This is a genomic window from Rhodospirillales bacterium (genome assembly GCA_016712595.1).
Taxonomy (GTDB): Bacteria; Pseudomonadota; Alphaproteobacteria; order Rhodospirillales; family Defluviicoccaceae; genus Defluviicoccus.
Genome location: JADJQT010000001.1, coordinates 2,099,048 through 2,329,733, shown reverse-complemented (window position 1 = coordinate 2,329,733; position 230,686 = coordinate 2,099,048). Strand labels below are relative to the sequence as shown.

At 64.1% G+C, this 230,686-nt stretch carries 192 protein-coding genes, 1 tRNA gene and 3 pseudogenes (2 of these 196 cut by a window edge); 83 read left to right on the top strand and 113 right to left on the bottom strand.

Annotated elements, in window-relative coordinates:
* Together IPK66_10485 and IPK66_10480 are read left to right on the top strand one after the other, a co-directional pair.
* A protein-coding gene (locus tag IPK66_10485) for an alpha amylase C-terminal domain-containing protein (protein MBK8175663.1) crosses the window boundary here: on the top strand, positions 1-978 show its 3' end. It extends 1,482 nt beyond the left edge of the window; only the last 978 of its 2,460 coding nucleotides appear in the window; its start codon lies beyond the left edge, outside the window; the stop codon is at positions 976-978.
* A gap of 50 nt (positions 979-1,028) precedes the next feature.
* Complete coding sequence (locus IPK66_10480) at positions 1,029-2,459, top strand: alpha-amylase (protein MBK8175662.1); 1,431 nt, start codon at positions 1,029-1,031, stop codon at positions 2,457-2,459.
* 36 nt (positions 2,460-2,495) lie between these two features.
* Here IPK66_10480 and IPK66_10475 read toward each other — a convergent pair whose 3' ends face one another.
* Genes IPK66_10475 through IPK66_10460 form a run of 4 tightly spaced genes read right to left on the bottom strand, consistent with a single transcriptional unit; the run spans position 2,496 to position 5,613 of the window.
* The gene (locus IPK66_10475) at positions 2,496-3,101 is read right to left on the bottom strand and encodes a HupE/UreJ family protein (protein ID MBK8175661.1); all 606 of its coding nucleotides are present in this window, start codon (positions 3,099-3,101) and stop codon (positions 2,496-2,498) included.
* A gap of 47 nt (positions 3,102-3,148) precedes the next feature.
* Positions 3,149-3,751 carry a HupE/UreJ family protein gene (locus IPK66_10470; GenBank protein MBK8175660.1) on the bottom strand — a complete coding sequence of 201 codons (603 nt, stop codon included), beginning with the start codon at positions 3,749-3,751 and terminating at the stop codon, positions 3,149-3,151.
* Between the two features lie 24 nt (positions 3,752-3,775).
* Positions 3,776-4,789, bottom strand: coding sequence for a HupE/UreJ family protein (locus IPK66_10465; GenBank protein ID MBK8175659.1), 1,014 nt, complete (start codon positions 4,787-4,789; stop codon positions 3,776-3,778).
* 5 nt (positions 4,790-4,794) lie between these two features.
* Positions 4,795-5,613 (bottom strand): peptidyl-prolyl cis-trans isomerase, encoded by an 819-nt coding sequence (locus IPK66_10460; GenBank protein MBK8175658.1) that lies wholly within the window; start codon positions 5,611-5,613, stop codon positions 4,795-4,797.
* Positions 5,614-5,922: 309 nt separating this feature from the next.
* Here IPK66_10460 and IPK66_10455 point away from each other — a divergent pair, with 309 nt between their 5' ends.
* Together IPK66_10455 and IPK66_10450 are read left to right on the top strand one after the other, a co-directional pair.
* On the top strand, positions 5,923-7,755 hold the full coding sequence (locus IPK66_10455; protein MBK8175657.1) for a hypothetical protein: 1,833 nt from the start codon (positions 5,923-5,925) through the stop codon (positions 7,753-7,755).
* Between the two features lie 140 nt (positions 7,756-7,895).
* Positions 7,896-10,691 carry a fused MFS/spermidine synthase gene (locus IPK66_10450; GenBank protein MBK8175656.1) on the top strand — a complete coding sequence of 932 codons (2,796 nt, stop codon included), beginning with the start codon at positions 7,896-7,898 and terminating at the stop codon, positions 10,689-10,691.
* 57 nt (positions 10,692-10,748) lie between these two features.
* Here the strand turns inward: IPK66_10450 and IPK66_10445 are convergent, their stop codons facing one another.
* From IPK66_10445 to IPK66_10430, 4 genes are read right to left on the bottom strand one after another with little or no spacing between them, the layout of a single operon-like run.
* The gene (locus IPK66_10445) at positions 10,749-11,195 is read right to left on the bottom strand and encodes a hypothetical protein (GenBank protein ID MBK8175655.1); all 447 of its coding nucleotides are present in this window, start codon (positions 11,193-11,195) and stop codon (positions 10,749-10,751) included.
* A 22-nt stretch (positions 11,196-11,217) separates the two neighbouring features.
* Entirely contained in the window at positions 11,218-12,000 is a 783-nt protein-coding gene (locus IPK66_10440; GenBank protein MBK8175654.1) for an enoyl-CoA hydratase/isomerase family protein, read from the bottom strand.
* A 14-nt stretch (positions 12,001-12,014) separates the two neighbouring features.
* Positions 12,015-12,650 carry a hypothetical protein gene (locus IPK66_10435; GenBank protein MBK8175653.1) on the bottom strand — a complete coding sequence of 212 codons (636 nt, stop codon included), beginning with the start codon at positions 12,648-12,650 and terminating at the stop codon, positions 12,015-12,017.
* A 43-nt stretch (positions 12,651-12,693) separates the two neighbouring features.
* Complete coding sequence (locus tag IPK66_10430) at positions 12,694-13,017, bottom strand: hypothetical protein (GenBank protein ID MBK8175652.1); 324 nt, start codon at positions 13,015-13,017, stop codon at positions 12,694-12,696.
* Between the two features lie 266 nt (positions 13,018-13,283).
* Between IPK66_10430 and IPK66_10425 the strand changes: the two genes are divergently transcribed.
* Positions 13,284-13,931 carry a TetR family transcriptional regulator gene (locus IPK66_10425; protein MBK8175651.1) on the top strand — a complete coding sequence of 216 codons (648 nt, stop codon included), beginning with the start codon at positions 13,284-13,286 and terminating at the stop codon, positions 13,929-13,931.
* Here IPK66_10425 and IPK66_10420 read toward each other — a convergent pair.
* The 4 genes from IPK66_10420 to IPK66_10405 all read right to left on the bottom strand — a co-directional run bounded on the left by IPK66_10420 (position 13,841) and on the right by IPK66_10405 (position 20,034).
* Positions 13,841-16,027 (bottom strand): MFS transporter, encoded by a 2,187-nt coding sequence (locus IPK66_10420; protein MBK8175650.1) that lies wholly within the window; start codon positions 16,025-16,027, stop codon positions 13,841-13,843. The two genes, IPK66_10425 and IPK66_10420, sit on opposite strands and share 91 nt — an antisense overlap.
* A 6-nt stretch (positions 16,028-16,033) precedes the next feature.
* Entirely contained in the window at positions 16,034-16,855 is an 822-nt protein-coding gene (locus IPK66_10415; GenBank protein ID MBK8175649.1) for a hypothetical protein, read from the bottom strand.
* A 259-nt stretch (positions 16,856-17,114) separates the two neighbouring features.
* The gene (locus IPK66_10410; GenBank protein MBK8175648.1) at positions 17,115-18,764 is read right to left on the bottom strand and encodes an NAD-dependent malic enzyme; all 1,650 of its coding nucleotides are present in this window, start codon (positions 18,762-18,764) and stop codon (positions 17,115-17,117) included.
* A 361-nt stretch (positions 18,765-19,125) separates the two neighbouring features.
* On the bottom strand, positions 19,126-20,034 hold the full coding sequence (locus IPK66_10405) for an ABC transporter substrate-binding protein (protein MBK8175647.1): 909 nt from the start codon (positions 20,032-20,034) through the stop codon (positions 19,126-19,128).
* Between the two features lie 4 nt (positions 20,035-20,038).
* Here IPK66_10405 and IPK66_10400 point away from each other — a divergent pair, with 4 nt between their 5' ends.
* Complete coding sequence (locus IPK66_10400; protein ID MBK8175646.1) at positions 20,039-20,323, top strand: hypothetical protein; 285 nt, start codon at positions 20,039-20,041, stop codon at positions 20,321-20,323.
* Here the strand turns inward: IPK66_10400 and IPK66_10395 are convergent.
* On the bottom strand, positions 20,315-21,055 hold the full coding sequence (locus IPK66_10395) for a hypothetical protein (protein ID MBK8175645.1): 741 nt from the start codon (positions 21,053-21,055) through the stop codon (positions 20,315-20,317). The genes IPK66_10400 and IPK66_10395 overlap by 9 nt on opposite strands.
* Before the next feature lie 210 nt (positions 21,056-21,265).
* Between IPK66_10395 and IPK66_10390 the strand changes: the two genes are divergently transcribed.
* Both IPK66_10390 and IPK66_10385 read left to right on the top strand, forming a co-directional pair.
* Positions 21,266-23,515: an EAL domain-containing protein gene (locus IPK66_10390; protein MBK8175644.1), complete on the top strand. Its 2,250-nt coding sequence runs from the start codon at positions 21,266-21,268 to the stop codon at positions 23,513-23,515.
* Between the two features lie 167 nt (positions 23,516-23,682).
* A complete protein-coding gene (locus tag IPK66_10385; GenBank protein ID MBK8175643.1) occupies positions 23,683-25,212 on the top strand; it encodes an alkaline phosphatase family protein in 1,530 nt (509 codons plus the stop codon).
* 38 nt (positions 25,213-25,250) lie between these two features.
* Here the strand turns inward: IPK66_10385 and IPK66_10380 are convergent, their stop codons facing one another.
* Positions 25,251-26,921, bottom strand: a complete 1,671-nt coding sequence (locus IPK66_10380; GenBank protein MBK8175642.1) for a lactate permease LctP family transporter — start codon at positions 26,919-26,921, stop codon at positions 25,251-25,253.
* Positions 26,922-26,948: 27 nt separating this feature from the next.
* Complete coding sequence (locus tag IPK66_10375; GenBank protein ID MBK8175641.1) at positions 26,949-29,846, bottom strand: FAD-binding oxidoreductase; 2,898 nt, start codon at positions 29,844-29,846, stop codon at positions 26,949-26,951.
* A 562-nt stretch (positions 29,847-30,408) separates the two neighbouring features.
* Between IPK66_10375 and IPK66_10370 the strand changes: the two genes are divergently transcribed.
* The 3 genes from IPK66_10370 (at position 30,409) to IPK66_10360 (ending at position 33,317) form a co-directional block, all read left to right on the top strand.
* Positions 30,409-31,191, top strand: a complete 783-nt coding sequence (locus IPK66_10370; GenBank protein MBK8175640.1) for an FCD domain-containing protein — start codon at positions 30,409-30,411, stop codon at positions 31,189-31,191.
* Positions 31,192-31,385: 194 nt separating this feature from the next.
* The gene (locus tag IPK66_10365) at positions 31,386-32,012 is read left to right on the top strand and encodes a YqgE/AlgH family protein (protein MBK8175639.1); all 627 of its coding nucleotides are present in this window, start codon (positions 31,386-31,388) and stop codon (positions 32,010-32,012) included.
* Positions 32,013-32,168: 156 nt separating this feature from the next.
* Positions 32,169-33,317, top strand: a complete 1,149-nt coding sequence (locus tag IPK66_10360) for a tetratricopeptide repeat protein (protein ID MBK8175638.1) — start codon at positions 32,169-32,171, stop codon at positions 33,315-33,317.
* 105 nt (positions 33,318-33,422) lie between these two features.
* Here the strand turns inward: IPK66_10360 and IPK66_10355 are convergent, their stop codons facing one another.
* Together IPK66_10355 and IPK66_10350 are read right to left on the bottom strand one after the other, a co-directional pair.
* Entirely contained in the window at positions 33,423-34,823 is a 1,401-nt protein-coding gene (locus IPK66_10355; GenBank protein ID MBK8175637.1) for a GntP family permease, read from the bottom strand.
* Positions 34,824-35,139: 316 nt separating this feature from the next.
* Complete coding sequence (locus IPK66_10350; GenBank protein ID MBK8175636.1) at positions 35,140-35,511, bottom strand: hypothetical protein; 372 nt, start codon at positions 35,509-35,511, stop codon at positions 35,140-35,142.
* Between the two features lie 335 nt (positions 35,512-35,846).
* Between IPK66_10350 and IPK66_10345 the strand changes: the two genes are divergently transcribed.
* Both IPK66_10345 and queG read left to right on the top strand, forming a co-directional pair.
* Positions 35,847-36,212, top strand: a complete 366-nt coding sequence (locus tag IPK66_10345; protein MBK8175635.1) for a hypothetical protein — start codon at positions 35,847-35,849, stop codon at positions 36,210-36,212.
* A gap of 170 nt (positions 36,213-36,382) precedes the next feature.
* Entirely contained in the window at positions 36,383-37,294 is a 912-nt protein-coding gene (gene queG / locus IPK66_10340) for a tRNA epoxyqueuosine(34) reductase QueG (protein MBK8175634.1), read from the top strand.
* A 118-nt stretch (positions 37,295-37,412) separates the two neighbouring features.
* On the opposite strand, the gene IPK66_10335 is transcribed toward queG, so the two are convergent.
* Positions 37,413-37,802: a helix-turn-helix transcriptional regulator gene (locus tag IPK66_10335; GenBank protein MBK8175633.1), complete on the bottom strand. Its 390-nt coding sequence runs from the start codon at positions 37,800-37,802 to the stop codon at positions 37,413-37,415.
* Positions 37,803-38,295: 493 nt separating this feature from the next.
* The gene (gene phaR / locus IPK66_10330) at positions 38,296-38,913 is read right to left on the bottom strand and encodes a polyhydroxyalkanoate synthesis repressor PhaR (protein ID MBK8175632.1); all 618 of its coding nucleotides are present in this window, start codon (positions 38,911-38,913) and stop codon (positions 38,296-38,298) included.
* Between the two features lie 357 nt (positions 38,914-39,270).
* Here phaR and IPK66_10325 point away from each other — a divergent pair, with 357 nt between their 5' ends.
* The 6 genes from IPK66_10325 to IPK66_10300 all read left to right on the top strand — a co-directional run bounded on the left by IPK66_10325 (position 39,271) and on the right by IPK66_10300 (position 46,559).
* Positions 39,271-40,167, top strand: coding sequence for a 3-hydroxyacyl-CoA dehydrogenase family protein (locus IPK66_10325; protein MBK8175631.1), 897 nt, complete (start codon positions 39,271-39,273; stop codon positions 40,165-40,167).
* 226 nt (positions 40,168-40,393) lie between these two features.
* On the top strand, positions 40,394-41,290 hold the full coding sequence (locus IPK66_10320; GenBank protein ID MBK8175630.1) for an EamA family transporter: 897 nt from the start codon (positions 40,394-40,396) through the stop codon (positions 41,288-41,290).
* A gap of 269 nt (positions 41,291-41,559) precedes the next feature.
* On the top strand, positions 41,560-42,354 hold the full coding sequence (locus IPK66_10315; GenBank protein ID MBK8175629.1) for a sulfate adenylyltransferase subunit 2: 795 nt from the start codon (positions 41,560-41,562) through the stop codon (positions 42,352-42,354).
* A gap of 36 nt (positions 42,355-42,390) precedes the next feature.
* Positions 42,391-44,283, top strand: a complete 1,893-nt coding sequence (gene cysC, locus IPK66_10310; GenBank protein MBK8175628.1) for an adenylyl-sulfate kinase — start codon at positions 42,391-42,393, stop codon at positions 44,281-44,283.
* Between the two features lie 66 nt (positions 44,284-44,349).
* Complete coding sequence (locus IPK66_10305) at positions 44,350-45,786, top strand: mannose-1-phosphate guanylyltransferase/mannose-6-phosphate isomerase (protein ID MBK8175627.1); 1,437 nt, start codon at positions 44,350-44,352, stop codon at positions 45,784-45,786.
* A 182-nt stretch (positions 45,787-45,968) separates the two neighbouring features.
* A complete protein-coding gene (locus tag IPK66_10300) occupies positions 45,969-46,559 on the top strand; it encodes a M23 family metallopeptidase (GenBank protein MBK8175626.1) in 591 nt (196 codons plus the stop codon).
* 132 nt (positions 46,560-46,691) lie between these two features.
* On the opposite strand, the gene pstC is transcribed toward IPK66_10300, so the two are convergent.
* The 5 genes from pstC to IPK66_10275 all read right to left on the bottom strand — a co-directional run bounded on the left by pstC (position 46,692) and on the right by IPK66_10275 (position 53,460).
* A complete protein-coding gene (gene pstC / locus IPK66_10295) occupies positions 46,692-47,714 on the bottom strand; it encodes a phosphate ABC transporter permease subunit PstC (GenBank protein MBK8175625.1) in 1,023 nt (340 codons plus the stop codon).
* A 124-nt stretch (positions 47,715-47,838) separates the two neighbouring features.
* Positions 47,839-50,571, bottom strand: coding sequence for a histidine kinase (locus IPK66_10290; protein ID MBK8175624.1), 2,733 nt, complete (start codon positions 50,569-50,571; stop codon positions 47,839-47,841).
* Positions 50,572-50,627: 56 nt separating this feature from the next.
* Positions 50,628-50,858 (bottom strand): hypothetical protein, encoded by a 231-nt coding sequence (locus IPK66_10285; GenBank protein MBK8175623.1) that lies wholly within the window; start codon positions 50,856-50,858, stop codon positions 50,628-50,630.
* Positions 50,859-50,922: 64 nt separating this feature from the next.
* Entirely contained in the window at positions 50,923-53,046 is a 2,124-nt protein-coding gene (locus IPK66_10280; protein ID MBK8175622.1) for an exonuclease, read from the bottom strand.
* A 36-nt stretch (positions 53,047-53,082) separates the two neighbouring features.
* Positions 53,083-53,460 carry a response regulator gene (locus IPK66_10275; protein MBK8175621.1) on the bottom strand — a complete coding sequence of 126 codons (378 nt, stop codon included), beginning with the start codon at positions 53,458-53,460 and terminating at the stop codon, positions 53,083-53,085.
* A gap of 300 nt (positions 53,461-53,760) precedes the next feature.
* Between IPK66_10275 and ettA the strand changes: the two genes are divergently transcribed.
* Positions 53,761-55,443: an energy-dependent translational throttle protein EttA gene (gene ettA, locus IPK66_10270; protein MBK8175620.1), complete on the top strand. Its 1,683-nt coding sequence runs from the start codon at positions 53,761-53,763 to the stop codon at positions 55,441-55,443.
* A 111-nt stretch (positions 55,444-55,554) separates the two neighbouring features.
* On the opposite strand, the gene IPK66_10265 is transcribed toward ettA, so the two are convergent.
* Entirely contained in the window at positions 55,555-56,220 is a 666-nt protein-coding gene (locus IPK66_10265) for an ABC transporter substrate-binding protein (protein ID MBK8175619.1), read from the bottom strand.
* Between the two features lie 13 nt (positions 56,221-56,233).
* Positions 56,234-57,037 carry a VacJ family lipoprotein gene (locus tag IPK66_10260; protein MBK8175618.1) on the bottom strand — a complete coding sequence of 268 codons (804 nt, stop codon included), beginning with the start codon at positions 57,035-57,037 and terminating at the stop codon, positions 56,234-56,236.
* A 386-nt stretch (positions 57,038-57,423) separates the two neighbouring features.
* On the opposite strand from IPK66_10260, the gene metF reads away from it, so the two are divergent.
* From metF to IPK66_10245, 3 genes and pseudogenes are all read left to right on the top strand, one after another.
* Positions 57,424-58,368, top strand: coding sequence for a methylenetetrahydrofolate reductase (gene metF, locus IPK66_10255; protein MBK8175617.1), 945 nt, complete (start codon positions 57,424-57,426; stop codon positions 58,366-58,368).
* A gap of 4 nt (positions 58,369-58,372) precedes the next feature.
* Positions 58,373-62,082: pseudogene (metH, locus tag IPK66_10250) on the top strand (methionine synthase).
* Positions 62,083-62,091: 9 nt separating this feature from the next.
* Entirely contained in the window at positions 62,092-63,351 is a 1,260-nt protein-coding gene (locus IPK66_10245) for a DUF445 domain-containing protein (GenBank protein MBK8175616.1), read from the top strand.
* Between the two features lie 98 nt (positions 63,352-63,449).
* Here IPK66_10245 and IPK66_10240 read toward each other — a convergent pair whose 3' ends face one another.
* Entirely contained in the window at positions 63,450-64,037 is a 588-nt protein-coding gene (locus IPK66_10240; protein MBK8175615.1) for a hemerythrin domain-containing protein, read from the bottom strand.
* Between the two features lie 217 nt (positions 64,038-64,254).
* Here IPK66_10240 and IPK66_10235 point away from each other — a divergent pair, with 217 nt between their 5' ends.
* A complete protein-coding gene (locus tag IPK66_10235; GenBank protein MBK8175614.1) occupies positions 64,255-64,824 on the top strand; it encodes a tetratricopeptide repeat protein in 570 nt (189 codons plus the stop codon).
* Between the two features lie 45 nt (positions 64,825-64,869).
* Here IPK66_10235 and IPK66_10230 read toward each other — a convergent pair whose 3' ends face one another.
* The gene (locus IPK66_10230; GenBank protein ID MBK8175613.1) at positions 64,870-65,343 is read right to left on the bottom strand and encodes a hypothetical protein; all 474 of its coding nucleotides are present in this window, start codon (positions 65,341-65,343) and stop codon (positions 64,870-64,872) included.
* 261 nt (positions 65,344-65,604) lie between these two features.
* Here IPK66_10230 and IPK66_10225 point away from each other — a divergent pair, with 261 nt between their 5' ends.
* The 5 genes from IPK66_10225 (at position 65,605) to IPK66_10205 (ending at position 71,083) form a co-directional block, all read left to right on the top strand.
* Positions 65,605-66,243 (top strand): ParA family protein, encoded by a 639-nt coding sequence (locus tag IPK66_10225; GenBank protein ID MBK8175612.1) that lies wholly within the window; start codon positions 65,605-65,607, stop codon positions 66,241-66,243.
* A gap of 170 nt (positions 66,244-66,413) precedes the next feature.
* Positions 66,414-67,352 (top strand): TAXI family TRAP transporter solute-binding subunit, encoded by a 939-nt coding sequence (locus tag IPK66_10220; GenBank protein MBK8175611.1) that lies wholly within the window; start codon positions 66,414-66,416, stop codon positions 67,350-67,352.
* 80 nt (positions 67,353-67,432) lie between these two features.
* Positions 67,433-69,460 (top strand): TRAP transporter permease, encoded by a 2,028-nt coding sequence (locus IPK66_10215; protein MBK8175610.1) that lies wholly within the window; start codon positions 67,433-67,435, stop codon positions 69,458-69,460.
* Between the two features lie 13 nt (positions 69,461-69,473).
* Positions 69,474-69,905 (top strand): DUF1850 domain-containing protein, encoded by a 432-nt coding sequence (locus tag IPK66_10210; protein ID MBK8175609.1) that lies wholly within the window; start codon positions 69,474-69,476, stop codon positions 69,903-69,905.
* Positions 69,902-71,083, top strand: coding sequence for an acyl-CoA dehydrogenase (locus tag IPK66_10205; protein MBK8175608.1), 1,182 nt, complete (start codon positions 69,902-69,904; stop codon positions 71,081-71,083). The genes IPK66_10210 and IPK66_10205 overlap by 4 nt, the downstream gene beginning before the upstream one ends.
* Before the next feature lie 180 nt (positions 71,084-71,263).
* Here the strand turns inward: IPK66_10205 and IPK66_10200 are convergent, their stop codons facing one another.
* From IPK66_10200 to ccsA, 14 genes are all read right to left on the bottom strand, one after another.
* Entirely contained in the window at positions 71,264-71,878 is a 615-nt protein-coding gene (locus IPK66_10200; protein MBK8175607.1) for a hypothetical protein, read from the bottom strand.
* A 23-nt stretch (positions 71,879-71,901) separates the two neighbouring features.
* Positions 71,902-72,765, bottom strand: coding sequence for an NAD(P)-dependent oxidoreductase (locus tag IPK66_10195; protein MBK8175606.1), 864 nt, complete (start codon positions 72,763-72,765; stop codon positions 71,902-71,904).
* Positions 72,766-72,794: 29 nt separating this feature from the next.
* Positions 72,795-73,631, bottom strand: coding sequence for an inositol monophosphatase (locus tag IPK66_10190; protein MBK8175605.1), 837 nt, complete (start codon positions 73,629-73,631; stop codon positions 72,795-72,797).
* Between the two features lie 64 nt (positions 73,632-73,695).
* On the bottom strand, positions 73,696-73,965 hold the full coding sequence (locus IPK66_10185) for a hypothetical protein (protein ID MBK8175604.1): 270 nt from the start codon (positions 73,963-73,965) through the stop codon (positions 73,696-73,698).
* A 30-nt stretch (positions 73,966-73,995) separates the two neighbouring features.
* Positions 73,996-75,342, bottom strand: a complete 1,347-nt coding sequence (gene hflX / locus IPK66_10180; GenBank protein ID MBK8175603.1) for a GTPase HflX — start codon at positions 75,340-75,342, stop codon at positions 73,996-73,998.
* A gap of 21 nt (positions 75,343-75,363) precedes the next feature.
* Positions 75,364-75,615, bottom strand: coding sequence for an RNA chaperone Hfq (hfq, locus tag IPK66_10175; protein ID MBK8175602.1), 252 nt, complete (start codon positions 75,613-75,615; stop codon positions 75,364-75,366).
* Between the two features lie 139 nt (positions 75,616-75,754).
* Positions 75,755-76,441 (bottom strand): HAD family hydrolase, encoded by a 687-nt coding sequence (locus IPK66_10170; GenBank protein ID MBK8175601.1) that lies wholly within the window; start codon positions 76,439-76,441, stop codon positions 75,755-75,757.
* Positions 76,438-77,307, bottom strand: coding sequence for a D-amino-acid transaminase (locus IPK66_10165; GenBank protein ID MBK8175600.1), 870 nt, complete (start codon positions 77,305-77,307; stop codon positions 76,438-76,440). The genes IPK66_10170 and IPK66_10165 overlap by 4 nt, the downstream gene beginning before the upstream one ends.
* 18 nt (positions 77,308-77,325) lie before the next feature.
* Positions 77,326-78,702 (bottom strand): Trk system potassium transporter TrkA, encoded by a 1,377-nt coding sequence (gene trkA, locus IPK66_10160; protein MBK8175599.1) that lies wholly within the window; start codon positions 78,700-78,702, stop codon positions 77,326-77,328.
* 47 nt (positions 78,703-78,749) lie between these two features.
* On the bottom strand, positions 78,750-80,156 hold the full coding sequence (locus tag IPK66_10155; protein ID MBK8175598.1) for a sigma-54-dependent Fis family transcriptional regulator: 1,407 nt from the start codon (positions 80,154-80,156) through the stop codon (positions 78,750-78,752).
* Between the two features lie 4 nt (positions 80,157-80,160).
* Positions 80,161-82,380, bottom strand: coding sequence for a PAS domain-containing sensor histidine kinase (locus IPK66_10150; GenBank protein MBK8175597.1), 2,220 nt, complete (start codon positions 82,378-82,380; stop codon positions 80,161-80,163).
* Between the two features lie 83 nt (positions 82,381-82,463).
* Positions 82,464-83,906: a nitrogen regulation protein NR(I) gene (ntrC, locus tag IPK66_10145; protein ID MBK8175596.1), complete on the bottom strand. Its 1,443-nt coding sequence runs from the start codon at positions 83,904-83,906 to the stop codon at positions 82,464-82,466.
* Positions 83,903-85,021 (bottom strand): PAS domain-containing protein, encoded by a 1,119-nt coding sequence (locus IPK66_10140; protein MBK8175595.1) that lies wholly within the window; start codon positions 85,019-85,021, stop codon positions 83,903-83,905. Before IPK66_10140 ends, ntrC begins: the two co-directional genes overlap by 4 nt.
* A 311-nt stretch (positions 85,022-85,332) precedes the next feature.
* The gene (gene ccsA, locus IPK66_10135) at positions 85,333-86,124 is read right to left on the bottom strand and encodes a cytochrome c biogenesis protein CcsA (GenBank protein MBK8175594.1); all 792 of its coding nucleotides are present in this window, start codon (positions 86,122-86,124) and stop codon (positions 85,333-85,335) included.
* 168 nt (positions 86,125-86,292) lie between these two features.
* Here ccsA and IPK66_10130 point away from each other — a divergent pair, with 168 nt between their 5' ends.
* Entirely contained in the window at positions 86,293-87,471 is a 1,179-nt protein-coding gene (locus tag IPK66_10130) for a bifunctional 2-C-methyl-D-erythritol 4-phosphate cytidylyltransferase/2-C-methyl-D-erythritol 2,4-cyclodiphosphate synthase (protein MBK8175593.1), read from the top strand.
* A gap of 44 nt (positions 87,472-87,515) precedes the next feature.
* Here IPK66_10130 and IPK66_10125 read toward each other — a convergent pair whose 3' ends face one another.
* The 9 genes from IPK66_10125 to IPK66_10085 all read right to left on the bottom strand — a co-directional run bounded on the left by IPK66_10125 (position 87,516) and on the right by IPK66_10085 (position 93,675).
* Complete coding sequence (locus IPK66_10125; GenBank protein MBK8175592.1) at positions 87,516-87,671, bottom strand: hypothetical protein; 156 nt, start codon at positions 87,669-87,671, stop codon at positions 87,516-87,518.
* Positions 87,672-87,732: 61 nt separating this feature from the next.
* Positions 87,733-88,062 (bottom strand): divalent-cation tolerance protein CutA, encoded by a 330-nt coding sequence (locus IPK66_10120; protein ID MBK8175591.1) that lies wholly within the window; start codon positions 88,060-88,062, stop codon positions 87,733-87,735.
* 537 nt (positions 88,063-88,599) lie between these two features.
* A tRNA-Pro gene (locus IPK66_10115) sits at positions 88,600-88,676 on the bottom strand.
* 537 nt (positions 88,677-89,213) lie between these two features.
* The gene (locus tag IPK66_10110; GenBank protein MBK8175590.1) at positions 89,214-89,684 is read right to left on the bottom strand and encodes a MerR family transcriptional regulator; all 471 of its coding nucleotides are present in this window, start codon (positions 89,682-89,684) and stop codon (positions 89,214-89,216) included.
* A 41-nt stretch (positions 89,685-89,725) separates the two neighbouring features.
* Positions 89,726-90,040, bottom strand: a complete 315-nt coding sequence (locus IPK66_10105) for an integration host factor subunit alpha (protein ID MBK8175589.1) — start codon at positions 90,038-90,040, stop codon at positions 89,726-89,728.
* A gap of 122 nt (positions 90,041-90,162) precedes the next feature.
* Positions 90,163-91,176: a ketoacyl-ACP synthase III gene (locus IPK66_10100; protein MBK8175588.1), complete on the bottom strand. Its 1,014-nt coding sequence runs from the start codon at positions 91,174-91,176 to the stop codon at positions 90,163-90,165.
* The gene (plsX, locus tag IPK66_10095) at positions 91,176-92,192 is read right to left on the bottom strand and encodes a phosphate acyltransferase PlsX (protein ID MBK8175587.1); all 1,017 of its coding nucleotides are present in this window, start codon (positions 92,190-92,192) and stop codon (positions 91,176-91,178) included. Before plsX ends, IPK66_10100 begins: the two co-directional genes overlap by 1 nt.
* 324 nt (positions 92,193-92,516) lie before the next feature.
* A complete protein-coding gene (locus IPK66_10090) occupies positions 92,517-93,119 on the bottom strand; it encodes a DUF177 domain-containing protein (GenBank protein MBK8175586.1) in 603 nt (200 codons plus the stop codon).
* Positions 93,112-93,675 (bottom strand): ubiquinol-cytochrome C chaperone family protein, encoded by a 564-nt coding sequence (locus IPK66_10085; GenBank protein ID MBK8175585.1) that lies wholly within the window; start codon positions 93,673-93,675, stop codon positions 93,112-93,114. Before IPK66_10085 ends, IPK66_10090 begins: the two co-directional genes overlap by 8 nt.
* Positions 93,676-93,821: 146 nt before the next feature.
* On the opposite strand from IPK66_10085, the gene IPK66_10080 reads away from it, so the two are divergent.
* Positions 93,822-94,331 (top strand): outer membrane protein assembly factor BamE, encoded by a 510-nt coding sequence (locus tag IPK66_10080; protein ID MBK8175584.1) that lies wholly within the window; start codon positions 93,822-93,824, stop codon positions 94,329-94,331.
* 251 nt (positions 94,332-94,582) lie between these two features.
* On the top strand, positions 94,583-96,829 hold the full coding sequence (locus IPK66_10075; GenBank protein ID MBK8175583.1) for an alkaline phosphatase D family protein: 2,247 nt from the start codon (positions 94,583-94,585) through the stop codon (positions 96,827-96,829).
* 84 nt (positions 96,830-96,913) lie between these two features.
* On the opposite strand, the gene IPK66_10070 is transcribed toward IPK66_10075, so the two are convergent.
* From IPK66_10070 to IPK66_10030, 9 genes are all read right to left on the bottom strand, one after another.
* Positions 96,914-99,016, bottom strand: coding sequence for a sodium-translocating pyrophosphatase (locus IPK66_10070; protein ID MBK8175582.1), 2,103 nt, complete (start codon positions 99,014-99,016; stop codon positions 96,914-96,916).
* 240 nt (positions 99,017-99,256) lie between these two features.
* On the bottom strand, positions 99,257-100,303 hold the full coding sequence (gene thiL, locus IPK66_10065) for a thiamine-phosphate kinase (GenBank protein MBK8175581.1): 1,047 nt from the start codon (positions 100,301-100,303) through the stop codon (positions 99,257-99,259).
* Positions 100,290-100,793 (bottom strand): transcription antitermination factor NusB, encoded by a 504-nt coding sequence (nusB, locus tag IPK66_10060; protein ID MBK8175580.1) that lies wholly within the window; start codon positions 100,791-100,793, stop codon positions 100,290-100,292. Before nusB ends, thiL begins: the two co-directional genes overlap by 14 nt.
* Complete coding sequence (gene ribH / locus IPK66_10055) at positions 100,790-101,248, bottom strand: 6,7-dimethyl-8-ribityllumazine synthase (GenBank protein MBK8175579.1); 459 nt, start codon at positions 101,246-101,248, stop codon at positions 100,790-100,792. The genes nusB and ribH overlap by 4 nt, the downstream gene beginning before the upstream one ends.
* Positions 101,245-102,402: a 3,4-dihydroxy-2-butanone-4-phosphate synthase gene (ribB, locus tag IPK66_10050; protein ID MBK8175578.1), complete on the bottom strand. Its 1,158-nt coding sequence runs from the start codon at positions 102,400-102,402 to the stop codon at positions 101,245-101,247. The genes ribH and ribB overlap by 4 nt, the downstream gene beginning before the upstream one ends.
* The gene (locus IPK66_10045; GenBank protein MBK8175577.1) at positions 102,374-102,961 is read right to left on the bottom strand and encodes a riboflavin synthase; all 588 of its coding nucleotides are present in this window, start codon (positions 102,959-102,961) and stop codon (positions 102,374-102,376) included. Before IPK66_10045 ends, ribB begins: the two co-directional genes overlap by 29 nt.
* Positions 102,962-103,138: 177 nt before the next feature.
* On the bottom strand, positions 103,139-103,561 hold the full coding sequence (locus tag IPK66_10040; GenBank protein ID MBK8175576.1) for a DsrE family protein: 423 nt from the start codon (positions 103,559-103,561) through the stop codon (positions 103,139-103,141).
* A 48-nt stretch (positions 103,562-103,609) separates the two neighbouring features.
* The gene (locus IPK66_10035; GenBank protein ID MBK8175575.1) at positions 103,610-104,752 is read right to left on the bottom strand and encodes a transporter; all 1,143 of its coding nucleotides are present in this window, start codon (positions 104,750-104,752) and stop codon (positions 103,610-103,612) included.
* 49 nt (positions 104,753-104,801) lie between these two features.
* Positions 104,802-105,197, bottom strand: a complete 396-nt coding sequence (locus tag IPK66_10030) for a hypothetical protein (protein MBK8175574.1) — start codon at positions 105,195-105,197, stop codon at positions 104,802-104,804.
* Between the two features lie 511 nt (positions 105,198-105,708).
* Here IPK66_10030 and efp point away from each other — a divergent pair.
* From efp to IPK66_10005, 5 genes are all read left to right on the top strand, one after another.
* Entirely contained in the window at positions 105,709-106,278 is a 570-nt protein-coding gene (gene efp / locus IPK66_10025; protein MBK8175573.1) for an elongation factor P, read from the top strand.
* Between the two features lie 23 nt (positions 106,279-106,301).
* Positions 106,302-107,135, top strand: a complete 834-nt coding sequence (locus tag IPK66_10020) for an inositol monophosphatase (protein ID MBK8175572.1) — start codon at positions 106,302-106,304, stop codon at positions 107,133-107,135.
* A 135-nt stretch (positions 107,136-107,270) separates the two neighbouring features.
* Entirely contained in the window at positions 107,271-108,449 is a 1,179-nt protein-coding gene (locus IPK66_10015) for a flagellar motor protein MotA (GenBank protein MBK8175571.1), read from the top strand.
* Positions 108,450-108,455: 6 nt separating this feature from the next.
* On the top strand, positions 108,456-109,586 hold the full coding sequence (locus IPK66_10010) for a peptidoglycan -binding protein (protein MBK8175570.1): 1,131 nt from the start codon (positions 108,456-108,458) through the stop codon (positions 109,584-109,586).
* A gap of 51 nt (positions 109,587-109,637) precedes the next feature.
* Positions 109,638-110,846 carry an MFS transporter gene (locus tag IPK66_10005; protein ID MBK8175569.1) on the top strand — a complete coding sequence of 403 codons (1,209 nt, stop codon included), beginning with the start codon at positions 109,638-109,640 and terminating at the stop codon, positions 110,844-110,846.
* On the opposite strand, the gene cyaY is transcribed toward IPK66_10005, so the two are convergent.
* Positions 110,843-111,169 carry an iron donor protein CyaY gene (gene cyaY / locus IPK66_10000; GenBank protein ID MBK8175568.1) on the bottom strand — a complete coding sequence of 109 codons (327 nt, stop codon included), beginning with the start codon at positions 111,167-111,169 and terminating at the stop codon, positions 110,843-110,845. The genes IPK66_10005 and cyaY overlap by 4 nt on opposite strands.
* Positions 111,170-111,357: 188 nt before the next feature.
* Between cyaY and rpmE the strand changes: the two genes are divergently transcribed.
* Both rpmE and IPK66_09990 read left to right on the top strand, forming a co-directional pair.
* Positions 111,358-111,585: a 50S ribosomal protein L31 gene (rpmE, locus tag IPK66_09995; GenBank protein MBK8175567.1), complete on the top strand. Its 228-nt coding sequence runs from the start codon at positions 111,358-111,360 to the stop codon at positions 111,583-111,585.
* 792 nt (positions 111,586-112,377) lie between these two features.
* Positions 112,378-112,920: a DUF1013 domain-containing protein gene (locus tag IPK66_09990; protein MBK8175566.1), complete on the top strand. Its 543-nt coding sequence runs from the start codon at positions 112,378-112,380 to the stop codon at positions 112,918-112,920.
* Between the two features lie 139 nt (positions 112,921-113,059).
* Here the strand turns inward: IPK66_09990 and IPK66_09985 are convergent, their stop codons facing one another.
* From IPK66_09985 to IPK66_09975, 3 genes are all read right to left on the bottom strand, one after another.
* Positions 113,060-113,461, bottom strand: a complete 402-nt coding sequence (locus IPK66_09985; GenBank protein ID MBK8175565.1) for a DUF3775 domain-containing protein — start codon at positions 113,459-113,461, stop codon at positions 113,060-113,062.
* A gap of 162 nt (positions 113,462-113,623) precedes the next feature.
* A complete protein-coding gene (locus IPK66_09980) occupies positions 113,624-115,552 on the bottom strand; it encodes a propionyl-CoA synthetase (protein ID MBK8175564.1) in 1,929 nt (642 codons plus the stop codon).
* A gap of 377 nt (positions 115,553-115,929) precedes the next feature.
* Positions 115,930-116,100 carry a YdcH family protein gene (locus tag IPK66_09975; protein MBK8175563.1) on the bottom strand — a complete coding sequence of 57 codons (171 nt, stop codon included), beginning with the start codon at positions 116,098-116,100 and terminating at the stop codon, positions 115,930-115,932.
* A 193-nt stretch (positions 116,101-116,293) separates the two neighbouring features.
* On the opposite strand from IPK66_09975, the gene IPK66_09970 reads away from it, so the two are divergent.
* On the top strand, positions 116,294-117,196 hold the full coding sequence (locus tag IPK66_09970; protein MBK8175562.1) for a folate-binding protein YgfZ: 903 nt from the start codon (positions 116,294-116,296) through the stop codon (positions 117,194-117,196).
* Between the two features lie 89 nt (positions 117,197-117,285).
* On the opposite strand, the gene rpmB is transcribed toward IPK66_09970, so the two are convergent.
* The 3 genes from rpmB to IPK66_09955 form a co-directional block, all read right to left on the bottom strand.
* Positions 117,286-117,579 carry a 50S ribosomal protein L28 gene (gene rpmB / locus IPK66_09965; protein MBK8175561.1) on the bottom strand — a complete coding sequence of 98 codons (294 nt, stop codon included), beginning with the start codon at positions 117,577-117,579 and terminating at the stop codon, positions 117,286-117,288.
* A gap of 147 nt (positions 117,580-117,726) precedes the next feature.
* Complete coding sequence (locus tag IPK66_09960) at positions 117,727-118,941, bottom strand: NADP-dependent isocitrate dehydrogenase (protein ID MBK8175560.1); 1,215 nt, start codon at positions 118,939-118,941, stop codon at positions 117,727-117,729.
* A 176-nt stretch (positions 118,942-119,117) separates the two neighbouring features.
* Positions 119,118-119,702 (bottom strand): TIGR00730 family Rossman fold protein, encoded by a 585-nt coding sequence (locus tag IPK66_09955; protein MBK8175559.1) that lies wholly within the window; start codon positions 119,700-119,702, stop codon positions 119,118-119,120.
* A gap of 235 nt (positions 119,703-119,937) precedes the next feature.
* On the opposite strand from IPK66_09955, the gene IPK66_09950 reads away from it, so the two are divergent.
* Positions 119,938-120,393 (top strand): cytochrome c, encoded by a 456-nt coding sequence (locus IPK66_09950; GenBank protein MBK8175558.1) that lies wholly within the window; start codon positions 119,938-119,940, stop codon positions 120,391-120,393.
* Positions 120,394-120,462: 69 nt separating this feature from the next.
* Here the strand turns inward: IPK66_09950 and IPK66_09945 are convergent, their stop codons facing one another.
* The 4 genes from IPK66_09945 to IPK66_09930 form a co-directional block, all read right to left on the bottom strand.
* Positions 120,463-121,212, bottom strand: a complete 750-nt coding sequence (locus tag IPK66_09945; GenBank protein ID MBK8175557.1) for a cytochrome b/b6 domain-containing protein — start codon at positions 121,210-121,212, stop codon at positions 120,463-120,465.
* A gap of 87 nt (positions 121,213-121,299) precedes the next feature.
* The gene (gene ftsH / locus IPK66_09940; protein MBK8175556.1) at positions 121,300-123,237 is read right to left on the bottom strand and encodes an ATP-dependent zinc metalloprotease FtsH; all 1,938 of its coding nucleotides are present in this window, start codon (positions 123,235-123,237) and stop codon (positions 121,300-121,302) included.
* A gap of 145 nt (positions 123,238-123,382) precedes the next feature.
* The gene (locus IPK66_09935) at positions 123,383-123,934 is read right to left on the bottom strand and encodes a carboxymuconolactone decarboxylase family protein (GenBank protein MBK8175555.1); all 552 of its coding nucleotides are present in this window, start codon (positions 123,932-123,934) and stop codon (positions 123,383-123,385) included.
* Between the two features lie 123 nt (positions 123,935-124,057).
* Positions 124,058-124,597 (bottom strand): peroxiredoxin, encoded by a 540-nt coding sequence (locus tag IPK66_09930; protein MBK8175554.1) that lies wholly within the window; start codon positions 124,595-124,597, stop codon positions 124,058-124,060.
* A 422-nt stretch (positions 124,598-125,019) separates the two neighbouring features.
* On the opposite strand from IPK66_09930, the gene IPK66_09925 reads away from it, so the two are divergent.
* Genes IPK66_09925 through IPK66_09915 form a run of 3 tightly spaced genes read left to right on the top strand, consistent with a single transcriptional unit; the run spans position 125,020 to position 126,931 of the window.
* Positions 125,020-125,583 carry a carbon monoxide dehydrogenase subunit G gene (locus tag IPK66_09925; GenBank protein MBK8175553.1) on the top strand — a complete coding sequence of 188 codons (564 nt, stop codon included), beginning with the start codon at positions 125,020-125,022 and terminating at the stop codon, positions 125,581-125,583.
* A gap of 37 nt (positions 125,584-125,620) precedes the next feature.
* Entirely contained in the window at positions 125,621-126,118 is a 498-nt protein-coding gene (locus IPK66_09920) for a (2Fe-2S)-binding protein (GenBank protein MBK8175552.1), read from the top strand.
* Between the two features lie 15 nt (positions 126,119-126,133).
* Positions 126,134-126,931, top strand: coding sequence for an FAD binding domain-containing protein (locus tag IPK66_09915; GenBank protein MBK8175551.1), 798 nt, complete (start codon positions 126,134-126,136; stop codon positions 126,929-126,931).
* 58 nt (positions 126,932-126,989) lie between these two features.
* Here IPK66_09915 and IPK66_09910 read toward each other — a convergent pair whose 3' ends face one another.
* Positions 126,990-127,415, bottom strand: coding sequence for a hypothetical protein (locus tag IPK66_09910; protein ID MBK8175550.1), 426 nt, complete (start codon positions 127,413-127,415; stop codon positions 126,990-126,992).
* Positions 127,416-127,695: 280 nt separating this feature from the next.
* Here IPK66_09910 and IPK66_09905 point away from each other — a divergent pair, with 280 nt between their 5' ends.
* Positions 127,696-129,126: a cytochrome ubiquinol oxidase subunit I gene (locus IPK66_09905; GenBank protein ID MBK8175549.1), complete on the top strand. Its 1,431-nt coding sequence runs from the start codon at positions 127,696-127,698 to the stop codon at positions 129,124-129,126.
* Positions 129,119-130,117: a cytochrome d ubiquinol oxidase subunit II gene (gene cydB, locus IPK66_09900; protein MBK8175548.1), complete on the top strand. Its 999-nt coding sequence runs from the start codon at positions 129,119-129,121 to the stop codon at positions 130,115-130,117. Before IPK66_09905 ends, cydB begins: the two co-directional genes overlap by 8 nt.
* On the opposite strand, the pseudogene IPK66_09895 reads toward cydB, so the two are convergent.
* The 3 genes and pseudogenes from IPK66_09895 to IPK66_09885 form a co-directional block, all read right to left on the bottom strand.
* Positions 130,114-131,825 (bottom strand): annotated as a pseudogene (locus IPK66_09895) (molybdopterin-binding/glycosyltransferase family 2 protein). The gene cydB and the pseudogene IPK66_09895 sit on opposite strands and share 4 nt — an antisense overlap.
* On the bottom strand, positions 131,815-132,519 hold the full coding sequence (locus IPK66_09890; protein ID MBK8175547.1) for an XdhC family protein: 705 nt from the start codon (positions 132,517-132,519) through the stop codon (positions 131,815-131,817). Before IPK66_09890 ends, IPK66_09895 begins: the two are co-directional and overlap by 11 nt.
* Complete coding sequence (locus IPK66_09885; protein ID MBK8175546.1) at positions 132,516-132,836, bottom strand: XdhC family protein; 321 nt, start codon at positions 132,834-132,836, stop codon at positions 132,516-132,518. Before IPK66_09885 ends, IPK66_09890 begins: the two co-directional genes overlap by 4 nt.
* Before the next feature lie 512 nt (positions 132,837-133,348).
* Here IPK66_09885 and IPK66_09880 point away from each other — a divergent pair.
* Both IPK66_09880 and IPK66_09875 read left to right on the top strand, forming a co-directional pair.
* Positions 133,349-134,359, top strand: a complete 1,011-nt coding sequence (locus tag IPK66_09880) for a YeiH family putative sulfate export transporter (protein ID MBK8175545.1) — start codon at positions 133,349-133,351, stop codon at positions 134,357-134,359.
* A gap of 10 nt (positions 134,360-134,369) precedes the next feature.
* Positions 134,370-135,257, top strand: coding sequence for a LysR family transcriptional regulator (locus IPK66_09875; GenBank protein MBK8175544.1), 888 nt, complete (start codon positions 134,370-134,372; stop codon positions 135,255-135,257).
* A 134-nt stretch (positions 135,258-135,391) separates the two neighbouring features.
* Here IPK66_09875 and IPK66_09870 read toward each other — a convergent pair whose 3' ends face one another.
* From IPK66_09870 to IPK66_09855, 4 genes are all read right to left on the bottom strand, one after another.
* Positions 135,392-137,431 carry an alpha-1,4-glucan--maltose-1-phosphate maltosyltransferase gene (locus IPK66_09870; protein MBK8175543.1) on the bottom strand — a complete coding sequence of 680 codons (2,040 nt, stop codon included), beginning with the start codon at positions 137,429-137,431 and terminating at the stop codon, positions 135,392-135,394.
* A gap of 28 nt (positions 137,432-137,459) precedes the next feature.
* A complete protein-coding gene (locus IPK66_09865) occupies positions 137,460-138,761 on the bottom strand; it encodes an alpha-amylase (GenBank protein MBK8175542.1) in 1,302 nt (433 codons plus the stop codon).
* Between the two features lie 80 nt (positions 138,762-138,841).
* Positions 138,842-140,056, bottom strand: a complete 1,215-nt coding sequence (gene glgA / locus IPK66_09860; protein MBK8175541.1) for a glycogen synthase — start codon at positions 140,054-140,056, stop codon at positions 138,842-138,844.
* 212 nt (positions 140,057-140,268) lie between these two features.
* Positions 140,269-141,072, bottom strand: a complete 804-nt coding sequence (locus IPK66_09855; protein MBK8175540.1) for a serine/threonine protein phosphatase — start codon at positions 141,070-141,072, stop codon at positions 140,269-140,271.
* Between the two features lie 451 nt (positions 141,073-141,523).
* Here IPK66_09855 and IPK66_09850 point away from each other — a divergent pair, with 451 nt between their 5' ends.
* The 4 genes from IPK66_09850 to IPK66_09835 all read left to right on the top strand — a co-directional run bounded on the left by IPK66_09850 (position 141,524) and on the right by IPK66_09835 (position 145,135).
* Positions 141,524-142,090: a hypothetical protein gene (locus IPK66_09850; GenBank protein ID MBK8175539.1), complete on the top strand. Its 567-nt coding sequence runs from the start codon at positions 141,524-141,526 to the stop codon at positions 142,088-142,090.
* Between the two features lie 165 nt (positions 142,091-142,255).
* A complete protein-coding gene (locus tag IPK66_09845; protein MBK8175538.1) occupies positions 142,256-143,563 on the top strand; it encodes an outer membrane beta-barrel protein in 1,308 nt (435 codons plus the stop codon).
* Positions 143,564-143,750: 187 nt separating this feature from the next.
* The gene (locus IPK66_09840) at positions 143,751-144,320 is read left to right on the top strand and encodes a polysaccharide export protein (protein MBK8175537.1); all 570 of its coding nucleotides are present in this window, start codon (positions 143,751-143,753) and stop codon (positions 144,318-144,320) included.
* A gap of 125 nt (positions 144,321-144,445) precedes the next feature.
* Entirely contained in the window at positions 144,446-145,135 is a 690-nt protein-coding gene (locus IPK66_09835; protein MBK8175536.1) for a hypothetical protein, read from the top strand.
* Between the two features lie 49 nt (positions 145,136-145,184).
* Here IPK66_09835 and IPK66_09830 read toward each other — a convergent pair whose 3' ends face one another.
* The 3 genes from IPK66_09830 to IPK66_09820 all read right to left on the bottom strand — a co-directional run bounded on the left by IPK66_09830 (position 145,185) and on the right by IPK66_09820 (position 149,135).
* Complete coding sequence (locus IPK66_09830) at positions 145,185-146,483, bottom strand: O-antigen ligase family protein (GenBank protein ID MBK8175535.1); 1,299 nt, start codon at positions 146,481-146,483, stop codon at positions 145,185-145,187.
* Between the two features lie 316 nt (positions 146,484-146,799).
* Complete coding sequence (locus IPK66_09825; protein MBK8175534.1) at positions 146,800-147,744, bottom strand: HAMP domain-containing protein; 945 nt, start codon at positions 147,742-147,744, stop codon at positions 146,800-146,802.
* A 650-nt stretch (positions 147,745-148,394) separates the two neighbouring features.
* Positions 148,395-149,135, bottom strand: coding sequence for a response regulator (locus IPK66_09820; protein MBK8175533.1), 741 nt, complete (start codon positions 149,133-149,135; stop codon positions 148,395-148,397).
* Positions 149,136-149,443: 308 nt separating this feature from the next.
* Here IPK66_09820 and IPK66_09815 point away from each other — a divergent pair, with 308 nt between their 5' ends.
* Both IPK66_09815 and IPK66_09810 read left to right on the top strand, forming a co-directional pair.
* The gene (locus IPK66_09815; GenBank protein MBK8175532.1) at positions 149,444-149,830 is read left to right on the top strand and encodes an EF-hand domain-containing protein; all 387 of its coding nucleotides are present in this window, start codon (positions 149,444-149,446) and stop codon (positions 149,828-149,830) included.
* A 138-nt stretch (positions 149,831-149,968) separates the two neighbouring features.
* On the top strand, positions 149,969-151,630 hold the full coding sequence (locus IPK66_09810; protein MBK8175531.1) for a peptide ABC transporter substrate-binding protein: 1,662 nt from the start codon (positions 149,969-149,971) through the stop codon (positions 151,628-151,630).
* A gap of 36 nt (positions 151,631-151,666) precedes the next feature.
* Here IPK66_09810 and IPK66_09805 read toward each other — a convergent pair whose 3' ends face one another.
* Together IPK66_09805 and IPK66_09800 are read right to left on the bottom strand one after the other, a co-directional pair.
* Positions 151,667-153,406, bottom strand: coding sequence for a pentapeptide repeat-containing protein (locus tag IPK66_09805; GenBank protein MBK8175530.1), 1,740 nt, complete (start codon positions 153,404-153,406; stop codon positions 151,667-151,669).
* 232 nt (positions 153,407-153,638) lie between these two features.
* Positions 153,639-155,033: a transporter gene (locus tag IPK66_09800; GenBank protein MBK8175529.1), complete on the bottom strand. Its 1,395-nt coding sequence runs from the start codon at positions 155,031-155,033 to the stop codon at positions 153,639-153,641.
* Positions 155,034-155,352: 319 nt separating this feature from the next.
* Here IPK66_09800 and IPK66_09795 point away from each other — a divergent pair, with 319 nt between their 5' ends.
* From IPK66_09795 to IPK66_09785, 3 genes are all read left to right on the top strand, one after another.
* Complete coding sequence (locus IPK66_09795) at positions 155,353-156,867, top strand: DegQ family serine endoprotease (protein ID MBK8175528.1); 1,515 nt, start codon at positions 155,353-155,355, stop codon at positions 156,865-156,867.
* Positions 156,868-157,096: 229 nt separating this feature from the next.
* On the top strand, positions 157,097-157,780 hold the full coding sequence (locus IPK66_09790) for a response regulator transcription factor (GenBank protein MBK8175527.1): 684 nt from the start codon (positions 157,097-157,099) through the stop codon (positions 157,778-157,780).
* Positions 157,737-159,221 carry a HAMP domain-containing histidine kinase gene (locus tag IPK66_09785; GenBank protein ID MBK8175526.1) on the top strand — a complete coding sequence of 495 codons (1,485 nt, stop codon included), beginning with the start codon at positions 157,737-157,739 and terminating at the stop codon, positions 159,219-159,221. The genes IPK66_09790 and IPK66_09785 overlap by 44 nt, the downstream gene beginning before the upstream one ends.
* 33 nt (positions 159,222-159,254) lie before the next feature.
* Here IPK66_09785 and IPK66_09780 read toward each other — a convergent pair whose 3' ends face one another.
* The 19 genes from IPK66_09780 to IPK66_09690 all read right to left on the bottom strand — a co-directional run bounded on the left by IPK66_09780 (position 159,255) and on the right by IPK66_09690 (position 177,489).
* Complete coding sequence (locus tag IPK66_09780; protein ID MBK8175525.1) at positions 159,255-159,986, bottom strand: ABC transporter permease; 732 nt, start codon at positions 159,984-159,986, stop codon at positions 159,255-159,257.
* 39 nt (positions 159,987-160,025) lie between these two features.
* Complete coding sequence (locus IPK66_09775) at positions 160,026-160,790, bottom strand: ABC transporter ATP-binding protein (protein ID MBK8175524.1); 765 nt, start codon at positions 160,788-160,790, stop codon at positions 160,026-160,028.
* Positions 160,787-161,794, bottom strand: coding sequence for an ABC transporter substrate-binding protein (locus IPK66_09770; GenBank protein MBK8175523.1), 1,008 nt, complete (start codon positions 161,792-161,794; stop codon positions 160,787-160,789). The genes IPK66_09775 and IPK66_09770 overlap by 4 nt, the downstream gene beginning before the upstream one ends.
* Positions 161,791-162,276, bottom strand: coding sequence for an aminotransferase class III-fold pyridoxal phosphate-dependent enzyme (locus IPK66_09765; protein MBK8175522.1), 486 nt, complete (start codon positions 162,274-162,276; stop codon positions 161,791-161,793). The genes IPK66_09770 and IPK66_09765 overlap by 4 nt, the downstream gene beginning before the upstream one ends.
* Positions 162,277-162,291: 15 nt before the next feature.
* Positions 162,292-163,059, bottom strand: a complete 768-nt coding sequence (locus tag IPK66_09760) for an IS6 family transposase (protein MBK8175521.1) — start codon at positions 163,057-163,059, stop codon at positions 162,292-162,294.
* A 118-nt stretch (positions 163,060-163,177) separates the two neighbouring features.
* Entirely contained in the window at positions 163,178-163,990 is an 813-nt protein-coding gene (locus IPK66_09755) for a TIGR04282 family arsenosugar biosynthesis glycosyltransferase (GenBank protein MBK8175520.1), read from the bottom strand.
* 357 nt (positions 163,991-164,347) lie between these two features.
* Positions 164,348-165,355, bottom strand: coding sequence for a general secretion pathway protein GspK (locus IPK66_09750; protein MBK8175519.1), 1,008 nt, complete (start codon positions 165,353-165,355; stop codon positions 164,348-164,350).
* The gene (gene gspD / locus IPK66_09745; protein MBK8175518.1) at positions 165,352-167,457 is read right to left on the bottom strand and encodes a type II secretion system secretin GspD; all 2,106 of its coding nucleotides are present in this window, start codon (positions 167,455-167,457) and stop codon (positions 165,352-165,354) included. The genes IPK66_09750 and gspD overlap by 4 nt, the downstream gene beginning before the upstream one ends.
* A 269-nt stretch (positions 167,458-167,726) precedes the next feature.
* Entirely contained in the window at positions 167,727-168,461 is a 735-nt protein-coding gene (locus IPK66_09740; GenBank protein ID MBK8175517.1) for a hypothetical protein, read from the bottom strand.
* 2 nt (positions 168,462-168,463) lie between these two features.
* The gene (locus IPK66_09735) at positions 168,464-169,042 is read right to left on the bottom strand and encodes a hypothetical protein (protein ID MBK8175516.1); all 579 of its coding nucleotides are present in this window, start codon (positions 169,040-169,042) and stop codon (positions 168,464-168,466) included.
* A complete protein-coding gene (locus tag IPK66_09730) occupies positions 169,039-170,193 on the bottom strand; it encodes a hypothetical protein (protein ID MBK8175515.1) in 1,155 nt (384 codons plus the stop codon). The genes IPK66_09735 and IPK66_09730 overlap by 4 nt, the downstream gene beginning before the upstream one ends.
* A gap of 219 nt (positions 170,194-170,412) precedes the next feature.
* Positions 170,413-171,234 (bottom strand): prepilin-type N-terminal cleavage/methylation domain-containing protein, encoded by an 822-nt coding sequence (locus IPK66_09725; GenBank protein MBK8175514.1) that lies wholly within the window; start codon positions 171,232-171,234, stop codon positions 170,413-170,415.
* Positions 171,231-171,839: a prepilin-type N-terminal cleavage/methylation domain-containing protein gene (locus tag IPK66_09720; GenBank protein MBK8175513.1), complete on the bottom strand. Its 609-nt coding sequence runs from the start codon at positions 171,837-171,839 to the stop codon at positions 171,231-171,233. Before IPK66_09720 ends, IPK66_09725 begins: the two co-directional genes overlap by 4 nt.
* Before the next feature lie 22 nt (positions 171,840-171,861).
* Positions 171,862-172,383: a GspH/FimT family pseudopilin gene (locus IPK66_09715; protein MBK8175512.1), complete on the bottom strand. Its 522-nt coding sequence runs from the start codon at positions 172,381-172,383 to the stop codon at positions 171,862-171,864.
* On the bottom strand, positions 172,337-172,813 hold the full coding sequence (gspG, locus tag IPK66_09710) for a type II secretion system major pseudopilin GspG (GenBank protein MBK8175511.1): 477 nt from the start codon (positions 172,811-172,813) through the stop codon (positions 172,337-172,339). The genes IPK66_09715 and gspG overlap by 47 nt, the downstream gene beginning before the upstream one ends.
* A 21-nt stretch (positions 172,814-172,834) precedes the next feature.
* Entirely contained in the window at positions 172,835-174,055 is a 1,221-nt protein-coding gene (locus IPK66_09705; GenBank protein ID MBK8175510.1) for a type II secretion system F family protein, read from the bottom strand.
* A gap of 2 nt (positions 174,056-174,057) precedes the next feature.
* Positions 174,058-175,815 carry a type II secretion system ATPase GspE gene (gspE, locus tag IPK66_09700; GenBank protein MBK8175509.1) on the bottom strand — a complete coding sequence of 586 codons (1,758 nt, stop codon included), beginning with the start codon at positions 175,813-175,815 and terminating at the stop codon, positions 174,058-174,060.
* Between the two features lie 111 nt (positions 175,816-175,926).
* Positions 175,927-176,700, bottom strand: coding sequence for a prepilin peptidase (locus tag IPK66_09695; GenBank protein ID MBK8175508.1), 774 nt, complete (start codon positions 176,698-176,700; stop codon positions 175,927-175,929).
* 309 nt (positions 176,701-177,009) lie between these two features.
* Entirely contained in the window at positions 177,010-177,489 is a 480-nt protein-coding gene (locus tag IPK66_09690; protein MBK8175507.1) for a thermonuclease family protein, read from the bottom strand.
* Between the two features lie 180 nt (positions 177,490-177,669).
* Between IPK66_09690 and IPK66_09685 the strand changes: the two genes are divergently transcribed.
* The 11 genes from IPK66_09685 (at position 177,670) to IPK66_09635 (ending at position 193,971) form a co-directional block, all read left to right on the top strand.
* Positions 177,670-178,560 carry an FAD binding domain-containing protein gene (locus IPK66_09685; protein MBK8175506.1) on the top strand — a complete coding sequence of 297 codons (891 nt, stop codon included), beginning with the start codon at positions 177,670-177,672 and terminating at the stop codon, positions 178,558-178,560.
* Positions 178,557-181,373, top strand: coding sequence for a molybdopterin-dependent oxidoreductase (locus IPK66_09680; GenBank protein ID MBK8175505.1), 2,817 nt, complete (start codon positions 178,557-178,559; stop codon positions 181,371-181,373). The genes IPK66_09685 and IPK66_09680 overlap by 4 nt, the downstream gene beginning before the upstream one ends.
* Complete coding sequence (locus tag IPK66_09675) at positions 181,366-182,904, top strand: 6-hydroxynicotinate reductase (GenBank protein MBK8175504.1); 1,539 nt, start codon at positions 181,366-181,368, stop codon at positions 182,902-182,904. The genes IPK66_09680 and IPK66_09675 overlap by 8 nt, the downstream gene beginning before the upstream one ends.
* Before the next feature lie 24 nt (positions 182,905-182,928).
* On the top strand, positions 182,929-183,888 hold the full coding sequence (locus tag IPK66_09670) for a UPF0280 family protein (protein ID MBK8175503.1): 960 nt from the start codon (positions 182,929-182,931) through the stop codon (positions 183,886-183,888).
* A gap of 16 nt (positions 183,889-183,904) precedes the next feature.
* The gene (locus IPK66_09665; protein ID MBK8175502.1) at positions 183,905-184,492 is read left to right on the top strand and encodes an amino acid synthesis family protein; all 588 of its coding nucleotides are present in this window, start codon (positions 183,905-183,907) and stop codon (positions 184,490-184,492) included.
* Positions 184,493-184,571: 79 nt separating this feature from the next.
* Entirely contained in the window at positions 184,572-185,801 is a 1,230-nt protein-coding gene (locus tag IPK66_09660; GenBank protein ID MBK8175501.1) for an ABC transporter substrate-binding protein, read from the top strand.
* Positions 185,802-186,600: 799 nt separating this feature from the next.
* Positions 186,601-187,581, top strand: coding sequence for a caspase family protein (locus IPK66_09655; GenBank protein MBK8175500.1), 981 nt, complete (start codon positions 186,601-186,603; stop codon positions 187,579-187,581).
* 583 nt (positions 187,582-188,164) lie between these two features.
* Positions 188,165-190,051: an ABC transporter permease gene (locus IPK66_09650; protein ID MBK8175499.1), complete on the top strand. Its 1,887-nt coding sequence runs from the start codon at positions 188,165-188,167 to the stop codon at positions 190,049-190,051.
* Positions 190,048-190,827 (top strand): ABC transporter ATP-binding protein, encoded by a 780-nt coding sequence (locus IPK66_09645; protein ID MBK8175498.1) that lies wholly within the window; start codon positions 190,048-190,050, stop codon positions 190,825-190,827. Before IPK66_09650 ends, IPK66_09645 begins: the two co-directional genes overlap by 4 nt.
* Positions 190,827-191,528, top strand: a complete 702-nt coding sequence (locus tag IPK66_09640) for an ABC transporter ATP-binding protein (protein ID MBK8175497.1) — start codon at positions 190,827-190,829, stop codon at positions 191,526-191,528. The genes IPK66_09645 and IPK66_09640 overlap by 1 nt, the downstream gene beginning before the upstream one ends.
* Positions 191,529-191,811: 283 nt before the next feature.
* Positions 191,812-193,971 carry a Tar ligand binding domain-containing protein gene (locus IPK66_09635; protein MBK8175496.1) on the top strand — a complete coding sequence of 720 codons (2,160 nt, stop codon included), beginning with the start codon at positions 191,812-191,814 and terminating at the stop codon, positions 193,969-193,971.
* A 156-nt stretch (positions 193,972-194,127) separates the two neighbouring features.
* Here the strand turns inward: IPK66_09635 and IPK66_09630 are convergent, their stop codons facing one another.
* Positions 194,128-195,321 (bottom strand): amidohydrolase family protein, encoded by a 1,194-nt coding sequence (locus IPK66_09630; GenBank protein ID MBK8175495.1) that lies wholly within the window; start codon positions 195,319-195,321, stop codon positions 194,128-194,130.
* Between the two features lie 197 nt (positions 195,322-195,518).
* Between IPK66_09630 and IPK66_09625 the strand changes: the two genes are divergently transcribed.
* From IPK66_09625 to IPK66_09610, 4 genes are all read left to right on the top strand, one after another.
* Complete coding sequence (locus IPK66_09625) at positions 195,519-197,123, top strand: GH3 auxin-responsive promoter family protein (GenBank protein ID MBK8175494.1); 1,605 nt, start codon at positions 195,519-195,521, stop codon at positions 197,121-197,123.
* Positions 197,124-197,259: 136 nt separating this feature from the next.
* Positions 197,260-198,573, top strand: a complete 1,314-nt coding sequence (locus tag IPK66_09620) for a glycosyltransferase family 4 protein (protein MBK8175493.1) — start codon at positions 197,260-197,262, stop codon at positions 198,571-198,573.
* Between the two features lie 267 nt (positions 198,574-198,840).
* Positions 198,841-200,187 (top strand): diaminopimelate decarboxylase, encoded by a 1,347-nt coding sequence (gene lysA, locus IPK66_09615; GenBank protein ID MBK8175492.1) that lies wholly within the window; start codon positions 198,841-198,843, stop codon positions 200,185-200,187.
* A complete protein-coding gene (locus IPK66_09610; GenBank protein MBK8175491.1) occupies positions 200,184-202,862 on the top strand; it encodes a TIGR02302 family protein in 2,679 nt (892 codons plus the stop codon). Before lysA ends, IPK66_09610 begins: the two co-directional genes overlap by 4 nt.
* Positions 202,863-202,953: 91 nt before the next feature.
* Here IPK66_09610 and IPK66_09605 read toward each other — a convergent pair.
* From IPK66_09605 to IPK66_09595, 3 genes and pseudogenes are all read right to left on the bottom strand, one after another.
* Positions 202,954-205,812: pseudogene (locus tag IPK66_09605) on the bottom strand (Tn3 family transposase).
* Between the two features lie 41 nt (positions 205,813-205,853).
* Positions 205,854-206,012, bottom strand: coding sequence for a hypothetical protein (locus IPK66_09600; protein MBK8175490.1), 159 nt, complete (start codon positions 206,010-206,012; stop codon positions 205,854-205,856).
* A gap of 157 nt (positions 206,013-206,169) precedes the next feature.
* On the bottom strand, positions 206,170-208,848 hold the full coding sequence (locus tag IPK66_09595) for a bifunctional acetate--CoA ligase family protein/GNAT family N-acetyltransferase (protein ID MBK8175489.1): 2,679 nt from the start codon (positions 208,846-208,848) through the stop codon (positions 206,170-206,172).
* A 277-nt stretch (positions 208,849-209,125) separates the two neighbouring features.
* On the opposite strand from IPK66_09595, the gene IPK66_09590 reads away from it, so the two are divergent.
* The 3 genes from IPK66_09590 to fabI all read left to right on the top strand — a co-directional run bounded on the left by IPK66_09590 (position 209,126) and on the right by fabI (position 212,626).
* Positions 209,126-210,538 (top strand): bifunctional enoyl-CoA hydratase/phosphate acetyltransferase, encoded by a 1,413-nt coding sequence (locus IPK66_09590; protein ID MBK8175488.1) that lies wholly within the window; start codon positions 209,126-209,128, stop codon positions 210,536-210,538.
* 5 nt (positions 210,539-210,543) lie between these two features.
* Positions 210,544-211,734: an acetate/propionate family kinase gene (locus IPK66_09585; protein MBK8175487.1), complete on the top strand. Its 1,191-nt coding sequence runs from the start codon at positions 210,544-210,546 to the stop codon at positions 211,732-211,734.
* Positions 211,735-211,801: 67 nt separating this feature from the next.
* Positions 211,802-212,626 carry an enoyl-ACP reductase FabI gene (fabI, locus tag IPK66_09580; protein MBK8175486.1) on the top strand — a complete coding sequence of 275 codons (825 nt, stop codon included), beginning with the start codon at positions 211,802-211,804 and terminating at the stop codon, positions 212,624-212,626.
* Positions 212,627-212,692: 66 nt separating this feature from the next.
* Here the strand turns inward: fabI and nhaA are convergent, their stop codons facing one another.
* Together nhaA and IPK66_09570 are read right to left on the bottom strand one after the other, a co-directional pair.
* Positions 212,693-213,874, bottom strand: a complete 1,182-nt coding sequence (nhaA, locus tag IPK66_09575) for a Na+/H+ antiporter NhaA (GenBank protein MBK8175485.1) — start codon at positions 213,872-213,874, stop codon at positions 212,693-212,695.
* 35 nt (positions 213,875-213,909) lie between these two features.
* The gene (locus IPK66_09570) at positions 213,910-215,007 is read right to left on the bottom strand and encodes an ATP-dependent 6-phosphofructokinase (GenBank protein ID MBK8175484.1); all 1,098 of its coding nucleotides are present in this window, start codon (positions 215,005-215,007) and stop codon (positions 213,910-213,912) included.
* 727 nt (positions 215,008-215,734) lie between these two features.
* Between IPK66_09570 and IPK66_09565 the strand changes: the two genes are divergently transcribed.
* Positions 215,735-219,604: a hypothetical protein gene (locus tag IPK66_09565; GenBank protein ID MBK8175483.1), complete on the top strand. Its 3,870-nt coding sequence runs from the start codon at positions 215,735-215,737 to the stop codon at positions 219,602-219,604.
* Positions 219,605-219,773: 169 nt separating this feature from the next.
* On the opposite strand, the gene IPK66_09560 is transcribed toward IPK66_09565, so the two are convergent.
* From IPK66_09560 to IPK66_09550, 3 genes are all read right to left on the bottom strand, one after another.
* Positions 219,774-220,580 (bottom strand): SDR family oxidoreductase, encoded by an 807-nt coding sequence (locus tag IPK66_09560; GenBank protein ID MBK8175482.1) that lies wholly within the window; start codon positions 220,578-220,580, stop codon positions 219,774-219,776.
* Positions 220,581-220,670: 90 nt separating this feature from the next.
* Positions 220,671-223,319, bottom strand: coding sequence for a glucosidase (locus IPK66_09555; GenBank protein ID MBK8175481.1), 2,649 nt, complete (start codon positions 223,317-223,319; stop codon positions 220,671-220,673).
* Positions 223,316-224,932 carry an FAD-dependent oxidoreductase gene (locus IPK66_09550; protein MBK8175480.1) on the bottom strand — a complete coding sequence of 539 codons (1,617 nt, stop codon included), beginning with the start codon at positions 224,930-224,932 and terminating at the stop codon, positions 223,316-223,318. The genes IPK66_09555 and IPK66_09550 overlap by 4 nt, the downstream gene beginning before the upstream one ends.
* Before the next feature lie 217 nt (positions 224,933-225,149).
* On the opposite strand from IPK66_09550, the gene IPK66_09545 reads away from it, so the two are divergent.
* The 7 genes from IPK66_09545 (at position 225,150) to IPK66_09515 (ending at position 230,121) form a co-directional block, all read left to right on the top strand.
* Entirely contained in the window at positions 225,150-225,536 is a 387-nt protein-coding gene (locus IPK66_09545; GenBank protein MBK8175479.1) for a DoxX family protein, read from the top strand.
* An 86-nt stretch (positions 225,537-225,622) separates the two neighbouring features.
* Positions 225,623-226,102, top strand: coding sequence for a cupin domain-containing protein (locus IPK66_09540; GenBank protein ID MBK8175478.1), 480 nt, complete (start codon positions 225,623-225,625; stop codon positions 226,100-226,102).
* A gap of 43 nt (positions 226,103-226,145) precedes the next feature.
* The gene (locus tag IPK66_09535) at positions 226,146-227,051 is read left to right on the top strand and encodes an SMP-30/gluconolactonase/LRE family protein (protein ID MBK8175477.1); all 906 of its coding nucleotides are present in this window, start codon (positions 226,146-226,148) and stop codon (positions 227,049-227,051) included.
* 265 nt (positions 227,052-227,316) lie between these two features.
* Entirely contained in the window at positions 227,317-228,306 is a 990-nt protein-coding gene (locus IPK66_09530) for a hypothetical protein (protein MBK8175476.1), read from the top strand.
* 34 nt (positions 228,307-228,340) lie between these two features.
* A complete protein-coding gene (locus IPK66_09525; GenBank protein MBK8175475.1) occupies positions 228,341-228,541 on the top strand; it encodes a hypothetical protein in 201 nt (66 codons plus the stop codon).
* A 42-nt stretch (positions 228,542-228,583) separates the two neighbouring features.
* Positions 228,584-229,687: a VOC family protein gene (locus IPK66_09520; GenBank protein MBK8175474.1), complete on the top strand. Its 1,104-nt coding sequence runs from the start codon at positions 228,584-228,586 to the stop codon at positions 229,685-229,687.
* Entirely contained in the window at positions 229,684-230,121 is a 438-nt protein-coding gene (locus IPK66_09515) for a DoxX family protein (protein MBK8175473.1), read from the top strand. The genes IPK66_09520 and IPK66_09515 overlap by 4 nt, the downstream gene beginning before the upstream one ends.
* Positions 230,122-230,207: 86 nt before the next feature.
* On the opposite strand, the gene IPK66_09510 is transcribed toward IPK66_09515, so the two are convergent.
* Positions 230,208-230,686, bottom strand: partial view of a DUF4139 domain-containing protein gene (locus IPK66_09510; protein MBK8175472.1) — the 3' portion only. 625 nt of this gene lie beyond the right edge of the window; only the last 479 of its 1,104 coding nucleotides appear in the window; the start codon falls outside the window, past its right edge — the gene reads right to left on this strand; its stop codon occupies positions 230,208-230,210.

The window sequence follows — 230,686 nt, the reverse complement described above, 5'->3', positions numbered from 1 at the left end:
CACGCCGACGGCCGCGCCGCCAACAACGCGCGCATCTTCGGCGCCAAGTTCCTGCGCGAGTGGTCGCGCACCTTGCGGCTGATCCGCCCGAACGTCTTCCTGACCGCAGAGGACCATTCAGGCTGGGCTGCGGTCACCCAGTCGCTGGATCAGGGCGGCATGGGCTTCGATGCGGTGTGGTACGCCGACTACTACCATCACCTGATCGGCGACGCGCAGAACGATTCGAGCCGGGCCCGCCTGCTGCATTTCGCCGGCTACGGCGATAATCGGCCGCTGAGCATGACCTGGTTCGCCGGCGCACTGACGGCTTCGGCCAACGGCCGGGTGATCTATCACGAGTCCCACGACGAGGCCGGCAATTCCTACTATCAAGAAAACGGCCAGGACGTCCACTCGGCGCGGACCATCGTCGCCGCGGTCAACGGGGCCGTCCTCGAGGGCGAGACGCGGCGCTACGCCGAGGCCCGCGTGCACTTCGCCGCCGGCATCACCCTGCTGGCGCCGGGCGTACCGATGTTCTTCATGGGCGAGGAGGTGGGTGCACAGCAACCCTACCGTTTTGACGACTTTCTCGACCATCGCGAGGATTTCCAGGCGCTGCGCGCGAACTCGGGCGCGCGCCTCTTCCGCTTCTACCAGGACGTCCTGCGGCTCCGCCGCGCCCACCCCGCCTTCCGCTCGCACCAGTGCGAGACGGTGCACGTGCACGACCAGAACCGGATCCTCGTCTTCCGCTGCTGGACGATGGGCGAGGAGATGCTGGTCGTCGGCTGTCTGAACGACTGGTCGTTCCGCAACGGCTACCGGATTCAGGACACCCGCATCGCCGACGGCCAGTGGCGCGAGATCTTCAACAGCGACGCCGATACGTACGGCGGCACCAGCATGCTCAACGGCGGCGCCATCGCCTCCTCCGGCGGCGTCATCACCATCAACATTCCGGCGAACAGCGTTCTGGTGCTGCAACGTCAATAACGATCCGCCGCTCGATTCAGCGTGTCGCGTGATCAGGGGGAATCGACATCATGCCGACGATCAACGGTACGATGATGCAGGCGTTCCATTGGGACTATCCCGACGACGGGCGGCTGTGGGACGAACTGGCGGCCAACGCCGACGCGCTCGCCGCCGCCGGCTTTACCGCCCTGTGGCTGCCGTCGCCATGCAAGGCGATGGACGGGCCGCGCGATGTCGGCTATGCGACCTATGATCTCTTCGATCTCGGCGAGTTCGACCAGAAAGGCGCGGTCCGCACCAAATACGGTACGCGCGCGCAACTGACGGCCGCGGTGCAGGCGATGCATCAGGCAAGCCTGCAAGTCTATCTTGATACGGTCTTCAACCACAAGGGTGGCGCCGACGGCACCGAGGTGGTTTCAGCCACCCCGGTTTCCAGCGACAACCGCAACATCGACGTCGGCCCGGCGCGCGACATCGAAGCCTGGACCCAGTTCACCTTTCCCGGGCGCGGAGCGACCTACTCTGGTTTTCAGTGGCACTGGTATCACTTCGACGCCGTCGATTTCGATCAGCGCACGGGCGATCGCTCGCTTTTTCGCCTGCGCGACAAGACCTTTGATACGCCGGTCGATCCCGAGCGCGGCAATTACGATTACCTGATGTTCGATGACCTCGATATGGATCGAGATGAAATCCGCGCCGAATTGCGCGCCTGGGGCGACTGGATTCTGCAGGCGCTCGCCGTCGATGGCTTCCGTCTGGATGCTGTCAAGCACATACGCTTCCCCTTTTTCGTCGAATGGCTTGACCATGTTCGCACGGCGCGGAGTTCGCTGTTTGCCGTTGGCGAATACTTCACCGGCAATGTTGCAACGCTGCGCTGGTTCATCGAGCAGACCGGCCGGCGGATGGCGCTGTTCGACTTCCCGCTGCAGTTCGCCATGCGCGATCTCGGCCGGGCGAGCGGCGGGCTCGACATGCGCCAGGTGTTCAACGGCACGCTGGTCGCACAAGACCCGGAACTGGCGGTCACCTTTATCGACAATCACGACACCCACCAGCAAAACCGTCAGGACGACGCGGTTCCGGAATGGTTCCGTCCGCACGCCTACGCCTTAATCCTGCTGCGCGAGGGCGGCTATCCGTGCGTCTTCTATCCCGACTACTACGGCGGTGGCGGGCGGACCGCCATGCGCTCGATCCTCGATGCCTTGCTGGCGGCGCGCCGCGACCACGCCTACGGCCAGCAGACCGACTACCTCGACGACGGCAACGTCATCGGCTGGACGCGCGCAGGCGACACCGATCATCCGAACGGCCTTGCGGTGGTGATGTCCGACGGGCCGGGCGGCAGCAAGACCATGCAGACAGGACGGCCCAACACCACCTTCGCCGAAGTCGTCGGCACCGTCGGCGGTACGGTTACGACCGATGCCGGCGGCAACGGTGCCTTTCGCTGCAACGACCGCACCGTCTCGGTCTGGATCGCGCGCTAGCCGGGCGTAGCCGTCGCAAGCCAGCCGGAACGCGGGTTAGCGGGCAACGAAGCGAAACCCGATCAGCATGATGCCAACGGCGGCTATCCAGCTGCCGACGGCGCGCACGCCGATCCGCCGCCAGCCAACGTTTGACTGCAGGAAGGCGGTCGTCAACGCCGTTGTCAGGGCAATGAAGACCCAGCCGACGGTGGTCACGCCGAGGATGAACAGCAGGTGATTGGTTGCGGGCGTCATCGCCGTGCCGTTCTCGTAGCCGTGGGTTAGACCGAACACCAGGCCGGCGGCGATGAGGACGGGTGCCGGCAGCGGCCAAGCGGCGGCAACCAGCAATCCTACCACGGCAAAGGAGGCGATGTTCGCCTGCGAGACGATGGGTTCCGTCGGCACGAACCAGGCGAGCGCGGCGCCGACGAACAACCCGAGCGGAAAGGCGAGCAGGATCCAGCGGCCGGTCCGCGGGCCCTGCATGCCGGCGAGGATACCGATGGCAAGCCAGGGCAGGGCGTGCTCCATCGCCGTCAGCGGGTGCATGGCGCCGCCGTAGAAGTCGCCGAACCGGGTACTGACAAGGTGCGCTTGCGCCGCCGCCGGCGCCAGCAGGAAAACGGCGAGCAGGCCGATCCGAACGAACCCACCCATGCTCGGGCCCCTCATGCTCGGGCCCCTCATGGTCAGGCCCCCCATGGTCAGGCCACCGGACCGAAGGTGGCGTAGAGGAAGTAGCTGCCGACGATGGCGATGACGAGACCACAGGCGCGCACGAGCCGTTCGCCCATCGGCCAGGCAATCAAGGTGCCGATGGCGATGCCGAGCAGATGCAAGAGGCCGGTGGCGAGAACAAACCCTACACCGTAAGCGACCGGATTGGCGGCCGCCGGCAGTTCCTGACCGTGCGCGTAGCCGTGGAAGATGGCGAAGATGCCGGCGAGGATCGCGGCGATCCAAAAGGGTGCGCGCACCCGTAATGCGACAACGAGCCCCAGCACGATGGCGGACAGGGCGATGACGATCTCGACCGCCGGCAGCGGCACCCCCGTCACCCCCAGCAGACCGCCGACCGCCATCACCAGCGGGAAGGTGATGGGCAGAACCCAGATTCCCGGGCGGCCAAGCTGGGCGCCCCACAGGCCGACGGCAACCATGGCGACGAGGTGATCCGGGCCAAACAGCGGATGGGAGAATCCGCTGACAAATCCACCGGCGACGCCCGCCTGCTGGTGGGCAAAAGCCGGCTGGGCTGCCAGCAGAACGATCACGCCCCAGACGAGCGCGAGCCATCGGTTGCGAATGATTTGCGACACCCTACCCCTCCTTCAGGTTATGAAGATTTTTCCCATGCGGGTTAGGAACCAGAAGCTGGCGACGGCGCCGATGGCGTAGGCGGGCACCGGCGCGCACCATCGGGGCGCCTGCGCCTGCACCGTCCGGTGTGCCCACATCACGGCGAGAACGAGGAGCACGAAGGCGATCTGGCCGATCTCGACACCGAGATTGAAGAACAAAAGCGCGAACGGCAGTGTCGCCTGCGGGATACCGAGCGTGCTCAACGCGCTGGCGAAGCCGAGGCCGTGCAGCAGACCGAAGGAGAAGGCGACCGCCCAGGGATGGCGTGCCGTCAGCCCCACCTGACCCCCCTGCAGCTTGACGATCTCGACACCGACAAAGACGATGCTGAGCGCGATCGCGGCGTTGACCGCCCGCTCGGGAACGACGATCCAGCCGAAGGTTGCCGCTGCCAGCGTCAGGCTGTGGGCGACGGTAAACGCGGAGATTGTCTTGATCAGCATCCGCGTGCTGCGCACCAGCCAGATCAGCCCGAGAACGAACAGCAGGTGATCGACACCAAGCAGAATGTGATCGATACCGAGGGTGATGTAGGTATCGGCGATTTCGCGCCAGCCGGTGAAGTTGTGGCCCGGGTCCTGCGTGACCGTCAGCGTCGGGCTTGCCGGCGTCAGCGTGTACGTGCGCGTGCTCTTGTCGAGAAGCGTCACCCGAAACATCACCGCCGACTGCTTGCTTCCCATCCCCTCGAACCCGAGGGTTCCGTTCAACCCGCGCTCGCCACAATCAAGGCGCGGGGCAACCCACGTGCAGTGCGAGGGAAAAACCGGCGATAAGCCCTGTTCGTCGAGGCCCGACGTCAGCGTCCAGCGGCCGATGAATACACCAGGGCGAAATTCCTTCAGCGACAGCACCGCCATTGACAGCTCGTGGCCGAAGGCGGGCGGCGTTGCGATAAGCGGAAACGCAATTCCGACCAGCCAGAAGAGGATCAGCCGCACCACGGCATTACCGCGCCGGGCAGGCCGCCGGGCGAAGACCATATGGGTCATCCGCCTTCCTCCGGCCGGTGAACCTCGTAGTTGGTGCCGAGTTCCTTGACCGCGCTTAGCGCCAGATGCCGCTGGCGGTCATCATGCCATTCGCTTTCGATCTGCTGGCGGGCAAGATCGAAGTCCACAGGCTTCGCTGCGATGATCGCATCGACGCGGACGATATGCCATTCGTCGTGGTACGGAACCGCCTGCCATTCGCCGCGTGGCAACTGGGTCAGCGCGTCGGCGAAAGCCTCGTCGAACGCGGCGACAACCGTCTCGCGCGGCCGTTCGCGATAGACGCGTACGCGCTCCCGCAGCGATTCCGGCTCTTTGCCTTCGGTGATGGCGCGGAGCGTCTCCTCGGCGAGCCGGCGGGCCTCCTCGCCATGCCCGTCGACGCGTACGTCAAAAAAGTCATAGCGCTCCGGCTCACCGAAGCGCGAGCGATGCTCCTCGTACCAGGCGCGCAGTTCGGCGTCCGTCGGCGGCTCGATCACGACGTTGTTGAAGACGACAAGCCGCATCTTGTGGATCACCCGCTCGCGGATCATGTCGTCGCCCTTGTCGAGGCCGAGCGCGCGTCCTTCACGATAAAGGATTTCGTTGATCGTCCAGCCATCGATCAGCTCGTTCAGCTCCGGGCGCGTCGGCGGGCGGCCACGGCTGGTTTCGAACTGCGTCGACAGATCACGGATCACCGCCGCATCGACGACGATGTCACGATCGCCACTGCGCGGATGTGCCACGGCATCGACGGCGAGGATCAGCAGTCCGAGGACGAGAAAGTGCAACAGCGGTTCACGCCGTGCCGAACGCAGCGTGGTCTTCATCCCTGCAGATCGAAGCTCCGGTCTCATGATCAGAAGCAGCGGTCTCAAATCGCCGCGACGATCACGCACGGGCGGATCGCCGTCGGCGCCACCGCCGACAGCGGCAAAGAAGCCCCCGCCATGACCGGAGTCAACGCCCGCTCCGCCCGCATTGCGAGAATTCTTCCGGCCGTCACCAGACGGTCATCGAACCTTCATCCTGGCTTCGCCGCTCATTCACGTGAAAGCGCTAGATAGTCGCAATGACGCGCCGATCGCTGGGGAGCATGGGCGCACCGTGGTGTTCCGGTCGCTCGATGGAGGAGGGATATGCAAAACTCGATAATCACGCGCAATCTTATGTCCGGCGTGGCCCTGGCCGCTCTGGTCCTGGGATTCCCCGCCGCTGCGGTTCAGGCGAACGAACTCACCTACTGGGCGGGTGATTTTCACAACCATACGACGTGCTCGGACGGTTCGACATCGGTCCGCGTGCTGATCGACCAGTCGCTGCTCACCTACGACCTCGACTGGATGTCGGACTCCGGCCACGGCGGGGCTTACACTCGCGATTGCCGCTTCAGCGATCCGGAATATGACGGTCCGGCGACCGGCGACGGCGAGTTTTGGGTCGATACCATCGGCGCCTCGGCGATCAAGGGCGACTACGTCGAGGATGGCGGCATCCAGGCGATGTGGCGCTGGCAGAGCATTCAGGAATTCAACTATCCTGAGGACTTCAAGGCTCACAAGGAAATCGGCAAGGTCGTCTACCAGGGCCTCGAGACGATCGTTCCCGGCCACGAGCACGCCAGCACGACGATCATTGCCGGCCAGTTTCCAAAGAGCGGCGCGATCGGCAATGCCAATGCCATGGCCGAATTTGAATACCTCTTCGACCGCGACGACGACGACACCAGCGAGGGCGGCGGCCAGGGCTGGACGGGCAAGATCCCCAACGGCGCCGGCAACGATGCCGGCGGACATCCGAAGGCGGTGAAGAGCGTCGAGTGGATGCAAGCCAATTATCCGACGACCTCCTACAACGTCCCGGCGCACGTCGAACGGCAAGGCCCGTTTGATCCGAACGGCAACGCCGGCTGGAACGTCGAGCACTTCCGCGATTACAACAACGCTGGCCCGGACGTCTCCTTTGGCTTTGAGAGCCAGCCGGGGCACCAGGCGGTCGGCAATCGCGGCGGCTACACCCCGAGCCGGACCTTCGGCGGCACCTACGGCGGCACCGGCTATTACGCTGCCAAGGTCGGCGGCATGTGGGACGCGCTGCTCGGCGAGGGCCGCAACTGGTGGTTCTTCGCGTCGTCCGACTGGCACAACCGCGGCATCTTCTCCCCGTTCGACACGGCAACGACGGGCGACTTCTGTCCCGGCGAATACCAGAAGTCCTACATCTATGCCGCCAATCCGAAGCTGACCGCACAAAAGGTCGTCGACAAGCTGCGCAGCGGCAATGCCTACTCCGTGCAAGGCGATCTGATCGCCAACGACCTGAAGTTCCAGGCGTGCATCTACGGCAATTGCCCGAACGAGCGGGCGACGATGGGCGAAACGCTGACCGTTCCTGCCGGCTCGGACGTGCGGGTCTGGCTGTACGTCACCGATCCGAGTGGCACCAACCACAGCCCCTATTCGTTCCCGAACCCGTCCTTGCTTCAGATTGGCATCAACCAGCCGCTGAACGCTCCGGTGCTCGATCACGTCGATCTCATCGCCGGCGACGTCACCGGTAAGATCGATCCGTCGGACGCGAACTACACCAACCCGACCAACGCTTCGACCAAGATCGTCGCCACCTTCAACGACACCACGTGGTGGAAGGTGAACGGCGACCAGCGGGTCATCTCCTATGTCCTGCACAATGTGCAGAAGGACATGTACGTCCGCGCCCGCGGCACGAACCTGCCGTATGGCACGCCGAACGAAACCGACGCCGACGGCAACCCGCTGGCCGATAGCAACGCCGACAACATCCTGTGCACCGATGCCGCCTGCCCGGCCCATCTCGACCGCGGCGACGGTGTGAAGATCGTCAACTACGACGTCGAAGCCTGGGCCGATCTGTGGTTCTATACGAACCCGATCTTCATCAAGGTTGCCGGCTCGACGGTGGCGCGCGCGGCGGCGGCGAAGACGCAAGGCTAGTCAACCCGGCTGTTGTTCGACGGCACCTTGGGGGCGCTCAGGGGCGGATCGCCGCATTCTTCCCCACCCGGTGCCGCAACCGCGATCGAATTGGAGAGGAGCCCGCGGCAGGGCTCCCCTCTTCGTACGTTCTGGCGTTCATGGATTCTCCCTCCTCCACCCTTCCCGTCGTCGCCGACGGTGCGCCAGCGCCGACGACCAAAGAGCCGATACCCCAAGGGCCGGCAGGCCAATCGCTCACGGGCAAATCAGCGGTCGTCGGCCTGCTTGTTCTGAGCTTCCTGTCCGGTTTCGCCGGCCTCGGTTATGAGATCGTCTGGACGCGCATGCTGAGCGTGACACTCGGGCACGAGATTTTTGCCGTCCTTGCCGTCATCGCCGCGTTCTTCATCGGTCTTGCGCTTGGCGCCTGGACGCTCGACCGGTGGATCTGTGCCAGCCGCGTTCCGCGACGCTGGTATGCCGCCCTGGAGCTCATCATCGGCGCCTCGGCGCTCGCCCTCGCGCACCTCATCCCCTGGGCGAGCGGCCTCGCGCCGCGCCTGCTCGGCACCGATCCCGCGCCGGTGCTGCAGTGGAGCGTTGCCTTCGCCCTGCCCTTCTTGTTGCTGCTGCCGGCGACCGCGGCGATGGGCGGAACACTTCCGGCGCTCGAGCGACTGATTACGGGCATGGGCCGAGGCAACCGCTGGGTCGGTGCGACCTACGCGGCGAACACCTTCGGCGCCGTCGCCGGCACCGGGATCGCCACCACCGTTATCGCCCCGGCTCTCGGTTTTTCGACGTCTCTCGTCGTTTTTGCCGGCATTAACGCCGCGTGCGCAGCGGCCATGCTCATCGGCCCGGCCCACATCGCGGGACCGCAGGGGCGACGACCGGTGGAGCGACGATCAGCGGCACCCCGCTCGCTGCCGCAAGGTGCAAGCGGCACTGAGGGCCAAGAGGCGGACCGGGAGGCGAACCGGGGGCATTGCCTTGCCGTGCTGTTCGTCACCGGCTGCCTTGGTCTCGGTTACGAGGTCCTCGTCGTCCGCGTCCTCAGTCAGATCCTCGAGAACACGGTCTACACCTTCGCCGCGGTCCTGTGCGTCTACCTCCTCGGCACGGCTATCGGTGCTGCGGCCTATCAGCGGGCGCAACCGCGCTTGGATATCGGACGCACGGCACGGGCACTGCTGCTGGCCACCGCCGCGACCTGCGTCGCCGGCACGACAGCGCTGTGGGCGGCGCCCAGCGTGCATGCGATGGTGCGCGTGTGGGCCGCGCGCGCCGCCGTCGCACCTTTGGGTGGCGCGATCCTCGCCGAGGCAATTGTCGCGCTGGCGATTTTTTTCCCGCCAACCGTGTGCATGGGTGCGCTGTTCAGCCACCTGGCACAGGCTGTCCGCTCGGCCGGTGGCGGCTTCGGGCGTGCACTCGGCATCAACATGCTGGGAGGGGCACTGGCGCCGTTGTTGTTCGGCGTCCTCCTGCTGCCGCAGATCGGGGCGAAGACGGCACTCGTGATCACCGCGCTCGGCTACCTTCTTGCCGCCGTGCTCTGGCCGCGTTCCCTCACGCCTCGCTCGCTTGCCCGACCTCAAATGGGGGCCGCCGGTGTCGTGGTACTCCTCGCCCTCGGATTGCTGCTCTTCGCCCCGCCGCTACGCTTTATCCGCGTGCCGCCGGGTGGCAATCTCATCGCCCATGCCGACGGCGTTATGGCGGGCGTGAGCGTGATTACCGACGCGCAAGGCGAGCGCCACCTGCAGGTCAACAGCCACTTCCGCATGGGCGGGACCGTCTCGCAGCGCTCGGACCATCGCGAGGCACTGATCCCGCTGCTGCTGCACCCGGAGCCACGGAGCGCGCTGTTCCTCGGTCTCGGCACCGGCGCAACGCTGGCGGCGGCGGCTCAGTATCCGGGGCTGCGCAGCGAAGCCGTCGAACTCGTCCCCGAGATCGTCGATCTCCTACCGGAATTCGCCGCCGCTACCGGCGATCTCGGCGCCGATCCCAACCTCGCGCTGCACGTCGCCGATGCGCGCCGCTTCGTCCGCGCCACGAACGCCGGTTACGACGTCATCGTCGCCGACCTGTTCCATCCGTGGATCGACGGTGCGGGCTTCCTATATACCCGCGAGCATTTCGCGGCGGTGCGCGCGCGTCTCGCGCCGGGCGGCCTTTTCTGCCAGTGGCTGCCGCTGCACCAGCTTGACCTTCCAACCCTGCAAGTCATCGTTCGCACGTTTCTCGACGTTTTTCCCGACGCCGACGCCTTCCTTGCCACTTTCAGTCTCGAAACGCCGATCGTCGCCCTTGTCGGCACCACCGCACCGATCCGCCGCGATGACGCTTGGCTCGAGCGCCGGGCGCAGGCCGACGGGATCGGCGTTACCCTCGACGCCGAGGGCCTGAGCGATTCGCTCGCCTTGTTCGGCCTTTACCTCGGCGGAGCCGAGACATTGCGCAGGTTCGCCGGACCGGGACCACTGAACACCGATGACCGGCCGGTCGTCCTCTTCGATGCGCCGCGCGCGGCCTACGCCTTGCGCGAGAGGCCGGCGGAGCGGCTGCTGACCCTGATTGATCGCCTCCAGCCCCAGCCGGGAGAGATTTTGCCGGCGGACGCCCCAAGCGCCGCCTCACGTCTCGCCGCTTCACGCCTGGCCGCCTATTGGCAGGCGCGACGGCAGTTTTTACTAGCGGGTCTGCGCCCGCTGCCGTCGGCCGACGTCCGCACCGTCGCCCGCACCCTCGCGCCGGAGTTGCTGGCCATCGTACGCGTCAGCCCCGACTTCGATCCGGCCTATCGTCCGCTGCTGGCGATTGCCCGCCAGCTCTCTTACATCGACGCACCCGCAGCCGCAGCGCTGCTTGTCGACCTCCAGCGAGCGAATCCGATGCGCCCGGAGGCGCAGGTCCTCCGCGAACAACTCGCCACCGCGCCGCGCTAACCTTCGAATGGCGCACACGCGCGGCGTGCCGATTTTTCGCGACCGCCTTGCGCCCACTCAGCGCAATCCACCAACCGGACGCCGTGCCGAGGCTGTCGAGCAAATAGACCAGATGCTCGCCGACGAGATTGCCGCATGCCCCGGTGGCCCAGGGGCAGCAGCCGAGACCGGTTGCGCCCGTTGGTGGGTCGACGAAGACGAGAGCAGCTCTGCGACAGGCAGGGGCGAAATCGGCGTTCTCGGGATCGCTACACGAAAGTTAGCTGCGTGTAGCGACCCCTTCTCAGCAAGGAATCCGTAGCCCGCATGGATCACCTGCGCTCGTGAAAGCCATGCAGCGCGGCGGCGGGTCGTCCACCATCTCTCGTCGGCCATCGCCACGTGCAGGGCGGATATTTCGGCGTCAGGACAGACTGCAACCGTGGCGATCCCCATCCGCCGGGCCGAGGTCATGATACGACAGGCGATCTCACCACCGCCGGCAATTGCCAGCTTGTCGAACACCGGCAGGTCAAATCGCCGCAGCTCAGATCACCCAGGCGGGTTTGCGCTTTTCTAAGAAGGCCTTGATGCCCTCGCGGCCTTCTTCGCTCGTGCGCTGGCGGGCAATGCGCATTGCCGTATCATGAACGACGAAATCGTCGGTCGGGCGACGGGCAACCGAGCGGATCAGCTCCTTGGCCGCCGCGACCGCTTCGGGACCACACTTGCGCAGATGGGCAATGATCTGGGTAATTTTGCCGTCAAGCTGCTGCGGTGCAGCGATTTCATGGACGAGCCCCAGACGCTGCGCCTCTTCGGCGGATAGGCGCTCGGCGGTCAGGAAGTAACGCCGGGCCGCACGCTCGCCGATCGCTGCCAGCACATAGGGGCTGATCACCGCCGGAACGAGACCAAAACGAACCTCGGACAAGCAGAAATAGGCCGAACTGGACGCGATGGCGATATCGCATGCCGCGACCAGGCCGACCCCGCCACCCATCGCCGGCCCTTGAACCGCCGCGATCGTCGGTTTCGGACATCGCTCGATGGTGCTCAGCATCTCGGCGAGTGACATCGCCTCGGCGAGATTTTCTGCCTGCGGCATGTGCGCGGCTCGTTGCATCCAGCCGAGATCAGCACCGGCCGAAAACGTCCCACCGTTCGAACGCAGCACGACGACGCGCACGGCAGGATCGCATCCAATCCGGCGAAAGGTTCGTGTCAACTGTTCGATGACCTCGTCGTCCAGGGCATTGTGAACCTCGGGACGATTGAGCGTTACGGTGGCGACGCCCAAGGCAAGCGTTTCTATGGTGATCTCTTTCATGACCCAACGCCCCCTCACATGTGAAAAATGCCGAAGTCGGTCTTGCTTGGTGGTGCGTGCATCGCTGCGACAAGTCCCGAGCCCGAGGGCCATCCGAATATTGGACGGATCGATGACGCCATCGTCCCTCGGGCGGGCGCTGGCGCAGTATGGATGCCTCGGATCTCATACTGATCGGCGGATTGGCGCCCTGAAGGCCTCCGGTTCGGCGTCGCTCCACGCCCGGCCTTGCGCGCCAACGTTTTCGCGCCATCTTTGGCGGTGCTACGGGGCTTGTAGGTGCGCCCTTTCATCAACCCGATAATGTTCTCCAGGAAGATCAGCGGGATGTCGGGCCGGGAGCAGAGCTGCACGAAGTGCGCCGCGTTCACCGCGCCCCTTGAGAACAAGACCTCGTTCTCGGCAACAATGCCGGCGGGATAGGCCACGACGCAGGCAAAACCGGTAATCAGTGTTGCGCCGCAGGGCGGCTTGAATTCGTCGAAGACACTGGCATCGACAAAGCCGGCGATCGTTCCGCGCATGTCGAATGGCTGGTGCTGGTTCAGCCCGGCGACAATGCGCAGGTTGGCGACGAATCCGCGCATGACCGCGGCGTTCGCCACGACTGCAGAAGAGCCAGGGGCGAGATCGCTCTGCGCTTGCGCCATCGTCTGCCTTTTTTCACGTCGTTAAAGAAAGGCACCCGGCGCTTCAGGCGATCTCAGCGAACAGCTTGCGATCAATCAGCATTCGGCGGATTTCGCTGGTTCCGATACCGATCTCATAGAGCTTGGCATCACCAGCAACTGCTCGTCGTCCAGTTTGCTCATCAGCACGCCTCCCCGCGCAGCACGGTTTCGTCCGGCACCACGCAATCGCGAAACAGCGGTTCACAGGCATTCGCGCCGAGAGCGCCGAGCCTGCGCCAGAGGTCAGCGAAAACGTGTTGCTGTGATCGATATCCGTGGCGCGCGGCGCAATTCCCGCCGTGGCGAATGACACCGACGCGCGCAACATTTCCATCGTCTCGCCCAAACCGGAATCCAGTCGCGAGAGGGGGAATGTCCGCATCAGCCTTCCCTTGAAGCCATTTTTATTATAAAACGAACATACGTTTTTATACGTCGTTGGGCAAGTGAAAATTCCAACGCGATCGAGGAAAACGAAATGTTCGAATAGAATGATAATCAGTTGTAGCGTGTGTGCAGTGCTCTCGCGTCACGCCGCCAACGTTTACTTAGGACTGAATGCAAAAAGCGCGATGTAAGTGCATGCGCCTTGGCAACAGAAGGAGCGTCGTCATGTCACGTACGCCCGGGTCTTCCGGAGTCAAGACGATGCAAGAAATTCGCGAAGTCGGCTTGCGCCTTATCTACGAGCACGGTTTCGCCGCGATGAACCTGCGTCAGCTCGCAGCCGAGGTCGGCATCCAGGTCGGCTCGCTTTACAACCATATCCGCAACAAGCAAGATCTCTTGTTTGAGCTCATTCGCACACATATGGAAGGTTTGTTGGATGCGTGCGATACTGAAATTAATAATACAAATGATCCACTGTTACAACTTGAAGCATTTGTCCGCTTTCATCTGACTTATCATCTGCAGCGCCGCCTTGATGTTTTTGTCGCTAATTTCGAGCTCCGCAGTCTTGAGCCATTAAACTATGCAGCTATTGTAGATATGCGCCGCGCATATGAGTCCGTCCTCATTGAAATTCTTGAGCGAGGAGCAGCCGCGCGCGTCTTTAGCGTCCCCGATGCCCGCGTCGCTGCCTTCGCAATCCTTTCGATGCTGACCGGCGTATGCACGTGGTATCGGCCCGAGGGACGTCTCAAAGAGAGCGAACTCGTCGCGATCCACTACCGGATGCTGCTGACGGGATTGACGATTCCCCCATTGGATACCGTTCCATCTTCCCTGCCTGCCGGCGGTTTGGGCGTGGGCGCCTGACGAACCGGCTGCGCGGTGGCGATCGGCTCCGCCGTATCGCAGCGCCTTTTCATCTGCCAGAGGCAAACCAGGGGAACGCAGCCTGCGGCGACACCGGCGCCGATGACGACGATGCCGGTCTCATAACCGTAACGGTGGAGCAGAGCGGCAGCGAGCAGCGGACCCAGCGCGCTACCGATCCGCTCGAACAAGCGGAAGAAGCCGATCACCGTGACTTGGCCGAGTGCCTTGCATTCCTGCGGGCAGGCGATCGGGACCAAGGAGAGCTGTGGCGTGATACTGACCGCCTGGGCCAGTCCCAGCATGATCACCGCCATCATCATCGTTTCGGTGCTCGCCGACCAGACGACAGCCAGCAGGCCGGCGCCGGACAGTACTCCGCCGGCGACGACGAAAGCCAGCGGCCGGCCGAGGCGATCGACAAGACGGGCCGACAGTGGCGTAAGCAGCACCATCATCAACCCGTAGAGCATCATAATCCGGCCTGTTTCCGCGGGCGTATTGCCGAGATGCGCGAGGAACAGCGGCGCGAGATAATAAAGGAATCCGGTCAATACGATCTTCGCCGGCATCGCGCCAAAGAGCACGAGGGCGACGAAGCGCCGGTTGGCGAGAACCACGCCGATATCGCCCACCCGCAGCGGCCGAATCGCCGATCCCGAGCGGCCGTCGCGAAGCAAACGGGCGGCAAGCAGCGCGGAAATCGCCGCGAGCACGGCCCCGGCGATGAAGGTTCCACGAAAGCCGATCCGGTCGGCAAGGATGCCGCCGATCGCAGGACCGCAGATCGAGGCCGCCAGAACGGCACCGACGAACATCGCAAGTCCCCACGCCCGGTTTGATGCATCGGAATTGGCCACGATATGGCTCTGCCCGGCGACAAACACGACGCCGTAACCTGCGGCGGTGAGGAATCGCGACGCCATGAGTTCCCAGAAATCAGTGGCGAAAGCGGTGAACGCCAATCCCGCCGCCGCGGCAAGCGCGCCTGCAATCATCAAGCGGCGTGCGCCGAATTTCTCGCTCAGCGGCCCGCCGATCGGCTGTGAGAACGCGACGATGAGCATGAACAACATCATCGGCAAGCTGACGACCACTTCGGTGGAAAGCCCATCGATCGGAACCGCGAGGCTGCGAGCGAACACGGGAAAGAACGAACGTGAGAGTTCTTCGGCGAAGAAGAACACGAACAGCGGCATGCGAACAGTGATCTGGTTCTGTCGCATTGCCGACTGCTGGTGCTGGTCGGCTTGCGGGTGGCCAAGCGCCGAGAATGCCGCTGTCGCCTCGTCCAAACTCGCCTGGGCAATCGGATTTGACGAGCGAGCCTCGATCGTTCTGCATACTCCGTCATAACGCGCATCGAGCCACGCAACGATGGTTTGCAGCGTGTGCGCTAACCGTTCGACCTCGCCGGGCAGCCGTTGCCCCACCCCGCGCGCGACATCACGCCGGCCAGGATCGAGGAAGACCGCCTGCAATGCCAGCATCGGCGCTGAGGCATTTGCCATGATCAGCAGCAGCAGCTCAAAGGTCAGAAGCAAGGAAACAATGAGGACGACAACTATATCGTAGAATATTTCCGTAAACTGTTGCTGAATATAATGCGCGTCCATACCGACAAGAACGAGGCCGTACTCTTTATTATCGAGTATAATCGGCCGAGATACGACGAGATACTCCCCATATCTCTCGACATTACCCCTATTTGTCTCTATGTTTTGGCTACGATCGACGTCAAAAGCTTCGTCAAGTGTTTTTATTACGTGTGCCTGCGGCGGTTTTCCCTGATAAAACGTATGATGTCGCTGAGAGTCGACGGCGGCGACGAAAAGGATTTCGGTATTCGAGCCACGGATCGTGGAGAACAGATCCTCCACGCCGCGCAATTTGGCGAATTCGACACCATAGTCGAGCGCGCGCTCGAACTGCCCGACGAGCGAACTGGCGATAAGATCACCCTTGCGCGTCATGTCCGGCTGCAGATCGGCCTCGAAGGTGCGCGATACGCTCAAGGCGACGGCGCATGATCCGGCGAGGAGCAAGAAGATCTGAAAGGCGAACAGGCGTCGGCGAAGCTGTCGGAAAAAGTCCATGGGCGGCTACCGGCTTTCGCCGCACGGCGACGGGTGCAGGGCACCGGTCGGCGAGGCCGCCGTTTCCACCCCCGACGCCGCGGTTTCCGCGCGCTCCAAAGCAGCAACGGCGACCAGCACGTTCTGTTCGAATGCGGTGATCCGGTTGTCGAACTCGCTGTCCGAAGCGGCGGGTGCGAGCCCGATGCGCACCAGGATCGAGCGGAGGGTTGCATCGAGCCGGACGATCGCGTGATCGAGCCTGCGGGTGATGGTCAGCACCCCGACGGTGCCGAGAACGCTCGCCGCGAGCAATGTGATCAGGGTGATCTCAGCGACACGCGTGGCAACGTCCGCCCGCTTGCTGTCATAATATGCCTTCGAATAGTGCAATGCCAGCGCACCACTGAGCTTGCCGAAACTGTTGAAGATCGGCACGGCGATCTCGGATTCGCCATGGTAGACATACTCGCCGGACGCGGTTGCCTGCGATACCGGTGCGAGCCAGCCTGCCTTTTCCTGGCTGCCGATGCGGCGATCGTCCGTATCGAACAAGATCGTATCGCGGGAATTGACGATCGACAGCGAAAGGAGGGCATCGTCCATCTTTACCTGCTGGCGAAGCAAAGCACTGATGTTTTCGAGTTCACCCAACGGCAACCCAAGGTCAATACCAGCCTCGACCTTGCTCTTCATCTCCTTGGCGATGAATTCAAATCGGCTGGTAACCAGAGCCTGGAGCGTTCGTTCGTAGATGAAATAGGTCAGCACGGCGGTGGTGGCCAGCGCCGTCAGCAACACCACCAGCAGGGCTGCGGCAATTTTTGGCTGGGTGCTCGCCACGTTCATCCGTCTTTGTCTCCGCGCTATCCATTTGGATCAGACCGGGCCGTCGGATGCCGGCGACCGTTCAGCCAGTGAACGGCACGGCGAGCTAAGAATTCACTAAAACGCGCGGGAAATTAGTGTGACCCGCAACACCGTACGGGCAAATCGGAGTACGGCGCGGGCGACGACAGACAATTGGCCCTGAACGGGCCACCGGCAGTCCCGCCCGGCAGCCGTCCGTAAGAAGGACGACTGCCGGTATGGATGACGCCCAGCGGCCTTAGGCGACCTTGCTGTATTGCGGACGATATGCCCGCGCGCGGATAAACGCCCGCATGTCCGCTGGCCGTTCGACACCGGCGAGACCTGCGGCAAAAATGCTCTCGGCGATCCGTTCCGCGGCGTTGAGCGAGGTTTCAAGAATCTGTGATTGCGGCGGATAGATCAGTCCGGCATCAAGGTTCGCCTCGGTGACCTGCTCGGCAACGGAACGCGCCGCGACAATAAACATCTCGTCGGTGACACGCTTGGCTTCCGTCGCATAGACGGCCATGCCTACGGCCGGGAAGATGTAAACATTATTACCCTGCCCCGGAATGAACGTCTTGCCCTGGTAGACCACCGGCTCAAACGGGCTACCGCTGGCGAAGATCGCCCTGCCCTCCGACCAGGTGTACGCCTCCTCCGCCGAGCACTCCGAGCGCGAGGTGGGATTGGAATAGGGAAAGATGATCGGCCGCTCGTTGATCTGGGCCATCGTCTCGATCACCTCGCGATGAAACGCCTTGGCGATGGTGCTGACGCCGATCAGCGTCGTCGGGCGGATTGCCTCAATGGTGGCGACGAAGTCCGCGACCGGCGCATGTTCGTGGGCAAACGGACGCTTGAAGTCGACGAGGTCTGTCCGTTCGGCGACGACAAGGCCCTTGCTGTCGAAGAGCCAGCAGTGCCGCCGCGCCTCGGCCTCCGACATGCCGTCCTGAACCATCGTTTTGGTCAGCAGTTCCGCGATGCCGGTACCCGCCGAGCCGGCGCCGAAGACCAGGAATGTTTCATCCGCCATACGGCTCTGCTTGATGCGGAGCGCACCGAAGATACCGGCAACGGCCACCGACGCCGTGCCTTGGATGTCGTCGTTGAAGCAGCACACGCGCTCACGATAGCGGGCAAGGAGCGGCACCGCGTGGTGATTGGCGAAGTCCTCAAACTGTAGGCAGCATTTCGGAAACACATCCTGCACGGCGTTCACGAACTCCTCGATGAAGTCGTCATATTCGGCACCGGCGAGGCGCTGCTGCCGCAGTCCGAGATAAAGAGGATCGTCGAGCAGCGTCTGGTTGTTGGTGCCGACATCGAGCACAATGGGCAAGGTGACGTGAGGCGGTACGCCAGCGCACGCCGTGTAAAGCGCCAGCTTGCCGATCGGAATGCCCATTCCGTTGGCGCCGAGATCGCCGAGCCCGAGGATGCGTTCGCCGTCGGTGACGACGATGAAGCGCACGTCCTCTTCCGGCCAGTTGCGCAGGATGTCGCGCAGGCGGCCGCGCCTACGGGCGGATAGATAAAGACCACGTGGGCGACGCAGGATATGGCCAAATTGCTGGCAGGCGGTGCCGACAGTCGGCGTGTAGACCAACGGCATGAAGCGCGCTGGATCGGACATCAACACGCGAAAAAATAATGTTTCGTCGTTGTCGAGTAAGGCTGTGAGATAGATGTACTTTCCAAGATCGCTTGGTTTGCGATCAATCTGATGAAGAACCCGCGCCAGCTGCGTTTCCTCGGTATCGACCGTATCCGGTAACAGGCCGACCAGACCCAGCGCCTCGCGCTCGTCTTCCGCAAACGCGGTCAGCTTGTTCAATCGGGGATCGTGAAGGATGTCCGCGCCGCGACGATGCGGCCGGCACAATGCGAGATCAGACGTCATGCGTGTCACTCCCAGCGTGTAGGTCCGGATGCAAGGCTGCGACGGTCAACGCCGTCTTGATGGCCCGATATTGCCAGCAGTGACCGCCCGTCAGGGGCCTCCCGGTCCTGCTCGCCGGCGTCTCATAGCAAAAATGGTGCCGTTCGAGTTACGGCAGTGGCTCATATCGTTAGGGCCATCGCGTCAGCGGTGAACCACGGCGTGATTGCACGCCAACGCTCGACGTGGATCGAGCCGTTGTGGCGACGATACGGCAGGCCCGTTCCGTGCCAGCCCATCTTTGCGACGTTCCTGAGACTACGAGCGTGCCACATCGGCCGTAGGCTGCGCTGCCCGAACCCGGGCGGAGTCCAGGCCATGGTTATTGGCGGATCAACTCCGCCATGTTCAGAAGGGCGATGGGCGGGTAATAATCGACTTCGTGCGCCGCGTCGGACCGGATCATGTAGGTGAAACGCTTCAGCGTCTGGAATGGTATGTCCTGCGGGCGCTTGCCGCCGACGAGGATCTGCTCTGCCTTGTAGGCGCAGAATTGCCCCATATTGTAATAGCGGCTGACGATCCCGGCGAGGCCTTCTGCCTCTTTCAGGTAGATCTCGGACGACACGAACGTCGGCACATTCTCTTTCAGTGCCGCCTCGGTCACCGCGGCGCGATGGGCACCGAGAAAGGAATCGGGCCCGAGATAAAGAAAGTCGGGCTTCGCTTCGGCCACCTTGTGCACCAGCGCCGGCAGGGCATCGGGGCGCGGCTTGCCATCGCGGTCCAGCGGCACCGGCCACGCCGATAGCCAGAATCCGAAGCTGCCGGAAAGCTGCCGGAGTTTCTTGAGGACGACACCGGGGCCGGGTTCCGTGGTATTGTAGATGATCGCCAGATGCTGTAGTGGTCCATAAGCCTGCATCGCTCGCAGTTGTACCTCGAGGGGTGCGACGTGCGAGGTGCCGGTGACGTTGCGGCCAGACGATTCCCAGCTGGGCACGACGCCGAGTTCGACCGGATCGGCGACCATGCAGGTCACCACGGGGATATCGACGACGTGGCGTTCCGGATCAACGGCGTCGTATCGTCCGACGACGAGCGGCGGCGCCGCGCCGCCCCACGTATAAACGAGATCGGGGTGTGTTTGCTTGATCTCGCGGACGAACTCGGGAATTGCGTTGGGGTTCCGGTCGGCGTTGCGGACGATGAATTCAGCGGCGATGCCTTCCTGGGCGAAATACTCGGTGAATCCGCGGTCCGTTTCCGTGGGTCCGCGCCACTGGATCATGTAAATGCGAAATGGTTTTTTCGTCGCCGTGCCGGGCGTCTCGACTGGCGCGACGGCGCTCGCGCTCGGAAACGCCGACATCTGCGCGGAGGCCAAAAGCCCTGCACCCGGCTCCTCCGCGCCCGCGACGGCGATACCGGCACAGATCAAGGCTGCGGAAGCGACGCCGGCAGCCAGCAGCGAGCATCCGGTACATCCGGCGCGCCGCGCAACGTCCACCAACCGTGATATCGCTGCCTGCGCGGTCGTTCTCATCGTGCGGGCAGAGGTCATCGCCGGCTCACCGTGATCCGGCAGCGCTGCGGCTGCGTTCCTCCATTGCGTCGATCGATGCCGGAAGCCCGAGACGCAACGACGGCCCCTGTGCGCTTTCAACTACGCGAAACCCCTGGAATCCGAGATGCAGCAGGCGCGCATGCCTATTCTCGTCGGTCAGAACGACGTCGACGAAGGTCGTGGACTCGAGCGGCTGAGGCGCCGCATCGCGCAGGTCGCGATAGATGATAAAGCGCAAATCGCCGCCGTATTTGCGCTTGATGTTCCGCACCCGGCATCCCATCGCCAGAAAATTGCCGAGGCTGACTGGGTTGATCGGTGAGACCGTCCCCAGAATATGAAATCGCCCGTTGAGCAGGGCGTAATCGTGACGGATATCGGTCAGCTTCTGCTGTAGGCGGTTGCCGCGGAAGGCAGGATGCACGGCCGAGCCGTCGTAGTCCGCCACGTACGCGAGTTCGTCGTCGGGGAGCGGAAGATCACGTCCGAGGTTGTCGGCATCATCACCGGGGAACGAAATCGCCGCGTAGCCGATCAGCATGCCGTCGGTAAAGGCGCCCACCGTCCGTCCGCGCCTTCCAAGATGTTGCTGCATGAACGTTTCGGAATCGAAGCGAAAGACTTCCTTGCTCTCGAGATTGGCGTGCACCAAGCGATGCAGCGCCACGAGCGCGCCCAGTTCATCAGGACGGACGAAGCGCAGTTCACACGGCTGAAGTGCGGTCTGTCCGGCGGCTTTAACCATGCACCGTTCGGTCCAACAGTCGAAATCACCGCGGTTGCTGCAACGATCCATGGCCGCCATTTGTCCCTGCCCCATCGAGAAACTCCATCTCCATTCCTATTGGGTTCGGGTTAACAGGAGGTTAACGGCGGGGAATCGCGTTCGGCAGCAGTTAAGAATTCGTCAAACAAGTTCTGCTAGACCCGAGGGAGGGTGACATGCGAGCAAGCAATGACTTCATTATCTGGCAACACTGGCGACTTTCTCCTCGATGCCTTTGCCGAAGCGGCGAGCGACGGTTTCGTTGCCTTCGATGCGGCATTAAGAATTACAACGTGCAACACCGCCGCGGCCCACCTGCTTGGTATCGCATGCGCGGATGTCCTCGGACGGAGCCTTGCGGACGTGCTTCCAGGAATTGCAGCAACGGTGAGCCTCGATAAGGGTGACGTGCGCATTGATGGAGCGTGCGTCGCGCCATCGCAGCCCGCCACCATCGTGACATTGAGCAGCGACCGTACGAATGGTGGTGCGCAGCCTCACGGATGGACAATCCGGCGACACTTCGATTCCGCGGGAAAATTCGACGGCGGCATTGCCGTGCACCGCGCGGCCGAGTCCTTCGCCAGGATTGAAAGCCAACTCCGCGAGAGCGAACAGCGCCTGCGTGACTTCGTTGACTCCGCGACCGATTGGTTCTGGGAAACCGACCGCGATCTTCGCTACAGCTATGTCTCCGAGATGTACCAGCAGGCGACCGGCTTGCCGCCGGAAAGCCGTCTGGGCTTTCGGCGTGGCGAGTTCCGTCTGCAGGGGCCGGACGACGGCGACTGGGACCAGCATCTGACGCAACTTGCCGAGCGCCGGCCGTTTCGCGACTTCTCTTTTGCCTACCTCGATGCCAGCGGCCAGCGCCGGGTCGCCCAGGTCAGCGGCCGGCCGGTATTCGACGATTCGGGAGAATTTACTGGGTACCGCGGGGTCGGCCGGGACATCACCGCCGAGGTCGAGGCACAGAAACGGTTGATGTACGTGGCGCACCACGACCCATTGACCGGGCTGCCCAACCGGACGCTGCTCAAGGAACGCTTGGAGAACAATATGGGGGCGGTCCGGCGCCATACCCGGGGACTCGCGGTGCTGACCCTTGACCTTGACGACTTCAAAAGCGTGAACGACACGCTCGGCCATGCCGCCGGTGATGCCGTGCTCAGCGAAACCGCGGTACGGATCTGTGAGGCGGTGCGGGCGGGAGACACCGTCGGGCGCCTCGGTGGTGATGAATTTACCATACTGCAGGCGGAGGCGCGCGACCGCGATGACGCGGAAGCGCTAGCCCGCCGACTGATCAGCATTCTCAGCGAACCGTTTGAACTCGGTGGTGAACGGATCCACTGCGGCGCCAGCGTCGGCATTAGTCGTTATCCGGGGGACGGCAATGACGCCGACGATCTTCTGCGGCACGCCAACCTCGCGCTCTACAAGGCCAAGTCGGCCGGCCGCAACTCCTTGTGCTTTTTTACCCCGGCGATGAACGAGGAAGTGCGTGAACGGCGGCTGCTGGAAGCCGAGCTGCGCCAAGCCCTGAAGCAGGACGATTTTGTCCTCTATTTCCAACCGCAGATCGACCTGCAAACCGGACGTCTCGTCGGCCTCGAGGCGCTCCTTCGCTGGCCACATCCGCGACTTGGCTTTGTTGCGCCCGGCGCGTTCCTTCCCGTCGCCGAGCGTTCCGGGCTGATCCTCGGCATCGACCGCTGGGTGCTCAAACACGCGTGCATACAGGCCAAGCAATGGATTGATGATGGCCTGCTGACCGCCTGCGTCGCGGTCAATTCCTCGGCCATGCAGTTGGCGCAGCGCGATATGACGTCCGCTGTCGAGCGCATTCTGCACGAGACCGGATTTCCACCGGAACAGCTCGAAATCGAAATCACCGAAAGCGTCCTGCTCGTCGATACGGAGGTCGTCACCGCCACACTCGAGGCGATCCATCAGCTCGGTGTCAGCCTCGCGGTTGACGACTTCGGCACGGGCTATTCGTCGCTGACCTATCTGCGGCGTTTTCCGGTCCAAAAGGTGAAGGTCGACCGAACGTTCATCCGCAACATCTGCACGAACACCGACGATGCGGCGATTACCGGCGCGATTATTTCCTTGAGCAAGGCGTTAAAGCTGACGGTGATCGCCGAAGGGATCGAAACCAAGGGCCAACTCGACTATTTGCGCCTCGCGGGTTGCGATCAGGCGCAAGGGTACTACATCGGCCGGCCGATGAGCGCAGCCGATTGCACCGCGTTGCTGCGCAGCCGGGCCGGTCTCGAAGCCCGTCATCCCGCTCTGCTTCTCGCCACCGGCGGTCAGACAGAATCATTCCTGCCCGCGATGCACGGCGCCGAAGCACGTGAAGACGAAGCGCGCGGTAATAACGCCGAATCACAGCGACGGAGCCGCCTGGCGTCGCGGCAGACCGGGACCTAAGCGCCGTCGCATCGGAGAATTCCGACGCCGCGCGAGGCGGGCGGCGTCTTCCGGCTCCGCTCCGGACACCGATACCCGTCGATACGCGCGAGCATTGATCAGTTACCTCACTTGCGCCACCCTTGGACCAACCGGCTTCGCCGGACGGGACAAGGGAGGAAATTATCATGGCGAGGGTATGCGGCCCCATCCTGGGATTCCGTGGTCGCGCGGGTGATGAATGGCACGTCGTCGTCATGGTGGCGATCGCCGGCAACGAGGTGCCTCCGCCGCTGACCTGGACATTTGCGAGCAACAGCGGCGCGGCGGCGACGATCGAGGCCCGGGGCGTCGGTGAAGCCGGCGGCTACCGCTTTTTCGTCCACCCCCTTGCCATCCGGATGATGGCTCAGGCGCAAGACATCGACTATGGCTTTGCCGGTGAAGACGCGCACTGGCGCTTCAGCGTTCCGGCAGCGACGGAGACTCCCGCCGTCGCCTACGCCTCATGCAACGATCTCTCGACGTCAGCGGAAAGAAAGCAGATCGAGGACAAGACGGCGCTGTGGCAGCAGGTGCTCGAGCGACACAACGACCGGCCGTTCCATCTGCTGTTGATGGGCGGGGATCAGATCTACGCCGATCACATCTGGCTGGATGTCGAGGAATTGCGCGGCTTCGATGAGCTATCGCGCGACGCGCGGATCAATCGCGTTTCGAGCCCGGCGCTGGCCGACGCGATCGAGCGCTTTTATGCCGACACCTACCGACAGCGGTTTTCCCAGCCGCGGATCGCTGCGGCGCTCGCCTGCATCCCGACGCTGATGATGTGGGACGATCACGACATCATCGACGGCTGGGGTTCCTACAGCCGCGAAGAGCAGGCCTCGCCGGTTTTCGCCGCGATCTTTGCCGCGGCACGGCGATGCTTTGCCCTGTTTCAATTGCATAGCGACCCTATGGCTCCCGACTGGCCGCGACTCGCCGGCTCTGCTGGCTTCAACGCGCTGATCCCTGTCGGCGACATCGCCTTTCTTGTCCTCGATCTGCGCTCCGAGCGTACGCGCAAGCAGGTGATGACCGCGGCTTCGTGGGATGCGGTCTTCGCCGCCATCGATGCCACCGACGGGCTGAAACATCTTCTGGTAATGTCGAGCATCCCCGTGGTTCATGCCGATCTTTCACTGGCCGAACGGGCGCTCGACATCGTGCCCGGCCGGCAGGACCTGGAAGACGATCTGCACGATCAATGGACCAGCTATGAGCACCGGATCGAACGCTTGCGCGTCATCCGCCGCTTGCTGAGCTTCGCCGACGCCAAGGGAACGCGGGTCACGATATTGTCGGGCGACGTGCATGTCGCCGCCCTGGGGGTCATCGAATGGCAACGGCCATCGGCCAGATGGCAGAATGCCGGGGTCATCAATCAACTGACGTCGTCGGGGATTGTACATACGCCGCCGCCGCGCATCGTGCGCAACTTTCTTGAGGTGATCGCCCGCGCCACCGATCCGACGGACCGGGATATTACCGCTCGTCTGCTCGAGTTTCCCGGCACGCGGCTTCGCATCATCGGTGCGCGCAACTGGCTGAGTCTGGAGTTCGACGCGACGTTCCGGATGTGGGCCAATTGGCACGTCGAGGGCGACGATACCCCGCTGACCAAGGTCGTGCATCCCTGCGCGCCAGCCGTCGCCGGCGCCATCGCCAGCGATTGACGCGGCCGGTAATTCGCATTGCCGGCCGCTGATCGCGCTCAGTGGGGAAGCACGACCGGGATCATCCAGGAGAGGTAATACGCCTGGATGTAGGTGATGACGCCGATGATCAGGGCAAAGAACAAGCTGTGCTTGACGGTGAAGCGGAACAGATCCGATTCCTTGCCGACGAGGCCGACCGCGGCGCAGGCGACGGCGATCGATTGCGGCGAAATCATCTTGCCGGTCACGCCGCCGGTCGTGTTCGCGGCGATGGTGAGCACCGGATTGACGCCGATCTGCTGCGCCGTGACGTTCTGAAGGTTGGCGAACAAGGCGTTGCTGGAGGTATCCGAGCCGGTCAGGAACACGCCCAGCCAGCCGAGGAACGGCGAGAAGAACGGGAACAGCGCCCCGGTGGCGGCGAACGCGAGGCCGAGGGTGGAAGAAATCCCCGAATAGTTGGCGATGAAGGCAAAGCCGAGCACGAGCCCGATGGTGAAGATCGGCCGCAGCAGGGTTACAAAGGTCTCGCCCAGGGTTTGAAAGAACATCTTGGCGCTGACGCCGAGGATCATCGCCGAGATCGCCGCGGAAGCGAGGATCGAGGTGCCGGTGGCGGCGATGATGTCGAACTTGTAGGCGGCGGCATAAGGCGTGGGCGTCGCCACGATCGGAACATCGCGGATCACGAGATTGTCGAGTCCGGGAATGTGCAAGGCGAGGGTCGAGAACGCCAGCGGCCCGCCGGCCGCGAACAGAGCCTTGAATTCGGGCAGCGTCCAGATGGTGACCATGATCGTCAGCACGATGAACGGCGACCAGGCGCGAATGATCTGCCCGCTGGTGTATCTCTCGCCCGAGCCGCCCGGCATCGCCGCAGCGCCGACGCTTTGGAACGAGAACGCACTGACCGGCTGCCATACCTTCAAGAACAGCGACAGGCAGACGAGACTGAACAGGGCCGAGCTGATATCGGGAAGCTCGTACGCCCAGAAATTGGACGTGAAGTACTGGCAGACGGCGAACGACGCCCCGGCGACGAACAACGCCGGCCATGTTTGCCGGATGCCGCGCGTGCCGTCCATGATGAAGACCAGCCAGAAAGGCACGAACAACGACAGCAGGGGCAACTGCCGTCCGGCCATCTGGCCGATCAGAAACGGATCGATGCCGGTCACCTTGCCGGCGACGGTGATCGGGATACCGAGCGCGCCGAAGGCGACGGGGGCGGTGTTGGCGATCAGGCACAGCCCCGCGGCATAGAGCGGGTTGAAGCCGAGGCCGACGAGCAGAGCGGCGGTGATCGCGACCGGCGCGCCGAAACCGGCGGCCCCCTCGAGAAAGGCACCGAAGCAAAAGCCGACGAGGACCATCTGCAGCCGCTGATCGGCGGTGATTGTGATTACCGATGAGCGGATGACTTCGAACTGGCCGGTCTTGACGGTGAGCTTATAAAGGAACACCGCAGCGACGATGATCCACGAGATCGGCCACAGGCCATAGAGAAAGCCGTAACCGGTCGCCGCCAGCGCCATCGAGACCGGCATGCCATAAACGACGACGGCGATGAGCACGGCCAGCGCCACCGTCACCAAGGCGGCGATGTGCCCCTTCATGCGCAATATCGCAAGCGCGATGAAGAAAAAGACGATCGGAATGACGGCGACCGCAGCGGACGCCCACAGGTTTCCGCCAATCGGCGCATAGATCTGCGTCCAGGTTGACATTTTTGGAACCTCCCGTTGGTTTGCCTGTTAGCGTTCGGCTCCAAACTTCGTCGTGCAGGCATCGACGAGATAGACTATCGACTGATAGGGAACCCCTGCGTGCATCGAGAGCCCGATCTCGCACGTCCGGCTGTGGGAATAGCCCGCGGTACAGCCCTCTGGCAGCGCCGACGCCAGCGTGCGCAGGGCATGAGCATTGAGTTCTGGCGTGGTAAAGCCCTTGTCGCCCGCCCAGCCGCAACAGCCGATGCTGTCGGGAATAACGGCGATCTCGGCACACGCCTCGCCGATCACCCGCAGTTTGCCCTCAAGCCCCATCTTGCGACCGCTGCAGGTCAGATGCAGAGCCACCGGTTGTTGCTGCCGACGGAACACCAGGCGCTCCATCATCCGGTCGTGGATGAATTCAACGATATCCAGCGGCCGGAGATGCTCAGGCAACTTCTCCTTCAACCGGAATGAACACGGGCTGGTATCGGAGACGATCGGCAACGCTCCGTTGCCGCTGGCCTCGATCAGCGCGCGCTCAACTTCCTTCGCTTTGCGATCGGCTACCTCGCTCAGACCCTTGCTGTCGAATGGCTGACCACAGCACAGATCGGCCAGACCACTCGGATAAATCACGCGAAATCCGGCCTTGCGCAGCAGTGCCGCCGTCTTTTCGGGAAGCGCCTGCTGATCCGGATCACCACGGGCCGGCCCCATCGTTCGCGACGCGCAGCTCGGCAGGTAGACGACCGCCGGCAGTTCGCGCTCAGCGCTGCCGTTTCCCTCCAGAGTGGACGATGCCTGGGCGGGCGACGTCGGGTCGAACGATGCCGCGCTCGGCATCGCCGGAGTCCATGCCGGCAGGCGATCGCCGCTCAGCCGCCGGGCTGACCCCGCCAGTTTTTCCATGCGCTCCTGACCGAAGGCGCGCGCGGCGAGATCGGTGAGTCTCAGGCCCTGGCGGGATACCGCGAGCGTGGTGCCATAATGATCGGCGAGCCAGCCGGCGACGCGCCGGGCGGCCGTCCCCTGCCCTTGCCCCCGCAGCGTCTTGGTCAGCAGCCCGGTATTGATGCTCACCGGACAGGCGGTGGCGCAAAGCCCGCAGGCGGCGCAGGTCTCGAGCCCCTGGTAGTCGTAAAGGCCGACGAGCGCCGCGCGCTCCGCCGCGGCACCGGACTCCTGCAGCCGGGAGATCTCTCGCCAGCCGACGATGCGCTGGCGCGGTGTCAACGTCAGCCCCTGCGACGGACACATCCGCTCGCAGAATCCGCACTCCATGCACTGATCAACGGCGGCATCCGCCGCCGGCAGCGGTTTGAGGTTCTTAAGGTGGATGTGCGGATCGTCGTTGAGCAGGACACCCGGATTGAGCAGGCCATCGGGATCGAACAGCGCCTTGATCTCGCGCATGAGCTGATAGGCCTGCGCGCCCCATTCGAGCTCGACGAAGGGCGCCATGTTGCGCCCGGTGCCGTGCTCCGCCTTCAGCGAGCCGTCGTAGCGATCGACGACCATCGAGCAGACCGCGTCCATGAACCGCCGGTAACGATCGACCTCCTTGGCGTCGCCGAAATCCTGGGTGAAGACGAAGTGCAGATTGCCCTCAAGGGCATGGCCGAAGAGGATCGCCTCGCGATATCCGTATTCGTCGAGGAGAACCGTCAGATCGGCGGTGGCGGCGGCGAGCTTTTCGATCGGAAAGGCGACGTCCTCGATGATTACCGTCGTTCCGGTGGGCCGCATCGCCCCTACCGACGGCAGCAGGCCCTTACGGATGTTCCAGAACCGCTCGTACTCGCTGGCAATCGCGGTGAAGGCGATGGCGCGCAGGGTTTCGATGCCATCGAGCGCGCCGGTGATCGCTGCGATATTTTGCTGCAGGGTCTGCGGGTCCTCGCCGCGGGTCTCGACGAGAAGCGCGGTGGCACCGTCCGGCAGCCCGCGGATGAAGTCCGGCAACCCCGGCTTGTCTTCGACCGAACGCAGAGCCGCCCGGTCCATCAGTTCGACCGCCGATACCGGGGTCGGCTTCATCAGGATCACCGCCCGGCAGGCCTCGACGATGTTGGGGAACAGCATCAGCGCGCTCGCCTTGTGCGCGTGTTCGACGACGGTACGGTAGGTGACCTCCGCGATGAAGCCGAGCGTGCCCTCGGAGCCGATCATCAGGTGCTGCAGAATTTCGAACGGGTCGGTGAAATCGACCAGCGCATTCAGGCTGTAACCGGTGGTGTTCTTGATCGCGAACTTGCGCCGGATGCGTGCAGCGAGCGCGTCGTCCTGACGCACGCGCGCCGCGAGCGCCGCGAGTCCGTCCAGCAGTTCGACGTGAGAGCGCGCGAAGTCGGCCCGACTCGCCGGATCGAGGGTGTCGAGCACCGTGCCGTCGGCCAGCATCACCCGCAGGCCGGCGAGCGTATGGTAGCTGTTCTGCGCCGTGCCGCAGCACATGCCGCTGGCATTGTTGGCGGCAATGCCGCCGATCTTACAGGCGTTGATCGAGGCCGGATCGGGGCCGATCTTGCGTCCGAAACGGGCGAGGTGACGATTGGCGTCACTACCGATTACCCCGGGCTGCAGGCGAATGGTCTGGCCGTCCGGGGCAATCTCAACATCTCCCCAGCCCGATCCAAGCACCGCCAGAACGGAATCGCTCACCGCCTGACCCGACAGACTGGTGCCGGCGGCGCGAAAGGTCAGTGGCGTGCCGTACTTGCGGGTCAGGCGCAGCAGGCCTTCGACCTCCGCCTCGCTGTCGACGATGGCGACGATCTTTGGGATCAGCCGGTAAAAGCTGGCATCGGTGCCATACGCCAAGGTTCGCAGCGGGTCGCGCACCAGCCGCTCGGGCGGCAGGATCGCGCTCAGATCATCGGCAAGGGCGTCGTGGGGTAAGCGGTGTGAAATGTCTTCGTTGAGCCTGGCCAGCGCCATGGACGGAGCCTCCACTGGAAATCGATATGTAGAGATCGACACCGGGAGATCGCCGCCTTCGGCAATGACGGCACAGACATCGCCACAGGCGACGACAGGGCCGGCAGACAAGGCTTAGCAAGGGTCAGAGGCGAATACGTCTCACCCATTTCGTTCCTCCCGGACACACCGCCTTTGCGAAATCTTTGACGCGCATGATCGCGCCCCCGACCGCCGGCGGGCCAACTTGTTCCTTGAGCTCCGGGGCTCCGCTGTTTCTCAGCGGTAAACTCCGAAGTCGAGTATTTAGAACACACTAAGCTATGGTCGACAACAGGTCAAGAGGTCAGATGACCTGTCCACTTTTTACGTCTCCACGTGCCTGTCGCCCGCTGGCACACGCCGCGGATGTTCGTGTGACCGAGTGAGGGCGGCGCGAGGCAGCCGTCGCATTTGGCGCAAAGACGCGCCCTTGCCATCCGTGGCGCGGTGGTAAAGATTTGTCGACGATGATGTGGTAAGGTGATCGGACCTTTTCTCGAAGCATGGGATCGTCGTGAACGAAACGCCCCAGAGCCGCCGTATGCAGTACCTGAAGATCAAGCCGGAGCGGCTGTCCGATGCCATCGCCCGCCAGCTCGAGACGCTGGTGCTCGAGGGGGTCCTGCGGCCCGGCGAACGCCTGCCCTCCGAGCGGGACTTGGCGCAGGAACTCGACGTTTCCCGCCCGTCGTTGCGCGAAGCGTTGCAAAAGCTCGAGGCAGCGGGACTGCTGGAAACCCGCCACGGCGGCGGGACATACGTTAAGAACGCGATTGCCGCCAGCATCACCGATCCGCTGGTCGACGTCTTTCAGCGGCACCCGGAGGCGGCGCTCGACTTCATCGAGCTGCGCCACACGCTCGACGGGATCGCCTCCTATTACGCAGCGTTGCGCGCGACCGATTCCGATCGGCAGATCATTTGCGAGTGCTTCGAGGCGATGGAAACCGCGCACCGGCTCGATGATCCCAGCGAAGAAGCGGAGCGCGACGCCGACTTTCACATCGCCATCGCCGAGGCGTCGCACAACATCATGCTGCTGCACGTGATCCGCGGCTTGCTTGGCTTTCTGCGCAAGGACGTCGTGTTCAACCGGATGCTGCTCTATAGCCGTGCCGGCGCGCGTGATGTCCTGCTGGAACAGCACCGGGCGATGTATGAGGCCATCCTCGCCGGCGATGCGGAACGGGCCCGCCTCGCGGCACAGGTGCACATGGCACACGTCGAAGACGTGCTGCGCCAAAGTCAGCTCTCCGGCGCGCGCAACGACGTCTCGCGTCGGCGCCTCGCCCGCTATCTGGCTGACGACAAATCCCGCGCCTGAGTCTGCGCCACTACGGCGCACGATCTTGCAATGGCCTCCCCCTCGCGCCGGAAATTCTCGACTTTAGTGATTTTACAACTTCCGGGCGACCACTCGCTTTACAGCACAAAATCTGTTAAACTCATTGGGTGATGAGGGGTGTTCTTCGCATCCTGGGGTGGTTGGTGATCGCCGTGGCCGCGTGTCCGTGTGCCATGGAGGATTTGTTCGGGCGTCAGGCGAGTGCCGCCGAAACCTTCATTGTCGGCAATGACCGTGCGACCAAGGGCAACCCGGCAGTCCAGCAGGGCACGGCGAGCGCATTTGTCGCCGGACAGTTTCTTTTGGCGAATCCCCGGATAACCGATCCCCGCTTCGCCGAAGCGGTGATTTATGTCGTCAGCCACGATGCGGACGGCGCGATGGGCCTTATCCTCAATCAGACCTACGGAACCGGCCGATTGCGCTCCCTGCTCGCCGGCTTCGGGATGATGCAGGACAACGCGCACGGTTCGGTCACGCTGCACGCTGGTGGACCGGTCGAACCGACGCGCGGCTTCGTGCTGCACTCCGACGATTACGCCGGACCGAGCACGCACATCCTCACCGGAGGCCTGGCATTGTCGACGGGCAAGGACGTACTCGAAGCGCTCGCCGCGGATAAAGGGCCGCGCAACTGCCTCGTCTTTCTCGGTTATGCCGGCTGGGGACCGGGGCAGCTCGAGGGCGAACTCGCCCACGACGACTGGTTGACCGCTACGGCCGACCGGGACACGGTCTTGTCCATCGATCCTGATCACTTGTGGAAGCTGCTTTTCGCGCGGGCAGGAACGCCGCTGTGAGCCCATTCACTCTTGTGGCGTTTCGCCGCCGCGCCGGTTCGGCCGCCGCGCGGAACTGCGCTTCGGCTCTGCTGGTTTTCAACGCATCAATCCGACGCCATCGCCAGCTTGAGGCGAAAATAGCGCGGTCTGCTTGGGGAAGGACACACGTGAAGGATGAAACGCCATTTTAGCCGCATTCGCCCGCTTGCCGTCGCGATCATCCTGATTGCCGCTTGCGGCGCGGCGCTCGCGTCCGAGCAGCCAGCGGCCGGCAGTACCCACCCGGAGCCGTCTACAGCATCCTCGCCAAGCTTTCCGAGCGAGGAGGCTATCGAGGCTTACCGTCAGGCGGTGGCGCGAGACGACCGTACCACCGCCCCCCGACAGTGGGCGGACGACGAGATCAGGCTTGGCGACGCCCTTGCCCGCCGGGGTGAACGCCAGCCCGGCACGGCGCTGATTGAAGAGGCAATCCACGCCTATCAGAGCGCGCTTTCCGTGCTGAACAAAACTGATTCCCCGATGGTTTGGGCCGCGGCGCAGAGCAATCTCGGTAACGCTCTGACGGCCCTGGGCGAGCGAGAGCCCGGATCGAAAGCGCTGCAGGAGGCGGTTACCGCCTTCGATGCCGCCCTCGCTGTCCGCACGCGCGAGGCCGCGCCCAGGGAATGGGCGGCGACGATGAACAATCTCGGCACGGCGTTGCACGCTCTGGGGACACGCCAGCCGGCTTCAAACGCGACGCAACGGGCGATTGCATGCTTCCGGCAAGCCCTCGAGGTCCGCACTCAGGACAGCGCGCCGCTCGAGTGGGCAGCGACCCAGATCAACCTCGGCGCCAGCCTCGAAAGCCTCGGCAAGCGTACCCGCGACGAGGATCTGCTGCAGCAGGCGGTTTTCGCCTACCGCAATGTCCTGCAGGTCTACACGCGCGAGGCACGCCCGGTGCAATGGGCGATGACGCAAAACAATCTCGGCAACGCCTTAACGGCCATCGGCCTGCAACAGCAAGGAACCGCGTGGTTGGAAGAAGCCCGCATCGCGTTCGAGCAGGCACTCGAGGTCTTTGGACCGCAGGAGGCCGCATGGCAATGGGCAATGACGCAGAGCAATCTCGGCGGCGCGCTGCGGGCCATCGGCGAGCGCGAGCAGGATCAAGCGGCGCTGCAGGCCGCGGAGCAAGCCTATCTCTCTGCGTTGTCGGTGTTCGAGGCCGCTGGCGCCACGGATGCGGCCGATGCGATCCGCCGCGCATTGCGGCAGGTGCACGTCTTGCTCATTGCGCGCCCGGCGCACCCCCTGCGCGCGCCGAATGCGCTCTAAAGACGCTTTGCGCGCGGAACGCGCCCTGAGATGTTTTCGCGCGGCATGTGCGGTAAGACGGCATCGAGCCCGCCGACCCCCAGTGGAGCCGGCGGGACGATCCGATCAGTAGATGCCGGTAAGATAGAAAAACGCGATAACAACGAAAACAGCCATCGTCTTGATGATGGTGATGGCAAAGATGTCGCGATAGGAATCGCGATGGGTGAGACCGGTCACCGCCAGCAGCGTAATCACTGCGCCGTTGTGGGGAAGCGTATCCATGCCGCCGCTCGCCATCGACGCCACGCGGTGCAGGACTTCCAGCGGAATGCCGGAGGCCTGGGCGTTCTGAATGAACGTATTCGCCATTGCCGCGAGCGCGATGCTCATGCCGCCCGACGCCGAACCGGTGATGCCCGCCAGCACCGAAACGGTTATCGCTTCGTTGATCAGGGGGTTGGGAATCGCCTGCAGCACTGAGGCGACATAGGAGAACCCGGGGAGCCCGGCGACAACGCCGCCGAATCCGTACTCCGATGCAGTATTCAAGGTGGCCAGCAGCGCCCCCGCCACGGCAAGCTTGCTGCCCATGGCGAAGGTATTCTTGATCGGCTTGAAGGCGAAGCACACTGTGGCAATCACGCCAAGGAGGAGCGCGCCCTCCACCGCCCAGATCGCCACCACCTTCGCCACCTCGATGGTCATCGCGGGAGCGCCCTCGTGCAGCACGAAGGAATAGGTGCTGCCATATGCCCCCGGAATCAGATCGGTGAAGATCTTGTTGAGGACGAAGACGATGATCAGCGGCGAAATGGCCAGAAGTGGGTGCGGCAGCTTCTCGTGGGCAAAGGGTTCGGGTTCGTTCTCAAGCCGCGGCAGGTTGGTCGCATAGCCTTCACCCGCAGTCTTCGCCTGGCGTCGGCGAAGCTCGAGGTAGCTGATCCCGACGACGAGAATGAACAGGGCGCCGACGACGCCCAGCCAAGGTGCGGCCCATGTCGTTGTCTTGAAAAAGGTGGTGGGGATGATGTTCTGGATTTGCGGGGTACCGGGCAGTGAATCCATGGTGAAGGTGAAGGCGCCGAGCGCGATCGTGCCAGGGATCAGCCGCTTGGGGATATCGACCTGCCGGAACATCTCCGCTGCGAAGGGATAGACGGCGAAGACGACGACGAACAACGAGACGCCACCATAGGTGAGGATGGCGCAGACGACGACGATCGACAGGATGGCCCGTTCGGCACCGACGATCTTGATGACCGAAGAAACGATCGATTTCGAGAATCCGGAAAGCTCGATGACCTTGCCAAACACCGCGCCGAGAATGAATACCGGCAGATAGAGCTTGGCAAAACCCGCAAGCTTTTCCATGAATACGTTGGTATACGCTGGTGGAACAAGCATCGGATCAGTCAGAAAGACTGCGAGCATCGCGCATACCGGAGCGAACAGAATAACGCTGTAGCCTCGGTAGGCAATCAACATCAGCAGCCCAAGGGCGAGTAGTAGTACGAGGACACTCATTGTTTGGTTTTCCGTTCTTGCCTTCTGTTACGGTTTTGTCATTTCACATTAACCCTGGATCAGGCGTCCAGGGTAGCGGCTGGAGCAGAAACTTCAAACATTCGTGTGGGCTGATCTCGAACAGTCTGTCCTTGGTTTTCCCGCGACGCTCCTCCGCCGCGACGATCCTACTCTAGGACCTTGCGACTTGTCATCGGTTACTGAGAATGACAGTCTGGCCAGCGAAGATATCATGCGGAGCATCGCAGATTCATTTTGCAACTGCTCAATAATCCTGCCGGCGCGAAGACGTGGTCGATAACGCCGAGCAACCCGATCAGAAGAGAAAAGCCGCTCCCACCTGAAACGCACCGAAAACGACGCTGAGGATCGGCAGCCATGTCGTCCAGCCGCCGGGTTTCTCGTTCGCAGCGGTGCGCGCTTCCGGCATCGCCGCCGCAGTGTCCGCGCCGGTAGCCTCGGGCGGCGCCTGCAACGCCTTTTCCTCCACTAAATCGGGCGGATCGTAGGCGCGCGGCGGCGGACCATAGTGATTGACAAGACGAGCGGCGTCGCGGGGCTTGGGCCGGCGGTGGCAATCGACGCTGCCGATCGTCTGATAGCAGTAGATCGGCTCATAGTCGGCGACACCCTTTTCATAGACCGTCTCGTCGGACGCGCAGGCTCCGAGCACCAGGACGGCAAGCATCGATGGACCGGCCAGCCACGCCCGCCTGAACCGGACCCGCCTGCCCCACACCCCCCCGTCGCACCTCTGCCTGCCCGTCCCGCACGCTTTTGCCACCGCCCGCTACCTCCTGGCATAATACGTGCATTATACAAATTTTTACTTCTATAAGTAGTAAATTTTATGCTGTTCTGCGCGTGGTGACCTCTTTGCTGCAGGTGCGTAAAATGGCCACTTTCAGCACCGGGAGGATCGGCTTAGGATTGTTTGCGCGGGTTCAAGGGAGCGGATTTAGCGCATTTCCAGTGCGCGTGATCCGATCCGATCTGGAAACGCTACGGAAATAGGAAGCCGCCATGGAGCAAAGTTCACCTACGGCCGCCGAAACGGAGGTGTGCGAGGCGCGTCGGCGCGTCGAGGACGCGGGTAACGCGTACCGCCCCGCGCTCGCAGCAGCGTTGCTCAACCTCAGCCGCGATTATGAGGCCCTCGATCGCACATCGGATGCCCTGGCCGCCGCGCGCGAGAGCGTCACCGTCCTTGCAGACGGGTTCCTTGCCCAGCCGGCGCCGTTGGCAGACGCCATGCGGGCATCCGTGGCGCAGTATGTCGCGCTGGCACAACGGACCCGCAGCAAGCCCGATGCCGCACTGCTCGCGCCGATCGCACAGGCGCTTGGCGACGAGATCGTTGCCGCCGACACCAGCGACGACATCCCGTGACATCCCACACGACTCTTACCGCCGTTGCACGCGCAAGCAGCGCGTCCAAGCGGTCTGCCTCAGACGCGGCGGGAGGAGGATCGGAGCGCGCCGCCAACCCCCAGCAGGGTGCGGAGACGCCGGTGGTTCGATCCACGCCGGTCAAGGAAGACATCCGGGCGCAGGCAAAAATGTTCGGCTTTGATGCCGTCGGATTTGCCAGCCCGAGAGGCGATCCAGCGGACGCGGGCAACCTCGCCCGTTTCCTTGCCGATGGCTGTCACGGCGATATGCATTGGATGGAACGCCATTCCGAGCGCAGGGCCAATCCACTTGCCCTGTGGCCGCAGGTGGCGAGCATCATCTGTCTCGGCATCAACTACGGTCCCGCCGACGATCCGCGGGCGGTTCACGCTGAAACCGATCGCGGGGCAATCAGTACCTACGCCCGCGGCCGTGATTACCATGACGTGGTCAAGAAGCGCCTGAAGGCGTTCGCCCGCTGGATCAAGGAAACCCACGCCTGCGAGGTCAAGGTCTTCGTTGATACCGCACCGGTGATGGAAAAACCGCTGGCGATGCGCGCCGGACTCGGCTGGATCGGCAAACATACCAACCTCGTATCGCGCACGTTCGGCTCGTGGCTTTTCCTCGGCGAAGTGTTCACGACGCTGGCGCTGCCGCCGGACCGCCCGGAAATGGACCATTGCGGCTCATGCGACGCCTGCATGCGCGCCTGCCCAACGGGCGCCATCGTTGCACCCTTCCGCATCGAGCCGCGACTGTGCATTTCGTATCTGACGATCGAGTATCAAGGCGCGCTTGCACCCGAACTCGTCCAGCGCATGGGCAATCGCATTTACGGCTGCGACGATTGCCTCGCCGCCTGCCCGTGGAACAAGTTTGCCCGGATCACTCCCCACGTCGAGCTTCGCCCGCGTGCCGACCTTGCCGCGCCGAAGCTCGCCGACCTCGGCCGCCTCGATGATAAGGCGTTCCGCGAACGCTTTAGCGGCACTGCGATTAAGCGGATCGGTTGGGAGCGCTTCTTACGCAACGTCCGCGCTGCCGCCGCCCAGCACAACCTGCAGGTCTCCGAGTGATGTAACTCCGGACGCGCCGCCCTCAGGCTTTGCGTTGCGTATCGCGATACGGCTGTTGCACCGCAGTTCCGGCGTGCCCACATCGTGCTGGCACGCCGACGCTGACGGTGTGGGGCACTCACTTGGTCGCGAGAACACGAGCCAGTTGACTGAGCGCTTCGCGATGCCGCTCGTTCGGGATCTGGGTAAAATTCCGCGCGAGCTCAAGGCACATCCGCTGACGCATCGATAGATCGTCTTCACTTCCGTTGCCTTCGAGACCCTCGAAGAAATACCCGACTGGAACACGCAGAACCCGCGCGATCTCGAACAAACGTCCCGCGGAAATGCGGTTGATCCCACGCTCGTACTTGTGGGCCTGCTGATATGTGACGCCAATCAGATGCGCCATCTGCTGCTGGCTGAGCCCCAACATTACCCGCCGCTCCCGAATACGCCCGCCGACATAACGGTCGACATCCGTACCCTTGGTCGCGGCTCTGCTCAGATTTTCGTCGAACGGCACCATATCTTTCGATCTCCGGATCGGTGGGCGATCGTGAACCGTTTCTGAACGCTCAACCAGGCCAGCTTTCAAGCAAATGGCCCGTGCCTCCCTCCGATATCATGCGCGGCGCATCTTGTGGTCGACTGCTTGACCGATGCTTCTTTGCGTCATTGGTTGTCGGGAGGCGCTCCCTCCCATCTTCCTATCAACCTGGAATAATACTGACAAGCAATTTCGCTATACCAACGTACGTTTTTAAAACGATAGCGCACAACCGACGGAAAGAAAAGAAACTTTAGATTATGCCGGGCCATGCGCGCCCACCATCCGGACGAAGTCTATCCTTCGCGCTGTGGGCGACTGCTGAGCGGGGCCCCTCCTCACCCGAGATCACAAGGATGAGTTCTCGCATAGCGCGCTCAAATGGAGGCCGCAAGGTCGGGTCTGAGGCACGCCCAGACCCGAATCCTGCGGGCTTCCACATCAAAATCCGAGCGAGCCAATCGCCAGACGCTTACTTCTGTCGCTGGGCGACGAGGTCATCCAACTGCTTTTGCATCTGGTTGAGTCTGGTGCGCAGATCACGGATTTCGGTATCGGCAAGTGGCTTGCGCGACTCCGTTTCCTTTTCGATCGCCGGAAATTCCTCGCTATAAAATGGCGAGAGCATGCGCACGGTGCGTTCGAACATGGCGATCTGCTGCTTGCTCATCTCCTCGAATGAGGAGAACGGCATCAGTCCGTCGAAGGCGCTGCGCAAATAATCCCGCATCTGCTCCTGGTTGCGGGCAAACGCCTGCATCGAATGCTCGAGATAACGCGGAACCACGACCTGCAGGCTGTCGCCGTAAAAGCTGATCAGATGGCGCAAGAAGCCAACCGGCAACATGCTGTGCCCTTTGGTCTCCTCCTCGACGATGATGTGCGTCAGCACCGACCGGGTGATATCCTCTCCCGTCTTTGCATCGTATACGGCAAATTCGGCGCCTGTCTTCACCAACTGGGCGAGATAATCGAGCGTCACGTAGCAGCTCGTCGCCGTGTTGTAGAGGCGCCGGTTCGCGTATTTCTTAATCGTAATAGGCCGTTGCTCGGATGTTCCTGCCGAGCCGGCACTCGATCCATCAACCATTCACTACGCCCTAGCCCAATCAATAGGGTGTGGCAATCTAATGCTTAGTATCGGCTAATCATTGTTGCGTTGCAACAACAAGATTGAGTGTCGGCATTCCGTTCGCGACGCAGCTTCGAGTCGCCATCGGAAACCAGCCTCGGGTTCGCTACCAGCGGAAAACCGAGGCCGCGATGGCCTTGGTTCGCGCCTTCGCGCATGCGAAAGCGGCTTTATCTTCCGCCGTAAAACCGTTACACATCTGTGGCTTCTGTGCGGGATCGGAGATTCGCGCATTGCGACATGCAGCGTCAGGTAGCTCGTTCGTTCGAGCCGCCGGGCGACGCGATTCACTAGGGGTTATGGGGAAACAAGAACATGACAATCAACAAAGTCGGCGTGATCGGGACAGGCGCGATGGGTCTCGGCATCACGCAAGTCTGTGCACACGCGGGCCTCTTGGTGACCGCAGTTAAGGCGACACCCGGATCGTGGGAGCGGGCAAAGGGAACGCTCGAGGGCGGACTCGCCAAATCCGTGGAACGCGGCAAGATGGCGGCGGAAGATCGCGATGCCCTGCTGTCACGTATTGTTTTTTCAGCCGACGAACACGCCGTCGAGGACTGTGATCTGGTCATCGAATCGGTCATCGAAGATCTGGAAACTAAAAAGGCCCTGTTCCGCCGGCTCGAGCACGTCTGCCGTCCGGACGCGATTCTCGCCACCAACACCTCGACGCTGTCGGTCACGGCGATGATGGCGGTGTGCAAACACCGCGACCGCATTGCCGGGCTGCACTTCTTCAATCCCGCGCCGGTGATGAAGCTGGTCGAGATCATCCACGCGTTCGAGACGTCCGATGAGGTGGTCGGCCTGCTCAGCGCGTTCTGCAGCGCGATCGGCAAGGACCCGGTGATTGTCCAGGACACCACCGGTTTCATCGTCAATCGCCTGCTCACCCCCTACATGCTGAACGCCATCCGCATGCTTGAGCGTGGCACCGGCTCGATCGAGAGCATCGATCAGGCGATGAAGCTCGGCGCAGCCCATCCGATGGGACCCTTCGAGCTCGCCGACTACATCGGCCTCGATGTGGTTGAGGCGATGGCCCACAACATCTTCGAGGACGTGCGCCACGAGCATCACGCACCACCACACACCCTGACCCGCCTCGTGCAGCTCGGCTATCTCGGCCGCAAGACGGGCAAAGGTTTCTACGATTATTCGAAGAGGCCGGCGGTGCAGAATCCAGCCTTGTCGCGCCCGGTCTTTTAACGCCTTCCCCGCCCCGCGCGCCGACCCTCCCGTCGGCGCGCATTTTTCTGCCTTTTCTTCCTCCAACCTCCCTTTGCGCCGCAATCGTACAGCCGCCCGATCACGGGATTTTGCTTGTTATTTCGGCGCCCCTCGTTTTCCCTGCGGTCCTCAGCATAGAGGCTAATCCGCTGGCAGAAAAATCCGCGACCGATGCCGCTCTCCGCGGCTCGCCCCCGACCCCGTCATGAGCGCACCTGTCCGTCGAGCGACGATGACTGGATGCGGCGCCATTATTGTGTGGGCCAGTCTCGCGCTGTTAACGACGATGACCGGCGCCGTTCCGCCGTTCCTGCTCGTCGCCCTCGCCTTCGCCCTCGCCTTCGCCGGAACCCTCGTTGTGTGGTGTGTCCGCGGCGGCGATCTGCGCGCGCGCTTTTGCTGGCCATGGCGCGCGTGGCTGGTCGGCACGGGCGGGCTGTTCGGCTATCATTTCTTCTATTTTCTCGCCCTGCGTAGCGCCCCGGCAGCCGAGGCCAGTCTCGTCAACTATCTCTGGCCGCTGCTGATTGTGCTGTTTTCAGCAATGCTTCCCGGACATCGCCTACGCGCCTGGCACGTCGGTGGCGCGTTATGCGGGCTCGCGGGCACCGTCCTGCTGATCAGCGACGGCACTCGCCTCGGCTTTCCCGCCGAATATGCCAAGGGCTACGCGGCGGCCCTGGCGTGCGCCGTCATCTGGGCGGGCTATTCCGTGCTCAGCCGACGTTTCGCCGATGTGTCAAGCGAGGCTGTCGGCGCTTTTTGCGGCGCGACGGCACTCCTCGCCGCTGCCAGCCACCTGGCGTTTGAAACGACCGTCTGGCCTCAGGGCAGCCAATGGCTCGCGGTCATCGCCATGGGCGCGGGCCCCGTCGGCGCGGCGTTTTTCGCCTGGGACGCCGGCATGAAACGCGGTGATATCCGTGTGCTTGGCGCCGCCGCCTACCTTACGCCGCTGCTGTCGACCGGCCTGCTGGTCGCGTTTGGACGCGCCCCGGCGACTTGGATTCTCGCCGCTTCCAGCTTGTTGATCACCGTCGGTGCCGCACTTGCCGCAAAAGATATGTTTGCCTCGCCAATGCCGTGCGATGACAGCCGCTGATATCTTGTTTCATAAATTGAAACAGTGCGATGAAAGTGACGCATGGGATGAAAGAAAGGGCGTCGCCTCGCCGTTATCGCTTGCATTGAGCGGCTCGGATCGATTTTCATGATTGTGAATTACCCATATAGGTGGTGATCGGCGCACGCGCACACGTTATTATTGAGCTGCAGTGCAACATCTGGACTTGTAGCCGAAGTTTCTGGTATGGGGTTTCCCCGGCCGCGGGACCCCCGGCGAAAAAGCAATCGTGAGCAGCGGAAGGATCCATGGATCATCTCGACGTTCTGGAAAGCAGGACGATCTACGTCCTGCGTGAGGCGTTCAACAAGATCGACAAGCTGGCGATGCTCTGGTCGCTGGGTAAAGATTCGAACGTCATGCTTTGGTGTGCCCGAAAGGCTTTCTTCGGGCACGTACCATTTCCTCTTGCGACCATCGATACAGGCAAGAAATTTCCCGAGATGTACGCGTTTCGCGATCGCTACATTAAGGAATGGAACCTCGATGTCGTCATCGCCGGCTGCCCGCCGGTTGAAGAGATGGACCCCTCCCTGCCGCCGGCTGCCCGCTCTGCGGCCCGCAAGACGGCTGGCCTCAAGGCCATCGTCGCTCGGGAGGGTTATACCGGCCTCATCGCCGGTATCCGCCGCGACGAGGAAGGCACGCGCGCCAAGGAGCGCGTGTTCAGTCCGCGCGGCGAACAGAATACCTGGAATTTCCGCGACCAGCCGCCGGAATTCTGGGACCAGTTCAACACCGATTTCGCGCCGGGTACACACCTGCGGGTGCATCCGCTGCTGCATTGGACCGAGCTCGACATCTGGCGCTACACTAAGCGCGAGAATATCCCTCTCGTGGACCTTTATTTCGCAAAGAACGGCAAGCGCTACCGCTCTCTGGGCGACAAGGACATTACCTTCCCGGTCGATTCCGACGCCGATACCGTCGACAAGATCATCGAGGAGCTGATGCATACCAAGATCGCCGAACGGTCCGGCCGCGCGATGGATCACGAGGCTGAAGACTCCTTCGAGCGCCTGCGCGCCGAAGGCTACCTGTAAGCCGGAGGGAGCGAGGCAACTATGGATACGACCAACATGAGCAAGGTCGCAGAGCCATCAATTCAGTCGGTTCCACCGCTGAAGATCGTCATCGTCGGCCACGTCGATCATGGCAAGTCGACCTTGGTCGGACGGCTTTTCTATGACACCGGCACGCTGCCGGATGGCCGAGTCGAAGCCGTTCGCGCGATGTGCGAAAAGCGCGGCATGCCGTTTGAATGGGCATTTCTGCTCGACGCGCTGCAGGCGGAACGCGATCAGGGTATCACCATCGATATCTCACAGATCTTCTTTCGCACCGCACACCGCAATTACGTGCTGATCGACGCGCCGGGTCATCGTGAGTTCGTCAAGAACATGGTTACCGGCGCGGCGCAGGCGGACGCGGCGGTCCTGGTCGTCGACGCCCGCGAAGGCATGCAGGAACAGACACGCCGCCACGCCTATCTTTTGCATCTGCTCGGCATCCATCAGATCGTCGTGGCGATGAACAAGATGGACGCGGTGGACTACAAGGAGGCTCGCTTCCAGGAAGTCGGCACCCAGGTACGCGACTACCTCGCCGGCCTGGGCATCGACCTGCTGCATACCCAGATGATTCCCGTTGTCGCCCGCGACGGCGATAACATCGTCAATGCGTCAAGCAAGATGCCGTGGTACGACGGTCCGACGCTGGAGAACGCGCTCGACGAATTACAACCTCCGGTTACGTCGCTGGAGCTGCCGCTGCGCTTTCCGGTGCAGGACGTTTACAAGTTTGACGATCGCCGAATCATCGCCGGCCGCATCGAGAGCGGCTTCCTGCGCAAGGGCGATACGCTGTTGTTCTCGCCGTCGAACAAGAAGGCGCGCGTCGCCAGCATCGAAGCTTGGCATGCGCGCGAGCCGATCATCGCCACCCGTGCCGGCCAGTCGATCGGCGTGACCCTCGACGAGCAGATCTTCGTCGAGCGCGGTGAGATCGTCAGCCTCGCCTCCAATCCACCGATGCTGACCAATGTCTTCCGCGGCCGCATCTTCTGGCTCGGCCGCGAGCCGCTGGTCCCCGGCGCACGCTATAAAATGAAGCTGTGCACCGGAGAGTATCAGATCGAGGTCGAGAAGATCGAGCGGGTGATCGACGTTCAGGAGATGGAATCGAACGAGATCAACCACGTCGAGCGCAATGCCATCGCCGAAGTGGTCTTCCGCAGCCGCCGGCAAATCGCGGTTGATCCGTTCGAGCACAACATGTTCACCGGCCGCTTCGTTATCGTCGAGAACTACGACATCGTCGGTGGCGGCCTGATCAACATGGATGGCTACGCCGATCAGCGGCAGCTCGGCATCAAGTCAACGAACATCTTCAAGGTCGAACACCGGGTTCCACTGGAAGAACGCTGGAAGGCGAACGGTCATCGCGGTGGCATCCTGTGGATGACCGGCCTTTCGGGGGCCGGCAAGTCGACACTGGCGTTCTCGCTTGAGCAGCACCTGTTCCGCCGCGGCTACCTGGTCTACGTGCTCGACGGCGACAATGTCCGTCACGGCCTATGCTCGGACCTCGGCTTCTCGCCCGAGGATCGCGTCGAGAACATCCGACGTGTCGGCCATGCCGCCACCCTGTTCGCCCGCGCCGGGTTCCTCGTACTCACCGCTTTCATCTCGCCCTACCGCGACGACCGTGATCGGGTACGGGCGATCGCGCCGGACGTCTTCCACGAAATCCACATCGACGCCGATTTGCCGACGTGTGAGACGCGCGATCCAAAGGGCCTTTACAAGAAGGCGCGAAAGGGAGAAATTCAGGACTTCACGGGTGTTTCTGCCCCATATGAGCCACCAGCAGCGCCGGAAATGCGAATCGATACGGCCAAATATTCGATCGAGGAGTGCCTCGCTCACCTCGACGAGTACGTGGCAACCAATTTCGCGATTACGATGCGCTGATCACGCGCTGACAATAGGCCGCGAGGGCGTCGGTCGGGCGCCCTCGCGATCCACAAAGGGGGGTCGATGACGGCACAGGTTTTCCCGGTTATCCTGTCGGGCGGCGCCGGAACCCGGCTGTGGCCCCTGTCACGCACGGTCAAGCCAAAGCAACTGCTTCCGCTTGCCTCCGAGCGCAGCATGCTGCAGGAAACCGTGTTGCGCGCCAGCGGCGACGGCTTCGCTCCGCCGATCATCGTGTGCAATGAGGAACACCGCTTTCTCATTGCCGAGCAGATGCACGCCCTCGGCATTACCCCGTTGGCGATCATGCTCGAGCCCGCCGGCCGCAATACAGCCCCGGCTGCGGCGGCAGCGGCACTCCTGGCGACCAAAAGCGACCCCGAAGCGATTCTCGCCCTGTTTCCCTCCGATCATATCGTCAACGATCAGGTGGCGTTCACGACTGCGCTGAAAACCGCGATCGCCGCGGCACAAGAGGGCGCGCTGGTCACCTTCGGCATTCCCCCTTCGCGCCCGGAGACCGGCTACGGCTACATCCGCAAGGGCGTGCCGTGGTCAACGATCGACGGTTGCTGGCATATCGACCGCTTTGTCGAAAAGCCCGACCAGAAGACCGCCGAAGGCTACCTCGCGTCCGGCGACTACGCCTGGAACAGCGGCATGTTCATCCTGCCGGCGCGTGTCTTGCTCGACGAAATCGCCCGGCTGCAGCCGGCGTTGCTCGCCCGCTGCCACGAGGCCGTCGATGGCGCCATCACCGATCTCGACTTCGTCCGCCTCGCTCGCGAGCCTTTCCTCGCCGCGCCGTCGATCTCGATCGATTACGCGGTCATGGAGCATACCGACAGGGGTGCCATGGTGGCGACGGACATGGGCTGGAATGACGTCGGGTCGTGGTCGGCGCTGTGGGACATCAGTAACCATGATGCTGCGGGCAACGTTCTCTCCGGCGATTCGGTCGTCCTCGATGCCCGTAACTGCTACATCCGCGGCGAGGGCAATCTTATCGCCGCGATCGGCGTCGAAGACCTCGTCATCGTCGCCACCGACGACGTCGTTCTCGTCGTTCCGCGCGCACGCGCGCAGGATGTCAAAAAGATCGTCGAGGAGCTGGAACAGGCGGGGCGGACCGAGCACTATATCCACACCGAGGTCTTCCGCCCCTGGGGTTCCTACCGCAGCATCCAGGACGGCCACCGCTTCCAGGTCAAGGAAATCGTCGTCACCCCCGGCCATCGACTGAGCCAGCAGCTCCACCATCATCGCGCCGAGCACTGGATCGTTGTCAGCGGCACGGCCAAGGTCACGCGTGGCGATGAGGTGTTCTACGTCACCGAGAACCAGTCGACCTACATCCCTCACAACACCCGCCATTGCCTTGAGAATCCCGGCAAGATTCCGCTGCGCATGATCGAGGTGCAGTCGGGTCCTTACCTCGGCGAGGACGATATCATCCGCTTCGAGGACGCCTACGGGCGCGTTCCCGCCACCGCGCGTTGAACCCGGCGAGCAGGCGCGGAGGAAAGCGGGCAGGACCCCAGTGGGCACGGCCCCAGCCGCCCCTCCCCCCGACCATCCATCATCTGCGCCAGACTTTCGCCACTGACGGCGGCGATCTTCGTCGGAACGTTACAGAAAGATCCTGCGACCGGACGCGGGTCGCATCGCCGGGGTGTCTCGACATGCCATCACGAGTTCCTTCAGCGTTTCTCGTCCGGTTGCGCCGGCTGCACCACCGCTGCCGTCTCGGTAGCGCGATTTTGCTCTGCTGCCTGCTCGCCACCGCCTGCGAAACTGGCGATGGCCAGCGGATCCCGGGTGCGGCGACGGGTGGTCAGTCAAGCGGGGAGCGTTTCATCTGGCCGGTGAACGGCGCCATCGTCGTGGGCTTCGATCCCGCCACCGATAACGACGGCGTCAACATCGCCGCGCCGGAAGGCGAGCCGGTCAGAGCGGCCGCCGATGGCACGGTCAGCTACGCCGGTAACGAGCTGCGCGGTTTTGGCAACCTCGTTATCCTGCGCCACCGCGGCGGCTGGACGACGGTTTATGCCCACAACCAAGCAGTGCTGGTTGAGCGCGGCGACCGCGTCCGCCAGGGTCAGGTCATCGCCCGCGCCGGCACGCGCCGCGGCTGCGGCCAGCTCCATTTTGAGGTGCGCGAGCACGGTCAAGCCGTCGATCCGCTGCGCTACCTTCCCGCAGCACCGATCACCCCCGCCACTCCCCCCTCCACCGCCGATCCCTGTGACGGCGCCGCCTCCGCGAGCTGAGCGTTTTCCCAGGCATCGGCGGGTTCGACGGTCGTTATGCCGTCCCCGACAACCGCACTGCCGGGCGCTCTTACGCTCAGCGGGCGCGAAGGGTTGGGCGGCAAGGGGACCGTCGGGCCGGGGAGTATATGCTCAGGACTCGCCGCAGATGCGGTGCTGGGTCAGGCTCAGCATCATGGTGCCGGCGATGTTGACGAGAAAGCTGATCGCGAGCAGAACCAGGGCGGCGTAGAGCAGCGGTTCGACTTCGATCGGGCCGGCTTCGGGAAAGTGCGCGGCGAGCAGCGATGCCAGAGTGTCGGCCGGGGCAAACAGCGAGAGATCGATGCGGTTGGCATGGCCGATCAGCATCGCCAGGGCCATCGTCTCGCCGATCGCGCGCCCGCCTCCCAGGACCATCGCCGCGAAGATCCCCGGCGCCGCCGTGGGCACCATGACCTTCAGCGTCGCTTCCCAGCGGGTGGTGCCCATCGCGTAGGCCGCCTCTCGCGTCTGCTGGGGAATGAGTTCGAACGCCTCCTGTGAAATCGACGCACATGTCGGCAGGATCATGATCGCCAGAACCAGTGATGCCGCCAGCAGACTGGGACCGCCAAAGGATGTGCTGAACAGCGGAACCCAAGCCATCTCGCTGTGCAGCCAGTCGGCAACGGGACGAATCGCCGGGATCACAACGAAGATGCCCCAGATACCGAAGACGACACTCGGAATTGCCGCCAGCATCTCGATCATCGTGCGGAAGGCCTGGGCGAGGCGCGTGGGCAGAAAGCCCTGGGTGAGGAAGATCGCGAGCGTCAGTCCGGCGAACCCGCCGATCAGCAGGGCGAGGGCCGTGCTGTAGAGCGTCCCCCAGATCTGCGGCAGGACGCCAAACTCCCCGGTGCGCACGTTCCACGTCGTGTCGACCAGGAAGCCGATATCGTAGGCGATGATCGCCGGCAAGGCCTTGGCGGTCAGTTGTACGATGATCGCGGCAACCAGCAGGATGATCGCAGCGGCGCCCGCCCAGGCAAACAGACGAAAGCCGCGGTCGGCAAAGTACTCGGCGAATTGTGGCGCGCGGATGATCGCGTGGCCGGCGGCCCTGCGGGAAAACAGGCCGCGCCGACCGTTCAAGACCTCCGTCACTCTCGTACTCCTCGCCGCATTGTCCATCGAACGACTTACGGCGCCCGGACTCGGGAACCGCAGGCAGCCTAGCGCCACCGTCGACGTCGTTCAACCCGCACGGCCGTTCCAACATTGCGGGGGCTGCCGCCTGGTTGAACAGGCACAAGGATTACACGTTCGCCGGGGTAGCCGCGCTGGTCAACGGAATGGTGAAGCGGAAGGTCGCTCCGTTGCCGGGAACACTTTCGACCCAGATGCGTCCACCAAGATGCTCGACGATGCCGCGACAGATGGCAAGGCCGAGACCGGAGCCCATGGGGTTGCCTGTTTCGTTGCCGCGCACCTGATGGAACTTATCGAAAATCTTCTCCTGCTCGAAAACCGGGATGCCGGGACCGTTATCGGCGACGCTGATCGTCACGATACCGGACATCGACCTCAGCTGAATATTCACGCGTCCGGTATCGAGTGGACAGAACTTCTGGGCGTTGGACAAAAGATTGATGACGAGCTGAATGAGTTGATCGCGATCGGCGAGGATCGAGGGAGAGGTGGGCGGGGCATCGATGACGACGGCGATCCCGCGCTCATCGAACAGCCCCTGCAACGAGGTAACACAATGCTGAAGGACTTCGGTGAGGTCGACGCGTGACATCTGCCACTTCATTCGCCCGGTCTCGATCTTGGTCAGATCGAGCACCTGGTTGATCAGCCGCGTCAACCGTTCGCTCTCACGGATGATGATCGTCAGGAAATGCTGCCGCTCGGCGATGTCGAGGTCCGGGCTGTCGTGGAGGATTTCGGAAAAGGAGCGGATGGAGGTCAGAGGCGTGCGTAACTCGTGGGTAACGGTGGACAGGAAGTCGTCCTTCATCGTATCCAGCTCGGTCAGGCGCGCGTTCGCCGCCTTGAGTTCGATCGAGGCTTTTTCGAGCGCCTTCGATTTCTGTTCGAGCTGGCGGCTGTATTCGAGCACCTGCGTCGTTTCGTCGAGGATCTGCATGATCTCGTCGACGCCGACCCCCTCCCCCTTCACCGTCGTCGCCACCATCACCCGCGCCGAGGCGGCGCCGATGGCGCCAGCGAGGCGGCGTTCGACGAACTGCACGAGATCGCCGTCGGCGAAACTTGTTCGCGTCAGATCGTTGCCGCTGGTCCGCTCGTAGGCGGCGAACGCCTCCGCCGTGCGCTCACGTCCGAGAAACCGCTCCGTCAAGCCACGCAACTCCGGCACGGCGACGCTCCCGTGCAGCAGGCTGGCGGCGGCGGACTCCCCCTGGCCGAAGACGTCGACGAACAGCGTCGCCTGGATGCGCTCGATCGTGCTTTGCCGATCGAACAGCGAGACGGCGACGAAAGCACCGACATTGACGATCAGGCTCCAGAACAGCGCGTGCGACGTCGGAGCGAACGCATCGAGGCCGAACAGAGCGTACGGGCGGAGCAGGTCGATGCCGAACGGTCCGGAGGCGACGAAACTGTGCGGCAGCCAACCCGAACGCGCAAACGACGGCAGCAGCAACGTGTACGTCCACATCACGAAACCGGCGGTAATGCCGGCGAGGGCGCCGCGGCGCGAGGCCCCCTTCCAGTACATGCCGAGCAGCAGCGCCGGGGCGAACTGCGTCGCCGCGGCAAACGAAACCAAGCCAATCGAGACAAGGGCGTACGATTCACCGATGAACTGAAAATAAAGATAGCCGATGAACAGGATAAAGCAGATGGCGGTACGGCGAATACCAAGCAGCAGGTACGAGAGGTCGGGCTTTTCGGTCAGGCGCAGCCAGGCGAAGCGCAGCAGCATCGGCATGACGAGATCGTTGCAGATCATCGTCGATAGGGCGACCGTCTCGACGATGACCATGCCAGTCGCCGCCGAGAGTCCGCCAATAAACACGAACAGGGCGAGCGCCGGCACCTGCGCCGCCATCGGCAGGGCGAGGACGAAGGTATCGGCATCGATGTTCTCCCCTCGAAAGGTGACGAGACCAGCCAGCGCGATCGGCAGGACGAACAGATTGATCAGCAGGAGATAGAGCGGAAACAGCCAGATCGCCTTGTTGACGTGCCGCTCCTTGACGTTCTCGACAACGCAGACCTGGAACTGTCGCGGCAGGCACAAGATGGCGAGCATCGACATCAAGGTGAGCGGCATCCAGTCGCCCACCGGCTCCATCGTCAACAGCTTCGCCGCCTCCGGGAGTTGCGTCGCGCGGGCGAACAGATCGCCGAAGCCATCGAACATCCCGAAGGTGACGAACGCGCCGACACTGAGAAAGGCGAGAAGCTTAATCACCGATTCGAAGGCAATCGCCGCGACCAGGCCATGATGGTGTTCCGTCGCGTCGATGTGGCGCGTGCCGAAAAGGACAGCGAACAGCGCCATCAGCACGGCGATCCACAGCGCGTAATCGCCCAGCACCGGTATCGTGGCGGCCGGAGCGCTGATGTCGGGATAGCGCAGCAATACGACAAAGCTCGACGCCACCGCCTTGAGCTGCAGCGAGATGTACGGCATGACGCCGATCACGGCGATGATCGTCACCAGACCGCCCAAAAGATGGCTTTTGCCATAGCGCGACGAGATGAAATCGGCGATTGAGGTGATGCGATTGACCTTGCTGATATGGACAATCTTGCGCAGCACCACCCAGCCGAGCGCGAACATCAGCGTCGGCCCCAGATAGATCGAAAGGTACTCGAAGCCGCTTGAGACCGCCCGCCCGACCGACCCGTAGAACGTCCACGCCGTACAGTAGACGGCGATTGACAACGCGTAGATCCACGGATTGACGACCAGCGTCTTGCCGCCGGCAGCGCGGCGGTCGCCATAATAGGCGATACCGAACAACAAGGAGACGTAGGCGATCGACACGGTGAGGACCAGCCACGCCGGCAGAATGCCCGCCTGATCGCCCAGCGCGCGCCAATCGCTCGCAGGCGCGCTCGAAGCTTCAATCATGGATTTGATCCGTCGCGCGGGCGCCGCGCGCGCACGTGCCTGTCCCAGCGTCCTTCGACGGCCCAGCCGATAAGCACGATGAGCAGCGCCCACGAGGCGAAAAAGAAAAAGAACAACAACGGCAGCCCGAATACGGTCGTATCGGCGCCGCGATCGAACAGCTTGATCACCAGCGGGCTGTAAAGAATTACCCCCAGACAGAAGATCGCAGCCAAGCGCTCGCCGATCCTCTCGTTCGAACGATGGGCCGGGCGGGGTCGCCGCCGGTCGAAGGACGGTGTCGTCGACATCTCAGAAGTTCGCCTGACGCCTCTTAACCTCGAGAATTCTATCGGAAACCGTGATCGCCTGCTCAAGCGTCATGACACCGCGAGTCTCCAGCAAATCGAGCATCTTCAAAAAGCAGCCGGCGGTCACCAGTGAATCGCCCAACGCCGTGTGGCGGCCCTGGATTGGAATACCAAACCGCTGCGCGACGAAGTCAAGATTATGCTTCGGCGTATAATCGTGCAGAAAACACGAGAGAAGCAGCGTATCCAGAACCGCCGCGTCCTCAAAGTCGACTCCGCACTCCGCCGCGTGCAGCCGCAGGAAGCGCAGATCGAAGGCCGCGTTGTGCGCGACGAGAACGGCATCGCCGATATAGTCACGGAACTGCGGCAGCACGACCGGAATGGGCGGCTTGTCCTTGACCATCTCGTCGGTGATTCCGTGAAAGCGGATCGAATCGGCGGGAATCGGTCGCCGCGGATTGACCGTTCGCTCGAACGACTCACCGAGGAGAATGCGGCCGTTGACGATCCGCACCCCGGCGATGGCGACAATCTCGTCACCGCCGGAGGGATCAAGGCCCGTCGTCTCGGTATCAAAGACGACGTAAGTCAGCGACTTCAGGGGCCGCTTACCGAGCTGTCCCAGGTCGCTTGGCCGGCGCATTAGATCGAAATCGTAAAACTCCGCCTGCGACGGGCGCACCGCGATCGGCTGCCGGCGCTCGCGGTTCACTGCTGGCAATAATGGCAGACGCAGGCGGGCGCGCCCCGCCTTGGCACGCTCGCACCAGATGTCCGTGCGGTGGTGCTCGAGAATCTCCCGCGGCGACAGACCGCCGAGAACGTCTTCGAGCGATTCGCCGAGCCAGGCGTCGAGATCCGCCGCGGCCAGGACCGTGCCCGACCAGATCGCATCGACGTAGATTCGCCGTTCGCCTTTGACGGCTTCGAGGTCAAATTCCTTCGTCGCCTGAAACTCGCTCACCCGGGAAATCAGCCGATCGAGCAGTTCGACCAGCGAGTAGCTGTCGCCATGCAGCCATTGCGGCAGGCCGATGACGGTCGCGGCGATGCCGTGCTGCTCGCGCATCCTGTCGGCGAGATGCTGCAGCAGGTTCGAGGAATAGATATCGCTGGTCGGCCAGTGGATGGTCACAACACCCCGGTATTGCGCCGCCAGCGTTTCCAGCCGCGTGCAGACGAACTGGCTTTCCTGCAAAAGAACCTTCTTGAAATCGGCCTGCTCCCGCATGCTCAGGCGCGGATCAGCGACGAGAATTTCCGCCGCTGCCCGCAGATTGGCGATCGGAGCGCGCAGACCCTCGGTCGCCTCGCGCAAAAGCCGGTCGCGCAGGCCCAACGCCGCAAGCCGCTCCGTGCTGTCCTCGAACGACAAAACGTACCCGCTGACGGCGCCACCGTTGTCGAGGACGAGGCTCATCCGCCCTTCGAGGGTATGCTTGCCGTCGGTCGTCGAGCCGACGAACGTCACCGTCGGCCCGCTGTGGGGATCATCGATGCGCCCCTGCGTCAAGCGCCGGGTCAGCCGGCTGAGGGCATGCAGGATCGGCTGGCTGGTGGCGAAGTGGAACAGCGAGCGGTCGAGACCAATATCCCCGCCGATGCGCAGCAAATCGAGCGCCCGGTTGTTGTAGAGCAGAATGCGGTGGCCGAGCGTGCAGACGATGACCCCTTCGTGCAAATCGAGCAGGATCGAGCCGAGTTGATTCTTTTGCGCCTCAATACTGGCGGTGGCCGTCTCGATTGCCTCATTGACCGAGGATCGGGCCTGCCCGAGTTGTGAGATCAGCTCGTTGACCGCAGTGGGCAAACCGCCAAGGCGGTGGGCGTCTTCGACCTCGATGCGGAAGTCGGAGCGGGCATGGACCGCCGTCTGGATGCCCTTGACCAGGGCGGCGAGCGGCTGGCCGACGGCATGGTCGACATAGGCGGCGAGCACCGCTGCCGCGCCGAGAAGCAGAAACGACGCGCCGCCGCCGTAGGCAATCACCAGATCGCTCAGGTGACCTGCGATGTCCTCGGGCAGGCGGCTTTCGATCAGCCAGATACCGGCGGCGGTGGAGACGAGCGAAATAACCGCGATGACGGCGAAACAACCGCTCAGGAACAGCCGCGGACCCATCACCCTACCGGTGGGAACGCATGGACACGATCCCGCTCAGTGCACGGAATTGTTCAAGATCTGCTTGACCTTCTCGGTAAGGTCACGCGTCGAGAACGGCTTGGTGACGTAATCGTTGGCGCCCAGAGCGATGCCTTTTTCACGGTCGACCTCGCGTCCCTTCGCCGTCAGCATGATGATGTAAATGCCCTGCCAGTCGGCGTTGGCGCGGATGGTCTGACAAACGTCGTATCCGTCCCGCTTCGGAATCATGACATCGAGGAGGATCAAATCCGGCGCTCGATTGACGACGGCGGCAAGTGCCTCTTCGCCATCACGCGCAACGCGCACGTCAAAGCCAGCCTTCTTCATCAGAAACTGTAGTGATAGTACGATATTCGGTTCGTCTTCGACGACGAGAATGGATTTCGCCATTCTCTTTATCCTCCCAGCAAACCCGTTCGGTTGGACGGGGCCGTTAGTCAAGGCTCCTCGAACGGAAAAGTATACCACGATATTTTCCATTGCGGCGCCTTTTGGGCGGTCGCGCGCCGGTTGTCAACGAAGAACAGGCCTGTTCGCCGGAAAGTCTGAGCCGTCTCGCTCCCGGGTAATACCGCAATTCGCAGAACCGTCCACAGGTTGCGGTGGCCTGCCCATCGGGATAAAAGAGCGCGCTTGGCAGCCGACGGCGCTGCCGACCGGCTTCCCCATAACCTGACCTCGGATCGGCCGATGCCCGCTTACCAATACGTCTACGTCATGAAGGGACTCTCCCGCACCTATCCCGGCGGGCGGGAGGTGCTCAAGGGGATTACCCTGTCCTTTCTTCCCGGCGTCAAGATCGGGGTCATCGGCGTTAACGGTTCGGGCAAATCGACGTTGATGAAGGTCATGGCCGGGCTCGATCAGGACTTTTCCGGCGAGGCGTGGGCGGCAGAGGGAGCCAAGGTCGGCTACCTGCCGCAGGAGCCTCAGCTCGATCCCGACAAGACCGTGCTCGAAAACGTCCTCGAGGGTCTTGCCGAAACCAAGTCACTGCTCGATCGCTTCAATGCCGTGAGCGCGCGATTTGCCGAACCTCTCGACGACGACGAAATGGCGGCGTTGCTCGACGAACAAGGCGAATTGCAGGAAAAGATCGACGCCGTCGGCGGGTGGGAACTCGATCGCACCGTCGAGATCGCGATGGACGCGCTGCGCTGTCCGCCGGGCGACGCCTCGCCCGCCTCGTTATCCGGCGGTGAACGGCGGCGCGTCGCGCTGTGCCGGCTACTGCTCGAGCATCCCGACCTCTTGCTGCTCGACGAGCCGACCAACCATCTCGATGCCGAGTCCGTCGCCTGGCTGGAGCGCTTTCTGCACGACTACACCGGCACGGTCATGGTCGTTACTCACGACCGCTACTTCCTCGACAATGTCACCGGCTGGATCCTCGAACTCGATCGCGGCCGGGGCATCCCCTACGAGGGCAACTACTCCTCCTGGCTGGAGCAGAAGCAAAAGCGCCTCGCCCTTGAGGAAAAGCAGGAGACCGCACGCCAGCGCACGCTGGCCCTGGAACTCGACTGGATCCGCGCCAGCCCGCGGGCGCGACAGGCAAAGTCGAAAGCGCGCATCCAAGCCTTCGAGACGCTCTATGCGCAGTCCCTCGACCGCGCGCCGGGCTCGGCGCAGATCATCATCCCGACGGCGCCACGGCTCGGCGCGCTGGTGATCGAGGCCGAAACCCTGAGCAAGGGCTACGACGATCGTCTGCTGATCGAAAATCTCAGCTTCCGCCTGCCGCCGGACGGTATCGTCGGCGTCATCGGCCCCAACGGCGCCGGCAAGACAACGCTCTTCCGCCTGATTACCGGCCAGGAGCCTGCCGATTCCGGCAGCATCCGCGCCGGTGAGACGGTGGTCCTGGGCTATGTCGATCAATCACGCGATGCCCTCGATGCGAAAAAGACCGTCTGGGAGGAAATCTCCGGCGGATTGGACGAACTCGATCTCGGCAAGAAGAAGATGCAGAGCCGGGCCTACGTCGGCCAGTTCAACTTCAAGGGAGCCGATCAGCAGAAGAAGGTGGGCCAGCTCTCCGGCGGTGAGCGCAACCGCGTGCACCTCGCCAAGATGCTGAAATCCGGAGCCAACGTGCTGCTGCTCGACGAGCCGACCAACGACCTCGACGTCGATACCCTGCGGGCGCTCGAAGACGCGCTGCTCGAGTTTGCCGGCTGCGCCGTGGTGATCAGCCACGACCGGTGGTTTCTCGATCGCATCGCCACCCACATCCTCGCCTTCGAAGGCGACAGCGAGGTCGTATGGTTCGAGGGCAACTACCAGGACTATGAGGACGACAAAAAGCGCCGCCTGGGCGCCGACGCCGACCAGCCGCACCGCATCAAGTACAAACCGCTCATCAGAGCTTAGGCAGCGGGCGCACACCACGCGCACGGGTGCCTCGCCCAGGGGCCTCGCCCGGCCGTGCGGTCGCGAACGGCTCGCTTTCGAGGCGGAGGCGGCGCGGCTTTCATCGTGTCGTCAGTTGGCGATACCGAGTTCGGCCTTGAGCTGGCCGGTGCGCTCGCGCAAGGTCGTGAGCAGGCCGGACGGACCACCCCCCTGCTGGATCACGGCGGAGAAATCCGAGCGCCACGTCTGGCTGAGCGAGACGTTCTCAACAACAACGTCGGTGATGCGAAACACGCCGTCCCGCCCACCCACACGCCAGTCGACGCGCACGGACTGGCCGCTGGCCGGACGATCGATCTCGGTAAAGACGGTCGCCTGCGTCGGGCTGTCGGTCAGCGTGCGAACGATGCGCAACTGCTCTCCGGCGTAGTCGCCGAAGCGCTTGACGTACCCATAGACCACGAGATCCTCGAACAGCTGGCGGTACTGGTCACGCTCCTGCGGGTTGAACTGGTTCCAGTAGCGGCCGAGCACCCAGCGGGCGATGACGTCGGTGGCGAAGTACCTGTCGAGCAGCGTGCGGAATCGCTCGGCGCTGGCGGCCGGAGACGCCTTCTCGTCGCGCAGCAGCAGCACGCCCTCGTCGGCGAACGCCTGCACCAGCGCCTGAGCTCCATCGGCAATCGACGAGTCCGCGGCCGCAGATCTCAGCGCGGCACCGCCGCCAACGATCAGCGGCAGGACGAACGCGACAAGCAAGCGGCGACGAGAAATCGACATCGGCAAACGCGGCATCTCAGGGTTGTTCCTACTCCAGCGGGATAGCCGGAAAATCATCAAGGCGCGGCCCTTCTTCCGGCGGAGGCGGCTGCCCCTGGTAGATTTCGGATGTCCGGAACTGACGGTAAAGGCTGCGCAGGGCGGCATAGTAGTCGAGCGACGATTTTTGCAGGTCGTCGAGTTCGTCGACCGTCTGGGCGCGGACGTCGAGGATAGTCAGCGAGGTCCGGACGTATTGCAGCCATTCGCGGTCGTCGGGATTCACCCGGACCCACCAGACGATGGGATCGATCAGCAGATTGTCGACGGCAATGCCGAGCGCATCGCGCGGATTGGACGGACCCAGCAGCGGTACGATTAGAAACGGTCCCTCCGGCGCTCCCCATACCGCCAGGGTCTGACCGAAATCCTCGTTGTGATAGGGCAAGCCGAAGTCGCTCGCCCAGTCGGCGATACCCCCGACGCCGAGGGTGGTGTTGATAAGGAACCGCCCGGTGGTCGTACCCGCCCGCTCGAACTCGCCTTGCATCAAATCGTTGGCGAGGATGATCGGGGAACGCAAGTTATTGAGAATATTGTGGATACCTTCACGCAGCGGCGGCGGCAGCAACAGGCGGTAGAAATCGGCCCAGGGCCGCAGGAACATGGCGTCAATCGCCTGATTGAAGCTAAATATGGTGCGATTGAGCGGCTCCAGCGGATCGTTGATCGCCTCGAACTCGGCGTACGCCTCTTTGTCCGAACGGTCCGGAGGCGTCGCGCAGCCGAACAAGACGGCAGCGAGAAACGCCACGGCCAAGAAACGCGAAAGGCTCGGCGCGGTGTTCGGCATGTGTCGCGGACTTCCTTGTTAACCGGGGCCGGTCCGTCGGCATGCGCGGCGTGCGGTCGCGCATAACTCGGTGTCCGGAAGGCGGTGAAACGGCCCGGCCGGGGATCACGCCACTACCACATGCGCGAAAAAAAAACCAGACTAGGCGGCCGGATATGGGGTGTCTTCCAGCGGACGGGCGCCCGCGATGCCGGCCCTGAGCAGAAAACGATTGCGCAGCACCGAGCAAATCCGCAACCTCCGGCTCCGGGAGGTCGGACCGCCGGGCCAACGCGTTGCCGTGTGCCTGGGCGAAAGAGGGGGCAAAGTCCGGCCGCGATGTTCGCGATCCCGTTTCGGAGTCGTCCAGCCTCGGGGCCATTCATACGCCGTTCGGATCGAAGTTCATGACATCATCTGCTCGACGATCGACGCAACTCGCCGTCGCGGCGCCGTTGCCGCATGACGTGCAGGTCTCCTTCGAGTTCTTCCCGCCGAAAACGCCACAGATGGAAGAAACACTTTGGTCCTGTGTTCAACGTCTGGCCAGGCTCGAGCCGGCCTACGTCTCGGTGACCTACGGTGCCGGTGGATCGACGCGCGAGCGCACGCACGCAACCGTCGTGCGCATCCGTCAGGAAACAGCGCTCGAGCCGGCGGCGCACCTCACCTGCGTTGGCGCCACCCGCGACGAGATCGACTCAGTGGCCCGGCGCTACTGGGATGCCGGCATCCGCCACATCGTCGCCCTGCGCGGCGATCCGCCCGATGGATCGAACCGTTACGAGCCCCATCCCGGCGGCTATCCTTACGCCGCCGATCTCGTCGAAGGCTTGAAGCGCATCGCCGATTTCGACATCTCAGTCGCCGCCTATCCGGAAAAGCATCCGGAGGCCGCCAGTCCGCAGGCGGATATCGATACGCTCAAGCGCAAGATCGACGCCGGCGCGAACCGGGCGATCACCCAGTTCTTCTTCGACGTCGACCACTACTTCCGCTTTCTCGATCGCGCCCGCGCCGCCGGAATCACCGTGCCGGTCATTCCCGGCATCCTGCCGGTGACTAACTTTTCCCAGGTCGCGCGCTTCGCCGGCATGTGCGGCGCCTCCCTGCCGGGATGGATGGCCGATCTGTTCGATGGTCTCGACGACGATCCGGAGACCCGTCGTCTCGTCGCCGCCTCCGTCGCCTGCGAGCAGTGCCGCGCACTGCACGCGCAAGGGGTTAAGCAGTTTCATTTTTATACGCTCAACCGCGCCGAGCTCGCTCACGCGATCTGCCACGTGCTGGGCGTCCGCCCGCGCCAGGCCGACCGCGTAACGCCGGTGGTTGCGACCGGCGCAGGAAGGTAATCCAATGGACAGAGACCAACGCCGCCAGGCCCTCGATGCCGCGCTCGGCCAGCGCATTCTCGTACTCGATGGGGCAATGGGCACGATGATCCAAAGGCATCGCCTTCAGGAAGCTGATTACCGCGGCGAGCGCTTCGCCGCCTGGCCACGCGACCTCAAAGGCAACAACGACCTGCTCAGCATAACGCGCCCAGATCTCATCCGCGGCATTCATCAGCTCTATCTCGATGTCGGCGCCGATATCATCGAGACGAACACGTTCAATTCCAACCGCGTCTCGCTCGCCGACTACGGCATGGAGGATCTGTCCCACGAACTGAACGTCGCCGGTGCGCGGCTGGCCCGCGAGGTTGTCGATGCGATGAACGCCCGCACGCCCGGCAAGCCGCGGATGGTCGCCGGCTCCATTGGCCCCACCAACCGGACGGCCTCGATTTCACCCGACGTCGGCGATCCGGCCTTTCGCAACATCACCTTCGACGAACTCGCCGCGTCTTACCGGGAAGCGGCCGAAGGCCTGATCGAGGGCGGGTGCGATGTGATCCTAATCGAAACCGTTTTCGATACGCTCAACGCCAAGGCGGCGCTCTCTGCGATCGACGCGCTGTTCGCCGACCGCGGCATTCGCTTGCCGGTGATGATCTCCGGGACGATCACCGATCTCTCCGGGCGAAATCTCTCCGGGCAGACCGCCGAGGCGATGTGGAATTCGTTGCGACACGCCCGTCCGCTGACCATCGGCCTGAATTGCGCGCTCGGCGCCGCCGAGATGCGCCCGCACATCGCCGAACTCGCGCGCGTCGCTGATACGTATATTTGCGCTTATCCCAATGCCGGGCTGCCCAACGCGTTCGGTGAATACGACGAGAGCCCGGAAATGACCGCGGGGCACATCGGCGAATGGGCGCGCAGCGGCCTGCTCAACGTCGTCGGCGGATGCTGCGGCACGACGCCCGATCACATCGCGGCGATGGCCCGGGCGGTCGACGGCGTTCCGCCCCGGACCATCCCCGCGGTGCCGCAGATGCTGCGGCTCTCCGGCCTAGAGCCGCTGGCGATCGCGTGACGATGCGCACCTTCATCAACATCGGCGAGCGCACCAACGTCACCGGCTCGGCGAAATTCCGCAAGCTGATCCTCGCTGGCGATTTCGCCGCCGCGGTCGCGATCGCCCGCGATCAGGTCGCCAACGGCGCGTGGATCATCGACGTCAACATGGACGAAGGGATGCTTGATTCGGAAGCGGCGATGGTCCGCTTCCTTAACCTCATCGCCACAGAGCCCGACGTTGCCCGGGTACCGGTGATGGTCGATTCCTCGAAGTGGAGTGTTATCGAGGCCGGTCTGAAGTGCCTTCAGGGCAAGGGTATCGTCAACTCGATCAGCCTCAAGGAAGGCGAGGAGCCTTTCCTCGCCCTCGCCCGCAAGATCCGTCGCTACGGCGCCGCCACGGTGGTCATGGCCTTCGACGAGACCGGCCAGGCCGACACCGCCGCACGCAAGTTCGAGATCTGTGCCCGCTCGTACCGGCTACTCACCGAAAAGATCGGCTTTCCTCCGGAAGACATCATCTTCGACCCGAACATTTTTGCCGTCGCCACCGGGATCGAGGAGCACAACAACTACGCCGTCGACTTCTTCGAGGCGACGCGGCGGATCCGCGCCGAGCTGCCCGGCGCCCACGTTTCGGGCGGTGTATCCAACGTCTCGTTCTCGTTCCGCGGCAACGATCCGGTGCGCGAGGCGATGCACGCGGTATTCCTCTACCATGCCATCAACGCCGGCATGGACATGGGCATCGTCAACGCCGGGCAGATCGCCGTCTATGAGGACATCCCGGCCGACCTGCGCGAGCGCGTCGAGGACGTCATCCTCAACCGCCGCCCTGATGCCACCGAACGACTCCTCGAAGCCGCCGCCACCTTCAAGGGCGAGAAGCGCACCAAGGAAGTCGATCTCTCCTGGCGGCAGATGGCGGTCCAGGAACGGCTGACCCACGCCCTCGTCTCCGGCATCTCCGAATATATCGAACAGGACACCGAAGAGGCCCGCCAGCAGGCGGCGCGCCCGCTCGACGTCATCGAGGGCCCGCTGATGGCCGGCATGAACCACGTTGGCGACCTGTTCGGCGCCGGCAAGATGTTCCTGCCGCAAGTGGTCAAAAGCGCGCGGGTGATGAAGCAGGCGGTCGCCTACCTCCTGCCGTTCATGGAAGCGGAAAAGGAAGGCAAGCCGCGCGAGTCCGCCGGCAAGATCCTCCTGGCGACCGTCAAGGGTGACGTTCACGACATCGGCAAGAACATCGTCAGCGTCGTCCTGCAATGCAACAACTACGAGACCATCGACCTCGGGGTCATGGTGCCGTGCGCCAAGATCCTTGAGACGGCGCGCAAGGAGCGTGTGCACATCATCGGCCTGTCCGGCCTGATCACCCCCTCGCTCGACGAGATGGTCTACGTCGCCCAGGAGATGCAGCGAGAGGGCCTGCAGATGCCGCTGCTGATCGGCGGCGCGACCACGAGCAAGGTGCACACCGCGGTCAAGATCGCCCCCAACTTCGACGGCCCGGTGGTCTACGTACTCGATGCCTCGCGCGCCGTCGGCGTCGCCCAGGCGCTGCGCTCGGACAGCGAGTCCGCCGGTTACGCCGAGAAGGTGCGCGCCGAGTACGCGGCGATGCGCGAAGCCCACGCCCGCCAGCACCAGGATCGGGAGCGGCTGCCGCTGGAACGCGCGCGGGACAATCGCCTGCGGCTGGCGTTCAACGACGGCTACATCCCGCCCCGCCCGGGGGTGCCGGGGCTGAGTGTCTTCGACGATTACGATCTGGCCGAGCTTACCGCCCGCATCGACTGGCAGCCGTTCTTCCAGACGTGGGAACTCTCGGGGCGATTCCCCGCAATCCTCGACGATCCTGTCGTCGGCGAGGCGGCTCGCTCGGTGTTCAACGACGCTCAGGCGATGCTGCAACGGATCGTCGGCGAGAAGTGGCTGCGCGCGCGGGCGGTAATCGGTTTCTGGCCGGCCAATGCCGTCGGCGACGACATCGAGCTCTATACCGACGACTCGCGGGCAGCCGTTCTTGCCGTCATCCATACGTTGCGCCAGCAAATGCTGCGCGATCGCAAGCCGCGCCCGAACCTTGCGCTCGCCGATTTCATCGCGCCCAAGGAAACCGGCGCCGCCGACTGGTTGGGCGGGTTCGCCGTGACTACCGGCCACGGACTGGAGGACGTCGTTAAAACGTTCGAGGCGAAGCATGACGACTACGCCTCGATCATGGCCAAGGCGCTCGCCGACCGGCTGGCCGAAGCCTTGGCCGAGCGCATGCACGAGCGCGTGCGCAAGGAGTTCTGGGGCTACGCCGCCGACGAGGAACTCACCAACGCCGAACTCATCGCCGAGACCTACCGGGGGATCCGCCCCGCCCCGGGCTATCCCGCCTGCCCCGACCACACCGAGAAACGCACGCTGTTCGATCTGCTCGCCGCTGAAAAGAACGCCGGGATCACGCTCACCGAGAGCTACGCGATGTGGCCGGGGGCCGCCGTCAGCGGCTTTTATTTCTCCCATCCCGAGGCGCGCTATTTCGGCCTTGGCCGTATTCACCGCGATCAGATCGAGGATTACGCCCGGCGAAAGGGCATGGCGATCGACACTTGCGAGCGCTGGCTCGCCTCCAACCTCGCCTACGAGCCCGGCGCCCGGCGCTGACGGAGGCAGATCCTGGACGAACCCGAAACCCGCGACGATGAGGCCAACGACGATAAGAGCACGGGACGTCAACGCCTCGTCGCAACCGGGCTACTTCTCGCCGCAGCCAGCTTATTCGCGGCGACGTTCCTTGATCCCGCCCCGGATTTCTGGACGCTGCTGCTGCGCCACGTCACCGAGGCCAGTCTCGCCGGCGGCATCGCCGACTGGTTCGCCGTCGTCGCCCTGTTCCGCCGCCCCCTCGGCCTGCCGATCCCACACACGGCGGTCATCCCGCGCAACAAGGAACGCATCGCCCGTGGCCTCGCCCGCTTCGTAGAACGGCACTTCCTCGATCCCACGACCATCGCCGAGCGCCTGCGCGGCGCCGATCTGAGCGGCCAGGCCGCCCACTGGCTCGCCGAGCCCGCCAACGCCGCCGTCGTTGCCGACCGCGCGACCCAGGTGCTGGCGGCGGTGGTCGTCAGCATTCCCGATGCCGAGCTACGGACGTTCGTGCGCCGCGCCGCGTTGCGGGGGATCTCGTCACTCGACCTGTCGTACCTCGTCGCGATGGCGGTCAAGGCGATCTACGACAGCGGGCGGCACCAGGAGGCATTCGACGCCGTGGTCGCGCGCCTTCGCGGCGTCCTTACCGACGATCCCGACTGGGTGCGCCGCGCCGTCAAGGAGAACTCGGCGTGGTGGGTCCCTAAGGCGATCGATCGCGGACTGACCAAGGCCGCCGTCGATTACGGGCCGCGCCTGCTCGACGAACTGACCGCGCCGGGATCGCGGGCGCGCCGCGCTTTCGATGCCCTGATCGTGCGGCTGATCGAAGACCTGCGCACGTCGCCGCGCTACCGCGACGAGATCGCCGGGATCGCCCGCGACATGCTCGCCGCGCCACGCTTGCACGAAATCCTCGAGGGGACGGCCGAAAACCTCCGCCATCTCGTCCTTGAGAACATCGCCGAGCCAGACTCATCGATCCGCGACGCCATCGCCACCGCCGTCGCGGCCTTCGGCCGACGTCTTTGCGACGACGACGCGATGCGCCGGCGTCTGGAACGGCGAATCGTCTGGCTGGTGCGCGCCATCGCCCTACCCTGGCGCCATCGCATCGGTGGGTTTTTCGCCGACGTCATGCGCGGATGGGAGGCGCATGCGGTCGCCGAGCGGCTCGAGGCCGTGGTCGGTCGTGACCTGCAATACGTGAGGATCAACGGCACGATCGTCGGCGGCCTGGTCGGTGGTGCCCTGTTTCTACTCACCCACGCGTTCGGCTGACGCGGCCCCCGAACCCGGGCCGGTCGCCTGGAGCGGCTGGGTCCTGGTGAGCAGCAGGGATTCGAAAGAAATTGGTGTGGCCGGCAACGAGCGCGCGGTCAGTGCATCGCCCGAGCTTGCCTGATACCGCACGACGCGGCGCGCTCCGCCACATGCTGGCGGGCGAGGAGGCGATCGGTATCGCTATCGAGCAGAACATCCAGGCGCTGCACGACAACCATTTCCTCGCGGACGAGGTGGCTCAGCATTTCAGCGACGAGATAGCGAGAGACTTTGCGGAATGCCGCCCAGAGGTGCCGGTCAATGCCACGATTGAGCATTTCCTCGGTGATCGCCTGCAAACGGCAGGTGATCGGCTCGATCAGCGCGTGATCATCGACCAGGAGCCTCGCCAGGTCACGCTCGCCGTGATCATTGAGCAATGGGAACAGCATGTCTTCTTCAAAGGCATGGTGGAACATGACATCATCAAGCGATGATTTCAGGGATCTTAACGCCCCGTCCTCATCCTCTTCGTCAAAACCGTACTCGTATTCAGAGACGTCACCGGCGATTTTGATCTGCAGGTCGCAAACCCAGTTGATCATCTGGAAATGCTCCCTGTGAAGAAGCTCTCCCAGCTCGGTAAAACTCGACATTTGTACTTGTTCCTCGTCCCACGAGCGGTGCGTTTTGTTGGTATGCATCGCCGCTCCGGCTGGCGATCGAGAAGATAAACTTAAACGGCCTCTCGGGCTTATGAAACCTCGTCAACTCAGGGATGCGTGAAGGCGCATGGCGAACGCCGAAGGGTTTCGCGGACCTGCGCGCCCGCCGCTGGGTACCGCAATAGATATGTCGTTCACGCGAGCGTGATTGGCCGGCCGGCACCGAGGAGAACACCCTCGGTTGTGGAGGTGTGCGATGGACACTGCGCGAATGGGCACTGGGCAAATCGACACGCGGCAATATACGTTTTGTTCAATCTTCCGGGGAGCGGCCTTCCGGGGAGCGGCAGTCCTGGCGCTGGCTGCTGTCGCCGCCGCGAGCCCGTCCGGTGGCGCGAGCGCTGCGGGATCGGACGAGACTCAGCGATCGGCGCCGGCACGGCCCGCCAATCCGGACTATGCGGCGGGAAAGGCGGCGATCGATGCCGGCGACTACACAAAGGCGATCACCCTGATGAGCAAGGTCGCCGCCGCCGAGCCGCAGAACGCCGATGCGATGAACTATCTCGGCTACAGCTATCGCCAGCTCGGCGACTATCCGGCGTCGCTCGCCTGGTACCAAAAGGCGCTGGCGGTGAACCCCGATCACCGCGGCGCCAACGAGTACCTCGGCGAGCTCTACCTGCAGATGGGCGATGTCGCCAAGGCCGACGCGCAGTTGGCCAAACTCGACGATCTGTGCCTGTTCGGCTGCGAGGAATACGACGATCTGAAAGCCGCGATCGCGACGTACAAGGCGGCGCACCCGGGGGCCACCAGCGGGTAAGCACCGGGCGCCGGCGTCTCACAACAGCGCGTCGACCGCGCTCATTTAGAACAGCGCGTCGACCGCGCTCTGGTCGGAACTGCTGGCGTTGCCGTGAATGATCGCGCCGCCGTCGTCAACCATGCCCTGCAGTTCCAGCGAATGCAGCTCGGAGATCTCGCGGAACTTGTCCATCCGCTCTACTTCGAGCATGTAGCGCAGGCGCACGCGCGTCTCGACGATCAGCATGCTCATCTGCACCGCCAGCTTGTCCAGCCGCTCGCGCAGCCGCCGCGGCGCCAACTGGTAGGCTTCGATCGCCAGCGGCGCGAAGGCGAGGCCGCTTTTGTCGAAGTGCTCGCAGTAGGTGGCGAACTCCCAGGCATCGACGTCCTCGAGCATTTCCGGCATGTCGGGAAGCATGCCGAGCAGCATGATCACTTCATTGAAATGATTGAAGTAATCCGTCGACAGCAACGACCCGAGGTCGATGGTCGTGCCGACGAGGCGCTCGCGGATGGCGTCGATCTGGGTATCCATGCCAATTCTTCTGCCAGGCGGCCAATGATGCGATCCCGCCGGTGAACGCAAGTAACCCCCGCGCACGACCGACCGACCGACCGAAAACGATCATCGCACGAAAGTGTAAACAATCTTCTCATCGGGCGACGTCGCGGCACATGTGCCCCGCCCGTTCGAGCTCCACTCCCGCGACATTTGTTAGCCGCTACTGACTGCGCGATCAGAAGGCTTTCCATCGCCGAAGTGACCCCTTAGGGTTGAGGTAGGAAGGAGCAGGACATGCTCGCAAAGGTGCTCACCATCGCCCAGCAGAAAGGCGGTGCCGGGAAGACGACGCTCACCGCCCAGATTGCCGTCGCCTTTGCCGCGGCCGGCCGGCGTGTCGCGCTGATCGACGTCGATCCCCAGGCCAGTCTCTCTCGCTGGTACAAGGTGCGCACCGAGCGTCCCAGCGACGGTCTGCCGCCGCTGACCCTGAGCGAAGTTCCCGGCTGGAAGCTCGCGACCGAAATCGACCGGCTCAAGCACTCCTCCGACCTGCTGCTCATCGACAGCCCACCGCATGCCGAGACCGAAGCCAAGGTCGCCGTTCGCTGCGCCGCCCTCGTTCTCGTTCCAGTGCAGCCGAGCCCGATGGATCTATGGGCGACCGCTCCCACGGTGGCGCTGGCGAAGGCGGCGAGCGTGCCGATCCTCGTCGTGCTCAACCGCGTGCAGGCGCGCAGCAAGCTGGTTGAGACGGCCCGCAAGCGCCTTGCCGAAGACGGCCTGCCGGTGGCGCGTACCGCGCTCGGCAACCGTATGCCGTTCGCGGCCAGCATGCTGGAAGGCCGCAGCGTCGTCGAGGCCTCGCCGAAAAGCGTTGCCGCAAGTGAGATCCGCAGCTTGGCCGAGGAGATCGAGGGGTTGCTGGCATAGACCGAACGGCGCGGCCCGTCCGGCTAAATCGTCTCCCTCTCCCCATTGCTTTCGCCGCGATCGCGGTGCGTTGCTGTTCTCGTTTCCGGGGAACTGTGGCAGACTGCACGCTATGGTAGGCTTAAATCACCGCGAATACCTACGGCGGCGACGGATCAAGGAACTTGCGGATGAAACGAATTTTGGCGGCTGCCCTCGTGCTTGCCGCGTCGATCTCCAGTGCTTCCGCCGAACAGTTCATCAATGTGCTCACCGGTGGGACCAGCGGCGTCTACTATCCACTCGGCAACGCGCTAACGGCGATCTACACCGAGGCCATCCCCGATGCGCGGATCACCGTGCAGGCGACGAAGGCCTCGGTCGAAAACCTCAACCTGCTTCAGGCCGGCCGCGGCGAGGTGGCCTTCGCACTCGGCGATTCCGTGGCGCTCGCCTGGAAGGGCGACGCCGACATGGGGTTCGCCAGTAAGCTCGATAATCTGCGCACCCTGGCTGCGATCTATCCGAACTACATCCAGATTGTCGCCAGCAAGGACTCCGGCATTCGCACCCTCGCCGACCTCAAGGGCAAGCGCATTTCCGTCGGCGCGCCGAAATCGGGCACGGAACTGAACGCCCGGCAAATCTTTGCCGCCGCGGGCATCACTTACGAGCAGATGACCGTGCAGTACCTGCCGTTCGGCGAGTCCGTCGAATTGATGAAAAACCGCCAACTCGATGCGACCTTGCAGTCGGCCGGCCTCGGCGTTGCCTCCATTCGCGACCTTGCCAGCGCCGTGCCGATCGTCATCGTGCCGGTTCCGAAGGACCTCATCGCCAAGATCGGTGATCCGAGCTTCGTTGCGCGGCCGATTCCCGCTGGCACCTACGAGGGCCAGGACGCGGCGGTCGATACGGTTTCGGTCAACAACTACCTGATGACCCGCAAGGACCTGCCGGACGACCTGGTTTACACGATGACCAAGGCGATGTTCGAAAACCTGCCGGAGCTGATCGCCGCGCACTCCGCCGCCAAGTCGATCTCGCTCGAAGACGCGGCCAGCGCCGTCCCGGCACCGCTGCATCCCGGTGCCGCCCGGTACTATAAGGAAAAAGGCGTCCTGCATTAGCTCCCGGGACGGGCTCAGTGGATAACGGCGAGCCGCCCGCACAGTTAGATGGCTTGCCGGACCCGGCGGCGGCAGCCAGTCTGCCCGACCCCGCAGCGGGACTGTTCGCCCCGCCCCGGCCGCTGTTCTGCATCGCCGTGCTGTTCTGTGCCTTCCAAATCGTTACCGCAGCCTATTCGCCGCTGCCAAGCCAGATTGTTCGTGCTGTCCACGTCGGCTTTCTCGTGCTGCTCGTCTTCGGCATGGCAGCGGAACGGACGGACACTCACGGGGTTCTGCCACGCGCTGCGCTGTGGACGGCGGGCGCGGTTGCGTTTGTTCTCGCTCTTTATCACTGGGTCTTCCAGCAGGCGCTGATCCTGCGCTCGGGCGCGCCCACGGAAATCGATATCGCCATCGGCTGCGCCACCCTGGCGCTGCTGTTCGATGCCGCCCGCCGCGTCATGGGCTGGCCGCTGCCACTGATCTGCCTGAGCTTTTTCGTCTACGCGCTGTTCGGCGAGCATTTGCCGGCGCCGCTCGCCCATCGCGGCTATGGCTTTGATCAGGTCATCGATCAATACGCGTTCGGGACCGAGGGTATTTATGGAATTCCAACTTACGTATCCTCGACTTACATCTTTTTATTCATCCTGTTTGGAAGCTTTTTGGAACAAGCTGGAATGGTTCGCCTGTTTACCGACGTGGCGCTCGGCACCGTCGGTCACACCAAGGGCGGCCCGGCCAAGGTCTCGGTCGTTACCTCGGCGCTGATGGGCACGATCAACGGATCGGGGGTAGCCAATGTCGTTACCACCGGCCAGTTCACCATCCCGCTGATGAAGCGCTTCGGCTACCGGGCGGAGTTCGCAGGCGCGGTCGAAGCGACGTCGAGCATGGGTGGCCAGATCATGCCGCCGGTGATGGGCGCGGTGGCCTTCATCATGGCGGAGACGCTGAACATTTCCTACGCGCAGGTGTGCATCGCCGCGATCGTGCCGGCGCTGCTCTACTTTGTCACCGCGCTGTGGATGGTTCATCTCGAGGCAGGCCGGCGCAACCTCGTCGGCCTGGAAAAAGCAGCATGCCCCAAGCCGCTCGCGGCGCTGCGTCGCCAGGGCCACCTGATCATTCCCCTCGTCGTCCTCGTCTTGCTCCTGTTCAGCGGTTATACACCGCTGTTTTCTGGCACCGTCGGCTTGGCGCTGACCGTGGTGTTGATCCTTGCCACCAATCTCTCGGCATCGCTGACGAGATTGCTCGTTCGGATCGGATTTTGGATCGCTTTAGCAGGGCTTTGCACGACTTTCTTCAAATTCGGCATTACGCCGATGCTGGCGGTAATCGGGCTGCTGAGCATAGCCAGCCTGTTCGCCGCCGGTGGCCGCGCAACGCTGTGGGTCGCGGTTCGCGGCATGGTCGAGGGCGCCCGCAATGCCCTTGCCGTCGGCATTGCCTGCGCCCTGGTCGGCGTCATCATCGGCACGATGACGCTCACCGGCCTCGCCGGTGTTTTCACTCACGGGATCGTCGCACTCGGCCGCGACAACCTGTTTTTCTGCCTGCTGCTGACGATGCTGGTCTGCCTCGTTCTCGGCATGGGGATTCCCACGATTCCCAACTACATCATCGTCTCCTCTCTGGTCGCGCCGGTATTGTTGAAGCTCGGCGCGCCCTTGCTGGTTTCGCATATGTTCGTCTTCTACTTCGGTATCATGGCGGACCTGACGCCGCCCGTGGCGCTCGCGGTGTTTGCCGCTTCGGCGATCGCGCGCTCGTCACCCATGCGCACCGGCATCGAGGCGGTGCGTATTGCCATCGCCGGGTTTGTCGTGCCGTTCATGGCCGTCTACGATCCAGCCCTGCTGCTGCTCAGCGACGATGCAACCGATATCGGTTATGTGATCGTCAAGGCACTGCTGGCGATTACCCTGTGGGGAGCCGCGGCCATTGGCCACCTGATCCTTCGCCTGTTATGGTGGGAGCGCCTGCTGGCCGCCGCTGGTGCCTTCTTCCTCGTCGCCGCCGTGCCCATTACCGATGAGATCGGCTTTGCCGTCGCGGTATCGGTCATTATCCTGCACACCCTTCGCAGTCGTCGCCGCGCGGCCCTATCGCCGCCCTCCTGAGCGGGTTTCCCCCATGCCGGTCTGCCTTGCCATCGCCCAGACGCTGATCGCGTTCCTGCCTACCAACACGTTCACCCTCGCCTGGACGCATTCGGCCGAAAAGACATCATGGCGGGAAGATTGGGCAGTGGTCGCGGGTCAGCTCATGCCGACCCAGGCGGCGATCGAGGGCAGTGGCGCCGGCATGGACCCACCCCCCGGCGCCGAACTGGTCGACGGCGAATGGCGTTACACCCCGACAACGCCGCCGATGCCCCGACTCGTCCTCGCCAATTCCTCGTTCACGGACGATTATGAAATCTGTTGGAATAACGTCTGCCGGATGCTGGCGACGCTCAATCCCCGCGGCGTGAACGGCCCTTTGGAGATCTATCCGTGCGACGAAGGCGATCGCGCCGCGAGTGACGGTGACCTTCCCGCGATCCATGAGGAGAAGAGCCGATGACCGGCGATCAAGCCCTGCGGTTCTGTTGGGATGACGCGTTTCTCCTCGAAGATCAGCTTTCCGAGGAGGAACGGCTCGTCCGCGACAGTGCCCGTGCTTATGCACAGGACAAGCTGATGCCGCGGATCAAGGAGGCGCACCGCCACGAGACGTTCGATCCACAGATCATGCGCGAGATGGGCGAACTCGGCCTGCTCGGCCCGACAATTCCGCCGGCGTACGGTGGTGCCGGTCTCGGGTACGTCGCCTACGGTCTCGCCGCCCGCGAGGTCGAGCGCGTCGACAGTGGTTACCGCTCGGCGATGAGCGTGCAGTCCTCGCTGGTCATGTATCCGATCTGGGCCTACGGCAACGAGGAGCAGCGGCGGCGATGGCTCCCCGGGCTCGCGTGCGGCCAGCGAATCGGCTCCTTCGGCCTGACCGAACCCGACGCCGGCTCCGATCCCGGCGGTATGCGCTCCCGCGCCGTTCCCGCGAACGCCGGCTTCGTGATTTCCGGCCGCAAGACCTGGATCACCAATTCACCGGTCGCCGACGTCTTCATCGTCTGGGCAAAGCTCGACGGCCGCATCCGTGGCTTTGTACTCGAACGCGGCATGGAGGGTCTGTCCACGCCCGCGATCGAGGGAAAATTCAGCCTGCGCGCCTCGGCGACCGGCGAGATCGTCATGGATGAGGTCTATGTTCCGCAGACTCATATCTTCGCCGACGTTGCGGGACTCGCGGGGCCGTTCGGCTGCCTGAACAAGGCGCGCTACGGCATCGCCTGGGGAGCACTGGGCGCCGCCGAGTTCTGCTGGCACGCCGCCCGTCAGTATGCGCTCGACCGGGTGCAGTTTGGCCGGCCGCTGGCCGCCACCCAGCTGGTTCAGAAAAAGCTCGCGGACATGCAAACGGAAATCGCTCTCGGCCTGCAGGCGGCGCTCCGCGCCGGGCGGCTGATGGACGAAGGCCGCTGCGCCCCTGAGCTGATCTCGCTGATCAAGCGCAACGCCTGCGGCAAGGCGCTCGACATCGCCCGCGCCGCTCGCGACATCCACGGCGGCAATGGCATCGTCGACGACTATCACGTCATCCGCCATGTAATGAATCTCGAGACGGTGAACACCTACGAAGGCACGCACGACATCCACGCCCTGATCCTGGGTCGCGCACAGACCGGCCTGTCAGCGTTTTGAATGCGGCGTTCCGAAATGTTACGTTCAGAGATCCGGCGCGCTCATTCGCTCGAACGTAGCCGCACAGGACCGGCATGCGCCGCCAGATCGCAAGGGACCTCCTCATAGATCCAGATTCCCTTGTGCATCATCCGCAGCGGCGGAGGCGCGGGTTTGGCGATCAACTCGCCGGTCTTGGGATCACGCAGGCGCATTTGCCGGCGCAACTGTGTAACCGTTTCGTCCGTTGTCGGCATGACACCCTCCCGGCTCCATCGTCTGAGTGAAAAAAATCACCGCGAGAATCGCGAATGCGAGCGCAACTGCGGCGATGAGAGCGGTCAGCGCCCGGCTGCGCGCGCGCAGACGCGGCACGTTCCGCGCATGATTCCACTCGGCCGCTTCGGCGAGCTGACGGGTGAACGCCTCGCGCAGATCACCGACAATGGCGTCCTCGATCGCCGCGGGCGCCGCATCCGCTACAGTATAGTACGCCCGCAACCGGCCGGCATAGTCGAGCAGATCCTGTTCCGACATCGGGTAGATGAGGTGCCGCGACGAAACCGATTTGAACAGGTTCCAGAATACCGCCACGACGCTGAACGCGAGCGCGGCCAGAAGCGCATAGGTGAGGATGACAAACGGATGCCAACTCGGATCGCAGATCGCCGGCCGGGCAAGGCTGATCACCGTCGCGATGATGCCGAGCGAGGTGGCGAAAAACGGCAGGGTCCGCACGATATTCTCTTCCTGCTCGCTCTCGCGGCGAAACCCGTCCATCACCCGCGTCTCGACGTATTCGTCGGCCTCGCTCATCGCCGCCTGGCCAGTACCGGTCGTCAGCGCAGCAGGCGGATCAGCGCGGTATAGTCGGCGCGGTTGCCACCGCGGCGTTGGACCTCGGCCAGGAATTGGTCGACCAGGGCGGTGACCGGCAAGCCAGCACCGTTTGCCTTGGCTTCGTCGATGGCGATACCGAGGTCCTTGCGCATCCAGTCGACGGCGAAGCCGAAGTCGAAACGGTCTTCGAGCATCGTTCGTGACCGGTTGTCCATCATCCACGACTGTGCAGCGCCCTTGGAGATCGTCGCCAGCACCTTGTCCGCGTCGAGGCCGGCGCGAGCGGCGAAGTTCAGCGCTTCGGCCAGCGCCTGCGTCAGTCCGGCGAGGCAGATCTGATTGACCATCTTGGTGAGCTGACCCGAACCGGTGGGGCCGATCAGGGTGATCGCCTTCGCGTAGGCCTTCATTAGCGGCTCGGCGCGCTCGAAGACGTCGGCATCGCCGCCGACCATGACCGCGAGCTGGCCGTTCTCCGCTCCCACCTGCCCGCCCGAGACCGGCGCATCGAGAAAGCCGACCCCCTGCTCTCGCGCAAGCGAGGCGAGGATGCGGGCCACCTGCGCCGAGGCCGTCGTATGATCGACAAGAATAGCGCCTTCGGCCATGCCAGCGATCGCGCCGTGCTCGCCGAGGACGACACCGCGCAGGTCGTTATCGTTGCCGACGCAGGTGAAGACCAGCTCGGCGCCCCGCGCCGCTTCGGCCGGCGTCGCGGCCGCGTGGCCACCGAACGTCTTGACCCACGCTTTGGCCTTCGCTTCGGTGCGATTGTAGACGCGAACCGAATGACCGGCCCGCACAAGATGCCCGGCCATCGGATACCCCATCACCCCAAGACCGATGAACGCCGCATTCGCCATTACTTAACTCCCTATCATCCGCGCCTGCGTCACCCAAGCAACCGGTCGAGCCGATCCCAGCTTCCCGCATCCGGCGCCAGCAGCAGCGCGTCTTCGCCGACCACCGGCAGCGGCCGATAGGGCGAGGCGTTGCGACGCAGTGCGCCGAAACCGCCCGCCTCGCGGTGAATAAGCACGCCGGCGGCATGATCCCACGGCTTCAGTCGGGCGTACTTGGCAAAATGGAGGCGACCGCTGGCAAGATCCATGTATTCACGCCCGACGCACCCGTATCGCTCGAAACGGGGGCAGCTTGGCTCGCCATCAGCGACCAGCGCCGCGCTCAGGTGCCGGATGGCGCGCGGCGGCGCCGATCCGCGCATCTCGCCGATCGCCGCGGGCGGCGGTGGGGTGCGAAGCCGGGTCCGGCCGTCCGCGCCTTCGCTCCATGCCCCCTCCCCGGCCACGGACCACTGTGCAACGTCGGCGATCGGATCGTAGATCCAGCCTGCCTGGGTCTCGCCACGGGCACAGTAGGCGACGATCACGGCAAAGCAGGCCTTACCGCTGGCGAAGTTGTTTGTCCCGTCGACCGGATCTAGGAGCCAGACCGGTCGATCACCGGCGAGTGCCGAAAGCAACGCCGGGTTACCTTCGACCGCTTCCTCGCCGACGAAGGCGCACCCGGGGGTGAGCGCGTCCAGGCGCTCGACGAGCCGTCGCTCGGCGGCAACGTCAGCAATGGTCACAAGGTCATTGGGACTGCTTTTCGAGGTTATGTCGCCCGGCGCGAGGTTGCGAAAGCGCGGCATGATTTCGCACGCAGCAACGTTACGGATGATCGCGAGTACTGCGGACGGGTCAGGAAACTGAGAAGTAGAGGTCATCGTCGTTCAAACACACCGGCAGCGGGTTGCGAAGCGACCGATGGCCGGCCACGGAGTTCCATGTTCATGCCGAATGCAGATCCCGATCGCGATGGTAACCTTGGATGAAGTCATCGAGCATCTGCGCCGCATCGGCGTTATATTCGGCGCGCTGCATCAGTGCGCGGGTTACGAAGCAGGCGAAGGCGACCGCCTCGCCCTTGCCGCGCAGCGTGGCGGTACGCGCGAACTGCTCGAGCGCGTCGTGCGTCTGCCGGCGGGCCATGACGTTGAGCTGGGTCTTGACGAAGCGATACTTGCGCCGCCAGCGTGCCTGGGTCTGCGGACTGGTCATCGTCCCGACGTCTCTTCTTTCCAAGAATCCTCAGCGCGGCACCCGGACCACCCCCGCCAGGGCATCGTCCTCGCGCCGGGCGAAACGTGCGGCGTGGCTTTCCGAAAGACGGACCTTGACATGGATCGCCTCGTCTTCGTCCGCGCGCTCGATCACTTCACCGTGACGGTAAAGCCAGGCGAGGCCGGCGCCGTCCGCGGGTGTGAGCCAGACATCGATCACCTGAAGGGCGGTGGCAAGCCGCGCATCGATCACTGCGATCAATTTGTCGCAGCGCTCGCCGCTGGCGGCGGACAACGGAACGGACTGCCCGACTGCCCGCTCGGCCCGTCTGGACAGAGTCCGACGGTCGTCCTCGCCGAGAAGATCGATCTTGTTAAGCACCTCGATCACCCCCCCGGCATCGACCATCTGCCCCAGTCCGAGGCTGCGCAATACATCGTCAACGTCCTGCTTCTGCTGTTCGCTTTCCGGATGCGAGGCATCACGCACGTGCACGACGAGGTCGGCGGCGGTGACTTCTTCCAGGGTCGCGCGGAACGCCTCGACCAGTTCGTGCGGCAGTTCGGAGATGAAACCGACGGTATCGGAGAGGATCACCGACCGGCCGGAGGGTAGTTCCAGCGCGCGCATCGTCGGATCGAGGGTGGCAAACAGCAGATCCTTGGCCATGACGTCGGCACGGGTCAACCGATTGAACAAGGTGGATTTGCCGGCGTTGGTATAGCCGACCAGGGCGACAACCGGGTAGGGCACCCGCTTGCGCGCCTGCCGATGCAGCGCGCGCGTCCGCCGTACCTGCTCAAGCTGGCGCTTCAGCCGGGCGATCCGCTCACGGATCAGCCGACGATCGGTTTCGATCTGCGATTCACCGGGACCACCGATGAAACCGAAGCCGCCCCTTTGACGCTCAAGATGGGTCCAGCTTCGAACCAACCGGCTCTTCTGGTAGGTCAGGGCCGCGAGTTCGACCTGCATCTCGCCTTCCGCCGTGCGTGCGCGCTCGCCGAATATCTCAAGGATCAGGCCCGTGCGGTCGATAACCTTGACACTCCAGGCCTTTTCCAGATTACGCTGCTGCACCGGAGTCAGCGCTGCGTCGACGACGACGACGGAGATCGGGATATCCGTCTGCGCCTTGACCAGCTCGGCGTAGCGTTCCACCGTTCCCGCGCCGAACAAAGCGGACGGCCGCAGCGCCGATACGTTGGCTACGTCCGCCTGAACGACGTCGAGGGCAATCGCCCGGCATAGTCCCACCGCTTCAGCAAGACGGGCTTCATCGCTACGTGGACCGCTGGATGGAGTGCCCCGGAACGACGGGCGAATGACGAGGCAGCGCTTGGCCGCGGAGTGCGCGTTGGCCGGTTCAACCACGCGCGCCGTCCATCGTGAAACTCAACTGGCTGCCGCTTCCTTATCGGGATCAAACAACTGGATTTGCACGGACGGCATGACGGTCGAGATCGCGTGCTTGTAGACGAGCTGGGTGTGACCGTCGCGCCGTAACAACACCGAGAACTGATCAAACCACGTGATGATCCCCTGGAGCTTGACCCCGTTGACGAGGAAGATGGTCACGGGTGTTTTGTTCTTGCGGATATGGTTCAGAAATACATCCTGAACATTTTGTGATTTTTCCGAAGACATGGGTCGATTCCCTGTTTTTTTCAGATCCTTGGTGTTTGTTGGTGAGACCCCCGGCGTCACGGGCTGCGAAAGCCGATGATCTGGCTTGTCGGCTGGGCCAGCCGTGGACGTACTATGGCGTCCTACCCCCGATGGAAGATTACAGATTCTGGATCACCTTTAAAAGCATCATACAGTCGTCGACATGGACGGCGGGAGGATGCGGCTCAAATTCTCCCGGGTTTGGGGGTATCGCACGCACGAGGACCGGAACACACCCCGCGTTGACCGCGCACTCGAGATCGACGTCTGCGTCGCCCGCGAACCAAACTGATTCTCCCGGCTCATAACCGGAACCTTCGAGAGCGAGGTGGACCGGATCGACGGCGGGCTTATCCCGCGCGGCATCGAAGGCGCCGACGATCCGACCGAACAATCCCGTCCAGCCGAGGTGCTCAGCCTCCCTGCGGAGATAGTCACCCTTCTTGTTGCTGACAACTGCGAGGTATGTCCCCTGCTCATAAAGTTCGTGCAAGAGCGTCTCCGCGCCAGGTAGCGGCTTCAGGCTCTCCATGTGGTGCTGGGTGAAGCGGCGATAGAACACCTCTCCCGCCTCGCGCCAGCGGGCGCCGAACAGCGCAGGAAACGAATCGCGCATCGATCCGCGGACCCGCTGGCGTGTCTCTTCCAGAGTCCAGGGCGCGAGCCCGAACGCCTCGAGCGTATGGTTCTGCGCATCGAGGATGGCATGCCAGCTATCGATCAGCGTGTTGTCCCAATCGAACAGCATCGCCTCAGGGCGCCGCAGTGCCGGCGGTGGTCCGGGCGGCTGCACATCCGCGGTCATACATCGTCCTTTTGCGGAAATCCGGCGAACGCGGTGTAAAGGGAAAGCAGGCGCCGGGTCAGTGGGCCGGGCAGACCAGCGCCCACCGTCTGCCCATCGATCTGGACCACCGCCTTGACCCACGACGTGGTCGCGCTGATGAAGGCTTCCGCAGCCGCCTTCGCTTCATCGAGACTAAACGGTCGCTCAACGACGTGCAGGCCATGCTCACCGGCCAATGCCATCACCCGCCTCCGGGTAATCCCGTTCAGGATCGCCCGACCACTCTGCCGGGTGACAAGTTCGCCACCTGGCGTAACGATCCAGGCGTTGGAAGCGGTGGCTTCGGTGATCATTCCATTGTCATCGACGAACCACGCCTCGTATGCGTCGGCTTCCACGGCACGTTGTTTGGCAAGAATGTTTGGCAGCAATGAGACGGATTTGATATCGGGCCGGCGCCAGCGATCGTCGGCCACGGTGATGACGCGGACACCGCGTCGGGCGGCATCGTGTGAATACGGTGGCAGCGTCCGGGCGGTCATCACCACCGCCGGCCGCACCCCGGACGGAAACGCGTGATTGCGCGGCGCCACGCCGCGGGTGATCTGAAGATAAAGGCTGGCGAGGCCACCAAGGCGGTTGCGTCGGATGACCTCGCGCATCACCACGCGTAGCGCCGCGGGTTCCATCGGCCAGGCGATGCGCAATTCCGAAAGCGACCAGTTAAGCCGTTCGAAATGCAGTTCCTCGTCGATGAGATGACCGCCGACGACAGCGATTACCTCATAGACGCCATCGGCGAACTGGTATCCTCGATCCTCGACATGGACGCGCGCGTCGACATGCGCGACATAGCGGCCGTTGACGTACGCGATGCGACCCATGCCAGCCTCTGCCGTTGCTCAAAAGTACTCGAGACGAACTGAAAACAGCTTTTCCACTTTGCGAACCGCATCGCTCGTGGCGAACAGCACGACCCGGTCCTTGTGCTGAATGACGGTATTCCCCCGCGGGCTGATCACCTGCCCGCAGCGGACGATGGCGCCGATCATCACGCCGTTCGGCAGGTCGATATCGCGCAATGGCGCGCCGACGAGGCTCGACGTTTCGAGGGCTTCCGCCTCGATCAGTTCGCCGAAGCCTTCGCGCAGTGAATGAACGGCGTGAACGCGCCCGCGGCGGACGTGCTGCAGAATCGTCGAGGCAGTAATGTTCCGCGGGCTGACGACAACGTCGATGCCAAGCGAGGTGATCAGCGGCTCGTACGTCCCCTTGTTGAGCAGCGCGATCGTTCGTTGGGCACCGTAGCGCTTGGCCAGCAGCGATGCGAGAATGTTGGTCTCGTCGTCGTCGGTCACCGCCAGCACCGTGTCGGTTGCCGAAACGCCGGCCTCTTCGAGAATTTCCGGATCGAGAACGTCGCCGTGCAGAACGACCGTACCACTCAGCATGCTCGCCACTACCGCGGCACGCTCGGCATCGGCCTCGATGATCTTAACCCCGATGCCGGCCTGCTTTTCCTCGATGTCCTGGGCAAGGAGCAGGGCGATATTTCCGCCGCCGCAGATCAAAAGGCGGCGCGCCTCCGGCTCCTCGTGGCCGAAAGCGGCCATGGCGCGGCTGACATGGTCGGTCTCGACGACAAGATAGACGTTGTCGCCGGCGCGCAGTTCGTCCTCGCCGCTGACCCGCACCGGCTGCTCCTCGCGCAGCAGCCCAACGATGACGATGCTGAGGTCCGGAAACAACTGGGTCAATTGCTTGATCGGCGTATTAATCAGCGGGCAATGCGCTTCGCAGCGCACGCCCAGCAGGCGTACGCGATCGTCGGCAAGCGGGATCATCTCGAACGAGCCGGGAACCTTGAGCCGGCGGATGATCGATCGGGCGACCTCTACCTCCGGCGAGATGATGACGTCGATCGGCAGATGATCGCGGGAGAAGAGGTTCGACCATGCGGGATCAAGGTAGCTCTGCTCGCGGACGCGGGCGATCTTCATCGGCACGTCGAACAGCGAATGGGCAACCTGGCAAGCGACCATGTTGACTTCGTCGGTGTGCGTAACCGCGATGATCATGTCGGCGTCACTGATCCCGGCGCGGTCGAGAACGTCCGGCCGCGAGGCGTGACCAACGATCCCCTGCGCGTCGAGGCTGTCGTTGATGCGACGGATCAGCGCCGGCGCCGTATCGATGACGATGACGTCGTTGCCTTCCAGCGAGAGGTGGCGAGCGATGTTGAAACCGACCTCGCCGGCGCCACAGATGACAATCTTCATCCGCTATCCGTCGTCCACCCATGGTGTCTGGTGATCATTCGCGGCGGCTAGTCGCCGCCAAGACGCGGCTTGTCGTCCCCTTGTATGCCGAGCGACTTCAGCTTGCGGTGCAGCGCCGAGCGCTCCATGCCGACGAAAGCGGCAGTTCGTGAGATGTTACCGCCAAAGCGGCTGACCTGCGCAAGAAGATACTCACGTTCGAAGATTTCCCGCGCGCTTTTCAGTGGCAGCCCCATGATCTCGCTCGACCGTTCCGAGCGCCGCGATGCCGCAAACTTCGCGTCGAACTCTGCCGGAAGCATCTCGGCGCGGATCGGATCGTCCAGGCCGCCGGGCGCCATGATCAGCAGACGCTCGACGATGTTGCGCAACTCGCGCACGTTGCCCGGCCAGTCGTAGGTCTGTAGCGCGGCAACCGCATCTTCGCTGATCTCGCGCGGCCGCTGTCCGGAGTTCTCTGCGACGCGCGCCATGAAATGGCGTGCCAGCGCCGGGATGTCGTCTCTGCGTTCGCGCAGGGCGGGAACCCGGATCGGCACAACGCTGAGCCGGTAGTAGAGATCCTCGCGGAACCGTCCGAGCTTGATCTCCTCGGTCAGCTCGCGGGTGGTCGAGGCGATGACGCGCACGTTGACGTCGACGCGAATTTCGCCGCCAACGCGCTGGAACACCTGCTCCTGGAGTACGCGAACGATCTTGCCCTGGGTTTCCATCGGCATGTCGGCGACTTCGTCCAGCAGCAGCGTGCCGTTGTGCGTTGCCTCGAAGGTACCGACCTTGCGCTGAACGCCGCTGCCATCCACCGCGCCTTCAACGCCGAACAGCTCGACTTCCATGCGTTCGGGCGACATCGAAGCACAATTGAGCACGGCGAACGGCCCGCTTACCCGGCGCGAGCGCGCGTGCACCAAGCGGGCGACGACCTCCTTGCCCGAGCCCGCCGGGCCCGAGATCAGCACCCGGCTGTTGGTCGGCGCCACCCGGTCGATCGCCTGGCGGAGCTGATTGATCAGCGATGACTGGCCGACAAGTTCGAGGCCGCCGCCGGCGCGCATGCGCAGCTCCTCGTTCTCGCGCCGCAGCCGCGCCGCCTCGATCGCCCGGCGGACGACGAGCATCATGCGATCGGCCTTGAACGGCTTTTCGATGAAGTCATAGGCCCCGAGCTTGATCGCCTGGACGGCGGTTTCGATCGTGCCATGGCCGCTCATGATCACCACCGGCACGGACGGATGCTCGTGCTTGAGCACTTCGAGCATCTGCATGCCATCGAGTCGGCTGCCCTGCAGCCAGATATCGAGCAGCACGAGGCTCGGACGCCGGGTGGCAACGGCGCCAAACGCCCCATCGCTGTCCCCAGCCTCGCGGGTCTCGAAGCCCTCGTCCTCAAGAATACCGGAGACGAGAGAGCGGATGTCCGCCTCGTCGTCGACGATGAGAATGTCTTCGTTCAACTGGTTACCCATGCACCTGCAGCCCGGAAGAGACATCCGATCGGCGATCGTGCGTTGCTTCGCCGTTTTCGTTTCCAGCCTCCAACCTAGCGACTCGCTCCTCGACGAACACGAGGGAAACGCGTGCGCCTCCCCCCTCGCGATCGTCGAGAAAGAGGTCGCCATTGTGATCTTCCAAGATTTTCTTGACGATCGCGAGCCCCAAGCCCGTGCCCTTTGCTCGTGTAGTAACGTAAGGCTCGGTCAGCCGATCCCGATCTTGTTGCGGCAGGCCCCGGCCGTTGTCCTCGACATCGATCACCACCCGCGCGCGCTCGCCCTCGGGCAACTCGCGCCGCACCGTCACGCCGATCCAGCCGGGAGCATCGCCTGGAGCAATATCGCGGCCGCCGATCGCCTCCGCCGCGTTTTTCAACACGTTGACCAGCGCCTGCGAGATCTGCCGCGCATCGCACAGCAGGAGGATCGGCTCCTCAGGAACGCTCAGGTCCACGCGCACACCGCCCGCCCGGTTGCGCTCGAGAAACACCGCCTGGTTCACAACGTCGCTCACATTCTCCCACTTCAATTCCGGCCGCGGCATGCGCGCAAAGGCGGAAAACTCATCGACCATGCGGCCGATATCCTCGACCTGACGAACGATGGTCTCGGTGCACGCGATGAACGTCTCCCGGTCCGAGTGAATTTCCTTTGAATACTTCCGCTTCAGCCGTTCCGAGGCAAGCTGAATGGGCGTAAGCGGATTTTTGATCTCGTGCGCGATCCGCCGGGCGACGTCGGCCCAGGCCGCCTTGCGCTCAGCCATCACCAGAGCGGTGATGTCATCGAAGGTGACGACGTAGCCGACGACATCGCCGTCATGCCGCTCGGTGACGACGCGGGCGAACAGCGTTCGCACCCGCCCACCGCGAACGAGGCGGATTTCTGCTTCGCACGATCGCTCCGGCTGACCCACCGCGCAGTGGATAAGGTCGGCCATTTCCGGGACGAACTCGACGAGAGGCAGGCCCTTGCCGGCCTCAAGGTCCAAAGTCAGGAGTTCCGAGGCGGAGCGGTTCGGCAGGTTGATCGTTCCTTCGGCGTCAAGGCCGACGACGCCGGCCGAGACGCCGCTCAGCACCGCCTCGGTAAACCGCCGCCGCTCGTCGAGATCGCGGTTGGCATGCAGCAATCCCTGCTGCTGGCTCTGCAGCTGGCTGGTCATGCGGTTGAACGCGCGCCCCAGCATGCCGAACTCGCTGATCGTCGTCGTTGGCCGGACACGCACCGAAAGATCGCCGTCGCGAACACGCTCGGAGGCCGCGATCAGCCCGCTGATCGGCCGCGAGATGTGCGTCGCCAGGGTAAGCCCCATCCATACCGCGGCGAGAAGCAGGAGCAGGGCGACGATGATGAAGATCAGAACGAAAGTGATCAGGATGCCTTCGCGGCTTTGCTCGAGCCGGCGGTACTGGGTGACGGCGACCTCGGTCTGCTCGATCTGCGCGAGCACGTCAGCGTCGAGAAAGCGGCCGATCAGCAGGTAGGCGTCAATGAAGTTGTTGAGCTTGACGGCAGCGCGCACCCGGTCGTCCCGTTCGGTCGAGAGCACCACCACCTGCCCTTCCGTCGCCTGCTGAAGCGCTTCCCACGATCCGATATCGAGCTCCGAGGTCAGGCTGAGCGGCGCCCGGGCAATGATGCGGCCGCTCCCGTCGATTACCACCGCTTCCGCCAGCGAGCGCAGATCGGCCTGAGCACCGAGGACCTGATCGAACAGCGTCGGATCGCGCATCAGCACCGTCGCCTGTCGGTTCAGGATGCTTGCCAGGGCGAACGCCTCGGTGCGGATGCTCTGCCGGTGTTCGCCGAGGTACGCCTGGGCCACCGCGCTCGATGCTTCCACGGCGGTGCGGACCCGTTCGCTGAACCATGCCTGGATGCCGAAGTTAAGGAACAGCGCGGAGAAGACGGCAACGAGGATGGCGGGAGTGACGGCGACGAGGCTGAACAGGATGACGATGCGGACATGCAGTCCCGAGCCGGCGAGACCGCGGCGACGCTCGGCCCAAACGCGCACCAGCTGCCGGACGACGATCGCCCCCAGCAGCAAAAGCAAGATGGTATCGATGTAAAGAAGGATGACGACGGTATCGGGGTCCGGGCCGAAATCGGCGGCGCCAGTCCACGACACCACCGTGACCACGCCGGAACTTACCGCCGCGAGGACGACGACGATCGCCAGCTTGCGCTCTACGCCCCAGCGCCGGTCGATGATCCTCCAGAACACCATCAGCCGTCGCGGCAGCGATTTCCTCGGCCGCGTGATCAACGTATGTGTCCTCTTACCACCGGAATGTTCAGCTCGCGGATCTTCTTGCGCAGCGTGTTGCGGTTGAGCCCGAGAACCTCGGCGGCGCGAATCTGATTGCCGCGTGTCGCGTCAAGCGTCAACGCAATCAGCGGCTTTTCGACCTCGCGGATCACCCGGTCGAACAGACCCGGTGCCGGCAGGGCTTCGCCATGGGCGGAAAAATAGCTGCGCAAGTGCCGCTCCACCGAGCTTCCCAACCCATCCGCTTCCGGCTCGGATGATGCTGGCGAGGTATCGGCGAGTTCCGCTTCGATCACGTCGACGCCGATTACTTCCTCAGAATATAACGCCGCGAGGCGGCGCACGAGATTCTCAACCTCGCGGACATTGCCTGGCCAACGGTAGCCTTTCAGCCTCTCCATAGCCGCCGTGTCGAGCATCTTCGGCGGCAATCCCTCGTTGGCCGCGCGACCCATGAAGTGGCGGACCAGCTCGGGAATGTCCACCGTCCGCTCGCGCAGCGGCGGCAGGCGGATCGGCACGACGTTAAGGCGGAAATAGAGGTCTTCGCGAAACAGTCCCTGGGCGATGAGTTGGCGCAGGTCGTGATGGGTGGCGGCAACGATGCGCACATTGGCGCGAATCGGCGTTCGCCCGCCGACCGTCGTGTACTCGCCCTCCTGCAGCACGCGCAGCAGCCGCGTCTGCGCTTCCGGCGGCATGTCGCCGATCTCGTCGAGGAACAGCGTGCCGCCCTCGGCCTGCTCGAAGCGGCCGGCGCTGCGGTGGGTCGCGCCGGTAAACGCGCCCTTCTCGTGACCGAACAACTCGCTTTCGATCAGCTCGCGCGGTATCGCCGCCATGTTGATGGCGATGAACGGCCCGGCGCGACGCTTGCCGTAGTCGTGTAATGCCCGGGCGACCAGCTCCTTGCCGGTACCGGACTCGCCATTGATCAGCACTGTAAGGTCGGTGACCATCAGCCGGGCAAGGGTCCGGTAGATCTCCTGCATCGCCGGCGATCGGCCGATTAGCGGCAGTTTTTCTTCTGGTGCCTCGCTATCGCCCGCCATGGCCGCCGGCTGTTTGCGCGGAACTTCCAGCGCCCGCCGCACGACCGAAGTCAGCTCGTTCAGATCGAACGGCTTCGGCAGATATTCGAAGGCGCCGCGCTCGGTCGCCTTGACGGCGGTCAGAAGCGTGCTCTGCGCGCTCATCACGATCACCCGCAGTTCCGGGCGGATCTTACGGATGCGCGGGATCAGATCGAGTCCGTTCTCGTCCGGCATGACGACGTCGGTGATAACGACATCCCCCTGCCCGTCCGAAACCCACCGCCACAAGGTGGTGGCATTGCTGGTCACGCGGACCTGATAGCCGGCCCGCTCGAGCGCCTGGCCGATAACGGTGCGAATTCCGGCGTCGTCGTCGGCGACGAGCACGGTCGACGTGGTCACGAGGCATCCTCCGCGGGCGAATACATGGGAAGCATCACACGGAACACCGTCCGCTTGGGCTCACTCTCGAACTCGATCACACCTCCGTGATCGCCGATAATCTTGGCGACCATCGCCAGGCCCAGGCCGCTGCCTTTCGGCTTGGAGGTCACGAACGGCTCGAACAGGTGCGGCTTCAGGTCTTCCTCGATTCCCTCTCCATTGTCCTGGATGGAAACCATCAGCGGCAGATGCATTCGCGCGTAGGCCCCGGCCACGGCAAAGCGAACACCGTGCCAATAGGCGGTGGTGATCGTCACTTCGCCACCGTCGTATGGGGCCGCCTCGGCGGCGTTCTTAATCAGATTCAAGAACACCTGCACGAGTTGATCGTGGTTGCCATGCACCGCCGGAAGGGAGGGATCGAAGCCCTCGACGAAACGCAGATGTTGGCCGAAACTGTTTTCCGCAAGCGTGCGAACGCGCACGAGCACTTCGTGAATGTTCACCGCCTCGCGCTGCAGCGGCGCACCAGTCGAAAAGACCTCCATCCGATCGACGAGACTGCAGACCCGGTCGGTCTCATCGCGGATCAGGCGGGTGAGCGACAGATCTTCCTGACGCACGCTTTGCTCGAGCAGTTGCGCCGCGCCGCGAATACCGGCCAGCGGGTTCTTGACCTCGTGCGCCAGCATCGCCGCCATGGCGCCGACCGAACGGGCGGCGCCACGGTGGGTCAACTGACGGTCGATCTTGGCTGCAAGCGAGCGCTCCTGCATCGAGACGACGACGGCATCGAGTTCGGGGAGGGCCGAGGCCTGCACGTTGACGACGTGATGGCCGATCCTGGGACTGGCCAGCGTGACCTGATACTCGACGACCGAGCTGCCGGCGGCGCACTGACTGATCAGCGAAAACAGCGGGCTATCCGCCGGGATCAGCTGATCAAGGCGCTGGCCGCGCAGATTGCCGGCACTGTTTTGGAAAAACTGTTCGCCCGCGTTGTTGACGTAAATGATTCTGACGTCCGCATCGACGCAGACCACGACCGAGGCCATGACATTCAAGATCAGATCGGGATCAATATCAGGTCGGCGCGGTGGCTTGCGCAGTTTGAACACTCCCTTGTTGATCATCTATTTTTTTCCAATGCTACTCGGCAACGCGCATCGACGCGCGGCAATTTGACCCGATGCCCTTCGTCGATGGCGATTGGCTGTCCGCCGCGATCCTCGCATCGTCATTTCGACACGGCGACGCCCGCCGCCAGGGCGGTGCGCTGCGCGAGCGCGGAAACCACGAAATCGTCGAGACAGTGTGCGAACAGTTGCCGAGCATTCGCCGACGTTGTTGTGCCCATTAGATAGGCAGTATTCCAGCAAATCAACCCCTAATGCCTTCGCATCAGGCATGCGGCGGGCGCCGAGCAGATCGGCGCCAAAACCGGCTAGGCAAGCAAGACGTCGGTGACGAATTTCACCCCTGGATAGCCCAAGGTGAGGAGAAGATAGCCGAGCAGGATCAGGCGTGCCGCGCGCTTGCCGCGGATGCCCGCCCAGCGGTGGGCGATCAGCAGGGCGCCGATGACGACGAACGCGGCGACGGTCAGAACGATCTTATGGTTGAACAAGAGAATTTCGCCGCTCTCCCGGTAGAGAAGCCCCATGCCGGTGGCCAAGCCCATCGCCAGCACCGCCTCGCCGTATTGCAGCAAGGTGAATTGCAGCGAATCGCAGTCAGCGATCGACGGCAACGAGCGGCTGACGACCGTCGAGCGCTTGCGCTTGAGCGTGCGCTCCTGGAGGAACGCGGCGAAGGCGGCGACGGCGGCGATCGTAACCAGCCCATAGGTGACGACCGCGGTGGCGATATGGATATCGACCCAGGCACGCGCGTCCGCCCCCGCCTGCATCGGACCGCCGCCGGCGTTGTGCCAGACGACGGCGCCAAGCCCCAGCAGCAGCATGTAGCCGGCGAGCAGCGGCGCCAGCCGCCACGCCTGACGAAACGTCGCGGCCACGACCGCATAGAGCGTCATCGTTGCGGCGATGGTCACCCAAAGCGTCGCCGCGAGCCCGGTCTGCCAAGCGGTGGAACTGTGCACCAGCACCCACAACACCGGGCCGGCAATCCCGACGGCAAAGGACGCCCAAAAGACGGCATCGCGCTCGGCCCGGCCACGGAACCCCTGGGCAACGGCGGGAACGATCGACGAAAGCGCAACGAAACTCAGCCACATGACGGTATGCCCTCGCCGCCGCCGGCGTCGTTGCGGCGGCCCGCTGGCAGCATCTCCTTGCACCACGTGCTTGGCAAGGCGTCTCGATGCCTTTAGCGTCGGCTTATCCGCGTGCCGCGCCCCGCCAACCCCAATCTTCAGCGCGATAGATCAACGAGAAGAGGTCCGATGTCGGCCAGTGTCGCTCTCATCGTCGCCGCCGGCCGCGGCAGCCGCCTCGGGCCGGGAATGCCCAAGCAATACCGCCGTCTCGCCGGCGTGCCCATCCTGCGCCGTGCCGCAATGCCGTTTCTCGACCATCCGCGCATCGACGCCGTGCGGGTGGTCATCCATGCCGACGATGCGCACGCATACGCCGACGCGGTCGCGGATCTTGCGCTGCTGCCGCCGGTCACCGGCGGCGCCACTCGTCAGGATTCGGTCCGCCTCGGACTGGAGAGTTTCGCCGCGGTATCGCCGGCGCGCGTGCTCATTCACGACGCGGCGCGGGCGTTCGTCGACGCCGCGACGATCGGCCGGGTGATCGACGCGCTCGACGACTTCGACGGTGCCATTCCGGCCCTGCCGGTGATCGATACGCTCAAGCGCGCCGGTGATGGCGATGGTGACGGCGGGGCGGTGCGCATCGGCGGCACCGTCGAGCGCGCCGGGCTGTGGCGCGCGCAAACCCCCCAGGGCTTTCGCTTCCCGGCGTTGCTCGCCGCGCACCGGCGCTGCGCCGGCCTGGCACTGACCGACGACGCCGCGGTGGGCGAACATGCCGGCCTCAGAATCGTCATGGTCCCTGGACACGAGGACAATCTCAAGGTGACGACCGAAGAAGATTTGCAGCGCGGCGCGCGCCTGATCGAGAGCACCTTCGAGACCCGCACCGCCTCGGGGTTTGACGTGCACCGCTTCGGTGACGGCGACGCGGTCATGCTGTGCGGCGTGACGGTGCCGCACAGCCACGGCCTGCTCGGCCACTCGGACGCCGACGTCGGCCTGCACGCGCTCACCGATGCACTGCTCGGCACCATCGCCGCCGGCGATATCGGCAGCCACTTCCCACCGAGCGAGCCGCGCTGGCGCGGCGCGCCGTCCGAGGTGTTTCTCCGCCTTGCCGCCGAACTGATCGCGGCGGCAAGCGGTGCGATCGTCAACGTCGACGTCACCTTGATCTGCGAGCGTCCCAAGGTCGGCCCACACCGCGAGGCGATGCGGGCGCGCATCGCCGAGATTCTCGCCATCCCAACGACGCGAGTGAGCGTGAAGGCGACGACGACCGAGGAACTCGGCTTCACCGGCCGCCGAGAAGGCATCGCCGCCCAGGCCAGCGCCAGCGTGCGCCTGCCGCGCGCCGACTGAGGCTCTCCCCTCAGGCCACGTACTGATCAAGATCCGCGGGCCGCTCAGGCAAAGATGAAATCGTCCGCGCTTGGATGATTGGAAGCGTACGTAAGGGTAACTTTGATCGCCAGATCACCCGCGTCGACAACGCCATTGTCGCTCAGGTCGGCATAGGCCTGCGTGCCGTCGGCGGCTGTATTAACCCGGATAAGGCTCACGACCGTGTCCCCCCTCTGTCGCCCAATCCCAGGGAACCATAGCAGGCGGCGCGACGGGGTGCTAGCCGCGCGCCGCCCCGCTCGTCTCCGCGGCGATCCACGCGAGGTAATCGGGGTTGCCGTCGGCGATCGGTAGCGCGACGACGCACGGGCAATCGTAGGAATGCAGCTCGACCGCCCGGGCAATCACCATCGGCAGGCGCTCACGGGTGGACTTGAGAATCAGCACCGCTTCGTCACCTTCGTTCAGCTTACCCTGCCACCAATAGATGGAGTGCACGCCGTCCAGTACGTTAGCGCTCGGGGACAGTCGCTCTTCGACGAGGGTGCGGCCGATGGCGAGTGCCTCTTTGCGCGTTCCCACGGTGACGTAAACGAGCATCGCCGTCATCCCCGCACCATCCTTGCCACCCCTGCTGCCCGGCATAGCTGGGCTGGCGGCGCGCACGAAAAAAGAGGGTCCGCGATAATCGCGGACCCTCTGAGTTTTCCGGGTCTCTGAGGGGGCAACGCGGCGGCCCGTCACCGGGATGGATGAACAGGCGGAGGGTAGGGAACACCCTGGTTGCCGCGTATTATTAAGCAATGCGTGTGCCAACATATCACATGACCGATGATTGGCCGGGAAATCAGCCCTCGTGCCGGGTGATGTGCCGCGGCTATTGATAGCGGCGGCAAGATGACCAGCGTCGTGCGCGGACCGTTGCCACCAACGCCGCGCCGTCGCGTGTCGCGTCTGCGGAGGCCCCCGCCTCCCCTGCCCGCCGGCGATCGCGGCGGTGATAGCGAATATGGCAATTGCCGTGCACTTGTGCAGTGAAGGCGACGCGCGCGCACTTCGCCGTTCACGCGCTGACTTTCTCTCGCCCGGAATGCCGAAAATCAGGCGGCACCAACAGCTTGGCGCTCGACGCCGTTGTGGCGCCCATGGTCGGAGCGGCCGGACTCGAACCGGCGACCCCTAGACCCCCAGTCTAGTGCGCTACCAGGCTGCGCCACGCTCCGCCACGGCCGGGACTATACAGGCTGTTTTGATGCCGAAGCAACCGCACCCGCGTGCCGACGACGGGTAAGGCCGAAATTCCCCGGCTGCGGCTCACGGCTTTGGCACATTTCCGGTTTTCGCTTACGACCGGGCGCTCTACTGTGCCTTGATGCCTACGATCGGCGGATCGCCGCCGCACTCGGCAACCGCGGGAGGATGAGGGGGGCAAACGGACGATGTTGCGCTGGAGAGCGGCTGCGGGATGCGCTGTGCTCGCTTTAATCGCCACCGGTTGTTCACCGGATGAACCCTATTCGCCAGGGTACATGTACGCGCCCTGGCAGTGCGTCGTCACCGACAGTGACGGTCAGCTGTACGCTGCGAACGATACGATGGCACCGGCGGCCCTTGATGCGGCTTTGTCCGATTGCGCGATTACGTCGCGCGACCCGACGAGCTGCCAGCAGCGTGGCTGCAACCAGGAACACTGATCCGGCGAGTTCCCTCGTTTTTTCCAGGAGGCAAGCACCCTCGCCCTGCCGTCGCGCGACTGCGCCTCAGGTCCCCGCCCTGCGCAGCAAGGCGCGCAGAGCCTCGAGGTCGTGAAGCAAAGCGCGCAGATCGGGTTTGCCGGACGCATCGTCGCCTGCGCCTCGCCCGCTCGCCGCCTCGCTGGCGGCCGGCTGATCCGCCGGCTCGTCGCTTTGTCCATCAACGTCCGCCGCCGATTCGCTCACTTTCGCCGCAGCGAAACGCTCGCCCGCACTCTCCGCCGTCACGGATTTGCCGACGCCTTCGCGCAGCAGCCGCTGGACGCCCTTGATGGTGTAGCCTTCGGTGTACAGCAGGCTGCGAATGCGGCGCAGCAGAACGACATCTTCCGGGCGATAATACCGCCGGCCGCCGCCGCGTTTCAGTGGCTTGATCTGGGTAAACTTGCTTTCCCAAAAGCGCAGGACATGCGCCGGCAGATCCAGTTCGCTTGCGACTTCAGCGATCGTCCGAAACGCCGTCGGCGATTTGGTGATGCCGCGGGCGGAAACGGGCTCCGGTGCGCCAGCGGCCACGATCACCTCGCCATGCTGTCCCGTCGACCCTCGTTGATGCGCGACTTCAGCACCTGTGACGGCCGGAAGACGAGTACCCGGCGCGGCAGGATGGGCACCTCCTCGCCGGTCTTCGGATTGCGGCCGATCCGCCGGCCCTTCTGACGGATGGAGAAGCTGCCGAACGAGGACAGCTTGACCGTATCGCCATCGGCCAGCGCCTTGGTGATCTCCGAGAGAACGGATTCAAGCAAATCCGCCGATTCGTTGCGCGAGAGTCCGACTTCCTGATAGATCGCCTCGCTGAGATAGGCACGGGTAATCGTTTTTCCGGTCATTGCCGATGAAGCCTCTGCCCTATGTCGCGAGCGCGCTTAATTCATACGGTAGAATGCAGTCTCTTTCAATGAGATATGAGGTTTGCCTCAGGTGACGTTGCGATTACCGATGCACCGCTCTCTTACCAGCGGGCGAGAACGGCACCCCACGTCAGGCCGCCACCGATCGCCTCCATGAGGACGAGGTGGCCGCGTTTGAGGCGGCCATCTTGAATCGCCACGTCAAGTGCGAGCGGAATGGAGGCCGCAGAGGTATTGGCGTGGATGTCGACGGTGGCGATGACCCGCTCGCGCGGCATCCCCAGCTTGCGGGCGACGCCGTCGAGGATACGGATATTGGCCTGATGCGGCACCAGCCAGTCGACATCGGCGATGCCGAGGCCGTTGGCAGCGAGCGCCTCTTCAGCGACGGCGCATAGACTGGCGACGGCATGGCGGAAGACTTCCTTGCCCGACATCCGCAGCTTACCCACGGTCTGCGTCGAGGACGGACCACCGTCGACATAAAGGATGTCGCGGTAGCGGCCGTCGGAATGCAGGTGGGTCGATAAGATCCCGCTCTGGCGACTCGCCGCCGTATCGCCGCCTCCGTCGCCCTCGCTACCGTCCTTGCGCCGATCACGTGCCTGCAGAACCACTGCGCCGGCGCCGTCACCGAAAAGCACGCACGTGCCTCGGTCATTCCAGTCAAGGATGCGCGAATAGGTCTCGGCACCGATGACCAATGCGGTCGACGCCTGACCGGCGCGGATGAAGTTGTCGGCGGTAGCAAGAGCAAAGATGAACCCGGAACAGACGGCCTGGACGTCGAACGCAGCGCCGTTGGTCATCCCCAGCTTTGCCTGTACCCGCGTCGCCGTTGCGGGAAAGGTATCGTCCGGCGTGGACGTGGCGACGAGGACGAGATCAACCTCGCGGGCATCGATCTGGGCGGCGGCGAGCGCCCTTTGCGCCGCGCGCGTCGCCAGATCGGAGGTCACCTCGCCATCGGCGGCGATGTGCCGCTGGCAAATGCCGGTCCGCGCGACGATCCAGTCATCCGTCGTTTCTAGCTGGCGCGACAACTCGGCATTGTCGACGATCCGCTCGGGCAGATAGGAACCCGAGCCGGCGATGTGTGCATGAATGGTCGTCATTATCCTGCCGCGATTTTCGGATCGACCGGAGTTCCGGACGAAAGATAGGCAAAATCCTGTTTGATGCCCTCGTTGACGCCGTCAGAAACGAGGTCAACCGCGGCGCGGATGGCGTTCGAAAACCCGAATGAATCGGTTCCGCCATGGCTCTTGACGCAGATCCCGTTGAGCCCGAGGAACATCGCCCCGTCGTAGACCCGCGGGTCGACCCGTGCCCGCATGGCGCGCAGGGCCGGACCGGCCAGCAGGGCGCCGAGGCGAGCGATCGGCGAGCTCGTCAACGCTCGTTTGAGAAATTCCGCGTAAAGGCGCGCGGTTCCTTCCGCCGTCTTCAGCGCGATATTGCCGGTAAAGCCGTCGGTGACGACGACGTCGACCGTGCCCTTGGCGATGTCATCCCCTTCGACGAACCCGTGGAAGCGGATGGCAAGCGTGCTCGACTGCAAGATCGCTGCGGCCTTGCGCACCGAATCGTTGCCCTTGAGGTCTTCCTCACCAACGTTGAGGATGCCAACCGAGGGATTCTTCAGCTTGAGGACGTTGCGGGCGAACACCTCGCCCATGACGGCGAACTCCACAAGGTTCTTCGCGTCGCAGGAGACGTTTGCGCCGAGATCGAGCAGTACGGTACGGCCGTTTATGCTGGGAAAGACCGAGGCGATCGCCGGGCGATCGACGCCCGGGAGCGTCTTGAAGACAAATTTCGCCATGGCCATCAACGCGCCGGTGTTACCGGCGGAGACGATGCCGTCGGCGTCGCCTGCGGCCACCGAATCGATTGCCTGGCGCATGCTCGAATTCCGCCCGGAGCGCAGCGCCACCGAGGGCTTCTCGCTTCCAAGCACGACGTCGGACGCATGCCGCATCTCGACGAACGCGCGCAATCGACGGAATTTGTTCATCAGCGGCGAGATCTCGTCGGTGCGGCCGAAGACCAAAAAGCGCACGTTCTTCAGGCGATGGATCGCCCGGTTCATCCCCTCGATCACCATCCGCGGCGCGTGGTCGCCACCCATGGCATCAACGGCGATCGTCACCGGCCGGGAAGGAGACCACGTCACTCCGGGCACGCCAGCCCCACGCCGAAGCCGGAGTGATGACGAAAACGAAAGCCGGCCAAAGCAGGCCGGTTACGGAGGCCGTGCGGGCAACGCATGGAATTTTTCATTAGTCTGCGAACCTGGATGTGACGTCGCTGCTCGCGCGCACCGAAAGAATGCGCGCTCGGCCGATCGATTCCGGTCAAGGGTCGTAAACGACGACACACGGCCTCAGCGCGGTCGACGCAACGACGGGCCTACTTATACAAATTCTTAGTTGTGCACAAGAGCTTACCGTAGTCACCCTCGACCTTTGCGCCAATTGGCGAGATGCTCGAGCGGGCTTGGGGTCGTATCCGGTACCTCGCAATCGCAACCTGTAAACACCGCGCCCGGTTTTCGCGGATAAGGATCGAGTTCGATCGCAAGTTGTTCGGCGAGAGCGTCGCCGACGTCGAGGCTGTCCCCGGTCAGCGGTTCGGCGTAAAGCTCGCTCGACGCCTCGATGAACGCTTCGCCGTCGCCTATGTCCGCCTGCGCTGCGTCGGCTAGGCCATCCTGCCAGACGTCGGTCGCGTCCGCGGAATAAAGACGCGCAAACCATACCTCGATGAGAGCCTCAATGGGATCGAGCGTGACCACGCACGTCTGCACGACGTCCGCGCTCAGCCGGCCCTCGAGCCGGACGCACCGACCGTCGGCCTCCGGCTTCAACGTGCCGTACGCCTGCAGACGGTTCACCGCTTCAATGCCATAGCGCCGGGAAAGCGCCCGTCGCTCCTCGACATTCGCTTCGATTTCGAACGTTCGACCTGCGGATGGAAGGTCGTGCACCGGGATCCGCCGACAGAATTCACTCGTCTGATGATGCTGCTTGTGTCGCTCTTCGGATGTCCTATGCATCGCGGGCCTCAACCGGTTGAATTGCCGGGGCATCGAATCGCAGGCGACCGGCGAGCAGCGCATCGAGCGGCTCCGCGTCGAGCCGTTCCGCTTCCCGCCGCAGGTAGGTGGCGACGGCAGCCACCTGCCCGTCTTCGAAATTCGCCTTGCGATAAAGGTTGCGGCATAGCGCCGTCTTCAGGTCATCGCCATTTTCCGCCGTCAGCGCTCGATCGTAGGCGGCGAGGCGGCCGTAAAAGCCCTTTGCCATCGCCTTGATTCGCTTACCGACAGCGAGATCGCCCACGCCCATTTCCCGCAGATTCTGATCCATGTCCGCGAACATCAGGTCAAACAGCGCCTGCGACAGCGCCCGCGTCCGCGATGGCATGCGATGAAGCCGGCGCATCACCAGCACGGTGTGGGCGACGATCAAGTCAAACCGCCCGTCCGGGGTGTCCGGCACACCGTGCGTAGCGTAAAATTCCGGAAGGCGCGACTGCCGGACGATCGCCCGGTAGAGCGCGTGCGCCGCGGATTTTTCCGCCCGCCGATGAAACACCCCGAGCAGTCTCATCGCCTCCGATCCGGTTCTGTTGTTTGGCCGCGGATACATCAGGCGATCAGCGGTTTCCGAAAGCCTTCGATCGCCGCTATAATGCCGCTCGGCCGCCCACGTCTCGTGGCGATCATATCTGATTACTTTCGGATTCCTGGTGACAAATGGCAAGCCCTCCTGTTCTGATTCGGCGGCTGACGCGGAGCCTGTCCGTCCTCGCCCTCGCCGCTGCATCGATGACGATGGGCGCCTGCGCGCCGCAATTCGATACCCACGGCGACCACATCGAAGCGGATCGCATTGCGCAGATCCATCCGGGGGTGCAAAGGCGGGACGACGTGCAGCAGGTGCTCGGCTCCCCCTCCAGCGTCTCGGCCTTCGGCGAGGAGACGTGGTATTACATCAGTGACGTCGTCGAACGACGATCGTTCTTCAACCGGGAGGTTGTCGACCGGCAGGTCGTCAGCATCCGATTCGATCCCCAAGGCGTGGTTGGGCAGCTCGACGTCTTCGGTCTCGAGCGAGGACGGGAGGTCGAGGTCGTCGATCGCGAGACGCCGAGCTTTGGTGAATCGCCGAATTTCCTGGATCAGATCATCGGCAATCTCGGCCGCTTCAATCGCGACGAATCGGCGGGAGCTCCCGGCGGCCGCACGACTCGCCCGGGGAGCTGAGCCGCCCGCCGGTGGACGGCCCGCCGAGCGCATCGCCCCCAAGCATGAGCTCCGCGCAAGGGCGCATCAAAGAGGGCGTCACCGGACCGCATTGGGGCAGCTTTTTGGCCTCCGGCAGTAAGAAGGCCACGACCCTCTCACATAATTGGACGTCCGTTAAAACGTCATCCAGCAGTCAAGCGTTCGTCACCGTCTCCGGCTAAATACCCCGTTTGACGACCATTGATGGTCATAAAAGGGGGAAATCCGTGATGAGGGGAACGCGCCGCGAGTTTTTGGAGACCATCGTCGTCGCTGCGGGAACGCTGTGTCTTGCCCCCGTCGCATCCGCCACCAGTTGGCCTGGAGCGGAGCCATTCGACATCTTTCCGCAAGGCGTTGCCTCCGGAGATCCGAAGCCGACGAGTATTATCTTATGGACCCGCACCCAACTTCCAGTCGAGCATGTCGACTCGCTCCCACCGTTTCCCGTGCGCGTCCAGCTTGCCCACACACCGCGGTTCGCCGAGCAGGACTTGGTTGTCGACGCGTCCGTCGACGCCTTGAGCCGTAACGGCCGGTGCGTGCGTGTCAAGATCACCGGGCTCAGCCCCCGTCAGACGTATTTTTATCGATTTCTAGCCTTCGACGGCTTGGCCCGCTCCAGGGTTGGCCGCACCCGGACCGCGCCAGCGCCGCATGCAGCGACGCCCGTCCGGTTCGCCTACGCCAACTGCCAGGACTTTGTCGGACGATGGTTCAACAGCTACCTGCCGCTGTTGACGCGTGAATACAACGATCTGGATTTTCTCGTTCACCTCGGGGACTTCATCTACGAGACGACCGGCGACCCCCGCTACGCGCACCCGACATCGCAGCGTTCCGTCCACTTCGACGACGCGGCGGGCGCCATCCGTCTGGGAGAAGCGGACGCTCCCTACCTCGCCGCGCGGACCCTCTCGAATTACCGCCAGCTCCACCGTCACTACCGCTCGGACCGTATCCTCCAGCGGGTGCTGGCACGATTTCCGCTCGTTGCCATTTGGGACGACCACGAATTCAGCGACGACAGCTGGCGCACGACATCGACCTACTTCGAAGGCCGCAAGCCGGAGTCCGATCCGGAACGTCTGCGCAACGCCGAGCGCGCATGGCTCGAATACATGCCGATCGACGACGCCCCGGATGAGCCCCGGCTCGCCGAAATTATCGATACCGCCCCCGATCGCCTCTATCCCAACGTCCGCATCTGGCGCGGCCTGAGGTTCGGACGCACGGTCAACCTGACGCTCACCGACTATCGCAGCTTCCGTTCCGACCACCTGATTCCCGAAGATGGATTTCCTGCTGAAATAATCGCCACAGAAGATCACTTGCGCACAGTTTTTGCGCAGTTTGGATATGATTTCACCGCGACCGCCAGCGGATTGCAGCCCTATGTCGCGTGGACGTCGATTCCACCGCAGTCGCGGCTGGCTTTGCAGGCGGCTCTGAGCCGCGAATACGCGCAAGCGGGCTATGTTGGAGACGCGGCGGCGAAGGCCAGCGCCGTGTTGACCGGCAACCTCGCCGTTCCCTTTCTCAATCGCCGCCTGGCGGCGATGGGACTGGCAATCCTGGCGATGGACGGGCTGCCGTTGGGCCTGAGCTATGAGGTACTGGGTAAGGTCGAGCTGTTTTCGACCTTCGGTTCGCGCTACGCCGTCAACCAGAAGTGGTTCGACCTGCTCGCCGTTCTGCGCACGGCGGCGGCACAGGTCGCCTACGGCGAACAACAGACCGCATTCCTGCGCGAAAGCCTCGAGGCCGCCGCGCACCATGGATGGAACATCGTCGCCAACTCGACCTCCAATACCTCGATGATCCTCGACCTCGCCCAGCAGTTCGAGGACCAGCCTGAATTCAAGACGCTACCTCAGGAGCTGCAGACGATCCTGACGTTGTTCCGTGCCTCGCCCCTGGGCGCCCGTCTCAAGCTCAACGTCGACAAGTGGGATGGTTTTCCGCTCCGCCGCGAGCAGTTGCTGAGATTCTACCGCCGGCTCGGCAACGTCGTGCTGATCGCGGGCGACATTCACGCCAGCTGGGTCACCGATCACTCCAACGCCGACGGCCCGCTCGTGGAATTCACCGGCCCGGCGATTTCGTCGAGCAGCCTTGGCGAGTTCATCTTGCGCGCGATCGCCGCCGGCGTGGACTCTCTCGGGTTGCCGGCGAGCGTTCCGGACACGCTGGCACGGCTGTTTCCGGATCTCGTCACGGCGCTGCACGCCTTTGTCTTCGATCGCGCCGCCGAGAGCCCGTTCTTCGACGTGCAGCAGGAAGTCATCTTCGCCGACGTCGTGCGCAACGGCGTCGTCGTCTGCGAGGCGAATGGCGAGACGTTTACGACAACCTACTGGCTGCTGCCCACCGACGACGTCGCCGTCAGCTACTACAGTGATCAGGCGAGCCTGCTCGCCAAGTTCGAGCGCCGTCAATTCCGCGTGAGCAAATCGGACGGACTGCAGGCCATCTGACCCTACACCAAAGAAAAACCCCACAACCTTGAATGGTTGCGGGGCCTTCTTGGTGTAATGCTGCGCGTCTCGCGCGGGCGAACGTCAGCTATGGGCGAGCATGGCCAGGAGCAGCAGGGCCACGATGTTGGTGATCTTGATCATCGGGTTGACCGCGGGACCGGCGGTGTCCTTATAGGGATCACCGACCGTATCGCCGGTCACCGCCGCCTTGTGCGCTTCCGAGCCCTTGCCACCGTGATGGCCGTCCTCGATGTATTTCTTGGCGTTGTCCCAAGCGCCACCGCCGGCGGTCATGGAGACCGCGACGAACAGGCCGGTGACGATAACACCCATCAGCATCGCCCCCAGCGTCGAGAACGCCGCTGACTTGCCAGCGATCATCAAGATGATGACGAACAGCACGATCGGCGCCAGCACCGGAAACAGCGAGGGAATGATCATCTCCTTGATCGCCGCCCGGGTCAGCATGTCGACACAGCGGCCGTACTCCGGCTTGCCGCTGCCGTCCATGATCCCGGGAATTTCCTTGAACTGACGGCGAACCTCGACGACCACGGACCCCGCCGCGCGCCCGACCGCCATCATTCCCATCGCACCGAACAGGTAAGGCAGCATGCCGCCGACGAACAGGCCGACGACGACGAACGGGTTGGACAGGGAGAAATCGACGATGACGCCGGCAAAATAGGGGTAAAGGTTGGGGTTGCTGCTGAAGAAATGTAGGTCCTGGGTATAGGCGGCGAACAGCACCAGGGCACCCAGGCCGGCGGAGCCGATGGCGTAACCCTTGGTCACCGCCTTCGTCGTGTTGCCGACGGCGTCGAGCGCGTCGGTGGTCTTGCGCACGCCCTCGTCGAGGTCGGCCATCTGGGCGATGCCGCCAGCGTTATCGGTGACGGGCCCATAGGCGTCGAGCGCCACGACCATGCCGGCGAGCGCCAGCATTGCGGTTACGGCGATGGCGATGCCGAACAGCCCCGCGAGCAGGTAGGTGATAATGATCGCGGCGCAGATGATCAGCGCCGGCAGTGCCGTCGCCTCCATCGAGATCGCTAGGCCCTGGATGATGTTGGTCGCATGTCCGGTGCGCGAAGCATCCGCGATGCCCTTGACCGGGCGATAGTCGGTCCCCGTATAGTATTCGGTAACCCAGATCAGCAAGCCGGTGACGACGAGCCCGACCAGGCCGCACAAGAACAGGGTAAATCCGGTGAAGGTCTTTCCGGCAACGGTTAATTCCGTGCCAAGGCCGATGACGATGGCGGTTATGGGCAAAAGAGCGACGGCGGACAAAACCGCAGATCCGACGAAGCCCTTATAAAGCGCACCCATGATGCTGTTCGAAGCACCCAGCCGCACGAACTTGGTCGAAGCGATGGACGACAGAATGCAGACGGCACCGATGGCCAGCGGATAGAGCATGACGTCCGCCATGACCGACTGACCGTAGAAAAAGATCGAGCCCAGAACCATCGTCGCGACGATGGTGACCACGTACGTCTCGAACAGGTCGGCCGCCATGCCGGCGCAGTCACCGACGTTGTCGCCGACGTTATCGGCGATGACCGCCGGATTTCGCGGATCGTCCTCGGGAATTCCTGCTTCGACCTTGCCGACGAGGTCAGCACCGACGTCGGCGCCCTTGGTAAAGATGCCGCCACCAAGACGGGCAAAGATCGAGATCAGGGATGCGCCAAAACCCAGCGAGACCAGGGGATCAATCAGTTCCCGGCCGGTCGCGCCGATGATCAGCAAGAAGAAGTAGTAGATGGCGACCGCAAGCAGCGCGAGACCGGCAACGAGCATGCCGGTGACCGCGCCCGCCTTGAAGGAAATCTCCAGGCCGCGATCGAGACCCTGCCGCGAGCCTTCCGCCACCCGTACGTTCGAGCGTACCGAGATGTTCATGCCGGCGTAGCCGGCGGCACCGGAAAGGCAGGCGCCGATCAGGTAGCCCAAGGCCACCTTCCAGCCGAAGACGAAGAGAAGAACGACCGCGACGCCAGCCCCGACCATGCCGATCGTGCGGTACTGGCGATTGAGGTACGCGGCGGCGCCCTCCTGAACCGCGTTGGAAATCTGCCGCATCCGGTCCGTGCCGGTCGGGCAAGCCATAATCGTGCGACTGGTCAGCGCTCCGTAGGCGAGCGCCGCGAGCCCACAGAGAAGTATGAAGATATACATGGACGGCCCCTTTTTTCGTTTTACATCCGCCTGGGGTCCGAACCCTCCCTCCCCAGGCAGGTCTGCGTTGCCCTATCTGCAGGCACTGGCCTGAACATGCCAGATGCACTTGAGTGCTGCAACCGTTGCATGGTGCATTGCAACACGAAAGTGCGCTTCTGGTTCAAAGGGCGGTGGTGGGGATTTAGCAACGGCCAATCTGGTAGGCAACGCGCCTGCGAATCGCGCGGGCAGGAATGTTTAAAAGTGGCTCCAGCCACCCCGCTCCACCGCCACCGGCTCGCCGTTGGCATCCTGCACGGCGACCGGGCAACCGCCGCTTGGCCCGCCCAGGGCGGGCGCTTCGATTCGGCCGATGGCATGCACGCGAACGCCGGCCTTGCGCGCGGCATCCTCGACCGCCGATGCCTGATCGGAAGACGCGGTGAAGACGAGTTCGTAGTCGTCACCGCCGGTCAGCAATACCGGCAGCAGATCGGCATCAGCGGCGAGCAAGGCCCTACCAGCCGGGGAAAAAGGAACCCGCTTGGCCTCGATGATCGCATAGACGCCGGACGCCCGGCAGATATGCCCGAGATCGGCGATCAGCCCGTCGGAAACGTCGGCGCAGCCGCCTGCCACGCCGGCCAGCGCCCGGCCGAGCGCGACGCGCGGACGGGGAGTGCGATAGCGGGTGATCGCCGGCGCGATGAGTTCGTCCGGCAAACCCGCGACATGATTGGCTTTGGCGCCTTGCCCCAGCGCGCCAAAGCCAAGGGCGCCCAACCCGAGCACGCCGTCACCGATGATTCCGGAAACGTAGACGGCATCGCCCGGCCTTGCGCCCGAGCGGCGCAGCGCGCAACCCGGCTCGACGGTGCCGAACGCGGTGACGGACAGTGCAAGCGGGCCCGGCGTGGCCACGGTATCGCCGCCGGCGAGAACGATGCCGTAGTCCTCCTGCATCGCTCGCAATCCGGTGGTAAAGCCGACAAGCCAGCGGTCGAGCTGGTCCATCGGCCACGTGCGGGGAAAGGCGGCCGTCAGCACGTAGGCACGCGGCGCGGCACCCATCGCCGCGAGGTCCGAGATGTTCACCGCCAGCACCTTGGCGCCGACACTCTCCGGCGGATCGGCGGAGAGAAAATGAACGTCCGCGATCAGCGCGTCGGCGGTGACGACCACTTCGTGCCCTGCGGCGATCGCCAGCACCGCTGCATCATCGGTTAGGTCGAACGCCCCCGGTTCACTCGCGGCAAGCGGCGCGAAGTGGTGGGCAATCAGCGAAAACTCGTCAAGTCCCGCCATGGCCGGCACCACTCGGGACATCCTGAGTCCCGGCGCGCATCTGTGCCGCGATCCGATCAAGGACCGCGTTCACCAGGCCCGGCTCCTTGCCGGAAAAAAATTCGTGGGCGATTTCGACGTACTCGTTGATGACGACGCCGACCGGCACGTCCGGCTGCGCCGCAAGCTCGTAGGCGCCGGAGCGCAGGATAGCCTGCAGCAGGATCTCGAGCCGGTCCATCGTCCAGCCCTGCGACAGCGCCGCGCCAACGGCGACGTCGATTTCGCCGCGCCGCGCCACCACGCCCTCGACCAGGCCCTGCAGGAAGGCCCGGTCCGGCGGTGTGCCCGGTTTCGTCTGATCAACAGACGACCAGCGCCGCTCCACGAAGTCAGAGATCACCCGCTCGGCCGGATCACCCGAGACCTCGAGCGCGTAAAGCGCTTGCACCGCCGCCAGACGCGCGGCGCTGCGACGTTCGCGAAAGCTTGGACGCGCAGCCGGCGTCATGCCTCGCGCGCGCCCGCGCCGAGGCGCTTGAGCGCGATCATGCGAAGGCAGGCCTCGGCGGCGTCGGCTCCCTTGTTCTGACCGTTGATATCGGCGCGTTCGAACGCTTGCTCGTAGGTCTGGCAGGTGAGCACACCGAAGCCCAGCGCCACCTGCCGCTGAACTGACAGGTCCATCAGCGCACGGCTGACTTCCCGGCAGATGTGATCGTAGTGGTCGGTCTCGCCCCGGATGACACAGCCGAGCGCAACGAACCCGTCGTATGCGCCATCCTCGGCGCTGGCGCCAAGCGCGAAGGCGATCGCGGCCGGCAGCTCGAAGCAGCCGGGAACCGCCCGGCGCTCGATCACCGCACCGGCGCTGGCCAGCACGTGCAGGGCGCCGGTGACGAGCTGATCGGCGAGATCTTCGTAAAAACGAGCTTCGATAATCAAGACGCGCGGGGATGGAATCATGGGAGGACCGGTTTGGCGGGAATCGACTGCTGTCCTACGACCGACAGGCCATAGCCTTCAAGACCAATGATCGTTCGCCGGGTGTTGGACAGCAAGATCATGTCCTTCACTCCAAGATCGAGGAGGATCTGGGCGCCGACACCGTAGTCGCGCAGTTCCGAGCTGCTCTCCTCGCATCCTTGCACGCGGGCCCGCAGGCGGTCCGATACGGTGGTGGGATGATATTCGCGGATCAGCACGATAACGCCGCGGCCGGCCTCGCCAATCATCTGCATCGCCGCGTGCAGTTCGCCGGCCTTGCCGTGCTGCAAGTCGCCGAGGACGTCCTCAAGAACGTTCAGGGCGTGCATGCGCACGAGGATCGGACCGTCGGCGGCAATATCGCCCTTGACCAGCGCGACATGCTCGGCCGAGCCGGTGCGGCTGGTGAACACCAGCATGCGGAACGGCCCGCCGTAAAGGCTGTCGAGCCGGGCGTCGACGATGCGCTCGACGATACGATCGTAGCGCAAGCGGTGGGCGATCAGATCGGCGATGGTGGCGATCTTCAGTCCATGGAACTGGGCAAAGCGCAGCAGGTCGGGCGTGCGCGCCATCGTGCCGTCGTCGTTCATCACCTCGCAGATGACGCCCGAAGGGTTGAGACCCGCCAGCCGGGCGATATCGACGGCGGCCTCGGTGTGGCCGGCACGAACCAGGGAGCCGCCATCCCGCGCCTCGAGGGGGAAGACGTGACCGGGCGAGACGAGGTCATCCGGTCCCTTGGTCGTATCGATGGCGACCGCCACCGTGCGCGCCCGGTCGGAGGCGGATATCCCGGTGGTCACGCCGTCGCGCGCCTCAATCGAGACGGTAAATGCCGTCTGGTGGCGCGAGACGTTGCGCTGCGGCATCAGCGGCAGCTTGAGCTCGCTCACCCGCGCACGCGTCAGCGCTAGGCAGATCAGCCCACGACCATAGCGCGCCATGAAGTTGATCGCGGCGGGGGTCGCCATCTGTGCCGGTATAACAAGGTCGCCCTCGTTTTCCCGGTCTTCGTCATCGATCAGAATGAACATCCGCCCGTTGCGGGCGTCTTCGATGATGTCCTCGATGCTCGAGAGCTGCGGTGGCCGGTCCAAACGTTCATCCTTGTTCGAGGAGGCGCGCAACATATCGCGCCAGCATATCGATTTCCAGGTTCACGCGCGCACCGACCCGCGCCTCTCCCAATGTCGTGACCGCGAGCGTGTGCGGAATGATATTGACCCCGAAGCGGCCGCCGTCCACCGCGTTGACGTTCAGCGAGATGCCGTCAATGGCGATCGAGCCCTTCTGGGCGATAAAGCGGGCAAGCGGCGGCGGCGCTTCGAAAACAAAGCGTCGCGAGTCGCCCTCGGGCGTAATGGCGACGATGCGCCCGACGCCGTCGACGTGTCCCGAGACGAGATGGCCGCCGAGTTCGTCGCCCAGCTTGAGCGAACGCTCGAGGTTGACAGCGGTGCCCTCGCGCCAGTCGCCGAGAGTCGTGCATGACAGCGTCTCAGCCGAGGCCTGAACGGCGAACCAGCCGGCGGCGCGCTCGATCACCGTCAGGCAGACACCCGAGCAGGCGATCGAGGCGCCGATCGGGATACTGTCTTCGGTGAAGGCGGTGGCGATCTCGAAGCGCGTATCGCCCTCGGCGCGGACCAATCGCACCCGGCCAAGGTCGGTGATGATGCCTGTGAACATGCGCGCGTGCTGACCTTCTGGAAAACGCGAGGTGAATGCGAAGCCGCGATGTTGGGTGGCCAGCGGCGCGAACACAAGCCCCGATCGCGTCCCCCGATCGCGTCCCCCGATCGCGTCCCAGGCAGCCTGGGGCCGGGCCTGGGATGGTACCAGGCCCGGGGGCTCCAGCGATCGAGGTTACCAGGTGAGCGTTTTGGCGTCGTCCTTGAACAAGAGGCCGCTGGTCAGGTCCGGATTGCCGACCCTCGCCCCTTCGATCAAATCGCTTTCCCGGATTCCATAGTATTTCATGCACAACGGACAGACGATCACCGTCGCTCCCTTCGCCATCAGGTCCGCCAACGTCTTCCGCTGTGCGGCAAACTTGCCCGCGTGTTCTCTCGAGGCGATCAGCACACCCTTGTCGTTCAGCCAGATCGCCACCGGGTGTCCGCGCTCCAGCATCGCGCCGGAGAACGTCAACGCCATATCGGCCCGATGACCGTCCTCGGTCGTCAGGTTGACAAACAGTGAGCCGCGGGTGTCGGCAGCGGCCGGCGATCCCGCAAAGGCGGTGATCGTAATGAAGGCAATCAGCAGGTTGCGTAGCATCGTTCGCATTCCTTTTTCGTGAAGCTTAGGGTGAAGGTCCGTTGGATCGGCAAGCGCCTAGAACGTGAACGTCTTGCGGACGCCGGCGAAGACGGTCCATGCCTCCTTGAGCTGCGGTCCATTGACGTTCTGGTAAAGCGGCACGCTGACTTCCACACCGGGGTTGAGCCCCATGAGCGGACCGTCCGCGACCCGGTAATTGACCCCGAACCCGGCGCTGGTGTTCCAACCGCCGTAGTTGTTGGGATCGGCTGTCGGTGTCGGGCCGGTGACCCGGCTATCCTTGCCGTCGATGTCGCCGACATACGTCTGACTGAGCCGCGCCGAGATGCTGAACCCGAGGCCGAGACTGTAACCGCCCCAGGCTGTGGAAAACGCGCGATCGCCGAAGGTATACCCTTGGTCGTTCTCGCCCAGATTGATCTGGCCGAGCGCCTGCGCGCCCCAGTTCCATGATCCCCTCGCCCCCCAGTACGTCAGTCCGGGCAGAAGACCATAGGTCCCGGTGCCGAGTTGCATGCCGTACGGCAAGCGCATCTCCATGACCTGACCGTTGGCCATCAGCATGCGGCCCTTTTCGGTCGTCGAGCCCGTGGGGAAGCTTAGGCCGGCTTGCATGTGAACGTGATGGGTCTGGTCCTCATACAGTCGGTAAAGAGCACTCGCGGCAACATCGCCGATCCCGGACGTCTCGTTCTTCGAGGTTCCGAGCTCGGTGGTGCCGGTCATGCCGCTAAAGGTCACCATTTCCATCTGCTTGGTGACGTAGGGGAGCATGACCATAACGGAGAGATCGTCCGTCACGCCGGCCATCACGCCGAACATGTGCATGTCGACGGTCATGTTCTGCGGAGCGCTCCGCCATGTCAGAGGTTGCCCCGGTTTGCCGGCGTTATGGTTGCGCATCGTGGCGACGTCCTTAGGACTGAGGTCGTCGTCGCCGTCGGCCAATTGCGACATGTCCATGTGCATATAGCGGTACGTGAACATGATTTGGCCCGGCTTGTGCAGCCGGGTGCCGGCAAGGCCTGCAGGGTCAGGCGCAGAATGGAAAGGCATCATCCCCTGACCGTGCGTCAGAGGGTCATCCGATTGGGTCGACATGTTCGGCATCGAGGTATCTTCGGCGAATGCGGGATGCACAAGGCACACCCCCGCCGTTCCCGCCATAAGGCAGGTGCGCGCAGCAAACGAACGCATATCCTCTCCTCTCGAAGGGACAAGAATTGACGGAATTCTTGGGGGTCGCTCAGGAGAGGACGGGTGGCGCCCGCGAAAGGTGATCGAAACCGGCATATAAGCCGGCGATATCTCGGCTGGGATGGAAGTGCGGGAAGGTTGAGACGCCGCGATCGAAGGCTTCGGGAACGCAGTCAACTGGCGCTAACAGAAAGGCCGTCAGAATCCGGCAAAGCGGGCAGTCTTTCTTGGGCTTTTGCTTGCCATCGGGCGCGCCGGAAAACGGCTGATCCCCGGGGATAAGCTGGATGCCGTTCGCCGTGCAGACCTCGATCCCGCCTCGTTCGACGGCCGGGACCCAGAGCGGGGATAAACCGATGAAAACGTAGGTATAGAGCGCGAGAACCGCGCCCAGCCGTGCAAGCGGGTGCAGGCGAAGCGCATGGAGCAGGCCGCGGTGCTTCATCGGCCTTGGCGCCATGAACGGCCACCACCCGCAGAGCACGCAGCCTTCCCGACGATCGGCCGCCCTTGGTATTCGGTCCGCGAAGGGATCACGGCGCCGTTTTGAATGGGGCGCAGAACACTCCCCTTACCCCTTCCAGTCTCACTCTCGCACCGCGGTTGGATAACGATCGTTCCACCTGCCGTCAACCGGATGCGGCCAGGGTAATTCGATCTATTCAGCAGGTTAGGCCTCGTCTTGCACCCGCCCGTGTATCTTCGCGGCCTGGTGGGGGCGGATCTAGCCTCACGGCGGGTCGGGTGAGCACGCCCCCGCCCTTGGGCGGCACGGCCCGCCATTTCGATCCGCCGCAAGCGGGCGCGATCCGGATGCTTTGATATCTTCGCCCGAACCGTCTTCAGGCACGGCAATCGCCCGGAGCCAGTCCGGCAGCGGCGTTGCCGCCGGCGATTTGACCTGCTAGCTTGCCGCCGCGGGCCCTTGCGGCCAATTCCAAACATCGGACGTGGCCATGAAGATCAGCGGGAACGCCATCCGCCCAGGAAACATCATCGAGCATCAAGGTCGCCTATGGCGGGCGGTGAAGATCATGCACACCCAGCCGGGCAAGGGGGGTGCTTATCTGCAGGTGGAGCTCAAGGACATCCGGGACGGCACTAAGCTCAACGAGCGGTTTCGCTCCTCGGAGAGCGTCGAGCGGGTGCGCCTCGATCAGCGCGACTTCCAGTACCTGTTCAGCGACGGCGACATGCATACCTTCATGGATTGCGAGACCTTTGATCAGATCGCCGTGAGCACCGATATCGTCGGCGAGGATCAGGTGCCGTTCCTGCAGGAGAATATGAAGGTCACTATCGAATCCTACGAGGAAAGCCCACTCAACGTGCAGCTCCCCGATCAGGTGGTGCTGCAGGTGGTCGAGGCCGACGCCGTGGTCAAGGGACAGACGGCGGCCTCCTCGTACAAGCCGGCGATCCTGGAAAACGGTGTGAAGGTCCTGGTTCCACCGTTCGTCGAGTCGGGGACGCGCATCGTCGTCGCCACGGCGGATGCGACCTACGTCGAACGCGCCAAAGACTGACGACGGAAGGTACTTACGGATTCATGATCCTACGCTCCCCCTTGCTCAACGTCATGACCGCCGCCGCGCAGAAGGCGGCGAAGGGTCTTATCCGCGACTTCGGCGAACTCGAGCAGCTTCAGGTCTCGAAAAAAGGGCCGGCAGATTTCGTCAGCAAGGCCGATCATCGCGCCGAAGGCGTCCTGCGCACGGAACTGCACAAGGCGCGGCCGACGTATGGAATGCTGATGGAGGAATCCGGATCTTATGCCGGAACGGATACCTCCAACCGCTGGATCGTCGATCCCCTCGATGGAACGACAAACTTCCTCCACGGCATCCCCCATTTTTCGATTTCGATTGCTCTCGAGCGCGACGGCGAGCCTTTCGCCGGTGTCGTCTATTCGCCGATCGTCGATGAGATGTTCGTCGCCGAACGTGGCTCCGGCGCGTTCCTCAACGGTCGCCGCCTTCGCGTCTCCGGACGACGGCGCCTCGATGAATCGGTTTTTGCCACCGGCATTCCGTTCAAAGGGCAGCCGGATCACGCCTTGTTCCTGAGCCAGTTGCGCGCGGTGATGGAGGTGGTGGCCGGCGTGCGTCGCTATGGCTCGGCGGCCCTCGACCTCGCGTACGTCGCCGCCGGGCGCTTTGACGGATACTGGGAAAACGGCCTCAATCCGTGGGATATCGCCGCTGGGATTGTCCTGATCCGCGAGGCGGGAGGGTTTGTAACCGATCTTGCCGGAGGGCGGCGAATGATGTCCGGCGGCGGCATCCTCGCCGGCAACGCTGATCTCCACCCCCAGCTTGCCACCCTGGTCAGTGCCGGTGGCACCGGTGCGAGGGGCATCGATGCCACTGCGGCATCATTGTGACCGCGGTATCGCTGTGAATTGATCGTCGACACATCCTTTCGCCACCACATCGGGCATAAACTGTCGGCTGCGCAGGAACGAACGCTTGGCCTGCGCCGCGACTGGGTGCACCGTTCTCGAGGTAGGCCGTAGACGATGACCAAGCCACGCCGCTTCCTGATCCGCATGCTCGTCTTCCTCGCCGCGGTTGGCGGCGTCGTCGCCGCGCTGCATTCAGGCCTCGAGCACGCGTTTTTTGCCAACGCGCCGCTTAACGGCCTGATCATCGGCGTCTTCCTGCTTGGCGTGATCTACAACATCCGCCAGGTCCTGAGCCTGGGTCCCGAGGTTGCCTGGATCGAGCGGTATCGCGGCGACAGGCGGACAGGCGACGCGGGCCTCGCGGGAACTGCACCTGTGAGCGCCGCACCACCGCATCTCCTCGCCCCGATGGCGGCGATGCTGGGCGAACGCAAGGGCCGGCTGCAGCTTTCGGCGCCAGCGATGCGCTCGCTGCTCGATGGCATCGCCTCGCGCCTTGATGAGTCGCGGGATCTGTCCCGCTACGTCATCGGCCTTTTGATTTTCCTCGGCCTGCTGGGCACGTTCTGGGGGCTCTCGCAGACGATCGGCGCCATCGGTGATGTCATCCGCGGGCTGCAGGTGGGCGGCGGTGACGTCGGCGAAGTGTTCGAATCGCTGAAGCGCGGCCTCGGCGTACCGTTGTCGGGCATGGGGACGGCGTTTTCGTCCTCGCTGTTCGGACTCGGCGGCTCTGTCGTCCTCGGCTTCCTCGATCTGCAGGCGGGCCAAGCGCAGAACCGCTTCTTCAACGACCTCGAGGAATGGCTTTCGGGCTCCACCCGGCTGTCATCCGGCGCCCTGCCCGGCGATGGCGAGCAGTCGATGCCGGTCTACGTCCAGGCGCTGCTCGAGCAGACGGCGGAGAGCCTTGAGACCCTGCAGCGAACCCTGACCCGCGGCGAGGAAGCGCGCATCGCCACCAACACCCACATCATGGGCCTTGCTGAAAAGATCGGCACCCTTACCGACCAGATGCGCGCGGAGCAGCAACTGATGCTGAAGCTGGGCGAGGGCCAGGCCGAGCTGCGGCCGATCCTCGCTCGTCTCGCCGAAGCCTTTCGCGCCCCGCAGGCCGGCGGCATGGACGATGCGACACGCGGGCACATCCGCAACCTCGACGTCTATGTCGCGCGGCTGATCGAGGAGATGATCGCCGGTCGCGAGGAAATCGTCCGCCAGGTCCGCAGCGACATCAAGCTGCTGGCCCGGACCATCGCCGCCGTCGCCGACGAAGCGGGCCGGCAGGGCTGAGCGGGGATGGCGCTTCGCAACCTCCGCGGCCGCCGTCACCTCGACATCTGGCCGGGCTTCGTCGACGCGCTGGCCAGCCTGCTCCTGGTCATCATCTTCGTTTTGCTCGTCTTCGTCCTTGCCCAGTTCTTCCTCAGCGAGACGCTGTCCGGGCGTGACGCAGCGCTGCGCCAGTTGCAAGGACAGATGAGCGAGCTGGCAAACGTCCTCGCCCTCGAACGCAAGGCGAAGGACGCGCTCGATCAGCAGGTCGTGCAGCTCTCCGCCGAGCTGCAGGCATCGCTGGCGGCGCAGCGGGGACTGCAGGGACAGGTGCAAACGCTGACCCAGCGGGCGGAAAAAGCGGAGGGCGACGCCGAGACGAGTGCGCAGGAAGCGGCGAAACTCACGGCCGACATTACCGCCTTACAGGCGCTCAAGGACGACCTCGAACGCCAGGCGGCCACCCTCGCCCAGCGCAGCGAGACAGCCGAGGCCGGCCTGATCGAAGAGCGCAAGGTCTCGGAGAGCGCCCGCGCCCAACTCGCACTGCTCAATCAACAGATAGCCGCCCTGCGCGCCCAGCTCAGCGAACTCACCGCCGCCCTCGACGCGTCCGAGAAGAAGGCATCCGAACAGCAGGTTCAGATCGAATCGCTGGGATCACGGCTCAACGCCGCGCTGGCCGGCAAAGTGCAGGAACTCGCCCGCTTCCGCTCGGAGTTCTTCGGCCGGCTGCGCGAGATCCTCGGTGATCATCCCGACATCCGTATCGTCGGCGATCGCTTCGTCTTCCCCTCCGAGGTACTGTTCGACGTCGGCTCGGCCGAGATCGGTGATGCCGGCCGGGAACAGATCGCGCGGGTCGCCCAGACTCTCAAGGATGTCTCCGCCCGCATCCCCGCCGACATCGACTGGATCTTGCAGGTGGAGGGTCATACCGACAAGGTGCCGATCAATACGCCGCAGTTCCCGTCCAACTGGGAACTTTCGGAGGCACGGGCGATGTCGGTGCTGCGTCTTCTAATCGACAGTGGCATTCCTGCCTCCCGGCTCTCCGCCGCAGGTTACGCCGAATTCCATCCCATCGATCCCGGTGATGGCGAAGCCGCCTACCGGCGCAACCGCCGCATTGAATTGAAGCTAACTCAGCGCTAAAGCCAAGAGCGCAAGAACAAGGGGCACGTTAGTGCCCGCCATGGACGCCTCATGGGAATTCTGTTTCTCGTCGTTTTCGTCGATCTGGTCGGCTTCGGGGTGATCATTCCGCTGCTGCCCTTCTACGGCGAACACTTTCACGCCTCGCCGTCGCAGGTCGGCCTGCTGATGGCCATCTACTCCTTCGGCCAATTCCTTGCCGCACCGATCTGGGGCCAGCTCAGCGACCGCATCGGCCGCAAGCCCGTGCTGGTGATCAGCCTCATCGGCGCGACACTCTCGTATCTGTGGCTGGCCAACGCCACCAGCTTGTGGATGCTGTTCGCCGCCCGTGCGGTCGGCGGGGTGATGGCCGGCAACATCGGCACAGCCTTCGCCTACGTTGCCGACATCACCACGCCCGCCAACCGCGCCAAAGGGATGGGGGTTGTGGGCGCCGCCTTCGGCCTCGGATTCATCTTCGGACCGGCGATTGGCGGCATCCTCGCCGGCAACGATCCGGCACATGCCGATTATGTCAGCCCGGCACTGACCGCGGCGGCGCTCTCCGGCATCGCCACCCTCCTTGCCATCTTCCTGCTCAAGGAATCTCTCAGTGCCGAAACCCGCCGGGCGCACGCGGCGCTGCCACGCTCGAGCCGCTGGCGTCTGCTCGCCACCGCCCTGCGCACGCCCGTCGTCGGCCGGCTGATCGTCATTGCCTTCCTATCGACGTTCGTTTTCGCCGGAATGGAAACAACCTTCGCCATGTGGTCGCGGCGCGCCTTCGGCTGGGGGCCGGAACAGAACGGCTACATATTCGCCTTTGTCGGATTTACCAGCGCGCTGGTTCAAGGCGGCGGCGTCGGCCGGCTGGCCAAACGCTTCGGCGAGCGCGCCCTGGTAATCGGTGGCGCGGCAGCCCTCGCCGCCGGCATGCTGGCAATTCCGCTCTCGACAACGATCCCGGTCCTCGCAGCGGCGATGCTGATCGTGGCGCTGGGTTTCAGCCTGATGACCCCCTCGCTCAACAGCCTCGTCTCGCTGGCCGTCGAGAAGAGCGTACAGGGCGGCACGATGGGCGTCAGCCGCTCGGCGACGACGCTCGCCCGCGTTCTCGGTCCGAGTTGGGCCGGTCTGTTATTCGAGCATGCCGGGCGAGACTGGCCGTTTCTCGCCGGAGCCGTGCTGATGAGCGGCGTCGTTTTGATCGCGCTCGGTTCGACCGCGGCAAGGCCGGCGTGCGAGGGTGGCGACGTCCGCGGCGCGGACGCCCCTTAACCGAGCACAATGGCGCTGCCGGCAGCGGCGGAAAACTCGCGCTCGAGGATAGCGAGTAGCCGCTCGCCGCCGCGGGTCGAGATCCAGCCCCGTTCGTCATCGTAGCCGAAGTGCGCGGCACCGCTCACCGGTGACGACAGCCAGATCTGGCGATTGGGTGCGTTCTTATTGATCACGTATTGCCCGCCGCCATCAAGCGCCACCGTCAGCACCCCTTCGTGCAGATCGACTTCTGCCGTCTCGCCAATCTCCTCCTCCAGACGATCGAATAGGTCAGCGATCGTCTTGTCCGCCATGCGTACGAACTGGCCCTCGTCCACCATAACTCTCCCTCTTGCCCCATGCCGCCTCGTTGTGAGCCCCCTCCTCACCCCCCAGGTGCGCCATCGGCACCGGGCACGGCGAAAGCTTCCTCGTCAAGACGAGGCACCAGCGTCGTTGCCGGTATTTCCCGCCGGTTGCGCACACCGGATGACATCATTATATAGGGCGCTCGAACAGGAGCGAGATGATGAAGAAGGACATTCACCCGGATTACCACGAGATCATCGTGGAGATGACGGACGGCAGCCGCTTTACCACGCGATCGACCTGGGGCAGCGAAGGCGAAGTCCTGAAGCTCGGCATCGATTCGAAGACCCATCCGGCCTGGACAGGGGTCCACCGCCTGATGGATTCGGGCGGTCAGCTCGCCAAGTTCAACAAAAGGTTCAAGGGTTTCGGCCTGAAGGCCACCTAACGCCTGTCTTCCTCCGATGTAGCGTGCGCCACGCCGCCGGTTTCCGGCGGCGTTGGCGTTTGCGGATCAGGATTGCGCGCGCCTCCTGAAGGAAAAAAGGAGGCCCCCCTGCCGTCCGCAGCCTCCGCCCGAATCGACCTCACCTCGAAACAGGCAAACCCGCGCGGTGCACCCCCGACACACCAAATGCGACAGGCGCGGCTTTGATAGCAAACCAACCACACAAAAATGCCGCCCCATAAGGGGCGGCGTGAGTTGGATAGGGAGGAGGTCAAAGTGAACCAGGGTTCGGTGCCGAAGCCCGGCTCAACATGGACGCTCGCGGGACAAGAATATTTATAGCGAAATACGCTGCACGCATCAAGAGTTATTTTTTTAATTCTCTTTACTTGAGAGAGCAATTTCGCTAAGAGAAATACAAATTTAAATTGAATTACTTTTTATAACACCCGCGTAAAAATTGGCAAAGCCAGTATTTCCAGGGGTATCGAGACTCGCTGTCGGTTGCGATTCTGCTTGCCCGAAAGAAATGAACCGGGCATACCCGACTTTGGTCTAAGGCGTCTGGATCGGTCTGGTGAAGACGGCAAGGACGCTGCGATGACAGTATCCGCCAAAGGCGTCGATTATCCGTGATCGCGTGGCTTCTGTGCTGATTTCATAGCAGCACGGTTGCATTTCGGCCGCGTCTCGCATTCATTATGGATGCAAGGTGCGCGTTTCGGCTGGCGTCGCCCTGCGAGGCCCGGCCTCCTCCGTTTACGATAACGACAACCAAGAGGAGCTATCGAGATGGCACAACCATTGATGCCGAAGGCGACGGCCGTTTGGCTGGTCGAGAACACGGCACTGACGTTCGAGCAGATTGGCGATTTCTGCGGCATGCACGCGCTCGAGGTTCAGGCGATCGCCGATGGCGAAGTCGCGTCGGGCATGCAAGGGCGCGATCCCGTATCTGCCGGCGAAGTAACCCTGGCGGAGATCGAGCGCTGCTCGACCGATCCCCAGTTTCGCCTGCGTCCCGCCGACCGCCACGTGCCAATTCCCGAAGCGCGATCTAAGGGAGCGAAGTATACGCCGGTCGCGAAGCGGCAGGATCGTCCGGACGCCATCGCCTGGCTGCTGAAGAATTATCCCGAACTCACCGATGCCCAGGTGTGCAAACTTGTCGGCACGACCAAGCCGACGATCGACAAGATTCGCGAACGCACACACTGGCGTTCCGCCGACATCAAGGCACGCAATCCTGTTGGCCTCGGGTTATGCAACGAGCCCGACCTGCAGAAGGAGGTCGACCTTGCGCGCGCCCGGATGGGCACCGTGCACGGGACCTAGAACGTGATGAGGCCATGGGGGGTACATGCGCCGATGAAGCCTGCCACAGGCGCAAAACCGACACGTACAATCGCGTAACGCGCATCGACCGGCATTCACCCGTGCCGGCGACGCGCGCGTCCGCCGAAATCTCAGGCGATCACGCCCGACCCGCCTCGAATTCCGCGCAAGACAGGCCGAACTCCGCCAACCCCTCCTCCAGGTAATCGCCAAGAAGCGGAATGCCGAGAAAAGCCTCGACTCGGCGCTCGTCCGCGTACTCCTTCGCATCGGCCAAGGCGTCGCCCCATTCTTCGACGTCGTAATCCCCCTGTCCCAGCCATGTCAGCGCCAGCAGTTCGATCGTTTCGTCCTCGCTCAGCGATTCGAAGAATCTTTTGAGCTCTTCAATCGCCGGATCGTCGGATTCGGCGAATAAGACCTCCAATGGATCGTCGAGCGGATTGTCTTCGAGTTCCGAGGCCTCAGGCGCAATTTGCGCGTCGAACGCGCGCGCCTTGCCGATGAGATAACAGACTTTTTCGATCGAGATGGTCAACATGGGCGCCACCCTTTCGTCTGGACGAAGAAAGGATGAGGCTTTGAAGGCCAACTAGCAATTTCGTTCACTCGTTTGGCTTGGATCGCGTTTGACGGACAAAAAAAGCGCGGCACCGTTGCCCGAGTGCCGCGCTCTTCTCGCTTGCGCCTTTATCGCGACGGTTTATTCCGCCGGCGAGGACGCTGCCTCTTTGCGGGCGCTGGCGTAGCCGATCTGCTCCAGGGCGCCCTTGATCTCGTCAAGGATTGCCGGATCGTCGATGGTCGCCGGCATTTTCCACGGCTCGTTGTCGGCGATCTTCTGGATGGTCCCGCGCAGGATCTTGCCGGAGCGGGTCTTGGGCAGGCGATCGATCACCGTCGCGGTCTTGAAGGCGGCGACCGGACCGATCTGGTCGCGGACCATCTTCACCAGTTCCTTGACGATCTGCTCGTGCGACTTGCTGACTCCCGCCTTGAGAACCACGAAGCCGACGGGAAGCTGACCCTTGAAGTTGTCATAAACCCCGACGACGGCGCATTCCGCGACGTCGTCGTGACGGGCCAGGACCTCTTCCATCGCCCCGGTCGACAGGCGGTGGCCGGCGACGTTGATGACGTCATCGGTGCGGGCCATGATGTAGACGTAGCCGTCCTCATCCATGAAACCGGCATCGGCGGTGGTATAGTAGCCGGGAAACTCGGTGAGATACGACTTCACGAAGCGGTCATCGTTGTTCCACAGCGTCGGCAACGCGCCCGGAGGCAGGGGCAGCTTCACGCAGATCGTGCCGCTCTGACCGCGTCCAACCTCTTTGTTCGCCTCGTCGAGAACCATGACGTTCCAGCCTGGCACCGGACGGGTTGGCGAGCCTGGCTTCACCGGCAGCACATCGAGGCCCATGCAGTTGGCGGCAATCGCCCAGCCGGTCTCGGTCTGCCACCAGTGGTCGATGACCGGGCGTTTGACCGCGTTCATCGCCCATTGCAGGGTATCGGGATCGGTGCGCTCGCCGGCGAGGAAGAGAATGCGGAACTTGCTGAGGTCATACTTAGCCATCAGCTCGGCCTTCGGATCATCGCGTTTGATGGCGCGAAACGCCGTCGGCGCGGTAAACAGCGAGACGACATTGTGCTGTTCGATCATCCGCCAGAAGGCACCGGCGTCCGGTGTTCCGACCGGCTTGCCCTCATAGACGACCGTCGTCGCCCCGTAGATCAGCGGCGCATAAACGATGTAGGAGTGGCCGACGACCCAGCCCACGTCCGAGGCGGCCCACCACACTTCACCCGGTTCGACGTCGTAGATATTCTTCATCGACCAGTTCAGTGCGACGAGGTGACCACCATTGTCGCGGACCACACCCTTCGGCTGGCCGGTCGTACCCGACGTATAGAGAATGTAGAGTGGATCGGTCGCCGCCACCGGCACGCACTCGGCCGGCGTTGCCTTGGCCGCCGACTCGTCCCAGTCGTACTGACCGCTTTGCAGTTCCCACAGATTTTGCGGACGCTGCTTGATGATGACGGCGTCAGGCTTGTGATCCGACAAGGCAATCGCGCCTTCGATCAAGGGCTTATAATCGATCACGCGCCCGACTTCGATGCCGCACGACGCGGTGACGATCGCCTTCGGCAGCGCATCGTCGATGCGCACGGCCAGTTCGTTCGAGGCAAACCCGCCAAATACGACGGAGTGAACGGCGCCGATGCGCGCGCAGGCAAGCATGGCGATCGGTGCTTCCGGGACCATCGGCATGTAGACGATAACCCGGTCGCCCTTACCCACACCCAGTCCGACGAGAACGCCGGCAAACGCCGCGACTTCGTCGCGCAACTGACGATAGGTATAGGTCCGGACGGTATTGCCGGTCACCGGGCTGTCATAAATCAGCGCCAGCTGATCCGCCCGGCCGCCTTCAACGTGACGATCGAGGGCGTTGTAACACGTATTGACGATGCCACCGGAAAACCAGCGATAGAACGGCTTGTTCGTGTCGTCGAGAACCTTATCCCATTTCTTGAACCAGTGAATGCCTTCCGCGGCCTCACCCCAGAAACCTTCCGGATCTGAAATGGAGCGATTAAAGGCGTCCTCGTATGATCCAGTCATGGCCCTCCCCTTTTTTCAAGTTTGTCAGAGACCAAGACGCGAGCCAGCCTTGCCGTCCGCGCCAGTCGAGGCGGAGTGTGGTCTAAAATTGAGACTTTTGCAAAGGGGGAGTCGCAGTATCCGATCGTGGACGTCAGACCGGCCGATGGCGTTGACTGAGCGGATCTTGTCACTGGTGACTGGCGTTTTTTTTCCCGGGTAACATGCCGTCTTGAGAAACCAATGCTGCGTTTGCTCAATCATTTCGTTGCACTGCACATGCAAGATTGAACACACCATTCTCTTGAGCGGCGGGCGCTCCCGCACCCGCCGCAACTGCTGTTCCGGGTGCGCTATCGCCTAATTAAACAAAGCGCACACACAGACTACTCCTAACGCTAATGGGGATGGCTTAAATTGGCGATTTCGTCCTTAATTTGTAATTTTTGCTTTTTCAGCCTTGAGATCTCTGACTCATCCGGGCGCGGCCGATTATTCTCCGTTTCTATCGCTTCCTCGAGGGCATGATGCTTGGCCTTCAATGCTTCGATGCGATCCTGCAGGCTCATGGGATACACCCTCCGTCGTTTCACCCGACTGTCATGGAGCATAGGCCGCTGGTGCGCGGCATCGCAAGCCTGACGCGACGCGCGTGCCCGTAATGCCGAGTGTGCCGGCGCGCGAATGCTTGCGTTGCCGGCGTCCGCCCGTCACCTTCACCGTCGAACTCTCGGCGCCACCGCTGCAAGGACCTCCGTTTCGATGACCTCACCCCTCTGCGTTCCGCTCCCCGATCGTGCCGTGCTCACGGTTGGGGGCCCCGACGCAAGCACGTTCCTGCAAGGCTTGATTTCCAACGATATCACCCGTGTCAGTCCAAGCCACGCCATCTGGGCGGCATTTCTTACGCCTCAAGGCAAATACCTGCATGACTTCTTCATCTGCACGATGGGCGAAGCTCTGCTCCTCGACGTCGAAGCCTCGCGGGCCCCGGATCTCGTGCGCCGCCTCACCATGTACAAGCTGCGATCACGCGTGAGCATTGGCGCGGCGATACCCGAGATGGCCGTCTGGGCACTGACCGGTCCCGGCGCCGCTGAGGCGTTCGACCTGCCGCCGGCCGAGGCGGGCACGGCGCAAGCGCTTGCCGGTGGTGTCGTCTTTATCGACCCCCGTCTCGCCGATGCGGGAGCGCGCGCGGTGCTGCCCACCGCCACGGGCGCATCGCCTCTGCTCGAACGCGGTTTCGGCACAGGCGTCGCGGACGACTATGACCGAAGCCGGATCGCCCTCGGGCTGCCCGATGGTAGCCGGGACATCAGCATCGATAAATCCTTGCTGCTGGAATGCGGATTTGACGAATTGCACGGCATCGACTGGCAGAAGGGATGCTTCCTCGGCCAGGAATTGACCGCGCGCACGCGCTATCGCGGTCTGGTCAAGCGGCGATTGGTCCCCATGCGTGTCGAGGGGCCGCGCCCCGCGCCCGGCACGCCCATCCTCGTCGGCGACAAGCCCGTCGGCGAAGTCCGCTCAGGAAGCGGAGACTTGGCGCTCGCTTCGATCCGGCTCGACGCCCTGGGAGAGATCTCAGCAGGCGAAGGCCGCATCGCTATTGGCGACGCTCACATCTCCCCGCAACTGCCGTCATGGATGCGAATTTGAGGGCCGCTTCGCGCGGCGCCGGACCTCTTCCGAGAGGAGGGAGCCGGCGCCGCGCGGCGCTCTGCTACGCGGCTATCGCGCGCGCGATCTTAAGCGTCGGCGCTAACGCCGGCACGCCTGATGAGCCGCTTGAGCCGACGAAGTTCGGGGGTCAACTCAGCACTCTTGGCCTTGGTTAAGTACAAATCCAAGCCACCGCGGTGCTCGATCGTACGCAGCCCGTGGGTCGAGACACGCAAGGTAACCGGTCGTCCGAGCGTATCGCTCATCAGCGATGCCGGCTGCAGGTTCGGCAGGAAGCGACGACGGGTCTTGTTGTTGGCGTGGCTGACGTTGTTACCGGTCAGCACGCCTTTTCCGGTAATCGGGCAGCGCCGTGCCATCAGAAGAGTTCTCCGTAAAACAAAGGACGGGGCTCGCGAGCCCCGTCAACACCGTTATCGGTATGTAAAGCCTCGGACCCGAGCCGTCAAGACAGCCGATCCGCGGAGAGCGGATCGGCCGGCGGCGGGTCTCAGGCCATCGACTTCTCAGGCCATCTTCTTCTGCAAGTTCTCGTCGAGCTTGGCGAGAAACTGCTCAGTGGTCATCCACGGCTGGTCCGGACCAATGAGGATCGCGAGATCCTTGGTCATCGCACCGCTTTCCACCGTCTCGACGCAGACCTCCTCAAGGGCATGGGCGAAGCGAACCACCTCGGGCGTGTCGTCGAAGGTACCGCGGTAGTGCAGCCCGCGCGTCCAGGCGAAGATCGAAGCGATGGGATTGGTCGACGTCGGCTTGCCCTGCTGATGCTGGCGGAAGTGGCGGGTGACCGTGCCATGCGCCGCCTCAGCTTCGATGGTCTTGCCGTCCGGCGTCATCAGCACCGATGTCATCAGGCCGAGCGAGCCGAAGCCCTGCGCCACCGAGTCCGACTGCACGTCGCCATCGTAGTTCTTGCAGGCCCAAACGAAGCCGCCGTCCCACTTCAGCGCCGAGGCGACCATGTCGTCGATCAGGCGGTGCTCGTAGACGATTCCCTTGGCTTCAAACTTCGCCTTGAATTCCGCGTCGTAGATCTCGGCGAAAAGATCCTTGAAGCGGCCGTCGTAGGCCTTGAGGATGGTGTTCTTGGTCGACAGGTACACCGACCAGCCGATGTCCAGACCGTAGTTCATGCAGGCACGGGCAAAACCGCGGATCGATTCATCGAGGTTGTACATCGCCATGGCGACGCCGCCGCCGGGAAAGGCAAAGACTTCCTGCTCGATCGGCGCACTGCCGTCAGAGGGGGTGAACTTGATCGTCAGCTTGCCCTCGCTTGGAACGACGAAGTCGGTCGCCCGATACTGATCGCCGAAGGCGTGACGGCCGATGACGATCGGCTTTGTCCAGCCGGGAACCAAGCGCGGGACATTGTTGCAAATGATCGGCTGACGGAAAACGGTGCCGCCCAGGATGTTGCGAATGGTGCCGTTTGGCGACTTCCACATCTTCTTCAGGCCAAACTCGGCAACGCGTGCCTCGTCAGGCGTGATCGTCGCGCACTTTACCCCGACGCCATGTTCCTTGATCGCTTCGGCGGCATCAATCGTCACTCGATCGTCGGTCGCGTCCCGATGCTCCATCCCCAGGTCAAAATACCGGATGTCGACATCAAGATAAGGAACAATCAGCTTATCTTTGATGTATTGCCAGATAACTCTGGTCATCTCGTCGCCATCGAGATCAACGATCGGTTTAGCGACCTTAATCTTTTTCATCGTATTACTCTCCTGAGAGCGTTCTCGGCCGATTTCGTCCGCCGGGGTGCGCCCCGTTCCCTGCGCCGTAATCGCACGGACCGAGCACCCTACCCGCGATGGCCATTTTTGGCAAGATTGCCCCGATCGGCAGAGCCATCGGCTCCCCGTAACCGCGCGACGTCATGATGAGCCGCTTAAAGCTGGTTCGAAAGCGCTTCCTCGCGCGACGGCGGCGCGCTTGCCAGAACGTCAAAAACCTGTTCCGGAGTTTCGACGACAGAGATCAGGTCGGCGACGGCCGCAGCGGCGAATCCGCCGGAAATCGTGGCGGCGATCAGCGCGGAGAGAGGCGCCCAGTAGCCGTTGACGTCGAGCACGATGATCGGCGCCTGATGGAGGCGGAGTTGCTTCCAGGTGATGATCTCGAAGGTCTCGTCAAGCGTGCCGAGCCCTCCGGGAAGCACGACAAAGGCGTCCGCCATATCGAACATGCGACGCTTGCGGTCGTGCATGCTGGAGGTGACGACGAGCTCGGTCAACCGCCGATGCCCGATCTCCGAGCGAATCAGAAACTTCGGGATCACGCCCACCACTTCGCCGCCAGCGTTGATGACGGCATCGGCAATCGTGCCCATGAGCCCGATGGAACCGCCGCCGTAGACAAGCCGCACGCCACGTTCCGCTAGCAACGTTCCCAGGCGGATGGCCGCCGCCCGATGGGCCGGGTCGGTACCTTCTCGCGATCCGCAGAGCACGCACAGAGAGCGGATATCCGTCATCGCCTCACCCGTCCTTCGCGCCCGCCGACGCCAATGCCATCACGGTGACGGCAGAGTAAGCGATTGTGGCGGTCACTGATACCGAAAGCGTCGACAGCGGTGTGCCCGACTTCAAGATCAGGTGTATCCGACCACATGCAGTTGTGTCCACCCCGCGCGGTCGCGTACGTATGACGCAACCTGCGCGGCATCCTCGTCGTCGCGCCCGGACGCCACCTTGAAACAGGACTGGACGATGACCCATTCAGCATCTTGGACGACCCGCATCGTGATTGCCTGCGGGTGCGCCCTCGTCTCGAGCGCAGCCTTCGCCGATCAGGCCAAGATCGATTACCGTAAGTCGGTCATGGAAGCGATTGGCGGCCACACCTCGGCGCTTGCCGCGATTATCCGGGGAAACGTTCCTTACACCGAAGATGCATCGGTGCACGCCAAGGCCATCGCGCCACTGGCAAAGCTCAGCACCCATATCTTCCCCGAAGATTCGAAAACCGGAAAGACGGAAGCGCTTGCGGCGATCTGGGAAAAACCGGACGCGTTCAAGAAGGCGATGGACTCCTTCCAGGAGGCCGCCGACAAGCTCGCTCTGGCTGCTGACGATGAGCCGAAAGTTCTCGCCGCGGCGCTGGGCGGCCTCGGCAAGACGTGCAAGGGCTGCCACGATGACTTCCGCGAGAAAGACAAGGATTAACCTTAAGGCGCGAAGCGGTGTTGGCGAAGCCCTTTGCTGTCCGGTCGCGAGGTCCAATGCTTCGCGCGCTCAGTAGGTGACGACGAACCAGACCGCGATCGCGGCGACGATCAGCACTACGACCGCCCGCCAGATCGATACGAACGGTGTATCGTCATCGGCCGCAAGCCCACCGCCAACGGGCTTGCGGCCGTTCAGCATCGGGCGAATCAAATTTTCCTTTTTGACCAGCAGGTAGCCCATAACCGCCGCGAGATGCGCCGCAATCAGGACATAGAGCACGTTGGCGTTGACTTCATGCATGGTCGTCAAAACGTTGCTTGTCGCTTGCGAGACGTATTTGACCAGTGGCCCCTTGGTGAAAATGTCGGCCTGCTCGAACAGTCCGGTGACGGCCTGGACGGCAAGGCTTGCTAACAGCGCCAGCACCGATAAGGCGCCCAGCGGATTGTGTCCTACCGCTGGTCGATGGGCGGACCGCAGCTCCCGCAGATAAGCGAGAATGGTGCCCGGGCGACGGACGAAATCGGCAAACCGTGACCTTGGGCTGCCGATAACACCCCATACCACCCGGAAGGTGACGAGGGCGAGAATTGCGTATCCCGACAGTTTATGCAGGTCCATTTCCCGCAGACCGCCGACGTTGCCGGTATAAAAGCTGAAGGCGATGAGGAGCACCAGACTCCAGTGGAACACCCGCGTCGGAATGTCCCAGACACGGATGACCTTCGCCGTCGCCATCGTTTTGCCCGTCGTAATCACATTGGACGTACGAGCTTCGCCGGTGGTGCGAACCGGCGCCGTTCCGTTTCCTGCCATGACAGTCCCTTGATGCATCACTGACGCGTCATCTGTGCGAAGGAGCCAGCCGTTGGGCATCTCCCGCGCTGCCGTGCCGCACCTGCACTACCCCTGCGGCTGAAAACCAGGAACGCTGCCCCCCGACGGGTGAGCTCCCCCTGGCCGTTTCGCCGTCGATCCTCCCGTCGGTACCGAGCTCCGCCGGCCCGGAGGACCTCCAGAGTCCGACGGATCGCTGCGATCGATGGGTTCGCCGCGAAGGATACGCGCGGCTTCGTCGCCCGATAGGGTTTCGTATTCGAGGAGAGCCCGGGCGAGCACGTTCAGGTCGTCGATCCGCTCGCTCAAAACGGTGCGCGCCGTCGCCTCCGCGTGCTCGATGATGCGATGCACCTCGGAATCGATCAGCCGCGAGGTGTCTTCGGAGACGTTATGCGTGCGGGTGATCGAGCGGCCGAGAAAAATCTCCTCCTCGTTATCGCTGTAGCGCAAGCGGCCAAGTACATCGCTCATTCCCCACTCGGTCACCATCCGCCGCGCCATATCGGTCGCCTGGTGGATGTCGTTGGCGGCACCGGTGGTGACGTTGGCGACGCCGAAGATCAACTGCTCGGCCACCCGCCCGCCGAACATCATCGCAAGGCGCGCCTCGATTTCCGACTTGCGGAACGTGTAGCGGTCGCGCTCGGGCAGATTCATCGTCACCCCCAGCGCCCGCCCACGCGGAATGATCGTCACCTTGTGCAATGGATCATTGCCCGGCACGTAAAGTCCGACGAGGGCATGGCCGGCCTCATGGTAAGCCGTCAGCTCCTTTTCGTGTTCGGTCATCACCATCGAGCGGCGCTCGGCGCCCATTAGCACTTTGTCCTTCGCCGCCTCGAGGTCCGCCATCGTGACCAAACGACGATTGGCGCGCGCCGCCAGCAACGCCGCCTCATTGACCAGGTTGGCGAGATCGGCGCCGGAAAAGCCCGGCGTGCCGCGGGCAATGACCCGAGCCTCCACGTTCGGAGCAATCGGCACCTTGCGCAGATGCACCTTGAGAATCTGCTCGCGGCCGAGGATATCCGGGTTCGGCACCACGACCTGACGGTCAAACCGGCCGGGACGCAGCAGCGCCGGGTCGAGCACGTCGGGCCGGTTGGTCGCGGCGATCAGAATCACCCCCTCGTTGGCCTCGAAGCCGTCCATCTCGACCAGCAACTGGTTGAGGGTCTGCTCGCGCTCGTCATGACCACCGCCAAGACCCGTTCCGCGGTGACGACCGACGGCGTCGATTTCATCGATGAAGACGATACAGGGCGCGTTACGCTTAGCCTGCTCGAACATATCGCGCACGCGCGAGGCGCCGACGCCCACGAACATCTCGACAAAATCGGAGCCGGAGATGGTGAAGAACGGCACGTTTGCCTCGCCGGCGATGGCGCGGGCGAGCAAGGTCTTGCCCGTTCCTGGCGGTCCGATCAGCAGGCAGCCCTTGGGGATTTTGCCGCCGAGGCGCTGGAATTTGTGTGGATCTCGCAGAAACTCGACGATCTCCTCGAGTTCCTGCTTCGCCTCGTCAATGCCAGCGACATCGGCGAAGGTTACGCGCTTTTGGTCCTGTTGCATCAAGCGGGCACGGCTTTTGCCGAAGCCGAGCACACCGCCTGGCCCGCCCTGCATCCGCCGCATGAAGTAGACCCATACGCCGATCAGCAGCAGCACCGGGAACGACGAAATCAGCAGCGACATCAAAAAGCTTGGCTGGGGCGGCGGCGATGCCTGGATGCGCACGCCCTTTTCGGTCAGTGCCGGCACGATGTCGGCGCCATCCGGCACGTACACCCGGACCGCCCGCCCGTCCTGCATTGTCCCCAGAACCTCCTGACCACGGATAGTCACGCCGACAACCTGCCCCTGGCCGACGCTGGCCAGGAAATCCGAATAGGATATTTGCGAATCGGAAGCGCTCTCGGACGATTCGCGCGTCTGGGCGAACAGACCGATCAGGACGATACCGACCAGAATCCAAAGGATCGTATTGCCTTGTATCTTCATCGTGCTCGCGTCCAACCCGTCGTGTGCGTGCCCGTCATGCGGTTAGCCGTCCTGCGTGCCCGGTGTGTTTCTCCCGCCGCCACCGCCGGCGGGCCGACCACCGGCGGGGCCATGGCGAACCATGTGATCCACGGTAGCGATCGCCTCAAGCCGCGGCGACCGCAAGGTTCGCTGCCACGGCTTCGCCTTCTAGTGTAACAGCCACGGCGTGAACCACAGCAGCAATCCTGACCGCCGCTTGAACCTGCTCGACGCTGAGGCCCGCCTTGCGCAATTCGTGTTCGTGCGCCTCCAGGCACATACCACAGCCGTTGATCGCCGAGACCGCCAGTGACCACAGCTCGAAATCGACCTTTTCAACTCCGGGACGGCCGATGATGTTCATCCGCAGCTTTGCGGGAAGCGTCTTGTAATCCTTCGCCTCGACCAAGTGCACGAAGCGATAATAGATATTGTTCATCGCCATGATCGCCGCTGCCGCTTTCGCCGCACCCAGTGCCGCTTCGCTCATCTTCGGGGCGAATTCGCTCAGGATCGCTTCGATAACGACGGGGTTGCGCGCGGCGAGCGCCGAGGCGACAAAGGTTCCCGCCCGCTTCTGCTCATCGAGCGCGACCTCGGTTGCCAGCGCCGACAGGTTGAGCTTGAGATCCTTGGCGTACTCCGGCAGGGCATTTTTCAATGATTCAATCGACATCTTGCGTCTTCTCCGCGGTCTTGGTGGGGGGCGGCCGGAAAGAGGTAATTCCCGGCGGTAGTCGGGGGGAGTAAACGGCGGGGGCGAGCGCCGGAACCGTGCCGGCGCCCTGCTTCACCGTGGTTACGCCACCTTGAGTACGTCGTCGCCCTTCTGCCAATTACACGGACAAAGCTCGTCGGTCTGCAGCGCATCCAGAACCCGCAGCACTTCTTGCGGATTGCGGCCGACGCTGAGATCATTGACAGACACGAAGCGGATCACGCCTTCGGGATCGACGATGAAGGTCGCACGCAGGCAGACACCCTCCGACTTGTCGAGGATGCCGAGCGCCTCGCTGAGTTCACGCTTGATATCGGCGAGCATCGGAAACGGCAGATCTTTCAGGTCGGCATGGTTCTGCCGCCATGCCAGATGGACGAATTCACTGTCGGTCGAGGCACCGTAGACGACCGTATCCCGGTCGTCGAACTCGCCGTTGATCTTGCCAAACGCGGCAATCTCCGTCGGGCACACGAAAGTGAAATCCTTCGGCCAAAAGAATATAACTTTCCACTTCCCCGGATTTGACTTTTCGGATAGCTCGGTGAAGGCAGTCCTTGGATCAAGGGAAACCACAGCCTTCAGGTCGAATTCAGGAAATTTGTCACCAATCGTTAACATAATCTACCTCTTCAACATGTTTCCGCCGTCAGCGGCAGCCCTGATATAGGAGATCTGTAAAATCGATGCACTCAAATAATTCCGCATGTTTCCATCGAAAATTTCGATTTGTCAGCTTTCCGCGCCACTGCCGCAGCGCTATCATCGGAACCGCATTGCCGGCACCGCACCAGCGGGATCCCCGTCCGCGCGGGGAACGGCGAACACTCCTCGCGCGTCGGACATGTGGCATCCTCCCGGCGGCCCGCGGGCACGATCTAAGCTTGAGCCCTGTGCCCGATATCGGCAGCGCGCGCGGCCTGTTCAATCCTCCTTGCCACTTATCCAATGGCGAGGTGTCTTGTCTGTTCCTCCCGCAGCCGATTAGGATCAGCGAGCAAGTCTAAGGCGCGACATCAAACAAGACGAACGGGAGACAAGTCATGCAGATGTCTGCGCAGCGACGACTGCCCGCTGGCCGCGCAACTGTTTGGACCGCACTCAACGACCTCGAAACGCTGCGGGAGAGCATTCCCGGCTGCGAGAAACTGGCGTGGACGGGAGACGACCGCCTCGCCGCCGAGGTAACGACGAAGGTCGGCCCAATCCAGGCCCGTTTTCGCGGCACGCTGGTCCTGAGCGAGCAAGACCCGCCAAGCCGACTTCGCCTGACCGGCGAGGGTCAGGGTGGATCGGCCGGCTTCGCTACGGGTTCGGCGTTGATCAGTCTCGATCCCGATGGCGAAGACGGAGAAGAGACGATGCTGTCCTATGTCGTTGAGGCGACGGTGGGCGGAAAGCTCGCGCAAGTCGGCGCCCGACTGATCGATGCCGCCGCCGCGCGACTCGCCGATCAGTTCTTCGACCGTTTCACCGCGATCATCGCCGCCTCCCCGTCGCCGCCGCAGACCGAGGACCACCTGCGCCGTGGCCTGGGACCGGCGCTGTGGGTACCGGCGCTGATCGTAGCCGTACTGGCCATGGTCTACTTTTTTGGACGGTCATAAACCGCACCGTCCCTGCGCGCGAAAAGGATGAATACCGATGATCGATGTCAGTCTGACGATCAACGGAGCGCCGGTCCGCCATGTGGTCGAACCGAACATGCTCCTTGTCGATTTCCTGCGCGAGCATCTGGGCCTGACCGGCACGCACGTCGGATGCGATACCAGTCAGTGTGGCGCGTGCGTCGTGCATGTGGATGGGCGCAGCATCAAGTCGTGCTCGATGCTCGTCGTTCAGGCGGATGGCTGCTCCGTCCTCACCGTCGAAGGACTGGCGCATGACGGCGTCCTGCACCCCCTCCAGCAAGCGTTTCACCGCCACCACGCGCTGCAATGCGGCTTTTGCACACCGGGAATGCTGATGAGCGCGCTTGACCTCCTGCAACGCACACAATCGCCCAGCGATGCGGAAATCCATGACGCCCTCGAGGGAAACTTCTGCCGGTGCACCGGCTACGTTAATATCGTCGATGCCATCCGCTCCGCTGGCGAAGCGCCATGTCCGCCCGGGTCCGGCGTGAGCGGCGGCGCCGATTGATCGAAAGGCGGCGACATGCGCGAGTTCGAATACGTGCGTGCGGCATCGCTGGGTGAGGCGGTGGAGGCGTTCCGCACCTCCGGCGACGCGGTCTATCTCGCCGGCGGCATGACGCTTATTCCGACGCTCAAGCAACGCTTCGCATCGCCTGCGCGGTTGATCGACTTATCCCGTATCGAGCGGTTACGAAGCGGGGTGAGGCTGGAGGGCGCCGAACTGGTCGTCGGCGCGATGACGACGCACGATGCCGTCGCGCGATCTTCCGAGGTCGCGCGGAGCATTCCGGCGCTCGCCAGCCTCGCCGCCAGCATCGGCGACGCGCAGGTGCGTAATCGCGGCACTCTCGGCGGCGCGCTGGCCAATAACGACCCGGCGGCCGACTATGCCGCCGCCGCGCTGGCACTCGGCGCCACCATCGTCACCGACCGCAGGCGCATCCCCGCCGATGCCTTTTTCGTCGCGCTGTTCGAAACCGCCCTGGAGTGTGACGAAATCATCGTCGAGGTCTCCTTTCCCGTCGCCGACAGAGCGGGCTATGCGAAGTTCCGCCAGCCGGCGTCGCGATACGCGCTTGTCGGCGTCATGGTGGCGAAAACGTACGCGGACGTGCGGGTGGCCGTGTGCGCAGCGAGTCCCTGCGTCTTCCGCGCGGCGGAGCTGGAATCGGCCCTGTCGGAGTCGTTCTCGACCGCTTCAATCGCGCGCGTCCCGATTCTGGCAAACGGACTGCTGTCCGACGCCCACGGCTCCAGCTCCTATCGCGCCCACCTCATCGGCGTCATGGCCGCGCGCGCGGTAGCGGCGGCGCGCTAGCCGCTTGCCAAGGCGCCGAGAACCGACCGCACCGTGGCCGAATGCGAGGATAAGTTGTCTAGTGCTGCATTGCCTGCTTGCGGGCGAAACGGTCGAGGGCGATCTGGCGATCTTCCGGCGATAGACGATTCACCAGCGTGTCGTATTCGGATCGGCAGGTCGATCCGGCGTTTTTGTATAACTGGACGACCTGGCTGTCGACGTATGAGGAACCGAGTTCACACACCGACTTGTCGTCCACCTGCCTCTGATAATAGCTTTCGGCCCTCTGAAGCGCGCCCTTACACGTCGATTCGGAATTCCGTGCCCAGGGATTGTCCGACATCACTTTGAATTCATCCGAGTAAAGAACAACGTCTTTCCGCACAGAACCTGCAATTTTATCAATTCTCTTAAGACAATCAAGGTCTGCGGCACTCAAATATCCATTCGGAACAAAACAAATAAGCATCCCCAGCAACCAAAGAACCCGGTTTCTTTTCATCGGCGCATACTCCTGAGCGATCGCCGCGCATGATACAATGCGAGTTTGTCAGGCTGTTCCGCGGCTGGCAATTGGAAGATGGATTTAAACCCGTAAATACGCCTTGTTCGCGTCAACCGCTTCGCGCTACAACGGCGCCATGTTCGGCGCACCGGCCAAACGGGACCGCTGGATCATGACGAATCGGCTGGTTCCGCTGCAGCGGTGCGTCGCGCGGCGGCCAATGATTCGCGAAACGTTTCAGGAGCAGAGGTTTAACGCGAACAGTTAAGGAAGAGTGATGGAATTGGACCCGGTAACGCTGTCCCGCATTCAGTTCGCCTTCACCATCTCCTTTCACATCATCTTCCCCGCCTTCACCATCGGACTCGCCGCATGGCTGGCAACCCTCGAGGGACTGTCGCTCGCCACCGGGCGAGCCGTCTACCGGCAGCTCTTCAATTTCTGGCTGAAGGTGTTCGCCGTCGCCTTTGGCATGGGCGTTGTCTCCGGTGTGGTCATGGCGTTTCAGTTCGGTACCAACTGGAGTGTGCTCGCCGACCGCACCGGGCCGATCCAGGGCCCGCTCCTCGGTTACGAGACCTACACTGCCTTCCTGCTCGAGGCCTCGTTCCTCGGCGTTGTGCTGTTCGGACGCGAGCGTGTTCCCGCGTGGGCGTATTTCACCTCCTGCTGCCTCGTCGCCGTGGGCACGACGTTTTCGGCCTTCTGGATCATGACCAACAATACCTGGATGCAGGTGCCCTTGGGCTACGAGATGGAAAATGGTCGTTACGCCGCCGCCGACTGGTGGACGATCACCACCAATTCTGTGCTGTGGGTCCGCTTCCTCCACATGCTGCTCGGCGCCTATCTGACGACCGCGTTCTGCATTGCCGCGACCGGGGCGTGGTACCGCTTGCGCGCCATCCACGGCGATGCGGCGAAGACCATGCTCACCATGGGGCTTGGCCTGGCCGCCGTCCTCGTGCCGGTTCAGATGGCCTTCGGCCACCTGAACGGCGACTATACGGCGAAGTATCAGCCGTCGAAATTCACCGCCATCGAGGCGCGCTGGCAGACGGAGCAGCCAGCGCGGCTGATCCTCTTCGCCTGGCCCGATCCCGAGAACGAGCGCAACCTTTACGAGATCTCCGTCCCTTGGCTCGGCAGCTTCGTCGATACCGGCAGTTTTACTTCCGAAGAGCCGGGGATCGTGACGATCCCGCGCGACCTGCGCCCGCCGATCGCCATTCCGTTTTTCGCCTTCCGCATCATGGTCGGGCTCGGCCTGCTCATGCTGGGCCTTGCCTGGATGGGCATGATCTTTGCCCGGCAACGCTGGGAGAGCACACCTTCGTGGTTCTTATGGACGACCTTTCTTAGCTTTCCGTCCGGGTTCATCGCCGTCTTGACGGGATGGTTCACCGCCGAGGTCGGACGCCAGCCCTGGGTCGTCTTCGGGCTATTGAAGACGGCTGACGCGGTCACGCCGTCGCTCGGTACCAGCGAAGCATGGATCTCGCTGATCGCCTTTGTCAGCGTCTATGGGCTGATCTTTTCCGCCGGAACGTTCTACATCTATCGGCTGCTGCGAGAGGGACCGGAATCCCCGCCTGCGCCGACAAAGGGCGTAACCGCCCTGCGTCCGATGGCCGCAAGTGGTCCGAGCCCGGCGGCGATGCCCGCCCATGCCCCGTCCGGCCAGGCAGGAGGGCACCACGATGACTGAGCATCTGCCCCAGGTCTGGGCCCTGTTGATCGCCTTCGCCATTATGCTTTACGTCATGCTCGACGGCTTCGACCTCGGCATCGGCATCCTGTTCGGAACGACCCGCGAGGAGGATTTCCGCCGGTCGATGATGGATGCCATCGCGCCCGTGTGGGATGGCAACGAGACGTGGCTGGTCTATGTCGGCGCCAGCCTCTACGGCGGTTTCCCGCTCGTCTATGCCATCTTGCTGCCGGCCTTTTATCTGCCGATTACCTTGCTGCTGATTGCCCTCATCCTGCGCGGGGTCGCCTTCGAGTTCCGCTATAAAACCGAACGAATGCGCTGGGTGTGGGACCTGGGCTTCGCCGGAGGATCCCTGATCGCCGCGTTCGTGCAGGGCGCGGCCGTCGGCGCCATCGTCGAAGGACTGCCGATCGAGGGCGGGCGCTTCGTCGGCGGACCGTTCGACTGGGTCTCACCGTTCGCCGTCGCCTGCGGTATCGGCCTTGTCCTCGGCTACACGCTGATCGGCGCCGGATGGGTGGTGATGAAAACGGAAGGGCCGCTGCGCGACTGGGCCTACAACCGCATCATCCCGCTGAGCGCCTGCCTGCTCGCCTTCCTCGCCATCGCCTTCGGCTACGCTCTCACCGCGGATCTGCGGGTCATGGGCCGATGGTTCGATCGTCCATGGCTGCTCGTCTTTCCGATCCTCGGCCTGTGCGCGATGGCGGGGCTGCTCGCAGGCGTCCGCCGGCGCCTTGACTGGGCGCCGTTTACCGCCGTGGTCGTCGTATTTCTCACCGCCTTCGGCACGATGGCGGCAAGCTTCTGGCCGTACATGATCCCCTTCTCGGTCACGATCGATGAGGCCGCGGCTCCGGTCTCGTCACTGCGCTTCTTATTCTACGGCGGCGGAACCGTGGTCCTGCCGATCATTCTCGCCTATACGATTACCGTCTACTGGATCTTTCGCGGCAAGGTGCGTGACGGCGCCGGCTACCACTAACCGCCGTCGCCGTCCCCACCTTGCCAGCCGCCACCCAGGCGCCTGGGATCGAATCGGGCCAGATCTGCGGGTTCGTCGAGATCGATCAGCACCGCCTCGTCATCCATGGCGACGCTGAGCACACTGGCGGCGTAGCGATCGAGCAGCAACCGCCCGCCGACATCACCGTCGAGACTGGCGAGCTCGGCAAAATAGCGCCGCGCCCACAACACCGGATTTCCCCGCCGGCCGCGCCACGTCGGCACGCAGATCGCATCATCGCCGCCGTTCGCCGCCGCGGCGATCAGGCGATCGATATGCGCAGCGCGCACGTCTGGCATGTCGGCGAGCAGGAAGATCGCGCGCCCGGTGTCGACCGGCAGCACCGCAAGACCGGCGCGGATCGAGGTACTGAGACCCCTGCGGTAGTCGCGGTTCTCGACGATGATGACCCCCCGCCCAGCCACGGCTTCGCGGACGCCCGTTGCGTCGTGCCCGACGACAACGATGACCGGGCAGGCACGCGAGGCCAGCGCCGCATCGACCGCGTGCACCGCCAGCGGCCGGCCGTCGATCTCGATGAGCATCTTGCCGCCGGGGCGCATGCGCGCACCGAGGCCGGCGGCGAGCACGATGGCGGAAGTCCTGGTAATTTCCCCCGGCATCATCGGTAAACCATCAGTGTCGGGCCATCAGTTTTGGACCATCAGCGATGATTCGGGGCGGCGCGGTTGCGCGGTGCCGGTCGGCCGGCGATCTCGCCAAGCAGCCCGCCCACGCCCATCCGCATGATATCCTCGCGTCCGACTTCGATTCCGGCGAGCAGCCGCTGCAGCACCCAATCGAAGCCGTTGAGCTTCGGCGAACGGGCACAGCCGGGCAGGCCGATTACGGTCGTTGCGTCAAGACGGGCGAGCATCAGCAGGTTGCCGGGATCGACCGGCATGCCGAAATGGACGATGGTTCCCCCCAGCGCCTCGATCGCCACCGGCACGACATCGCGCCGGTCGACCGTCGCCGCCGCACCCAACACCAGAATCGGATCAAGGCCGGCATCTTGCTGGCTGGCGATCGCTGCCGCCACTTCGGCCTGAGCGTGTTCGACGATGCACGTCTGCGCCAGCGCACTACCGAACGCGGCGAGGCGGGCGCGTGCCGTCTGTTCGGTCTTGCCCAGCACGCTCACCTTCGTCTCCGCCAGCCGCGTCTGCACCAGCCCGACGCGATGCATGCGAAACGGCGCGACATGCAGCACGGCGGGTCCCTCGTCGGCAATGGCGCAGCACGTGCCGACCGCCGCCCCGGACACGGCGAAGGGAATGATCTTCACCGTTGCCAGCATCTGCTGCGGGCGAACGACGCAGAACTCGGCGAGGGTGGCGAGGGTGATCGCTTCATCGACGCGATTGATCCGATGCACGCGGGTCGCGTCGATCACCAGCAGCCCGAACGCAGTGGATAGCAGGTTCGCCCGCCCGGTCGCCGCTGGTTGAACGAACACCTGCGCGCCGGCCGCGGCGGCGGCGAGCTGGGCCGCGGCCATGTCCTCCATCAGATCTCCGGGAGCGAGCCTGGCGACCATCACGTCATGCCGGCCGGCCTGCGCCAGCAACGCCACGTCCGCCTCGCTCAGGACCCGGCCCTTGCTCAGGGCAAATCCAGGACCGCGGACCCCGTGCGCCAGGACTCCGCCCGCGGCCTGCGCGAGCGAAACTTTCTCAAGTATCATGCCTCCCCCGCCGGACCTGAGTGATCTCGGCGAGGATGGATACCGCAATCTCGGCCGGGGTGCGAGCGCCGATGGAAAGGCCAATGGGCCCGTGGATACGAGTGAGTTCTTCATCCCCGACGCCGGCGTTGCGCAGCCGGACAAGCCTTGCCGCATGGGTCTTGCGGCTGCCAAGACAGCCGATATAAAAGGCCGGCGTACTCAGGGCGACAAGTAATGCGGCATCATCGAGTTTCGGGTCGTGCGTCAAGGTCACGACGGCGGTTCGCGCGTCCGGATTGAGGTCCTTGATTGCCTCATCGGGCCACGCATCGACGACGACAAAGTCGCGGAACTGTTCGCGCGCGGCGAACGCGCGGCGCGGATCGATCAGGGTGATCGCATATCCGGCCGAGCCTGCCATGCGAACCAGCGGCTCGGCGATGTGGACGGCGCCGACGACGATCAGCCGTGGCGCCGGGTTGAAAACATGCAAGAACACCCTGTCAGCGGCGGATTGGTAAATCCGGCTCTGGTCAACCGCAAGCGACCGCTGCGCTTCGCCAACCACATCCTGGCTGAACGCAGCGGCAAGCGATCCTTCGCCTTCGGGCTTTACCAGCATCTGCTCGCCATCAGACAACCGGGTTACCAGAACCGCCGGCGAGCCCCCGCGTCGCGCACGCAGGAGGGTAGCGAGAAGATCACGTTTCATTCGAGCGGTTCGACAAAAAGTTCAATACGGCCACCGCAGGCTAGGCCAACCTCCCACGCCATCTGGTTGGTCACACCGAATTCGACGATGCGCGGTCGTCCTTCGGCGAGCACGGCGAGCGCATCTTCGATCACCGCCGCTTCGATACAGCCACCGGAAACCGAGCCGATGAAATAGCCGGTTTCATCGACGACGAGCTGGCTGCCGACGGGACGGGGCGCCGATCCCCAGGTCGCGATGACCGTGGCGATGGCGACCTTGCGCCCCTCGTCATGCCACCGCGCCGCTTCGCCGAGAATGTCCTCGAAATCAGTCATCAAAAAACTTGTACCTTGAATCGCCGGAACACACCACCGCACGCCCGCCCATCGGCCGACGACGATACAACGCGCGTCGCGCGTCCAAGTTCGATGAACGGCAAAGGACGAGCCCGGCCGACCCCTCGGACCCCGTCCAACCTTGTGTCCCGCCGTTTCGCGCGGCTGCTCTGGCGCGGCAAAGCGGCCAGACGCAAAAGGGCTCGCCTTCGCGTCGGCGCGGCCCTTTTAAGTCATGTAACGCCTCCAACCCCTGGCCGCCAGCGCTTTTCACCCCACGGGAAGGCCCGCAAGGCGGGTCCGGCGCCAATGACGCGTGAGGCAATGCCGAACCACCCTAATCATTCGATTTAACAGAATGAATTAAGCAATATAATGAGTTTGATCGATTGGTTACCTGTCGTCACCATTGCGGTGTGACACAGGAGCACGCGATGAACGCAGCCGTCCGCACACCAGACACACTGAGCGAGCCCGTTCCCTTCCGCGACCAGCCATCCCGGCATCGCGCGATGCCAGCCTCCAAGTTGCGACCTGCTTTTGAACTCTTGCCGGGGCTGACGGTGAGCGCGGTCATCGCCGGAGCCGGCTTCGCCTTGCGCACCCTGCCCGGGGTTTCGACATTCAGCCCGATGATCCTTGCGATCGTCATCGGCATCGCTGTCCGCACCGTCCTCGGCTCTCCGGCGTGGGCCAAGCCCGGCATCGTTTTCGCCCTGCGCCGGGTCCTGCGGTTGGCGATTATCCTTTTGGGATTGCAGCTAACACTGGAGCAGGTGAACTCTGTCGGCGTACAGGGGGTTGCCCTGATCGCCGCAACCCTCATTGCCACGTTCGTATTCACCACCTGGCTCGGTCGAAGGCTTGGTGTCGAGCGCGGACTGACCGAGCTGATTGCCGCCGGCACCTCGATCTGCGGCGCCTCGGCAGTGATCGCGACGAACACGGTGACCGGCGCGCACGACGAGGACGTCGCCTACGCGGTCGGATGCGTGACCGTCTTCGGATCGATCGCCATGTTCGCCTATCCCCTGCTGGTTGATCTCATGCATCTCTCCCCGCAGGGCTACGGCCTGTGGGCGGGCGCATCGATCCACGAGATCGCCCAGGTCGTTGCCGCGGGCTTCCAGGACGGCCGCGAGGCCGGCGAATACGCGACTATCGCCAAACTGTCGCGGGTGATGATGCTGGCCCCGGTGATGATCACCTTGAGCGCCATGGCTCGGCGGAAATCGCGGCGGAGCGGTGAGGAGCGCGGCCATTCCCGCGCGGCGATGCCGTGGTTCGTCCTCGGCTTCATCGCCCTTGTCGGGATCAACAGCGCCGTTGCTCTTCCCCTCGAGCTGAAAAGCACGGCCGCGGTGGTGACGACCGTCCTGTTGTCGATGGCGCTCGCGGCAATGGGGCTGGAGACCGACGTCCGCAAGCTCCGCGCCAAGGGTCCGCGCCCGCTGATCCTCGGCCTCGCTGCCTTCTTGTTCATTGCCGGATTCAGCCTGATGCTGGTGCGGGTGACGATGTAACGGAGCGAGCATGACCCTCGAGCAATTGAGAATTTTCGTCGCCGTCGCGGAACGCGAGCACGTCACCCAGGCGGCGCACCATCTTAACCTCACCCAGTCGGCGACGAGCGCCGCCGTCAGCGCGCTGGAGCACCGCTATCAGGCGAAGCTGTTCGATCGGGTCGGCCGGCGGATCGCCTTGACCGCCGCCGGACGCCTGTTTCTCAGCGAAGCCCGCGCCGTTCTGGTGCGGGCTGCATCCGCCGAGACGGTTTTAGCCGACCTCGCTGGTTTAAGGCGCGGCACCCTCGCCCTCACCGCGAGCCAGACCGTGGCCAATTACTGGCTGCCGCCGCTCATGCATCGCTTTCGCGCCCGCCATGGAGGAATCAGCATGACCTTGCGCATCGGCAACACCGAGTCCGTCACCAGCTGGGTTCATGAAGGATTGGTCGATGCCGGTTTCATCGAAGGCGCGATCAACGATCCAGCGCTCGATTGCGAGCCCGTTGCCGACGATGAACTTGCACTGGTCGTCAGCCCCGAGCACGCCTGGACGCGGGAGCCGCCGGCATCCGAGCGCGACTTCGCGAAGACGCGCTGGGTTCTCCGTGAGCCGGGATCGGGAACGCGCGCCATCGCCGAGGAGGTTCTGGCAAGCCGGGGCGTTTCGCTGTCAGCGGCCGACATCGCCCTTGAGCTACCGTCCAATGAAGCGGTCCGTTCCGCCGTCGAAGCCGGAGCCGGCGCGACGGTGATCTCTCAGCTCGTCGTCGCCGGATCGCTCAAGGCGATGTCCCTCGCCAGGATCGCGGTCGCAATGCCGACTCGCCAATTCGTGATGATCCGGCGCAAGGACCGATATCTCACCCACGCCGAAGTCGCATTCCGCGACCTCGTCCGCGGAGCCGCCGCATAGACTGGCCGGGCAAACCGGCCGCGTAGACTGACCCGGATAAGCCCTGAGGCCGCTCTGCTGCGTCCGGCGGCCTCGCTCTCCATGCTGCGCCGGTCCGGCGCAGCATGGCAGGAAGCGGTCCCCGCCGTTCGGGCTCAGTAGCAGGGGCTGCGGTAGTCGACTTTTTCCCACGAGCCAATGCGATAGATCTCGACTGGATTGACCTCGGGGTCGAGCTTCACCCCCTGCTTGGCACTGCGCCACAGGTGCTTGCGGCCGGTCAGCAGTTCCTCCACCTGGAAGGTATCGCCGGTCTTCAGGCCCATCGCCTCCAGCGGCAGTTCGAGTTCGGCGACGTGGCTGTCGAATGGATCGAGATTGACGACGACGAACACGATGTTCGAGCCGTCGGGCGTCATCTTGCCGTAGAACAGGATGTTGTCGTCATCGGCGGGATAAAAACGCAGGTTGTCGAGCTCGTGCAGTGCCGGATTCTCGCGGCGGATGTGGTTAATCCGGGTGATGAACGCCTTGATATTGCCGGGCCGGTCCCAGTCCCAGACCTTGTAGTCATACTTCTCCGAGTGCAGGAACTCTTCCTTGCCCGGGATCGGCGTCGCCTCGCACAGCTCGAAGCCGTTATAGATGCCATAGACGGTCGACAGCGTCGATGCCAGCGCGAAACGGACCATGTGCGCCGGGCGGCCGCCAGTCTGCAGGTACGGCGGGTTGATGTCCGGTGTCGACGGAAAGAAGTTCGGGCGCATGAAGTCCTTGACCGGCGAGGTGGTCAGCTCGGTCAGGTATTCAATGATCTCGCTCTTGAAGTTGCGCCAGGTGAAATACGTATACGACTGGGTATAACCGACCTTGCCCAGCATCTGCATCATCGGTGGCCGGGTAAAGGCCTCGGCGAGGAAGATTACTTCGGGATCGACAGCGTGCACCTCGCGGATCACCCATTCCCAGAATGGCACCGGCTTGGTGTGCGGATTATCGACGCGGAAGATCTTCACCCCCTGCTCGACCCAGAACAGGAAGGTGGAGAGCAGCTCGTTCCACAGCGCTTCCTGGTGCGGTCCGTAGAAATTGACGTTGACGATATCCTGATACTTCTTCGGCGGATTCTCGGCGTACTTGATAGTGCCGTCCGGCCGGAAGATGAACCACTCGGGATGCTCCTTGATCCACGGATGATCCGGCGCGCACTGAATGGCGAAGTCGAGCGCCACCTCCATGCCCTGGGCGTGGCAGGCGCGCACGAAGCGGCGGAAGTCCGACAAGGTGCCGAGATCCGGATGGACCGCCTTGTGACCGCCTTCGTCCGAGCCGATCGCGTAAGGACTGCCGGGATCGTCGGGACCGGCGTTCAGCGTGTTGTCCGGCCCCTTGCGGTGGAGGCGGCCGATCGGATGGATGGGCACGAAGTAGATAACGTCGAAGCCCATCTCCTTGATCTCGGGCAGCCGCTCCTCGCAATCGGCGAAGGTCGCGCTCTTGCCCGGCACCGTTCCCTGCGAGCGATGGAACATCTCGTACCAGGCGGCGAAGCGTGCCTCGATCCGGTCAACAAAGACCTCAAGCTCACGGTCGTAGCGGATGGCCTGCTTGCGGTCAGGCCAGCGTTGCATGGCGGCGCGGACATGGTCCGCCAGCATCAGCCGCGGGCGTCGCTCATCATCGGCCTTGTCAAAGGCGATGAGGAGCGATTCCAGCATCTCGGCATCGTCGCCGCTCGCCCTCGCCGCGGTCTCGGTGACCAGCGCCCGGCCCTCGAGCAGTTCGAGCGCCACCACCTGGTCGGCACCGAGTTTCTTTTCCAGCTCCTCCGCCCAGGTCTCGTAATGGTCCGTCCATGCCTCGACGGTATAGACGTACGTTGTATTGGCGGTGAGGCGGATGCTGCCTTCCCACAGGTCGAGGCCGGGATTGACCAGCGTCATCGGCATCTCGCGCCAGGTGGTCTCGTCGGCGCGCCGCCACAAGATCACTGCGGCGAGCTTGACGTGCCCGTCACGGAAGACGCGGGCCGAGACGTTCAGGTCGTCACCGACCTCGCGCTTCACCGGCCAGCGGCCGCCGTCGATCTGTGGTTCGACCTTCTCGATAACGATCGAGCGGCTTTTGAGGCCGGCCGCCAGACTGGCCGGCCGGGCACCGACGCCCGTCCGTTCCTCTGTGCTCACGCTGTTCATCGCCCCTCCTCCGGTCACCCGCGGCTAGTCAGAGGCTGGCGAAGACCCGCACTTCGCCGGGCTGGAGCGTCAGCTCCCCACCGGCACGAAACGGTTGTTCTTCGCCGCCTTCGGGCGTTACGTCACGCCCTTCCTTGATATCCGGATCGAGCCATTCGATCCGCGTCGTCACCGGCGCATCGAAGTCGTTGTTAACCGCGGTCACCGTCCAGCCGGTTCCGCGCATCGCCCGCCGTTGCAGGCATGCAACGCGACCGTCGGCAAGCAGGACCTCGCGCTGTGGTCCCTCTTCGTTGAGCACCGGCAGCGCGGCCTTCATCTTGTTGACGGCAGCGATGTATCCGGTGATATCGAAAAGTGGCTTCTCCCAGTCGGTCGGACGGCTGTTGACGACGTGAAGCTGTTTGCGGAACCCGTATTCGTAGCCGATCGGGATCATCACGCCGGTCGCGAACACGGCCGAAAAGAGATAGGCCCGGCGGTAGCGCTGTTCGAGCGCCCGCGCCCCGGTAATTCCCTTCGCCACCAGTTCGTTCGCCAGCCGATCGGTATCATGCGTTTCGGGGAAGGTTACCGAGGGCGCGATGGCGCGAAATTTGTCGTACTGTTCGAACAGCCAGTGCGCGCGGAAGTCCCACCACTTGGCGCTGTTAAACAGATAGTCGAAGCCGGCACCACGCATAGCCAGCGTTTCTTCCAGCAACGATCCGAGATTTTCGGCGACGAATAGAATATCGTCCTGTTCCTTTTGGCCTGCCGCGATCAGCGCACGCCAGATGTCCTTTGGCACCTTGTAGGCGGCATCGCAGCGAAAGCCGCGAAAGCCCAGCTTGATCGAATGACGGACGAGTTTGGCGAAATAGGCGACGACCTCCTTGCGCGCCGGACGCTCGCTATAATCGATTTCGGCGAGATCGGCCCATACCGTGCGCTTGCTGGTGTCGTCCGGATCTACCGCGAAGGGTGAGGCGAGGCTGCCATCGGCCTCGTGCGCGAACCAGTCCGGGTGCGTTTCCGCCAGCAGCGAGTCCTTGGCGGTGTGGTTGATCACAAGGTCCATCATCACCGCGATGCCGCGCTCGCGGGCGGCGTCGAGGAAGCGGGAGATGATGACGTCGGCCTCGTCCTTGCTGCCGTCGTCAAACAGCGGATTGAGCGCGAAGTAGTCCTTCACCGCGTAGAGGCTGCCGGAAAAACCGGGGTAATGGATTGGATTGATAAAAATCCAGTTGAACCCCATGTCGCCGATGCGATCGAGATGTGATTCCCAATCGCGCGCGTTGCCGGCGAGCAACGGAAACAGATTGTAGATTCTGGCGCCCTGCGGCACGTGCGTTCTCCCGTTCCCTATCGTGATTGCCCCTTATGAATGGCCCGAGGAGGCGGCAGTTCCCGCTCCGAGGGATCGGGCTAGCCGGGCTGTTCGATGAGGGTTTTGTAGAGATCGAGGGTTTGCTTGGCAATGCTGCGCCAGCTGTAAACGTCGATGACGCGAGCGCGGCCGGCCTCGCCCATCTGACGGGCGAGTGCGGGATCAAGCGCCAGACGATTGATGCCGTCAGCCAGTCCGCGCGAAAACGCCACCGGATCGTCCGGGTCGTGCGGCGGCACATCGGAGAGGGCGACCTTGACGATGAAGCCGGTCTCCCCGTCGACAACCACCTCGGGGATGCCGCCGACGCCGCTGCCGACGACCGGCGTACCGCACGCCATCGCTTCGAGATTGATGATCCCGAACGGCTCATAGATCGATGGACAGCAGAAGACGCTCGCGTGCGAATAAAGCGCGATGGTGCTCGGCCGGTCGAGCATGCCGGGAATCCAGATGACCCCCGGACGCCGCTGCCTGAGGTCGTCGACCATGGCCTCAAGCTCGGCCTGCAGTTCCTTGGTGTCGGATTCACCGGCGCACAGCACGACTTGAACCTGCGGATCGATCCGGTCGATCGCCTGAAGCAGGTAGAGCAGGCCCTTTTGTCGCGTCATCCGGCCGACGAACAGCACATAGGGCGCGCCATAGTCGATTCCAAACCGGGCAAGCACGTCCGGCCGGTTGACCGGCTTATATTCGTCGGTATCGATGCCGTTGGCGATAACATGCATCCTCGCCGGATCGACGTCGAACAGGCGGACGAGGTCGTCGCCGGTGCTCTTCGATACGGCGATCACCGCGTCCGCCATCTCCAGCGCGGTCTTTTCGACCCAGCAGGACAGCTCGTAACCACGGCCGATCTGCTCGCGCTTCCACGGGCGCAGTGGTTCCAGGGAATGCACGGTAATGACCAGCGGCAAGCCGTACAGCAGCTTGGCGAGTACTCCGCCGAAATGGGCGTACCACGTATGACAGTGGACGATGTCGGCGCTGATCCCCTGGCCGTTAAAGGCAAGGCAGGTGGACAGCGCGCGCAGCGGCGAGATGAATGGCACAGGGCAGCCGGAGAAGTGCGTGCCGTCGACCTTGGTGCCGCGCACGGTCAGATTGCCGTCGGCCAGCGACTGGTCATGAAAACTACGAATCTCGATCGGCGCGACTCGCGCCAGTTCCTTCGAGAGGTATTCGACGTGCACTCCGGCGCCACCATAGATGTGCGGGGGGTACTCGTTGGTCATGAATAGGATCCGCATGGACATCGGCTCCGAAGGCGCGCGGCAAGATGAGACGACGCTTTCTACCTCATGGCGGAAATTCGTCAATCGCCGTCCACCGGCTCGGGCCTGCGCATGGTGGTGATCAGCCGTGCTTTTGAGCCTTGCCGCACCGCCTTTATGAGCGTTGCCGCGCGGGGGCGGCGCGGCACGGACGCCGCAGAGCGGCAGGACGACAGCATCCCAGCGCGTCAGACGTCGAGCGCGCGGGTCGATAGAAAATAACGCTCGCTGCCCTGCAGAACGAGGCAGGTGAGCGCGTTGGTATAACAGGCGCCGGTGTCGATGCCGATGCGATTGTCACGCACTTCCGGATAGTCGCAGATCGAGTGGCCGTGCACGACAATCTTGCCGAAATCATCGTCCGACTCGAGAAATGGATCGCGAATCCACAACATGTCAGCCGGGGTCTGGGCGTCGAGCGGCTTGTCCGGATCGACACCGGCGTGGACGAATAAAAAATCTCCGATTTCGTAGGCCAGCGGCAGGCTGGCGAAGAAGTCGATGTGGCGCACGGGCACGCGTTCCCGCAGTTGGTCGCGGAGGGTGACCACGCGCAGTTCCGTCGATTCTTCGACGGTTAAGGCGTCCGGCAGGCGCACCCCGTAGCTGTAGAGCGTCGCATCGCCGCCATAGCGGAGCCATGCCGCGCTCCTCACCGGATCTTCAAGAAAGCAGACGAACTCCTCGTCGTGATTGCCTCGCAGGTGCACGCTATCGAAGCCCGGCAGCGGTTCATCGAGCAGCACGTCAATCACCGCCCGGCTGTCGAAGCCGCGATCGATGTAATCGCCGAGGTAGACGATGACCTTGCGTGCAGCATAAGGCGCCGTCGCCGCGTCTGCGGCAATGATCTCATGCAGACAGCGCAACAGGTCGACGCGGCCGTGCACGTCGCCCACGGCGTAAATTCGCATCCCGTCCGGCACCTGCGCCGTATCGACGGTCAGCCGCGGCCGCCGGGTCAGCCAGCGCTTCAGCAACGCGCGCGGCATCGTTCGTCGTCGCTCATCTGTCATCCATCCATCGCCGGAGCATGCTGGCCGGTCCTTGATCGCCGTGTCGCCGGCCGAACGCCGATCGCCGCACCGTGTCGCAGGACATATAGGCCCAAGCCGCGAGCGGATAAACGCCACCACCACATGGACGGTCGGCTTCACAAGCGTAGTCGACATTCTAGCAACGTCGCTATGACAACCGACACGGACACAAAAATTTATTCATGCAATAATTACGAGCATGAGCCGGTTCGAGTCCACATGCTCGGCGCGGAGGCGTCGGCCAACGGAGAAACCGCTGCATAAGGGTGTATTGCAGACGATCAATGAATCTAGAGTTGTATCTATGCATGGACTTAAACGTTCTAATACACCTTATGAGATCAGATTGGGATCTCGGCTCGGACGGGACAGTGTCCAGTCCAGCGTCGCGGCGAGGAGCGCATTGATGTCGTTTACAACCCGGGCGAAGCTGCCCGCTCGTCTGATTGTCGGCGCCGCCCTCGTCCTGATCGCTCTGCGCCCGGTCACGGCTGAGACTTTGCCGAATGAGGTTCGCGCGTCGATCGCATCGATCGTGGGTGAAGCGTCGTCGCGCCCGGACCAGTGCCCGGCGCCCTCGGCGCTCTCGTCGCTGGCACAAGAGCGACCCGACCTTACCGTCGCCATTGCCGAAGAAACCGCGAAACGCATTCGCTCGGGCTCCTCCGACGAGGATGATTCGCTGTGTCCCTGCGTCGGTGCTACGGCGAAGGCGTTGGCTGCGGCAAACGCCGACGACGCGGCAGATATCCGAGACGTCTTTGCCAATGTCTTCCCCAACTGTGACGAGAATATCACTGCAGGCATTGAGGAGTCGTTATTGACGGACGCATCCGGGCCAGGAGGTCCGCCACGCACGGGATGGCCGACTATTCCTGGCTTTGGACCCTATGGCGATCCGACAAAGAAATGCGATGCATGTGCGCTCGCACAACCTCCGGCCAAAGATGCTGCCAGCCAGACTTCTTTTTGACTGGCGACCTGACCATAGATGTCGGCGGCGGCGGCGTAATGGGCGGTTGGCGGTTGCATCGCGACATGCAGACGAGTACTACATTCCGCAAAGTCGCCACTTTTGAGTGTTTCTCGGAGAGGTGTTGCACCATTCCGCAAACCGATCCATCCCGGGGGATGCATAATGAACAAAACTCGTGCCTGGACAGGATGCATTGTCTTTGCCCTGTCCGCCCTCGCCGTATCAGAGGCTTATGCTCAGGCCGCGGCACAAATTCAGCCGCTGACGCCGCGTGAACCCGAATCCGAAGCTGCGCGCGGTGAGACGGTGATCACACGCCAGCGTCCTGAACTTGATCCGCTGGGTATCCGTGCCGGCTCGTTCCTGATCTACCCCAAGCTCGGAGTCGAAGAGACATACAACGACAATGTCTTCGCCGTTCGACACCAGACAAAAGACGACTTTATCACCGACATTAAACCGGAAATCTCCGCTGAATCGAACTGGTCGAACCACGCTCTCAACTTCGGTGTCGGTGCGGACTCTGGAGTTTACGCGGATTTTGGCGACCTCAACTACAATGACTGGTTCGTACGCAGCGACGGACGCATCGATATTACGCGCGACGCGGCAGTATTTCTCGGCGGAGGCTTCGCCCACGAGCACGAAGATCCGGGCGAGCCAGACGCCGCGACCGACGCGAAGAAGCCGACGCAATACGATCTGATCAACGGCATCGCCCGATACATCCAGACCTTCGGTCGCCTGCGCGCGACTGGCGAGGCCGGTATCATCCGGCTCGACTACGATCAGACCGACCTCGTCGGTGGCGGAGAACAAAGCAACACTGGGCGAGACCGCAATGTCTATACCGAGGGCGTGCGGATCGGCTATGAACTCTCCCCAGCCTACGAGGCGTTCGTGCGCGTCGACGGCAACCAGAGGGTCTATGACACGCGCCAGGATGGCAGCGGCGTTGAGCGCAATTCGACGGGCGTGACCAGTGTCGCTGGTGTGTCGCTCGACCTCGGCGGCATCGTCTTCGGAGACGTCTTCGCCGGATATCTTGGCCAATACTTCAACGACAACTCATTCAACGACGTTAATGGATTCACCGCCGGTGGCACAATGACGTGGAACGTCACGACACTGACAACGCTGAACGCCCGCGTCGCCAGGACGATTCAAGATACGACCCAGGCGGGCTCGCCTGCTTTCTTGCGCACGTCCGGCGGCCTGTCGGCGGATCATGAGTTGCTGCGCAACCTGATCCTGACAGCAACGGCGACAGTGACCAACGACAACTACGAAGACGTCAATCGCAACGATTACTACTATATCACCGGAATTGGTGCGCGATACCTGATGAACCGGAACATCTATGCCAATATCGGTTATCAGTTCGTTCGCCATACCAGCAATGGCAGCGATACGACCGATGACAGTTATTATCAAAACATGTTCCGTATCGGCCTCGAAGCCCAGCTTTGAGCCCTGCAGAACCGAAGGAACTGATCAGATGAAGCAACCGGTCCGCTGCCGAGCATCAATCGTTCGCGGTCTGAGCTGATCGAACATGACGGACAAGGGGCGGTTTAACCGACGGCAACCGCGTGACAATCATCAAGCACCTGGCAACCGTGAGCAAATAAAGGGTGAGCGAATGAACATGCAACGGATGAGCCGACGTGACGCGCTCAAGAGCGGCGTTGCCGGAATACTGATCGGGGTGCCGCTGGCATTGGGGGCCGCAATCTCGAGAAGCGTGGCCGCACCTACGGAGGATATCTCGGGCTACAAGCTCGATTCCGGAGACAAGATCAAGGTCACGGTCTTTGGCCATGAAGACCTCTCGGGGGAATTCGAGGTTGACGGAACCGGTAACGTCTCCCTGCCGCTCATTCGCGATGTCAAGGCGGCAGGGCTGACTGCCCGGCAGCTGGAAAAGACGATCGCCGAGCGGCTGTCGCCGGATTATTTGCTGAACCCCAGCGTCAGCGTCGAGGTACTCAACTACCGGCCCTTCTACATCTACGGTGAGGTCACCAAGCCCGGCAGCTATCCCTTCGTCAACGGCATGACGGTGATTACAGCCGTGGCGATGGCCGGCGGCTTTACCTACCGAGCCCGCACCAGCCGGGTCCACATCATCCGCGCCGACGACGAGTCGCGTACACCGGTGGATGCCGATCGCGATACGGCGGTTCTTCCAGGCGACGTCATCGAGGTCCCCGAGCGATATTTCTAATCCATTCACCCTAAGGGCGGGCGGTGATCGAGGCATCCCTTTCGCCTCTCTGTCGCCGTCATCCCGGGCAGACACGTGCGATGAGGCCTTCGGCCCCTCACTCTCAATCCCCGAACGAGACGCGGTTGCGTGCGCGCATGGGACTGGCTCGACGTCTTGTCGCCTTGCCGGTCGCCATTGCCGCCGCCGCGCTTCTCACGGTGGGCGTACCGCACACCATCGGTGTGCTCATCTCCGCTCGCGCGGAACCAATCTTGCGATTACTGCAGGATCAGCACCTGGTCGAAACCGATAAGCTGCGATCGCTGATTGCTGTGCTCGGTCAAGCGCAGCCGTGGCTCAGAGGCGGCGACGCACGCTTGGACGCTGGGCTTGCCGAGTTGGTGCTGGCGGAACAGTTGCCCCGCGGCGATCCCGAGGCGGCGCAGGTTCTCGATCAGGCGATCGCATCACTCCGGGCGGGGCTAGAGCGCGAGCCGGCAAATCCCTATGCGTGGTCGCGGCTGGCCTATGCCGAAGCCTTGAAGAATGGATGGACTCCGCTCGCGGTGTCCTCCCTGCGGCTGGCGCTGATCACCGCCCCGTACGAGCCACCCCTGCTATGGTCGCGGCTACGCATGGCTTTCCTTGCCTGGCCGAAGATGACCAGTGACGATCGGGATCTCGTCTTCCCACAGATCCGCTACGCTTGGCAGGCGAACCCACAGGCATTGGCGCGCCTCGCCGTCGATCTTCGGCAGGAAAACCTTGTCCGCGCGGCGCTCTTGCGCGTTCCGGAGGACGGGCTGGCGTTCGAGGACCTGATCAAGCATTGACGCTGCGCCAGACGTCGATCATCCCCAGCACCCCGTCGCGCCCAGCGCCTTACCAGGGATCGGCCGGCCGGCGGCTACTCCAGCACTGCGCGCACGCCGCCCCCATGATCAGCATATAGGTCGCGGTCACCGCCGGGATCTGCAAGCTGAAGTCGACGGTCGCGTGCGTTGCCACCAGGACACTGACGGCAAAGCCGACGCACGGATAAACCGAATCGCGCCGGCGCTGGCGGATGCCCCAGGCACATAGACCGAGAAAGAACGCGAACACGCCGAACAACGCCAGGGCGGCCGGCACGCCAAGTTCGAGGACGTTCTCGAGATAGGTGTTGTGCGCCATGTTGAAATGGCCGTTGATGTCGCTCGTGCGGTAGAAGCGGAACGCTTCTTCGAAGGTGCCGAGTCCGGTACCGAGCCCACCGGAATCGCCGATCGCAGCCATCGTGCGGCTGTAGACCAGCGGCCGTTCCTCCGACGCCAGCGACGTTTGCATCAGCCGGCCGATCAACTGATCGCCGCCAACACCGAACGCCCAGACAAAGCCGACAACGCACACGCCCGCGGAAATCAAGGCAAACCGCCGGTCAATGGCGCGGGTCAGCCCGGCAGCGGTGAGAAGGACGATCAGGCCGAGAATCGTGCTTGCCACCCCCGCCCGCGAATGCGAGAGCACCAGCGCCGTCATCAAGGCAATCCAGGCGAGCAGAAGCGGCCAGCCGCGTCCGATCGCGATCTCCGCAAGGCGCGCCACCCGCTGCTTTAGGTCCGTCGCGGGACCAAGAGGACCTTGGGTGAGCAGCACCAGCAGCAGCCCCGTAGTGCAGACAAGGCCAAGTCCGGCGTATGTCGCATACGAGTTGCGATTGACGAAGGTACTGGTCACGTCGCCCAAATAAGCGTGCTTGCGGAAAATCAGGATGGTTTCCGAGCCCGTCAGATAGATGACGAGGCCGTAGACGGCATAGGCGAGCCCGGCATAGACCACCGCCAGCAGGATCTGGCGGGCGCGCAATGACCTGCGCGCGTACTGGAAGGCGATCCAGAAGATGCCCGCGTAGGTCAGCAGCCGCGCCAGACCCAGCACTGTCGCGAACGGATCGAGCGAGATGGCTTTCCACCGCGATTCACCCAGTGCCGCCGCGCTCATCTCCCACAGGGGATGATTCCATGCGGCAACCAAGCGGACCTGCGACTGCACGATGATCCAGGCGACGACCCCGGCAAACAGCAGCGCCGCCGGCCACAGGCTGCGCAGGCCGAACGCCGGGTCCTGGAGCCCGAGCGCGATGCGGCCGCTCCATACCGCCAGCACGCCGCCGACGATGCTGGCCGCCAGCCCCAGCTCCACTGGTAGACCGCGCCCAGCGGCAGCGGTAAAAGAATGACAAGGCCGACGATAATCCAAAAAAGGATCGGCATCTCCCGCCGTACCGTGTTCGCCATGACCGATGCCCGTCGGGCGAGAGGGCCGTTCGACCGAACGGCTGCTCGCATGAGTATCAGAACTTGCAATAGCGCAACCTTGCTAATCGGTTGGCTGGCGCAAATCAAGCAAAGACTTGCGCCGCGAGCGCCCGGTCTCGGCGCTCGCCACAGACAATCCCGGAGTTTCCAGGGCAAAATTCCGCAAGACAAAATTCCTCGGGCAAAATGCTCCGGCGTTGCTACGCTGCGGCGCCCGTTGGAAGAACGACCGTCGCGCGCAGTCCACCGGACGGTCGATTGGCGAGAAAAACGCGGCCGCCGTGCGCATCGATCGCCGCACGCAGAAGGGAGAGGCCGAGGCCGACACCACCGGTCTCCCGGCTGCGGGAGGTCTCCAGCCGGTAGAACGGTTCAAATACGCGTTCGAGTTCACCTTCCGGCAAGCCCGGTCCGTCGTCGTCAACGCTGACGACGAGGCTGGTGGCAGTCGCGGCCAACGTCACCCGCGCACGACCGCCGTACTTCAGTGCATTGTCGACGAGATTGGCGAACGCCCGCTTAAGTGCGGCGGGCCGGCCGACGCATTCGGCGTGCGCGGGCCCGGCATAGTCGGCATCGGCGCCGGTATCGGCCGCTTCCTCACACACGGTTTGCAGCAACACGGCGAGATCGAGAGCGGCCGGCGGTTCGATCGCGGATTCGTCGCGGGCGAACGACAACGCGACCTCGATCATCGCCTGCATCTCGTCGAGATCGGCGATCATCTTGCGCTGCTGCTCTTCGTCCTCGATCAACTCGGCGCGCAGTTTCATCCGCGTGAGCGGCGTGCGCAGGTCGTGCGACATCGCCGCCAACATCTGGGTACGCTGGCGGACGAACTGCTGCAGACGCTCCTGCATGTGGTTGAACGCGCCCGCCGCGCGCTCGACCTCGAGCGGTCCCTGCGTCGATAGCGGTGGGGCGTTCACGTCGCGGCCCAGCCGTTCGGCCGCATCGGCGAACATCGCCAGCGGCTGAGCCGCGCGGTTCACCGCCCATAACGAAATCATCAGGATCAGCACCGTGGTCGCGACAATCAGGGGAAATAGCTCCGTCTGCCAGAACGGCTGCACCGTGGCGACAACGGCGCCGAAGTTGAGCCAGCTTGCGTCGTCAAGCCGGAAGGAGCCGACGAGCAGCTTCATCTCGGGCGCGCCCGGCGGCGGCGGCGTCATCCATCGCGGCGGCCACTGCCGCCCTGACGCTCCACCCCGTGGTCCGCGGCGATCCTCATCGCCAAGCATCTCGCGCAGCGAGCCACGATGGATTGTATCGGAAGGCATACCGCCAGGCGAATCATCGCCCAGGGAACCGCCACCCAGTGAATCGTTGCCCGGTGAACCCTCACCGCCCCGATCCCTTTGCGGTTCAAGCGGCGCCTCGACATCGAAACGCCCGGGAAACGGTCGCATCGCTTCGAGCGACAGCCTCAGGCGATCGCTTTGAAGGTCTCCCAGCTCCGCATTGAACGCTTTGCGCAGCAGGCGGACCCGCCAGCCGCTCGCCTGTTCGGGCGCGATCGGGCGTACGGAAACGAACAGGCGCACACCAGGCTGATGCATCGCCCGCAACACGCTCCAGCGATCGCTTGCCGGCACGCCGTAGAGCGCTGCGACCACACTCGCCACCTGTTCGGCGATCTGGCGTCCGCGATTGCTGGTCAGCACGTCGAACCGCTCGGTGGAATAGACGACGACGCCGGCAACATTGGAGACGAGGACGCCGAGCAGCAGAACAATTACCGTACGGGTCACCAGCGAGCGCGGCCAGAAACGTATGGCCGAAAAGCGCAGGGTCATGCGCGGCTGACCTCCGGCGCAAACAGATAGCCTCCACCGCGCACGGTCTTGACCAGCGTCGGCTCGCGCGGATCGTCCTCGATCTTGCGGCGCAGGCGGCTGACCTGAACATCGATGGAACGATCGAACGGCTGCGCGTCGCGGCCACGGGCGAGATCAAGGAGCTGATCGCGGCTCAGGACTCGCTGCGGATGGGAGACGAACGCCGCCAGAAGCGCGAATTCCCCGGTCGACAGCGCCACCAGAACACCGGCGGGTGACAGGAGCTCGCGTTTGTCGATATCAAATCGCCAGCCGGCGAAGGCGACCCGCGTCGTCGCCGTCCCCTCGCCCTCGTCCGCCGCCGCCAGCAACGAGGCCGGCGTGCCGGCCGACCGGCGAAGCACGGCGCGAATGCGCGCCAGCAATTCGCGCGGGTTGAACGGTTTGGCGAGGTAGTCATCGGCTCCCATTTCCAGGCCGATGATGCGGTCGATCTCCTCCCCTGCCGCGGTCAGCATGATCACTGGCACCGATCCCTCCGCACGCAGACGACGACACAGCGATAGCCCGTCCTCTCCCGGCAGCATCAGATCGAGAACGATCAAGTCGATCGCGCGGTCGGCAAGCGCCTTGCGCATTTCCTTGCCGTCGACGGCAAGGCTGACGCGAAACCCATGCTTGCCAAGAAACCGCGACAACAGGTCGCGGATCTCGCGGTCATCATCGACGATCAACAGGTGGGGCGTGGCATCCATTGCAAGACTATAGGACGCCGCTCGCTTAAGAGCGCCGCTAATTTGGTAACGGAAGTTTACCACGGCCGGACTTGAAACATCGTGTTACACGATTGCCTGCTCGCGACATCATCGCGCAACAGCGCCCGACTACAGTGCGTCTCGATCACGACGGCCGCGAATGCGGTCGCCTCGACAGGAGAAGAAAGATGCACAACGGTCTTATGAGGGCCTCTCTGCTCGCGGCGCTTGGCTTTGCTGTCGCAGCGCTTCCGGCTGCGGCGCAGGGGCCTGGCAGCGGACCTGGCGGCTGCGGCGGAGCGGCCGGGATGATGCTCGAGCGCTTCGATACCAACGGCGACGGCAAAATTACCAAGGAAGAGTTTGAAACCCAGCGCAACGAACGCTTCGCGTCCATGGACAAGAACGGCGACGGTCAGATCTCGCTCGACGAGTTTCAGTCGGCGCCCCCTCCCCAGCCGTCGCCGGCGCGCATGGAACAGATGTTCAAGCGCGCCGATACCAACGGCGACGGCGTCATCAGCAAGGATGAGCTGGAAAACCGTGGCGACATGCGATTCGATCGGCTGGACAAGAACGGCGACGGCGTCGTGACCGCCGAGGAGATAAAGCAGGCGATGCCGGGCAAGCGCGGCGGTCGCGGCCCGGGCGACTGCCCGCCGCCGGCCGATGGCACTACCGACGCACCGAAATAAGCCAGCACCCTTTGTGAATCGGGCAGCCCGGATTGCTCCCGTCGGCTGCCCGGGCTGCCCGCGGCGCCCCCCCCTTAAGTCCGCGGGCAGCCACCCTTTTGATGGACGGCGCGCGCATTTCGCCTTATTCGGGCACCGATGCGCGCGCTGCTTTCGTTTCTGCTGCTGATCGCGACACTCGCCGTCGGCACGCCGGCCCGGGCCGAGCCCGACAGCCTTGTCATCGGCATCGCCCAGTTTCCCGCCTCGCTCCATCCCAGCATCGAATCGATGATGGCGCGGGCCTACGTGCTTGGCCTCGCCCGCCGCCCGTTCACCACCTACGACGCCGCGTGGACGCTGACGTGCATGCTCTGCGTGAGTCTGCCAACACTGGAGAACGGCGGCGCGGTCATGGAAACAACGGCGGACGGCAAGCCCGGCATGGCGGTTACCTTTCGTATCCAGCCGCAGGCGCGCTGGAGCGACGGTGCGCCCATCACCGTTGCCGACGTCGCGTTCACCCTCGAAGTCGGACGGCACCCCCTGTCGGGCGTGATGCCGAAGGAGTTCTATCGCAGCGTCTTGCGTCTCGAGAGCGACGGCGAGCGCACCTTCACCTTGCATTTCGACCGGCGCACCTGGGATTACAACGACATCGCCGGGCTCGAACTGCTACCAGCGCACATCGAGCGCGAGGCCTTCGCCGATCCGCCAGGTTACCCGACGCGGACGCGCTACGTCACCGACCCGACCAATCCCGGGCTCTACAATGGCCCTTACCGCGTCGCCGAGGTCGTTCCCGGATCACACATCGTCCTCGTTCGCAACGAGTACTGGTGGGGTGACCCCCCGGCCTTCGCGCGAATTGTCGTGCGCGCGATCGAGAATACCGCGGCGCTCGAGGCCAACCTCCTCTCCGGTACAGTGCAGATGATCGCCGGCGAGGTCGGCCTGACACTCGACCAGGCGATCGCGCTGGAACAGCGCCACGGCGATCGCTTTCGCGTGCTCTACAAGCCCGGACTGATCTACGAGAACGTTTCCTTGAACCTCGACAATCCGGTCCTCGCCGATAAACGCGTCCGCCAGGCGCTGCTCTACGCCATCGACCGTCCGGCTATCACCCAGCAGTTGTTCGCCGGCCGCTTGCCGGTCGCCGACACCGCGGTCAGTCCTCTCGACCCGATGGCGGCGCCCGACGTTCATCATTATGCGTTCGATGCAGGCAGGGCAGACGCCTTGCTCCGCGAAGCCGGCTGGCTGCGGCAGTCCGACGGAACCCGGATGGATGCCTCCGGCAGGCCACTTCAGCTCGAGATCATCTCAACGGCGGGCGATCGGACGCGCGAGCTGGTCGAGCAGGTGCTTCAGAGCCAGTGGCAGCGCGTCGGCATCACCGTGCGCATCCGCAATCAGCCGGCGCGCGTATTCTTCGGCGAGACGGTCAGCCATCGCGCGTTCGCCGACATGGCGATGTTCGCCTGGATCGGCGCACCGCAGAGCGTGCCACGAACGACGCTGCATTCGGACGAGATCCCGACGGCGGCCAACGGCTGGTCCGGACAGAACATCTCGGGTTGGCGCAATCGTGACGTCGACGCCTTGATCGCCGCGATCGAAACCGAGCTTGACGAGACGAAGCGCCACGCACTGTGGGGGCGCCTGCAGGCGATCTACGCCGAGGAGCTTCCGGCGCTGCCGCTGTTCTTCCGCGCCCAGGCCTTCGTCCTGCCGAGCTGGTTGGACGGCGTCGAGCCCACGGGGCATCAGTATCCGACGACGCTGTGGGTCGAGCACTGGCATCGCCGCGCACCATGATCGGATTGTCGCATGTCCGCACCCGGCGCCGTCGCCTCAGACGGTGAACAGGCGCTGGAAGACCTGGATGATCGTCGCCGCGAACCAGTAGCCGAGGACCTTGAGCACGATGAAGTAATAGCGGGCGAGGCCGATGACCTCGACCCTTTCGAACTTTTTGCTCAAACTGACCGCCGGCAGCATCGTATCCAGCGTATATTCGAATGAATAAAGCACGTAGCTGCGTGACCAGGGTCGCTCCGTCGACCCGACTGCCGAGCGATAGGTCGGCCAGAAGACGACCATGCCGACAAGGATCAGGACCCCGAACAACCGGAGCGCCAGCGCTGGCTGATAGCCGTAGCCGTTCACCCAGCGGCTGAGGGACAATGCGCCGGCTTTGATCACCGCCACCAGGTGATCTGTCAGGCGATTCTGCGGCCGCTCCACCTGGGGCGCCGGCGGGGGGGTGTTTGCCCCCGCGGCGGTCGTGAACGACGCCATCTTACCGATGCCGTCGCCGGCAAGCCATGCGAGCCAGGCCTCGTCCCGCACCGTCATTCGCAGTCTTTTGTCGTTTGCGTGGAACTGCACATCGTCGGCGCAGTCATCGCAGCCGGATTGACGCAACACCCGCGCCAACTGATCGTAGGACGAGTCGGAGACGGCGGGGTCGCGGTTCAGCCATGCAATCAACCATTCACTGCCACGCGCCGGGACGTTGGTAAGACCGCTCTGCTTTTGCAAGCCGTTCCAGCGCTGATAGGCGAATCCAGCGAGGTCCAGCCGTTTCGGCCACGCGTCGGGTAGATCCTGGATCGAGCCGACGACGGCATTGCGCAGAACAAGGCGCGACGTCTCGCCCCATTGATTGCCGGGAAGATCTTTCGATCCGAGAAACAGTTCGCCATCGATCCGCGTGCCGGTCAGATTGATCATATCGAGCGCATCCAACGTCCCGTCGGCGATGATCAGCTTGCCGCCGATGCGCGCGTCGTAGAGATCCCAGCGGCCGTTGATCCCGGGACCAAGACTGCCTTGATCAGGAACGACGGAGTTCCACGCGAGCGTATACGCCTCGACGTTTTCACGGACATCGACGCGCGACATATTGAGCACGCCCTCAAGGTGCGCACCGCTCAGCCTCACGCTCTTGCCGATATCGGCATCGGAGAGGTTGAGGTCGTGAAAATGCGCGCGGTTGAACAAAAGGGCGTCGCCAATACTCGCCTCGGCGAGGCTGACCGGCCCGCCAAACGCCGAGCCGCGCAGCGAAAGCGTCCGCGATGTCTTCAGTCGGCTGAGATCCATGCCCTGGTCGAAACGACAGTTCTCCAGCCTTACTTCGTCGTCAAAGCGGACTCCTTGCAGGTCGACCGACTCGTGGAACTGGGCGCCGACGATGCGCACACCACCAAATCGGCGAGCCGCGCTGTAAGTTGGATCGAGGATGAGGGTGCGCAGGAACTTCGACGAGAGCACCCGGGCCGATGTCCATTCCATGCTCGCCGCCGGATCAAGCCAGACTTTGAAACACCGCTCGAAGTCGGCGGGCTTTCCCGCCCGGAGTTGCGCTATGACCCACGCCTCGGCGCTGGTCATCCCGTCCGCGCCCTCGGCCTGGCAGGCGCCCTCGTCCCCGCCCTCGCCGGGACCGCCTGCCAAACACGGTAACGGCGCCGCGCAAACAGCGATGCAGAGCATCAACGCTGGCAGGAACGTCGCAATCGAACCTGAAATCCACCCCCGGCCGAGAATCGGCTGACGCCGCCCTCCCGTGGTCAAGTCGTCACGCATCGGAAAGCTCCCCTTCGCCCTCGCACCGAAGCCGCTGCGGGACGACGCGCAAAACCCTACGGCGAGCTCTCACGCTTCCCCATTTGAACGATATTGAGGCTAGAATATCGCCAAATTGGCGCAAAAGCGAGCGATTTGCAACCGGGTCCTCCGCCCATACTGCTTCGCACCAACGTTTGTGCCATCTTGTGAGCTTTGGCCGAGCACGTACTGAGGGAGCTTCGCGACCGGGTTAGAAATTCACCCGGAATTGCACACCCAACATATCGACCGAGCTTTCGGCGTTGCCGGAGAAGTTGCCGTGTGGCGTGTTGCCCGGGGTATCGGACAGGTCGAGCGAAGCGCCAACGATAAAGATATGCGTGTAACCCAGATCGAAGCTGACGTCGGGGAGCGGCAGCCACGCCGCACCGAATGAAATCCAATAGCGATCCGCGGTCGGAATGCGGGGCGTCCGCGTGCTCTTCGGAATGGGGTCCTGATCGAAAGCCGCACCGAAGCGCAGTGTCCACGCGTCGACGGGTTTCCACGTCGTTCCCAGAGAGACAAACCACGTATCGTTCCAGTCTTCCGGGGTCACCGCGTTCGGCTGCTGCGGGTTCGAGTACTCCACCGTCAGATTTTTGAAGCGGCTCCATCGCGTCCATTCGACGTCACCCATGATCGCCCAGTCCGGCGAGAGCGCGTGATAGACGCCAAGCGATGCCGTCTCCGGCGTGGTGATGTCGGCCCTGGCGTTGGTGTCCTGAAACGCTCCGGTGCTACCGGCGATTGTCTCGCCGCGCGGACCGCCGAGCGCGAAGGTTCCGTCGCCGCGCAAGGTGTGTTCAACGGCGGAGTGATAGGCGAGACCGATGCGCGTGTCCTTGCGCGGTTCCCACAGCGCGCCCAGGACATAGCCGTAACCGACATCGCTACCGTCAACCTTGCCAATGCCATCTTGCTCACCCGGGACGCCACCAGGACCAATACTGCCGAAATCTATCGCATTGCTCAGCTTCGCCTGGAAGTACTGGATCTGTGGACCGGCGGCGAGGGACAACCCGTCCGTCACTTCCCAGGCCACCACCGGACTCGCGCTGACCGCCTGCACCTTCGAGTGCAGCGCATAATAACGGCCAAGCCAATTATCGCGATAGTCGGTCTCGACACCGAATGGAACATTGACGGACAAGCCAGCCTTAATATTCTCTGTAAGTCCAAGGCTTTGCTGTACGTCCCACATGGCATAGAAATATGGGACAAAATGATCCTCTCCGGCGTCGCGGCCGCCGCCGTTACCGTTATATGCAATACCATTACTATTGCTTGCTTGCGCGTTTCGGATCTTGATCTGTGGCGCGACGACCGTACCACCGAGGATCATCTGATTACCGTGCTGCAATGACAGCGTCGCTGGATTGAAGAACATATAGCTGACGTCGTCACCACCGGCTGTGGCTCCGGAGAAGGCATTGCCGAGCGCCGTGACACTCTGCTCGCGTAGCGCATAGCCTGACGCGCCGGCCTGCCCGGCGGTTGCAAGCGTCACTGCCGCCGCAAGACCGATGACGATCGGCAAGGACGGGCGCGCTGCCGATCGTCGCGCAGCAGCAGGCCGATGGCTCTGACCGTTCTCGGCTGGCATGACGCTTCCTACGCCCCCCCATGCTCCCGCTCCGGGGTGCCCATGCCGGCGACTTCCGGTGCTTCGTTTCGCCGGATAGTTCGTTTTTGCGGGATTGCTGTTGACGTTTTATTATAACCCAGTTGGGCTCATTTTACGCTGACGTGTCGGGTCCTGGGCAACTGAAATATCCAATTTTCGTTCGTTTTGATCACGCCTCGCGGACTGACGGGCACACCGTGAATGATGAACAATCGTTAATGTTGTCGTAAGCCGTCGGTAAGGTCGCCTCACGCATTCTTCCTGGCATCGTAAATGCACGGTTTTCAGGAAGAGGTTGATGCAACACAGTGGAGTTGGTGGGCATTTTTTGCGCCGGGGACGGGCCACGATCCTGTCGTTTGCGTTGTTTGGCGCGATTGCGGCGGTGCCCTTGGCGTGCCCGCTGCCGGCATACGCCCTCACATCCCCCGAGAGTTTTGCCGACCTGATCGATCAGGTTGCTCCCGCTGTGGTGCAGATCACGGCGAAGCAGCCGGCCGGCAACGACGAGACAGCGCAGGCGCCGTTTCAGTTACCTGACGAGCTGCGCAACGGCCCGTTCCGCGACTTCTTCGAGCATCATTTCGGCCCCGGCAACGGCGAGGGCGGCGAATCGACACCACAGGGTGAACGAGCCGCGCTCGGCTCCGGGTTCATCATCTCTGGCGATGGTGTGATCGTGACCAACAACCACGTCATCGGTGACGCGCAGAAGATCGCCGTCACCTTGAAGGATGGCAGCGAGTTTCCGGCAAAACTGCTCGGCAGTGACGAAAAGACCGATCTTGCCGTCCTGAAGATCGATGCCGGACGCACGTTGCCGAGTGTGTCCTGGGGCAACTCCGATGCGACCCGCGTAGGCGACTGGGTGGTGGCGGTGGGCAATCCGTTCGGCCTCACCGGCACGGTGACGGCGGGGATCGTCTCCTCGCGCGGCCGCGATCTGCACGCCGGTCCCTATGATGATTTCATCCAGATTGATGCGCCGCTGAATTCCGGGAATTCGGGCGGCCCTCTGTTCGACGCCGCGGCGCACGTGATCGGCGTCAACACCGCGATCTTTACGCCGAACGGCGGCAGCATCGGTATCGGGTTCGCTATCCCATCCAATATCGCGGAAAAGATCGTGGCCGAGTTGCAGGACAAGGGCTCCGTCGAACGCGGCTGGCTCGGCGTTGCCATTCAGCCGGTAACACCGGACGTCGCCGACAGCCTCGCACTGAAAAAGGCTGAAGGCGCGCTCGTCGCAACCGTGACCGACGACAGCCCGGCAAAAAAGGCGGGATTGAAGCAGGGCGACGTGATCATCGGCTTCGACGGCAAGCCGGTCGCCACCCCGCGCGACCTGAGCCGCATGGTCGCGGAAACGACGACGGGCAGCGAGAAGTCCCTGACGGTCTGGCGCGACGGCCACGAGAAGCGAATCAACGTCGACGTCGGCTCCATGCCCAAGCAGGTCGCGGAGAACGAGCCGTCCCATAGCGGCCACGGAGCGACCCCGGGCGGCGTCGAGCTGAGCGCCCTCGGACTGACGCTGGCGCCGGTCGACGACGCGACCCGAAGCCACTACGGCCTGTCGCAGACCGCAAACGGCGCAGTGATCGCCTCTGTCGACGCCAATGCCGATGCGGCGGAGAAAGGCCTGCGAGCGGGTGATGTGATCACCCGGGTCAATCAACAGGCGGTAACCTCGCCGTCCGACGTCCTCGAAGCGGTGGCGAAGGCGAAAGGGGCGCACCGCAAGTCCGTCCTCCTGCTCGTCGAGCGCCAGGGCGACCAACGGTTCGTCGCCGTCACGCTGGCGACCGCCTGACACAACGATTGCGAAGCCTTCACCGCGAGCGGGTCGTCCCGTTATCGCAGCGCAGGTTTCAAATGAACGACTGCCGTCGCCTCGCTCCCTCCCTCCTCCCCACGGCGACGGCAAGGGAGGGCCGGCCCTTCGGCGGGGTCGGTAATGCGAGGGCCTCGTTCTTCCGCTCCCAAAGAACGGGGCCCTCGCCTCTCGCTTCCCCTGCTTCCTTGACGTATACGAAGGTGGCATGCGTATCCTGATCATCGAAGACGATCGCGAAACGGCGGAATACCTGCGAAAGGGCCTCGCAGAGAGCGGCCATGTCGCCGATCACGCCGCCACTGGCCCGGAAGGGCTGGCGATGGCTCCCGGCGGCCACTACGACGCGCTGATCGTCGATCGCATGCTTCCCGAGATGGAAGGGCTGGCGGTCATCCAGCAACTGCGTGAGCAGAAGTTGACGACGCCGGTGCTGATCCTCAGTGCCCTCGGCCAGGTCAACGATCGTGTGCGAGGACTGCGCGCCGGCGGCGACGACTATCTGGTCAAGCCGTTCGCGTTTTCCGAGCTGCTCGCCCGCCTGGAGGCGCTCACCCGTCGGCGCGGTGGCGATGACCTCGAGGCGGCAACTCACCTGCGGGCCGGCGATCTTGAGATGGATCTCTTGCGCCGGACCGTCACTCGCGCCGAGAAGCCGGTCGATCTGCAGCCGCGGGAGTTTCGCCTGCTCGAATATCTAATGCGGCATGAAGGCCAGGTCGTCACCCGCACCATGCTGCTCGAAGGCGTCTGGGACTATCACTTCGATCCGCAGACCAACGTCATCGACGTGCACATCAGCCGTTTGCGCGCGAAGATCGACAAGGGCAATCCGATCCCGCTGCTGCATACGATCCGCGGCGCCGGCTACAGCCTGCGTGCCCCGGCTTAATCTCGTCCGGACGACGGCCTTCCGGCTGACCGTCCTCTATTTGGCGTTGTTCAGCGCATCGGTTCTGGCGATCCTCGGTTTCATCTACTGGTCAACGGTCGCCGTGCTCGACCGCCAGACACGGGCGACCATCGAAGCCGAGGTCAAGGGGCTGGCGGAACAGTACAAGGAGCGCGGACTTGCCGGACTGATCGACGTCGTTCGTGACCGCTCCGGTGAAGGTGGTGGTCGCGACAGCGTCTATCTGCTGTTTGATCCGCAAGTCGGCCCACTCGCCGGCAACCTTGCGGCGTGGCCGACGGTCGCCACCGGCCCGGGTGAATGGATCACCCTCGACTTGATGCGGCGCGAGGAAGGGCGGCTGATGCCGCACGAAGTGCACGCGCGCACCTTTCAGCTCCTCGGCGGTTATCGCATGCTCGTCGGGCGCGATATGTACGAGAAGACCAAGTTTCGCCGCATCGTCGTCGAAACCCTCGCATGGTCACTGGCGGCAACGCTCGGCCTCGGCCTCGTCGGCGGCGTCATCCTCAGCCGACGGATGCTCGCGCGAGTCGAAGGCGTTACCCGGACTGCCCGACGCATCATGCAAGGCGACCTATCGCAGCGGATCGAGCCGGCCGGCAGCGATGACGAGTTCGACCGGCTGGCGGAAAGCCTCAACGCCATGTTCGAGCAAATCGAGCGCCTGATGGCGGGCATGCGCCTGGCAACCGACAGTCTGGCGCACGACCTGCGCGGACCGCTCACCCGCCTGCGCGGGCGCATCGAACTGGCCCTCATCCACCCTCCCGATCCGGCACTCGACCGCAACGCCCTCAACGATGTGCTGAGCCAGACCGACGCCGCGCTGGCGATGTTCGACAGTCTGTTGAAGATCGCCGCCGCCGAGGCCGGGGTGGCGACAACCGAACTGAAGCCGCTCGACCTCGGCGCCCTCGCCCGCGATGCTGCGGAGCTCTATGAGCCGCTCGCCGAGGAAAAGGGCATCCGCCTCGACATCGAGACGCGTCCGGCACCGCGGGTCGCAGCGCAGCGTGAACTGCTGGCGCAGGCCGTTGCCAATCTGCTCGACAATGCCGTCAAGCATACGCCCGCTGGCGGGGCGATCACCGTGCGGGTCGTGGAGGATGGCGGCGGGGCGATGCTGACCATCGCCGATACGGGGCCGGGTATTCCCGCAGTCGACCGCGAGCGGGTGCTCGAGCGTTTTGTCCGGTTGCAGGAGTCCCGGTCGGGTCCGGGCGCGGGCCTCGGCCTCAGCCTCGTTGCCGCCGTCGCCAAGCTGCATGGCGCGCACCTGCGCCTCGACGATAATCCGGCTTGGCTCACGACCGAACGCGCTCCACTCGCGGCACCCGGAACGGCGGGCCCTGGATTGTCAATCGAGATTTGCTTCCCGCCCGCCCCCGAGCAATCCTTCGCATCGGCGGCACAATGAGCTTGGCTCGCGGGCAAACGCCGGTGGCACGAATCATCGATGACGCAGCAGATACCGGCTTACCCAGGCCAGGGCGGCATGCATCAGAACGCCCGCAGTGGACAGCAGCAGCAGGGCGGCGAACAGGCGGGGAATTTGCAGCCGGTATCCCGCTTCGAGGATGCGATAGGCGAGGCCGCTCTCGCTGCCGCCCGTCCCGGCGACGAACTCGGCAACGATCGCACCGATGAGGGCGAGCCCCCCGGAAATACGCACCCCGCCGAGGATATAGGGCAGTGCCGTCGGCAGGCGCAGGAGAACGAGCGTCTGCCAGCGGCTTGCCCGGTAAAGCCGAAACAGGTCCACAAGGCCGGCATCGACGCTATTAAGTCCCTGCGTGGCATTGGCGACGATGGGAAAAAAGGCAACGACCGCGGCGCAGATCAGCAACGCGACGGATACATCGTCGACCCAGATGATGATCAGTGGCGCAATCGCCACGATCGGCGTGACCTGGAGCGCGATCAGCCAGGGATAGACGCTGCGCTCGATCCAGCGCGACTGCACCAGCAGAACCGCGAGCGCAAGACCGCCGACAACCGCGATCACCAGCGCTTCGAGGGCGATGCGGAGCGTGACTATGAGCGCCGCCAGCAGATCGGGCGCATCGCGCCATAGCGTCTGGGCGATCAGAACCGGCCCCGGCAAGACGTATGGCGGAATGTGGTTCAGGCGCACCACCCCTTCCCACGCCGCGAGAACGGCGATGGCGAGAAGCGCCGGCATCGCCCGCAGCACCAAGGCGCCTCTCACCTCAGAGCGGACTCACGCCGCCTTGCCACCGGCTAAGACCTCGCTCACCTGCCGGCAGGCCGCGCTGAACGCGGGTTCCATGCGCAGTGCCTGCGTCCGCGGTTGCGGCAGGTCGAGCGGTAAATCGGCGCGGACGCGGCCCGGCCCGGCACTCATCACCAGCACGCGCGTGGCGAGGAACACAGCTTCGAAAATGCTGTGGGTCACGAACAGCACCGTCAGCTTTTCTTCGCGCCAGATCTGCAACAGGTCGTCGTTCAGCTTGAAGCGCGTCGGCTCGTCGAGCGCGGCGAAGGGCTCGTCAAGCAGCAGCAGGCGCGGCCGGGTCGCCAGCGCCCGGGCGATCGAAACGCGCATGCGCATGCCGCCGGAGAGTTCGTGGGGGAAGTCACCGGCGACGCCGTCCAGGCCGACAAGTGCAAGCACCGCGTCGATGCGCCGCTGGGCGTCGGCGCGGCGCACGCCAGCGAGATGTAAGGGCAGGAACACATTATCGAAAACGCTCGTCCACGGCAGCAGCGTCGCATCTTGGAAGACGAAGCCGATATCCCCCCGGCGCGGCGGATCGCCAAAGCGTCGGACGATCGCGCCGCGCGCCGGCGCCAGCAGCCCGGCGGTGATGCGCAGCAACGTGCTCTTGCCGCAACCGGACGGTCCCACCACGGCGAGGAACTCGCCTTCATCGAGCGCAAGGTCAAGCGGCCCAAGCCCGGCCTTGCCGTCGCCATAGGTCTTCACGACGCCATTGAGCTGGAGCAAGGGGGCAACGGTGTTCATTGGCCGCCCGATTCCAGGTCCTCGCGCTGCGTAACAAAGTGAAGGGTAAACGCCCGGTGCCAGTCCATCGCCGGCGGATAAAGGCCGGCGCTTGCCATCGTCGTGAAGAAGGCCTGCCAGCGCGCCTCGCTCATCACCCCGATGCCGAGGCGCTCGGCATCGCCGGAGCTAACGATGCCCCAGCGTTTCATCTGCGCAATCCCATACGCGATCAAGTCTGGCGTCATTTCCGGATTATCTTTCAAGATCAGGGCGTTTCCTGGGCTCGGATCACCGTCAAGATAGCTTTGCCAGCCTTCGATCGAGGCATCGACAAACCGCTGTACGAGGTCGGAACGCTCTCGCACCATTTGCGTGCTGACCTCGATCAGCGAGCCGTACGACGCATACCCCGCGTCGGCGAGCAGCAGAACGACGGGTTCAATCCCCTGCTGGTGAATGAGGTACGGCTCACTGCCGGCGTACCCTTGCTGCACCGCGTGCGGATCGACGAGAAAGGGCGCGATCGAAAATACATACGGGCGAATCTGCGCGTCCGAATAGCCGAATCGCTGTTTCAGGAACAGCCAGGAACCGGCGCGGGTATCGGCACCGATCATAATCGGCTTGCCTTTCAGCGCTTCAAACGAATCGTTCCCCTGACCGGGATGCGCAATCAGCACCGCCGGGTCCTTCTGAAAGATCGCGGCAACGGCAATCAGTGGGATATTCTCGCGGACGGCATTCAAGGACAGGAACGAATTCGGCGCGATCGCAGCGTCGAGCCGGCCGGCGGCGAGGAGTTGTATCGCGTTGACCTGCGGGCCGCCCTGGCGAATGACGACGTCAAGTCCGTACTTTGCGTAAAGCCCTGTCGCCAGGGCCTGATAGAAGCCGCCGTGCTCCGCCTGAGCCCTCCAGTCGGTCCCGAGCACGATCTTATCGCCAGCGACCGCGCCGCCGGCCGCGAGGTGCATGCAAACCAGGAGAAGGACCGTCGCCCACCCATGACGCTTTCGGCTCATATGGGTATTACTACGCGATTCCCGGCGCTTACGCGAGCCCATATCCTTCGGAACGGGCATTTGCGATCGAAACCGCGAGAGCGATGGTCGGCGCGCGTCACCGATGGCCCCGCCGTTACCGCGCCTCGGTTATCACCGCCTCGTCGAGGCTGTCGCCAAGAATATCGAGCGCACGGTCGAGTTCGTCGCGGGTGACGGTCAACGGCGGCGAGATCGGCGCCGACGTCGAGGCCGGACCGGGCGATCACCGCCGCCAGGGGCAAGATGCCGCCTCCGAGCGCCTTGCCGAGGGCGAGGACGTCAGGCGCGACGCCCGTGTGCTCGCTGGCGAACAGCCGGCCGGTCTTGCCGAGGCCGGTGGGGATCTTATCGAAGATCACGAAGGTGGCGTGTGCGTCGCAAGCCGCCCGCGCCTCGGCCCAAAAACTCGGGGGCGGGCTCTGTTGCAAACTTTGACTCCGGACGCGTGACGATCTTGGCAGATGACCGTTCCGTGCTCAGGGTGCCTGGAGCTCGAGCCGTTCGCTGACGACCTGCATGGCCTCTGCCAACGCGCAGACGCCGAGACCGAAGGCGCGCTCCACCAGACGCGCCTCACCGCGGATGTCGCGCGTGATGTTGAAGATCGCCGCCTGGCCCTTGCGTAGAGCCCGCATCACCTCGAAGCCCTTGATCGTCGCGTAGGCGGTCTTCAGCGTCTTGAAGCCGCGCACGGGGCGGATCATCTGCTTCAGCTTGCCGTGATCGGCTTCGATGACGTTGTTGAGGTACTTCACCTGCCGGTGCCGCGTGTCCTTCGGGCACTTGCCTTCGGCCTTCAACTCGGCGAGTGCCGCCACGTAGGTCGGAGCCTTGTCCGTGTTGACCACCCGCGGCTTCTCCCAGTCTTTCAGGCCCTTAAGCGCCTTGCCGAGAAAGCGCTTCGCCGCTTTCGTGTTCCGCGTCGGCGACAGATAGAAGTCGATCGTGTTGCCGAGCTTGTCCACGGCTCGATACAAATACGCCCATTCGCCTTTGACCTTGATGTAGGTCTTGTCCACACGCCAACTCGGCGAGCCTGGGCGGCGCCACTGCCAGCGCAGCCGCTTCTCGATCTCCGGCGCATATTTCCGCACCCATCGATAGATGGTGGAGTGATCGACGCTCACGCCGCGTTCGACCATCATCTGCTCGAGATCGCGGTAGCTCACTCCGTAGTGGCAGTACCACCGTACCGCCCACAGCACGATCTCGCCCTCGAAGGGGCGCCCCTTGAAGTCCGACACGGCCCAGCATCCCCTGGTTACGACCACATCCCGCCAGATAGCCGCGAGCTTTGCAACAGAGCCCTTTAACGCAGGTGCAGGGGGCGCAGTTATGAATGTTTGATGACGACGCAAGTCTTTAGTCGAAAAGACTGCTCTTGGGGTGCTCTAGCGGTGGCCCGTCGCCGCGGCAGCAAAGTGCTTCCAGATATTGGCGGGTTGCCCTCGCGGTCGAGCCGGGCAGTGTCGTCGGCGCCGGCGCGCGGCCCTTGCCCCTCAGTTCCTCAAGCAGCCAGATGAACGAATGGCCATCGTCGACGTCGTACCACAGCGGCAGCAAGGCGACCGGCAGCGCAAGTTCCGCCGCGCGGGCCTCGGTCTCGGTCCGCACCCGGCTGGTGCTCCACGGGATGTCCCGAAACAGCTCGGGACAAGGACGCCGCACACCGATGAGATAATATCCACCATCCAGCGCCGGACCGAGCACCACCCGATCCCCCGGCTGACGCAGCAGATCGACAGCCGCTTCCAGGGTTTCGACCGGCAGTGTCGGTGCGTCGGCGCCCAGCAGACACACCGCCGCGAATTTTTGGGCAAACAGATCGGCGATGGCGTTGACGCACCGGGCGCCGAGGTCATCGCCCCGCTGAACCAGACGATCGAAGCCATTGGGAAAGAGGCCATCGAAAGCACCGTCATTGTCAGCCGGCGTCGTCACCGCAAAACCCGTAGCGCCAAGCGATGACGGCAGGCCATGGACCAGCGCGGCAACGTCAGCGATGAAACCACGTGATAACGCCGCCGCCTCCTCTGCACTGAGCGGTGGGGTCAGCCGTGTCTTGCACCGGCCGGCGATCGGAGCCCTGCACATGACCGCGACCGCCACGCGTCCTTCGGGCGAAGACGGTGCGATGGTCTGCTCATCGCCGGATTCATTGGCCTCGCGATTCATCGTCGAGCAAATCCCCTTCGCGCGGACGTGCGCCATTTCGCACACGGAACAAATGCCAGTCGAGCACGAGGGGGTATCTTTGTCCCGAATAGTCCAGCGGCCGACGCCTAGCCTTCGGGGGCCACAGGCTCACCCGATATCAGCCGTAGGCCCATCGCTTCCGGTTAACGAGCGTCGCCTCCCCTTCGTTCGCCAACGCGACGCCACGACGGTTCAGTATCGACACCAGCGCGGTAAAGACGCAAGCAATATCAACGCCCTGGTGCGGAAAAGATTGCCGATTTCGCAAGAAGCGCACCCCCCGCGCGCCTATTGATCGGCGTGAGGCCGGGACCGCGCGCCGGGAACGGGATCCGATCAGAACATAACACGAACGCCTTGACGCCATGCCTGAATGGCGAACGGCTGATCGGTCGACGCGGAGAAATCGACGATCGCCTCGCGAACGAAAACGGTGCCGCTGTTTGTGCGGGACTCGGCATGAACGGTGAATACCGGAACGCCCGAACGGTCTTCGCTATTGGCGTTTGCGGCGCTATCGTCGTCCGCGCTTGAATCTGCGGCATCGAGAGGCTCCCCGCCCAGGTCGCCGCGACGGCCAAAGCGGCTGCCGCCGAACGACAGGCCGCTTCGGTTGGGAAGCTGGGAACTCCTCTGGGAGAGCTCGCTTCCTGTCGCGTTCGCATTGCGGCCATGGGAGTCGACGGCGACCGCGGCGACCGCCGTCCGCACCTCAAGGGGAGCCGTCGGGATGTGGGGGTTTTCCTGCTGGCCGTAAACGCTCACCAGGGGTGCGATCCGGCGGTAGAGGTCCGGCGTAACACCGACGACATAAGCCAACTCCTCGACCATTTCGAAACTGCGGTTCTTCGGTCCCCAAGCCAGACCCGCCTTACGGTACTCCGGCGCTTCGGCGCCGTGCGGGCTCTTGTCGTCGTCCTCGTCGCGGAAATCGACGATCTCGTCGGCGAGTTCGTCGCTATGACCAGGCTCCTCGCCGATGGCGATGAACAATTCACGCAACAAGATGGCCGGTGCCTGATTGAGGTCGACCTTACCGCCTTCGTCGCGAATAGTCAGCCGGATCTCGGCGTTATCGCTGTGCCAGACATAGATCCGACCGTCGCCGTAAAGGCCTCCGTCGCGGGGGTCGATGGCGAGGCGGGCGGCGGCCTTGTAGATCGCGCCGTCAGCGAGCGCCTCGGCCTCGGCGTTGTCAACGAGATTACGGGAAAGGAGAACCTCGGTGCGAACGTTGCTCGCATAAACAATGGCGAGAAACGACAGTATCATCAGCGCGCCCAGCACCATCAGCAGCGCGATGCCGCGCTGCCGGTCCGCCTGAGCCAGCCACTTCCGCGTCACTGCAGCCGCTGTTCGAGCGGAACTATGCTCCGCAATCGCGAGCGCAACTCACGCGTGACCTGACGGGCCTGCTCGGCGCCGCCGACCACTTGCGGGGTAATCAGCACCAGAAGTTCCGTTCGGCCGGCGGTCTCGGACTTGGTACCGAACAACCAGCCGATCCACGGCAGCCGCGATAGCCAGGGAATGCCCGACGAGGTGTTTTCGCGACGGTCGGTAATCAGGCCGCCCAGCGCCACCGTCTCGCCACCTTGCACCGCGACCGTCGTCTCCACCTTGCGCTGATTGATGGTCGGCGAGTCGATCCCGCCGGCGCTGGCCTCGTTGGAAACGTTGCTCACCTCCTGCGAGATTTCCATCGTCACCAGTCCGCCGGCATTCACCCGCGGCGTGACGTTGAGGATCACGCCCGTATCCTTGTATTCGATGCTGTTGACGATATTGGCCGTGTCGGTCACGGTGCTCTGCTGGGATCGCGTCTGGATCGGTACCTCCTGACCGACGGTCAGGGTCGCCGTCTGATTGTCGAGCACGAACACCTGCGGCGACGAGAGCACGTTGAGATCGCTGACCTGATCGAGCGCGTTGACCACCGCCTTGACGCTGTCTCCCGGTGAGAGCACGTAGGAAAATCCGGGGAAAATCGATGCGGCGATATCGGAGCCGATGCTGCTGATGCGCGGCGAATTCGACTGGCTGAGCGCGATCTTGTTGGAGCCGTACTTGAAGAACCATTCGACGCCGTACTGCAGCGTATCGTTCAGCGTAACTTCGAGAATCGTCGCCTCGATCAAAACCTGCAGCGGGATAATGTCGAGCTTGTGCAGCGCGGTTTCGACCGTGCGGTAATCGCTCGGCTTGGCGAGAATGACGAGCGCGTTCTTCACTTTGTCGGCGATGATCTTGATATCGTCATTGCCACCGGCAACGACGTTGCTGGAGCCGCCGCCGGAAATGGCGCTGTTGTTCCCCGATCTCTGCGTAGCGACCGAAGACAGCGCGTTCGCCGCCGGCGCGTCCGGCTGTCCTCCCGTCTGGCCCTGAAGCGTCACCGGGCTGAGGCCCGGCGCCAGCTGCGCCTGCGGCCGCGTGCTCGCCCCGCTCGTCTGCTGACCGAACACCTGGCTGAGCACGGCGGCGATGTCCTCGGCGCGGCTGTTCTCGCAGTAATAGACGTAAATACGGGGCGTTTCGCTTTCGCCGACGTCGAGACGCTCAATCCAGGACTGCGCCCGATCGACGTAGAGCGACCGTGGCGAGATCACCAGAACGGCGTTCAGGCGCTCGATCGGCACGAAACGGACGACTCCCGCCAGCGGCCCCTCCGTCTGATCGCCGAAGACATTGCCAAGTTCGTCGACCATCGTCTTCGCCGTTGTCGAATGCAGCGCGAACAGACCGAACGACATGCCTGCCAGCCAATCGACATCGAAGGTGTCGATGACGTCGAGCATGCTCGCGACGTCGGCGCGGCTGCCGCCGAGGACGACGAGATTACGCCTCGGATCGACGCGAAGAACCCCGCCGGGCGGCGCGAATGGCGCCAGCAGCTTTTCCACCTCGGTCGCCGAGATGTGCTTCAGCGGCACGACGACGACCTGGGCGCCGGGTGCCTGAGTCGCCGGCGCCAGCGTCGAGCGCAAATGGCCGTTGCCCTTGGGCCCGATGTCTGCCGGTACAATCTTGTAGAGGCCGTCCGTCTGGACGAGGGTCGCGTTGTTGACCTGCAGAATGGACTCCAGCACCGAGATGAGAGCGGGTCCCGGCACTGGCTGGCTGGTCTGCAGGGTCACAGTGCCTTGGACCTGCGGATCGATCACATAATTCGCGCCGAGCGTATCGCCAAGGATCGCCTTGACCACCTCGCGCAGGTCGGCGTCGACGAAATTCAGCGTCACCTCGCCATCGGGCGTACGGATCACCGGGCCGCCCGCCGGCACACCGCGATGAACGAATGTATCGGACCCGCGATAGATGCCGCCGATGTGTTGCGAGCGGGAACTTTCGTCTTGTTCAGCGGCGGCAGCGCCGCCCGTCGAAGCAGGTGTGTTCTGTTCCGCCGGCGTTTCGAGGGGTTCGGTTGCAACAGGAGTCGGCGACAATGCGGCCTGAGCATCCGGGGGCTTCACCTGGGTGTCAAAAAATGGCCGATGAGCGCATGCCGCTATCGATGAGACCAACAGGGAGCACAACAGCAGACGCCCAAGACTGCCGCGCGCGACCGCCGCATTTTTTCCTGCAAACATTACAGACCCATTACGCCGGTTCTTGCCTCTCGGTCTAATGACGCTTTACTGGCGCTCCCGGGCCAAGTAATTCGCCGCCTCCTATAGCATAGGACGCGAAAGCGCGACAGTGTCGACGATGACCTTTATTCCGTCGGCTCGTCATCTTGCAACTGGTCATCAGGCGGAACGGCGTCCGGCTGCTCCGGCGAGCCCGGATGGCGTGGCATGGCGCCGTAAGTGGCGGGCGCGCCGGGACGCGGCGGGGCTTGCGGGCGAGCCGACGTCGCAGTGGACCGCACCACCGCGCCGGATCGCTGCGTGCCACCTCCCGCCTCTTCCTTTTGCCGCTCTCTCGTCTCTGGACGGCGGTAGTCCAGCTTGATCTCGTTCGAGACCTCGCCGCGCCGCAGGATCACCTTGTCTGGACCGACGGAAACGACCAGCCAGCCCCCGGCTTCCTGCCCTTCGGCCACGTGCATCGGTTTTGGATTGTCATCGAAACGCAGCAGCGCAAGGCGGCGACGAGGCGTCAGCAGCACGCCATTCAGAACGACCCCGGTGGCGGCGTTCTCCTGCGGCGCGTCATCGCCGTCGGCACTCGACGTCGCCGCTTCCGCCGGCCGGCGCGACTTGTCGAACAACGGCCTTTCGATGACTTCGGCAAAGTCCTCGGATGGCGGCATTTCGTAGGTCGTCTCGCCCTTTTCCGCCTCGTCCCCCGCCTCGCCGGCGGCGTGCGGCGGCGGAACCGATCGCGCGATACGTCCGTCGTCACCGTCGCCCTGCCAGACCTGCCAGCTAAGGAACCCGCCGGCAAGTAAGGCGAGCACCGCAGATGCCCACGTCCAGCGGGCGGAAGCAGCCAGCCGGCGCGCCATGGTCAGCTCGCCCGCATGTAGCCGTAGACGTCGTAACTGACGCCGAGTTCGCTTGCCGGCGCGCTCGCCTTGCTGGCAGCGCGGCCGCGCCGGTTGCGCGCGACGATATCGAGACCGTCAAGGAACAGGTAGGGCAACATCGATTCCAGATCGTAGAGCGTATGGAATAGCGAATCTGTATCCGAGGACATGCGGACCCGCAGTGTTACCCGGCGAAATGCCCCCTCGCTCGTCGCCGGAAGAATCTGCGTGCTCTCCAGCTTGCCGCCGTTGCGCTCCACGATCGTCCGTACCAGGGTCTGCAGGTCGGCGGCTACGAGCGTCTCGCTGTCGCCGGAGAGATATCCTTCCTGTGACGATGGCAAGGACTGGAGTTTCTCCAGCCGCTCGCGCAGTTGCGGACGGCTGTCGGCAAGCCGTCGCAGCCGAGACAGCACGTCTTGCCGCGCCGCGATCTGCTCCGCGTACGCCGCGGAGCGCTCCTGCAGCGGGCTGACGATCAGCCGGTAAGGCAGGGCGATCGCCACGATCAGCAAGGTGACGGCGATGATCTTGCGCGTCAGAGGCGAGAGCTTGGTCACGGTTGATCCTTACGCCCCACCTGAAAGGCGATATGGAACTGTTCGGCCTCGAGTCGCTGATCGCGGGTCAGTGGCGCGCGGAACTGGGCGTTGCTGAAGAGCGTCGTGTTCTCGATGTGTCCGATGATCGCCGATGCGTTCGGCGAGTAGCCAAACGTCTGCATTTCCTCGCTGGTCATCCGCAGGCGATAAAGCCACGTATCGTCCGGAAGCGCGTGCGTCAGTTCGCTCAGAACAGCCAGCACCGGCGGGCGGGCCCGCTTCTTCTCGACGATAAAGTCGCCCTCGCTGCTCAGCCGTTCGATCTGTTCCTCCAGCTTGCGCCCTTCCTCCGCCTCGCTGCGCGCCGACGCCACCTGACGATCGAGGGCGGCGAGATGCTCCGCATCCCGGCTGAATGCGGAATAGAGCCCGGCCGCGAACAGCCCCGCAGCGAGGACCAGCAGACCGATCGCCAAGCGGCCGATCCGCCGCAGGCCTCCGGAGCCGCCGTTCGCCAGCGGCACGCGCCATGGTGCCGACACGGCCTGCGACGATTCGCCCCGGGCCGGAGCGGGCACTGATCCGGGCACCAAACCGGGCGCCGGGCGCGGCGGCAGGACGACGGCTTCGGGTTCCAGGCCGGCATCGCGGATGCGACCGACGGCGGGATCGACAGCGGCACGCGGCAACACGGTGAGTTCGGCGCTAAGGCGCTTGCGCGCGGCATCGCGATCGGCCACGCGAACATCGAAATAGACCGCATCAGCGGCGAACGGCGTCAAGCGATCCATTTCGAACGCCATGACTTGGCGCAGGTTTTCCTCCGCCGCCGCCGGCAAGTCGACCATTTTGCGCAAGGCCAGGCGCGGGGACATCCGCACGACGACGCTGGTCCGCGCGAGATCGAGGCTATCGACGATCGGCCGCAGCGCTGCCTTGGTCTCCGCGGGCGCGACGCCGGCAAAATCGAGCGTCGTCAGTTCGCGCTCACCGGTGCCGTTGCGGCGCCGCACGACCAGTCGCGTATCCATCGGCTCGAGGATGAGCTCGTCGATCGGCGGCAGGAGAAAGCGCAGAAGCCACGCCGGCATCAGTCCTTTCAACTCGCCCACCCACCAGGAGAAGAACTCTCCAGCGAAGCGCCGGACCTTGGCTAGAGGATGTGCCACAGTCTCGTGTGTCCCGACCCTTGCTCGGTGTCCTGCAGAAGCGGTGGTGCATCCGCGCCACCGCTTTCGATCCGCATCCATATCGGGCGACGGACTTGCCAAGGCGCCGTCAACCTTGTGGACGGGAAAGCTAGTGCATTGCCCCCCCTGGCGACAAGAGACCAAACGGCGACGGCCACAGCACCGGGCAAATAATACCTCATTCGGAGTATAGCTGACTCAGCCGCCGCCAGCCATCCCGGTTATCTCCGGTGCGACAATAAAATCGGGCCAGACCCGCTGGTCTTTCGGTGGAAACGTCACCCGCAGACGGATGAGCAGCGGCATTCGGTTCGCGTCGAGCCAGCGATCGTACCACTGCATGGCTTTTTCCTCGCCGAACTCGCCGAAATAACTGAATTCGATCGAGGCAAGGTGATCGAGAAGCACGACGTCCCTGCTGTCCGACTCGGCTCCCTCCTCGTTCTCATTGCCGGCCCCGAACGCCGGGCGGGCGTTTTCGTTTGCACGTTGCCCACGCGTGGAGCCCGGCTCCGAGCTCTTCGCCGCGCCGAGCCGTGATTGCGAACGGCGATCGGCCGAACTCAGGCTGAACGCGTCCTCATTGTGGCCGGCGCCGCCACCGCGGGCAAGAATACCATCCGGAGAACGCAGCCTCCACGAGAGCACCAAGCGGACGCCGCCTTCACCGGTGCGGCTGGCCAGCACATATTGATAGACGCCGCCGGTCAGGCTCTGTGCTGGCGGGGGACCGACGAAGCGCATGGAGCCGCTTGCTCCCGTGAACGCTGCCTGACCCGTCTGCGTCGAGCCGCCGATCGGCCAAATCTGGGAAAGCAGACGGCGCACGACGTCCTGTGTCGTCTGCAACGCGAACCAGTTATCCGCCTGCGCGTGCTCGCGCTCCCAAACCCGCGCGCCAAAGCCGACGCCACTCGACAGCAGACCGGTCAGAACGCCGAGGACGGTCATGGCGACGAGAAGTTCCAGCAGGGTGAAGCCGCCTGTCGGCGCTTCGAAACGGGAGTCTCTGCCGCTCATTCCAACCCCCGTGCTGCAGGATCGCCGGCGCTTTCAAGCCGGAACGTCGTCAGCGTGACACCATTCCCCCGGTTTCCCCAATCGACGCTCACGCTGATGCGAAGCACCACGAGGTCGCTGCCCTGAGCTCCGCCAAGGTCTTCCTCCCCGGTTTCGTCGCCGGCGGATAGCGCCCCCTTGCGGTTCGTGGAAGACCGCGTGCCGGTGAAACCACTGCTGTTCCGCTGGGTGTTCGCACGCGTTTGATGCGAGCGTTTTTTGGCCGTTTCACCGCCATCGCGCCCGTTCGTCGCCGCCGCCTCGCCGTCTATCGTGTCGAGGACACTGTCATCGGTGACGATGCTGGCCCGCCAGCGAAAGCCGGCGTCCTCAAAGGTTCCCTCGGCCTCGCCCACGGCGAGCGGCCGCGCGGCGGCCACCTCGGCCAGCTTGGAGCGGGCGAGCAAGGTGGCCATCGCCACGGTGCGCGCCGTCCGCGTCGAGCCCATACCGCCGCCGAAGACCTGCAAAATGGGGACGATCAGCACGGCCAACACGGCAAACGCTACGAGGACCTCAAGCAGCGTGAAGCCGGCTTCTTTCGCGCGCTGCTTTCGTTGTCGCACAGTGCCCGTGCCCGACGGCAGCCTAGTCTTCGTAGACGTCGACCCGTCCGGTGAGCCAGTCCACCTGTACGTAGCTATGCGCATCGCCGCTCGCCAAAGTCACTTCGCCGCCGGTGGAACTGCCGTCGGGGAAGAAGCGGATCTCGCCAACGTTCGCCGTGCGCTGCGCGCTCGCCGCGGTAAAGAGAGTAAGGTGAAGCTTTGGCGAGAGCGCGTAGGAACTCTCGCCGGGAATACCGAAACTCGGCGCGTCGACGTCTACCTCGACCGCTACCGGCTCGTTGCGCGCAATCGCCCGACCCCGGGCGTGACGCAGCACGTTCGCCAGTTCGCCCGACGCCGAACGCAGCGCCGGTCCGTCCATTGAGGCGATCAGCCGCGTCCCGGCGAAGCCGGCGATAATCGCCAGCAGAACGAGGACAACAAGCACCTCGAGCAGCGTAAACCCAAACGCCGCCTGCGCCCCGCCAACCGGCGAGGCAGTACCCGCCCATCCCTTACCAGCTTGTAAGGTCCTGGTCCTCGCCGTTGCCGCCTTGCGCATTATCGGCGCCCAGAGTCCAGAGGTCGTAATCGCCATGATCGCCGGGAATCTTATAAAGGAAGACACGACCCCACGGATCGACGATCGCTTCTTTTTTCTTCAGGTAAGGCCCATTCCAACGGTTGACGCCCGCCGGCGCTTCGATCAGGGCGGAAAGGCCCTCCTCCTGCGTCGGGTAGCGGCCAATCTCGAGGCGATAGAGATCGAGCGCCGAACTCACCTGCTGGATCTGCACCTTGGCCGCCTCCGACTTGGCGCTGCCCAGGTATTTGAAAATCTGCGGGCCGGCGACAACCGCCGCCAGCAGCCCGAGGATGACGAGGACGACCAGAACTTCGAGCAGAGTGAAGCCTGCCTGCGCCGCCCCATCCGCGCGCGTGGCGCGCGGTGGCCGGTTCGTGTCCCGAACGGCACGCTTTGCACTTATCATGAAAGGGGAGCCTCCGCGGAATCACACAGCGAGCTGGTTGATGCTGAGCATCGGCACGAGTATGGAGACGATGATGCCGCCGATCAACAGCGCCATGCCGACGGTCAGCGCCGGGATCAAGATCGCCATCAGCCGCTGGATCGAATGGTGCACCTCGCGCTCGTAGACTTCGGCGACGCGGAACAACATCTCTTCCAACCGGCCGCTCTCTTCACCGATGCGGATCAGGTGGGTCGCCAGTGTCGGGAACAGCCCGGACTCGGCGAGCGGCCCCGCGAACGTCTTGCCCTCGCGCACCTGCTTTTCGATCTGCTCAAACGCGCTTTCCATGGCGGCATTGCCAAGCGTGCCCTTGACCACGCCGAGGGCCGAGACGAGCGGCACGCCGTTGTTCAACAGCATGCCCAGCGTGTAGGTCATCCGCGTCGTCTCGATCCGGCCGGCAAGTCCGCCCGCCAACGGCAGGCGCAGGAAGCGCCGGTCCCACTGCCGGCGCAACTCGGGATCGCGTCGCTGCCGGGAGATGAACAGCGTCGCCAAGAGGCCGAGGACGATCGGCACCCACCAGCCGGCCGAGGTCACCGCGCCGACACCCATGACGATCCGGGTCGACAGCGGCAGCGCGATGCCCGCCTGATCGAAGATCTCCTTGAAGCTGGGGATGACGACGGTCACGATGATGCCGATGGAGATGCATACTGAGACGAACAGAACCACCGGATAGATTAATGCGGACTTGAGGTCCTGCTTCGACTGCTGTGATTTTTCAAGAAATTCGGCGGTTTTGGCCAGCACCGTATCGAGGGCGCCGCCGGCCTCACCGGCACGGACCATGCCGAGAACAAAGCGATCGAAGACGCGCCCTTGCGCCGTCATCGCATCCGCCAGCGACGAGCCACCGCGGACACGCTCGAGCACCCGGCCCATCAGCTTCTTGACCGGCTCCTTCTCGGTGAACTTGATCAGCACGCCAATGGCCTGATCGAGCGGCAGACCGGCATGCGAGAGGCTGCCGAGTTCGCGGATGATGGCGATCCGGTCCTCGCCCGAGATTTTCGAGCCGCCGCCGATCTCCATTTTCAGCAGGTTCGCCAGGGCGCCGCCGCGGGCCTCGTCCGCGCGCAGCGGCAGATAACCCTGGCCTCGCAGCTGGTCGAGCACTGCCGCCTGGCTCGCCGCCTCCATCTCGCCTTCGACGACCTCGCCGGGTCCGCTCACCGCCTTATAGCGATACGTCGGCACGCTCACGCCTCCCGGGTTACGCGCAGCACCTCTTCGAGTGACGTGACCCCGCGGACGACCTTGCGCATGCCGTCCTCGTAGAGCGTGCGCATGCCGCCTTCGATCGCGGCCCGTTGAATGGCGCCGGCATCCTCGCGACGCAGGATGATGCGGCGGATCTCGTCGGTCATCACCAACATCTCGGCGATGCACGAGCGCCCGTAGTAGCCGGTGCCGTTGCAGCGCGGGCAGCCGACCGGCCGGTCGATACGCAGCACGCCGCCCTCGGCGAAGCGCAGAAGATTCATTTGCGTGGCGATCTCGCCAGCCGCCGGGTTCGGCTCCCGGCAGTGTGGGCAAAGATTGCGCACCAGCCTCTGGGCGGCGATACCGTTGAGCGTCGAGGCAAGAAGATAGTCCTCAAGGCCCATGTCGAGCAACCGCGTCACCGATCCCGCGGCGGAATTGGTATGCAAGGTGGACAGCACCAAGTGGCCGGTGAGCGCCGCCTGTGCTGCGATCTGCGCCGTCTCGAGGTCGCGGATCTCGCCGATCATGATGATGTCCGGGTCCTGGCGCAGCAGCGCCCGCAGAACGCCGGCGAAGGTCAGGCCGATCTGCGCCTTCACCTGAACCTGGTTGACGCCTTCGAGCTGGTATTCGATCGGGTCCTCGACGGTGAGGATCTTGCAGTCCGGCGTGTTCAGTCGCAAAAGCGAGGTGTAGAGCGTGGTTGTCTTGCCGCTGCCGGTGGGGCCGGTCACCAGGACGATGCCGTTCGGCCGATCCAGCAGCTGAAGGTAGGGATCGAGCACGCCGGCATCGAGGCCGAGGGCAGCGAACTCGAAAACCGCGCCGCCGCGGTCGAGGATACGCATCACCACGCTCTCGCCATGCAGGGTCGGCACCGTCGAGATACGGAAGTCGACCTCCTTGCCGCGGATGGCGAGCTTGATGCGCCCATCCTGCGGCAGCCGGCGCTCGGCGATGTTGAGCTTCGACATGATCTTGACCCGCGAGATGATCGCCGCCGCCAGCCGCCCGGGCGGCGTTTCCACCTCCTGGAGAATGCCGTCGACGCGATAGCGGACGCGCAGCTTGTTCTCGAACGGCTCGATGTGGATGTCCGAGGCACGCGCCTCGACCGCGCGGCCGATCAACTGGTTGACGAAGCGGATGACCGGCGCCTCGCTCGCCATGTCCTTCAGGCGCTCGGCATCGTCGCCGCCGTGCTCGCCGTGCTCGCCAAGCTGATCGATTTCGCCGAGCACGCTGCCGGCACGGCCGTAGAGCCTCTCCAGCGCCTTTTCGATATCGGCGGAGACAGCGATGCGGCGCACCACCGGCCGGCCGGTGGCGGCCTCGATCGACCCGGCGGCAAAGTCGTCGAGCGGATCGGCCATGGCCAGCACGACGCCCGTTTCGCTCTCGGCGACCGGCACGATGCGGCTGTCCTTGAGGAACTTCGCGCTCAGCGCTCCGTCGAGAAGCGCCTGGCTGGGAAAATCGGCGGCGGTGATCAGTGGCAGGCCGAGCACGGCCGAAAGTGCCGCCGCGACATCGCCCTCGCTGGCGAGGCCAAGCTTGATCAGCAGCGAGTAAAGGTGTTCGCCGCCGTCCGGCTGAATGCGCTTCGCCCGCTGCACACCCGCTGCATCGAGCTTGCCGCGGCCGGTCAGCCAGTCGACGACGGCGGCGTCGACCGCGGCGGCGTCACCGAGCACCCCGTCGGTGTTGTCCACAATCGCAACGTTTCCGTTGCCGTCGGTCGGATCGGGCAAGCGCTGGTCCACCGTCACGGTGCTCCTCTCGTCTTTGCCCGCATCGCCGGCCGCATCACCGGTCCCTGGGCGCGCGAACTGTGCCGTCCCGCGCCCAGGTGTATCTCACGCTCAGCCCAGCAGCAATGGCCCGTAAAGCCAAACCAGCCAGGTTGCGAGACAAAGGTAGGGCCCGAACGGCAAATGTCGCCGCGAGCCGATATCGGCGCCCAAGGCAATGCGCAGCAGCACGACGAGGAGCGCGCTCGCAGCGCCGAAGAAAACGACTCCCGGCAGGCCCTGCCACGAAACCCATGCGCCGGCGGCTGCAAGCAGTTTGGCGTCGCCGAGCCCCAGTCCCTCTTGACCGCGCAGCTTGCGATACCCCGTGGCGATCAGCCAGAACACGCCGAAGCCGAGAACGGCGGCGAGGGCATGCTGATCGAGCATCGAAGGATCGATCGCGAAGATGGTAACGAGCCCGCCGGCAAGCAGCGGCAGGGTGATGACGTCCGGCAGGATCAGGTGACGGATGTCGATCACCGCCAGGGTCAGCAGCGCCCAGCCCAACCCGCAGCTCACCCACATCATCGGTCCCGAGATTGTAAGTGCCGCCCATATGGCGACGAGCAGGGCCGCCACCTCGATGTTGGGATAGAACCAGCCAAGCGGCGTGCCGCAATAGCGGCACCGCCGCTGCGCGGCAAACCAGCTCACCAGAGGAATGAGGTCGCGGACGGCGAGCGTATGGCCGCAATAGTCGCATCGGGACCGGCCGAAAACCAGCGGTTCGCCCTCCGGCAGCCGCTCGACAACAACGCCGAGGAAGCTGCCGATGAAAGGCGCAGCCAGAATCGGCACCCACCACAAAATGGTCAGAATTGCGCCGATTGCGTTCTCGGTCATTTTCTTTGAACAACCAATGTGCGGCGGGAATGAACGCCGACCTCGCCTCCCAGCGTTATCGCCATACGCGGAGAACAGCCGTTTGAGCGACCTTCGCCGACGCACGGGTCAGGTACGGTGCTACGATAAGTAGAGCGCGTCGGCAAGCACCGCGTAGCCCCAATGGCGCAAGCGTGGCAAGAATGTGGCGCAAGCGCCATTGGGGCTACGCGATCAGCGCCAGGACCGCAACGCCGGCTGCTTTACCCTTTAGCCGCGAGGCGCGCTTCAAGCCTGATGGTGAGCAAGGGGTGGCCTTCGGCTTACGGATCAGAATCTTGGAGCAGGCCGAAACGAATCGACCTGGAATCCCCAGATGCCGAGGCCGTTGGCCTGAGCGATGCGTTCGAGCGCCCGGTATTCGAAGGGCGCGTCGGGACCGGCGAGCGCGAGGCCTTCGCGGACGAGGTAGGCGCCGAGATCCACGCCGTCGTCGAAGTTGGAACGTCCAGCCCAGCATACGGCGCTGATGCTGCCGTCATTGTAGGATCCCATCTCACGGCAGGTAACGAACCCCTGAATCTTGAAGTTAAGCGCGACAGCCGCACGGTTGCCGCAGAAGCTCGGCCTGAGATTGCGCCCGCAATAGAGGCTTGGGTCGGGAATATAGATCCCGTAAAGACGCACGATGGTATTGCGGATGAGCAGGCTAGCATCGTCCTGGACCACGGCATAGCTGCGAAAATCGGCACCGGCCGGATGGGTGAAAGCCAGTAAGGCGATGAGGCAGACCACGAAGCGCTTCAACATCGAAACTGATCCGAACCGCCGGGCTTGGCGGCTTGAGGACCATGTGGGGGGAGCGATCGCGATTGGCAAAGCCACTCCGGGAGAAACTGTTGCCGATCCGCCGTCATGCAATTGACAACTGCGCATCAATGGGTGTGAATTTCGCAATCGCACACCAACCTTAGCACCAATCTCATTTGCATGGCGGCCGGCCGGCGGCTGCACACGAGGTCTGGCGAGTTGGCAAACTATCTTCGAGCAGAATCCGCGGACGAAGCCGTCGGTATCCTTGCGCGCGGCGGCTGGACCGTGGTTGCCGGGTGCACCGATTACTACTGTTCCCCGTCGTCACGTCCCCTCGCCGACGACGTACTCGACGTCACCGGTCTTGCCGACGCGCGCGGTATTGCCGACGCCCAAGATCACTGGCGCCTCGGCGCATTGACGACGTGGTCCGAGATCGCCGGCTCCAACGATCTTCCGGAGCTGTTCAGCGCTCTGCGCCATGCCGCCCGCCAGATCGGCGGGGTGCAGATTCAGAACGCCGGAACCATCGGCGGCAACCTGTGCAACGCCTCGCCCGCCGCCGACGGCGTGCCGCCGCTGCTAGCGATGGACGCCGCCGTCGAACTGCGCAGCGCCACAGGCATGCGTGTGCTGCCCCTTGCCGATTTCATCCGCGGCAACCGGCGAACGGCGCTGCAAGCCGGCGAGTTGCTGACCGCGATCCTCATCCCCAAACGCATCGCCCGAACCGCCAGTGTCTTTGTGAAGCTCGGCGCGCGGGCCTATCAGCTTATCTCGATCGTCATGGTCGCCGTCGTCATCGAGGCGGACGCAGAAGATCAGGTGAGCACGGCCGCCGTCGCTGTTGGGGCCTGCTCCACGGTGGCGCAGCGCCTGCCAGAGTTGGAGATGGCGCTCATCGGCCGCTCGCTGGCAGGCCCCCCGCTCTCCACTGCGCTCACCGCTCGGCATCTGGGCGCGCTTTCGCCGGTGAGCGACGTGCGCGCGACGGCGCAATACCGCCGCGATGCCGCAGCGACCCTGGTTCGCCGCGCCCTCGATACGGCACAGGACCGCCTGCGATGAGAGGCGAGAGCGAAGCCCCCAGCCTCATTCTCAGCATCAACGGCGAACGGATCCCGATTACGGCACCGCCGATGCGCCGGCTGAGCCAAGTGTTGCGCGAGGACCTGCGGCTGCTCGGCACCAAGGTCGGCTGCGATGCCGGCGACTGCGGCGCCTGCACCGTGCTGCTCGACGGCATACCGGTCTGCGCCTGCCTGACCCCCGTGGGTCAGGTGGCCGGCCGCCCGATCGTCACCGTCGAGGGATTGGCGGGAGCCGCCGGGCTCGGCGGCAACGCGCTCACCTGCCTGCAGCGCGCGTTTCAGCACCACGGCGCGGCCCAATGCGGCATCTGCACGCCCGGCATGCTGATGGCGGCAACGGCGCTGCTCGAGCGCCGCGCCCGTCCGGACGAGGCGGCGGTCATGGACGCGCTGGGCGGCGTCCTCTGCCGCTGCACCGGCTATCGCAAGATCATCACCGCCGTCTGCGACGCCTGGCGCTTCGCCGATGTGCCGCCGCCCGCGGCGGACACGGCGAACAGCAACACGGCGGACGGCATCGTCGGCGCCCGCGCCGCGCGCGTTGACGGCATCGCCCGCGTCGACGGCACCGAGCGCTTCGGCGATGACGTCGCGCCCGCCGATGCCCTGGGGCTGACGATCGTCCGCTCCCCGCATGCCTCGGCAAGTTTCACCATCGGCGATACCGCAACGGTTCTCGCCCGCCACCCCGGCCTCGTGCGGGTGCTGACGGCAGCGGACGTGCCCGGGGTCAATGTCCATGGCGTGATCGCGCCGATGCGCGACCAGCCGGTGTTTGCCGATGGCGTCGTCCGCTTCGCCGGCGAGGCGATCGCCGCGGTGATCGGCAGCGCCGAGGCGATCGAGGCCTTCGATGCTGCGGACTTTCCGGTGACCTGGGAGCCGCGTCCTGCCCTGCTGAGCATCGACGATGCGCTCGCGCAGGATGCAGCATTACTGTTTGCCGGACGTCCGGACAACGTGCTCGTCCGCGGCTACGTCCATAAGGGCGACGTCGACGCCGGGCTTGCCGCCGCCGCCCACATCCGCGAGGGAACGTTCGAGACCGCCTACGTCGAACACGCCTACATCGAGCCGGAAGCCGGCTTCGCCCGGCGGACCGGCGACGGCATCGAGGTCCACGTCACCACCCAGACCCCGTACATGGACCGGGAGGACGTTGCCCGCATCCTCGGCATTGCCGACGACAAGGTGCGCATCGTGCCGACCGCCTGCGGCGGCGGCTTCGGCGGCAAGCTCGATCTGTCGCTGCAGCCTTACATCGCCATTGCCGCCTGGCTGCTCGACCGGCCGGTGCGTTGCCTTTACTCCCGGCGCGAGTCGATGCAAAGCACGACCAAGCGCCACCCCGCACGCATGCGCGTGCGCATCGGCGCCGATGCCGCCGGCCAACTGACGGCGATGATGTTCACCGGCGACTTCAATACCGGCGCCTATTCCTCGTGGGGACCGACCGTCGCCAACCGCGTTCCGGTCCACTGCTCCGGCCCCTACTATTTTCCGGCGATCGTGGCCAGCACCCGGGCGGTTACCACCAACCTCGTGCCGTCCGGCGCCTTTCGCGGCTTCGGCACCCCGCAGGCGGCGATCGCCACCGAGGCGGTGCTCGACGAACTCGCCGACGCCCTCGGCCTCGATCGGCTGGAGTTCCGCGTCAAGAATGCCATTCGCGCCGGCGATACGACCGCGACCGGCCAGAGGCTCGAAGCCAGCGTCGGCATGGCCGCATGCCTTGAGGCGCTGCGCCCGGCCTGGCAGACAGGGCGCGAGGCGGCGCGGCGCCATAACACCTCTTCGCCGACGGGACCGGGTCGGACGCGCCGCGGCGTCGGCATCGCCAGCATGTGGTACGGCTGCGGCAATACCTCAATGTCCAATCCGTCAACGATGCGCGTGGCACTGAAGGCGGACGGCACGCTCGTGCTCTACCAGGGCGCCGTCGACATCGGCCAGGGCTCGAACACGGTTCTGGCGCAGATTTGCGCCGAAACCTTGGGCGTGCCGCTTGACCAGATCACCCTCGTAACCGGCGATACGGCCCTGACCCCGGATGCCGGCAAGACTTCGGCGTCCCGGCAGACGTTCATCTCCGGACGGGCAACCCGGCTCGCCGCCACATCGCTGCGCACCGATATCCTGCGCCTCGCCAACGCCACACCGGATGCCTGGCTCGAGATCGTCGGCGCGGCGCTGGTGGTGCACGACGGCGTGCGGGCGCAGACGATCGATCTTTCTGTGCTGCCGGCCGATGCAAACGGACACGTGCTCTGCGGCGAAGGCACCTTCGATCCGCCGACAACGGCGCTCGACGAGAACGGTCAAGGCACGCCGTACGCGACCTACGGCTTCGGCGCACAGGTGGCGGAGGTGCTGGTCGACCTCGACCTCGGCACGGTCAAGGTGGCGCGGATGACCGCGGCACACGACGTCGGCCGGGCGATCAATCCGATGCTTGTCGAAGGCCAGGTCGAAGGCGGCATCGCCCAGGGCCTCGGCATGGCACTGATGGAGGAGTACGTTCCCGGCCGTACCGACAACCTGCACGACTATCTGATTCCGACCGTGGGCGATGTCCCGATGATCGAGACCATCCTCATCGAGGACCCCGAGCCGCTCGGTCCGTTCGGCGCCAAGGGCGTCGGCGAGCCGGCGCTGATCCCCACCGCCGCGGCGATCCTCAATGCCATTCGTGATGCCACCGGCGTGACCATCCGCCGCACCCCGGCGACACCGGACCGGGTCCATGCCGCGCTGCGGGCGGCGGGCAGGATCGATGGCGCCGATGGCTGAAGCCCCGGCGACGTCTGAAGCACCGGCGGCGCTCGTCGTCTGTGACGCCTGCCCGGTGCGCTGCCGGATCAAGCCTGGCCAGCCCGGTGCGTGCGATCGCTACGCCAACCTCAGCGGCACGCTGGTCCGCGTCGATCCGCTCATCGTCGTTGAGCGCACGCTCGCCCGCGACGGCGCGATGGTGCCCTTTCTCGGCGATCCGGACTGGGAGGAAGGCCGGCTGCTGCGGACTGCCGACCAGTACATCAATGCCGAGCGATTCGTCACCGGAATCGGCGCGGGCACGACGTATCCGGATTACAAGCCGGCGCCGTTCATCGTCGCCGGCACCTACGACGGCGTCGACATGGTCACCGTGGTGACCGAGGGGATCTTCAGCTACTGCGGCGTCAAGCTCAAGATCGACACCGACCGTCATATCGGCGCCGAGACCGCGACGGTGCGGGCCGGCGGCGAGCCGGTCGGCCACGTGACCACCGCCGAATACGGCTCGCAGATGCTGTCGATCGGTGGCGTGCGCCACCTCACCGGCGGTGGCAAAAAGGAAGGCACCGTCACCTGCGAGACGATGCTCAAGCTGTGCAACCGCGAGCCAGTCGAGCTTGCCATTGACGGCGGCTCGACGGTGATCGTGGCGGCCGGCGCGGCGCCGGTCGTCGATGGCATTGCCGAGGAGCGCATGCGCGTCGGCTGCGGCTCGGCGACGATCGGCATGTTCGCGCCGGCGTGGAAGGGCAAGGTCGACGAGGTCGTCGTCGTCGACGATCACATCACCGGCGTGCTGTCCGAGCACGAGGCCGGCAAGTTCCTCGGCATCGCTCCCAGCGGTATTTACATGCGCGGGCGGCGCTCAACGCCGGGGCGCTACTTTCGCGTCGCCGAACCCGGCAGCGGCTGGGGCGGCACCGACATCACCGATCCGCTGACCATTCTCGGCCCCCACAACCCCAAGGTCGCCCGCCCCGGGCAGACCCTGTTGATGGTCAGCACCACCGGCGAGGACGCCGCCTACTTCGTGCTTGACGACGCACTGGCCCCGGTGCCGGCGGCAATGCCCACGGACCTTGCCGAGACCGTCGCGTTGATCCGCGAGAATTGCGAGCCGGCGCTGTGCTCGGTGGTATTCATGGCCGGTGCCGGCGGCTCCCTGCGCGCCGGCGTCACCCGCAACCCGGTGCGCCTGACCCGCTCGGTCAAGGACGCGCTTGTCTTCGTTTCCAGCGGCGGCGCGCCCGCCTACGTCTGGCCAGGCGGTGGCATCACTGTCATGGTCGACGTCGCGCGCATGCCGGAGCGGGCGTTCGGCTGGGTGCCCACGCCGGCGCTGGTCGCACCGATCGAGTTCACCATGCGCCTTGCCGACTATGCCGCGCTCGGCGGCCACGTCGAGTCCGTCGTCCGCGCCGACAGCCTCGCCGGTACCTTCGCCGGGGGGCGCGACGGCGAAGAGCGGCTGCGCGCCGTCGGCTGGAGCGCCGACAACCCCTGGCCCCTCGCCCGTCAGCACTTTCCGTGGAGCGGGCGTCCGTGAGGCGCCGACTGTGAGGCGTTGGTGGTGAGCGGGCCACAGGTTCACCGGCTGACCGACGGCCGGCTGCATCTGCAGCATGGCCCCATCGATCTGATCATCGACGCCGAGGGCGCACCCGGCGAGATCGCGGCAGCATTCGCGCAAGCGGCCGGCCGCTTTTGCACGGTTCTCGACGAACTGGTCGCTGAATTGCCGCTGCTCCGCCGCGGCCTCGACCAGGATCCGCCTCGGCCCGAAGGCACGATCGCCCGATGCATGGTTCGCGCCTGCGCCCGCCATCGCGGCGTGTTCATCACCCCGATGGCGGCGGTGGCCGGCGCCGTCGCCGACGCCGTCCTCGGCGCGCTCGCCGAGGGGCGGACGCTGACGCGCGCCTACGTCAACAATGGCGGCGACATCGCCCTGCTGCTGGAACCCGGCACCGTCTACGACGTCGGCCTTGTCGCCGACGTGCGTCAGGGAGAGATCGTCGCCCGGGCGCGGATCGACGCATCGCAGCCGGTGCGCGGCATCGCCACCAGCGGGCAGGGCGGGCGGAGCCTATCTCTCGGCATCGCCGACGCCGTGACCGTCCTCGCCGCCGACGCCGCCGATGCCGATGCGGCGGCGACGCTGATCGCCAACGCCGTCGACGTCGCCAGCCCCGCCGTCGTCAGAAAGCCGGCAAGCATGGTGCGCGAGGACAGCGATCTCGGCGATCTGCCGGTGGTGATTGCGGTGGGCGCTCTCAGCGGCGATGATATCGCCCGTGCGCTCGACTCCGGGAAGGCAGTAGCCGAACGGATGCGTGCGACAGGGTTGATTGAAGCCGCCTTCCTGGCTTTGCGCGGCCGCCACCGGATCGTCAGCAGGCCGTTGCACTGCTTTGCCGCCGCGCCAACGGGCGAGGCGGAGCAGCGGGCGGCGATTTCACCCTCGTCGTCCGACCTGTGCCTGACGGCGGATTTAGGCCCCCGGCACCTGACGGCGGATCTGCGCCCCTGAGAAGAAACGGTCACCCATGTACAACGCCAAGATTCGCAAGCTGGTCGTCATCGTCGAGGAGACGCGCCGGGAAATGGGCAGCACCATCGTGCCGCCGGCCCGCAAGGCCGCGGCGATCGCGGTGATCGAAAACCCGTGCGCCGGCCGCTACGTCGAGGATCTGGAGCCGCTGATGGTCATCGGCGAAGAACTGGGCGGCCTTTTGGGTGAGCGGGCAGTGGCGGCGCTCGGGGTCGAGCCGGCGCGCATCGAGAGCTACGGCAAGGCGGCGATCGTCGGCGAACACGGTGAGCTCGAGCACGCCGCGGCGATCCTGCATCCGCGCCTCGGCGGGCCGCTGCGCCGGGCGGTCGAGAGGGGCGCGGCGCTGGTGCCGTCGGCGAAGAAGACCGGCGGGATCGGCACGCCGATCGACGTGCCGCTCGGCCATAAGGACGCCGCCTTCGTGCGCAGCCACTTCGATGCCATGGAAGTGCGGGTGGCCGACGCTCCGCGCGCCGACGAGATCCTCGTCGCCGTGGTGGTCACCGACAGCGGCAGGCCGCTGCCGCGAATCGGCGGCCTCAGCAAGGAACAGATCACGGGTAAGGACGGGCTTCGCTGAGCCGCCGGCACGCGCTCAGGTCCGAACGCCCTCGAATGCGACGCACCCCCGAAGCAAAAACGGGACTGAGCAGGAAGGGATGACAGCCATGATCGATCGCCGCGCCCTGTTGGGGCTCGCCGCCGCCGGGATCGCCGGCACTTGGCTCGCCGTGCCGTTCGCACCGCGGGCCACGGCCGCCGATGCCATCCGTATCGGCGAGATCAACAGCTATTCCGGCCTTCCCGCCTTCACCCTGCCCTACCGCAACGGCTGGATGCTGGCGCTTGAGGAAATCAACACCGCAGGCGGCGCCCTCGGCCGGCCGATCGAGGTCGTCTCGCGCGATGACGCCGGCAAGCCGGGCGACGCGCTGACCGCCGCCAACGAACTAGTCGCCCGCGAGGGCGCGGTGCTGCTGATGGGCACGTTCTTCTCGCACGTCGGCCTCGCCGTTTCCGACTTCGCCAATCAGAAGAAGATCCTGTTCATGGCCGCCGAGCCGCTCACCGACGCGCTGGTCTGGGAGAAGGGCAACCGCTACACCTTCCGCCTGCGCCCGTCGGTCTCGATGCAGGCGGCGATGCTCGCCGAGGAAGCCGCCAAGCTGCCGGCCAAGCGCTGGGCGAGCGTCGCCCCGAACTACGAATACGGAAAGTCGGCGGTCGCCGCCTTCAAGGACGCGATGGCCAAGAAGCGCCCGGACCTCGAATGGGTCGCCGAGCAATGGCCGACCCTGAACAAGATCGATGCCGGCCCGGTGGTCGGCGCTCTCGCCCAGGCCAATCCCGAGGCGATCTTCAACGTCACCTTCGGCGCCGATCTCGCCCAGTTCGTCCGCGAGGGCACGACGCGCGGGCTGTTCGCCGGCCGCGAGGTGGTCAGCCTTTTGACCGGCGAGCCCGAGTACCTCGATCCGCTCAAGGGCGAGGCGCCGGTCGGCTGGCTGGTCACCGGCTATCCGTGGTACGCGATCGACACACCCGCCCATAAGGCGTTCCTCGACGCCTACCAGGCGAAATATGCCGAGCCGCCGCGCCTCGGCTCGGTGGTCGGCTACACCACCCTCAAGGCGGTGGCCACGATCATCGCCAAGGCCGGCTCGACGGAGACCGAAAAAATGATCGCCGCCGCCGAGGGCATCGAGGTGGCAACGCCGTTCGGGCCGATCACCTTTCGCGGCGCCGACCACCAATCGACCCTCGGCGCCTTCGTCGGCCGCACCGCGGTCAAGGACGGCAAAGGCATCATGGTCGACTGGCACTACGCCAACGGCGCCGCCTACCTGCCGCCCGAGAGCGAAGCCAAAAAACTACGCCCGACCAACTGATTTTCTCGGTACCCGTAAGGTCAGCGGGCGAGACGCGCCAAATGGCGGCGAGTCACTCAAAATTGCGCTTTTCGCCATCAAGAGACATGGCGGGTGCCCGAAAGCGGCGGCTGCAAGCGTCGAGATTCGGCAACGAGCGGAAACGAGCAGTATACGGCACAGCCAGGCTTCCGGTTACGGGGAGTGTTTGTTACTTTACTCTCGTTTGGGGTACGCACCGCGCTCGTTCGATATCAACCAGCGGTCCGCATGCACGAAGGCACCGGCGGGCACCCGCTCAAGGAGCTCTTCGCGCTCTGGCGGGCGACTGCTTCGCCGCTGGTGTCGGCTGTGCGTGCCGCATGCGACCACGGCACATGCAGTATACGATCATTTTGTGCAGCATTATCTAAAAAGGGGGTGAGGCTAAATGGCCGAGAAGAAGGTAATTTTCGTAGCGTTCGCGATCGAGGACAAATCCGCCAGAGATTTACTGAAGGGCCAATCGTTAAGCACCAGAACGCCCTTCGAGTACGTCGACATGTCAGTCAAGCAGCCGTACGAGACTGAGTGGAAGGAACGTGTGCGGACGAGAATCAGGCGCTCCGACGGCGTGATCGCTCTCATTAGTAAGAACTCCCTGACCTCTAGCGGGCAAGAGTGGGAGATCGCATGCGCCAAAGAGGAGAGGATCCGGCTTCGAGGCTTGTGGTGTTACACGGACGACCGAACTAATGTTGTTGGAGTCAATACGGTGGTTTGGACGTGGGAAAATGTCGCCTCATTCGTCAACTCCCTATAATATCACGTGATCTCAGTGATGAAGAAGGCGCTGGTTGTCGGTATCAACTACTACGAAAATATTAAGCCGCTATTCGGATGTGTCTACGACGCTAACGCAGTTAAATCTATTCTTGCCCGAAACGCTGACCGCTCAGTAAACTTTGACGTCAAATTTCTGAGTGCCGTACCTGTCGGCGGAGGTGTCACTCGGACAAAGCTCCGGGAGGCGATCAAGGAGCTCTTCGGGGGTAACGATGAGATTGCGCTATTCTACTTTGCCGGGCACGGGTACATAGAAGCATCGGGAGGCTACCTGTGCCCCTCAGACTGTGATACCGGCGATGATGGTATTCCGCTCGCCGAGATCATGACGTGGGCGAACCAGTCGAAGGCTAAAAACAGAATCATCCTTCTTGACAGTTGTCATAGCGGCATAACGGCCGCGAATTCGCTTAGCGGCGTAGCGGAGCTTGCTGAGGGCGTGACCATTTTGACTGCTTCGACGGCCGAACAATATGCGGTGGAGGAAAACGGGTCTGGGATCTTTACCAAGCTGCTAGTTGACGCGCTCGGCGGTGCGGCGGCGAACCTTGTCGGCGAGGTGACGCCCGGCAGCGTTTATGCGCACATCGATCAGTCGCTCGGACCGTGGGCACAGCGGCCGGTCTTCAAGACGAACGTGAAGACGTTCGTATCACTCCGGAAGGTGAAGCCGCTCCTTGATCTCGCCGACCTTCAGCGGATCGTGGAGCTGTTTCCAGAGCCCGACTACGAGTACCGGCTTGACCCATCCTTCGAACCGGAGCGGAACGAGGCCGATAAGAATGGTCCCGGATACATCCCGCCAGACCCTGATAAGACAGCGATCTTTGCAATCCTCCAAAAGTATAACCGAGTAAACCTTGTTGTTCCCGTTGGGGCTCCGCACATGTGGCACGCAGCCATGCAAAGCAAGGCTTGTAAACTAACCGTCCTTGGCGAGCATTACCGCCGCCTAGTGGACAAAGGTTTGATTTGAAAATGGATCGAGGGGCCATAGAGAGTCGATTATCAAAGGTAATCGAACAGCTTGCAAGTATAGAGCACCAACGTTGGTCTCATTGGCAGCAGTACCTGCATGAAAAGTGCACAAAGAAGGATGATGGCTCTCTGGTTATTCCGCCTCATTTGGTCGACCATTGGCAGAAGCAGATTGCCACACCCTACGAGCAACTCTCAGAGGTGGAGAAAGAGAGTGACCGCGAACAAGTTCGGATGTATCTGCCCACGATCATAGGCGCACTTGCCACCAAATAGTGCGCGGTAGGTGGATTCGAAGCGAAGTCCGTTGCATGCGTGTAGCCGCTTCAAGTTGTGAGTCACTCCTCGCTTACGACAGGTCAATCTTCGTTTGAGAACTGCCTCTTCGGTCTCGATGCGGAGCACAGCGGACGGGAACGCAGACTAACCCAGCCCAGTCGAAGTTGGGATAACGCACCGGATCGCGATGGAACGTACAAACGGCGAAACGGGAACGTCACCCGCCCGGCCCGGGCTTGACCGCGGCGCCGGGGTGGGGCAACAGCATTGGTGATCGTCACGTCAATCGCGGATGCTGCGTTTTGGACTTTCTCGTCGTCCAGGTTCTCAACGGGCTGGCCAGCGCCTCGGCGCTGTTCCTTGTCGCCTCGGGCCTGTCGATCATCTTCGGGGTGACCCGCATCGTCAATTTCGCCCACGGCTCGTTCTACATGCTGGGGGCATACATCGCCTACTCGTTGAGCGAGCGTCTGACCGGCGCTGTGCCCGGTGGCTTCTGGGCGGCGCTGCTGCTCGCCGCGCTTGCGGTCGCCGCGCTCGGCGGGCTGATCGAGATCACCCTGCTACGCCGCATCTACCGCGCGCCCGAGTTGTTCCAGCTCCTCGCCACCTTCGGGCTCGTGCTCATCGTCGAGGACCTGGTGCCGATGATCTGGGGACCGCAAGACCTGCTGGGGCCGCGCGCGCCGGGGCTCGAAGGCGCGATCGACATCCTCGGCACGCCGTTTCCCGCCTACGACCTGGTACTGATCGCCCTCGGGCCGCTCGTCCTTCTCGGCCTCACAGTCCTGTTCCGCTGGACCCGCTGGGGCGTGCTGGTGCGCGCCGCCACCGAGGATCGGGAGATGGTCGCCGCGCTTGGCGTCCGCCAGGGCTGGCTGTTTACCGGGGTGTTCGTGCTCGGCGCCTTCCTCGCCGGCCTCGGCGGCGCCGTGCAACTGCCGCACGCCTCGGTCAACCACGCGATGGACCTGCAGATCATCGTCGAGGCCTTCGTCGTCGTCGTGGTCGGCGGGCTCGGCAGCGTGCCCGGCGCCTATCTCGCCGCGGTGCTGCTCGGCGTGCTCAACGCCCTCGGCATCGTCGTGCTGCCGGGCGTCAGCCTCGTCCTCGCCTTCGTGGTCATGGCCATCGTCCTCGTCGTCCGTCCGTGGGGGCTGCTCGGCCGGCCGGATGCTGCGGCGGCGCGATCGCCGACCGTGGTCGACGAAACCGCGTCGCTCCGTCCGATGACCCGCGGGCGTCGGGATACCGTCTTTGTCCTCGCCCTGATCCTCGCGCTGATCCCCGCTTTCGCCGGCCCTTACGTCGTCGGCGTGATCAGCGAGATGCTGATCCTCGCGCTGTTCGCCACCAGCCTGCACTTCCTGATGGGCATCGGCGGCATGGCCTCGTTCGGACATGCGGCCTATTTCGGCCTCGGCGCCTATGCGGCGGCGCTGGCGACGACGCACCTCGGCGCGCCGATGCCGCTCGCCCTCGCCCTCGCGCCACTGACGGCGGGCGCCGGCGCCATCGTCTTCGGCGCCTTCTGTGTGCGGCTGAGCGGCGTCTACCTCGCCATGCTGACCCTGGCCTTCGCCCAGATCGTCTGGTCGGTAGCCTTCCAGTGGTACGACGTCACCGGCGGCGACAACGGCATCCTCGGCGTCTGGCCCGCCGCCTGGGCGTCCTCACCCAAGGTCTTCTACTACGTCGTCCTCGTCCTTACCGGCTCCGGCATCGTCGCCTTGCGCCGCTGCGTCTTCGCGCCGTTCGGCATGGGGCTGCGCGCCTGCCGGGACGCGCCGATGCGAGCGGACGCCATCGGCGTCGATCGCGCCCGCTTCCAGCGCCGCGCCTTTCTTCTCGCCGGCGCCTTCGCCGGGCTCGCCGGCGGCGTCTACGCCTTCCTCAAGGGCAGCGTCTTTCCCGATGTCCTCGCCATTCCCTTATCGATCGAGGGGCTGGTGATGGTGCTGCTGGGTGGCGTGCAGACACTCAGCGGCCCCGTCGTCGGCGCCGGCGTCTATGACCTGCTCCAAGTGAGCCTGTCGACGTGGACCGACGCCTGGCGGCTGATTGTCGGCCTCGTCATCGTCGCCCTGGTCGTGGCCTTTCCGCGCGGCATCGTCGGCTATGCCCGCGAACGCCTCGCCCCGCTCCTGGAGACAGCAGACGGCGAGCCGCCCACCACGGGCAAGCGATGATGCTGCTGAGCGTGCGCGGCCTGAAGAAATCGTTCGGGGGAATCGATGCGGTCGCCGGCATCGACTTCGACCTCGCGGCGGGCGAGATCCTGGCGATGATCGGCCCCAACGGCGCCGGCAAGAGCACCTGCTTCAACATGCTGATGGGTCAGCTTCGCCCGGATGCGGGCACGATCGCGCTCGACGGCCGCCCGATCGCCGGGCTCTCCCCGCGGGCAATCTGGCGGCGGGGCGTCGGCCGCACCTTCCAGATCACCCAGACGTTCACCACGATGAGCGTCATCGAGAACGTGCAGACGACGCTGCTGTCGCACCATGGCCGGCTGCTCTCGCTACGGCCCCGCGCCGCGCGCCTTTATCTCGATGAGGCGCTCGGCCTGCTGGCGCGGGTGGGCATGGCCGACCAGGCCGAACGGCCGTGCGGCATCCTTGCCTATGGCGATCTCAAGCGGCTCGAGCTTGCGGTGGCGCTGGCCAACGAGCCACGTCTGCTGCTGATGGACGAGCCCACCGCCGGCATGGCCCCGGCCGAGCGCGTCGAGCTGATGCGCCTTGCCGCCGCCATCGCCGGTGAGCGGCGCATCGGCGTGCTGTTCACCGAGCACGACATGGACGTCGTCTTCGGCCATGCGACCCGGGTCATGGTCCTCGATCGCGGCCGGATGGTGACCGTGGGCGCGCCGGCGGCGGTGCGCGCCGACCCCGAGGTCCGCGCCATCTATCTCGGCGAGGATGACGGCGGTGCATCAAGTCCGCTGGCGCGCGGCGGGTCGTGATGCTCGAAGTCCACCGCCTCGACGCCTTTTACGGGCGGGCGCAAATTCTCTTCGATGTCTCGCTGACGGTGGCGCCCGGCGAGGCGCTGGCGCTGCTGGGCCGCAACGGGGCCGGCAAGTCGACGACCTTGAAGGCGATCCTCGGCCTGGTGCCGCACCGGCGCGGCCACCTCGTCTTCGCCGGGCACGACATTTCCGAGGCCTCGACCGGCGCCGCCGTCCGCCTCGGGCTCGGCTGGGTACCGGAGGACCGGCGCATCTTCGCCGGCCTCAGCATCGAGGAAAACCTCGCCGTCGGCCGTCAGTTGCCCCGGGTTGGAGTGCCCCACTGGACGGCGGAGCGTCTCTACGACCTCTTTCCCAAGCTCGCGGATCTGCGTCGACGCCCTGCCGGGCGAATCAGCGGCGGCGAGCAGCAGATGTTGACCATCGCCCGCACCCTGATGGGCAACCCCCGGCTGATCATGCTCGACGAGCCCTCGGAGGGGCTCGCGCCGATCGTCGTCGATGCCATGGTCCATGCCACGATCGCGATGAAGCGCGCCGGCCTCGCCATCCTGCTCGCCGAGCAGAACCTGCGCTTCGCCCGCGCCGTCGCCGACCGCGCCTGCATCATCGAAAAGGGCCGTATCCGCTGCGAAGGGGCGATCGACGCCCTTCTCGCCGACGAAGCCGCCGCCCGCGCCTACCTCGCCGTGTGATCCGCGCGCGGTTCCCCTCTCCCGTCGACGTTACCCGCCGGGGTGCGAACGATCCGGTTGCAGGTTTGGCCCGCCAGTCAGCCCTCGTCACGCCGCAATGTTTACCTGTTGTCAACTCTCGTCGGCGTATCACTGCAGCGCAATCCGCGTACGGACAGGGCTCGCAGGGCCGAAACGATCGGACGCGCTCCAGTCTCGCGCCCGATACTCAGGTTCGTGGCGCGGCGAAATCAACGCACCGCCTTGCGCCGCCAAACGCAAGCTGGCGATCGAGGATACATGGATGGCGCGAGCCCTGAGCATCACCGATCACGAATCCCACTTCCCCGACGGCGAACTGCTCGTCTCGCGTACCGATCCCAAGGGGCGAATTGTCTTCGCCAATCAGGAATTCATCAAGATCAGCGGCTATTCCGAGAGCGAGCTGATCGGCAAGCCACACAGCCTCGTCCGTCACCCGCACATGCCCAAGGCCGCGTTCGCCGATTTGTGGTCGCGAATCAAGGCCGGCGGCTCGTGGGAGGGGCTGGTCAAGAACCGCACCAAGGACGGCGGCTTCTACTGGGTGCGCGCCAATGTCGCGCCGATGATGGAAAATGGCGAGATCACCGGCTTCGTTTCCATCCGCACCAAGCCCAGCCGCGCCGACATCGCCGAGGCCGAGCGCGTCTACGCGCAGATGCGCGACGGCACGCTAAAGGGCTGGGGTCTGCGCGGCGGGCGCATCGTCCGCTCGGGCTGGCGCGGCCGGATCGAGCAGTTCTGCGCCAGTCTCGGCGGCCGTCTGATCATCAGCTTTTCCATGATGTTCGCCATGCTGCTGGTGACCGCCTGGGTCGGCCTCGCCGGCATGCTGAATGCCGATTACCATCTGAAGTCGGTGTTCGAGGACCGGACGGTACCACTGTACCAGCTCAGCGATATGACCGATCATATGCGCGATAATCTGCACCTGCTGCAGATGGCGGAGATCAGGCTCGACGAGAACGTCGACCCCGCCGAACTCACCCCGCTGTTCGATGAGATCAGGGCCAATGCTAGAAACATCGACGGGACGTGGGATGCGTACATGGCGACCTACCTTACGCCGGAGGAATCGCGCCTCGCCGCACAGTTCATCTCCGAGCGTGACCGTTTTGTCGACGAGGGCCTGAAGCCCGCAATCGAGCTGGCGCGCGCAGGCGACCTCGACGGGCTGCGCAAGCATTTCGTCGCCAAGGCCGCTCCGCTCTTCAGTGCTGCCGTCGCTACAAATCTCAAGCTGCGCGACCTGCAGCTCCGCGTCGCACAGGAAGAATATGCTGACGCTGCGTCCGATCGGAACGCACGCGAAATTATCGCTGCCTGTATCGTCGCAGTGTGCGCCATCGGCATCGTCGTCCTGTGGCGGATGAACAAGGCCACCATCCAGCGGCCGCTCGACCAGCTCGAAGCGGCGTTCGCCGCGCTCGCCGCCGGCAATTTCGCCGCCGATATCCGCATCGCCCGTGTCCCTGAGTTCTTCCGCGCCACCAATTTCCTGCGCACGATGAAGGTCAAGCTCGCATACGGGATTCAAGAGCGGGCGGAAATGCAGGCAGCGGCGGATCTTAAACGGCGCGAGGATCTCGATCGCATCGCCAATTCACTCAATGAGCGGCTGCGCGGCGTCATCGATGGCATCGGCAACTCGTCGGGAACCTTGCTCAACGAGGCCGAGGGTCTGGCCGGCAACGCCGAGCATACCCGTCGCCAGGGCGAATCAACCAGCGAGACGGCGATCGAGGTCGCCGGCAACGTCGAGAGCGTCTCGGCGGCAACCCAGGAGCTGAGCGCCTCGATCGGCGAGATTGCCCGCAACGTCGCCGACACCGCGCGGATCTGCCAGGAGGCCGTGCAGCAGGCGTCGAGTACCGACGAGATGGTTCGCAGTTTGTCGGAAGCGGCGGGGCGCATCGGCGATGTGGTCAATCTGATCAACTCGATCGCCGAACAGACCAATCTACTCGCCCTCAACGCCACGATCGAGGCGGCGCGGGCCGGTGATGCCGGCAAGGGGTTCGCCGTCGTTGCCGGCGAGGTCAAGAACCTCGCCAACCAGACGGCGCAGGCGACCGGCGACATCAACAGCCAGATCGCCGATATCCAGGCGAAGACGAGCGGTGCCGTCGGCGCCATCCAGGCCATTCGCGAAACCATCCAGAAGATCGCCGAACTGTCGACGACCCTGGCAGCCGCGGTCGAAGAGCAGGGCGCGGCGACCGACGAGATCGCCCGCAACGCCATGCAGGCGGCTCAGGGCACCGACGTCGCCTCGCAGAACATGTCGAGCCTGAACGCGGCGGCATGCGAAACCGGCGACCGGGCGAAGCACATCCAGAGTGCCGCCGTCGCGCTCAAGGGCGAGGCCGAACGCCTCGACCAGACCGTGCGCACCGCCGTCAGCGAGATCCGTGCCGCATAGCCATACATCGCGGCGAGACGCCGCATAGCCACACATCGCGGCGAGACGCCGCATAGCCACACATCGCGGCGAGAGCCTTCCAATCCCGGCCGGCGGGCGTCCATGCCCGTTGGCCGGGAGGAACTGGTTACCCGGACAATCGAAGCGATCTCTGGTTCAAAGTATTTCCGGAACGCGGTCGGCGGGCGGCGTATTGCGGCTGCGCCCGGCGCGGACGATGCCGTCGACTATGACCATGCCGATGCCAGGCAGATCGCCGAGGGCGACGCTCGCAAGAAGGTCCGCCCCGGCGGAATGCTGCGCCCGGTCCATCAGCACCAGATCGGCGTCCCGCCCCACCTCGATCAGTCCGCAACTCAATCCGCGAATGCGCGCGGTATTGCCGGTGGCGAAGGCGAACGCCACTTCGGGCGCGATTTCGCCGAGGCTCGCCAGCATGGCGATCATGCGCAGGATGCCGAGCGGCTGCACGCCCGAGCCAGCCGGCCCGTCGGTGCCGAGTATCACCCGCTCGAGTTGTCCCAGTTCCTTGGCTGCGCGCAGCGCCACCAGCGCCGAGCGTTCATTGCCGTTGTGAACGAGCTCGATCGCCCGATCGCAGCGCTCGCACAGGCAGCGGATCTGCGCGTCCGGCAGCGCCGTATGGCCGCCATTGATGTGGCCGATGACGTCGGCGTCCGCCGCCAGCACGACGTCGGCATCGATCAGCCCGGAGCCCGGAATCGAAGGTCCGCCGGTGTGGATGGTGCTGCGGATGCCATACTTGCGCGCCCAGGCGACCATTTGCTGTGCCTCGTCGCCGGCCTTGACGCTGCCGAGGCCAACTTCGCCGAGCAGGCGCACGCCCGCCGCTGCCAGCTCGGCAAAATCGCTCTCAACCATCCCCTGTTCGAGTACCGGTGCGCCGGCATGCACCTTGACGCCTGCCGGGCGAAAGCCGGTGAATGCGCGCTGCGCGGTGATCGCCAGAGCCTTGACGCCGATGATGTCGCGCGGCCGTCCCGGCAGGTGCACCTCGCCCGCCGAGATCATCGAGGTCACCCCGCCATTGAGCGAACTGTCGATCCAGCCGAGCTGGTTCTGCCGCGGCGTCCAGTCGCCGAACACCGGATGCACGTGGCTGTCGATCAGTCCCGGCGCGAGGACCGAGCCCTTGGCGTCGATGATGACATCCGCGCCGTGTCCATCGATGTCCTTCGCCCGGCCGACGGTAGTGATCTTGCCGTCCACGCACAGCACCGTATCGGCATCGAGAATCGGGCGTGCGAGATCACCGCTGAGGATCAGACCGATGTTGCGGACGACGAGCGCATGCGGGGTGCCTGAAAGCATCGGAGCGGAATCGGCCATCCGTGGGGGTCTCCTTGCGGTCTGCAGTCTTAGCCTTATGCCGCAGGTGCGGCTGCTCGACCTTACGCCGCAAGAGCGGGTGCTCGCGAGCGCTTCGCCAGTCCTTGTCACTGTCTGTAACAAAACGTGAGTTGGTCCTGCGAGCCCGGGAACCTTAGAAGCCCCTGTGGGGCAACCCATATTATGTCAGGAAGCCAATGAGCACGCCCGCCTTCAGCTCCTCGCCCACCTCCGCGCCTCCGGCCCGCGCGAAGCCGGTGCCGTTCGCGGCAACGCCGCTGCTGCGCGCGTACGCGTGGAACCGCTGGCGCGCCCTCGCCGGTCAGGATGCCGTCGAGGCGCAGCGCCGGGAGCTGCTGAAGCTGGTCCGCGCCGCCGAAGCGACAAAGTTCGGACGCGATCATGGCTTTGCCAATATCCAAAGCGTCGCCCACTACCAGGTTCAGGTCCCGCTGCGCACCTACGCCCAGCATTGGGACGAGTACTGGAAGGACGCGTTTCCGCGCATGGTCGACTGTACCTGGCCCGGTACCATGCCCTACTACGCCGTCTCCTCGGGAACCTCGACCGGCAAGGTGAAATACATTCCCTGCTCCCAGGCGATGGTCGCCTCCAACAAGAAGGCGGCGCTCGACATCTTCGTGCACCACCTGCGCAACCGGCCGCACAGCCATGTCTTCGACGGCAAGTCGTTCGTCCTCGGCGGCTCGACCGACCTCAAGGAGCAAGCGCCGGGCGTTTTCAGCGGTGATGTCAGCGGAATTGCCGCCAAGAACGTGCCGTGGTGGATTCGCAGCTGGTACTTCCCGCCAAAGTCGCTGACCTTCCTGACCGACTGGGAAGAAAAGATCAACAAGCTGGCACCGCAGGCGCTGACGGAGGACATTCGCTTCATCTCCGGAGCGCCCGGCTGGCTGACCTTGCTATTCGAAAAGCTTGTCTCGCTCAAGCCGCGCTCGGGTGGACGCATCGCCGAGATCTTCCCCCAGCTCGAGCTGATCACCCACGGCGGGGTCAGCCTCAATCCCTACCGCAAGCGCTTCGAGGCGATGCTCGAGGGCAGCCGCGCCGAGCTGCGCGAGGTTTATCCGGCGAGCGAGGGTTTCGTCGCCGTCGCCGACCGGGGACCGCAGGAAGGTCTGCGCTTGATCGCCGATAATGGCCTGTTCTACGAGTTCGTGCCCACCGCCGAGGTCGGCTCGGCCAACCCGACGCGCCACTGGCTCGGCACCGTCGAGACCGGCATCGACTACGCTATCGTGCTGACCACCTGCGCCGGCCTGTGGAGTTACCTCATCGGCGACGTCGTCCGCTTCGTCGACCGCGCACCGCCGCGCCTGATGATCACCGGGCGCACCGCGTACATGCTCTCCGCCTTCGGCGAGCATGTCTCGGGGGAACTGATCGAGACCTGCGTTCTGGCGGCGGCGGACGAGATCGGCGCCGCGGTCAACGAGTTCTCCGTCGGCACCGCCTTCAGCGACGCGGCGGCAAATGGTCAGAGCGAGCTCGGTCATCACGTCTACGTCGTCGAGTTCGAGCCCGCGATCAACGAGCCCGACCGGCTCATGGCGTTTACCCGGGCACTGGATAAGGACCTCGCCCGCCGCAATGAGGACTACGACGAGCGACGGGTGATTGCCGGCGGCGTCGGTGCACCCGTTGTCCATGCCGTTGCTCCTGGCACCTTCGCCGCGTGGATGAAGAGCCGCGGCCGGCTCGGCGGACAGAACAAGATCCCCCGGGTGATTCCCGATCCGGCGCTGCTCGACAACCTGCTGGACTTCATCCGCCGTCCGTAATCGCTACCGCATCCAGGATCGCGCGCCCGCACGTTTTCAAAGCTCCTTGCCGCCGACGCTGGCCGCGTTCGTGGCGCGGGTTGGCGGCTGGGCGCGTGCGGGGTATCTTCGCGGCTTTGCGGAGGAATCGTTCGGCATGCGGGTGCTTTTCGTCCACCAGAATTTCCCGGCCCAATACCTGCATCTGGCGCCGGCGCTGGTCGCGCGCGGCGACGAGGTCACGGCGCTCGCGATCGAGAATCAAAAGCCAATTCCGGGCGTTCGAATTCTCCACTACAAGCCGAAGCGCAGTTCGAGCACCAACATCCACCCCTGGGTGGGCGACGTCGAGACCAAGGTCATCCGCGGCGAAGCGGCGGCGCAGGCGGCGACGGAGCTGCGCGCCCGCGGCTTTTCACCCGACGTGATCTGTGCTCATCCCGGCTGGGGCGAGGCGTTGTTCCTCAAGGATGTCTTCCCGCAGGCCCGGCTGCTGTCGTTCATCGAGTTCTATTACAAGGCGGAGGGAGCCGACTTCGCCTTCGATCCGGAATTCAGCGAGGACGAGGTGACCGGCCGCTGCCGCTTGCGCATGAAGAACGCCAACTCCCTGCTCAACCTCGATGCCGCCGACTGGTGCGTCACGCCGACCGAATGGCAGCGCTCGACGGTGCCGGCGCGCTATCGCGAGCGGATGACGGTCATTCACGACGGTATCGATACCGCGCGGGTCAGGCCCAGCGCGACCGCGGTCGTCCGCCTGGCCAAGAGCGGCATCGAGCTGCGACCGGGGGATGAGGTCATTACCTTCGTCAACCGCAACCTCGAGCCTTATCGCGGCTTTCATATCTTCATGCGGGCGCTGCCGGAGATCCTGCGCCGCCGGCCGAACGCGATCGTGCTCATCGTCGGCGGCGACGAGGTCAGCTACGGTCGCCGGCTGGGCGAAGGCGAGACCTGGCGGCAGAAAATGATGGCCGAGGTGGGCGATCGCATCGACCATGAGCGCGTGCGCTTCGTCGGGCGCATTCCTTATGCCGACTTCGTCTCGATGCTGCAGGTCTCGGCGGCGCACGTCTATCTCACCTACCCCTTCGTCCTGTCCTGGTCGCTGCTGGAAGCGATGGCGGCCGGCTGTCTCGTCATCGGCTCGGCGACGCCCCCGGTTGAAGAGGTGATCCGCGACGGCGAAAACGGACTCCTCGTCGATTTCTTTTCGACCGCCGATCTGGCTGCCGCCGTCGATCGGGCACTGTCGCACCCCGATCGTATGGCGGATGTGCGGGCGCGGGCGCGGCAAACGGTGATCGATCGCTACGACCTGCAGACATACTGCCTGCCGCGACACGTCGCGCTGGTCGATGCGCTCGCTGCCGGCCGCACGCCGTTCGACCTCGACGCCGAGATCACCACCGGAGCCAGCAGGCTCACGGCCGGCGCGACGGCGCAGCCGGCCGCTCTCGGTGACTGACGCCCCGTTCGTGCTTTCCATCTCGCCACATCGCGCGCGAGACGGCATAGTGCGGGGCATGAAGATAAGACACGCGCCCGCGATCCGCCATCTGCTGCTCATCGTGTTGATTGCCGGCCTCACGCTGCCCATGTCCGCATGCGGGCGCGCCGGACAGCCTGAACCTCCGCCCGGCGCGGACTATCCGCGCACCTATCCGCAACACTGAGCGGTCGAGGCTGGAGGGCAGAGGCCAAAGGCTGACGGGTAGAGCAGAGGGCAGACGCTTTGGACCATTTCCGCTATCGGGATTCCTGCCTGTTCGCCGAGGACGTCTCGCTCGACGTCATCGCCGCCGACGTCGCGACCCCGTTCTACGTCTATTCGACGGCAACCGTGGAAAGGCACTACCGCGTCTTCGCCGAAGCACTGGCGGCTTTCTCGCCCACGGTCTGCTATGCGGTGAAGGCGAACGGCAACCTTGCCGTCATTGCCACGCTGGCACGCATGGGCGCCGGCGCGGACGTGACCTCCGGCGGCGAACTAGCGACGGCGCTCGCCGCCGGCATTCCCGCCGAACGAATCGTCTTTTCCGGCGTCGGCAAGTCATCGGAGGAAATGCGCCAGGCGCTGCGCGCCGGCGTCCTGCAACTCAATGTCGAATCCGAGGCCGAGCTGGAGAGCCTCGATGCGATCGCGCGCTCGCTGGGCGTTCGCGCCCCGGTGGCCCTGCGGGTCAATCCCGATGTCGACGCGCATACCCACGATAAGATCTCGACCGGCCGTCAGGAGGACAAGTTCGGCATCGAATGGACGGCCGCCCACCGGATCTACGCGCGGGCGTCGGCCCTGCCGGGACTTGACGTCGTCGGAGTTGCCGTGCACATCGGCTCGCAATTGACCGATACTGGCCCCTTCCGCGAGGCGTTCGCGCGCGTGCGCGATCTCGTCGCCATGCTGCGCGCCGACGGTCTTTCGATCCGCACCCTCGATCTCGGCGGTGGCCTGGGCGTGCCCTACGGCAACGAGGGCCTCGACGTGCCCGAGCCGCGCGCGTATGCGCAAGCGGTGGCCGAAACCGTTGGTGACCTCGGCTGCCGACTGATTTTCGAGCCGGGACGGATGATCGTCGGCAATGCCGGCGTGCTCGTCACCCGGGTATTGCGCGTTAAGGAAGGCGCGATGCGCACGTTCGTCATCGTCGATGCCGGCATGAATGACCTGATGCGCCCCGCCCTCTATGATGCCTGGCACGCGATCGTGCCTGTGCGCGCGCCGGCTGAGGATACACCGCTGCGCACGGTCGACATCGTCGGGCCGGTGTGCGAGACCAGCGACACCTTCGGCACCGGCCGGCTGCTTGCGGCGGTGTCCGCCGGCGACCTGCTGGCGATCAGGACCGCCGGGGCATACGGGCGCTCCATGGCCTCAGCCTACAACGCCCGTCCCCTTGCTCCTGAGATCCTCGTCCATGGGCGGCGATGGGCGGTGGTGAACGAGCGCGTGACCGTCGAACAGATGCTCGCCCGCCAGCATCTGCCCTCCTGGCTCACCGCTGGGCCAGACACCCGACGTGACAAGACGGATGATCTGGCCATGGAACCTGCGGCTGTCGCGGCCGGCCGCTCGCGGTGAGCGCCTCGGCGGGCAAGCCTCCTGAAGGGTCTGCCGGCAAGCCGCCGGAACCGGCGCTCCAGGGCGTGCCCGCCCGGCGCTATCGAATTCTCCTGGCGCTTGCCGGCGCCGCCGTCGTCTGGGAGCGATTGTGGCCGCGGCTATGGCCGACCGCCTGCGTGCTCGGCGCTTTCGTCGGACTGGCGCTGCTCGACGTTCTGCCCTCGCTTGCCGATTGGCTGCACACCGGAATTCTCGCCGTCTTCACCGCGGCGTTCGTGACCGCGATCGCCTGGGCTTGGCCGGCGATGCGCCGGGCCGGACATCCGGTGGCACGGGCCCGTCTGGAACGAGACAGCGGCCTTGCCGATCGTCCGCTACAAGCGCTTGAGGACGGCCTAGCCGCCGGGCGCGCCGACCCGCTGGCACGGGCGCTATGGCTCCGCCATCAGCACCGCATGGCGCGCAGGATCGGAACCCTGAGCGTGCACCCGCCCCAATCCGATATCGCCCGCCATGAGCCCTGGGGCGTGCGCGCCGGCGTCGTCCTGCTGCTGGCAATCGGCGTTGCCTCCGGCCACGGCGATGCGGGCGCACGCTTGTTGCGCGCCCTCGATCCCGGGCGTGCCGCCGGGGACCGTGCGTCGCTCGTCGAGCTGTGGATCACGCCGCCTGCCTATACCGGCGGCGTGCCGATGTTCCTATCCTCCGCCCCCTCCTCCCCCACTGCCAGTGGTAGCGCTGCGGCAGCACCCGACGACCCCGCCTCGGCCGGGCCTTCGCCGTTGCGGGTTCCCGCGGGCAGCGCCGTGCTGGCGCGCGCGTCTGGTATCGGCTCGGCTCCGACGCTGATGGCGGGCGAGGCCGCGGTGCCGTTTACCACGCTTGCGGGTAAAGCATCCGGGTTGCAGGCATGGAGTGCCGAGACCACGCTCACCGTCGGTACGCGCCTTGCCGTGCGCGACGGCTGGCGGACGATTGCCAACTGGCCGATTAACGTCATTCCCGATGCCGTGCCTGTGATCACCTTCGCCGCCCCGCCCGCGCCAGCCGGCAACGGTCTGCTCGGGCTCGCCTATAAGGCGCACGACGATTACGGCGTCAATGACGTAACGGCGGTGATCGACGATGCCGAAGTGCCCGCCGCCGACGCGGAGCCCGGCAAGGCGCCCGCTGCCGGCGCGGCGCCCGGTGATGTCCTGCGCGTGCCGCTGCCCGTGCCGGCCCCGTCGGCAATCGAGGTCAGCGGCAGCTCCATCCAGGATCTCGCCGCCAGTCCGATGGCGGGACAGGCGGTGCGCATACACCTGGAAGCAACGGACGCCAAGGGACAGGTCGGTCGCAGCGACGAGACGACCTTGATGCTGCCGGAACGCACGTTCTCGCATCCCGTTGCCCGTGCCCTCGCCGGCCTGCGCAAGCAGCTGTTCACCCCCTCGCCCGCTATTCGAAGCGCGGCGCGCCAGGAGCTCTCCACCATCGCTGCGGTACCAGCGGCGTTCGCCGGCGATACGACCGTATCGCTGACGCTTGCCGTCGCCGCCGCGCGGCTTCACTACGACGAGAGTGCCGCAGCGGTGCCGCAGGTGCGCGATCTGCTGTGGGAAACGGCGCTTCGCATCGAACAGGGCGGTGTGCCGGTTGCTGAACGCCGGCTCGACGCAGCCCGCCAGCGACTGAACGAAGCGCTGCAGCGCAACGCGCCTTCGGCAGAGATTGACCGGCTGATGGACGAATTGCATCAAGCGCTCGATCAGTATCTTGCCGCCGCCGCGGCGGAACTCGCCCGCCGTGACGAGAAGCCCGCACCGCTCGATCCGCAGCAGTCATTGCTGCACGCGCAGGACCTTACCGACATGCTGGAAAGCGCGCGCCAACTCGCCCGGACCGGCGGTCGCGAGGCGGCGATGCGAATGCTCGCCGAGATGCAGCATGCGCTTGATGCCCTGCGGTCTGGCCTGCGTCAGGCCCCGAATCCGGACATCGCCACCGCACATGCCTTGATGCAATCGCTCCGCGACCTTGCCGCGCGCCAGCAGTCGCTGCTCGATGAAACCTTCAGGCGGCTGCGCGCCAGCGAGCCATCCCCGACCAATGCCGAGCGCAACGGCGCGGACGCCGCGAGGCTAGGCACGGATCGCCGGGCACCAGCGCCGAACGGTGCGAACGGCATGCCATCACCGCAGAAAGGCGCGAATAAAGGTGCGAACAGCGGCACCGGCAAGGGCGATTCACGTGACCAGCAGGCACTTCGCAGCGATCTGGGTGCGCTGATGCTGAACATGGATGAGTTTCTGGGCGAGATCCCGCCTCCGCTCGGCGACGCTGACAGGGCAATGCGCGGCGCCATCGAGGCGCTCGACAAGCGTCACCCCACAGATGCCCTTAACCAGCAGAGCCGGGCGGCGGACGCGCTGTCCCGGGCGATGGACGCGGCGAGTGAGGCGATGGCCCAGCGTATCGGTGGGATGATCGGGGTGGCGGGCCCCGGGAGCGACAGTGGGGGTGAGCAGGACATCTTCGGTCGCCCGCCCGATGGCCGCCGGGGCCTTGCAACCGGCACGCTCGATATTCCCGAGCGCTCTGAAACGCACCGGGCGCAACAGATCCTCGGCGAACTACGCCGCCGTGCCGCCGAACGCTCCCGCCCGCAGTCCGAACTCGACTATATCGATCGCCTGCTCAAGCAGTTCTGAATTGCCGTAAGGCGACGCCCCATGCCGCGCGGGCGGCTGTCGCGACTCGTCGACGTCCTTAATGGGGTGGTTTGCGGGAGAGGGCGGAATTCTACCCTAAGGGTCGCCACCGGTATTCGCCGGTTAGGTTGATATGCTCCCAGCCGAGCGGCGAGACGTGGGGCAGGAGATCCGGCGAAGGTGGCTGGCCGATTTCCACCATGCGGGCGACGACCTCGCCGAGCTTCCAGCTGTTCCAATAGATGATGATGGCGGCGAGCAGGTTGAGCGCCGCGATCCGGTGGTGCTGGCCGTCGCTGGTGCGATCACGGAGCTCGCCGCGCCGGTGGAAACTGATCGCGCGCTTCAGCGCGTGGTGGGCCTCGCCCTTATTGAGGCCGATCTGCGCGCGGCGCTGCCGATCGCGATCGGCCAGCCAATCGAGCAGGAACAGGGTGCGCTCGACCCGGCCGATCTCACGCAGGGCGACGGCCAGCCGGTTTTACCGAGGATAGGCGGCGAGTTTGCGCAGGGCCTGGCTGGGGACGGCGGCGCCGGTCGCCATGCTGGCAGTGAGCCGCAGCACGTCGGGCCAGCTTTCGGCGATCGGCCGAGAGTTGATCCGGCCGCCGACCAACGGCTGGGGCGACGCGGGTGTTGCTTCTGGATCGAACACGTAGATTCGCTTGTCAGCCAGATCGCGGATGCGCGGAGCGAAGCGGAAGCCGAGGATCGAGCAGGTGGCGAACACGTGGTCGGTGAAGCCGCCGGTATCGGCATAGTGCTCGGCGATCCGCCGGCCAGCATCGTTCTGCAGCAACCCGTCCAGGATGTACGGCGCTTCATGCACGGTCGCCGGAATGACCTGGGAAGCGAACGGCGCGTACTGATCGTTGACGTGGCTGTTGGCGTTGATGCCGGGCTGGTGGCCATAGCGGGCGTTGACCGCGTTCATGGCCTCGCCCATGCCGCCCACGGTGAAGTGTTGGCCATCGGACGAGGAGGTCACACCTGCGCCCCAGAACCTGGCCATCGGCAGCTCGGCTTGCGCTTCGACCACCAGGCTGAGCGCCTGGGCCGTCGTATCCTCGCGTACGAACCACCGGCCGACTCGGAGCAGCTTCCAAAAGCTGTGCGTGTCGCAGGCTTCCGCCATCTTTTTGAGGCTTAGATCGACGCCATCGGCCAGCAAGACGGAGAGCACGCCAACGCGGTCGCGGCATGGGATGCCGGTACGCAGGTCAGCGAAGGCTAACGTGAACTCGATCCGCTCATCAACCTCCAGCAACAGATCGGTAATCCGGGTTTGTGGCATCTCCCGGTAGAGCGCCAACACCAGGTCTTCGGCACCGTCGGGGACGGCTTTCTCCAGACGGTCAACGCGCAGCCGCCCGCCGTGGATGGCACTCGTCGGCACCTGGCCGTGCTCGATGGCCCGGGCGGCAAGCCAGAGCCGGCCATCCATGGGCACGGCCAGCCTTGCCGAGGAAATCGCCGCGGCGGGAACCAGGGCAGTCTCCACTTCTGCGTATCGGTGGCTGTCGGCGAGCCAGACGTCGCCGGCCTCGAGCGCGTTCCTGAGTTCGAACAGCACCGCCGACTCCCACAACGGCCGGTCAGGTTTGTCCGCCTCGAGCAGCCGCTTTCGCCACTTGGTGCGCAAGAAGCTTGTCGGCGCCGCCGGCGGCAAACGACTGTCACCGCAGCTGTTGAGTTGCCGCAACAGCTTGATCGCATCCAGCAGCGGTCGGGCAGGTCGGCCGCCTTGGAACGAAAGCGTTTCCAGCATTCGAGGCGCATAGCGGCGGAAGAGGGGGCAGCCCTGGGCCACGTAGTCGAGAGGATCGGCGCCGACCTGGGGGTCAAAGCGCGCGCCTGCTCGACCCGCTGTCGTAGCGCTGGCCAGCCGCCGCTGGCGAGGACGGCTTCGGGCAGGTCCCCTCCGTCGTCGTGGGCGCGCATCAGGGCAGCGCCGAGGTCGGCGAACTGACAGAGAGTCTTGCCGATGGTCGTACGCTGATCCTGCACATCAGCGTCGCGCTTCCGCTCGGCATCCCGGCAGAGCTTGCCGACGATCCGTTCGTGGGTCTCCAGGATCGTTTCAGCGATGCCGGCACGCCATTCGATGACGCAAGCGGCGAGGATCGCCAGCTGCCGCCCACGGCAAGATCACGGACGCCGTCGGCGTAGTAGCGCTCGCCCAGGCGCCGGAGCCGGCTGACCCGATGCGGCGGCACGCCGTCGAGCAGGCGACGGTCGACGCCGATCGTCTCCAGGTACTCGAGCCGGTCGAGCATGCGGTTGATGTCAGCCGAGTTGGTGCTGGCCTCGAACAGGCGCAGCCAGACGAACCGGGTCAGCGGGTCATCGACCGTCTCGTCGAGCAGAGCACAGAGCCGCTTGGCGGTGCCGGAGTCGATCCGATCGGCGATGCGCTGACGATGGCGCGGTCGGCGGCGACCAGCGCGTCCGCGCAACAGCGCTCGATGGTGGTGATGCCGGGAACGCTGATCTTGCGCCGCCTGAGCTCGGCCACCAACTCGGCCGCCAGCCCATCGTTGGTGCGGGCGCCCTCCGCTGCTGCGCGCAGCCAGATCAGCGTCTCCTTGCGGACGGCACCTTCGAACGGCCGGTACCCGTAGAGCTGCTGCAAGGCGATCGAATGCTGATAACGCGTCGCCTCCCGCTCGCCGTAACCGGTGAGTGCCTCGCTGGAGATCCCAATTTGGGCGCCAATGAACGCCAGCATGATCTCGGGGATCAGTTCGCCCGGTTGCGACAGGCAGCCGGGGTAGCGGAACGCGCACAGCTGCAGGGCAAAGCCGAGCCGGTTCTGCGGGCGCCGGCGCCGGTGGATATGACCGAGGTCAACGTCACTGAGGACATGGTGCTGCAGCAACGTCGACTCGTCGGCGGACAGCGCCAGCAGGGCGTCCCGCTTCCGGCCGGTCAGAACGGTGCGCCGGGCCATGATGGATTGTGTCCCAGGTGGCTTATACCAAGTCCCATTGATCAGAACCGATGCGCCCAGTTGCGCAGTCCGATCGACATGATGCGCCAGGGCTGCGCGACGCGCTTGTTCCAGGCTTGGCGGCAGTGATCGACGATGTCGTCGAAGGACGTGAAGACCCGGTTGGAGAGCCAGTTGTCGCGCATGAACTGCAGCCCCACGCCGCCGATGCGCGCTGCGTCGCAGCGCCGATGGCAAACTCCATCTCGTTTGCCAGCGTGAATCATCTTTCGGCGCTCGCGGGAATCCCTCACGAGAGTCTCGAATACAGGGACTTGGTATTAGGGTAGGATTCCGCTCTCTCCCGCAAACGACCCCTTAATCGAGCGACTTGGAGACGATACGCACGGTACGGTCTTCCGGATCGCTCCTAATCACGAATCCGAGTTTGCGGACCAGCCCCAGCATTGGCGCATTTTCCGCCAGGACGTCACCCCAAATCTCTGAAATGCCCCGTTTGCGGCAATAGGCGATGATCTCCTCCATCAGCAACCGGCCAAGGCCGGTTCCCTTGAGATCGGAGCGGACGGCGCCGGCATATTCAGCGCGCGTTTCGTCCGGATCGGCGGTAATACGCATGACTCCTAGCATCTCCGGCACTTCGGCCGTTTCGTCAAACAGCACCAGCGCCATTTCCCGGTCGTAGTCGATCTGCGTCATGCGCGCCGCCAAGCGATGGTCGAGTTCCTTGACCTGAGAGAAGAATCGCAGGCGGCGATCTTCCGGCGATAAGCTACGAACGAACGCGCGCAGTGCGGGCTCATCCTCGGGACGGATGGCGCGCAGGAGCAGCTGGCGCCCCCCGCGATCGAACACCATCTTCTCCACATCCTTCGGGTAGGGGCGGATCGCCAGCCGCGCATCCGCCGGCCGGCCGGTGGCGGCGATGCGAATGCGGGCGGCGACGACGACGACACCGTCGCCGCCAGCCAGCATCGGGTTGATATCGATCTCGACGATCTCGGCAATCTCTACGACAAGTTGTGAGAGCTTGACCAGCGCAAGACCGATGTCCTCGATATCGGCGGCGGGCCGTTCACCGTATCCCTGCAGCAACGCGCACGCTTGCGCCTCGGCGATCAAGTCGTAGGCAAGATTGAGATTGAGCGGCGGCAGCGCCAGGGCACGCTCGCGAATCACCTGAGCAATATCGCCGCCCGGGCCGAAGATGATGACCGGACCGAAGTCGGCGTCGACGAACATGCCCATGCGCAACTCATGCTGCTGGATCGTCTTAGGCTGCGCACGCACGGTAAAGCCGGGAAACCATCGGTCGACGTATGCCCGGCGAAAGCGCGCCTCCGTCTGCCGGGCGGCCACGGCGACCGCCTCGGGCGTTTCCAGATCACCCAGGCCATCGCGTCCGCGCACGGCGGCCCCGGTCTCGCCTGGCGCCTGAAGCCGCAACGAAACCGGAAAACCGAGGTCTTTGGCGGCGCTAACCGCGTCTTCCGGCGTTGCCGCCGTCACGGCGCGGGCGACCGGCAGGTCGTAGGCGGCCAGAACCTCCTTCGCCTCCGGCTCGCTCAGCCATTCCCGGCCTTCCTTGAGCGCCGCCGAAACGACCGCGCGCACGCGTCCCGCATCCCGGCCGAACTGTTCCGGCAACGATGCGGGGGTCTCCATCAACATGTCCTGGCTGCGACGATAGCGAACCAGCTGCATCAGCGCAGCGACCGCCGGCCCCGGCGCGTCATGCAGCGGCAGGCGGCGCGTGGCGAACAGCCGGCGCGCGTCGTCAAGGCTGCTTTCCTCGGCCCAGACGGCAACAAGCGGCTTGCGTTCACGCACCATCCGATCGGCGATGGAGTACGCCGCATCGATCGTATCGCCGATCGCCGTTGGCGTAACCACCGTAAGGATCGCATCGACCCCCGGATCGGCGAGCAGCGGACCCAGAGCGTCACGATAGCGTTCGGCAGTGGCATCATTGAACAGGTTGACCGGGTTGCGCCGCCCCCATCGCGCCGGCAGAATCCGGTCAAGCGCATCGAGCGTCGGCCGGCTGAGCTCGGCAAGCCGGCCATTCTCCTGCAGCACCATGTTGGCAGTGACATCGCCAATGCCGTGACCGTTGGCGATGATGGCGATGCGATCATTGGCCATGCGAATGCCGGTGCCCAGCGTTCCGGCAGCGGCGATCAGATCAGCGAGGCTATCCACCGGAAGGATGCCGGCGCGGCGAAAGGCAGCGTCGTTGACCTCGCCTCGGGTGGGCCGGCGCGCACCCGAGCGCCTGCGTTCTCGGCCGACATCCAGTCGGGCGACATCGAAAACGATCACCGGTTTCAGGCGGGCGGCCGATCGCGCCGCCGATAAGAACCGCCTCGGATTGGCAATGCTATCGATGCACAGGAGAATGGCCCGTGTGCCGCCGTCGAACGCCAGGTAATCGAGCATGTCGCCGAAGTCGACATCGCTCATATCCCCGAGCGATGCCAGCAATGAGAATCCGACACCACGCGCCGCCGCCCAGTCGAGCATCACGGTCATCAGCGAGCCCGACTGGCTGATAAAGGCAAGGTCACCCTTCGCGGCGCGCGCATGAGCGTAGCTGGCATCGAGACCGCGCGCGGGAACGATGATGCCAAGACAGGCCGGACCGGCGATCCGCAGGTCAAACGGCCGGGCGGCATCGAGCATCCTTCGCCGGCACGAGGCCCCTTCAGCGGTACCGGCGGCTTCGAAGGCATGCGACAGGACCACGGCGGCACGGGTACCACGCTCCCCCAGGGCGGTGATCAACGGCGGGATGTCTTCCGGCGGGCTGGCGATGACGGCAAGATCGGGCGTCAGTGGCAGATCGGCGACGGATGCGTAGGCAAGAACCCCCTGGACCGCCATATCCGACGGGTGTACCGGCATGACCGGTCCATCGAAGCCACACCGAAAAAGGTTCGTCGCCACGACACGACCGACCGAATGCGGACCTTGGTCGAGACCGAAGAGAGCGATCGATTCCGGCCGGAACAGCCGATCGAGATTAACGACGGACAAGCGTTGAGCCCCGGTTTTGCGCCGTTCCGCGAAACGGCAATCCGCCCTCATCTTCGCATACGCAACAGGGAGGCGAAAGCGTCGCGACGCCGATCCACATCTAGCCGTAATATCATGGGAATTTCACCGAAACGTGCGCAGAGCCCACCTTGCGGTGCATCAGAGGGGCCGATAGTCTACGGTTCCTTTCAGTTCGCCACGCCCCGGAACGTCAGAGCGGACAGACATATTGCGCTGCGTAGCGCCGTTGACGTTGCATTCAAGGAGCCGTCCGTCGATGAACGATATGATCGAGAACAAGACGTTCGATGAGATCAATCTCGGCGATTCGACGTCGCTCGTCCGCCAGTTTCGCCCGGAGGACGTCGAGACATGGGCGGCGGTGACCGGCAACTTCAACCTCGTCGACCTTGATCCGTCGCCGCTCGATTCGTCGATGTTCAACCACGGCGCCGGCCAGGCGACATGGGCGGCGGTGCTGTTTTCGACCCTCGCTGGAACGCGGCTTCCGGGGCTGGGTTCGGTGACGCTGATGCACGCGATCCGGTTTCTCAAACCGGTGCCGATCGGCAGGCCGATCACCGCGCGGATCACCGTCCGTGAGAAACGGGCGGAGACCGGCGTTGTCGTCTTCGACTGCCTATGCCTTGATGAGGAAGGCAGAGAACTGCTCTCCGGTACGCTCGACGTCCAGGCGCCAAGTGTAAAGATCCGCCTGCCCCGGCGCGACCTGCCGACGGTGCAGCTCCGGCGGGAGGACCGCTACCTCGATCTTATTCGCCAGTGCGACGGCCTGCCGCCGATGTCTACGGCCGTGGTGCATCCGTGCAGCGACGACGCGCTGCGGGGCGCGATCGAGGCCGCCGAACACAATCTGATCCTGCCAGTGCTGATCGGACCGGAAAAAAAGATACGTGCCGTCTCCGACGCAGAAAATCTCGATATCTCCCCCTACCGGCTGGTGCCCTCCGAGCACAGCCATCATTCGGCGGAACTCGCCGTCGCCATGGTGCATGGCGGCGAGGCAGAAACCTTGATGAAGGGCAGCCTGCACACCGATGAGCTGCTTCACGAAGTGATGAAGAAAGACTGCGGACTGCGCACCGAGCGGCGCTTGAGCCACTGCTTTCTTCTCTCCGTCCCCACCTACGCCCGGCCGATCATCGTCACCGATGCCGCCATCAACATCCTTCCGACGCTCGAAGACAAGCGGGACATCGTGCAGAACGCCATCGAGCTGGCGCAGGCCATGGGCATCACCGTGCCGAAAGTGGCAATCCTGTCTGCGGTTGAGACAGTCACCCCGAAGATCCCCTCGACCATCGAAGCTGCGGCCCTGTGCAAGATGGCCGAGCGCGGACAGATCACCGGCGGGCTGATCGACGGACCGTTGGCGATCGACAACGCCATCGACGAGGAGGCGGCGCGAACCAAGGGCATTCTCTCCCCGGTCGCCGGCAAGGCCGATATCCTCGTTGCTCCCAACCTCGAATCGGCCAACATGTTGGCCAAGCAGCTCACCTTCATGGCCAATGCCGAGGCTGCGGGCATCGTCATCGGGGCGCGGGCACCGATCATTCTGACCAGCCGCGCCGATAGCGCCAGGACGCGCCTTGCATCGTGCGCCGTCGCCGTTCTGTTCGCTGCGCAATTACGCCGCGGCGCCGCTCTACTCAAAGCGGCGGAGTAACGCCAATGACCTCCGCTGCGCCCGGCATCCTCGTGATCAACGCCGGTTCCTCGAGCATCAAGTACGCGGCATATAGCGCCGACGACGCAGCCGAACCCCAGTTGCTCGGCAAGGGCATGCTCGAAGGCATCGGCACCGACCCTCACTTTGTCGGCTACGATCAAGATGGCGTCCTCCTCGGCGATCAGCACTGGCCCAAGGACTCGGCGTTCGGCCATGAGGACGGGCTTCGCTTCCTGTTCGACTGGTTCGCCACCGCCGAACGCGATATCCGCGTCGCCGCCGCCGGCCACCGTGTCGTCCACGGCGGCCTGCTTTATTCCGGACCAGTTCGGCTCGATGCGCGCGTCCTCGCCGACCTCGTCCAGTTCGAACCGCTCGCCCCACTGCACCAGCCGCACAACCTCCTCGCCATCCGCGCCTTGGCGAAGATGTTTCCCGACCTGCCGCAAATCGCCTGTTTCGATACGGCCTTTCATCGCACACAGCCGGAGGTGGCGCAGATTTTCGCCCTGCCCTATCGCCTCAGCGAACAGGGCATCCGCCGCTACGGATTTCACGGCCTTTCCTACGAATACATCGCCCGCAGGATGCACGAGATCGACCCTGGGGCGCGTCGCGTCGTCGTCGCCCACCTCGGCAGCGGCGCGTCAATGTGCGCGATGCTCGACGGTCGCAGCGTCGAATCGTCGATGGGTTTCACCGCTGTCGACGGCCTGATGATGGGCACGCGCACCGGCGCGCTCGATCCCGGCGTAGTCCTCTACCTCATACAAACCCTGAACTGGGACGGCGCCCGGATCGAAAAACTTCTTTACAAGGAGTCCGGCCTGCTCGGCGTCTCCGGCCTTTCCAACGACATGCGCTCCTTGCTGGCGAGCCAGACCCCGCGCGCGCACCAGGCCGTCGAGCTGTTCTGCTATACCATCGCCAAGCAACTCGGTGCGCTGGTCGCAACACTGGGCGGAATCGATGCGTTGGTGTTTACCGCCGGCATTGGCGAACGCGCCGCGCCCATCCGCGCCGATGTCTGTCGCCGCTCCGAATGGCTGGGCATCCGCCTCGACGAGGAGGCCAACGCGGTGAACGGCCCACGCATCAGCCATACACACAGTCCCGTGGCGGTCTGGGTCGTTCCGACAGATGAAGAGAAAATGATCGCCATCCATGCGCACAAGGTGCTTGCCACCTCGTAAGTCCAGGTAAGTCCAGCTACCCAGGTCAGTTCCGCTACGTTGTCGCAACCAGAGAAAGGACGCGTTCATGTCGCAGATCGCACCGGACGACCCGGCCTTAAAACCGCTGTCCATTGACGAGCGTCCGCTCGCGGGCAAGAAGGCGCTCGTCGTCGGCATTGCCAACAAGGATTCGATCGCTTACGGCTGCGCGCGGGCGTTCCGCGCCTTCGGCGCCGACCTATCGATCACGTACCTGAACGACAAGACCAAGACCTACACGGCGCAGCTCGCTGCCGTGCTTGACGTCGAGGACGCGTTGTACCTGCCGTGCGACGTCCGGGAGCCGGGTCAACTGGAAGCGGTGTTCGCGGCGATCGAGAAAACCTGGGGTCGCCTCGATATCCTGCTGCATTCGATCGCGTTCGCGCCGATGCAAGACCTTCATGGCCGGGTCACCGACTGCTCGCTCGAAGGCTTTCTGGCAGCGATGGACATCTCGGTGCATTCGCTGATCCGCATGACCCGTCTGGCGGAACCGCTGATGGCCGGCGGCGGCGCGATTTTCACCATGAGTTATTTCGGCGGCGAGAAGGTGGTTCCCCACTACGGCATCATGGGGCCGGCCAAGGCGGCGCTGGAAACGGCGGCGCGCTACATGGCCGCCGAACTCGGAGAGAAGGGCATTCGCATCAATATCATCTCCCCCGGTCCGGTGATGACCCGCGCCGCGTCCGGCATCGACCGCTTCGACGAACTGCTGGAAAAGACCAAGCAGCGCGCCCCGACCCGCAAGCTGGTGACAGCGGACGAAGTCGGTCTTGCCACGGCGACGCTCGCCTGCGACTTCGCCAAGATCGTCACCGGCGAGGTGCTATATATGGACGGCGGCTACAACATCATGGGCGGCTAGCCGCCCCAAGCGTGCTACCCAGGGCGGCCGCACCGGACGGGCGCCCGGGCGGTCCCGCCCTGCCGCTTACGCCCCGGGGGAAGTCGCCTTACGGCGCTGCGGCAAGAGCAGGACCACCGCGCCCGTACATGCTGAGAGAATCGAGCCGACGATGACGCCGAGCCGCAGCGGCGCATCGAAGTTGGAGTGCTCCCAGGCCAGACCACCGATGAACAGGCTCATGGTAAAGCCGATGCCGCAGAGCAGGCAGACCCCGTAGATCTGCCGCCACGTCGTACCTTCGGGCAACCGGGCGAGGCCGGCGCGGGCCGTCAGCCATATGCACGAGAACACCCCGGCCTGCTTGCCGAGGAACAGGCCAAGAGCGATGCCGAGCGTCACCGGCTCGAAGAGACTTGCCCAACCGATGCCCTCGAACGAAACGCCGGCGTTGGCGAAGGCGAAGATCGGCAGCACCCCGAAGGCCGCCCATCTGTGCAGCGAATGTTCGAGATGGCGCGCGGGCGAGTGGCCGTTCGCGTCCTCTTCGAGCGGAATGGTCATCGCCAGCGCGACACCGGCGAGGGTCGCGTGCACGCCGGATTTCAGCACGCACACCCACAGCACGGCGCCGATGGCGAAATAGACGCCCATGCGGCGAACGCCGAGAATGTTCATTGCCACCAGCACGGCGAGCGCCGAGATGGCCATCGTCAGTGCCGTCAGCGATAATTGATCCGTGTAGAACACGGCGATGATGATGATCGCGCCGAGGTCGTCGAGCACCGCGATCGCCGTCAGTAGCACCTTCAGCGATAAGGGGACGCGTGAGCCCAGCAAAGCCAGAACGCCGAGCGCGAAGGCGATGTCCGTTGCTGCCGGAATCGCCCAGCCGGCAAGATGGTCGGGCTCGCCGAGATTGATTGCAACAAAGATCAGCGCCGGCAGTGCCATGCCACCGAGCGCGCCGCAGGCCGGAAGCACCGCTTGCTCGCGGCGCGCCAGTTGTCCGGCCAGGAACTCCCGCTTGATCTCGAGACCGACGACGAAAAAGAACACCGCCATCAGTCCGTCGTTGATCCACAGCAGCAACGGCTTGGAAAGCTGAAAGGAATCGATGCCAATGTGTGCGCGCGCGTCAAGAAAGTCCTGGTAGACGGACGATAGCGGCGAGTTGGCGACAATGACCGCAAGAATGGCTGCAGCCACCAGCACCAGACCTCCCGCTGCTTCCATCTTGAGAAACTGCTTCAGTGCATCGAGCGGCATCGTTGAACCTCCTTCCCTGCGACCGGGCGGTCTTATCAGTCTCCGAGACAGATGCCGAGGTGCCGGGCGGTGCCGATCATCATCCCGTCTTCCTTAAGCCCGCGGGTTTTTCCGGCGACCTCTTCCAGCGCCACGTCCTCGGCACGGCCGTCACGCCAGACGACGTAGCGGTTGGTTTTGCCCTGCGCGATCAGGTCGACCGCCCGGCTGCCGAGCGAACTGGCGAGGATGCGATCGAAAGCGCACGGAGCCCCGCCGCGCTGGACATGACCCAGAACGGTCACGCGGGTCTCGGCGCCGGTGCCGCGGGCGATCAGGTCGGCGATCAGTGCACCGACGCCGCCGTAGCGAATCTCGCCGTCGGAGTGGGCATGCGAGACCGTGCTACCCTCCGCCATCCGCACGCCTTCCGAACAGACGACGAGGGCGTGATTCTGCCCCCGGGCGTGGCGCGAGCGCAGATGCGCAATCACCTTATCGATGCTGAACGGAACCTCCGGAACGAGGATCACGTCGGCCCCGGAGGCGATGCCGGTCGCGATCGCGATCCAGCCGACGTCGCGGCCCATCACCTCCAGCACCATCGTCCGCCGATGGCTGGCCGCGGTCGGCTGCAGGCGGTCGGCTGCATCGACCGCAACCTCGACCGCGCTCATGTAGCCGATGGCGAAGTCGGTCTCGGCAAGATCGTTGTCGATGGTCTTCGGCACGCCGACAAACGGAATGTTTCCCTTCGCCGCAAGAGCGGAGAGAATCCGCGCGCTGCCATCGCCACCGATGCCGATCAGCGCATCGAGGTTCAGTGCGCGAAAGCCCTCGATCGCCTCGTCGGACCGGTCCTTGATGCTGCCATCAGCCATCGGGTATTCGAAGGGATTGCCCTTGTTGACCGTCTCGAGGACCGTTCCGCCCTCGCGCAAAAGAGCGCTGCCGATGTTGTCAAGGGTCAGCTCGCGATAACGCACCGGTCGTTCCAGCAAGCCCGCGGTGCTGGCTAGGATGCCAACGACGGAAAAGCCATAATCCTGAATGGCCCGGTAGGTGATCGCGCGAATCGCAGCGTTCAGCCCAGCGCAATCGCCGCCGGATGTCAGGACGCCGATGCGGTTGTGTTTCAGTTTGAACTCGCCCATCCTTCAAATTCTTTCCTGCAGACAAGTGCGTGCCGAAAGGGCTCCGGGCGCCGTATAGCATGGCCGGACAGGGCTCGAAAGCGCGCTGCGTTCGCCGGACTTGGCCACCGATCGGATGGTCCGGTGCTCAAAGACCGAATTATCGTCAGATCATCTTTGACGTTTCACGTCGTAGTTGTTCGCATCCCATGCAATCAGTCCCTCATCGGCCAGACAAGACCTTGATGAGCGACGTCGAGCCTGCATGAAGAATTTGTGACAGGCGCGCCCTGTTGACCACGCGCCAGCGGCACGTTGATCGTGCGTCCCAGCTTCCGCAACGCCGGCAATCCCTTGCAAAATCCGATGGCACCTTCATTCGCTGCATGCTTTCCTGATCTTGAATAGCGCCGCTGAGAGTGCAGTAGGGACGGATAAGCCGCAAGCAGGACCATACCGTTCGAGATCATTCAACGCCGGGGGAAGAAGCGCGCGGAGAACTGATCCGCTCAAAACAGACCGCGAACCCTGGGTTCGCGAGATGTTGTTGACCAAAATGGTCTGCGGAACCGTGGCGCGAGCACGTAATCACAATACGGCACGAGCCAGCGGGGCCGAGCCTGCCAGATCGGTCGTACGCGGCGGTGCGCTCAAGCGGTCGGGCGCGTCCAAACCACCGCCGGCGAGGTTGGACGGCGGATCAAGGTAGCGCGGATTTCGATCAAATGACGTCAAGGGGGAGCCTGTCATGACGCAACGCTTGTTTTTCACCGCCAGCGACACTGCCAGCGGCGTTGAACTCTATACCTCCGACGGTACGTCTGCGGGTACCGTCCGACTCAAAGATATCAACCCCGGAAGCGCGAGCAGTGAGCCGAGCGCATTGACCGATGTCGGCGGCCGGCTGTTCTTCACCGCGAACGATGGGACAAGCGGCGCGGAACTGTGGACGTCGGACGGAAGCGAGACCGGGACCGTCCGCGTTGCCGACATCAGTTCCGGCAATGCCGGGAGCAACCCTGACCATCTTGTCGATGTCGGTGGGCGGCTGTTCTTCGTCGCCGCCGACGGCACCAGCGGCCGCGAGCTGTGGACATCAGACGGAACTGCGGGCGGAACCGTCCGCGTTGCCGACCTCAATCCTGGCAGCGCCAGCAGCAATCCCACAGATCTTGTCGCGGTTGGTGGCCGGCTGTTCTTCGCCGCAAACGATGGCAACGGCGGTCGCGAGCTGTGGAGCTCGGATGGAACCGAAGCCGGCACCGTCCGTGTTGCGGATATCGTTCCCGGCAGTACCGGCAGCAATCCCAGCGATCTCGTCGTTGCCGGTGGTCGGCTGTTCTTCGTCGCCAATGACGGCAGCGGCGGCCGCGAGCTATGGACTTCGGACGGAACCGAAGCTGGAACCATCCAGCTCAAGAACATCAATCCCGGCAACTTCGGCAGCAACCCCAGCGATCTCGTCGCTGTCGGCGCCAGCGTGTTTTTCGTCGCCAGTGACGGCAGCGGCGGTCGCGAGCTGTGGACATCGAATGGAACCGAAGCCGGGACCATTCAGGTCAAGGACATCAATCCCGGCGCCAGCAGCAGCAACCCCAGCGATCTCATCGCCATCGGTGACCGGCTGTTTTTCGTTGCCGACAATGGCAGCGATGGCCGCGAGCTATGGACATCGGACGGAACCGAAGCCGGAACCATTCAGGTCGAAGACATCAATCCCGGCGCCGGCTATAGCAGCCCGCAGGATCTGACCGATGTCGATGGCACTCTGTTCTTCTCCGCCGCCGACGGCACCAGCGGCCGCGAGCTGTGGACATCGGACGGAACCGCGGGCGGAACCGTCCGCGTTGCCGACATCAACCCTGGCAGCGGCAGCAGCAACCCATCCTCACTCACCGCGCTCGGCGATCAGGTGGTTTTTTCCGCGTTCAGTCCGACCAGCGGATACGAGACGTGGGTTTCCGACGGCACGTCGGCCGGCACCGTGCTGCTTGCTGACCTTGCGCCCGACATTGACAGTTCAAGGGGGTTGCAGACGGGAGCGATCGCGTCCTTAGGCGACACCGCCTATTTCGCTGGCTACGACTCCGCGGGTGGAAACGAACTATGGGCATCCGATGGCAGCGTCGGCGGCACATGGCGCATCACCGATATCAACCCCGGCAGCAGCGGCAGTAACCCGAGCGAGTTCGCCGTCGTCGGCAACTCGCTCTTTTTCGCCGCCTCGGATGGCAGCAGCGGCACAGAGCTCTGGACGTCCGACGGCACCGAGGCGGGCACGGTTCGCGTCAAGGACATCGAGTCCGGAAGTGGAAACAGTCGGCCGGAACAGTTGACGACCGTTGGCACGAAGCTTTTCTTCGCCGCGACAACCAACGCCAACGGCGCGGAACTATGGACCTCGAACGGCACAGCCGGCGGCACCGTTCTGGTCAAGGACATCAATTCGGGAACGGAGGGCAGCGATCCATCGGAACTCACCGTCGTCGGAAACACGCTTTATTTCCGTGCCAACGACACAAGCCACGGTGGCGAGCTGTGGAAGTCGGACGGAACCGCCGCCGGCACCGTGCTCGTCAAGGATATTAACACCGGAACCGCCTGGGGAAACCCGACGGATCTGACCAGCTTCGCCGGCAAGTTGTTCTTCCAGGCGTACGATGACGCGAGCGGCACGGAGCTGTGGACGTCGGACGCCACAGCCGCCGGCACTGTCCGGGTTGCTGATATCAACGCCGGTGAGGGGAGCAGTGCGCCCGAGGAACTCACCGTCTCCGCCGGCGCGCTGTTTTTTCGTGCCTATAACGATGCGGGGGGTCTGGAACTATGGAAGACGAACGGCACTGAGGCCGGGACGGTCCTCGTTAAGGACATCAATCCCGGCAGCGAGGGATCGAGCCCGGGCGAGTTGATCGACGTCAACGGCACGCTCTACTTCACCGCCGATGACGGCAGTAGTGGACGCGAGTTATGGAAATCCGACGGCACCGAGGCCGGCACGGTGCGCGTTGCCGACATCGATCCCGGGACCGACACCAGTTCCTTGACCGGACTGACCGCGATCGGCAGTACGCTGTTTTTCGTCGCCTCGAACGGCACCAGCGGGCTTGAGTTGTGGAGATCGGACGGCACGGCGCCGGGTACCGTCCTGGTTGCCGACATCAATGCCGGCAGCGGCGGCAGCGCGCCGCACCAGCTCACCAACGTCGGCGGAACGCTCTACTTCCTCGCCAACGACGGCGTCCACGGCGACGAGCTTTGGACTTCGGACGGCACGGCCGCGGGCACGCACCGGCTCACCGACGCCACGGCACCGCTGAGTTCGTTCCCGGGCGATCTGACGCACGTAACCATCGGCGACGGCGCGATCGTCACGCTGACGCCCGACGACGATACCTATGCCGCCGGCAATGGTGCGGAAACGATTTTCGCCCTGGCCGGAAACGATTCGGTTCTCGGTGGCAACGGCGACGATTCGATCTTCGGGGACACCGGTTCCGATACCCTCGATGGACAGGCCGGAAACGATACGCTCGACGGCGGGACCGGCAACGACCGCCTGATCGGCTCCACCGGCGACGACAGCTTCTATCTCGATTCCGCCGGCGACGTCATCGTCGAACTCAGCAACGAAGGCAACGACCGCGTCATCTCCGCGATCGACTACTTCCTCGCCAACGGCAACCTCGAAAACCTCACCTTGATCGGCACCGCAGTCTCCGGGACCGGCAACTACCGTGACAACGGTATTGTCGGCAATGCCCTCGACAATGTCCTGACCGGCAACAACGGCAACGATACGATCGACGGCGGCGACGGCAGCGATTCGCTGTACGGCTCGAGTGGGATGGACCTGATCACCGGCGGGAATGGCAACGACAGCATCGAAAGCGGCAGCGGTGCCGATACCGTCATCGGCGGAGACGGCGATGATGCGGTATTCGGCTATACCGAGAACGACCTCATCGATGGCGGTAACGGTGCCGACGCGCTCATTGGCGGCGGCGGCGATGATACGATCATCGGCGGAGAGGGTGCCGATACTCTGTCCGGCTATTACCAGAATGACAGCCTCGATGGTGGCAATGGCGATGACTCGCTGGTCGGCAACGAAGGCGACGATGTCCTCGATGGCGGCATCGGGAATGAAATCATCCGCGGCGGCGACGGCAACGACACACTGTTCGGCGGCGACGGCAACGATCAGACCCTCGGCTATGCCAACAATGACAGCGCCTCCGGCGGCGAGGGAGAGGATACGGTCGTGGGTGGCGACGGCAACGATACCCTCGCCGGCGACGGAGGCAATGACCAGCTTTTTGGTGGCACCGGAGCCGACATCATGACCGGAGGCGGCGGCAACGATGTTCTGATCGGCGGCGGTCAGGCGGACACGTTCCGGTTTGAGGCGGCGGATGCCACCGATGGCGTGACCGACTTCGACGAGATCGCCGATTACTACAAGGGACAAGGCGACGTCATCGACCTGCCGGTGGCGACGGGCTGGACGTTCGTTCAGGTCGTTGGCGGCAACCTGCAGATCCGGCTCGACGGCAGCGATGGCGACATCGTGCAGATCGACAACATCACCAGCGCGAGCGACGTGATCTTCGTCTGATCCTTGCCGGGGCTGCAATCCCTACCCGAGCTTGCAGCGCCATTGATGCGATCGGCACCAGCGGCGTTGCGCCGGTCTCTATGACAGCGGCGTTGCGCCGATTTGTGCGGCAGCGACGCCGCGTCGAATCGCGCGACAGTGGCGCCGCGCCGGTCGTGCGGCGGTCGCGTCAGCCGCCGGTGGCGAAACCGGGATAGCAGGTCATGCCGCCATCGACGAAGATCGTCACACCGTTGATGTAGTCGGCCATGTCCGAAGCGAGGAATACGGCGACGTTGGCGATGTCCTCGGGCTCGCCGATGCGCCTGTACGGAACCAGCTTCATCAGCTCGGCGTAGGCTTCCGGCGAGTCCCACGCGGCGGTATTGATCGGCGTGCGGATCGCGCCCGGGCCGATTGAATTTACCCGGATGCGATGCGGCGCCAGTTCCTGCGCCATGCTCTTCATCATCATGGAGATACCACCCTTCGACGCGGCATAGTTGGTGTGGCCGGCCCACGGGATCACCTCATGCACGGAACTCATGCAGATGATTTTTCCGGCGGCAACGGACACCTCCTTGCGCACGCCACGGCGAAGGAACTCCTTGACCGCCTCGCGGATGCACATGAACTGGCCGGTCAGATTGATGCCGATGACCGTGTTCCATTCCGATAAGGTCATCTCGACCAGTGACGAATCCCTTTGCAATCCCGCATTTGCCACCAGGATGTCGAGCGTGCCGAAGGCCGCGAGGGCCTTTGCGAACATATCCTCCACCTCGACTTCCTTGGATACGTCCGCCTCGATCGCCAGCCCCTTGACGCCCTCGGCCTCGATCGACCGGACGACGTTTTGCGCCGCGGCATCGTTGGTCACGTAATTGACGATAACGTCGGCGCCGGCCCGCGCCAGACCGATCGCCACCGCCTCGCCGATACCGGAGTTCGCGCCGGTCACCAGGGCTTTCTGCCCGAGCAGCAGTTTCGGGCACATCTTATAATTCGGCAGATCGCGATTGAGTTGTGAAGCCGTCGTTTCGCTCGCCATCCTTTTCCTTCCTCCTGGTTTCCCGCAGACGCTCAGCTATTGGCCGGTATAGAGCTCGTCGATGAGATTGGCGATGAGGCCGGTCCACCCGGTCTGGTGCGAGGCGCCGACGCCGTGCCCGTCGTCGCCGTCAAAGTATTCATGAAACAAGATGAAGTCCTTGAAGTGCGGATCGGTTTGCAGCTTCTCACTGGTATGGAACACCGGCCGGCGACCATCCGCGTCGCGCAGGAAGATACGGACCAGCCGGTTACGCAGATCATCCGCCACCTCGCTCAGCGACAGCATGTTGCCAGAGCCGGCCGGGCACTCGACACGAAATCCGTCGCCATAGAACGAGCCGAATTTGCACAAGCTCTCAATGATCAGGTAGTTCACCGGCATCCACACCGGCCCCCGCCAGTTGGAGTTGCCGCCAAAACAGGCGGTGTCGGACTCCGCCGGCGTATATCTCACTTCGGAGCTGAACCCATCGCATGAGAAGACGTAAGGGTGATCTTGGTAAATGCGGGAAATCGCCCGCACGCCATGCGGCGAGAGGAATTCCGCCTCGTCCAGCATGCGCTCGAGCACCCGCTTCATGCGAAAGGCGCGGGTGATTCCGATCAGCCGCCGGTTTTCGGCACCGGGCTTTTCCATGCGGGTGACCAACTTCGCCAGCTGTGGACGATGGTGGAGGTACCATTTCATCCGCCGGGCGAACTCCGGCGCCGCCTTGAGCAGTTCCTCGTCGAGGACCTCGACCGCGAACAGCGGTATCAGCCCGACGATCGAGCGCAGCCGCAGCGGAACCTTTTCACCCGACGCACGGATCAGCCAGTCGTAGTAGAAGTTGTCCTGGTCATCCCACAGCCCCATTTGCTCGCCGCCGAGATTGGTCATCGCGCCGCCGATCAACAGGAAATGCTCGCCGAACTTGATGGCGATGTCTTCGTACGTATGGTTGCTCTGCGCCAGTTCGAGGGCGATCCGCAGCATGTTCAGGCAGAACATCGCCATCCACGAGGTGCCGTCCGACTGGGTCAGCGTGCCATCGACCGGCAGCGGCGCGGAGCGATCGAAGCTGCCGATGTTGTCGAGGCCGAGAAAGCCGCCCTGGAAGACATTGCGCCCCGAGGGGTCCTTACGATTCACCCACCAGGTGAAATTGAGCAGGAGCTTGACGAACACGCGTTCGAGAAAGTCGCGATCGCCGCTGCCGCCGTTGTACCGCTTGTCCAACTCGAAAATGCGTAACGCCGCCCAGGCGTGCACCGGTGGATTGACGTCGCTGAAGTTCCATTCGTATGCCGGCATCTGACCGTTCGGGTGCATGTACCAAACCTGGCACAGCAGCAGAAGCTGGTCCTTGGCGAATCGGGGTTCGATCAACGCCAGCGTCACCAGGTGAAACGCCCAGTCCCAGGCGGCGAACCAGGGGTATTCCCACTTGTCCGGCATGGCGATGATGTCGGCAGCGTAGAAATGGAACCAGTCGCTGTTGCGGCCGGACTTGCGGCTTTTCGGCGGCTCCGGCTGGCCGGGATCACCATCCAGCCACTGCCTGACGTCGTAGTAATAGTACTGCTTCGACCACAGCATGCCGGCGAACGCCTGGCGTTGCACTCGCCGAACGTCCTCGTCCGGGATGTTGCTCTGCACACCGGCATAATAAGAATCGGCCTCGCTTCGACGCTGGCGAAAGATCGCATCGAAATCGGCAAACGCCTTGGCGCGGGGCGCGCCGGGGCAGAGCCGCAGCCGAACTTCCACGCTCCCCTTTGCCGGTACGACCGGCGCGTAGACGCCGACGGCCCGGGTACCGGCCTTGGCGGGGTTGACCGCGCCCGCGTTTCCGTTCACCACATATTCGTGGAAGGCATCCTTAAAAAAGCCGCGGGCATCGGTCGCACCGTAGAGCTTTCCCGCGTTGGTTTCGTTGTCGCAAAACAACAGTTCGCGCGGCTGATCGAAGTGAACGGTGAATGAGCCGAGCATCTCGTGCTCGACGCGGATCGTGCTTTGATCCACTGCCACCAACGACGGCCGCTTGGCGTCGGTGAACCACTGCCACGTATTGCGAAACCAGACTTGCGGCAGCACGTGCAAGCACGCGGCTTGCGGCCCACGGTTGGTTGCCGTGATCCGCATCAAGATATCGTCGACATCCGCCTTGGCGTATTCAATATCAACATCGAAGTATTTGTCTTCGTCGAACAGTCCGGTATCGAGCAACTCGAACTCAGGTTGCTGCTTACCTCGTCGCTGGTTCTCCGTTCTCAGCCAATCATATGGATACGCTGCCTGTGGATATTTATACAGCATGCGCGCGTAGCTGTAGGACGGCACCGCGTCGATGTAATAGTAGAGTTCCTTGACGTCCTCGCCGTGATTGCCCTCGGCATTGGTCAGACCAAACAGCCGCTCCTTCAAAATCGGATCGTTGCCATTCCACAGAGCGACGCAAAGACAAAGATTCTGCTGATCGTCGCAAAATCCCCCAAGGCCGTCCTCACCCCATCGATAGGCATAGGACCGCGCAGCTTCGTGCGGCAGATAGCTCCACGCATCTCCACTGGCGCTGTAATCCTCGCGCACCGTGCCCCATTGCCGCTCGCTGACATAGGGCCCCCAGCGCCGCCACCGCTTCTCTCCGCCATCGGCTTGACGCAATCGCAAAATCTCGCCATCGCCCTCGCTGGTCATGCCCGCTCCGGTTGCTTGTTGACGATCGCCTGCCCCCGCTTCTCGACCAGAGCCGAGACCATCGCCAAGTGTTTCAGATCGCTCTTGTCGATCACGTACGCCATCGAGTCTTCGCAAGCACGGACCCACTCGGGAACCGGCGGCGGCGTGCCGTCGAGCGACAGCCCAAAGCATTCGCCCGGCGCGAGCCGGCAGGTGTGCACGCTCGCGCCTTGTTCGCCGGGCGCCGAAGTGGTGCGCTCGAACGATCCCGAGATCACGACATAGACCCCGGCCGGCTCGATTCCCGGCTCGATCACCAGATCTCCGCGCAGCAGGCGGAGGGAGCGGCTGGTTGAGCGGGCCGGGCGAATCTCGACGATACTGCGGCTGATGAAGAGGTCGAGTGCCCAGTCGACCGCCACCCGGATACGGGTGGAAAGGCCGGGAAGAAAGCCGAGGTAGAGCAGCCTCCAGGCGACCCAGGCGAAAAACCCGCTGACCCGAACACCGCGAATGTCGGCAACGCCAGACCGCCCGCCGAGCGATGCGATCGCACCGACGGCGCGGTATTCGAACGTCGCCAATGCGCGACCGTCGAAGCTGGCAACGATGTTGCCCGCCAACACTTTCGCTTCGCGAACGGCGAACTGGGCAAGGGGCGGAGCGTACGCGGTGTTGGTGTCGTTCGGATCGCCCAAGGGAATGTGGGCGTTGTCACCCAGTGCCCAAACATCGTCCATCCCTCGAACCCGCAGGCAACGATCGACAACGATCCGGCCGTGATCGAGCGGCAGCGCAACCGTGCGCATCAGCGGTGACGGCGCATTGCCGATCGCGGCGACGATCGTCTCCGCATCGAGAATCAGCCCGCCATCGGTTTCGATACCATTGTTCGTAACCGCCTTTACGCCCGTGCTCAGCATAATCTCGACGCCGCGACGGCGCAGCGCCGCGCTCGCATACGCCGCAAGGTGCTCCGGCAACTCGGGCAGGATACGGCTGCCATGCTGGATGAGAACGATCCTCACCTCGTCCGGGCGGACCGAGGGGTAGTAGCGAAGGGATTTGCGGAGAAGCTCCTGCATCTCGCCCAGGGTCTCGACGCCGGTAAAGCCACCGCCGATGACGACGAAGGTCAGCAGCCGTCGCCTGCGCCGAGGGTCCGGCGTCGAGTCGGCGTCCTCGAGACAGCCCAAAAGCTGATTTCGGATCTGAAAGGCGTCGACAACATCCTTCATCACCAAAGCGCGGTCGGCCAGTCCGGGAGTCCGGCTCAGATCGACGACCTGGCCGAGCGCAATCACCAGGTGATCGTAGGGGATGGCGGTAATCTCGCGATCGCGCCCGACAGTCACGTGAACGGTCTTCGTCAACAGGTCGATCTTCCTGGCGTCGGCGACGCGAACGCAAACACCCGGCAGAAATAGACGCAGCGGGCTTACCGCATCGGCGGGATGGATGTTGCCGCCGGCAACCTCCGGCAGAAGCGGTTGGAAGACGAAGAAGTTGTTGCGACTGATCAGCTCGATGTGAACACCGCTGCCGGCGAGCCGGCGCAGGTGCTTGGCGGTGAAAACTCCTCCGAAGCCGCCTCCGACGATGACCACCCGGTGCTTGGAGTTTTCCGACAACGGCCGTGGTTCTTTCGTCCCGTTGATACGGCCTTCCGCGGCGATCGCCACCGGACGGCGTGTGTCGCTGCGCTCAATGTGCCTTATTTTCCCGGTCGAGTCGCGGTGTTATTGCTCTACCATTGGGCCGTGCGGTCGATACGGCGGGAACGCGCACGCGATTCCGCGACAACAGGCACGGTGCCGATCGCCACCGCCGGCGGGGAAGATCGGGCATATGGAATGGTTGGCCGACGATGCGCTGCCGCAGATCGCCAGAGTCTGCCTGGTCGTCATTTTTCCGTTCAGCGGCCTCGATAAAATCTTCAACTGGGAAAGCGCGCTCAAACAGGCAACGTCGAGTTTTCTGCCGGGCGGCCCGCTGCTGCTCGTGCTGGCAATGCTGCTCGAGTTTATCACCCCCGTCCTGATCATCTGCGGCTGGCAGGATCGGATCGCCGGCATTGTTCTCGCCGGGTACTGCGTGGTTACGGCAATTCTCTATCACAACTTCTGGAAGTACCCGCGATTCTGGTCGCCAAGCAGCGAGGGATACCCGCATGCATGGGAGTTTCTCAAGAACTTCGGGCTCGTTGGCGGCTTATTGCTGATGGTTGCGCGCTAGCGACCGTCCGTACCGTCATGGTGCCGGCAAGCCGACGCCGGCAGAAGAGGACAGAGCCGATGGCACATTCCCCCGAGATCAAACCGATCACCAGCGAAGATGAACCGCAAGCGCCGCGATCCGCGGCACCAAAGGTGCCCTATTGGCACGTTTGGACCGACGACGACGGCGTCACCCATCAGACCCGCTGCGCGCTGTCGGCATTCCACCTGCAGAGCATGGGTGGCCGCGCGGCACCGCAGTGGAACGACGAACTCGTCAGCGCCGAAGCCACCGTTCTGATCGCCACGTTGCCGACCGGCTGGATCGGCGATTGGCACGGCAATCCCAAGCCGCAGTGGATCGTGCCCCTGTCGGGGTCGTGGTTCGTCGAGACCACCGATGGGACGCGCGTGGAGATGGGTCCCGGCGAGATCTCCTTCGGTGGCGATCAAAACGCCAGACCCGACGGCACCGGGCGCGAGGGACATCGCTCGGGCACCGTCGGCGACGCGCCGGCCGTGCTGATGGTCGTCCAGCTCAACGGCGCGGCGTGGATCGCTGCCCGCCCGGGCGCCTTCACCTGACCTTGTTTCACCTGATTCTGGCAACGAAGACCGAGTCCCCCCAATGGATAGTTTCGAGATCATCGATTCGCGCTTTCGTCGCTTCGTTTTGCCGAATGCGCCGCTGGAAAAGCTCGCCGACGGCTGCCGCTGGCTGGAAGGTCCGGTGTGGTTCGCCGACATGGGGTGCCTGCTGGTGAGCGATATCCCGAACGATCGAATTCTGGGCTGGACGGAGCGCGGCGGCGTGACCGTCTTCCGCCAGCCCGCCGGATTTCCCAACGGCCAGACGCGGGACCGCGAGGGCCGTCTCATCACCTGCTCCCATCAGAAACGCTGTGTTTTACGCAGCGAGTACGATGGCAGCGTCACGGTTCTCGCCGAATGCTTCGACGGCAAACGCCTGAACTCCCCCAACGACGTCGTGGTGAAATCCGACGGGACGATCTGGTTCTCCGATCCGCCCTACGGCATCCAGACCGACTACGAGGGCGGCAAACAGGACCAGGAGCTGCCGGCCCGGGTTTATCGGCTCGACCCCCGCAACGGCGCCTTGAGCGTGGTGAGCGACGATTTCGAAGGTCCGAACGGGTTGTGCTTTTCTGCCGACGAGCGACGCCTTTACATCGTCGAGACCGGCCTGCAGTTCGCGGAGGCCCCGGTGCGGCACATCCGGGTGCTCGATGTCGATGAGGCCGGCGACGACATCCGCGGTGGGCGGGTGTTCCACACAGTGCGCCCCGGTAACGCCGACGGCATCCGCTGCGACGAGGATGGCCACGTCTGGAGCAGCGCCGGCGACGGTGTTCACTGCATCGATCCGTCGGGCGCGCTTCTCGGCAAGATCAAGGTGCCGTTCACCGTCTCGAACCTGGCCTTTGGTGGTCGCTGCCGCAGCCGCCTGTTTATCTGCGCCTCGCACACACTGTTTGCCATCTACACCAACCAGCGCGGCGCGCAGCGCCCATGATACGGACACCCCGGGGCAGCAGCCGAACGGCCAGGCGCCAACTTTCTTTCACACGACCCCTGCATCAATTCGCTTGGTGCGGCCGCCGTCATTGTTTACCCTTTTGATGGAAATAAGAGGCATTGCCGTAATGGCGCCCGCGCTCCTGCCTGTGCGGTGGGACCGGCGGCTGGCAAAGCTAGGGAGCACAAGGTCTTGGCCATAGCGGAGTCTGGCGTTAAGGCCGCCCGTGCGGCTCTGGAAGGCATCACGCGGGAGGGTGGCGGTGGCGCGGGCCACTGAGATTGCCGTCATCTATGGCGGTGGCTTGGCCCAGGGCCTTGCCCTGGTCAGCGTCCCGGCGGCGGCGACGATTCTCACCGCCGCCGACGGCTACGGGCTTTCGAGCAATCAGTATGGCAGCATCTTTCTGCCGCTGTTCGTGGGCTCGGTGCTGGCTTCGCTGCTGGCGCCGACGCTGGCCCGCCGCCGTGGCCTGAAAACGGTGCTCCTCGCGGGCTTCGGCTGTAACGCCCTTGCGATGGCGACGTTTGCGCTGAGCGCCGCGCTCGCCGGGGTGAACGGCATTGCCTTCGCGATGGTGCTGGCGGCGACCGGCTTGCTCGGTCTCGGCTTCGGCGGGACGCTCACCGCGATCAACGCCTATGCTGCCGGATTTTTTCCCGCCCGCAGCGAAACCGCCATCACCGCCCTGCACACGCTATTAGGCACCGGCACGGCTCTGGCGCCGCTGATCGTCTCGCTTCTCGCCGAGGGCGGCGCGTGGTGGATCCTGCCGGCGTCGATCGCCGCTGCCGCCGTCCTGCTTTCGGGCCTGGCACTGAGCCAGCCCCTCGCGCTTTCCAGCAGTGCCGGCGGCGCGGCACCGGCGCTCGCGGCGGCAGCCGTTGCCGGGCTCTACCGCTGCGCTTTTGGATCTGGATCGCCTTCGCGCTACTTTATGGCATCTGTGAAACCCTGTTCGGCAATTGGGGAACGGTCTATCTCCACCAGCAGCGCGCCTTCCCGAAGCGACCGCCAATCTGGCGCTCGCGGTGTTCTGGGCGGCGGTGACCGCAGGCCGCCTGCTCGTCGCCGTGGCTTCCGCGCGAATTTCCGCACTGGTGATCTTTCGCGCCCTGCCGGTGCTGATCGCCGCCGCTCTGGTGTGCGTCGCCGTAGCGTCGGACGGGACGTTCGGGGTAGCAGCGTTCGCGCTTGCCGGCCTCGCCTGCTCCGCCTGCCTGCCGCTAAGCATCGGCACCGCCAGCAGTGAATCACCACGGTTCGTCGAGACCGTCTCCGGCTGGATGGTCGCGTCTTATATGCTGGGATACGGGATCGGTGCGTTCGCCGTCGGTCCGCTACGCCAGCTCGGCGACCTCTCCCTATCCGACGTCTATCTCGGCGCCGTCGCGATTGCGGTCGTGCTGATTCTACTCGCCAATCTGCTGGTCAGAGGCGCGCGCGCAACAACTCGGGGCATCGCTGCTTCGCAGGCTCGTCGGTAGTGGCGATAGCCTGGGATGGACGGGACGGAAAGGAGCCATGGGATGATCCGAGGATCGCGCAACGGCCCACGGCGTGCCGCCAGATGCGGCCTGCGCCCGTCGCCCATCGCGTCCTGGACAACGTCTCGGGTGGCGCGCGTCGTTCTCGTGCTGCTCGGCCTTGCCTGCTCCGCCATGGCATTTCCCCGCGACTGTGCCGCCCTTACGGTGCAGCGCGTGGTAATGATCGGGTTTACCGTCTCCGATATGGATCGATCGGTGGCTTTCTATTCCGACGTCCTGTCCTTCGAGAAGGTGGCGGACTTCCAGACCAGCGGCCCGCTGTACGATCACCTTCAAGGTGTTTTCGGCTCGCGTGTCCGCATCGTGCACATGCGTCTCGGCGACCAGATCGTCGAACTCACCCAATACGTTGCGCCGCCGGATGGTCGTCCCATCCCGCTTCCCTCCCGCAGCAACGATTTGTGGTTCGAGCATATGGCAATTGTCGTCAGCGACATGGACCAGGCATACGCGATGCTGCAACGACATCAGGTGCGGCAGATCAGCCCGGAGCCGCAGACGATCCCGGCATCGAACGTTCCGGCGGCCGGCATTCGGGCGATCAAGTTCCGCGATCCCGACAATCATGACCTGGAGCTTTTGTGGTTCCCGCCGGACAAGGGGGCAGCCTCCTGGCATCAAGCCGGCAACCGGCTCTTCCTTGGCATCGACCACACCGCGATCACCGTCGGCGATACCGCGGCAAGCCTGGCGTTTTACCACGACCAGCTCGGCATGACGGCGGCCGGCGGCAGCCTGAACATCGGCCCGACTCAGGACTATCTCGACAGCGTTTTCGCTGCCCGTGTCCGGGTCACAGCGATGGTGCCGGCAAACGCGCCGCCGCATGTCGAGTTTCTGCAGTACGAGACACCGCCGGGCGGCCGGCCGATGCCGCCGGATACCCAGGCGAACGACCTGTGGCACTGGCAGACGACGCTGCTGGTGGACGACGTGCAGGCTGCCACGGACACGTTGCGCGCCGCCGGCGTCCGCTTCGTCTCGCCTGACGTGACGACGATTTCCGAGACGGCGTTGGGGTTCTCTCGGGCGGTGATGGTCCGCGACCCGGATGGGCACGCGATGCGTCTGGTGCAACGATGAGCAGCATCGACCGCTGCCTGCCGTTTATCGCCCGGGCCTGTCTCATTCTGCTGTTCCCGTTCAGCGCCCTCGACAAGATCTTTGACTACGGCAACGCGGTGGCGCAGGCGGACGTGTCCGGTATGCCGATGCCCGGCTGGCTGCTGCTATTGCTTGGCGGTTGCCTTGAGGTATTCGGGTCTCTGGGCATCCTGCTGAACATCTACGCCCGGCAATTCGCGCTACTATTCTGCTTCTACTGTGTGGCTACGGCGGTGTTATTCCATAACTTTTGGATCTATCCCTTTGGCAGCGCCGACTGGATGAACAATTTCTGGCCGTTTCTAAAAAACTTCGGCTTGGTCGGTGGCTTCCTCTTCGTCGCCACCAACGCCAGGATGAAACCGCTCGCACAATCATTCACGCTGGCGCCGCGTCCGCGCGAGCAAGATTAGGCGCGTTGTCAGACCAATTCGGCTTGAGGCGGGCATAGCCGATTCATCTCAATTGGGAGGTATTCAATCCCGCCGCCCCGTTATTCTTACTGCTGGATGCGGACGCGGTAGGTCAGGGTCGCGGCGCCTTTGGGCGGAACGATAAGGTGCCAGGTGAGTCGATCGCTCGTCGACTGTTCGTGCTTGGCGCTTTCGGCGAGGACCGTCCAGTCGCCGGGGACGATTTCGACGACGTCGATGACGGCCGGCTTGTCGCGCGCGTTCTTCGCCTCGATGCTCCATGCGCTCTCCGAGACCGTATCAGGCAGGCCGCTGCGCGAAAAGTCCGTCTGCCGGCGCTCGACCGAAAGATCGAAAGCGGTGCCCGGCGTCAAGGTGACGGGTGCACCGACGGCGGTGTGGTCGATCCGATCCTCACCCAACAGCCGAGGGGTATCATCCTTAGCCGTCGCGTAGAGACGAACGATGCCAGCCGGAAGCGGCACCGCGCCCTCCCCCGCGTTTTCGAAGCGGAGCCGTACCTCGGGATGGGTGACACGCGGCTCGCCCGCCTGCCGATACGCGG

What these genes read in the sequence shown, in the direction of transcription:
- IPK66_09590 (MBK8175488.1), top strand. Translation starts at nt 209,126, where the DNA reads ATGAACGATATGATCGAGAACAAGACGTTCGATGAGATCAATCTCGGC.
- IPK66_09930 (MBK8175554.1), bottom strand. Translation starts at nt 124,597, where the DNA reads ATGTTAACGATTGGTGACAAATTTCCTGAATTCGACCTGAAGGCTGTG.
- IPK66_10020 (MBK8175572.1), top strand. Translation starts at nt 106,302, where the DNA reads ATGATCCTACGCTCCCCCTTGCTCAACGTCATGACCGCCGCCGCGCAG.
- efp (MBK8175573.1), top strand. Translation starts at nt 105,709, where the DNA reads ATGAAGATCAGCGGGAACGCCATCCGCCCAGGAAACATCATCGAGCAT.
- IPK66_10460 (MBK8175658.1), bottom strand. Translation starts at nt 5,613, where the DNA reads ATGAAGACCACGCTGCGTTCGGCACGGCGTGAACCGCTGTTGCACTTT.
- IPK66_09515 (MBK8175473.1), top strand. Translation starts at nt 229,684, where the DNA reads ATGAGCAGCATCGACCGCTGCCTGCCGTTTATCGCCCGGGCCTGTCTC.
- ribB (MBK8175578.1), bottom strand. Translation starts at nt 102,402, where the DNA reads ATGTTGCGCGCCTCCTCGAACAAGGATGAACGTTTGGACCGGCCACCG.
- IPK66_10370 (MBK8175640.1), top strand. Translation starts at nt 30,409, where the DNA reads ATGCAGTACCTGAAGATCAAGCCGGAGCGGCTGTCCGATGCCATCGCC.
- IPK66_10395 (MBK8175645.1), bottom strand. Translation starts at nt 21,055, where the DNA reads ATGGTTAAAGCCGCCGGACAGACCGCACTTCAGCCGTGTGAACTGCGC.
- IPK66_09585 (MBK8175487.1), top strand. Translation starts at nt 210,544, where the DNA reads ATGACCTCCGCTGCGCCCGGCATCCTCGTGATCAACGCCGGTTCCTCG.
- IPK66_09945 (MBK8175557.1), bottom strand. Translation starts at nt 121,212, where the DNA reads ATGGCAGGAAACGGAACGGCGCCGGTTCGCACCACCGGCGAAGCTCGT.
- IPK66_10265 (MBK8175619.1), bottom strand. Translation starts at nt 56,220, where the DNA reads ATGCCGCGTTTGCCGATGTCGATTTCTCGTCGCCGCTTGCTTGTCGCG.
- IPK66_09985 (MBK8175565.1), bottom strand. Translation starts at nt 113,461, where the DNA reads ATGTTGACCATCTCGATCGAAAAAGTCTGTTATCTCATCGGCAAGGCG.
- IPK66_09875 (MBK8175544.1), top strand. Translation starts at nt 134,370, where the DNA reads ATGACCCTCGAGCAATTGAGAATTTTCGTCGCCGTCGCGGAACGCGAG.
- IPK66_09545 (MBK8175479.1), top strand. Translation starts at nt 225,150, where the DNA reads ATGGAATGGTTGGCCGACGATGCGCTGCCGCAGATCGCCAGAGTCTGC.
- IPK66_10260 (MBK8175618.1), bottom strand. Translation starts at nt 57,037, where the DNA reads ATGCCGAACACCGCGCCGAGCCTTTCGCGTTTCTTGGCCGTGGCGTTT.
- IPK66_09770 (MBK8175523.1), bottom strand. Translation starts at nt 161,794, where the DNA reads ATGAGCCGAAAGCGTCATGGGTGGGCGACGGTCCTTCTCCTGGTTTGC.
- IPK66_10010 (MBK8175570.1), top strand. Translation starts at nt 108,456, where the DNA reads ATGGCGCTTCGCAACCTCCGCGGCCGCCGTCACCTCGACATCTGGCCG.
- IPK66_09810 (MBK8175531.1), top strand. Translation starts at nt 149,969, where the DNA reads ATGCGCGCGCTGCTTTCGTTTCTGCTGCTGATCGCGACACTCGCCGTC.
- IPK66_10465 (MBK8175659.1), bottom strand. Translation starts at nt 4,789, where the DNA reads ATGGTCTTCGCCCGGCGGCCTGCCCGGCGCGGTAATGCCGTGGTGCGG.
- IPK66_09660 (MBK8175501.1), top strand. Translation starts at nt 184,572, where the DNA reads ATGACAGCCATGATCGATCGCCGCGCCCTGTTGGGGCTCGCCGCCGCC.
- IPK66_09620 (MBK8175493.1), top strand. Translation starts at nt 197,260, where the DNA reads ATGCGGGTGCTTTTCGTCCACCAGAATTTCCCGGCCCAATACCTGCAT.
- queG (MBK8175634.1), top strand. Translation starts at nt 36,383, where the DNA reads ATGTTCGGCTTTGATGCCGTCGGATTTGCCAGCCCGAGAGGCGATCCA.
- IPK66_09790 (MBK8175527.1), top strand. Translation starts at nt 157,097, where the DNA reads ATGCGTATCCTGATCATCGAAGACGATCGCGAAACGGCGGAATACCTG.
- IPK66_10425 (MBK8175651.1), top strand. Translation starts at nt 13,284, where the DNA reads ATGTCACGTACGCCCGGGTCTTCCGGAGTCAAGACGATGCAAGAAATT.
- IPK66_09805 (MBK8175530.1), bottom strand. Translation starts at nt 153,406, where the DNA reads ATGCGTGACGACTTGACCACGGGAGGGCGGCGTCAGCCGATTCTCGGC.
- IPK66_09570 (MBK8175484.1), bottom strand. Translation starts at nt 215,007, where the DNA reads ATGGGCGAGTTCAAACTGAAACACAACCGCATCGGCGTCCTGACATCC.
- IPK66_10170 (MBK8175601.1), bottom strand. Translation starts at nt 76,441, where the DNA reads ATGACCGCGGATGTGCAGCCGCCCGGACCACCGCCGGCACTGCGGCGC.
- IPK66_10375 (MBK8175641.1), bottom strand. Translation starts at nt 29,846, where the DNA reads ATGGCGCTGGCCAGGCTCAACGAAGACATTTCACACCGCTTACCCCAC.
- IPK66_10345 (MBK8175635.1), top strand. Translation starts at nt 35,847, where the DNA reads ATGGAGCAAAGTTCACCTACGGCCGCCGAAACGGAGGTGTGCGAGGCG.
- IPK66_10015 (MBK8175571.1), top strand. Translation starts at nt 107,271, where the DNA reads ATGACCAAGCCACGCCGCTTCCTGATCCGCATGCTCGTCTTCCTCGCC.
- IPK66_10035 (MBK8175575.1), bottom strand. Translation starts at nt 104,752, where the DNA reads ATGCGTTCGTTTGCTGCGCGCACCTGCCTTATGGCGGGAACGGCGGGG.
- IPK66_10045 (MBK8175577.1), bottom strand. Translation starts at nt 102,961, where the DNA reads ATGTTCACAGGCATCATCACCGACCTTGGCCGGGTGCGATTGGTCCGC.
- IPK66_09535 (MBK8175477.1), top strand. Translation starts at nt 226,146, where the DNA reads ATGGATAGTTTCGAGATCATCGATTCGCGCTTTCGTCGCTTCGTTTTG.
- IPK66_10305 (MBK8175627.1), top strand. Translation starts at nt 44,350, where the DNA reads ATGACGGCACAGGTTTTCCCGGTTATCCTGTCGGGCGGCGCCGGAACC.
- IPK66_10300 (MBK8175626.1), top strand. Translation starts at nt 45,969, where the DNA reads ATGCCATCACGAGTTCCTTCAGCGTTTCTCGTCCGGTTGCGCCGGCTG.
- cydB (MBK8175548.1), top strand. Translation starts at nt 129,119, where the DNA reads ATGACTGAGCATCTGCCCCAGGTCTGGGCCCTGTTGATCGCCTTCGCC.
- IPK66_09725 (MBK8175514.1), bottom strand. Translation starts at nt 171,234, where the DNA reads ATGAGCGGCAGAGACTCCCGTTTCGAAGCGCCGACAGGCGGCTTCACC.
- IPK66_09520 (MBK8175474.1), top strand. Translation starts at nt 228,584, where the DNA reads ATGATCCGAGGATCGCGCAACGGCCCACGGCGTGCCGCCAGATGCGGC.
- IPK66_10120 (MBK8175591.1), bottom strand. Translation starts at nt 88,062, where the DNA reads ATGACGGCGATGCTCGTTTACGTCACCGTGGGAACGCGCAAAGAGGCA.
- IPK66_09980 (MBK8175564.1), bottom strand. Translation starts at nt 115,552, where the DNA reads ATGACTGGATCATACGAGGACGCCTTTAATCGCTCCATTTCAGATCCG.
- IPK66_10070 (MBK8175582.1), bottom strand. Translation starts at nt 99,016, where the DNA reads ATGTATATCTTCATACTTCTCTGTGGGCTCGCGGCGCTCGCCTACGGA.
- thiL (MBK8175581.1), bottom strand. Translation starts at nt 100,303, where the DNA reads ATGGCGGGACTTGACGAGTTTTCGCTGATTGCCCACCACTTCGCGCCG.
- cysC (MBK8175628.1), top strand. Translation starts at nt 42,391, where the DNA reads ATGAGCAAGGTCGCAGAGCCATCAATTCAGTCGGTTCCACCGCTGAAG.
- IPK66_09680 (MBK8175505.1), top strand. Translation starts at nt 178,557, where the DNA reads ATGAGAGGCGAGAGCGAAGCCCCCAGCCTCATTCTCAGCATCAACGGC.
- IPK66_09925 (MBK8175553.1), top strand. Translation starts at nt 125,020, where the DNA reads ATGCAGATGTCTGCGCAGCGACGACTGCCCGCTGGCCGCGCAACTGTT.
- IPK66_10210 (MBK8175609.1), top strand. Translation starts at nt 69,474, where the DNA reads ATGCCGGTCTGCCTTGCCATCGCCCAGACGCTGATCGCGTTCCTGCCT.
- IPK66_10350 (MBK8175636.1), bottom strand. Translation starts at nt 35,511, where the DNA reads ATGCTTGCCGTCCTGGTGCTCGGAGCCTGCGCGTCCGACGAGACGGTC.
- glgA (MBK8175541.1), bottom strand. Translation starts at nt 140,056, where the DNA reads ATGCGGATCCTATTCATGACCAACGAGTACCCCCCGCACATCTATGGT.
- IPK66_09885 (MBK8175546.1), bottom strand. Translation starts at nt 132,836, where the DNA reads ATGACTGATTTCGAGGACATTCTCGGCGAAGCGGCGCGGTGGCATGAC.
- IPK66_09815 (MBK8175532.1), top strand. Translation starts at nt 149,444, where the DNA reads ATGATGCTCGAGCGCTTCGATACCAACGGCGACGGCAAAATTACCAAG.
- IPK66_09955 (MBK8175559.1), bottom strand. Translation starts at nt 119,702, where the DNA reads ATGACGGATATCCGCTCTCTGTGCGTGCTCTGCGGATCGCGAGAAGGT.
- ccsA (MBK8175594.1), bottom strand. Translation starts at nt 86,124, where the DNA reads ATGTGGCTGAGTTTCGTTGCGCTTTCGTCGATCGTTCCCGCCGTTGCC.
- IPK66_10355 (MBK8175637.1), bottom strand. Translation starts at nt 34,823, where the DNA reads ATGAGTGTCCTCGTACTACTACTCGCCCTTGGGCTGCTGATGTTGATT.
- IPK66_09625 (MBK8175494.1), top strand. Translation starts at nt 195,519, where the DNA reads ATGAGCACGCCCGCCTTCAGCTCCTCGCCCACCTCCGCGCCTCCGGCC.
- IPK66_09845 (MBK8175538.1), top strand. Translation starts at nt 142,256, where the DNA reads ATGAACAAAACTCGTGCCTGGACAGGATGCATTGTCTTTGCCCTGTCC.
- IPK66_09655 (MBK8175500.1), top strand. Translation starts at nt 186,601, where the DNA reads ATGAAGAAGGCGCTGGTTGTCGGTATCAACTACTACGAAAATATTAAG.
- gspG (MBK8175511.1), bottom strand. Translation starts at nt 172,813, where the DNA reads ATGATAAGTGCAAAGCGTGCCGTTCGGGACACGAACCGGCCACCGCGC.
- IPK66_10275 (MBK8175621.1), bottom strand. Translation starts at nt 53,460, where the DNA reads ATGGCGAAATCCATTCTCGTCGTCGAAGACGAACCGAATATCGTACTA.
- IPK66_09855 (MBK8175540.1), bottom strand. Translation starts at nt 141,072, where the DNA reads ATGCCGCGCGCGTTGCTGAAGCGCTGGCTGACCCGGCGGCCGCGGCTG.
- IPK66_10325 (MBK8175631.1), top strand. Translation starts at nt 39,271, where the DNA reads ATGACAATCAACAAAGTCGGCGTGATCGGGACAGGCGCGATGGGTCTC.
- IPK66_10165 (MBK8175600.1), bottom strand. Translation starts at nt 77,307, where the DNA reads ATGGGTCGCATCGCGTACGTCAACGGCCGCTATGTCGCGCATGTCGAC.
- IPK66_10090 (MBK8175586.1), bottom strand. Translation starts at nt 93,119, where the DNA reads ATGCATAGGACATCCGAAGAGCGACACAAGCAGCATCATCAGACGAGT.
- IPK66_09560 (MBK8175482.1), bottom strand. Translation starts at nt 220,580, where the DNA reads ATGTGCCCGAAACTGCTGCTCGGGCAGAAAGCCCTGGTGACCGGCGCG.
- IPK66_10400 (MBK8175646.1), top strand. Translation starts at nt 20,039, where the DNA reads ATGCGAAATGGTTTTTTCGTCGCCGTGCCGGGCGTCTCGACTGGCGCG.
- IPK66_09780 (MBK8175525.1), bottom strand. Translation starts at nt 159,986, where the DNA reads ATGCCGGCGCTTCTCGCCATCGCCGTTCTCGCGGCGTGGGAAGGGGTG.
- IPK66_09555 (MBK8175481.1), bottom strand. Translation starts at nt 223,319, where the DNA reads ATGACCAGCGAGGGCGATGGCGAGATTTTGCGATTGCGTCAAGCCGAT.
- cyaY (MBK8175568.1), bottom strand. Translation starts at nt 111,169, where the DNA reads ATGGTGGACGAGGGCCAGTTCGTACGCATGGCGGACAAGACGATCGCT.
- IPK66_09990 (MBK8175566.1), top strand. Translation starts at nt 112,378, where the DNA reads ATGGCACAACCATTGATGCCGAAGGCGACGGCCGTTTGGCTGGTCGAG.
- IPK66_10335 (MBK8175633.1), bottom strand. Translation starts at nt 37,802, where the DNA reads ATGGTGCCGTTCGACGAAAATCTGAGCAGAGCCGCGACCAAGGGTACG.
- IPK66_10380 (MBK8175642.1), bottom strand. Translation starts at nt 26,921, where the DNA reads ATGTCAACCTGGACGCAGATCTATGCGCCGATTGGCGGAAACCTGTGG.
- IPK66_10105 (MBK8175589.1), bottom strand. Translation starts at nt 90,040, where the DNA reads ATGACCGGAAAAACGATTACCCGTGCCTATCTCAGCGAGGCGATCTAT.
- IPK66_10130 (MBK8175593.1), top strand. Translation starts at nt 86,293, where the DNA reads ATGTCGGCCAGTGTCGCTCTCATCGTCGCCGCCGGCCGCGGCAGCCGC.
- IPK66_10280 (MBK8175622.1), bottom strand. Translation starts at nt 53,046, where the DNA reads ATGGGTCCGCGGCTGTTCCTGAGCGGTTGTTTCGCCGTCATCGCGGTT.
- IPK66_10415 (MBK8175649.1), bottom strand. Translation starts at nt 16,855, where the DNA reads ATGAACGTGGCGAGCACCCAGCCAAAAATTGCCGCAGCCCTGCTGGTG.
- IPK66_10200 (MBK8175607.1), bottom strand. Translation starts at nt 71,878, where the DNA reads ATGAGCGAGGCCGACGAATACGTCGAGACGCGGGTGATGGACGGGTTT.
- IPK66_10190 (MBK8175605.1), bottom strand. Translation starts at nt 73,631, where the DNA reads ATGACCTCTACTTCTCAGTTTCCTGACCCGTCCGCAGTACTCGCGATC.
- nhaA (MBK8175485.1), bottom strand. Translation starts at nt 213,874, where the DNA reads ATGCCGCTCGATGCACTGAAGCAGTTTCTCAAGATGGAAGCAGCGGGA.
- IPK66_10185 (MBK8175604.1), bottom strand. Translation starts at nt 73,965, where the DNA reads ATGACCAGTCCGCAGACCCAGGCACGCTGGCGGCGCAAGTATCGCTTC.
- ettA (MBK8175620.1), top strand. Translation starts at nt 53,761, where the DNA reads ATGCCCGCTTACCAATACGTCTACGTCATGAAGGGACTCTCCCGCACC.
- IPK66_10140 (MBK8175595.1), bottom strand. Translation starts at nt 85,021, where the DNA reads ATGATCAACAAGGGAGTGTTCAAACTGCGCAAGCCACCGCGCCGACCT.
- IPK66_09635 (MBK8175496.1), top strand. Translation starts at nt 191,812, where the DNA reads ATGGCGCGAGCCCTGAGCATCACCGATCACGAATCCCACTTCCCCGAC.
- IPK66_09675 (MBK8175504.1), top strand. Translation starts at nt 181,366, where the DNA reads ATGGCTGAAGCCCCGGCGACGTCTGAAGCACCGGCGGCGCTCGTCGTC.
- IPK66_09685 (MBK8175506.1), top strand. Translation starts at nt 177,670, where the DNA reads ATGGCGGCCGGCCGGCGGCTGCACACGAGGTCTGGCGAGTTGGCAAAC.
- IPK66_09630 (MBK8175495.1), bottom strand. Translation starts at nt 195,321, where the DNA reads ATGGCCGATTCCGCTCCGATGCTTTCAGGCACCCCGCATGCGCTCGTC.
- IPK66_09950 (MBK8175558.1), top strand. Translation starts at nt 119,938, where the DNA reads ATGACCCATTCAGCATCTTGGACGACCCGCATCGTGATTGCCTGCGGG.
- IPK66_10405 (MBK8175647.1), bottom strand. Translation starts at nt 20,034, where the DNA reads ATGATCCAGTGGCGCGGACCCACGGAAACGGACCGCGGATTCACCGAG.
- IPK66_10205 (MBK8175608.1), top strand. Translation starts at nt 69,902, where the DNA reads ATGACCGGCGATCAAGCCCTGCGGTTCTGTTGGGATGACGCGTTTCTC.
- IPK66_09910 (MBK8175550.1), bottom strand. Translation starts at nt 127,415, where the DNA reads ATGAAAAGAAACCGGGTTCTTTGGTTGCTGGGGATGCTTATTTGTTTT.
- IPK66_10240 (MBK8175615.1), bottom strand. Translation starts at nt 64,037, where the DNA reads ATGCATACCAACAAAACGCACCGCTCGTGGGACGAGGAACAAGTACAA.
- metF (MBK8175617.1), top strand. Translation starts at nt 57,424, where the DNA reads ATGACATCATCTGCTCGACGATCGACGCAACTCGCCGTCGCGGCGCCG.
- IPK66_10320 (MBK8175630.1), top strand. Translation starts at nt 40,394, where the DNA reads ATGAGCGCACCTGTCCGTCGAGCGACGATGACTGGATGCGGCGCCATT.
- IPK66_09960 (MBK8175560.1), bottom strand. Translation starts at nt 118,941, where the DNA reads ATGAAAAAGATTAAGGTCGCTAAACCGATCGTTGATCTCGATGGCGAC.
- IPK66_09690 (MBK8175507.1), bottom strand. Translation starts at nt 177,489, where the DNA reads ATGTTGAAGCGCTTCGTGGTCTGCCTCATCGCCTTACTGGCTTTCACC.
- IPK66_10085 (MBK8175585.1), bottom strand. Translation starts at nt 93,675, where the DNA reads ATGAGACTGCTCGGGGTGTTTCATCGGCGGGCGGAAAAATCCGCGGCG.
- IPK66_10440 (MBK8175654.1), bottom strand. Translation starts at nt 12,000, where the DNA reads ATGAAAGAGATCACCATAGAAACGCTTGCCTTGGGCGTCGCCACCGTA.
- IPK66_10075 (MBK8175583.1), top strand. Translation starts at nt 94,583, where the DNA reads ATGAGGGGAACGCGCCGCGAGTTTTTGGAGACCATCGTCGTCGCTGCG.
- rpmB (MBK8175561.1), bottom strand. Translation starts at nt 117,579, where the DNA reads ATGGCACGGCGCTGCCCGATTACCGGAAAAGGCGTGCTGACCGGTAAC.
- IPK66_09935 (MBK8175555.1), bottom strand. Translation starts at nt 123,934, where the DNA reads ATGTCGATTGAATCATTGAAAAATGCCCTGCCGGAGTACGCCAAGGAT.
- IPK66_09740 (MBK8175517.1), bottom strand. Translation starts at nt 168,461, where the DNA reads ATGGCGCGCCGGCTGGCTGCTTCCGCCCGCTGGACGTGGGCATCTGCG.
- nusB (MBK8175580.1), bottom strand. Translation starts at nt 100,793, where the DNA reads ATGACGCCGGCTGCGCGTCCAAGCTTTCGCGAACGTCGCAGCGCCGCG.
- IPK66_09920 (MBK8175552.1), top strand. Translation starts at nt 125,621, where the DNA reads ATGATCGATGTCAGTCTGACGATCAACGGAGCGCCGGTCCGCCATGTG.
- IPK66_09695 (MBK8175508.1), bottom strand. Translation starts at nt 176,700, where the DNA reads ATGACCGAGAACGCAATCGGCGCAATTCTGACCATTTTGTGGTGGGTG.
- IPK66_10410 (MBK8175648.1), bottom strand. Translation starts at nt 18,764, where the DNA reads ATGACGTCTGATCTCGCATTGTGCCGGCCGCATCGTCGCGGCGCGGAC.
- IPK66_09755 (MBK8175520.1), bottom strand. Translation starts at nt 163,990, where the DNA reads ATGAATCGCGAGGCCAATGAATCCGGCGATGAGCAGACCATCGCACCG.
- IPK66_09665 (MBK8175502.1), top strand. Translation starts at nt 183,905, where the DNA reads ATGTACAACGCCAAGATTCGCAAGCTGGTCGTCATCGTCGAGGAGACG.
- IPK66_10315 (MBK8175629.1), top strand. Translation starts at nt 41,560, where the DNA reads ATGGATCATCTCGACGTTCTGGAAAGCAGGACGATCTACGTCCTGCGT.
- IPK66_09640 (MBK8175497.1), top strand. Translation starts at nt 190,827, where the DNA reads ATGCTCGAAGTCCACCGCCTCGACGCCTTTTACGGGCGGGCGCAAATT.
- hfq (MBK8175602.1), bottom strand. Translation starts at nt 75,615, where the DNA reads ATGTCTTCGGAAAAATCACAAAATGTTCAGGATGTATTTCTGAACCAT.
- ftsH (MBK8175556.1), bottom strand. Translation starts at nt 123,237, where the DNA reads ATGAAGATACAAGGCAATACGATCCTTTGGATTCTGGTCGGTATCGTC.
- IPK66_10235 (MBK8175614.1), top strand. Translation starts at nt 64,255, where the DNA reads ATGGACACTGCGCGAATGGGCACTGGGCAAATCGACACGCGGCAATAT.
- IPK66_09870 (MBK8175543.1), bottom strand. Translation starts at nt 137,431, where the DNA reads ATGAACAGCGTGAGCACAGAGGAACGGACGGGCGTCGGTGCCCGGCCG.
- IPK66_10220 (MBK8175611.1), top strand. Translation starts at nt 66,414, where the DNA reads ATGAAACGAATTTTGGCGGCTGCCCTCGTGCTTGCCGCGTCGATCTCC.
- IPK66_10480 (MBK8175662.1), top strand. Translation starts at nt 1,029, where the DNA reads ATGCCGACGATCAACGGTACGATGATGCAGGCGTTCCATTGGGACTAT.
- IPK66_10030 (MBK8175574.1), bottom strand. Translation starts at nt 105,197, where the DNA reads ATGAAGCACCGCGGCCTGCTCCATGCGCTTCGCCTGCACCCGCTTGCA.
- IPK66_10435 (MBK8175653.1), bottom strand. Translation starts at nt 12,650, where the DNA reads ATGGCGCAAGCGCAGAGCGATCTCGCCCCTGGCTCTTCTGCAGTCGTG.
- IPK66_10195 (MBK8175606.1), bottom strand. Translation starts at nt 72,765, where the DNA reads ATGGCGAATGCGGCGTTCATCGGTCTTGGGGTGATGGGGTATCCGATG.
- IPK66_09890 (MBK8175547.1), bottom strand. Translation starts at nt 132,519, where the DNA reads ATGAAACGTGATCTTCTCGCTACCCTCCTGCGTGCGCGACGCGGGGGC.
- trkA (MBK8175599.1), bottom strand. Translation starts at nt 78,702, where the DNA reads ATGAAGATTGTCATCTGTGGCGCCGGCGAGGTCGGTTTCAACATCGCT.
- IPK66_10475 (MBK8175661.1), bottom strand. Translation starts at nt 3,101, where the DNA reads ATGGGTGGGTTCGTTCGGATCGGCCTGCTCGCCGTTTTCCTGCTGGCG.
- IPK66_10390 (MBK8175644.1), top strand. Translation starts at nt 21,266, where the DNA reads ATGACTTCATTATCTGGCAACACTGGCGACTTTCTCCTCGATGCCTTT.
- plsX (MBK8175587.1), bottom strand. Translation starts at nt 92,192, where the DNA reads ATGGGTGGCGACCACGCGCCGCGGATGGTGATCGAGGGGATGAACCGG.
- IPK66_09905 (MBK8175549.1), top strand. Translation starts at nt 127,696, where the DNA reads ATGGAATTGGACCCGGTAACGCTGTCCCGCATTCAGTTCGCCTTCACC.
- IPK66_09915 (MBK8175551.1), top strand. Translation starts at nt 126,134, where the DNA reads ATGCGCGAGTTCGAATACGTGCGTGCGGCATCGCTGGGTGAGGCGGTG.
- IPK66_10230 (MBK8175613.1), bottom strand. Translation starts at nt 65,343, where the DNA reads ATGGATACCCAGATCGACGCCATCCGCGAGCGCCTCGTCGGCACGACC.
- IPK66_10080 (MBK8175584.1), top strand. Translation starts at nt 93,822, where the DNA reads ATGGCAAGCCCTCCTGTTCTGATTCGGCGGCTGACGCGGAGCCTGTCC.
- IPK66_10450 (MBK8175656.1), top strand. Translation starts at nt 7,896, where the DNA reads ATGGATTCTCCCTCCTCCACCCTTCCCGTCGTCGCCGACGGTGCGCCA.
- IPK66_09715 (MBK8175512.1), bottom strand. Translation starts at nt 172,383, where the DNA reads ATGCGCAAGGCGGCAACGGCGAGGACCAGGACCTTACAAGCTGGTAAG.
- IPK66_09850 (MBK8175539.1), top strand. Translation starts at nt 141,524, where the DNA reads ATGTCGTTTACAACCCGGGCGAAGCTGCCCGCTCGTCTGATTGTCGGC.
- phaR (MBK8175632.1), bottom strand. Translation starts at nt 38,913, where the DNA reads ATGGTTGATGGATCGAGTGCCGGCTCGGCAGGAACATCCGAGCAACGG.
- IPK66_10360 (MBK8175638.1), top strand. Translation starts at nt 32,169, where the DNA reads ATGAAACGCCATTTTAGCCGCATTCGCCCGCTTGCCGTCGCGATCATC.
- IPK66_09820 (MBK8175533.1), bottom strand. Translation starts at nt 149,135, where the DNA reads ATGGATGCCACGCCCCACCTGTTGATCGTCGATGATGACCGCGAGATC.
- IPK66_09825 (MBK8175534.1), bottom strand. Translation starts at nt 147,744, where the DNA reads ATGAAGCTGCTCGTCGGCTCCTTCCGGCTTGACGACGCAAGCTGGCTC.
- IPK66_09880 (MBK8175545.1), top strand. Translation starts at nt 133,349, where the DNA reads ATGCCAGCCTCCAAGTTGCGACCTGCTTTTGAACTCTTGCCGGGGCTG.
- IPK66_10385 (MBK8175643.1), top strand. Translation starts at nt 23,683, where the DNA reads ATGGCGAGGGTATGCGGCCCCATCCTGGGATTCCGTGGTCGCGCGGGT.
- IPK66_10100 (MBK8175588.1), bottom strand. Translation starts at nt 91,176, where the DNA reads ATGACGACCATTCATGCACACATCGCCGGCTCGGGTTCCTATCTGCCC.
- IPK66_09970 (MBK8175562.1), top strand. Translation starts at nt 116,294, where the DNA reads ATGACCTCACCCCTCTGCGTTCCGCTCCCCGATCGTGCCGTGCTCACG.
- IPK66_10420 (MBK8175650.1), bottom strand. Translation starts at nt 16,027, where the DNA reads ATGGACTTTTTCCGACAGCTTCGCCGACGCCTGTTCGCCTTTCAGATC.
- IPK66_10005 (MBK8175569.1), top strand. Translation starts at nt 109,638, where the DNA reads ATGGGAATTCTGTTTCTCGTCGTTTTCGTCGATCTGGTCGGCTTCGGG.
- IPK66_09645 (MBK8175498.1), top strand. Translation starts at nt 190,048, where the DNA reads ATGATGCTGCTGAGCGTGCGCGGCCTGAAGAAATCGTTCGGGGGAATC.
- rpmE (MBK8175567.1), top strand. Translation starts at nt 111,358, where the DNA reads ATGAAGAAGGACATTCACCCGGATTACCACGAGATCATCGTGGAGATG.
- fabI (MBK8175486.1), top strand. Translation starts at nt 211,802, where the DNA reads ATGTCGCAGATCGCACCGGACGACCCGGCCTTAAAACCGCTGTCCATT.
- IPK66_10040 (MBK8175576.1), bottom strand. Translation starts at nt 103,561, where the DNA reads ATGCGAACGATGCTACGCAACCTGCTGATTGCCTTCATTACGATCACC.
- IPK66_09525 (MBK8175475.1), top strand. Translation starts at nt 228,341, where the DNA reads ATGGTCGCGTCTTATATGCTGGGATACGGGATCGGTGCGTTCGCCGTC.
- IPK66_10225 (MBK8175612.1), top strand. Translation starts at nt 65,605, where the DNA reads ATGCTCGCAAAGGTGCTCACCATCGCCCAGCAGAAAGGCGGTGCCGGG.
- IPK66_09565 (MBK8175483.1), top strand. Translation starts at nt 215,735, where the DNA reads ATGACGCAACGCTTGTTTTTCACCGCCAGCGACACTGCCAGCGGCGTT.
- IPK66_09795 (MBK8175528.1), top strand. Translation starts at nt 155,353, where the DNA reads ATGCAACACAGTGGAGTTGGTGGGCATTTTTTGCGCCGGGGACGGGCC.
- IPK66_10365 (MBK8175639.1), top strand. Translation starts at nt 31,386, where the DNA reads ATGGAGGATTTGTTCGGGCGTCAGGCGAGTGCCGCCGAAACCTTCATT.
- ribH (MBK8175579.1), bottom strand. Translation starts at nt 101,248, where the DNA reads ATGATTCCATCCCCGCGCGTCTTGATTATCGAAGCTCGTTTTTACGAA.
- IPK66_09775 (MBK8175524.1), bottom strand. Translation starts at nt 160,790, where the DNA reads ATGAACACCGTTGCCCCCTTGCTCCAGCTCAATGGCGTCGTGAAGACC.
- IPK66_09975 (MBK8175563.1), bottom strand. Translation starts at nt 116,100, where the DNA reads ATGAGCCTGCAGGATCGCATCGAAGCATTGAAGGCCAAGCATCATGCC.
- IPK66_10455 (MBK8175657.1), top strand. Translation starts at nt 5,923, where the DNA reads ATGCAAAACTCGATAATCACGCGCAATCTTATGTCCGGCGTGGCCCTG.
- pstC (MBK8175625.1), bottom strand. Translation starts at nt 47,714, where the DNA reads ATGGACAATGCGGCGAGGAGTACGAGAGTGACGGAGGTCTTGAACGGT.
- IPK66_09840 (MBK8175537.1), top strand. Translation starts at nt 143,751, where the DNA reads ATGAGCCGACGTGACGCGCTCAAGAGCGGCGTTGCCGGAATACTGATC.
- IPK66_09800 (MBK8175529.1), bottom strand. Translation starts at nt 155,033, where the DNA reads ATGCCAGCCGAGAACGGTCAGAGCCATCGGCCTGCTGCTGCGCGACGA.